This is a genomic window from Rathayibacter sp. Leaf299 (assembly GCF_001423055.1).
Classification (GTDB): domain Bacteria; phylum Actinomycetota; class Actinomycetes; order Actinomycetales; family Microbacteriaceae; genus Rathayibacter; species Rathayibacter caricis.
This window is the reverse complement of the sequence record NZ_LMNT01000001.1, coordinates 1-228,203: the sequence shown is the minus strand read 5'-3', so window position 1 is coordinate 228,203 and position 228,203 is coordinate 1. Positions and strand designations below refer to the sequence as shown.

Genomic DNA, 228,203 nt, shown 5'->3' with positions numbered 1-228,203 from the left:
GGGGTAGCCGTCGCCGTCCTCGAGGGTGTGCGCCCACGAGGTCTCGGCGACCATGACCTTCTTGCCGTAGGTGTCGGCGATCTGCGACAGCGAGGCCGTGAGGTTCTCGGGGCTGCCGTGCCAGAACGGGTAGTAGGAGCTCGCGAAGACGTCGTAGTCGACGTCGAAGCGGTCCAGGCCCGCGGCGATGGCGGAGTAGCGGCCCGGCGTCTCGGGATTGGTGAAGTGCACCGCGACCTGCGCGTCCGGCAGGACCTCGCGGACCGCGGAGCTGCCGGCCGAGAACAGCCCGGCGAGGGTCGCGTCCATGTCGGTCGCCGCGCGGCTGTAGCCGGCCATACCGTTGTTGGTCTCGTTGCCGATCTGGACCATGTCGACATCGACGCCGGCGTCCTCGAAGCGCTGCAGCGACTCCGCCGTGTAGTCGTGCAGGGCGGCGGTGAGCTCGGGAGCGGCGAGGCCGGCCCAGGCCTTCGGCGCCAGCTGGCGGGCGGGGTCGGCCCAGAAGTCGGAGTAGTGGAAGTCGACGAGCAGACCCAGTCCGGCGGCCGTGGCGCGCTCGCCGATCTCGATCGCGCGGTCGACGTCGACGTCGCCCGCCCCGTAGCCGTTGCCCTCGGCGTCGAACGGGTCGTTCCAGACCCGGACGCGGACCGAGGTGACGCCCTCGTCGGCGAGGACCTCGAAGACGTCGGCCTCCTGACCCGTCTCGTCGCGGAAGACGACTCCGCTCTCCTCGAGCGACAGGACGCTCGAGATGTCGGCGCCCTTGATGAAGTCGGCCGGGAGGCCGTCGACCTTCTCGACGAAGATCCCGGCGTCGACCGGTCCCTCGGCGGCGGAGGCGCTGGTCGCTCCGACGCCGGCGAAGGCGCCGAGGAGCGTGGAGACCGCGGCGACGGCAGCGGTGCCGGCGGTCCTCCTGGTGCGTGCAGACATGCGTGTCCTTTCGTGGTGCGTCCGCCGCCGGGCCCGCGTGCCCACCGCCGCGCACACGGAGGCGGAGGGGAGAGAGGGGCCCGGTCGGGCGGGGTGAGGTGGTGGCGCTCGGAGCGCTCACGGGGCCTTCGGAGCCCGCAGGAGCGGGCTCGAGGCGGATCGGTGCGGTGCGGTTCTCCTTTGAACTGTGTGCGCTCCCAGTCTGCGGAGGCACTCAGGAGCCGTCAAGACGGTTCGGCACAACCGACCTGCGTCAATTCGGCTGTGCGCGACTGGGAGCGAGCACAGGTCGGCGGTGAGCGACGGGAGGCGCGGCCCTCCCGGCTCATGGGATGATCACCCGGGGCGGCGAGAGGGATGACGATGGGCCAGCTGATCTACGGAGTCGCTCCGGCGGTCGAGATCGACGACCGCGCACTGCGGCACGTCGAAGCGGTCATCATCTCGAAGCTGCGCCGCAACGAGAGCTTCTCGTTCCACTGGGACGGCGAGCCGGACGTGGGCGAGGACGTCACGCGCTCCGACAGCGGCCGTCACGGCAGCGTCTGGGTCTCGAAGAGCTCGTCGCTCTACTTCAGCTACGACTCCCCCGGCGGCCAGCCGCTGAACCGCGCGTGGATCGACCTGCTGCTGCGCTCGGCGCTGTCGCCGGCCGGGCTGCGCGTGCTGCCCGAGCCGAAGGCCTGAGGCGGGGGTCTCGCCGCCGCTTCTCCAGAAGTTGCGGTAATGGCGCGCGCTCACCGCAACTCGTGCGGGAACGGAGGCGACCCTCGCCGCCGCTTCTCCAGAAGTTGCGGTAACGGCGCGCGCTCACCGCAACTTTTGGAGGAGCGCGAGCGGAGGCGGGAGCGAGGAGCGGGAGCGGGGCGAGGGAGGGCGGGGCCGGGCGTCAGCCCTGCTGGTCCGGCTCGGCGACGACCTGCAGGCCCGACTGCGAGCTCGCCGACACCATCAGCGCGTCGACCCACGCGCGGTTGATCGCAGGCTGGCGTCCGCCGAAGAACTTGTACGAGAGCGGCACCGACGGGTGCAGCCAGATCTTCATCCGTCCGCCGCCCGTGTCCTGCGTCTGCGTCCACGAGAAGGCGAAGGATTCGTCGCGGCGCAGCTTCGCCGTGATCACGATCTCGAGGTGCGCGAGCAGCCGGTCCTCGAAGTCGGCCTCGATGCCGCCGGGGTAGATCAGCAGTCCCATGGGGTGCTCCGCTCCGGCCGCGAGGCCGCCGTGCGCGCCGGAGGATCCGGAGCCGCATCCGATCATCCCAGCATCCCCCGCTCTCGCCCAGCGGCACCCGCCCCCGCGTCACCGCAGCGCCGGCTCCCTCCGCGTCGCCTCGGCGGCCGCGGCGAGCACCGCCCGGACATCCCCGGAGCGCTCCCAGACCGCCCGCTGGAACTGCGCTCCAGTGCCGCGGGCGAGCATGCGCCGGATCCCCTCCCTCGCGACCTCCTCCTCCCCCGACTCCTCCAGCGCGGCGCCCGCGTGCACGAGGAGCCGCGCGAGCATCTCGGCGGCCGGGACGGCGTGGCAGCTCACCGGATCGACCAGGTCGCCGCACACTCCCCACCGGCTCGCGAGCCACGCCGACACGCCGATCACCGGGGTCGGGACGGGCAACGGAGGGATCCCCTCCCGCCACTCGCCAGCGGCCGTCGCGACGAGAGCGCGGGCGAGCACCCCGATCAGCGCCGCGTCCTCGGGGTGCAGCGGCACGTCGGCGAGGCGGACCTCGACGGTCGGATGGCTCCGCGACAGCCGCGCGTCGAAGTACACCATCCCCTCGTCCAGCAGCACTCCGGAGGCGACGAGGCAGTCGGTCACGCGGCGGTACCGCTCCGGGTCGCCCCAGATCTCGGACGGACCCGAGGTGGGCCACCGGCCCCACGCCTGGTAGCGGTAGCTGGCGTAACCGGTGTCGACCCCCGAGGCGAGTGGCGAGTTCGCGCTGAGCGCCAGCAGCGCGGGCAGCCAGCCGCGGATCCGGTCGAGCACCGCGACGCCCTCCTCCGGCGAGTCGATCGCGAAGTGCACGTGCAGTCCGCAGGTGTACTGGTCGCGGGCGACCTGGCCGAAGCGGTCGAGGATCCGCCGGTAGCGCACGTCGTCGGTGAGGTGCGGCTCGAACGCGGCGGGGCTGGTCGCGGTGGCGACGGCCCTCGCTCCGACGAGGCGGGCGGCGGAGTCGGCGAGCCGGCGGCCGTCGAGAACGGCCTCGAGCAGCTCGTCGGCGGTGCGCTGCGGCGCCGCGTCCGCCTCGATCTGCTCGGCCTTGAGCTCGGCGGCGAGCGTGCTGCGTCCCCGCACCGCGCCCGTCGCGAGCAGCGCGGGAGCCGCGGGGACCGGAGTGAAGGTCTCGGCGTCCACGAGCAGGAACTCCTCCTCGACGCCGAAGGTCCTCATGCCGCACCGTCGGCGAACGAGCACCAGAAGCGGGCGAGGACGGCGGCGCCGCGCACGACCACGTCGAGGTCGACGCTCTCGTCGCTGTCGTGCCAGTGGTCCTCCGGCAGACCGGTGCCGAAGAAGACGACGGGCGCGTCGAAGTGCCGCGCGAGCAGCTCCGCGGGCCCACCGCCGGCGTTGCCCATCCGGCCCGCCTCGTCCACGCCGCGCACCGCGCGGACGGCCTCGTCCAGGGCGTCGAGAGCGGCCGAGGGCGGAGTCCGGTACCCCTCCTGCGCGCTGTCCTCGGACATCTCGACCACGTACTCCAGCTCGGGGTCGGCGTGCTGCTCGACGAACTCGCGCATCCGCCGCGCGACCGCGTGGATCGGCTGCCCGGGGACGGTGCGGATGCTGAGGTCGGCACTGGCGGAGGAGGGGATCACCGCGCGGGGCATGCCCGTGGGGTCGCCCGTGAGCAGACCGACGACCTCGAGCGCCGGGCGCTCCCAGAGGCGCTCGAGCACCAACCAGCCCTCCTCACCGCGGATGGCGCGGGTGCGGGTGCGCCGCAGCCAGTCCTCGTCGGTGTAGCCGAGCGCGGCGAGCTCGGCCCGGCGCTCGAGGGTCGGCTCGGGCACGTCGTCGTAGAAGCCGGGGAGGAGGATCCGGCCGTCCGCGTCCTGCAGGCGCGCGAGCAGCTCGGCGAGGACCAGGCCGGCGTTCGGAGCCGGACCCGAGACGGCTCCGCTGTGCACGTCCTTCTCGGTGCCGTGCACCTCGAGGTGGATCGGCAGCATGCCGCGGACGCTCATGCAGATCGCGGGCTCGCCGGCGCGCCACTGCAGGGTGTCCGAGAACACGACGGCGTCGGGACGGAGCCCGTCGAGGCGGTCGCGGATCAGGTCCTCGAGCCCCGGCGAGCCCAGCTCCTCCTGCCCCTCGATCAGCAGGACGAGCGAGACCGGAGGGGTGCCGCCGGTGACCTCGCGCAGCGCCGCGACGGAGAAGAGGTGCGCCAGGACCTGCGCCTTCGCATCCGAGGCGCCGCGGCCGTAGAGCCGGCCCTCCCGGTGGACGGGCTGGAACGGCGAGGTGACTGTCCACTCCTCCGCCTTCGCCGCGCGCACGTCGTGGTGGCTGTAGACGAGCACGACGGGGGCGCCCGGGTCCTCGGCGGGCCAGCGCGCGATCACGGCGGAGGACTCGCCGGTGGGGTGCACCGCGACCTCGGGGAAGCCGGTCTCGGCGCAGAGCCGGGCGAGCCACTCGGCCGAGCGTCGGACGTCGTCGACGTGCTCGGCCATGCCGGCGACCGACGGGATCGCGACCCACTCGGTCAGGCGGGAGCGCAGGAGCTCGCGGCGGGCGCGGAGGACGGCGAGCAGTCGGCCGGTGTCGACCCGCGTCGCGGCGCGGGGAGCAGTGCTGGTCATGCGCTCATCCCAGCCGCCGCGGCCCGGGACGCGGAGGAGGCTTGACAGCGGGACGGAGCGGGCCCGTCTGCTTGGATGAGGGGGTGAACGAGGATCTCGAGCCCGCCGCGGAGCTGTTCAAGGCGCTGTCGTCCTCGTCGCGCCTCACGCTGCTCCGACTGCTCGCCGGCGGAGAGGCGACCGTGGGCGATCTCGTCGTGCGCTCGGGGCTCTCGCAGCCGCTCGTCTCGCAGCACCTGCGGACGCTCCGCGCGGCGGGACTCGTCTCGGTCGAGCGGGTCGGCCGAGAGGCGCACTACGCGGTCTCGGACACGCACGTGACGCGCATCGTCGAGGACGCGATGAAGCACGCGCTGGAGACCGCCTGACGACGCCCGCCTCCTGAGGATGAGTGTCATCCTCGATTGGACGCACGTATTGCAATGCGTTTATGCGTGTGGTCGACTGGGTCAGCGGCGGACAGCCGCACCGACCCCGATCCTCCGAGAGGCACCGCCATGAGCACCACCGAGACCCACGCCGAGCACGCCGTCGCCGAGCACAGCCACGGCACCGACTGCGGTCACGAGAGCGTGCAGCACGGAGACCACGTCGACTACGTGCACGGCACCCACCGTCACGCGCTGCACGACGACCACTACGACGAGCACGAGGCCGAGGCCGAGCACTCGGCCGACGAGCACGCGCACGGCGCCGACTGCGGTCACGAGGCCGTCGCCCACGACGACCACACCGACTACGTCCACGACGGGCACAAGCACGCGGCGCACGAGGGCCACTACGACGAGCACTGAGCCGAGCGGGCGCCGAACAGGGCGATCGGGACCCGGTCGCCCTTCCGCCTGCCCGGGCTCCTAGGCTCGACGGATGCACCTCGAACGCCGCGCGCTCGTCACGCCGGACGGAACCCGGCTCTCGCTCCTGGACTCCGGAGGCACGGGCCGGCTCGTCGTTATCCTGCACGGCCTCGCCGGCAGCGCCGAGGAGTTCGCTCCGACCGCCCGCGCGCTGCCGGATCATCGCGTCGTGCTCCTCGATCAGCGCGGGCACGGACGCAGCGAGCAGCGTCCCTCCGACGTCTCGCGCGAGGCGTTCGTCGCCGACGTCGCCGCCCTGCTCGAGCGCGAGGGGCCCGCGATCCTCGTGGGCCAGTCGATGGGGGCGCACACCGCGGTGCTCGTCGCGGCCGCGCATCCGGAGCTCGTCGACCGGCTCGTGCTGCTCGAGACCGCAGAGGGCGGCGACGGGGGCGAGGGAGTCGCGGACTGGTTCCGCTCCTGGCCGCTGCCGTTCGCCGACCGGGACGCGGCGCGCGCGTTCCTGGGCGACGGGGCGCTCGCGGACGCCTGGATCGCCGACCTCGTCGAGGGTCCGGACGGACTCCGCCCGCGGTTCGATCCGGAGGTGATGGCGCGGGCGATCGAGCCGCTCGCCGCGCCGCGCTGGGCGGAGTGGGAGGCGGTCGCCGCTCCGACCCTGCTGGTCTACGGCGAGCACGGGATGTTCGCGGAGGACGTGCGCGACGCCTTCGCCGCGCGCGGGCGCGACGTGCGACGGGTGGACCTGCCGGGCGGATCGCACGACGCGCACCTCGACGCGGCCGAGGGCTGGATCGCGGCGCTGCGGGAGTTCGTGGGAGGTCCGGCGTGACCTGCGTCTTCTGCGATCTGATGGCCGGGCACGGCGAGGCGACGTGGGTCGAGCGGGAGGAGGAGGCGGTCGCGTTCCGCCCGCTGCCCTCCTCCGAGCTCGCCCCCGGGCACACGCTGGTCATGCCGCGCGAGCACAGCGCGGGGCTGCTCGACGCCTCCCCCGCGGCGCTCGCGGCGACGATGTCGCTCGCGCAGCGCGTCGGCCGGGCGATGCGGGCGGCTCTCGGAGCGACGGGAGTGGCCGTCCTGCAGGCGAGCGGCGCCTCCGCGGGGCAGAGCGTGCCGCACCTGCACCTTCACGTGGTGCCGTCGTGGGACGGCGACGAGGTGCAGTGGCCCGCGCACCGCTCGACGCACGTCGTCGACGGGGAGCCGTGGGCGCTGCTGGCCGAGATGTTCGAGTAGCGCGCCTCGGTCATACTGGCGGGCGTGCAGGACGAGGACGACGAGCGCAGGGATCTGGAGCGTGCGCTCTTCGCGCGGCCGAGCGGGGACGCCGAAGGCGAGAGCCGGCGGATCGACGCCGAGCGGCGGCTCCGGCTCGAGCAGGACGCCGTGCGGGCGGAGGCGGCCGTGGTCGCACCGGAGGCTCCGCGGCTCGCTCCCGTGGCCGCGTCCGAGGCACCCGCCGCTTCGGCGCCGCGACGCCGACGTCCCGCTCTGATCGTCGGCGGCGCGCTCGCGGCCGGACTCGTGCTGGGCGCCGTGGCGGCGAGCGTCGCTCCGCAGGTCGTCGGAGCATCCGCTCCCACGGCGAGCCCGACGGCGACCGTCCGCCCGGAGGACCGCTTCGCCGCCTACGTCGACGGCTGGACCCTCGTCACCGACCCGCCGGCCGGAATGGACCTCATCGCCGGCCCCGCCGAGGTCTTCACCCCCGGATTCGACACGGTGCAGGAGGACCGGATCCTGCTGACGGCTCCGAACGGGACGTCGCTCTGCCTCGGTCTGGAGCGCGTGGACGGATCCCTCTCGGCGGGCTGCACGGGGCTCGCCGAGTTCTTCGACTCCGGATCGCTCGACATCGTCGGCACCGACGTCGAGGACGGATCCGGCGTCTACTCGCGCGTGACGATGCGCCCGGACGGATCGATCGAGGGCGGATACCAGCTCCTCACGCGGGACCCGTCGGAGCCCTGAGCCCGCCGCCGCGTGTCAAGCCTGCGCGGTCCTTCAGAGAACCCCCGGCCGCACGCGTCAGGATGCGGGGACATCCACTCGACCGGGAGGCCGCCGTGCCCGACAGCATCCAGCACTACGACGTCGCCGTGATCGGCGCGGGGCCCGCGGGCACCGCCGCCGCACTGCGCGCCGCCGAACTCGGAGCGCGCGTGGTCGTGCTCGAGGCCGCCCGCGTGGGCGGGACCTGCGTCAACACGGGCTGCGTGCCCACCCGCGTGCTCGCGAAGACCGCGCGGATCATCCGCGAGGCGCGCACCGCCTCCGACTACGGGGTCGACGTCGGCACGCCGCGGATCGACTGGGACGCCACGGTGCGGCACGTGCACGAGCGCGTCGACAAGGTGCGCTCGATCAAGCGCGAGGCGGAGCGGTTCGCGGAGGCGGGCGTCGAGCTGATCCACGAGGGGCGCGCGCGGTTCGCCGACGAGAGCACCCTGGTGCTCGACAGCGGGCGCCGGCTGACGGCCTCCGCGATCCTGATCTGCGTCGGCGGGCACTCGCGCCGCCTCCCGATCCCGGGAGCCGAGCTCGCGACCGTTCCCGAGGACGTGCTCGGGCTGCCGTCGCTGCCGCGCCGGGTCGCGGTGATCGGCGGAGGGAACACCGGTGCGCAGCTCGTGACGGTCTTCAACGCGTTCGGGTCGGAGGTGACGCTGCTCGACGTGGCGCCCCGGATCCTGACGACCTCGGACGCGAGCATCTCGGCGTACGTCGCCGCCGCCTTCGAGCGCCAGGGCGTGCGCGTGAGCACGGGCATCGAGACGGTCGAGGGCATCGAGCGCGCCGACGACGCCCTGACGCTGCGCTGGAAGGACGCGGGCGACTCGCACGCCGAGCAGTTCGACGCGGTGATCATGGCCACGGGCTGGCCGGCCGACGTCGAGGACCTCGGTCTCGAGAACGCGGGCATCGAGGTCGTGCGCTCGGCGATCCCGGCGGATCAGTACTTCCGCACCGTGGTGCCGCACGTCTTCGCGGTCGGCGACGCGAACGGGCGCGACATGCTCGTGCAGGCGGCGCAGTTCGAGGCGGAGGCGGCGGCCGAGAACGCGGTGCTCGGCGCCAACCGGCGGACGCCCCAGCACTTGCTGCCGGCCGGTGGGTTCACCGACCCCGACTACGCGGGCGTGGGGTTCACCGAGGAGCAGGCCCGCGAGCGCGATCCGCAGTGCGTGGTGGCGTCGGTGCCCTTCTCGGGCGTGGACCGCGCGGTGATCGACGACCGCGAGAGCGGGTTCCTGACGCTGATCGCGGACCGGCGGCGCGAGCTGCTGCTGGGCGCGCACGCGGTGGGCGAGAACGCGATCGAGGTCGTGCAGTCGGTGACGACGGCGATGGCGGCGGGGGTCGACGTGGCGACGCTGGCGAACGTGCGGTTCGCGTATCCGACGTACAGCGCGGTGATCGGGATGGCGGCGCGGGCGCTGCTGAAGGAGCCGGCGCGGCCGACCGAGCTGGACTGACGGGCGGGCGGGGCTCACGGACGCTGCCGGGGCTGCGCTCACCGGCGATCGGGCTGCAGAAGTAAGGCTCAGGGCTCGGATCCGGCGGAATTCGCGCTCTTCCCGGCCCCTGGCCTTCGTTCTGCCGCTCGCGGGGTTCGCAACCGAGGGTGAGAGTGTCCCGCGGGCGCTTCCGGGCCGCTTCCGCCCTCTCCTCCTCGGTTACGAACGGCGCCAGCGGTAGGGCGTGGTGGTCGACACCTTCACCAGGCCCGCGCGCTCGAGGATCGGGCGCGAGTCCTCGGTCGAGTCGCTGTGCACCAGTCGCGTGCCCAGCGCGAGCGCGGACGCGGCGCGGGCCGCGGTGAGCGCACGGTAGATCCCGCGTCCTCGGAACTGCGGCAGCATCGCGCCGCCCCAGATGCCCGCGAACTCCGTGCCGGGCACGGGCTCGAGGCGGCCGCCGCCGACCATCCGGCCCTCGACCTCGGCGACCCACAGCTCCATGCCGTCGCCGCGCGCGAGCCGCGCGACGAGCGCGTCGGCGATCCCGACGTCGACGGGCTCGCCGAACGCCTCGTCGATCACGGCGCTCATCGCGCGCACGTCCGCCTCCTCCACGACCCGGCGGAGGGTCGTCCCGGCCGGGACGGGCACGTCGCCCGCGAGCGCCTCGAGCGGCCCGACCATGATCGACTCGAGCTCGTCGGGCGCGAAGCCGTGCGCGATCAGGGCGTCGTGCAGGCCCGGCGCGGAGTCGTGTCCGCGCGTCTTCCACTCGACGCTCCGGATCGCCGGATCGGCGGCGAAGTGCGCGAGAGCCGCCGGGACGAGTTCGCGGATCGCGGCCTCATCGGCGCCGCCGAGATCGCGGTAGGTGACGAAGCCGCGACCGCCGGCGAACGTGACGAGGCGGAGCGGACCCCGACGCGCCACCGAGACGGCGCTCGGCGTCTCGGCGTCGGAGCGGAGCTGCTCGTCGTAGGCCTGCAGGTACTCGGCGCTCGTCGTCATCCGCGCCACGGTACCGGACGCCGCGTGTCGGGGGCGGTCGGTACGGTGGCGGCATGAGCTTCGCGAACGTGGGGACGCTGGGCGTCCGGTCCGGGAGGCGCGACGAGCTCGTCGCGATCCTCGTCGAGTCGAACGAGGCGCTCGCGCGGGTCGGGTGCCTGGCGTACGAGGTGGGTGTCAGCGACGAGCAGCCCGACACGGTCTTCGTGGTCGAGCTGTGGACGAGCGCCGAGGCCCACCGGGCCTCGCTCGAGCTGCCGGAGGTGCGCGACGCGATCGCGCGGGCGCGCCCGCTGCTCTCGGGGGAGTTCGGCGGGTTCCGGTTCGACGTGGTCGGGTCGCCGCTGCGCTGAGGCGCCCGGGGCGGCTCGCGGCAGAGGGGCCGCGAGTGGACGCGGAACGGGCCTCGAAGGGCGATCGCGGCCCGATTCGGGTCGACTGGACGGAGCCGGGCGGCGCGGGTGGACGCGGAGCGGGCTCCAGCGGACGCGCGCAGCCCGATCCGCGCCCAGTCGGCGACGCTGCGGGTCCGATCCGACAGCGGCGCCGGGCGTCAGCCGCCGATCCGGCCGATCAGGTCCTGGATGAAGGGGACGACGTCCTGCGCCTGGTCGACGCTCGCGAAGGCGGTCGCGACGAGCGGCCAGACGGAGCCGATCAGGGTCGCGACGACGGCTGCCACCGCGGCGACCCAGGCGACCGCGGGCTTCCGCGCCACGAAGGCGAGGCCGAGGAAGGCCAGTCCGACCAGGAAGCTGATGACGATCGACGCGGTGATCGCGCCGACGGGGACGTCGAGCGCGCCGGCGATCGATCCGTCGGCGGCGGCGATCAACCCGAGGACGGGCAGCAGGACGCCGAGGACGACGAGACCCGAGACGACGACCCCGGTCGCGAAGGCGATCCAGGCGGCGCGGGGGCGGCGACGGCCGCCGTAGCTGCGCATGCGGGCCACCGGACTACTCCTCGGTCTTCGCAACGGCGGGGACGGAGTGGCTGCGCTCGACGCCGCTCTCCGACTCGGCGGGCTCAGCGGGCTCGGCGGGCTCGGCGGGTTCGGCGGGTTCGGCGGAGTCGACGGAGTCGACGCGCTCGTCGGCCTCGACCGACTCCTCCGACGGCTGCTCGACCACGACGACCACGACCGGCGCGGTCCCGTCGGTCGGCACCTCGATGATCTGCGCGGGGGCGGATCCGTCGTCGTCGGAACGGGGCGCCTCGGGCTCGGAGGCGGCGTCCCGCTCGGCCGTCGCGGCCCGCTCGCGCTCCTCGGCGCGGTCCGCCTGCTCGTCGACAGCGTCGGCGGCGGAGTCGAGGGCATCGGCGGCGGAGTCGGCGGCCGCGCCGGCGGCGTCCGAGATCCGGTCACCCGCGTCGGAGAGGCGCTCGCGCGCATCGTCGGCGAGGTCGCCGGCCTTCTCGACCAGCGAGTCTCCCTCCGCAACGGGCTCGGGCTCGATCGGATCGAACGGACCGTGCACGTCGGTGACCGTGATGTTCACGGCGATCGGCGACGCATGGACCTGCGACGCGGCCTTCAGGACTTGCGTGCGCGCCTCCTCCATCACCTCGGCGACCTTGTGCGGGTACTCGGCGACGAGGTCGAGGTCGATGATCGTGCGGCCCTCGTCCTCCGAGATCGTGACTCCGGGGATCGTGCTGGTGCCCAGCACGGCGCGCGAGGCGCGGTCGAGGCTGCGGGCGACCGGTCCACCCAGGTGGTGCACGCCGGTGACGCCGAGCGCGGTCTCGGCGACGGTCGTCGCGAGCAGGCTGTCGGGCGATCCGTCGTCGGCGCGCACGGCGCCGAGGTCGATCGGGCGCGCGTCGTCGAGCGACACGTCGGGGTCGAGACGCAGGTCCTCGAGGCGCGCGTCGTCGAGACGGGCGCCGTCTGAGCGGGCGTCGTCGATGCGGGGTTCGTCGGTCATGGGGTGCTCCTAGCGTTGCGTGCGGATGCCGGGGCGCGGGTCACGCGCTCGGGGCGAGGGGTCTGGCGCCGGTCCGGGTCTGCGCGAGGCGGTGCGCGCCTCCGGCGATCGCGGCGCCCAGCAGGGGTGCTGCGACGAACACCCACAGCTGCGCGAGTGCGTCGGGACCGCCGTAGACGGCGGCGGCGAGCGAGCGCGCGGGATTCACGGACGTGTTGCTGATCGGGATCGAGACCAGGTGGATCAGCGTGAGGGCGAGGCCGATCACGACGGGCGCGAGGGCCGCGGCCCGGGCGGTGACCGAGAGGATCACGGTCACGAAGACGGCGGTCAGCAGGGTCTCGGCCAGGAGGACGGCGCCGAGGCCGAAGCCGCCCGGGGAGTGCTCGCCGAATCCGTTGGAGGCGAATCCGCTCTGCTGCGCGGAGGCGAGGAAGCCCTCGGGACCGTCGGCCGCGATCGCGACGAGTGCCGTCGCTCCGAGCAGGCCGCCCACGAGCTGCGCGAGGACGTAGCCGGGCACGTCGCGCCACGGCGTGCGTCCGGCGACGGCGAGGCCCAGGGTGACGGCGGGGTTGAAGTGGCCGCCCGACAGGTGGCCCACCGCGGCGATGCCGACGAGGACGCTCAGCCCGAAGGCGAGCGCGACGCCGAGGAAGCCGATGCCGAGCGTGTTCTGCTCGGTCGGGAACGCGGAGGCGAAGAGGGCCGCGCCCACGCCGCCCCCCACGAGCAGGGCGGTGCCGAAGACCTCCGCGAGCAGGCGGACTGCGGCGGGGACGGGCGCGTCGTCGGTCCGCTCGGCGGCGGGGGCGGTGCTCGTGCGGCTCATGGGAGCGCCTTCCGGAGGGAGAAAGAGGGAGGGGGGGTCAGTGGCGGGGTCCGCCGACGCGCTCGCGCACCTCGGCGACGGTGTCGACGGGCAGCGGAGGCACGCCGCGGCCGATGCCGCGCAGACCCGTGGCCAGGAGGATCGCGGCGGCGACCGCGAACACGACGAGAGTGATCGCGACGGCCGACCAGAGCGGCAGAGCGAGCGCGAGCAGGGCGACGGCGAGCGCCGCCAGGAGCCCCGCGGTCACCAGCGCGAGGACCGCGCCGACCGCCGCGAGGACGACTCCGCTGCGGGCGCCCGAGACGCGATCGCCGATCTCGCGGCGAGCGGAGGCGAGCTCCTCGCGGACGGCGCGGACCACGGGGTCGATCGCCTTCTGGGCGAGGCCGGCGCGGAAGCCGGTGGAGTCGTCGGTCATGGTGGGTCCTTCGGGGTGGAGAGGGGTCCGGCCCTCCGCGGGGAGGCGGAGGGCCGGAGGGGTCAGCGGCGCGTCACTCCACGCGGGAGGCGGAGCTCATCCGGCTGCGGAGGCCGCTGACGATCTGGACGACGACGGGGGTCTCCTCGCCGAGGACCGCGTCCCAGCGGCGCACGGCGGTGTCGACCGTGCGACGCGTCTGCATGGGCGACACTCCGCGACGGGTGTGCGCGGTGATGCGCAGCACCCGGCGGTGCCGGATGTCGAACGCGGTGACGTCGACCGAGACGATGCCCGGATCGCGCGTCAGCGCCTCCTCGAGCACCTGCTCGGCGACCCTCGCGTCGAGCGTCAGCGTGCCGCCGGTCGGAGTGGATCCGCCGGAGCCCGCCGAGACGCGCAGGAGCGTCGACGTGCGTCCGCGTCCCTGCCGCACGATGAAGCGCAGCAGCAGGAGGATCAGCACGAGCGCCACGGCCGCGGTCACCCAGAGGATCCAGGGCTGCGATCCGGACAGCGCGTCGGACGCGGGTCCGCTCGCGTCGTCCGCCGCGGTCGACACGGTCTGCTGGACGTCGGGGAGCAGCGCGCCGACGGCGACCGCTCCTCCGACGGCGAGCAGCACGAGGCCGACCAGCAGCAGGAGCAGGCGGTTCAGGAAGCGGTTGGTGGTGGTCATCGGACCGATCCCTTCTCGGAGACGCGGACGCGGGCCTTCAGTGCGGGACTCACGTCGTAGCTCCCGAGCTCGGCGTCCACGGCCTCGCGGATGCTCGCCACGTCGGCCGAGACTCCGCTGGTGCGCTGGACGGTGACGCCGACTCCGCGGCGCCCGACCGAGACCTGGACCTGATCGGGATCGACACCGCCCGCGTAGGCGGCGGCGCGGGCGACGCTCTGCGCGATCACCCGGTCGTCGACCACGGCGGCCGTGCGGTCGATCCCGGCGCTGCGGCGACCGCGGCGACCCGGAGCGAACGACAGCACGACCAGCACGAAGCCGATCGCCGCGAGCACGGCACCGGCGGCGGCGGTCAGCGCGATGGGGGCGCCGGCCGCCTGGAGCAGCGAGGACGCGCCGTCCTGCGGAGCGACGAGCAGCGCGGGCTGTCCGAGGACCGCGAGCACCGCCTCCGTTCCGAGCCACGCGAACAGCAGGATCAGGAGGACCGCCAGGGCGATCGCCGACCCGGAGCGGGACGAGTGGGTCTCGCGCCGCACGAGACGCCGGTAGAGGGCGTCGGGCGACGGATGAGCGGGAGTCGTCACGACACCCTCCTTCGTTCTCGGAGGTCGACACCGGTGATCCGGAGGTCGACGCGGCCGATGCTCGAGCCGGTGAGCTCGAGGCAGCGGTCGCGGATGAGGGTCTGCGCCTCGGCGAGCCGGTCGAGCAGCGTCCCGGAGGAGCGCCGATCGGTCTCGCCGAGCGGGGACACGCGGATGGGGGCCTGGGCGACGACGTGCAGCGAGCCGCCGTCGTCGTCGAGGTCCACCGAGACGTCGGACGGGCCGACGTCCAGCGCGTCCGCGGTGACGGCCGACACGATCCGGCGCACAGCGCGCGAGGAGATCGTCGTACGGCCGTGGCGGGCCGGGTCGGCCATCACCGCCGCGGTCACGAGGACCGCCGCCCGCGGAGGGTGTCGCCGAGCGAGCGCAGATCGAGCTTGCCCTCGACGACGCGGCCGACTCCGTACCCGATGCCCATGCCCAGGGCCACGACGACGAACGCGCCGAAGCCGAGGACGACCGCCGTCAGCGCGAGGACCGCGCCGATGACCAGGCCTGTGGTGGACGGACTCACTGAACGCGGCTCTCGGTGTCGTCGTCCTTGTCGTCCGAGGGGATGTGCACGTCGGCGACGGTCACGTTGACCTCGGTGACCTCCATGCCGACGACCGAGGAGATGGCCTCGGAGACGGCGGAGCGGATGCTGTCGGCGAGCTTCTGCAGCGCGACGGGGTACTCGGCGACGACGGTGATGTCGGCGGCGACCTGCTTCTCGCCGACCTCGACCGAGATGCCCTGGCCGCGGTCCTGCGCGTTGATGGCGTTGCGGATGGCGCCGATGGCGCGGGCCGCTCCGCCGCCCAGGTCGTGCACGCCGGGGACCTCGCGGGCCGCGATGCCGGCGACCTTCTCGACGACGCCGTCGGCGATCGTGTTCTTGCCGGTCGAGGTGGTGGTGCCGTGCTTGGCCGAGCCGCTGGTGGCGAGGGTGCCGGGGGTGACGTTGCTCATGATCTTCTCCTGTGACGACGGGGGTCGCGGCCTGGAGACCGCGGTGCCGACGAGGTGTGGCACACGATGAAGACGTGCGCGCCGCGGCGGTCGTCCTGCTGCATCAGGTGGTGCGCAGGGTTCGGGGGTGCGGGGCGCGTTCCGCGGCCAGCGGCGTCCACAGCGGGGGCGGGGGCGCTCGCTGGGCGGCCAGGGCTGTCCACAGGCGGGGGTGCGGGCTGCCGTGGGTGTCGGTTCGATTCGCAGGGGATGTGGGCGGGTGCCGGTTCGATCTGCAGGGGATCCGGGGACCGGACGTCAGCGGCAAGCGGAGGAAGGGGCTTTCCCGGGCGGATCACCTGCAGATCGTGCATCCACCTGCAGATCGTGCATCCGCCTGCAGATCGTGCATCCACCTGCAGATCGCGCAGGAGGGCGGTGGAAGGGCAGCGGTCGCGGAGCCGGCGGCCCGCGCCCGCCGTCACCGGAGGGGAGGACACGGAGGGGTGGCCTCCCGGTCCGGCTCTAAGAGGGGGGTTCCCGAGAACCCGCCGAGAGATAGCGTCGGCCGCGACTCCGGTCCACGACACGCGGTTCAGCGTCGGGCTCCCGCTCGCGCCCGACGTCGCAGCGTCTCCCCTCCCCTCTCGCGCGCAGCGCGGCACATCCGGAAGCAGCCCAGTGACCCGCAGAAGAACAGTCCTGAGCTGGAGCGCGATCGTCACGGCGCTCGCGCTGATCGCCGGCGGCGCCCCGGCGGCGTCCGCGACGCAGTCCGCGACCGAGTCCGTCCCGCTGAGCCGCTACATCGTCCGCACGACGGGCGTCGCTGCCGCGGGGACCGCCGCCGCCGCCCTGCCGCTCGACCGGATCCTGCACCGCTACAGCCGGGCGCTGAACGGCTTCGCCGCCGAGCTCACAGGCACCGAGGTCGCGGCCCTCCGCCGACTCCCGTCGGTCGTCGACGTGACGGCCGACGGCGAGACCCGAGCGAGCGCGGAGCAGTCCGACCCGGCCTGGGGCCTCGACCGGCTCGACCAGCGCGCGACGACCGGCGACGGCGTGTACCGCTACTCGACGACGGGCGCCGGAGTGACCGCCTACGTCCTCGACACCGGCGTGCAGGCGAGCCACGACGAGTTCGGCGGGCGGGTGAGCGGCGGCTACGACGTCGTCGAGGACGACGCCGACGCGCTGTCCGACTGCAACGGTCACGGCACCCATGTCGCGGGCACCATCGGCGGAGCGACGTACGGCGTCGCCAAGGACGTCGCGATCGTGCCGGTGCGCGTCTGGAACTGCTCCGGGCAGGGGACGTGGAGTGACATGATCGCCGCGATCGACTTCGTCATCGGCACGCGGACCGGACCGTCGGTGATCAACATCAGCGGAGGCGGCGGCGCGTACGCCCCCGTGGACGAGGCCGTGGAACGGGCCGTCAGCAGCGGGATCCCGGTGATCGTCTCGGCGGGCAACAGCACCGCGGACGCCTGCGCCGCGAGCCCCGCACGCACTCCGAACGCCCTCACGGTCGGCGCGACGGAGCCGGACGACAGCCCCGCCTACTACTCGAACCACGGCCCGTGCCTCGACGTCTGGGCGCCCGGATCGTCCGTGCTCTCGGCGGCTCCCTGGTCCGACTCCGCCACCGCGGTCCTGAGCGGGACGTCCATGGCCGCGCCCCACGTCACGGGCGTCGTCGGCCGCCTCCTCCAGGCCGAGCCCGCCGCGACCCCGGCGCGACTGGCCGCGCTCGTGACCTCGAGCGCCACGTCGGCGGTCCAGGACACGAACGGATCCACGAGTCGCCTCCTCTACGCCGAAGGCGTCTCCACTCCCGCGACCCCGACCGCCGTCCGCGCGATGGCCGGGGCGGCCGACCGCACGGCGACGCTGACCTGGGCGCCCCCGGCATCCGACGGCGGCTCGGCGATCACCGGGTACCGCGTCTCGCGGACCGGGACGGATGCGGCGGGCAACGGCCCCTGGTCCACCGTCGTGCCCGCGACGGCGCGCTCCCAGCGCTTCACGGATCTGGTGGCCGGGTCGTCCTACGAGCTGAGCGTCCGGGCGATCAACGCCCTGGGAACCGGAGCGATCGGATCGGCGGCCGTCACCGTTCCGCGGGTCACCGTCCCGGGCGCGCCGACCGGCGTCTCCGCGAGCCCGAACGACACCGCGCGGTCCGCCGTGCTCAGCTGGTCACCGCCCCTCGCCGACGGCGGCTCGCCCGTCACCGGCTACCGGGTCGCGCGGGACGGCACCGACGCCTCGGGCGCCGGAGCGTGGTCCACCCTCCTGCCGGCCACGGCGCGCTCGCAGACGTTCACGAACCTCCGCGCGGAGACGGGCTACACCCTCACCGTGCAGGCCGTCACCGCGATCGGGACGGGGTCCGCCTCCAGCGCGACCGTCCGCCTCGCGCCGACCGCCCGCCTCACCTCCGTCACTCCCACGATCACGGGAACCGCGCGAGTGGGCTCCACCCTCACCGCGGCCCCGGGGGCCTGGGGACCGGCTCCGGTGACCTACGCCTACCAGTGGCGGGCCGACGGCTCCCCGCTGAGCGGAGCGACCGCCGCCACATACCGGCCCTCGAGCGCGACGCTCGGCACGGTGATCACCGTCACGGTCACCGGGACCAAGACCGGGTACGCGGCGGCGAGCCGCACCTCCGCGGCGACCGCGGCCGTCGCCTCCGGCACGCTCACCACGGCCACGCCGGCCGTCACCGGCACCGCGAGGGTCGGCTCCGTCCTCACCGCCGTCCCCGGCGCGTGGGGACCAGCTCCGGTCTCGTTCACCTACCAGTGGAAGGCCGGTGGAACGGTGCTGTCCGGCGCGACGGGCAGCACTTACACGCCGTCCAGCGCCACCGTCGGGAAGACGATCTCGGTCACCGTGACCGGAGCGAAGCCGGGCTTCACCACCGCCGTCCGCAGCTCGAACGCCACCGCGGCCGTGGTCTCCGGCACCCTCGTCGCGCCCACGCCGACCGTCAGCGGCACCGCGAAGGTGGGCTCGCTCCTCACCGCGAATCCCTTCGCCTGGGGCCCGGCGCCGGTGACCGTCTCGTACCAGTGGCGCACCAACGGGACCGCGATCAGCGGCGCCGTCTCGTCGACCTACCGCCCGACCACCGCCACCGCCGGCACGAGGATCACCGTCACGGTGACCGGGAGGAAGACCGGATACGCGACGGCGGCGCGCACGTCGGCGGCGACGACGGCCGTCGTCCGGTAGCTCGACCCGTCCACGTCTCAGCACGGCCGCGCCCTCGAGGCCCGCGACCTCGTCCTCGTCGGCGGGGTCGGCCGTGGTCGCCCGTCTCCGAGCGCCTCGTCCGCGCCGCGACGCGCACTCACGCCGGCATCGACTTCGGCGACGGGCTCCACGGCGGCGGACAGTTCGGGATAGTGGTCTCGGACGTCCCGGTGCACACGTGAGCGCACGCGACCCCTCCCTCCCCTCGAGACCGGATCTCCTCGATGCGGAGCGTCGAGGACGCGACGCTCCCGACGTGTCCGACTCCGACCACCCGAGTTCCGCCCCAGCACAGAATGTACGGATATGCCGAATCCCCTCGCACCCGACACCGACGTCGTCCCGAACCGTCCTGCACGACCCGATCCGAGTCGGAGGGACGCCTCGCTGAGGAAGCGGCTCCTCGCCGGCCTCGGCCTGGCGGTGGCCACCGGGGCGCTCCTCACGGGCTGCACCGGTACGGGCCAGGAGACGGCGGCCACCACGACGGGCGGCGGCGACCTCACCTACGCCGTCGTCACCCACTCCGGAGCCGGCGACGCCTTCTGGGACCGGGTGAAATCCGGAGCGGAAGCGGCCGGAGCCGACTACGCGGCCACCGTCACCTACACCTCCGACCCCGACCCGGCGAAGCAGTCGCAGCTCATCGACAACGCGGTCGCGCAGGACGTCGACGGGATCGTCGTCTCGATGGCCAACCCCGACGGCGTCCGCGACAGCGTCGAGAAGGCCGTCGCGGCGGGCATCCCCGTCGTCACGATCAACTCCGGCATCGAGCGCTCGGCCGAGTTCGGCGCCCTCACGCACATCGGCCAGAGCGAGACCGTGGCCGGCGAGGCCGTGGGCACCCGGCTCGCCGACGCCGGCCTCACCACCGCGCTGTGCGTGATCCACGAGGCGGGCAACGTCGGCCACGAGGAGCGCTGCAAGGCCGCCGCGAGCACCTTCGGCGGCACGATGACCAACCTGCAGGTCGACGGCACCAACGACGCCGAGGTCAAGGCGACGATCAAGTCCAAGCTGCAGGCCGACCCGTCCATCGACGCAGTGCTGACCCTCGGCGGCCAGTACGCCATCGACGCGGTCGGCGCTGTCGAGGAGTCGGGCAGCAGCGCGCAGATCGGCACCTTCGATCTCTCGGAGGACGTCGTCTCGGCGGTCGAGGCCGGCAGCGTCCTCTTCGCGGTCGACCAGCAGCCGTACGTCCAGGGCTTCCTCGGCGTGACCGCGCTCGAGCTCTACGCGACCACCGGCACCGTCATCGGCGGTGGACAGCCCGTCTACTCAGGACCGGCCTTCGTCACCGAGGACAACGCGGCCGAGGTCGCGGAGTTCGCCGCCGACGGCACCCGCTAGAGCCCGACCCCACGGGGGCCGGTGCATCCGGCCCCCGTCCCGTCCCCCGAATCAGGAGTCCCCGTTGACGACAGACCTCGTGACGATCACGACGAGGCCCCGCCTCGAGCGGCGTCCCCTCCGCACGATCCTCGCCAGGCCCGAGACCGGCGCCTTCGTCGCGGCCCTCGCCGTGCTGGTGTTCTTCTCCCTCTACACCCCGCAGTTCCTGAGCCTCGCCGGAGCCGGCGTCTGGCTCGAGTCGGCCTCCACCTTCGGCATCATGGCCGTCGCCGTCGCCGTGCTCATGATCGGCGGCGAGTTCGACCTCTCGGCCGGAGTCATGACCGGGTTCTCGGCGCTGATCGTCGGCATCCTGACCACCCACTACGGGCTGAGCATCTGGGTCGCCGTCCTCGTCTCGCTCGTCGTCTGCCTCGGCGTCGGCGCGCTCAACGGCGTCCTCGTGATGAAGACCCGGCTCCCCAGTTTCATCGTGACCCTCGGCACCTTCTTCGCCCTCGCCGGCATCGACCTCGCCGTCACCAAGCTCATCACCGGCCAGGTCGCGATCCAGGGCATGGCCCGGGTCCCCGCGTACGACTCGATCCAGCCGCTCTTCGGCGCCTCCCTCCGGATCGGCGACGGCACGTTCTACGTCTCGGTGCTCTGGTGGTTCGTCGTGACCGCGGTGGCCACCTGGCTCCTGCTGCGCACCCGCGCCGGCAACTGGATCTTCGCCGTCGGCGGCGCCCTCGACTCCGCGCGCCAGGTCGGCGTCCCGGTCTTCAGGACCAAGATCGGCCTGTTCATGGGGACGGCCGGAGCGGCGTGGCTGGTCGGCATGATCTCGCTCTTCCGCACCTCGACGGTGCAGGCGAACACCGGCGTCGGCCAGGAGTTCATCTACATCATCTGCGCGGTCGTCGGCGGCTGCCTGATGACCGGCGGCTACGGCTCCGCGATCGGCGCCGCCCTCGGCGCGCTGATCTACGGCATGGTCTTCCAGGGCATCACCTTCGCCCAGTGGGACACCGACTGGCTGAGGACGATCCTCGGCGGCATGCTGTTCGCCGCGGTCCTCCTGAACAGGTTCGTCCGCACACGAGCAGGAGGCGGGCGATGAGCACCGGCACCGCAGGACCCTCGACCGGGCGACCGGCCACCCCGGTCGGCACGCCCGTCGTCGAGGTCAGGGACATCGGCAAGAGCTACGGAGCCGTCACCGCGCTCGCGGGGGTCTCGACCACCGTGAACGCGGGGCAGGTCACCTGCGTGCTGGGCGACAACGGCGCGGGCAAGTCGACCTTCATCAAGATGCTGGCCGGCGTCCACGCGCCCAGCGAGGGCACGCTGCTGCTCGACGGCGAGCCGATCACGTTCGCCTCGCCGCGCGCGGCCCTCTCGGCCGGCATCGCCACGGTCTACCAGGACCTCGCGGTCGTGCCGCTCATGCCCGTCTGGCGGAACTTCTTCCTCGGCTCCGAGCTGACGACGGGCGCCGGTCCGTTCCGCCGCCTGGACGTCACGTCGATGAAGCAGATCACCGTCGACGAGCTCGCCCGCATGGGCATCGACCTCCGCGACGTCGACCAGCCCATCGGCACCCTCTCGGGCGGTGAGCGCCAGTGCGTCGCGATCGCCCGCGCCGTCCACTTCGGCGCCCGCGTGCTGATCCTCGACGAGCCGACCGCCGCGCTCGGCGTCAAGCAGTCCGGCGTGGTGCTGAAGTACATCGCCCGCTCGCGCGACGAGGGCCTCGGAGTGGTGTTCATCACCCACAACCCGCACCACGCGTACCCGGTCGGCGACCGCTTCCTCCTCCTGAACCGCGGCACGAGCCTCGGCACCTTCGAGAAGAGCGAGATCTCGCCGGCGGAGCTCACCGGCCTGATGGCCGGCGGCGCCGAGCTCGACTCGCTGGCGCACGAGCTGCAGCGCGAGATGCCCGATTCCCCGGTGGCCCGCGAGGTCGCCGCCGAGGCCGGGGTGGCCACGACGCCCGCGGGTCCGCCCCGGGCCTGACGAACCACCCCTCCGCGACGGATCCGTCCCGAAGGGCGGTCCGGCAGCCGTGCGCGTCGCTCATCCGGCGCGAACGGCCGCAGACCACGCGCACACGCGACCGTCGGTGCTGGATCGAGGCGCGCAGCAGAGCGGCCGCGACCGACCAATCCGCGCGGGGCCGATCCGGCGAGAACGGCCGCCCGATCGCGACGGAAGCAGCCATTCGCGACGGATCGGCGCCGCTCACCCGCTCCGCGACGACCTCCGGCGGACGCCGGAGCAGAGTGGTCAGAGCCGCCCGAGCACCGCGATGTCCTCGAGGAACTCGGCGTTCACCTCGGCCGACACGGTCGCGCGGGTCGCGGCGATCGCCGTGACGTAGTCCTCGAGCGACGGGCCGCGCGCCGCGTCCGCTCCCGCGTAGACCGCGTGCTCGAGCGCCGACTGCGAGGCCTTCCGCGCCGCGTACTCGATGTCGGCGGGCGAGAAGCCCTCGGTCGAGGCGACCAGCACCCCCACGTCGACGCCGTGCGACTCCGCCGGGATGTAGCGGCGCCAGATCGCGGCACGGGCCTGCGCGTCCGGCAGCCCGATCGGGATCACGTAGTCGAAGCGGCCGTGGCGGAGGAAGGCGGAGTCGAGGGAGCGGATGAAGTTGGTCGCGCAGATCAGCAGCCGATCGCTCTGCTCGCGGAACGCGGGGATGATCTTCAGCAGCTCGTTCGTCACCCCCTGCGTCGGCGAGGGCGGCTCGCCCTGGCGGTGCGACGCGATCTCCTCGACCTCGTCGATGAAGACGACGGCGCGCTCGAGCTCCGACACCGTGAGGAACGTCTCGCGCAGCGCTCCCGCGAGGCCCTTCGGGTCGGCGGCGAGGCGCGAGGGGAACACCTCGACGAACGACCACTCCAGCCGTGACGCGATCGCCTTGGCGAACGTCGTCTTGCCGGTGCCGGGCGGGCCGAACAGGACCACCGAGCGCGGCGGAGCCACTCCGAAGCGCTCGGCGAGCTCGGGCCGCGCGAGCGGCATGACCAGCCGGCGCTCGAGCAGGTCCTTCTCGGCGGTCATCCCGCCCACCTGGTCCCAGAGGCCCCGCGGCAGGACGCGCCCGCCGAGCTCGGCCAGCAGGGTCAGCTCCTCGCGCTGCACCGGGATCCGCCGCTCGAAGTAGTGCAGGTTCTGCTTCTGCTCGAAGCCCTGGCGGAGGAACGCGCCGGTGCGCGTCTCGGCCGCCGGCATCAGGGCCGACAGCTTCGACACCCCGGTCGGCGCCATCCGCGCCTCGAGGGCGGCGAGGAGCGACGACCCGATGCCGCGCCCGCGCGCCTCCGGGGCCGTCGCGAGGAACACGACCCAGCCCTGCGCGTGCGCGGCCCGGCCGACCGCGGCGCCGACCACGTGATCGCCCTCGACGGCGACGACCGCGTGGTCCTTCGCGCACGAGGCGAGCACCTCGGCCAGGTTGTAGACGGGCTCCGCGTCGGCGGCCGTGACGAGCTCCCACAGGCGCAGGATCCCGTCGACGTCCTCGGCGTGGTGGTCGCGGATGCGCCAGCCGGTCATGCCGCTCCCTCCGCGGCGTGCCGGGGCAGCCGATCGCGGTCGTAGGTGATGGTGCTGTAGCCGTGCGGCTGGGGCGCGCCGTTCTCGTCGAGGCTGACGAAGACGATCCGGTCGATCGCCAGGATGCTGCGGCGGGTGACCATGTTGCGCACCTCCGCGCGCATCGTGAGCGACGTGCGGCCGAAGCCGGTCGCGCGCAGGCCCATCTCGATCAGATCGCCCTGGACGGCGGAGGAGACGAAGTCGATCTCGGAGATGAACTTCGTCACGGCACGGGGATTGCCGAGCTGGAGGATCGCGTAGATCGCGGCCTCCTCGTCGATCCAGCGGAGCAGGCTGCCGCCGAAGAGGCTGCCGTTGGCGTTCAGGTCCTCCGGCCGCACCCAGCGGCGGGAGCGGAACGTGATGTCCTGCTCGTCGGTGTCGCGGGTCACGGCGCGGGCCGGATCAGATCGCGGGCAGGAGCACGTCGCGCACGAGCGCGTCGAGCTTCGCGTCGGCCTCGAGGAACTGGCGCAGCGTCCGGCGCACGGCGCCGAAGTCGTCGAAGTCCTCGATGGTCATGCCGTCCTCGAAGTAGGCGCGGTGGAACTCGGGCACGCGCTCGAGCAGCGTGTCGAGGATCTCGGGCGCGACCGGGACGTCGATGCGGTGCAGGTCGACGGGCAGCTCGTTCTCGTTGATGAGCACCTGCCACTCGAAGGGCGGGGAGACGACGAGGTCGCCGCCGACCAGCTCCGACCACTGCAGGTGGTTGCGGAACGCGGCCGAGAGCACGCGCGACCGGTAGCCGCGCTCCTGGAAGATGCGGTACGCCTCCTTGAGCGCGGCGACGCCGGCCCACTCGAGGACGCCCGGGTCGACGAGGATGCGGTTCGCGGCGACGCTCGCCTTGAGCCAGTCGTCGAGTCGGCCGCCCATGATCGTGACGACCGAGCCGAACTCGCGCTCGGGCTCGCCGTCGGCGGTGCGGCGGTCGAGGCCGCGCTCGATCGCCTCGGCGACGGCGACGGCTTGAGCCACCGTGAACGAGACGGTCGCGTTGATGCTGACGCCGCGGTAGGTCGCCTCCTCGATGGCGCGGATGCCGTTCGCGGTCGCGGGGATCTTCACGATGATGTTCTCGGCGAGGTTCGAGAACCGCACCGCCTGCTCCACGAGCGCATCGACGTCGCGGTGCAGCCGCGGATCCGTCTGCACCGAGAGACGGCCGTTGCGTCCGCCGCTCTCGCGGAACGCGGGCAGCAGGAGGGACGCGGCCTGCACCGAGAGCTCCTCGATCGCGAGCCAGCCCAGCTCGCTCTCGCCGGCGGTCGGGTGCTCGAGGGCGAGCTCGGCGAGGCGGGGGCCCCAGACGTCGAGGTTGCGCTGGATCGTGGTGAACGCGATCACCGGGTTGCAGGTCGCGCCGACGGCGCCGAAGCTCAGCGAGCGGGCGAGCTCGATCGGGTCGGCGGAGTCGTTCCAGAGGCTGGTGGGGCTGCCCTCGGCGGCGGTGCGCAGCGGGAGGGTGGTGGTCGCGGTCTCGCTCAATGTCTTCTCCGATGAAGGTGCGGCGCGGAGCGCCTGCGGGCGGAATAGCGCCAGCATAACTCCTGACGTCAGATTGTCCGAACAAACTGCGGAAAAAAAGCGAGCGAGGGTGACATGGCCACCCTCATGTAAGCCCTACTATTGACAGGACATCCCTACGTCCTCGAGGAGTTCACCATGGCCCAGGCCGAGCAGACCCTGCCCGTCGAGCTGTTCCTGGGGCTCGACCGGTCCAGCCCCGTGCCGCTGTACCACCAGATCGCGACCCTCCTCGAGAGCGCGATCCTCGACGAGACGCTGCCGGCCGGAGCCCGCCTCGAGAACGAGGTGGCGCTGGGAGCGCGCCTGGGCCTCTCGCGCCCGACGATCCGCCGCGCGATCCAGGACCTCGTGGACAAGGGCCTGCTGGTCCGGCGCCGCGGCATCGGCACGCAAGTCGTGCACGGCAAGGTCACGCGCAACGTCGAGCTGACCAGCCTGTACGAGGACCTCGAGCGCACGGGCCAGAAGCCCGCCACCGAGGTGCTGACATCCTCGATCGGAGTCGCCGACGAGACCGCCGCCGAGGCGCTCGGAGTCGCACCCGGCAGCCCCGTCGTGCACCTCAAGCGTCTGCGCACCGCCGACGGTGTGCCGATCGCGATCCTCGACAACGTGCTGCCCGCCGACTTCACCGACCTGGACCTCTCAGCGCTCGAGAACCACGGTCTGTACCAGCTGCTGCGCGCCCGCGGAGTGACGATGCGCGTCGCGAAGCAGCGGATCGGGGCGCGCGGGGCCACCTCCTCCGAGGCCCAGCTGCTCGATCTGCGCAAGGGCGCCGCGGTTCTGACCATGTCGCGCACTGCGTTCGACACCTCGGGCCGCGCCGTCGAGTTCGGTCAGCACTGCTACCGCCCCGACCTCTACTCGTTCGAGGTCACGCTCGTCGACCGGTAGCCGGCGCGAGCACGATGAAGGGGGCCCCACAGGAGGCCCCCTTCATCGTCTGCGGTGGAGGTCAGCGGCGCACGGGCTCCACCACCTGGATCGCCTGGGTGCGGAAGTCGGTCTCGATGTCCTCGAGCGAGCGCCCCTTGGTCTCGGGGACGGCCTTGAAGACGAAGAACAGCGACACGAGGTTGATCGCCACGAAGAGCGCGAAGGTGCCCGTGGATCCCAGCGCGGCGTTCACGATCGGGAACGCGAACGAGATGACGGCGTTGACGGTCCAGAGCACGAACACCGCGATGCCCATCGCGAAACCGCGGATCGCGAGCGGGAAGATCTCGGAGAGCAGCAGCCACACGCAGGTGCCGATAAAGCACTGCACGAAGGCCACGAAGAGCATCATCGCTGCGAGGATCAGGTAGCTGACCGCGTCGGACTGGGGCAGCGTGAAGACGATCGCCAGCAGCGCCTGCGCTCCGACCACGCCCGAGAACCCGATGATGAGCATCTTCCGGCGGCCGATGTAGCCCAGCAGCACGATGCCGAGGATCGTCGTGACCACCGACGTCACGCCCACTCCGATGGTCGCCACCAGCGCGGCGCTCACCCCCAGTCCGCTGCTCTCGAGGATCGTCGGCGCGTAGTAGTTGACCGTGTTGATGCCCGTGGCCTGCTGCACGGTCGCCAGCCCGCAGCCGACGTAGAGCAGTCGCCGCATCCAGCGGTTCTCGCGCAGGTCGCGCAGGGCGCGGCCCTTCTCCTTGCCGGCGAGGCGGGAGGACTCGGCGATCTCGTCGTACTCCCGGGCCGACTCCTCCGGCTCGCGGCTGAGGTCGAGGATCCGCTTGGAGTCGGCCAGGCGACCCTGGATCGCGAACCAGCGCGGCGACTCCGGCAGCACGAGCATGCCGATCAGCAGCGCGATCGCGGGGATCGACGCCACCGCGAGCATCACGCGCCACACGCCCGTGTCCTGGATGAGGGCGTCCAGCAGGGCGTTGATGGCGAACGCGGCCATCTGACCGGTCACGATCATCAGCTCGTTGATGGTGACCATGCGGCCGCGGCGGTTCGCCGGGGCCATCTCGGCCAGGTACAGAGGCACGGTGACCGCGGCGGCGCCGACTCCGAGGCCCAGGACGACGCGGGCGAGGATCATCAGCGGCACGTTCGGAGCCAGCGCGCAGCTGATCGCCCCGATCAGGAAGAGCACGCTGCAGACCAGGAGCGTTCCGCGGCGGCCGAGCTTGTCGGCGAGGCGGCCGCCGATCAGGGCGCCTCCCGCCGCACCGGGGAACAGGAGCGAGGAGACGACCAGCGCCTCCTCGACCGAGCTCATCTCGAGCGCGTCCTTCATGTAGAGCAGAGCGCCGGAGATGACGCCGGTGTCGTAGCCGAAGAGGAGACCGCCGAGGGTCGAGATGATGGTCAGCCGCGTGAGGTAGCCGCGGGACGCACCCTGGCGCCGAGCGGGAGGTGCTGATGACAACGACATTGTTCGTCCTTTGCTGAGAAGTCGGACCGCAGGCGGGGACGGCGGCGTCGGGGCCGGGGGTTGCACAGCCGATCGCGGGGAGTCGCCTCGGGCGAGTGCCGCCAGTGTAGGCATCGGCAGCACTTAATGTCCAGACATTATGCTTTGGCTTACATCGAGCGGCGACGACGCTGCCCCGGGGGAAGAGGGACCCATGCGCATCGGACTCGTCGGCTACGGCACGGGCGGCCGCTTCTTCCACGCTCCCTTCCTCCGCGTCGCCGAGGGGGTCGACCTGGCCGGCGTCGTCGCCCGGTCGCCCCTCCGGCGCGCCCAGGCCGAGCAGGAGCTCCCCGGGGTGCCCCTCTTCAGAAGCCAGGCCGAGCTGCTGGCGGCGGGCGTCGACGCCGTCACGATCACCACCCCGCCCGAGACCCGGCGCGAGCTCGTGCTCGAGACGATCGCCGCCGGTGTGCACGTGGTGGCCGACAAGCCGTTCGCACCGACCGCGGCCGACGGGCGCGCCCTCGCCCAGGCCGCCGCCCGCGCCGGAGTGGTGCTGAACGTGTTTAACAACCGGCGCTTCGACGCCGACGTCCGCACCCTCGAGGCGGTCCTCGCCTCCGGTCGCCTGGGCGAGGTGTGGCGCGTGAGCTCCCGCTTCGACCTCGACGACGCCGACGGGCTCGACCGCGGGCCGTTCGGCGGGATGCTCCGCGACGTCGGCAGCCACGTCGTCGACCAGATGCTCCACCTGCTCGGCCCGGCAGCGCGCGTGACCGCGCGGCTGGACCACGTGGGCGAGCCCGGCGCACGGACCGACGCCGGCTTCCTCGTGACGCTCGACCACGTCGGCGGCGCGACCTCGAGCATCTCCTCGAGCAAGCTGCACCACCTCAGCCAGCGCGAGCTCGTCGCCTACGGATCGCTCGGCGGCTACCGCTCCGACGGCACCGATGTGCAGGCGCAGGCGGTCTTCGCCGGACGCCGACCCTCCGACGATCCGGACGGCTGGGGGTACGAGAGCGAGGACCGCTGGGGTGTCCTCTCGACCGCCGCGGGGACCGAGCGCGTCCCCTCCGAGAAGGGCGACTACGCCGAGTTCTACCGGAGGTTCGCCGCGGCGATCGAGGATTGCGGGCCCGAGCCGGTGCCCGCACTCGAGGCCGTCGCGACGCTGGAGGTGCTCGACGCGGCCCGCGAGAGCGACCGCCTGGGCCGCACGGTGGCGCTCGCCGAGCAGGGTGCCGACTGCGCGTGACAGCGGAGGCGTTCTGCTGTAACGTCGTGCATATGTCAGCACAAAGCCTGACTGCTCCACCAGGATCGCGATCACCGCGACGACGACGAGACGCCCGGGACGACACCGGGCAGGAAGTTGTACAGCGAAGTATGACCGAGCACAGCGAGGCGAACGCGCCCTTCGACCTGATCACCATCGGGCGCTCCGGCGTCGACATCTACCCGCTCCAGGACGGCGTGGGCCTCGAGGACGTCGAGACCTTCGGCAAGTACCTCGGCGGCAGCGCGGCCAACGTCACGGTGGCGGCCGCGAAGCACGGCCTGAAGGCCGGCATCATCACCCGCACCGGTGACGACCCGTTCGGACGCTTCGTCTCGCGCGAGCTCGAGCGACTCGGCGCCTCCGCCCGCTTCGTCCGCACCGTGTCGGGACTGAACACTCCGGTCACGTTCTGCGAGATCTTCCCGCCGGACGACTTCCCGCTCTACTTCTACCGCGCGCCCAAGGCGCCGGACCTCGTGATCAACGTGAACGAGCTCGACCTCGACTCGATCGCCCGGGCCCGCATCTACTGGTCCACCGTCACCGGCCTCTCGGAGGATCCGAGCCGCACCGCGCACCACACGGCCTGGGAGGCGCGCGGCCGCCGCCCGCTCACGATCCTCGATCTCGACTACCGCCCCATGTTCTGGAAGTCGCCCGAGATCGCGCGCCGCGAGGTGTCCCGCGCGCTCGAGCGCGTGACCGTCGCCGTCGGCAACCGGGAGGAGTGCGAGATCGCCGTCGGCGAGACCGACCCGCACCGCGCCGCAGATGCGCTGCTCGACCGGGGCCTCGACCTCGCGATCGTCAAGCAGGGGCCGCGCGGCGTGCTCGCCAAGACCCGCGACGAGACCGTCGAGGTCGCCCCCTACCCCGTCGAGGTGGTGAACGGATTGGGTGCCGGCGACAGCTTCGGCGGCGCCCTCAGCTTCGGCCTCCTCCAGGACTGGTCGCTCGAGGAGGTGCTCCGCTTCGCGAACGTCGCCGGGGCGATCGTCGCCTCGCGCCGCGAGTGCTCCACCGCCATGCCCACCACCGACGAGGTCGCCGACATCGTGAGGAGCATCTCGAATGTCCCTGCCTGACACCCTCTCCGCGCTCGACTTCACGTCGCTGCGCGAGATCCGCACCACCGCTCCCGAGACCGTGCTGCCGCGGGTGCGCGACCGCGCCCGGCGGCCGCTGCTCGCCGAGGACGGCAAGCTCTTCATCGTCGCCGCCGACCACCCGGCGCGCGGCGCCCTCGGCGTCCGCGACGACCCGACCGCCATGGCCGACCGCTACGAGCTGCTCGCCCGCCTCGTCACCGCGCTCGAGCGGCCCGGTGTGGACGGGGTGCTCGGCACGCCCGACATCATCGAGGACCTCGCGCTGCTGGGCGCCCTCGAGGGCAAGGTCGTCGTCGGATCGATGAACCGCGGCGGCCTCAAGGGCGCCCGGTTCGAGATGGACGACCGCTTCACGGGGTACGACGTGCCGAGCATCGTGGCGTCGGGGATCGACTTCGCGAAGCTGCTCATCCGCATCAACCTCGCCGACTCCGCCACGGTCGCGACCATCGAGGCCACCGCCCGCGCGGTCGACGCCGCAGCAGCCGCGCAAGTGCCGATCATGCTCGAGCCGTTCCTCAGCCGCTGGGCGAGCGGCGCCGTGCAGAACGACCTCTCCCCCGAGGCCGTGATCACCTCGATCGCCATCGCCGCCGGCCTGGGGAACACCTCGGCGTACTCGTGGCTGAAGCTCCCGGTCGTCCCCGAGATGGAGCGGGTGATGGCGTCGACGACGCTGCCGACGCTCCTCCTGGGCGGCGACCCCACGGGCAGCCCCGACGAGACGTACGCGTCGTGGGACGCGGCGCTCGCGCTGCCCGGCGTCCGCGGCCTGGTCGTCGGCCGCACCCTCCTCTACCCGGCCGACGGCGACGTCGCGGCCGCTGTCGACACCGCCGCCGCCCTCGTGCACGGCTGACCCGCCCCCGATTTCGAGAAGAGAAGCAGGAACCATGTCCGAGACCACGGGGACCACTCCCCTCCACCAGCTCCCCGTCGTGCCGCACTGGATCGACGGCCGCGAGTCCCCCTCGACGTCGGGCCGCACCGCTCCCGTCTTCGACCCGGCGCTCGGAGTCGCGACCAAGGAGGTCGCGCTGGCCGACGACGCCGAGATCGAGGCCGCCATCGCCTCGGCGAAGGCCGCGTTCCCGGCCTGGCGCGACCTGTCGCTCGCCAAGCGCCAGCAGATCCTCTTCCGCTTCCGCGAGCTGCTCGAGGCCAAGAAGGGCGAGCTCGCCGACATCATCACGTCCGAGCACGGCAAGGTCGTCTCGGACGCGCTCGGCGAGATCACCCGCGGCCAGGAGGTCGTGGAGTTCGCGACCGGCCTCGCGCACCACCTCAAGGGCGAGTACTCCGAGCAGGTCTCCACCGGCGTCGACGTGTACTCGACCAAGCAGCCGCTCGGCGTCGTCGGCATCATCTCGCCGTTCAACTTCCCCGCCATGGTGCCCATGTGGTTCTTCCCCATCGCGATCGCCGCCGGCAACACGGTGATCCTCAAGCCGTCCGAGAAGGACCCGACCGCCGCGATCTGGATGGCGCAGCTGTGGAAGGAGGCCGGTCTCCCCGACGGCGTCTTCACGGTGCTCAACGGCGACAAGCAGGCCGTCGACGGACTGCTGACCCACCCCGACGTCCGCTCGATCTCGTTCGTCGGATCCACTCCGATCGCCCAGTACGTCTACGAGACCGGCACCAAGCACGGCAAGCGCGTGCAGGCCCTCGGCGGAGCGAAGAACCACATGCTGGTGCTGCCCGATGCGGATCTCGACCTCGTGGCCGACTCCGCCATCAACGCCGGCTTCGGCTCCGCGGGCGAGCGCTGCATGGCGATCTCGGTGGTCGTCGCGGTCGAGCCCGTTGCCGACGAGCTCATCACCAAGATCCAGGACCGCGCCGCGAAGCTGCGCATCGGCGACGGACGCCGCGGCTGCGACATGGGCCCGCTCGTCACCGAGGTGCACCGCGACAAGGTCGCCTCGTACATCGCGATCGCCGAGGAGGACGGGGCCGAGGTCGTCATCGACGGCCGCGGCATCGAGGTCGACGGCGACCCGAACGGGTTCTGGCTCGGCCCGACCCTGCTCGACAAGGTCCCGACCACGTCGCGCGCCTACACCGAGGAGATCTTCGGACCGGTGCTGTCGATCGTCCGCGTCGGCACGTACGAGGAGGGCGTCGAGCTGATCAACGGCGGTGCGTTCGGCAACGGCACGGCGATCTTCACGAACGACGGAGGAGCGGCCCGCCGCTTCCAGAACGAGGTCCAGGTGGGCATGATCGGCATCAACGTCCCGATCCCGGTCCCCGTCGCGACGTTCTCGTTCGGCGGCTGGAAGTCGTCGCTGTTCGGCGACACCAAGGCCCACGGCGCGGAGGGCGTGCGCTTCTTCACCCAGCAGAAGGCGATCACGTCGCGCTGGCTCGACCCGAGCCACGGCGGCATCAACCTGGGTTTCCCCCAGAACTGAGCCGCCCTGCTGGAGCACGGGGATCTCGATACGCCCGCTCCGCAGGCTACTCGATCAGCAAGCAGCAGCCGCTGGTCGAGTAGCCGCCGCAGGCGGCGTATCGAGACCCACCAGCTCCCGACTCCCACCCCACCCCCTCCACGGAAGGACCCGCACATGACCACGCAGAACGACTGGGTGTTCCCCCGCGGCGCCCTCGCGCGCGAAGGGTGGGAGTCCGTCGTCGACGACTCCCGCGCGGGCTGGCAGCACACCGGCCTGCGCGTCGCCGACCTCGCGGCGGGTGTCGAGCTCGAGCTCCCCGCCGACGGCGTGGAGCGCCTCGTCGTCCCCCTGTCCGGATCGTTCACGATCCGGCACCAGAGCTCGGGCCCGTCGGAGACCACCCTGCTGGAGGGTCGGGTCTCGGTCTTCGACGGTCCGAGCGACGTCCTCTACCTCTCGAGCCTCGCCTCCGCGACGCTCGAGGGGGAGGGGCGCGTCGCCGTGGCCGAGGCGCCCACCACCGAGGTGCACCCGAGCCGCCACATCACCCGCCCGGAGGTGCCCGTCGAGCTGCGCGGCGCCGGCCGCTCGAGCAGGCAGGTGCACAACTTCGGCACGCCGCAGTCCCTCGAGGCCGGGCGCTTCATCGTGTGCGAGGTGATCACCCCGGCCGAGAACTGGTCGAGCTACCCGCCGCACAAGCACGACGAGCTCGTCCCGGGCCGGGAGTCGCGCCTCGAGGAGATCTACTACTTCGAAACCGCCGTCTCGAAGGGCCTCGACGCCCCGGAGCAGGCCGACCCGTTCGGATTCCTCCGCACCTACTCCTCCCCCGCGGGCGAGATCGACGTGCTGGCCGAGGTGCGGACGGGCGACATCGCCCTTCTCCCGTACGGCTGGCACGGCCCCTGCGTCGCGGCCCCCGGCTACGACCTGTACTACCTGAACGTGATGGCGGGGCCCGACCCCGACCGCGTCTGGCACATCTCGGACGACCCGGCCCACGGCTGGATCCGCGCCACCTGGGAGGGCCAGGACGTCGATCCGCGCCTCCCCTACGAGCGCCGCTCCGACGACCGCTGACTCCCCCACCCTCGACGAAGAAGGACACCCTGCACATGAGCACCACGAGGCGGATGACGGTCAGCCAAGCGCTGATCGAGTTCCTCGCGAACCAGTGGACGGTCGACGGAGACCACCGCGAGCGCACCATCGCCGGCACGTTCGGCATCTTCGGGCACGGCAACGTCGCCGGCATCGGCCAGGCGCTGAAGCAGTTCGAGGCCGAGCAGCCCGGCGTCATGCCGTACCACCAGGCCCGCAACGAGCAGGCCATGGTGCACCAGTCGGTCGGCTGGGCGCGCATGCGCCGCCGCCGCTCCACCTTCGCCAGCGCCGCGTCCGTCGGCCCGGGCGCCGCGAACATGCTCACCGGAGCAGCCCTCGCCACCACGAACCGCCTGCCCGCTCTGCTGCTGCCCAGCGACACCTTCGCGACCCGCGTCGCGGATCCGGTGCTGCAGCAGATCGAGCTGCCGCACGACACGAGCGTGCAGGTCACCGACGCGTTCCGCCCGCTCTCGCGCTTCTTCGACCGCGTCGACCGCCCCGAGAAGCTGTTCTCGATCGCCCTCGCGGCGATGCGCGTGCTGACCGACCCGGCCGAGACCGGCGCCGTGACCATCGCGCTCCCCGAGGACGTCCAGGCCGAGACGATCGAGGTGCCGGAGGAGTTCCTCGCGCCCCGCGAGTGGCACGTGCGCCGTCCGCTGCCCGAGAAGGGACCGCTGGCGCGCGCCGTCGAGGCGATCCGCTCGGCGAGGAACCCGATCGTCGTGGCGGGCGGTGGAGTGATCTACTCCGGCGCCGAGGACGCCCTCCGCGCGCTGGTCGAGGCCACCGGCATCCCGGTCGGCACCTCGCAGGCCGGCGGCGGCTCCCTGAACTGGGACCACCCGCAGTACCTCGGCGGCATCGGGGCGACCGGCACCACCGCCGCGAACCGCCTCGCCGCGCAGGCCGACGTGGTCATCGGAGTCGGCACCCGCTACTCCGACTTCACCACCGCGAGCCGCACCGCCTTCCAGAACCCCGACGTCACGTTCGTCAACGTCAACGTCGCGTCGTTCGACGCCTACAAGCACGGCTCGCAGCTGCCCGTCATCGCCGACGCGCGCGAGGCGCTCGAGGCGCTGCAGGGCGCGCTCGAGGGCTGGCGCGTGAGCGAGGACTGGGCGCGCACCGCCGCCGAGGAGAAGGGCGCCTGGGACGCCGCGGTCGACCGCGCCTTCGCCCCCTCCGGCCTCGAGCTGCCCGGTCAGACCGAGATCATCCACGCCGTGCAGTCGGCCTCCGACCCGCGCGACGTCGTGATCCAAGCCGCCGGCTCGCTCCCCGGCGATCTGCACAAGCTGTGGCGGGTGCGCGACAGCCTCGGCTACCACGTCGAGTACGCCTTCTCGTGCATGGGCTACGAGATCGCGGGCGGGCTGGGCGTGCGCCGCGCGGCTCCCGACCGCGACGCCATCGTGATGGTCGGCGACGGCTCCTACCTGATGCTGCACACCGAGCTGGTGACCGCGGTGGCCGAGGGGCTCAAGATCATCGTGGTGCTCATCCAGAACCACGGCTACGCGTCGATCGGGCACCTCTCCGAGACCGTCGGCTCCGAGCGCTTCGGCACGTGGTACCGGTACCAGGACGAGCGCGGGCTGTTCCAGGGCAACGACGTGCTGCCCGTCGACCTCGCCGCGAACGCGCGCAGCTACGGAGTGGACACCATCGAGGTCCAGCCCGGTCCGGACGCGATCGCGGACCTCCGCGCGGCCGTCGCCGCCGCCAAGGCCTCCGAGACCACGACGCTCATCCACATCCACAGCGACCCGCTGCTCTACGCCCCCGACGGCGAGGGCTGGTGGGACGTCCCCGTCTCGGAGGTCGCCACGCTCGACTCGACGATCACGGCCCGCGAGGCCTACGTCGAGCAGCGCCGCCTCCAGCGCCCCCTGCTCGGCTGACTCTCATCCCCTTCGACGCCGCACCGACGCCGACAGCACCGACTCCGATCCGCACCGACCACGAAGGACACCGTCGTTCCATGAGCACCGACTCGACCACCCCCGGCTCCGCGCAGGGCCTGCGCATCGGCACCGCCCCCGACTCCTGGGGCGTGTGGTTCCCCGACGACCCGGGCCAGATCCCGTGGCGCCGCTTCCTCGACGAGGTCGTCGCGGCGGGCTACGAGTGGATCGAGCTCGGTCCGTTCGGCTACCTGCCGACCGATCCGCACGAGCTCGAGGACGAGCTGGGCTCGCGCGGCCTGAAGCTCTCGGCCGGCACCGTCTTCACCGGTTTCCACAAGGGCGAGGACCAGTGGAAGCGCGCCTGGGACCAGGCCCTCGACGTCGCCGGCCTCGCCTCGAAGCTGGGCGCCGAGCACCTCGTCGTGATCCCGGACCTCTGGCGCTCGGACGCGACGACCGAGCTGCTCGAGTCGCGCACCCTCGACGACGAGCAGTGGGCGAAGCTCGCGGCGGGCCACGACCAGCTCGGCAAGGCACTGCTCGAGGAGTTCGGCATGAAGCAGCAGTTCCACTCGCACGCCGACAGCCACGTGGGCACCTACCGCGAGGTCGAGCGCTTCCTCTCCGAGACCGACGCCGCGTACACGAACCTCTGCCTCGACACCGGCCACTTCGCCTACTACCTCGGCGACAACGTGAAGCTCATCGAGGCGCACCCCGAGCGGATCGGCTACCTCCACCTCAAGCAGGTCGAGCCCGACATCCTCGCCGCCGCGCTCAAGAACGACACCCCGTTCGCCACCGCCGTCGCCCAGGGCGTCATGACGGAGCCGCCGCACGGCGTCCCCGCGTTCGCCCCGATCATCGAGGCGGTCGCGAAGATCGACCCGCAGATCTTCGCGATCGTCGAGCAGGACATGTACGGCGTCGACATCGACGTGCCCGGCCCGATCGCCGAGCGCACGTTCCGCCACATCTTCGGCTGCACCGCGATGGCCCGCGTCCGCTGACCCCGGCACCCCCGTTTCGAAGGAGAACCAGACCCATGACGCACACCACCACCCCCTCCGGCGACCTCCGCGTCGCCGTCGTCGGCGCCGGCATGATGGGCTCGGACCACGTCCGCCGCATCACGCAGAAGATCTCGAACGCCGCCGTCACCGCGATCATCGAGCCGTTCGAGGAGCGGGCGCAGGCCGCGGCCGCCCTCGCTCCCGGCTCGGTCGCCGTCGCGACCATCGAGGAGGCGATCGACCGCGACCTCATCGACGCCGTCGTCATCGCCACGCCCGGCCCGTACCACGTGCCCGTGCTGCTGCCCGCGCTCGAGGCGAAGCTCGCGATCCTCTGCGAGAAGCCGCTCACCGAGGACTCCGAGGACGCCCTGCGGATCCTCGAGGCCGAGCAGAAGCTCGACCGCCCGTACATCCAGGTCGGCTTCATGCGCCGCTTCGACGACGAGTACATCCAGCTGCAGGAGCTGATCCGCGGCGGCGAGCTCGGCGCTCTGCTGGGCACCCACCACCGCCACCGCAACGGCGCCGTGCCCGACACGTACACGAACTCGATGCTCATCAGCGACTCCGTCGTGCACGAGATCGACATCGTCAACTTCCTCACCGGGGAGAAGATCGTCGGCATCGAGGTGAAGAACCTCAAGCGCAACTCGCTCAACGCGTCGGGCTTCAACGATCCGATCCTCGCGCTGCTCTACACGGAGTCGGGCGTCCTCGCCGACGTCGAGATGAACGTGAACGTGCGCTTCGGCTACCAGGTGAGCACCGAGGCCGTGTTCGAGCAGGGCATCGCGAGCATCGGAGCCACGCGCGGCCTCGTCCAGCGCTTCGACGGCCGCATCTCGCAGGCCGAGAACCCCTCGTTCAAGGAGCGCTTCAGCGCCGCCTACGACGCCGAGTTCCAGGCCTGGGTCGACGCCGCGCGCGCCGGTCGCATCGGCGGCCCCTCGGCATGGGAGGGCTACCTCGCCACCGTCGCCGCCGAGGCGGGAGTGCGCGCGATCACGAACGGCACCCTCGAGTCCGTCGAGTACGTCGCCCAGCCCGCGTTCTACGCGTGAGGATCGGACCATGGTGAAGATCGCCCTCGACCCCACGCCCTTCCACAGCACGCACGAGCTGCTGGAGTTCCCGCGGCTCGTCGCCGACCTCGGCTACGAGTGGATGCAGCTGACGCCTCACCCCGACTTCATCCCGTTCCACCGCCGCGCCCGCGCCGACGACGAGCTGGTGGGCGCCCTGAAGAAGGCGGTGTCGGACGCCGGCATCGGCATCTGCGCGCTGCAGCCGGTGCTGCGCTGGTCGTCCCCCGACGAGTCGCTTCGCCAGTACGCGGTCAGCCACGCGAAGCGCGTGATCGAGATCGCGGTCGAGCTGGGCGTGCCGGTGATCAACACCGAGTTCAGCGGTCGACCCGAGGCGCAGGAGGAGTCCGAGAACTCCTTCTACCGCTCGATGGAGGAGCTCGTGCCGATCCTCGAGCGCGAGGGCGTGCGGATGAACATCGATCCGCACCCCGACGACTTCGTCGAGGAGGGCCGCGAGGCCCTGCGCGTGCTCCGGGGCGTCAACTCCCCCGCCATCGGCTTCGTCTACGTCGGCGCGCACAGCTTCCACCTGGGCGGTCTCGGCGGCGACGCCGAGGGCATCGTCGCGGCGGCCGGAGACAGGCTGGGCGCGGTCTTCGCGGCCGACACCTTCGACCACCACCGCTCCCACGGCCTCCGCTACATCTCGAACCCGCCCGGCAACGCCGCCCGCGTGCACCAGCACCTGGCCATCGGCGACGGCGACGTCGACTGGGAGCAGCTCTTCGCCGCCCTCGCGACGAACGGCTTCCTCGACCGCGAGGAGTCGATCCTGGTCTCGAACGTGTTCGCCGAGGACGAGACGGCCGAGGCCACGTCGCGCGCGCAGCTCGCGCGGATCACGGAGCTCGTCGCGGGGGCGCGCGGCTGAGGCGACCTGCAGGAGCGGGCGCGGGGACTCCTCAGCGCCCGCTCTGTCGTTTCCGCCGGCCGCGGGATAGTATGTAAGGACATTCTTACCGCTACTGAAGGAGCTCTTCCGTGCCTCTCGTCCGCATCGACCTCACCCGTGGCCGCAGCCGCGAGGGCGTCCGCGCCGTCGCCGACGCGATCCACACCGCCATCGTCGAGACCTACGGCATCCCGCCGCGCGATCGGTTCCAGATCATCACGCAGCACGAGCCCGGCGAGATCATCGCCGAGGACGCCGGGCTCGGCTTCGAGCGCGAGGCCGACGACGTGGTCGTCGTGCACGTCTTCACGCAGCGCGGCCGCTCCGACGAGATCAAGCAGCGGCTCTACTCCCGCATCGCCGAGCGCCTCGCCGAGGTCGGCGTCGACGGCAGCAGCGTCTTCATCGGCTACGTCGAGAACGGCCCGCAGGACTGGTCCTTCGGCTTCGGCGCGGCGCAGTACCTGACCGGCGAGCTCGCGGTGCCGCGCCCGGTCCCCGCCTCCGCGTAGGCGCCGTGCCCGCGAACCCGGTCGAGCGCGGCTCCGCGCTGACCGCGTGGGGGCAGGTGCTGCGCGATCTGCGGCGACGCCTCGACTCCGGCGAGCTGCCTCCGGGGGCGAGACTGCCCGCGGAGTCGCTCCTCGCCGAGCAGTGCGGGGCGAGCCGCGTCACGGTGCGGCGGGCGATCGCCGAGCTCGCCGCACAGGGCCGGGTCGTCACGCGGCCCGGCTCCGGCACCTACGCCGGGGCACGGAGGGACGCACGCGTGCGGCTCGACCTCTCGCTCCCCTGGCGCGAGCAGGTGCTCGGCGCCGGCCGCGAGGCGCGCACCGAGGCGCTGCCCGCTCCGCCGCTCCTCCTCCCGCCGAGCCTCGCTGCGCTCCTCGGCGCCGCCCCGACCGTCGGGCTGCTCGACGCAGGGAGCGGCCTGCACCTCGTCGACGGCCTGCCGATCGGGCTCACGGAGGCGTGGACCCCGTTCCGGCCCGCGGCGAGCGCCGTCGGGAGCGACGCCCGGCTCGTCGAGCACGGGGTGCTCGATCTCGACACGGCCTCGCGGGGGCAGGCGGCGGTCCTGCAGGTGCCGTCGGCGACTCCGCTGATCGTCGTGGCCGCGCGGAGCAGTCTCGCGGCGACCGGGGAGGCCGTCGCGTTCTCTCGGACCTGGTGGGTCGCCTCCCGCGTGCGCCTCGTGCAGTCGCGCGCCCTCTCGGCGGCGTCGAGCGACCTGCCCCGCGGTTGACGTCCGGGGCGCTCGCCCCCGCGGCTAGGGCCGCTCGCTCCCGACAGCCGGAGCACCTTCTCCGAGGGACCGGCCGCCGCCGACCTGTCCTCTCGAGCGGACCAATCGAGCCGCTTCGCCCCTTCCGAAACAGAATGTCCGGACATTCTATTGACGCTAGACCACGCGAGAACTAGCTTGAGCCCCGGCGATGACGCCACCACCGAGCGGAGCGATCCGCGCGGCGAACCCGAAGGGACACGACGAAGTGAAGCTCTCGAACACGACGCGGATCACCGGCGCACTCTCGCTCACCGCCTCCGCCGCCCTCCTCCTCACCGCCTGCACCGGCGGCGGCGCGGCCACGACGGACACCGCGGGCGGTCTGGCCGACGGACTCGGCAGCCGCGCCGAGAACCGCAACGCCTACTTCTTCACCTACTACAACCCGGCCAGCGACGTCTTCTGGGCGCAGATCGAGAAGGGCGCGTCCGACGCCGCCGAGCTCGGCGGCCTCGACCTCACCTCGCAGACCGCCGACGGCGACCCCGACAAGATGGTCGACCTGGTCAACACCGCCATCGCGACCGACCCGTCGCTGATCCTCATGCCGTTCAACGAGGGCGAGAAGTGGGTGCAGGTCGCCTGCGACGCGCACGACGCGGGCATCACGGTCATCGCCTACAACGTGCCGGCGCCCGAGTCCGCGGGCGACTGCGTCACCGGATTCGTGGGCCAGGACTTCCGCGAGGTCGGCACCATCGTGGGCGAGGCCCTGATCGAGCAGGTCGGCCTCGAGGACGGCGACGAGGTGCTGTTCGCCGCCGAGGAGCCCGACCAGAACTACGCGATCCAGCGCGGCGGAGGCGTCCAGGACGCCATCGACGCCGCCGGCATCGATGTGCAGGGCGAGTACCTCCGCACCACCGGCACCGACGCCGACGCGCTCGACGCGATGACCTCCTGGCTCACCGCGCACCCCGACGCGAAGGCCGTCGTCCCGCTGGGCGGCACCCCGCACCGCAACGCCGTCGCGGCCGAGGACGCCGCCGGCGTCGAGATCCCGATCATCGGCTTCGACACGTCGACCCAGGTCGTCGACGGCATCAAGTCGGGCCGCATCCTCGCGACCGCCGACCAGCAGGGCTACGTGCAGGGCTACCAGTCGGCGATGCAGGGCGTGCTGAACCTCGACTTCGGCCTCTCCCCCGCCAACATCAACTCCGGCGGGCTCGGCCTGATCACCAAGGACAACGTCGACCTGCTCGAGGCGAAGGACCTCCAGGGCATCCGCTACTGATGCCCGTGCCGCCGCGGGGGCCCTCCCGCGGCGGCACCCACCCTCCCCGCACCGATCGCGCCCGAGAAAGCCGAGCACCCGTGTCCTCCTCCGTCAGACCTCCCACCTCCGAACCCGTCCTCGTCGCGCCGCTCGCGACCCAGGGCATCCACCAGCCGCAGCCCGGACGCCGCCTGTCCGACAACGTGGCCGTCACCCGCGGTGACCGCCTCCGCGAGAACCTCCGCTACACCCGCGGCCGCGGCGCCCTCGAGATCGGCATCATCACCGCCGTCGTCTTCGTCGCCTTCTCGATCACGAGCCTGATCGCCCCGACCGCATTCCCGTTCCTCTCCGAGAGCAACCTCTCGGGCGTGATCTCGCAGTCGATCCCCGTCTACGCGATCCTCTCGATCGGCGCCGGCATCCTGATGATCACCGACGAGTTCGACCTGTCGCTCGGCGCCAACATCGGATTCTCGGCCATCGTCTTCATCCGGGTCACGGAGTCGGCGGGCTGGCCCGTCGGCGCCCTCGTCGGCATCGGCGCGGCGGTCAGCATCGCGCTGATCAACGGCGCCGTCGTGATCGCGACGAAGATCCCCTCCTTCATCGCCACCCTGGGCCTGGGCTTCTTCTGGCTCGGCGCGAGCTACTTCGTCAACGGCACCGCCCCGGCCGTCCTCTCCTCGGACGAGGGCCTCAAGACGCTGTTCGCCGGCGACTTCGGCTTCTTCCGGTCGCAGCTGATCTGGATGACCGTCATCGGGGTCGTCGCCTGGGTGTTCCTGCACCGCCACAAGGTGGGCAACCACCTCTTCGCTGTCGGCGGCAACGCGGCCGCGGCGAAGGCCATCTCGATCAACCCGGTCAAGGTGAAGCTGCTGGCCTTCGCGCTGCTGGGCCTCATGGTCGGCATCGCCGCGATCCTCATCTCAGTCCGCACCAGCGCGATGCAGCCCGGAACCACCCAGGACTACACGCTGCTCGCCATCGCCGGCGCGGTCGTCGGCGGCTGCTCGCTGAACGGCGGACGCGGCTCCATCACCGGCATGATCGTGGGCGCCGCCCTCATCCAGCTCATCCAGAACGGCCTCATCCTCGCGAAGGCCCCCGGCTTCTACGTGCAGCTCTTCGTCGGGCTCCTCATCGTGGTCGCCGCCGTGTTCAACAAGCTCATGGAAGGGAAGGCGTCATGACCGACACCTCCACCGCCGGGATCCTCACCGAGGCCGCGCGAGCGGGCCACCTCGACGATCCGCTCCTCCGCGTCGAGGGCATCACCAAGAAGTACGGGCAGAACACCGTGCTGAACGACGTCTCGTTCGACATCGGCAAGAGCGAGGTCGTGGGCCTGCTCGGCGACAACGGCGCCGGCAAGTCCACTCTCGTGAAGATCCTGTCCGGGGTCGTCCCGATGACCTCGGGCGACTACTCCTGGGACGGCGTGCTGCAGCCCAAAGTCGATCGCTCGGTCACCGAGTCGCTCGGAGTCGAGACGATCTTCCAGGACTCGGCCCTCGTGCCGACCATGTCGATCAGCCGCAACATCTTCATGGGACGCGAGATCACCAACCGCTTCGGCTTCATGAAGATGAAGGAGATGGACGCGATCGCGACCGAGATCCTCGACACGGTCGTCACCATCGAGGGCATCAAGAGCTCGCGCCAGCTGGTCGCCTCGCTCTCGGGCGGTCAGGCGCAGGCCGTCGCGATCGCGCGGGCCGTGCACTTCAAGCGCAGCCTGCTCATCCTCGACGAGCCCACCTCCGCCCTCGCGGTGCGGGCGACGGAGGCGCTGCTGAACTACCTGCGCCAGCTCAAGACGGAGGGGGTCAGCTCGATCCTCGTGACCCACAACCTCCACCACGCCTACCAGGTCTGCGACCGGCACATCGTGATGAACCACGGCCGCAAGATCCTCGACGTGCGCCGCGAGGACACCTCGGTCGAGGAGCTCACCGCCGCGGTCGTCGAGGGCGCCGAGGGCGTGCGCCGCTTCCGCGAGGGCGCGCCGCTCACGCAGACGGCCTGATCGCCACCTCGCCGCTCCTGCCGCCCCCCGCCACTCAGGCGGACGGGCGGCAGCTGCATTCCCGGGGGGGAGTGCTCGTTCTGCCGGCCCCTCGCCGTCCACGGGTCGGCGCGCTGCTCGAGTGGACGCATCCACCGGCCCCGACCCGGCGCCCTGAGCGGCTCCGAGCGGTAGGCCCTCCGGAGCGGGCCCGGGAGGTGCTCGGAGCGTGACCCGACGCGGGTCGGGGCCTGGGGACGGCGGTCACCCCGTTTCGCGCCCACTCGCCGGTCCTGTTGGGGCGGCCTCAGCTCCGCAGCGTCTGACTCGGCTTCTCCCCGAAGCGCGCCTGGTAGGTGCTCGCGAAGCGCCCGAGGTTGCCGAAGCCCCATTCGCGCGCCACGGCGGCGACCGTCGTCGAGCACGGGTCGCCCGCGACGAGATCGGTGCGCGCGCGGTCGAGGCGCACGTCGCGCAGGTAGACCGACGGCGAGACCCCGAGGTGCCGCTGCGTCGCCTGCTGCAGGGTGCGCGTGTGCAGGCCGGCCGCACGGGCGGCGTCGGCCGGAGTGATCGGGTCGCGGGCGTGGTGCTGCAGGAAGTCGAGCGCCACGCGGGTCCGCGAGGCGGACGGGCGGCGGAGGATCTCGGGCACGTCCCATGCGCGCCACGGGAACAGCGCCAGCAGCGCCCGGGCGAGGTTCAGCTCGGCCGTGAAGCGCACGAGCGGAGCGGTCGCCGCGGCGGCCAGCGCCGACGACGCCTCCGACACCGCGGTGCGCCAGCGCGCGAGCACGCTCGGATCGGGGTCGGCCTCGTGATCGAACGAGACCGGCCGGCGCGGGCCGGCGTGCGACTCCGTGGCGACGTCCTCGAGGAACGCCGGGGCGAAGTGGATCAGGTTCTGCCGGTGCGGCAGGAAGTCGAGGCCGAAGTGGCGCTCGGCGGGGAAGAGGAACGGCGCCGACGCCGCTCCGGTGCGGGTGAAGGGGCGCAGGGTGAGCGCGCCGCCGCCCGCGCGGAACCAGCCGACGACGTACTCGCGCAGGTGCGGCACCTCGCCCGAGAGGGCACCGGCGCAGTCGGAGGTGCGCAGCGTCACGCGCTCGCTCCCGCGGAACGCGTAGCGGAACGAGAACGCGCCGGCTCCCGGAGCGACGCGGAAGCGCCCTCCGCCGTACGCGTCGGCGTAGACGGCCGACGCCGCCTCGGGATCGACGCCCGTCACCTCGAAGCGCCGCTCGGCGCCTCCCGTCGCATCGGAGGAGGAGCCGAAGGGGCTGCCCGTCGTGAACGTCGACCCGCTCATGACGGCCGCCCGGGCCGGCCGAAGGGGGTGTGTCGCATGGAGGGACCTCGCTGTGTCGTGAGCCCGACGGCCCGGCCCCGGTCGGGGTCCGCGTGCACGTCGACTGCTATTCAGACGCGTTCGGGGGGCGTTTCGTCACGATTCCGTCGCCTGAGAAGTCCCTCCACAGTGAGCGGGACGGCCAGTTCGTGCGCCGAGCGGCCATCCCACGGGCTCCCTGGCCTCGAGCCTGGTAGGCATTCCCTCTGGGCCGCGCACCGGCCCGATCCGCGGGCGCCGCCCGTGGGACGACGTCCCGGACCACGACGCCCGGACGCCGGCAGCGACCCGACGGCAGGAGGCGATCATCGACGACGACCCCCTCCTGCACGCCTCGGACGCCACCCTCGCCGCCCGCGCGGTCGACGGCGACATCGCCGCGTTCGAGCAGCTCGCCCGCCGCCACGGCGCCCTGATGCGGGTCTACGCCGCGAAGCTCCTCGGCTCCGACGTCGAATCCGACGACGTGGTGCAGGAGGCGTTCCTCACCGGCTGGCGCCGCCTGGCCGATCTCGACAGCCCGGCGAACATCCGCAACTGGCTGATGCGCATCGTGACGCACAAGGCGATCGACCGGATCCGCGTCCGCCGCCGCCATGACGACATCGACGACTGGGACCCGCCCGCTCCCGCCGAGCACTCCCCCGAGCGCATCGTCGAGGCCCGCCTCCAGCTGGACGCCGTCTGGGAGGCACTGGACCGATTGCCCGCCGATCAGCGACGCTGTTGGTTGCTCCGCGAGACCGCCGGCTACAGCTACCAGGAGATCGCCGACGCTCTCGACCTCCCCGTCTCGACGGTCCGCGGCCTCCTCTCCCGCGCTCGACGATTCCTGCTCCACGAACTGGAGGCATGGCGATGAACCCCGACGACGCCGTGCCCGACGACGACCTCGACGGCCACACGCTGGACGAGCTCGGCGAGTACCTCGACCGCGGACGCACCCCGCTCGACCCCTCGATCGAGAACTCCGCCGCCTGCCGCCTCGCGCTGGCGAACCTCACCCGCCTGACCGAGCTGTCGGCGAGCGCCCTGCGGAGCCGGGCCGACCGCGAGCCCGACCGCGACGACGTCTGGATCGCGGGGCTGCTCGACGCGATCCGCTCCGAGGTGCGCTCCGGACGCGACGTGCCGATCGGCCACCCGGATCCCACGCTGCGCCTGGCCCTCACCGAGGCCGCCGTCCGCGGCATGATCCGCCGCGCCGGCGACACGATGGGCGGCGTGATCATGGGCCGCTGCACGCTCGACGGCGACGTGGCGACGCCCGGCGCGCCCGTCCGGGTCGACGTGACCTGCGCCCTCGAGTTCGGCCTGTCGGTCGACGAGGCCGCCGATCGGCTCCGCGAGCGCATCCGCTACGCCCTCGAGCGCCACACCGACCTCGTCGTCACCGAGATCGACGTCACCGTCGACGACGTCTACGCCCGCCGGGAGGACCGACCGTGACCGACGACACCGCGCTCTCGCAGCGCCTCACCGCCGCTGTCCGCGACGCGGAGGGCGTGGTCGGCGTGTACCCCGCGCAGCCGCTGCTCGAGGCGGCCGCCGACGCGCTCGCCGTGACGCTCTCGCTCCGCCAGCCCGACGTGCTGGTCGACATCGACCGGTCGGAGGGGTTCACGACGGTCAGCGCGCACATCGCCACCTCCTCGGCGCTGCCCGCTCCGGAGATCCTGCGCGCGGTCGGCGAGCTGCTGCACGGGATGCTCCGGGAGGAGCCGAGCGTGACCGGTCCGCTCGCCGTCAACGTGAAGGTGCGCCTGATCGAGGACTCGGGACGCGCGGAGGAGTAGCGCCCGGCGCGGTCAGAGCGGGAACGCGACCCCGCTCATCCGCTCGGACGCGGCCCACAGGCGGGACGCGAGCGCTTCGTCGCGGGCCTGCCGCGACCGGCCGATGAGCTGAGCCCCTCCGCGCATGTGCAGGAACCGCTCCGGGCCGGTGAACGCGCCGGGCGGCACGTCCCCGGTGGCGGCGAGCAGCACGGGCAGAGCGCCGTCCTCCGGGCTCTGCGCGAGCAGGACGGTGAGGCGCGCCGCGATCCCCGTCGCGCGCCCGGTCATGCCCGTGGCGACGAAGCCCGGATGGGCGGCCACTGCGAGGACGGGCGATCCCACCCCGGTGAGCCTCCGCTGCAGCTCGGCCGTGAAGAGCAGCCCGGCGAGCTTCGACGTCGCGTAGACGCGCGACTCCCGGTACCGGGTCCGCTCGGTGCTCAGATCGTCGAGGTCGAGGCGCCCCATCCGCTCGGCCTGCGACGCGAGCGACACCACGCGCCCCGTGATCCGCGGCAGGAGCAGGTTGGTGAGCGCGAACGGGCCGAGGTGGTTGGTGCCGAACTGCAGCTCGACGCCGTCCACCGTGCTCTCGCGCTGGGCGGTCGAGACTCCGGCGTTGTTGATCAGCACGTCGATCGGTCCGCTCCACTCCTCGGCGAAGCGGTGGATCGACGCGAGGTCGGCGAGGTCGAGGCGGCGTACGAGGGTGTCACCGGCGATCGCGGCGGCGACGCCCTCGCCCTTCGCCGTGTCGCGGACCGCGAGCACGACTCGCGCACCGGCCGCCGCCAGGGCGCGGGCGGTGGCGAGGCCGATCCCGCTGGTGGCGCCGGTGACGACGACGGTGCGGCCGGACTGGTCGGGAGGAGTGGAGGTCATGGGGCGAGACTAGGCACTGCCTAGAATCTAGTCAATGCCTAGCAGTACGATCGACGGGTGACTCCGCCCTTCCACCACGGCAACCTCCGCGCGGAGCTGCTCGAGCAGGCCGAGACGCTGCTGCGCACCGACGGCGTCGACGCGCTGTCGCTCCGCGAGCTCGCCCGGCGGGCCGGCGTCAGCCACGGGGCCCCGCGGAGCCACTTCGTCGACCGGCAGGCGCTGCTCGACGCGCTCGCCGTGCGCGGGTTCGACCGGCTCACGGAGGCGGTGCACGCGGCCGTCGAGTCGCCCGGCGCGTTCCCGGAGCGGTTCCGCCGCGTCGGCCGCGCCCATGTCGCCTTCGCGGTCGAGCACGCCGCACTGATGGAGCTCATGTTCCGGCTCGCCGCCGACGAGGGGCCGGTGCGGGAGGCGTCCGCGCGGCTCTTCCAGGTGCTCGACGGCGCCCTCACCGTCGAGCCGTCGGGCGACGCCGGTGCTCGCGAGCGCTTCCAGCTCCTCTTCGCGGCGTCGGTGCAGGGCACGGCCGCACTCGTGATCGCGCAGCGCGTCACGCCGGAGCAGGGCCAGGTGCTGATCGACGACGCGACCGACGCCCTGCTCGGCTCGGAGCTGTGGGAGCGCGTGCAGCGCTGAACGCGGCCCGCGCCACCGGCGATCCGTCACGGACGGCCGCATGATCCGCCGATCGGCGGCCGTTCGCGACGTGTCGATCGACCCCCGCGGCACCCTGCCGGTCGAGTAGCCGCCGCAGGCGGCGCATCGAGACCGCCGGCGGGTCAGGACGACTGCCGGACGACCAGCCGGTGCGAGAGGGCCACGGTGCGCGTGACTCCCGCGGTGTCCCCGTCGAGCCGCTCGAGCAGGAGGCGGGCGCACGCGCGCCCGATCTCGCGAGCGGGGTTCTCGACCGTGGTGAGCGCCGGGTTCACCAGCGAGGCGGCGTCGATGTCGTCGTAGCCGGTCACGGCGAGGTCCTCGGGGACCCGCAGTCCCCTCTCCCGGGCGGCGTCGAGGACTCCGATGGCGATGAGGTCGTTGGCGGCGACGATCGCATCGGGGCGATCGGCTCCCTCCAGGAGCGCCGCGGCGCCCGCACGACCGCCTTCGCGCGTGAACGACTCGAAGCGGATGTCGCTCGCGACGATCGGGCGACCGGCGTCCCCGTGGGCCCGCTCGAAGCCCTGGAGCCGCTCGGTGGTGGTCGTCGCGTTCTCGTCGCCGCCGACGAAGGCGATCCTCCGGTAGCCGCGACCGAGCAGGTGCTCGGTGACGGCGCGCACGCCCTCGGCGTCGTCGGTGTGCACGACGTCCCCGCCGGAGGCGACGGTGCGACCGAGCGTGACGAACGGGATGCCGGCCGAGCTCAGCTCCTGCAGGATCGTCGCGGTGATGCCGTACGGCGCGGCGACCACCCCGTCGACCCGGCGCGAGATCAGCTGGCGGAGCGTCGCCTCCGATCGGCCGATCCCGCTCGAGTCGGTGATGCTGAGGAAGAGCCCCCGGGGCACGAGCACGTCCTGCATCCCGCCGGCGACCAGGGGGTAGAAGGGGTTCTCGAGGGTCGGCACGACCAGGGCGATCGTGTTCGTGCGTCCCGAGCGCAGCTGGGCGGCTCCGGGGTGGGCGCTGTAGCCGAGCTCCGCGATCGCCGCCTCGACACGGAGGCGGGTGGCCGGTGCGACCGGCCGGTTCCGCGAGAGGACGTGCGAGACCGTGGACACGCTGACGCCGGCCGCAGCGGCGACGTCCCTGATTCCCGCCATCGCGTGTCCCCCCGACGTCGAAAGCGTGTGCATCGGCGCGGGGTGGCGTGCACGCATCCGCACCGAAGTCTTCGCAGAGTAGCGCTTCGCAGTCCTCGCTCACGGGTACGCTCACTCAAAACGTTTTGCACAGGCGGAGGATCATGACGAAGGACCGCGCACGCGGCTCCCTGCTGGGGCTCGCCATCGGCGATGCCATGGGGGCCCCGACCGAGGGCATGACCCTCTTCGCCATCCGTGAGCGATGGGGGCGGGTGACGACCTTCCTCGAGGAGGACGCCGCCGGCACCGACGACACTGAGTACGCCGTGCTGACCGCGCAGAGCGTGCTGGCCGGCGGCGCCGGGATGACGTCCGACGACGTCGCCCGCGCTTGGCTCACCGCGCTGGAGGTGCAGAAGGCCGGCTTCCACGGGGCGGGCTTCAGCGAGATGATCGCGCTGGCGAACCTGCAGGCGGGGCTCCGTCCGCCGGTCAGCGGGCAGCGCAACTCCGAGATGTGGAGCGACGGAGCGGCGATGCGCGCGGCTCCGATCGGGATCTACGCCGCGGGGGATCCGGCGCTCGCCCGCCGCCTCGCCGTCGTCGACGCCCGGGTGAGCCACGACCGCGACGGCGTCTTCTGCGCCGAGTCGATCGCGGCGGGCGTCGCCGTCGCCATGGTCGCGGACTCGATCGATCCGGTCCTCGAGGCGATGCTGGACGCCCTCCCCGCCGACTCGTGGTCGCTGCGGCTGGTGCGGCGGGCGCTCGACGTCGCCGCCTCCGCCTCGTCGGTCGAGGCCGCGGAGGAGGAGCTGTTCGAGAGGATCCCGCTCCGGCAGTACATGTGGGCGGACGCCGCCCCCGAGGCCCTGGCGCTCACGATGGGGCTGCTGCAGGCCACCCGGGGGTCGCTCGCGGTCATCGAGTCGGGCGTCAACATCGGGCGCGACTCCGACACGATCGCCGCCATGGGCGGAGCGGTCGCCGGTGCCCTCCACGGAGCCGGCGCCCTCGACCCCGCACTGGTCGCCCAGGTGAGGTCGGTCGCCGGCCGTTGCATCGAGGCGACCGCAGGGACGGACCTCGTCGACCTCGCCGACGCCCTCGTCGACCGGTCGACCGCCGACAGGAGGATCGCCGCATGACCACCGATCGAGAGCGGCGCGCCGTCGCCGCCGTGCACGGCCTCGCCCTCGGCGACGCCCTCGGAGCCCCCGCCAGCGAGCACCGCACCCTCCACGACCCCTTCGTGCGCCAGACCCTGCGCCGCGGTCGCGCGGAGCTCGACGCGGAGCTGGTGCTCCGGCCCGTCGTCCCGTTCGTCCTCAGCGCCCTCGGCACGCAGTCGCTCGTCGGCACCGACGACACCGAGCTCTTCGCGGTCGCCGCGCTCGCGATCCTCGAGGCGGGGCCGTCGGACGCGAGCGCCCTCTTCGCGAGCTGGCGCCGCCTGATGTCCGTCGACGGCACCTGGACCGGCACCGCGCAGCGCTCGGCCCTGCTCAACGCCGACGAGGGCCTCCTGCCGCCGCTGACCGGGCGCGACAACCCCGCCTTCTACGACGACACGGCCCTCCCGGGCGCACTCGCCGCCGCCGTCGCGAGCGACGACCCGGCGGAGGCGTCCGCTCTCGCCCGCACGCTCGCCGAGATCACTCACGACGGCGTCGGAGTGGACGCGGCCGGGCTGTTCGCCGCGGTCGTCTCGCGCGCCCTGCGCGGGGAGTCCCTCGGCACAGCGCTGGACGCCGAGCTGGCGTCGTCCGACCTGGACGACTGGCTGCTCGACGGCATCGCCGACGCCCGCCGCATCCTGGACGAGCACGCGACGACGTTCGCGGCGGTCCCCGCGCTGGTCGCGCGCTTCGCCCCGCGCACCTACAGCCACCCGGGCACGGTGACGGAGACGCTCCCCCTCGCGCTCGCTCTGGCCGAGCGGGCGGACGGTGACCACGAGCGCGCGATACCTCTCGCCTTCTCGATCACGCGGCACCAGGACAGCCTGCCGGCGCTCGTGGGAGCCCTCTGCGGCGCGGTCGGCAGTGCGGTCGACGCGGGGCCGGTCGACGTCGTGAGCGGAGTGACCATCCCCTCGGTCGCCGGCCGCTCGCTCCGGGACCTCGCGGCCTCGCTCCTCGCCTCGAGTCCGGCGCACGGAGCCTGACCGAGTGAGGGGTCGGCGGACTCCCGCCGGCGGAGCGCTCTCGGGCAGGTCGATCCGTCGCGCAGGGCCGCGTGATCCCGCGATCGGCGGCCGGTGCGACCTCTCGGTCAGCCCTCTGCGACGGATCGCGCGCGGGAGGCGGCTCCGCCTCTGGCGCGGGTCAGAACAGGCGGACCGCGTCGGAAGGCTCGTCCAAGCCGCGCACCAGCACCGGGATCCGCTTCCGGAAGGCGAAGAACCCGCGCGACGCCGAGGGCCACGCGGTGCCGTCCCATCGGCGTCGCACGGTGACGAGCGCGACTCCCTCGCCCCCGAGGGCGGGGCGGAGTGCGTCCAGCCGCTCGCGGACGGGACCGACCGGTGCGTACGGGACCACCACGGAGTCGAGCCGCTCGGACGTCGCCCACTCGACGACCGTCGCGGGACGCGCATCGGCCAGCAGCCGGGCCGGCCGGCCATCTGCGTCCTGCGCACGGGACGCGGCGTCGGCGAGTGCCGCTCCGGTGAAGGCCTGCACCGCCTCCGACACCGCGAGCGGGGAGCGCTCCTCCGCCTCGGCGGCCGCAGCGCTCGCCACGATCCGGTCCGCCAGGCCGGGCTGCTCGGCGAGGAGGCTCTCGGCGTCGAGGTCCTCCTCGTGCAGCAGGAGGCCGGGGCGGGCGCCGACGGTCCCGACGACGTCGTCCGAGCCGATCGCCTCCCGGGGCGGGAAGTGCTCCTCGACCAGCGCGGGAGCGGTGGTGGCGAGGCCCTGCGGAGAGAAGCGCCCGTCGGTGTACCGCGCGATGTTGGAGGCGGACGCCAGGTAGGTCTTGCCCGGTGTCTGGAGGCCGGCGACCCACCTCCACGACAGCGTGTTCGACGCGGCGTCGCCGTCGAGCAGGTGCCGGTAGAAGAAGTCGGCGCCGAGCTGCCAGGGCAGCTCGAGGGTGAAGATCCAGATGCTCGCGAACCACATGCGTGTGTGATTGTGGAGGTAGCCGGTCTCGACGAGCTCGCGAACCCACGCGTCCATCGCGTCGATACCGCTCCGCCCGCCGATCGCGTCGCGGTACCCCGACGGGAGGCCGGCCGCGGCGAGCTCGTCCACCTCGCGGCGGTAGCGGCGCCACACCTCCGGGTTCTGCTCCAGCCAGCCCTTCCAGTAGGTGCGCCAGAACACCTCCTGCACGAACTTCTCGGCGGCGGTCAACCGGTGGCGCGCGAGGACTGCGGCGACGACCTCCCGCTCGGTCACGAGCCGGTGGCGGAGGTACGGGGAGAGCCCGGAAACGTTGTCGCGCGACGATCCGAGGTCGTGGTTGCGGTCGCGGGCGTAGGCGCCGCCGGCGCGGGGGACGAACTCGGCGAGCGCGTCGAGCCCGGCGGCTCGGGTCGGGAGGAACATCGCCCCATCATGGGGGGCGTCGCGGTGCGGAGACTGACAGCGGGCGACCGCGTGGCTCGTGTGCCCGCGGTCCTCCCGGTCCTCCCGGGCCTCCCGGTCCTCCAGAAGTTGCGGGAAGCGTGAGCAGTTACCGCAACTTCTGGAGAAGCGCGCAGGCCGCTTCTGAAGGAGGGTGCGCACCCGCGAGCGGAGGGACCACGAACCACTCCAGGAATCCCCGCCACCCACCCCCTAAGTTGGGGCGTGGGGCCGAGGGAAGGAACTGCCGATGAGCATGGAAGGCGCGGCCTGGAGCTCGCTCTACAAGATCTCGACCGTCAGGGACGGCAAGCACGGCATCTCCCGCGCGTCGGTCAGGCGGATCATGACGTTCGCCGTGCCGTACCGGTCGCAGCTGCTGATCTTCATCACCCTCTCGATCGTCGGAGCGTTCCTCGCGGTCGCGACGCCGGTGCTGGCCGGCCAGGTGGTCGACGTCATCGTCGCGCGGGGCGAGGTCGCCACGATCATCCGGATCGCCGTCGTCATCGCGCTCGTCGCCGTGGCCGACGCCGCCGTGTCCCTCGTGACGCGCTGGTACTCCGCGCGGATCGGCGAGGGCGTGATCCTGGACCTGCGCACCGCCGTCTTCGACCACGTGCAGAAGATGCCGATCGCGTTCTTCACCCGCACCCGCACCGGCGCCCTCGTGAGCCGCCTCAACAACGACGTGATCGGCGCGCAGCAGGCGTTCAGCGGCACCCTGTCGGGCGTCGTCACGAACCTCGTGGCGCTCATCCTGACCCTGATCGTGATGCTCAGCACGTCCTGGCTCGTCACGGTCCTCGCCGTCGTCATGCTCCCGATCTTCCTGGTGCCCGCGCGCCGGATGGGCGGCCGCCTCGCCGCACTCCGCCGCGAGGCCGCCGACCACAACTCCGCCATGAGCACGCAGATGACCGAGCGCTTCTCGGCCCCCGGCGCCACCCTCGTCAAGCTGTTCGGCCGGCCCGACGAGGAGGCCGAGGAGTTCCGCGTCCGCGCCGCACGCGTCCGCGACATCGGCGTCCGGACCGCGATGCTGCAGTTCGTCTTCTTCACGGCGCTGATGCTCGTCTCGGCCCTCGCCCTCGCGCTCGTCTACGGGCTCGGCGGCGTCCTCGCCCTCGGCGGCGCCCTGGACACAGGCGAGGTGGTCACCCTGGCGCTCCTCCTCACCCGCCTCTACGCGCCGCTGACCAGCCTCGCGAACGCCCGCGTCGAGATCATGAGCGCGGTCGTCAGCTTCGAGCGCGTCTTCGAGGTGCTGGACCTCGAGCCGCTCATCCAGGAGAAGCCCGACGCCGTCTCCGTCCCCGAGGGCCCCGTCGCCGTCGAGTTCGACGACGTCCGCTTCGCCTACCCGTCCGCGGACAAGGTGTCCCTCGCCTCCCTCGAGGAGGTCTCGACGCTCGACACCCGCGGCGGCGAGGAGGTGCTGCACGGCGTGTCCTTCCGCATCGAGCCCGGTCAGACGGTGGCGCTCGTCGGCACGTCCGGAGCCGGCAAGTCCACGATCGCGCAGCTGCTCTCGCGCCTGTACGACGTCGACAGCGGTGCCGTGCGGCTCGCCGGGACGGATGTCCGCGACGTCACGTTCGACTCGATGCGGCACAGCCTGGGCATGGTGACGCAGGACGGCCACCTGTTCCACGAGACGATCCTGTCGAACCTGCGCCTCGCCCGACCGGAGGCGTCCCTCGACGACGTGTGGGACGCGGTCCGCCGCGCGCGGCTCGAGCCGCTCCTCCGCTCGCTGCCCGACCAGCTCGACACCGTCGTCGGCGAGCGCGGCTACCGGCTCTCGGGCGGCGAGCGCCAGCGCCTGACCATCGCGCGGCTCCTGCTCGCCCAGCCTCGGGTCGTCATCCTCGACGAGGCGACCGCCGCGCTGGACTCGACCTCGGAGGCGGCCGTGCAGGCCGCGCTCAGCGAGGCGCTGGAGGGGCGGACGGCGATGGTCATCGCGCACCGCCTGTCCACCATCCGCAGCGCCGACCTGATCCTCGTGATCGAGGACGGCTCCATCGTCGAGCGCGGCACGCACGACGAGCTGCTGGCCGCCGGCGGCCGGTACGAGGAGCTGCACCGCACCCAGTTCGCGGTGCAGAAGAGCCTCGCGGCCGACGTGGAGGCGCTGACCGGGGCGTGATCGCGGGGCTCAGCCCCGCAGTGCGTACGTCAGCACCGCGTTGCCGGCGCTCGTGATCGAGGAGTCGCGAAGCTCCAGCCGCGTGAGCGGGTCGCTCGGCTCGAACAGGCGGCGGCCGGCTCCGGCGATCACCGGGTGGACCATCAGCGTGAGCTCGTCGAGGAGGCCGGCGAACAGCAGCTGCCGGGTGAGCGAGATGCTCGAGAACAGCGAGATGCGGCCGCCCTCGGTCTCCTTGAGATCGGCGAGGAAGCTCTCGACGTCGCCCTCGATGAGGGTGGCGTTCCAGCCGAGGTCGCCGGTGAGCGTCCTCGAGGCGACGAACTTCTCGATCGGGTTGATGAAGGCTCCGAAGGGATCGTCGGCGGGTGCCGACGGCCAGTACTGCGACCACTCCTCGTAGCCGGCCCGGCCCAGCACGGCGGTGTCGACCTCGTCGATCATCGCGCCCATCAGCGCTCCGAGCTCGGGGTCGAAGCTGTCGAACTGGAACAGGTTCGGCGACTCGACGACTCCGTCGATCGACGCGAACAGTCCGGCGGTGAGAGTGCGCATGGGGTGCCTTCCGAGCTCGGGGGCGGGGCCGCCCGCGCGGCCTCAGCGCCGAGCGTCGCGGGTGCGGGCACCGCCGTCAAGTGCTGCGGCAGTGTCCCTCCGCACTCGGTGAAGGGCAAGGGGGCGCGGTGCTCGAGGAGCACGACGGACTCTGAGGGGACACCACGATCCTCTCGGAGGCAATGATGTTCTTCCACGTGCAGCGACTCATCAACGACATCGAGCAGGACGAGCCGGATCCGGCCGCCGCGAACGCACTGCAGGAGGGGCTCGGCGGGCAGTTCGGCGAGATGCGCACCATGATGCAGTACCTCTTCCAGGCGATGAACTTCCGCGGCGCCGATGCGAAGCCGTACCGCGACCTGATCCAGGGCATCGGCACGGAGGAGATCAGCCACGTCGAGCTGATCGGCACCACCATCTCGCGCCTGCTCGACGGCTCCCCGCGCTACAACGGCAAGCCGACGGATCCGCTCGACACCCCGGGGGCCGGCGGAGCGACTCCGCTGAACATCGCCCTCGACACGGGCAACATCCACCACTACCTCGTCGGAGCGCAGGGCGCCCTGCCGGTCGACTCGGTCGGCAATCCGTGGAGCGGCAGCTACGTCTACAACTCGGGCAACCTCGTGCTCGATCTGCTCTACAACCTCATGCTCGAATCGACCGGGCGCCTGCAGAAGTGCCGCATCTACGAGATGACGGACAACAAGACGGCCCGCTCGACGATCGCCTACCTGATCGTCCGCGACCAGGCCCACGAGAACGGCTACGCCAAGGCGCTCGAGACGCTCGGCATCGACTGGAAGAAGACCCTGCCGATCCCGAAGACGAACGCCGAGAGGTTCCCCGAGGTCAAGAAGCTGGTCGATCTGGGGCTGCAGAGCAAGCAGTACACGTTCGACCTCGAGGGCGCGTCGGAGGCGGGGAAGATCTTCCGCGGCGCCTCGCCGTCGAACGACGGCACGACCCTCGAGTCGAAGGAGCAGGCTCCGGAGGGAGTGCCCTCGGTCATCGCGCCCGAGCGCTTCGAGGAGTTCTCGCCGGGCCTGGATCCCGAGCTGCTGAAGCTGATCCAGACGACCGCCGAGATGGAGCTGGACGAGATCAGCTCGTTCTACGGCCCGACCGGGAAGTAGCGCGATCGATCCGTCGCGAGTGGCCGTGCGGATCGCCGCGAATCCACGGCCGTTCGCGACGGATCGACGTCCTCCGGACGGGTCGGACCCACCCGTCACGGACGGTCGTCCCGACCGCGAACCGACCGCCGTTCCTGACGGATCGACGTCGTCCCTCGACGGAACGAGGAGCACGCTACGGAACGGCGGGCTCACGCGGCGGATCGGAGTGCCGCCCGGAGCGAACACGTGTTCCGCTCGCCGTCCGCATCGGCTCAGCTGGGGACGTGCAACGGATTCTGGTGCTGGGTGGGACGGGATGGCTGGGCCGCGAAACGGCGTCGGCCTGGGCGCGGCGTGGCGCGGAGGTGGTCTGCCTCGCTCGGGGAGTGACGGGACCCGTGCCCGACGGCGTGAGGCTCGTCGTCGCGGACCGCACGCAGCCCGGCGCCTACGACGGGCTCGACGGCGACTGGGACGCGGTCGTCGAGCTGGCCGCTCCGCCCGCGCTCGTCGAGGGGGCGCTCGGCGCCCTGGCGGACAGAGCGGCGCACTGGACCCTGGTCTCCTCCGTCTCGGTCTACGCGCGCACCGACGAGCGCGGTGCCGACGAGTCGGCGGAGCTCGTGACTCCGACCGACCCCTCCGACTACGCGCACGCGAAGGTGCTCGCCGAGCAGGCGTCGACCGCTCGGCTCGGCGACCGGCTCCTGATCGCACGGCCCGGCCTCATCGTGGGCCCCGGCGACCCGAGCGACCGCTTCGGGTACTGGCCCGCCCGCCTGATGCGGGGCGGCACCGTGCTGCTGCCGGAGCCGGCGGGCCGCTGGGTGCAGGCGATCGACGTGGCGGATCTCGCGGAGTGGATCGTGTCGGCGGGAGCAGGAGGCCTCACCGGGACCGTGGACGCGGTCGGACCGAGCACTCCGTTCGAGGAGTTCCTCGCCGCGGTCAGGTCGGCCACCGGATTCGACGGGGAGTTCGCTCCGCGCTCCGACGAGTGGCTCCGGGAGCACAGGATCGACCACTGGGCGGGGCCGCGGTCGCTGCCGCTGTCCCTCCCGCGGCCCGACACGGCGTTCGCGCGACGCAGCGGAGCCGCGTACCGGGCGTCCGGAGGCGTCTTCCGTCCGCTGAGCGACACGGTCGAACGGGTGCTCAGCGACGAGATCGCGCGCGGACTCGGCCGTGCGCGCCGGTCGGGGCTGGCGTGGGAGGTCGAGCGGGAGGCGCTCGGCGCGGTGCATCCCGACCGGGTGCGGCACCCCTCCTCGCTGAACGAGTAGCCGCGCAGCGGGCGTATCTGATCCTGATCGAAGGGCGACCCGCTGGAGGCGGCGGGTCTCGATGCATCCCTCCGGGGCTACTCGACCAGCGAAAGGAGGGAGCACCCTTTCCCCTCTGATCGAGTAGCCCGCACAGCGGGCGTATCGAGCGGAGGGGGCGCCTTCGGCGCCAACGCAGGGCGGGGAAGAGACGGATCTTCTGGGAGACGTGGGTCTCGATACGCCCCTTCGGGGCTACTCGACCAGCAAGGAAGCGGGGGTCTCTTCCAAGTAGATCCACCAGCACGAGAACATCCGGTCACAGGACTGCGCTCCTGGAGTCCGCGGGTCTCGATACGCCCCTCCGGGGCTACTCGACCAGCAGCGCGGGTCAGGCGGGCGGAGCCGAGCGGCGCGGGATCGACGCGAGGTCGATGCCGAGCTCGGTGCGCAGGCGGGAGGCGAAGACGCGCTCGAGGTCGGCGCAGGCGGGGTCGCCCTCCGCCCACAGGCGCGCGGCGACGCAGGCGTCGGCCAGGCGGGCGGCGGTCAGGTCCGACCACCACTCCCCCGACCCCGCCTCGGCGAGCAGCGTGCGGGCGGCGGCGACCTCCGCGCGGGCGCGCTCCAGAAGCAGCCGGGTCGCCTCCGGATCGGACTTCGCCGTCCAGAGGTCCGCGATGCGCGCGCTGAGGAGCGCGTCGGCGCGGCAGCAGGCGTCGTCGACGACCGATCGGGCGTCGGTCCGGGCGAGCGGGGCGCACACGGTCGTCACGACCGCTCCGGGGTACGGGAGCGGTCTGCGGTCGGGACGGGCGGGGAATCCGTCATGGGTGGCCTTTCACGGGGGACGGGCGATGCGGTGGCGGACGGAGTGACGTCGGATCGACGCGAGCGGGGGTCTCGCGCTCCGTCCCGAAGGGGTACATCCACGTTACTGAGGGGTTCCTCAGGCAGGGAGGGCTTGTCAGGGCCTTGCCGGGAGGAGCAGAGGTTCGGCAGAGGCGGTGACCGCCCGGAACGCGGGCCGTCCTCTTGCGGACGTGTCCGCTAGCGGACCTTGCGCGCGCGCGGACCGGTCCCGAGACTGAGGGGCCGCCCGCCCCGATCCTGGAGGATCCTCTGCCCGCCTCGACCGACTCCCCGCCCTCCCCCGCGCCGGTCGGTGACCGTCCCGTGCGCGCCTGGCTCCGCGGCGGATCCCTCGGACCGACCGCGCTGTCGCGCCGCGGCGGGATCCTGGTGCTGCTGTCGATCCTCCTGGTGCTGGCACCGATCGCCGTGCTGACCCTGCTGCACGTCGACGCCCACGTGTCGCTGAAGGTGACGGTGGTCACGATCACGGTCACCGCGCTCGTCGGGGCGGTGCTGCGGGTGATCGCCGACGCGCGGCCGACTCCGCGGGGCGACCTCGACCGAGCGGGCAAGGCGGTCGGAGCGGTCGCCGCGGTGTTCACGGTGCTGTCCGTGGTCGTCGATTGGAGCATCATCCGGCTCTGAGCGCGACCTCGACGGTGTCCGGAAGCGGACAAGTCCGCAAGCGGCGCTTGTCGGAGCGCTCTCACGGCTGGACACTGAGAGCTCGCGACCCTCTCGCGACGCGGCCCTCGACGGTCGCCACGATCCCCTGGAGGACGCCGTGCGGCATCACCTCGCACCTCGGCCGACCGCGTCGGCTCCCTCCGTCGCCCGGTCGAAGGTCGGGCGCTCCGCGTACGGGTCGGCCGAATGAGCACGATCGAGAGCGCGGCCGCGGTCTCCACGCCGTCCGCCGAGCCCGACGCGGGTGCGGGACCGTCCGCCTCCGATCCGCGTCGCTCCGCGTCCGATCCGCATCGGCCCGTCGTCGCGGAGGCACCCGGCACGCCGGCGACCCGCCGGTCCCGCCTGCGCGCGTGGCTCCGCGAGGGCTCGCTCGGCCCCACCGAGCTGACCCGTCGCGGCGTGCTGCTGGTGCTGCTCTCGATCGTGCTCGTGCTCGCACCGGTCCTGACGCTCACGCTGATGGACGTCGACTCGCACGTCGCCCTCAAGGTGTGGCTGCTGGCGATCACCGTCATCGCGATGCTCGGCGCGCTGCTGCGCGTGGTCGCCGACATCCGCCCCACTCCGCGGAGCGACCTGGACCGCGCGGGCAAGGCCGTGGGAGCGGTCGCCGCGATCTACACGGCCGCGGCCGTGATCATCGACTGGAGCATCCTGCACCTGTGACGGGATCCGGAGCAGCCCGACCGCTCCGATCCCGCGACGACCCCCATCCGAGGCACGCCTCGCTCCGAAGACCCTGCGACAGAGAAGGAGATCGAATGGCTTCCAGCAGCAGACGGTGGCACGTCGGAGCGATCGTCGCGCGTGTGCGCGCGTCGTCCGCGATCAGCGCCTCCGGACTCGACACCGCGGCCCGCGCCGCCCGCAAACTCGACGTCCTCCGGATCGCCGACCTCGTCGACGCCGGCCGTCTCACCTCCGAGCAGGCGGTCGAGCAGTTCCTGCGCATCGTCGACGAGGTCTCAGCGGGTCCCTCCACCTCGCCGAACCCGATCCTGAACGGCTGACGCCTCAGGACGAGACGCCCGCCCGCGCACGGATCGCGCCCACCGCCGCACCGACCAGCGCGGCCAGGCCCGCCGCCGCGGTGCTGACGGCGGTCACCGCCTCGCTCCACGGCGTCGTGTCGTGCGACTGGAAGCCCATGACCGCCGGAGCGATCACGAACGTCGCGAGCAGCACGCCCGGCATCGTGCTGCCGAGCAGGCAGGCGAACGCGACGCCCAGCGCCACCGAGCGCCCGAGGGCTCGCACCGCGAGTGCCCCCAAGCCGAGCACCGGGATCAGGCTGAGCGCCATCTGCAGCAGCGGGGCTCCGATCGGAGTCGGGGCGCCGAGGAGCCCCGAGACCAGCGCGTGCGCTCCGTTCAGCGCGAACACCGCGGCGACGGCGACCGCGCTCGCCCGGAACACGGCGCTCACCGGCGCGAGAGCGCGCATCAGCGCCAGAATCCCCGCGGCGAGCAGCAGCGTCGCGACACCGAAGACCTGCGCAGCCGCCCCCACGTTCACCCACGGGTCCGCGGGCATGGAGTAGTCGTAGAGGTGGTCCTGGATCGTCCGGTCGGCCGGCGTCCCCGCCTCCCCCACGATCAGCCAGCGCTGCACCGCGGCCTGCAGCTGCAGCGCCGCGGAGGCGAGGAACGCGGCGGCCGCGAGCAGCGCCCACGCCGGGGACGTGCGGGCACGGCGGGTGGGAGTCGCGACGGCCGTCATAGCGGCACGCTAGCGCCGCCCCGGGTACGGCGGAGGAACAGCGGGCGTCGAGGCGGCGACGGGCACGACCCGCGCCTCCCGAACGGTAGGGGATCTCGATACGGCCGCTGCGCGACCTACTCGATCAAGGACGACCCTGCTGGTCGAGTAGCCCCGCAGGGGCGTATCGAGATTCGCGCCTCCCGAGCAGTGGGCCGTCTCGATCGTCGCGTCGGCGCGCCTCCGGAAACGGCGGAAGCCCGCCGCACCGGAGTGCGACGGGCTCCCGTCAGCAGCGCTGATCCCGACCGATCAGCCGCAGCTGCGGGCCGTGTACGGCGCCGCGGTCGTCGCGGTGACGGGCGAGCCGCCGACCGTCGCCGTCGCCGTGACCGTCGCCTCGCCCGCGGCGAGCTGCGTCGAGCGCACCGTGTAGGCGGCCGAGGCGTTCGCGCCCGGCTTCACTCCGGCGAACGTCTTCACGCCCTCCGAGGTGCGGATGGACACGTCCATCGGCACGGTGTCGCCGTTGCGGGCGACGACCGTCAGCACGACCTTGCCGGCGAGGCAGCGGCTCGAGGCCGTCGCCGAGACCTTCAGCGACGCCGTCACCGTGACGACGGCCTGCACCGGCATCCGCGACGCGTCCTGCGCGACTCCCGAGACCGTGAAGGTCCCGGCCGTGGCGTAGGCGGAGGGGGCGACCGCGTCCCACGCGACGTCGACGGCGCTCGTGGCACCGGCCGCCGTGGTGATCGTGGCGCGCGGCAGCACGGGCGCGGTGCCCGGGGCGGTCGTCGCCGTCAGCGGAGCGACCGAGGCGACCGCGAGGGTCGGGGCGAAGCCCTCGAGCACCTTCTGGTACTCGGCGCGGGTGACCGGGATCACCGTGCCGTGGCGGGGCTTCCCTCCGTCGGCGTTCTGCGGCAGGTTCGCGGCGAGCTTGGAGCCCAGCGGCTGCCAGGAGTTCCCGTCCGCGATCTCGTCGGTGCCGAACGGCACGTAGTGGTTCGGTCCCTGGTGGTAGTCGGGCTGGTCGATGAAGAGGAACCAGTCGAGTCCGTTCACGTCGCCCTCGTTGGCGGGGAAGACGTTCGGGCCCTCACCGCTGGTGAAGGTGCCGCCGGAGCCGTTGGGCAGGCCCGACGCGACGCGCTCCTTGATCAGGGTCCACTCGTCGGCGGGGCCGGCCGTGCCGGGCAGCGCGCCCGAGACGGTGGCCAGCAGGTCGGTGCTCTTCTCCTCGCGCAGCGTCATCGACGCCTCGTCCTTGGTGAAGCGGTAGTAGACGCCGTCCTCCTCCGCGATCGTCGAGTCGATCGTGCCGCGGCCGGTGCCGCGCTGGACGTCGATCCACGGCTTCGCCTCCGAGAAGGTGACGAAGTCGTCGGTCGTCGCGTACATCATCCGGTTGTAGGTGACGGACGTGCGATCGGCGACGTTCGTGGTCGGGTAGATGTTCGAGGCCCAGAACACCACGTAGGTGTCGAGTGCGTCGTCCCAGTACGCCTCGGGCGCCCAGGTGTTGCCGACGAAGTCGGAGGACACCTTGACGTGCCGCTGCGCGGACCAGTTCACGAGGTCGGTCGACTCCCACACCTCGATGTGCTTCGAGCCCGACTTCTGCGACGTGTCGAAGCCGCCCGCGAGGCCGGCGATCTTGAGGTCGGTGGCGAGCATGAAGAACTTGTCGCCCTCCTTCGATCGGATGATGAACGGGTCGCGCAGTCCCTGGGTGCCCAGGGTCGAGGAGAAGACGGGCTTGCCGCCGTTCAGGGTGTTCCACGAGAGCGCGTCGTTGCCCTTCGAGGCGGCGAGGCTGACCTGCTCGGCGCCGTCGCCCTCTCCGGTGAAGAACGCCCAGACGTAGGCCTCGGTGTCGTCGGTGCCCGTGGGCAGCGGCTGGACGCGGAGGGTGATGTCGCGGGTGCGGCTCACCGTTCCGCTGGTCGCCGTGGCGCGGACGACGACGTCGATCGCGGTGCCGCCGGCGGCGGGGCGCTCGACGTCGATGGTGCGGGTGCCGGCGGCGCTGCCGTCGCGGAGGGTCGCGCCGGTGGGGCTGACGACGCTCCAGACGAAGCCGGAGCCGAGCGCGCCCGTCGAGGGCACGGTGACGTTGGTGCGGATGTCGCCGACGTTCGGGATGGTGATCGAGGCGAGGTCGCGGTCCACCTTCTCGGTGTCGGAGAGCTGCGCCGCCACGGACACCGGGTAGGCGACGGAGCGGGTGGCGCCGCCGACCGCGTAGGTCGCGGTGAGGACCACGGAGGCGGCGGGCGAGCCGGCGGCGGGGCGCGTGACGGTGGCGGTGCCTCCGCTGACCGCGATCGCGGAGCTGCTCGAGGTCCAGGTGATCGCGACGCCGCTGGCGGTGGCGGGCAGCGGGAAGCTCGCGGTGGCCTCGGTCGGGATCGTCACCGAGGCGACGGCGCGATCGAGAGCCTGCGAGGAGTACAGGGCGCTCACGGCGTCACCGGTGAGGGCGCTGCCGTAGACGGCGAAGTCGTCGATGTCGCCGTTCCAGCCCGCGTCGGGGTAGGTCGAGCGCGCGAGGTAGGCGACGAGGGAGGAGCCGAAGGACGAGACGTCGCGCGCGATCGTCGTCGTGGTGCCGATCTGAGTGCCGTTGACATAGACCTTCAGTGTGCCGTTCGTGCCGTCGATGACGGTCGTGTAGAGCGACAGGCCCGCGGGCGTGCGCGCTCCGAGCGTCTGCGTGTTCGTCGCTCCGGGGCCGACCTCGGTGCCCCAGGGGGCGCCCGCGTTGACGGAGTTGGTGACGACGGACTTGACGTAGCCGGCGGTGTTCGTGGGGTTCAGCAGCCAGTACCCGGAGGAGTGCTGGGCGCCGCTCGCGATCGGCGCGCCGACGAACGCCGCGGCGGTGTTGGCCGCGCCGGAGCGGGGCGAGAGCCACGTCGAGAAGGTGAGGTCCTTCTTGCCGGCGAGCGGCGCGGTGGGGATCTCGAGGTAGGGAGCGGCGGTCGCGGAGCCGCCGGGGAAGCTGATCGCGCCGTTGCGGACCTCCGCACCGGTGCGACGCAGCGTCGCGTCGTGGTCGTTGCCGCTCACGTCGTCGATCGTCGTGCCGGTGGGCGCGGTGTCGAACGTGTAGTGCAGGAGCGGAGTCTCCGTGGCTCCGAAAGCGGAGCTCGGTACCGTGGCGCCGAGCAGCGCCGTGGCGGCGACGGTGCCGATCGCCAGTGCGATCCTCACCGCCGAACGTGATCGAGTCATGCAGAAGGCCCTCTGTGGTCGGTGCGGCGTCGACGACCGACCCGCAGGGCTCCGCGGATTCGCGCGTCTTCGCACGGAATGTGAACGTGAACACTCTAAGTGAGACGGTTCACGGAAGGCCACCCCGGATGAGGGACGTGTTCGAGGCGCGGCCGACGCGGTCGAGTGGACCCGGATCGGGCTCTGCAGCACTTGTGGACCCCGTCCCGCGCCCACTCGGGCCACCCCGCCTCCGCGACCGGACTCGGAGCGGGGCGCCGAGCGCCCTCAGGACCCGGTTCGCGTCCGGTCGGCTCGGACGTCGGCCTGCGCGGGACGTCCGTGTCGCGGTCGTTCCGGATCGCGTCCGGATCCACGGCCTCGCACCTCAGCCGTGCGCCCCCGAGCCGACGTCGGGTGCGGTCAGCGGACGCTCGGCCAGCGCGATCGCCTGCTCCCGGCTGAGGCTGCCGGGGAAGTTCAGCTCGGTGAAGCGCCCCGTCGGATCGTCCCTCGACGTGGGCAGCACGACTCCGCTCCCGTGGAGGAACTCGAGGATCGCCTCCTGCGTCCGCCCGGTCGTCACGCGACCGAGGGAATCGCGGAGCTCGAGCAGCACGGTGCGGCCGGGCGCGTGCAGCTCGATCACCACCCGCTTCGACCGACTGCCGAGGAAGAGCCGCTTCGCCGAGGTGAAGTCGGCGAACGGAGTGACCCGCGATCGGACGCGGACGGTGCGCGCGGCGAGGTCGGCGTGGGGGGTGGGGTGCCTGACGGCCATGAGCACCGCCATCACGCCGAACAGGATCACGGAGAGGGCCACGAGGACGCCGAGCCTCAGGCCGAACGAGATGCCGTCGATGAGCAACCCGGAGAAGTTCCACGCGGGGATCGCGAGCAGGAGCATCCCGATGAGGATGCTCTCGCTCGGGGTCTTCGCCCGCGTGAACCAGTTCCACTGCACGAGTGGGACCTCCCGTGACGACCGCGTGCCGCGCATCCGCCCGCCTCTCCCCCGCTCCGACCCACCCTACGGACCCGGATCCCGCCGGACACGTCGGTCTCGAGACGCCGCTGCGCGGCTACTCGACCAGCGAAGGGGCAGGCGTCGCGCGGTAGCGCCGGTTCCGCGCCGCGAGGATCGCGCCTCCGATGACCGCCGCGAGGAGCGAGCCCGCGAGCACGCCGACCTTCACGTGGTCGTCGGACTCGCTGCCGGCGCCGAACGAGAGCTCGCCCACGAGCAGCGACACCGTGAATCCGATGCCCGCGACGAACGCCATGCCGAGCATGTCGATCCAGCGGAGTGACGGATCGAGCGAGATCCCGCGGAAGCGGGTCAGCAGGAACGTGCTGCCGACGATGCCGATCGGCTTGCCCAGCACGAGGCCGGCGATGATGCCGAGCGCGATGGTGTCCTGGAACGACTCCGCCAGCCCCGCGAGACCGCCGACCGTCACTCCGGCCGAGAAGAACGCGAACACGGGCACCGCGAACGAGGTCGACAGCACGCTCCAGCGGTCGGCGAAGTGCGCGGCGAGGCCGTCGTAGATCGGCTTCCCCGCCGCGTCGGTCCCGACCTGCACGCGGGCCCGCTTCGTCGCGACGACCGGCACCATGAAGCCCAGCAGCACGCCGGCGACCGTCGCGTGCACTCCCGACGCGTGCACGAGCGCCCACGTCGCGACTCCCAGCGGGATCAGCACCCACCACGCGCGCACGCCGCGCTGCACGCAGACGGCGAAGACGGCGAGCGGGATCAGCGCGAGGCCGAGCATCAGCGCGTCGATCCCCGCCGTGTAGAACACGGCGATGATCGTGATCGCGATGAGGTCGTCGACCACCGCGAGGGTCAGGAGGAACGTCCGCAGCGCCGGCGGGAGGAACCTGCCGACGACCGCGATCACCGCGACCGCGAACGCGATGTCGGTGGCGGCCGGGATCGCCCAGCCGTCGAGTGCCGCTCCTCCGCGCTGCAGGTTCACGGCGACGAAGATCAGGGCCGGAGTGACGACTCCGCCGACCGCCGCGACGATCGGCACGAGCGCGGTGCGGGGGTTCCGCAGCGAGCCGGCGACGAACTCCTCCTTGAGCTCCAGACCGACGACGAAGAAGAAGATCGCGAGCAGGCCGTCGGCCGCCCACGAGCCGACGCTGAGGTTCAGGTGCAGCGCCTCGGGTCCGAACCGGAAGTCGCGCACCGCCTCGTAGAGCGAGGACGCGGGGCTGTTCGCGATGATCAGCGCGAGCAGCGTGGCGGTGAGGAGGAAGGCACCGCCGACGGTGTCCTTCTGCAGGGTCTGGCGGAGCCCCCGCCAGAGGGAGTGCGGTGCCTGGTCAGCGGGCAGGTCGTGGTGAGCCATGGGTCGTCCGTTCGGAGTGGTGGCGAGCGCGGGAGCGCGGCCGCTGTCTCCGGAGGAGGGGCGGTCGCGGTCTAGGCGCGCGGCGGCGGGCAGCCGGCGATCTCGCCGTGCGCGTTCGTGCCCCACGAGCTCAGCCATCCGTTGGTCCCCGAGGCGCGCTTGGTCAGCAGCAGCCGGTTCGGGAACGCGGCCGCCGCACGGGCGCGGGCGCGGGACGGGGAGGACATCGGATCGACTCTACCGAGCACGACTGAGCGCCCGCCCCCTTCTGCAGGGGACGGGCGCTCGGACGCGCGGGGGCTACTCCTCGACGACGATCGTGGTGATGACCGGGTTCCGGCGGTGACGGCGGGTCAGCCAGCGGCCGAGCGTGCGGGTGATCAGCTTCTCGAGCGCCTCGCGGTCGGTCGGCGATCCGGCGGCCTGCAGCACGGCGTCGTCGATCGCCTTGCTCGCGTTGGCCTGCCAGCCCGGCTCCTCCACGAAGCCGCGGGTGAAGAACTCGACGGGCTCGCCGAGCGTGCCGCGGTCGAGGTCGGCGATGGCGAGCACGGTGATCGCGCCCTCCTCGGCGAGCACACGGCGGTCGATCATGGCGTCCTCGGTGGCGACGCCCATCGTGGTGCCGTCGACCAGGATGTGGTCGGCGTCGATGCGTCCGCTCATGCGGGCGCGGCCCTTGACGAGGTCGATCGAGACGCCGTCCTCGATGACGAAGACGTTCTTCTCGTCGATCCCGGTGCGCGTCGCGATCGCGGCGTTCGCGGTGAGGTGGCGCCACTCGCCGTGCACGGGCAGCACGTGCGTCGGGCGGAGGATGTTGTAGCAGTAGGCGAGCTCGCCGGCGCTCGCGTGGCCCGAGACGTGCACCTTGGCGTTGCCCTTGTGCACGACGGTCGCGCCCCAGCGCGTGAACGCGTTGATGATGCGGTAGATCGCGTTCTCGTTGCCGGGGATCAGCGAGCTGGCCAGCAGCACGGTGTCGCCGGGTCCGATGTCGATGATGTGGTCCTTATTGGCCATGCGCGAGAGTGCGGCCATGGGCTCGCCCTGCGACCCGGTGCAGATCATCACGATTTCGGTCGCGGGCAGCTTCTCGAGCACCTTCATGTCGACGACGAGGCCGGCCGGGATCTTGAGGTAGCCGAGCTCGGCGGCGATGCCCATGTTGCGGACCATCGAGCGGCCGACGAACGCGACCTTGCGGCCGTGGCGGTGCGCGGCGTCGAGGACCTGCTGGATGCGGTGCACGTGGCTCGCGAAGCTCGACACGACGATGCGTCGCGGGGCGGTGCGGAACACCTGGTCGATCGCGGGGGCGAGGTCGCCCTCCGAGATCGCGAAGCCGGGGACGTCGGCGTTGGTGGAGTCGACGAGGAAGAGGTCGACGCCCTCGTCGCCCAGGCGCGCGAAGCCGGGGAGGTCGGTGGTGCGGCCGTCGAGCGGGAACTGGTCCATCTTGAAGTCGCCCGTGTGCAGCACGAGGCCGGCCTCGGTGCGGATCGCGACGGCGAGGCCGTCCGGGATCGAGTGGTTCACGGCGAGGAACTCGAGGTCGAACACGCCGGCGTCGACGCGGTCGCCCTCCTTCACCGGGCGGGTGCGCGGGGTGATGCGGTGCTCCTGCAGCTTCGCCGAGATGAGCGCGAGCGTGAAGGTCGACGCGATGATCGGGATGTCGGCCCGCTCCTTGAGCAGGTACGGCACACCGCCGATGTGGTCCTCGTGGCCGTGGGTGAGCACGATCGCCTCGATGTCCTTCAGGCGCGAGCGGATCGCGGCGAAGTCGGGGAGGATCACGTCGATGCCGGGCTGGTTCTCCTCGGGGAAGAGGACACCGCAGTCGACGATGAGCAGCTTGCCCTTGTGCTCGAAGACGGTCATGTTGCGGCCGATCTCGCCGAGACCACCCAGAGGGGTGATGCGCAGACCGCCCTTCTCGAGCGGCTTCGGAGCCGCCAGTTCGAGGTGGTGGCGGGCGGGCTTGGCTGTGCGGGCGTTTCGCATGGGTGCTTTCCGGTAGGAGGGGCCGGCGTCGTGCCGGGATGTGCGTGGCATGGGGGCGCACCGGGCCGGCCGGTGCTGCTGCGACCAGCGCTCCGGCTCTGCGGAACGGTGTCGCCTCGGCCGCGTGGGCAGCCGAGGACCTCCGCGACGGCGGAGGAGGAGACGGCGGCGCGGGCGTGGCGCGCGCCGGGGTCCGGATCAGACTACCGCTGCCCTCCGCCGGTCCGCTCGGCGCGTGCCGGGCGGGGTGCGCGGCCGATCGCCCGCAGAAGTAAGGCTGGGCGCGCCGAACGAGCCTCTTCTCTCGGAATCGGGGCGCTCAGCCTCAGTTCTGAGGGTCTCTCCGTTCGCAACCGAGGAGCGGAGGGGCGCCAGGCCCCCGGACGAGGCCAGCAGCCGCTCCCGACCTCGGTTCCGTACGCCTCAGCCGAGCCGCTTCGCGAAGCAGAGGCTCTCGGGCTCGTCGCCCCAGTAGCCGAAGCCCGGGATCGGCTCGTAGCCCGAGCTCTCGTAGAGGGCCACGGCCTCGGGCTGCTGCGTGCCCGTGACCAGGCGCAGCAGCTCGACGCCGTGACGCGCCGCGAGCTCCTCGACCCCCGCGAGCAGGAGCCGGCTGAAGCCGCGCCCCCGCGCCTGCTCGATCACGTACATCCGCTTGATCTCGCCGACCTCGCCCTCCGCGGCGAGCGCCACGCAGCCCACGACCTCGCCCTCGACGCGGAGGAGGAGCGTCGGGGTCTCGGGTACCGGCCGCGGCCCGGGGTCGTCGCCGCCGTAGCGCCGCATGATCTCGGCCTCCTGCAGGACGAACAGCGTCAGCGCCACGGCGTCGGCGGCCGTGGTCTCGGTCAGGCGGGGCTCCTCGGGCACCCTCCGATGGTACGGGCGGGGCACTCCGTCGAGGCGTCGCGTTCCCGTCGAGACGTCCAGGAGCGACGGGACGCCTCGACGGCAGCAGGACGCCTCGCCCGCACCGCCCGGTGGCACACTTCGGAGGGTGACCGACGAGGACGAGCTCCGCGAGCTGCAGCGCCGCGCCTACGGGCGCCGGCCCGACCTCGAGCCGCGGGAGCTCGCCCGGCTGCGGACCCTCGAGTCGGGCGGCCCGCTCCTCGCCGAGGAGCCGGACTCCGCACCGCGCCCTCGGATCAGCCGCGCGCTCGCCCTGCTCTGGGCGGCGTCGCTGGTCGTCGCCGTGGCGGCCGGCGTCGGCGCGACCCTCTGGGCGACGACCGCCCCCGACCACGAGGTCGCGTCCCTGCCGCTGACCCCCGCCGAGGACCTGCCGCGCTTCGGCGGCGCCGAGAGCACCCTCGCGTCCGCGCCGTTCCACGGCCTCCGCCTGGTGAAGCGGCCCAGCGGCGACGACGGCGGCGCGTGCCTCTCAGTGGTGCTCGCCGCGTCCGGCGAGAGCGTGATCGTGTCGAGCGGATGCAGCGCCCGCTCGTTCCCCGCGACCGCGCAGCTCACCGTCTCGTCGTCGCTGCCCGCCGAGCTGAGGGAGCAGTTCGGCGAGGGGAGCGGCCTCCGGTTCGTCCTCGAGGGCGAGACGGTGCACGTGCGCTCCGACCGGTGAGGTCAACCCGGGGCGTCGTCCAGGTCGTCTCTGATCGGATGGACGGGACCGCCACCTGGAAAGGACACCTGATCCATGACCGACGTCTCCTCCCAGCCGCCCGCCGAGGGCGATGACCGGAAGATCCTGACCAACCGTCAGGGACACCCCGTCTACGACAACCAGAACCAGCGCACGGTCGGGGCCCGCGGCCCGGCCACGCTCGAGAACTACCAGTTCCTCGAGAAGATCAGCCACTTCGATCGCGAGCGGATCCCCGAGCGGGTGGTACACGCCCGTGGCGCCGTCGCCTTCGGCTACTTCGAGGCGACCGGCACCTGGGGCGACGAGCCGATCTCGCGGTACACCCGCGCGAAGCTGTTCCAGGAGGCGGGGAAGCGCACCGATGTCGCGATCCGCTTCTCGACCGTGATCGGCGGCCGCGACTCGTCCGAGGCCGCGCGCGACCCCCGCGGCTTCGCGGTGAAGTTCTACACCGAGGACGGCAACTGGGACCTCGTGGGCAACAACCTCGGCGTCTTCTTCATCCGCGACGCCATCAAGTTCCCCGACGTGATCCACTCGCTCAAGCCCGACCCGGTCACGTTCCGGCAGGAGCCCGGCCGCATCTTCGACTTCATGTCGCAGACGCCGGAGTCGATGCACATGCTGGTCAACCTGTTCAGCCCCCGCGGCATCCCGGCCGACTACCGCCACCAGCAGGGCTTCGGAGTGAACACCTACAAGTGGGTGAACGCCGCCGGCGACACGAAGCTGGTCAAGTACCACTGGATCCCCTCCGTGGGCGTCAGCAGCATGACCGAGGCCGACGCGGCCGTCGTGCAGGGCGGCGACCTCGGCCACGCGTCGAAGGACCTCTACGAGGCCATCGAGCGCGGCGAGTACCCGGAGTGGGAGCTGCGCGTGCAGCTGATGGACGACCACGACCACCCCGAGCTCGACTTCGATCCGCTCGACGACACGAAGGTCTGGCCCGAGAACGAGTTCCCGCCGAAGACGGTCGGGCGCATGGTCCTGAACCGCAACGTCACGAACCACTTCGCCGAGAACGAGCAGCTCTCGTTCGGCACCGGCGTGCTGGTCGACGGCCTCGACTTCTCGGACGACAAGATGCTGGTCGGCCGCACCTTCTCCTACTCCGACACCCAGCGGTACCGCGTCGGCCCGAACTACCTGCAGCTGCCGGTGAACGCGCCGAAGAACGTGCACGTCGCGACCAACCAGCGCGACGGGCAGATGGCGTTCCACCAGGATCACGGCGGCGAGAACCCGCACGTGAACTACGAACCCTCCATCACCGGCGGGCTGCGCGAGGCGCAGTACCCGACCCACGACGACCAGGGCCCCGAGATCACCGGTCGCCTCACGCGCAAGCGGATCCCGCGCACGAACGACTACACCCAGGCCGGCCAGCGCTACCTGCTGATGGAGGAGTGGGAGCGCGACGATCTGGTCGCGAACTTCGTCGACCTGATCTCGCAGGCCGCGCGCCCCGTGCAGGAGCGGATGCTGTGGCACTTCTACCTCTTGGAGGACGACCTCGGCCGCCGGGTCGGCGAGGGCCTCGGCATCACGCTGGACGAGGTGAAGGACCTGCCTCCGCTGCAGTCGCAGACCCTGTCCGACGACGAGCTCGCCCGGCTCGCGAACCTCGGCCGCAACGGGTCGCGGGACGTCGAGGGCCTCGTCATGACGCACACCGTCCCGAACGCGCGGGCGAACATGGTCGAGAAGCACGTGCAGGAGGAGCAGGCGTAGCTCCTGCGGGCCGGGGGGAGCGATCCCTCCGGCCTTTCTCTTTGCGAGGATGGGCGGATGTCCTCCCGCCGCCCCGATGCCACCGCCGTCGAGCTGATCGGCGGCGTCGAGCCGCTCGAGGTCGCGCTGCACGAGTACGACGAGAGCTGGCCCGCGCACTTCGAGGAGCACCGGCGCCGGATCCTCGGCGCGCTGCCGGGGGTCGGCGTCGAGCACATCGGATCGACGTCGGTGCCCGGACTCGCGGCCAAGCCGATCATCGACATCGTCGTGATCGTCGACGACATCACGGCCGAGGAGGACTACCTGGACGCGCTCCTGGCCGCCGGCTACCTGCTGCGCGTGCGGGAGCCGGGCCACCGCCTCGTACGGACCCCCGCGCGGGACGTGCACGTGCACGTCTACGAGCGGGGCGCCGCCGCGATCGACGCGTACCTGCTGCTGCGGGACCGCCTCCGCTCGGACCCCGCCGACCGGGCGCTCTACGAGAGCGTCAAGCGCGACCTGCTGCGCCGCCGCTGGGACGACATGAACGCGTACTCGGACGCGAAGACCGACGTGATCCTGGCGATCCGGGAGCGGGCGGCCCGCTGAGCCGTCGTCCTCGGTGGCGCTGGACCGCAGCCACTCCTCGAGGACGTCCGACGGAACGCGGTCGCGGCGCGGATGACGAGGACGAGGCCCACGATCGACAGCACCCAGGTGATGCCGGCCGCCGCCTCCATACCGGTCAGCTCGTGCGCTTCACCGCGTTGTCGGCGGGGGTCGGGTCGGATGCGGCGGTCGAGACCTTCGCGTCGAACGTGGTCGACTTCGGCCGGCTCGAGAAGGTCACCGGGTACGCGATGCTCGCGCCGGTGCCGACGCTCTTGGCGGTCCAGGTGAGCACCGTGGTACCCGCCACGGTTCCCCGGGTCTGCACCGCACCCGGGGCGCTGGCCACCTGACCCGAGACGACCACTCGGGTGGTGGTGGTCGCCGCGTCGCGGGTGCCGACGTTCTTCACCGTGACGATCGCCGACAGCGGGGCGCTCGCGGCGAGGCCGGGAGCGGGCGCGACGGCGATCCTCAGGTCGGCGCGGGTGAAGAGCTTCATCCGCAGCGACTGCTTCGCCGACGGTGCAGCCAGCCACTGCGAGTTCCCGGTCTGCGTCGCCGTGACGACGCAGTTCGAGAGCCCGGTGAGCCTGACGGTCGCGGTGCCCGGGCCCGTGGCGCTCAGCACGCAGCCGCCCTTCGCGGACAGGGCGACCGGCAGACCGGAGGTGGCGGTCGCAGCGACCGGGTACGCGACACCGCGCTCGGGCGAGGTCGGCATCTTCGTCGTGAACGCGATCTTCTGGGCCTTCCTCACGATCGGGGCCGGCGCGGTGACCGTGATCGACTGGGTCACGCGAGGGGCCGCCTCGTGGGTCGCGTCCCCGGCCTGGTCGGCGGTGAGCTCGCAGGTGCCGGCCTTCGCGAAGCTCACGGCGCCGGCCGTGATCGAGCACACCTCGGGCGTCGTCGTGCCCAGGACCACCGGGGCGCTGGACCCGCCCGCGCTGATCGTCGGCGTGTAGCCGGCGCCGCCCGCGACCGCGGCGGGAGCGATCGACGTGAACGCGAGGGACTGCGCGACCCGTCCGATCTCGAACGTCCGCACCGCCTGCGGAGCCCCGCCGTGGCGAGCATCCCCCGCCTGATCCAGCGTCAGCGTGCAGGTCCCCGCAGAGTCGTAGGACACGACTCCCGCGGCCACCGAGCAGGCGCCCGAAGCCGCCAGCACGGGATCCGCGCTCGACGGGCCGCGGACGACCACGGGAGTCGATGAGCCGCCGATGCGTGCACCGACCGGAGCGTCACCGCCGAACGCGACCGTTCCGGCGGCGAGGTCGACCGCGATCGACTGCGACACCTGGGCCGCTGCCTCGTGCCGGTCGTCGCCCGCCTGGTCGGCGGTGATCGTGCAGGTGCCGCTCCCGACGAAGGTCACGACTCCGTCCTCGATCGAGCAGGACCCGGTCGCCGCGACGATGACCGGGCGACCCGACGGTCCGCCCGTCGCGGTCGGCGTGTAGGTGCCTCCGGGGACCCCCGCGGCCGGAGCCGTGGAGGTGAACACCGCCGTCTGCGCGATCTTCGCGATCGCGAAGGTGCGCACGACCTGGGGAGCCGCACCGTGGCGCGCATCCTCCGCCTGGTCGAGCGTCAGCGTGCACGTTCCGGCGGAGTCGTACGAGACGACGCCCGACGCGACGGAGCAGGCCCCCGACGCCGTCAGCACCGGATCGGCGCTCGACGGGCCGCGGATGATCGCCGGAGTCGAGGATCCGCCGACCCGTGCGCCCATCGGAGCATCGACGTCGAACGCGACGGTGCCTGGGAGGAGCGCGACCGCGACGGTCTGCGACATCTGCGGCGCCGACTGGAAGCGGTCGTCGCCCGCCTGGTCGGCGGTGATCGTGCAGGTGCCGCTGCCGCTGAAGGTCACGACCCCGTCCTCGATCGCGCACGCGCCGGCGGCGCCGATCACGACGGGCTGCTCGGAGGCCCCGCCCGTCGCGCTCGGAGTGTGGTCGTCTCCCGGGATCGCCGTGGCCGGGGCGCGCGTCGTGAACGCCACCGTCTGCGCGGTCTTCGTGATCTCGAACGTCTGATCGGCGCGCGCGGACCCGTAGGTGTCGTCACGGCTCTGGCGCGCGGTCAGCGTGCAGGTGCCGGCGGAGTCGTACGAGACCACGCCGCCCTCGCCCAGCGAGCAGGCGCCCGAGGCGAACAGCACCGCACGGCCCGCAGCCGGACCGGCGACGATCACCGGAGTGGAGGAACCGCCCACCTTCGCGTCGGTCGGAGCCGCACTGCCGAACGACACGGAGCCGGGCGCGTAGCCCACCTCGATCTCCTGGTTGTCCGGGCGGGAGCTCTCGTACTGCGCGTCGCCGTTCTGGTACGCCGAGACGAGGCAGACGCCCTTCGTCGTGAACGTGACGACCCCGTCCTTCACCGAGCACAGCACGCCGGTGAGGATCCGCGGCGCCTCACTGGATCCGCCTCCGGCGACCGTCGGCGTGTAGGTCCCGCCCACCACCGGCGAGGCCGGGGGCGTGCTGGTGATGCGGACGGTCTGCTCGGCCTTGAGGACCCAGTAGCTCCTCTCCGCCCGGCGCGCCGGCCAGTCGCCGTCGCCCGGCTGGTCGAGCGACATCCGGCAGGTCCCGGTGCTGTCGTTCTGCACGGTCCTCCCGTCGGCCCGGACGGAGCACGCACCGCTCGCCGACAGCACAGGCTCGCCCGTCGACGGGCCCGCGACGATCACGGGCGTGTAGGTCCCGAACACGCGACCGGTCACCGGGGCCTCGCCGCCGAAGGCGAGGTCGCCCTCCGGAATGCCCACCGTGATGGTCTGCCTGATCTGCGGAGCATCGGCGTACCGGGCGTCTCCGCTCTGATCGATCGTGACCGTGCAGGACCCCTCTCCGGAGAAGGACACGACCGAGCCCTCGATGGTGCAGTCGCCGCCCCGGACGATCGAGACGACCACCGGAGCGGTGGATCCGCCTCCGGTCGCCTCGACCCTGTACGTGTCGCCGTCGAAAGCACGGGCAGGAGGCGTCGAGCCGACCGTGATCGCCTGGGGCAGGCGCGTCGCGGTGATCGTCCGCTGCTCCTCGGGAGCGGCCTCGTGGTCGGCGTCGCCCGCCTGGTTGAAGGCGAGACCGCACCGACCCGCGTCCGTCAGCACCACGATCCGCCGACCCTGCTCGTCGGTCGAGAGGGTGCAGCCGCTGGCCGAGACGCTGACAGGCAGGCCCGAGTCGGCGGTGGCGGAGACGACGTGGCGCGTGTCGAGCGCCGCGGTCGCCGGCAGCGTCGAGGTGACCGTGATCGACTGCAGGCCCTTGGTCACCGTGAGGTCGTACGACTTCTGAGCGGCCGGGAGCGTGTTTGCGTCGCCTGGCTGGTCGGCCGTGATCGTGCACACGCCGCGGACGACCGTGAAGGTCACGATCCCCTCGGAGATCGTGCACGCGCCGGACGCGCCGTAGATCGCGGACAGCCCCGAACTGGTGATGGAGCGCGGAGAGTACGTGCTGCCGGCCCGCGGATCGACGTCCGCCGGGGCGAAGTAGTCGATGGTCTGGGCCCGCTTGCTCACCTCGAACGATCCGGAAGCGGTGGGCGCAGGCAGGTACCGCTCGTCGCCGGGCTGCTGGAACTGCAACTCGCAGGTTCCGGCGCCCACTGTGCGCACGAAGGCCTCGTCTCTGACGGCGCACACCAGCGGAGTCGTCGTGGTCACCGCGACGGGGAGCCCGCTGGTCGAGCTCGGGTAGGTCAGGACGTCCTCGTAGTACCCGACGGGTACCGCGACCTGCGGCAGCCGGAACGAGATGCTCTGCCTGATGGGGAGGACCTCGAACTCCTGCACGTTGCTCCAGGTGAAGTCGTACCTCTCGTCGCCGTAGATGGCGGCGACCCTGCAGAGCCCCGGGCCGACGAGGCGGATGTCCCGCGTCACGGAACCGGTCGCGTCCCTCTGCGCTGTGCCCACGGGTTCGCAGATGTCGTAGTCGAAGGTGTCGATGTCGACCAGCACGCCGGCCGAGGATCGCGCACGGGCCGTCACGGTCTCCTCACCCAGGGTGTTGCTCGCGAGGGCGTCGAGCTCGATCGACAGCGGAAGGAAGGCGATCTCGAAGGAGCGCTCGACGGGCGTCGCGGGGAGGAACCGCTCATTGCCGGGCTGCAGCGCCACGATCACGCACGCGCCGCCCCCGACCGGAGTGATCCTGTTCTCGGGCGTCACCGTGCAGGACTCGGGCGTGTTGCTGAGATAGCTGACGGGCAGACCGGACGACGAGGTCGCGGTGGCATCGACGGCGGGGCCGTCGATGCGCAGCTCCGGCAGCTCCGAGAACGTGATGGTCTGCTCCACCGGGATGATCGGCACGGGCGGGCGCACGATGGTCTGCGTCTGCTTGGCCGAGGCGTTCGACCGGGTGCGGAAAGTGCCGGTGGCCGTGTCGGTCTCGCGGCCCGAGAACGTGCCGTAGAAGATCGCGTCGCCCGCCCGGGAGGTGAGGGCCCCATCCGCCCCGGTGATCTGGATCTCGGCCGTGCCCCTGCCCGGCAGGGCGGGGTCGATCGTGACGAGCTTGTTCGGAACGATCATGGTCGGGACGCCGTTGTCCACGACCTGGTACGCGACGCCGGCGCGTCCGGACCCGAGAGGGATCCTCGCCGGGTCGGCGGTCTCGACGGTCACGGTGAACCGGAGGTCGTCCCCGACGGCGCTGGGGTTGGTGGCCGAGACCACCGAGACCGTCGTGGAGTACTCGTCGGGGATGGAGCGGATGACCACGTTCGCGCGATCCCTGCCTCCGCCCTGGGTGAGGACGGCCTCCGTCGTGCCGGCTCCCGCGTGCCCGCTGCCGCCGCCACCCGAGCCCTGGTAGTAGATGAGCCACGGCGCGTAGTACCGCCCGCTTCCGCCGCCACCGCCGTACCAGCCGCCGCCGCCGCCGGTTCCGCCGTTCGCCGAGGCGCCGGGGAACGGCTTCGCGTCGCCGCCGCCGCCACCGCCGCCGAAGGTGCCGCCGCTCGCGTTCCCGCCGCCGTAGCCTCCCGCCTTCTGGCTGCCGCCGCCGCCCTTGCCGCCGTAGACGGTGGAATCGACCTCCTGACCGCCGTCCTGGCCGTTCTCGCCTCCGCCGACTCCCATGAAGTAGGCGTCGCCACCCGCGCCGCCGGCGACGAGGACGCGATCGCTCAGCCCGAAGTCCCCGGTCCTGACGTCGGTCGCACCGTTGCCGCCGTCACCGCAGGGATTCAGGGTGCAGCCGAACCCGTCGGTTCCTCCCGTGCCGCCTCCGTTCCAGCCACCGAGGGCCCGCTTGCCGATCGACACTCCGTTGGGACGGGCGTCCTCGCCCACCCCGCCGACGTTGACCTGAAGCACCTGCCCGGGGGTGACCCAGAGCTTCGCGGTCGTCAGTCCGCCGTTGCGCCCGCCGTCGACGCGCACCTTCAGGGAGTGCGTGTTCGGCGGCACCGTGAAGGTGTCGGGGGCCCCTCCGATGCCGTCGGCGCTGCGGTTCACGTACCGGCACTCCACGGCGTCGGGGCCGGCCGCGATGGCCGTATTGACGACTCCCGCCTCACCGCATGCCGAGGAGGCCGCAGCCGAGGCCGCGGGCGCCGCCGTCGGCATCGCGACGAGGCCGGCGGCGACCACGACGGCCGCCAGGGCGGTGGCGAGTCGGGAGCGGAGGGAGGAGCGGACGGGGGGCGCGGATCCGGGCACGACGATCTCTCTGAGGAGGCGCGTGAGCGCCCGGGGGCGGCGCTCGGACGCGAGGGGACGAGTGGCTCCCCACTATCCCTGTGTTCGGGGCGGATTCTCAGGCTCCGGTACCCCCCGAGGAGGGCGACAGATTCGACGCGCGCATCCCGACCTCGCCGGACGGGTCGACCCGGCGCGGGCTGCCGGGGGACGCCTCGTCGAGGACGCCTGCGAGCCGGCCCGTCAGTGCGGCGACCCGAGGGACTCGGCCGGGAGCAGGGCCGTCTCTGCGGTGCAGCCGAGCTCGCCCGGCTGCAGCCGGACCGGCGCGACGACGACACGGGTGACCACTCCGTCCTCGCGCTTGACGAGCACGCAGTCCCCGGCGCGGCCCATCGCCACTCCGACATCGCTCCCCCGCACCGCCGCCGTCGGCGGCGCCGCGACCTCCCGCACCCCCGTCGGGGCGGCCAGTCGCTCGGTGATCGCGGCGACGACCGCGTCCGCCGGTCCCGGATCCTCGGGGAGCCCGGCGAGCACCTCCGTCGCCGCCGCCTCGGCGTTCGGAGCGGGCACGACGATCTCGCGGGTGTCCGGCGACGGAGCGACGCCCGGCGTCGACGCGTCGCACTCGACGTCCTCCACCCCGGTCGTCGTGCCGAGGACGGTCTCGCCGTCGTCGCTGTGGCGGCCGTAGAAGCCGTACTCGATGCGGAAGCAGTAGGCCTCTCCGTCAGCGCCGGTGACGCGCGTCGTGAGCGCGCCGAAGGGGTCGATCAGCTCGGGGGCCTCGAGGGACTCGATCGCGATCAGGTCGGCGCCCGCCACGACGGCCTCGCGCGCGACCTCGTCGATGCCGTCGGGCCGGTCGGTGCCGATGCCGTCGGCGAGCGCGGCCGCCGATTCGCGCGCGGCCGTCTCGGAGGAGGCCTCCGGCGAGCCGTCGAGGTTCACAGCGCAGCCGGCGAGCAGGGCGACGGCAGGGAGGAGCGGGAGGGTGCGGAACCCGCGCGTCACGATCGTCCTCCCCTGGAGGGACTGCCCCGGCAAGCCCGGTCGCGGGCTGCCCCGGACGCCGAGGCGATCGACGGCGTCACCGGAGGAGCCGACCGACGACACGCGTGTCGGGTCGGGCGGGCCCGTGCCGGGGCATCTCGTTGAGTATGTCCCCTCCCCCGATGCGGTTGCTGCGCTCCGTCAGCGCGACGTGAGCGAGGTGCTCGTCCGCCGTCCAGCAGAACAGCCGTCCTTTGTGGTCCTTGTTCCGAGAGAGGATCCCGGCGGCGGACAGCTGGGCCAGGGCTCCGTGCGCGGCGACGGTCGAGACGCCGTGATTCCGGGCGGCGGTCTCCGCCGTCAGAACCGGATCGATCGCGAGTCGGTCCAGTATCCGGAGCACGACAGCGTCCTTCCGCGGGCGGGCGGGCGAAAGACCGGCCTCAGCTCGATAGGCGACCAGGCGCTCGAGGACGGCGGAGTCCAGTCTCTCGACGGCCTCGGAGAGGGCGACCGCGTTCGAGGCGGCCACCTCCGTCGCCCGCGCGAATCCGATCACCCAGTCGTCCACCTCGCCGGCTCGGAACGCGGTCAGGCCGGCGATGTACTCGTCCTTGTCGCCGGCGAACACCGTCGAGATGGGCACGAGGACGTTGCGCAGGGCGTCGCTGCGTTTCAGCACCGTGTGGATGAGCGCACGACCGGTGCGTCCGTTGCCGTCGATGAACGGATGGATGGTCTCGAACTGGGCGTGGGCGAGCGCGGCTCGGACGACGGGGTTGCCCTCGGTCGCCGTCACGAAGGCGGCCAGGTCCTCGACGAGCCGTCGCACCTCGGACTCCGGCGGCGGCACGAAATCAGCTCGCAGGGGGGACCACCCGGTGCCGCCCACCCAGTTCTGCTCCTCACGGACGCCGTACGGGAGCGACGGTTCGATGGTGTGCTGCAGCGCCTCGATGTCCGCGAGCGTGATGCGGCGTTCACGATCGGCCAGTCCGGCGATGGCGGTCTCCGTCGCCCGGACGTTCGCGATCACATCGAGTGCGACTTTCTTCCCCTGCTGGAGCACCTCGGCGATCGCGAGCTTCTTCGGAGTGACGCGATTCCCCTCGATCCACGAGGACGAGATGCTCTCGGAGCGGATCAGGAGATGGTTGAGAGAGCCGCCTCTGGCGCCGATGCGCTCGTCGGCCCGAGCCAGCACCGTCAGAGCGTCCTCCGCCGCACCGGCTGCCTCTCGGCCCAGCGGAGGCAGCGCGAGTCCGAGCTCGTCGGGCACGAGAGCGCGGTAGACGCCGGGGCTGCGGTCTCGACGAGTGAGCCCCGCGGTCTCGCGCGGGTTCCACTCACGGTCGACGTGGTGCACGGGGACCTCCCAAGTGCGGGGCTGATGTGTAGCCAAGGTTAGCGCCTCTAACCTTTACGCTCAGCGCCTGCGCTCAACGTTGTCGCGCCTCACCGGACGGGTCAGCAGAGCCTCGAGCGGACCCTTCGCCACGTCATCGGTCCCGCATCGGAGGCTCATAGACCCGATCGTCAGAGTCGGACGCGCAGCCGACGTCCGAGGAGGACACCATGACCCGCATCCCCGAGCCCGACCTCACCCCGCAGGGGCCCGCCTACCAGGGGCGGCGTCTCGACCGGCCGCACGAGGAGGTCGTCGACCAAGGGCTGCTCTTCGACGTCGGCACGCTGTTCAGCCGCCGGCGGGTGCTGTCGCTGATCGGAGTCGGAGCGGCGACGGTGGGGCTCGCGGCGTGCACGACCGATGCGGGCGGCAGCACGGGCACGTCGTCCGCGAGCGGATCCTCCGGCACCGCCTCCTCCGGAACCGCCTCGACGGCGACCGGCGAGATCCCCGACGAGACCGCCGGCCCCTACCCCGGCGACGGATCCAACGGCGTCGACGTGCTCGAGAACGCCGGAGTCGTCCGCAGCGACATCCGCTCGAGCATCGACGGCGGAGCGACCGCCGCGGGCGTGCCGATGGCGCTGACCCTCACGATCCTCGACACCGCGAACGGCGACGTGCCGTTCGCCGGCGCGGCCGTCTACGTCTGGCACTGCGACGCGGGCGGGAACTACTCGATGTACTCCTCCGGGGTCGAGGACGAGACCTACCTGCGCGGGGTCCAGGTCGCCGACGCGAACGGAGCGGTGACGTTCACCTCGGTGTTCCCCGCCTGCTACTCCGGCCGCTGGCCGCACATCCACTTCGAGGTCTACCCCGACGCCGCCTCGATCACCGACGCGGCGAACGCGATCGCGACCTCGCAGGTCGCCCTCCCCGAGGACGCCTGCGCCGCCGTCTACGCGCTCGACGAGTACAGCGGATCGACGCAGAACCTCGCGCAGGTCTCGCTCGCCGACGACAACGTCTTCGGCGACGACGGAGGCGTGCTGCAGCTCGGCACGACGTCCGGCGACGTCGCGACGGGCTACTCCGTGGCGCTCACCGCCCGCGTCGACACGACGACCACGCCGACCGCGGGAGCGGCTCCCGGCGGCGGTGCGGGCGCCCCGCCCAGCCGCTGAGGGCGGGAGTTCTTACCTGAGGCGTACGGAACCGAGGGTGAGGAGCCCCATCGGGCCGCATCGCGCTGCCGATCGGTGTTCGGTCCTCGGTTGCGGACACGGACCGGTCGCCGACCGGCCGCGGGAGCGGAATTCCGGCCCCTGTCGGCCCGACCCACGCCGGCTTACCCTGCCGCCATGGCACTGCGACTGCGACAGATCGTGCTCGATACGGAGGACGCGCGAGGTCTCGCCTCCTTCTACGCCGCCCTCCTCGGCGGCCGCTACCGGCCCGGCGACGAACCGCCGGCCGACGGCTCCGACGACCGCGCGGAGTGGGTCGCGCTGCGCACGCCCGAGGGGGTGCGGCTCGCGTTCCAGCGCGTCGACCGGCTGCAGCGCGCGACGTGGCCCGAGGGCGAGCACCCGCAGCAGCTGCACCTCGACCTGATGGTGGCGGACGCCGCCGAGCTGGAGGAGCAGCGCGAGCGCGCCGTGGCGCTGGGCGCCGAGGTGATCGACGACCAGAGCGACGACGCGGAGGGACCGCTGTACGTCTTCGCGGATCCGTCCGGTCATCCGTTCTGCATCTTCGTCGCGGAGGACCTCGACGCGCTCGTCGACTGGTGACCGCGTGGAAGAGGCGCGCAGGCGCGTTCTGTAAAAGTTATCGTCGCTCTTCGGTGGGCGTGATAAATTTATCGCGTGCGATCCGCTCTCAGTAATCCCTTCCAACCCGGCTCGGACGTCGTGCCCGACGTCTGGGCGGGGCGGGTCGAGCAGTTGAGCGACTGGCGGGACGTCGTCCGCCCGCGCCGCGCCGCCGGTCTGTACGAGACCGGCCGCACCATCCTCGGCGAGCCCGGAACGGGCAAGTCCAGTCTGGTCCGCCGCATCGCCCGGAGCGCGGCGGACGCCGGCGACTGGGTCACGCCGCAACTGCGGATGCCGTCGGGCGCCGACCCGCTGCGGCTCGTGGCCTCCGCGGTGCTCCGACTGGCCGAGCGGGCGGGGCTGGGCACCTCCCCACGGCAGCGGGTCGTCGAGCTCCTGGCGCGCGTGGAGCAGGTCGCCGTCGCCGGGCTCTCCCTCACCGTGCGCGGCGGGACGGGCCAGGAACCCTTCACCGCCCTGTTCGAACTGCTGGTCGAGCTCGGCGAGGCGGCGATCGAGCAGGGCGCCGTCGTGATGATCCACATCGACGAGGTGCAGAACATCACCGACGAGGCCGCGCTGTCGCAGCTGCTCATCGCACTGGGCGACGTTCTGGCGCACGAGGTGGAGGCGATCGCTCCCGGTGGGGCGCGGATACCGCGGTTCCTCCCCGTCACCGTCTACCTGACCGGGCTGCCGGACTTCGAGGACATGGCCGGCGCGAGGAAGGGCGCCACCTTCGCCCGGCGATTCCGCACCACGACGCTCACCGCCCTCGACGAGCGGGATCTGCTCGAAGCGCTCCAGCCGTTCGTCCTCGAGGGGTGGCGGACCACGACCGCCGAGGGCCGCGCCGAGACCGTCACCATGAGCGCCGACGCGGCGACGGCGATCACCGCGCTCTGCTGCGGCGAGCCGTTCCTCTTCCAGCTCGCCGGGCAGCGCGCCTGGAACGCGGCGACGACGGCGGTGATCTCCCAGGACGACGTCGTGTCCGGCTGGCGCGGCGCCGAGCGCGAGGCCTCGGCCCACGTCGAACGCATCCTGAACCGCCTCCCGACGCGAGAGCGCGAGTTCGTCGAGGCGATGGCAGCACTGCCGCCCGCCGAGCGGACACTGACGAGCATCGCCGAGCGGATGGGTCTGACGTCGGCGACGCAGGTCGGACCGTTCTCGCAACGACTCGACACCGTGCGGGGCATCATCGACCGCGGGAAGCCGTACTCGTTCCGCAACCGCGCCGTGGAGGCCTCTCTTACGAGCGACTGGCCCCGCGTGTAGCGGACGTCGGGGGTCGCAGCCGGGCCCGGGCTGAACGATCCCGATGACCGGCTACTGCTCGAGAGAGCATCCTCGGCCTCTCCGCAGGGGCGCGCGAGGCCCCGAGCGCCCCTGCGCCCGAAATCCCTACGGAATCCTCACGGGTGATTTCCCGGATCGGTCCTGGCCGATCACCCGCGGGGCGTAGAAACGGGAGGTGACCTCCTCTCCGGCGCGCGCCGCCGCCACTCCTCCCCCGCCCGTGAAGCGCCGCGCACTCCGCGCCTGGATGCTCACCGGCCTGTCCGAGGAGTCCGGCGCGCACCAGGGTCCGCACGCGACCACGGTCGAGAAGACGCACTCGTGGTGGCGGGTGATGTGCCTCACGGGCGTCGACTACTTCTCGACGCTCGGCTACCAGCCCGCGATCGCCGCGGTCGCCGCGGGGCTCCTCTCTCCGCTCGCCACGATCGTGCTCGTGCTGCTCACGCTGTTCGGCGCGCTGCCCGTCTACCGCCGCGTCGCGCGCGAGAGCTTCCGCGGCGAAGGCTCGATCGCGATGCTCGAGCGGCTGCTGCCCTGGTGGGGCGGCAAGCTCTTCGTGCTGGTGCTGCTCGGATTCGCGGCCACCGACTTCATGATCACGATCACCCTCTCGGCGGCCGACGCCACGGCGCACGCCGTCGAGAACCCGTTCGCACCCGCCTGGTTCGAGGGGGCGGAGGTGCCGCTGACCCTCGGACTCGTGGCGCTGCTCGGACTCGTGTTCCTCAAGGGGTTCAAGGAGGCGATCGGCATTGCGGTCGTCCTCGTGGCCGTGTTCCTCCTCCTGAACCTGGTCGTGATCGCGGTGTCGTTCGGGCACGTGGCCGAGAACCCGGTCGTGATCACCGACTGGTGGAGCGCGCTGACGACGCAGCACGGGAATCCGCTGGTCATGGTCGGGATCGCGCTGATCGTGTTCCCGAAGCTCGCCCTGGGGCTCTCGGGGTTCGAGACCGGAGTCGCGGTGATGCCGCAGATCACCGGCGCGCCCGGCGACACCCCCGCGGACCCGGCGGGGCGGATCCGCGGGGCGAAGCGCCTGCTGCTGACCGCGGCGATCATCATGTCGAGCTTCCTGATCACGTCGAGCATCGTGACGACGCTGCTGATCCCGCAGGCGCAGTTCCAGCCCGGAGGCGAGGCGAGCGGGCGCGCGCTCGCCTACCTCGCGCACGAGTACCTGGGCGACGGCTTCGGCACCGTCTACGACATCAGCACCATCTGCATCCTCTGGTTCGCGGGCGCGTCGGCCATGGCGGGGCTGCTGAACATCGTGCCGCGGTACCTGCCGCGCTACGGCATGGCTCCGCAGTGGGCCGCCGCCGTGCGGCCGCTGGTGCTCGTGTTCACCGCGATCGCGTTCCTCATCACGATCCTCTTCGAGGCCGACGTCAACGCGCAGGGCGGGGCCTACGCGACGGGCGTGCTCGTGCTGATCACCTCGGCGTCCGTCGCCGTGTTCCTCTCGGCCCGGCGCCAGCGGCAGCGCAAGCGCACCGTCGGCTTCGCGCTGATCGCGCTCGTCTTCGTCTACACGACGGTCGTCAACGTGATCGAGCGGCCCGACGGAGTGAGGATCGCGGCGGTCTTCATCGTCGGCATCGTCGTCGTCTCGCTGATCTCGCGGGTGCAGCGGTCGTTCCAGCTGCGCGCGACCTCCGTCGTGCTCGACGACCAGGCGCTGGCCTTCGTCCGCTCCGACGCCGACGACTACGGAGTGATCCGCATCGTCTCGCACGAGCCCGACGAGGACTCGGAGCAGGAGTACCGCACGAAGCTCAGCGAGGAGCGGCGCGACAGCAACATCCCGGCCCGCTCGCCCGTGCTGTTCCTCGAGGTGCACCGCGCCGACTCGTCCAACTTCGAGGAGGACCTGGAGGTGCGCGGAGTCGTGCGGCACGGCTTCCGCGTGCTGCAGGTGAGCAGCGGCAACGTGCCGAACACGCTGGCCGCGGTGCTGCTCGAGATCCGCTCCGAGACGGGCGTGATCCCCGAGATCTACTTCGAGTGGACGGAGGGCAGCCCGCTGTCGAACATGTTCCGCTTCCTGATCACGGGGGCGGGCGAGGTGGCGCCGGTGACGCGCGAGGTGCTGCGTCGCGCGGAGCCGGATCCGGGGCGCCGGCCCGCGGTGCACGTGGGGTGACGCGGGGTGGGCGGCTCCGGGTGTGGCGCCTCCTCGCTTCTCCAGAAGTTGCGGGAAGCGCGAGCGCTTACCGCGACTAGTGAGGAACCGCGACGGCGTGCTCGGCTCGCTCCTCCGATAGTTGCGGGAAGCGCGAGCGGTTACCGCAACTTCTGAGGAACCGCGACGGGGCGGCGGCGGCTCAGAGCGCGGCGGCGGCTCAGCGGCGCGGTGGGACCGCCGTCACCAGCAGCAGCACGCCCGCCACCGCCTGGCAGACCGCGCCGATCAGCCCGAAGCCCGGAGGGTTGTCGGCCGAGAGGTAGCCGCCGTTGACCGCCGGGGTGAAGACGTAGTCGACGAGGATGCTCGACCCCAGCACCGCCAGCAGCGCGAAGGCCGCCGGCACGATGCGCCCCTGCGCGCGCATCGACAGCGCGAGCACGGCGATCGAGAGCAGCAGCTCGGCGAACCAGACCCAGAGCGGAGCGAGCCACTCCGGCGTCGGCGCCTCGTACTGCAGGTAAGCGCAGGCGCCGCTGTCGTAGCCCTGCATCCAGCACGGCTGCCAGAACGAGAGCGCGCCGACTCCCTGCACGGCGGCGTGGCTCAGCAGCAGGACGCCGCTCGCGAAGGCGACGAGCGCGAGGACGAGGCGCGCCGTGCCGCGGGGTGCCGTCTCGGTGATCGCCATGCGGCGACGCTACGCGGGCGCGGTGAACGGCGGGGCGCGGGCGCGGGAACAGCGGAGGATCCGCGACCCGGCCGTGAGCGATCAGCCGCGCTCGTCCGATCGCAGAGCGGCGGCGCCGAGGGCGATCAGCGCCTGATCGGTGACGACCGCGACGACGCCGAAGCCGAGCGCCCGGAGTCGCGCCGCCCGCTCCGGATCGCCGGCGAACGCGCCGGCGCGCACGCCGGAGCGACGGGCCGCCGCCACGATCGCGGGCAGCGGGTCGCCGGGTCCGTCGGCGGCGATCAGGTCGGGCAGCGCGACGCCGAGTGCGATCGCGAGATCGAACGGACCCACGAAGACGCCCGCGACTCCCGGCACCGCGAGGATCCCCTCGACCGCGTCGAGACCGGCGCGGGTCTCGATCATCACCCACAGCTCGCAGCGCGCCTCGGCGGGCATCGGAGCGACGGCTCCCCACAGCCCCGCCATCGGACCCCAGCTGCGACGGCCGACCGGCGGGTAGTGCGCGGCCCGGACGGCCGCCTCCGCCTGCGCGACCGTCTCGACCATCGGCACGATCACCACGTCGGCACCGGCGTCGAGCGCCCGGCCGATCAGGGCGTCCGAGAGCTCGGCGACTCGCACGGCGACGGGCGGTCGCTCCTCGAGCACCGCCGCGGCCCGCAGCGTCGCGACGACGGCGGAGTCGTCGAACGCCCCGTGCTGCGCGTCGAGGCAGAGCCAGTCGACTCCGCTGCGCGCGATCTGCACCGCGGTCAGGGGCTCGCCGAGCTGGCACCACACGCCGTCGGCACGTCCGGCGGGGAGACCTCGCTGCGCACTCATGCCTCCGATCCTCGCGCACGGGCGCCGCCCCGACGGCGCAGGCCGCTCTCGAGTCGGTGCGCACGATCCAGGTCCCGCTCGATCCGGCGCGCGCACGATTCGCAGGGGATCCGAGGGGGAACGCGCTTCCCACCGCATCGCAGCGTCCCGAGCGGCGCACATCCCCTGCACATCGCACAGGTCACTGCGGAGAGACGCTCTCGCGAGGGGGCGGTGCCATTCGCAGGGGCTTCGAGCGGGAACGCGCTTCCCGCCGCAGTGCAACGTCCGGGAGGACGCACATCCCCTGCAAGCCGGACAGACCCCCACCGGAGAAGCGCGTCCGACGCGCTCAGAGCGGCCGCGGTCGGTACGCCTCGATCAGGGAGTCGAACAGCGCGTTCATCCGCTCGTCGACGACCCGGCGCGACGGGTCGGCGTCGTACCACTCGACGATCTCGCGCGCGCCGTCGCTGAACCGCACGGCCGGCGAGAACGCGGGCACCAGGCTCCGCACCTTCGCGTTGTCGAAGACCATCGAGTGCGCCTTGTCGCCCAGGATCCCGGCGCCGAGCTCCGGATCGGCGGCGGCGATCGCGTCGGACGCGACGTGCACGATCCGCGCCTCCACTCCCGCCGCCGCGGCCAGGTCCTGGTGGATGCGGTCCCAGGTGGGCGTCTCGTCGCCGGTGATGTGGAACGCCTCGCCGATCGCGGCCGTGGCGCCGAACAGGCCGACGAGCCCGACGGCCACGTCGCTGCTGTGAGTCAGGGTCCAGAGCGAGGTGCCGTCGCCCGGGACGACCACCTCGAGGCCGCGCCGCATCCGGTCGATCACGGTCCAGCCTCCGTCGACCGGCAGCGCGGTGCGGTCGTAGGTGTGCGAGGGCCGCACGATCGTCACGGGGAAGCCGCTGCGGCGGTACTCGGCGACGAGGAGGTCCTCGCAGGCGATCTTGTCCTGCGAGTACGTCCAGAACGGGTTCCGCAGCGGAGTCGACTCGGTCACCGGCACGCGCGCCGGCGGCTTCTGGTAGGCGGAGGCCGAGCTGATGAAGACGTACTGGCCGGTGCGCCCGGCGAACAGGTCGATGTCCTGCTGCACGTGCTCGGGGGTGAACGCGGCGAACTCGACGACGACGTCGAAGCGCTCCTCGCCCAGGGCGTCGCGCATCGAGGCGGAGTCGCGGACATCGGCGGTCAGGGTCCGCACACCCTCGGGGAGCGGCCGGATCGACGTCCGCCCCCGGTTGAGCACGGTCACGTCGTGCCCGACGGCGAGGGAGCGGCGGACGGCCTCCGCGCTGATGATGCCGGTTCCACCGATGAACAGCACGCTGAGCGACATGCTCGACCTTTCCGAGAGGGGAGGTGCGAGGTGCACCGGGCTCCATCCCCTCACATCCCAGGGCGGAGGCGCCAGGGGGTGTCGGAGAGCGCGGTCACGGACACCCCGCGGTCTGCCTAGGCTCGACGGATGCGCCCTCCACGTCTCCTCCAGCAGGTCGTCGGCACACTCAGCGGGCAGAAGCCGGCCGCACCCGTCAGCCGCCGCGCCCGCCGCGCCTCCCTCGCCGAGCAGACCGTGCGCAGCGTGCTCGAGCTGGCGGTGCGGCTCGGCGAGACGCTGCTCTCGCTCGGAGCGGCGGCGGCCGAGGTGACCGAGACGATCCAGCGCGTCTGCCGGGCGTACGGCATCGAGGTGCAGGTCGACCTCACGTTCACGTCGATCCTCGTGGTGCACGACGGAGGCGACGACTCCGCCGGCGTGAGCGTGCTGCGGGTCGTGCAGACGCGCAGCGCCGACTACGAGCGGCTCGCCCGCGTGACGGCGCTGGTCACGGCGATCACCGACGGCTCCCCCGAGGTGCGGGTCGCCGACACCGTCGACTCGACCGAGGCGCGCGACGAGGCCCGGCACCAGTTCGAGGCGGCCCACGAACGGCTCGACGCGATCCTCGTGCAGCCGCACCGCTACCGCCGCGCCGTCGTCACCCTCACCCTCGCGGTCATGGCCGCCGGAGTCGCGGTGCTGCTGGGCGGCGGACCACTCGTGGTCCTCGTCGCGGCCGCCACCGCCGCCCTGATCGACACCGTCACCCGCCTGCTGGGCGGGTGGGGCCTGCCCGCGTTCTTCCAGCAGATCGCGGGCGCGGCGGTCGCGACCGGAGTGGCGGTGCTGCTGCTCGCTGTCGTGCCGCAGCTGCCGGTCGAGCTCGCCGCGCTGCCGCCGGCGCTGGTGGTCGCCTCCGGGGTCGTCGTGCTGCTCGCCGGCCTCTCGTTCGTCGGCGCCGCGGACGACGCGATCAACGGCTTCCCGATCACCGCCGGCGGGCGCCTGCTCGAGGTCGGACTGCTCACCCTGGGTATCGTCGTCGGCATCGCCGCGGTGCTGGACGCGGCCCGGTCCCTCGGCGTCGAGCTCGTGCTCGTCGACTCCTACGCCCGCCCCTGGCCGGCCGGCGTGCAGATCCTCGGCGCGGGGATCGCGGCCGGCGCGTGGGCGCTCTCGTCGCACACCCCGCCGCGGGCTGCTCTGATCGCCGCGCTCACGGGTGCCGGCGCGTGGCTCGCCTCCGACTCGCTCCTCGCGCTCGGCGCCGCTCCGCTGATGGCCAGCGCCGCTCCCGCGCTCGTCATCGGCCTGCTCGGCGAGGCCCTGTCCGACCGGATGCGGATCCCCGCCGTCGTGACGACCGCCTGCGGGATCGTGCCGCTGCTGCCCGGGCTGACGCTCTACCGCGGCGTGCTGGACCTGACGTCCGGCGGCGACCCGGCGAGCGGCATCGAGCTGCTGCTGCAGGCCGGGATGATCGCCGTCGGGCTCGCGGGAGGCGTCACGCTCGGGCGCATCGCGTATCGCCGACTGCGGACTCCGGTGGTGCGCGCCGTGGCGCCGGTGCGTGCGCGGGCGCGGCGGGACCGCGGGATGGACGCGGCGCTGGCCGCCGACGTGCTGTACCGGGAGGGCGAGCCGTCCCCGACCACGGCGCCGCTGCCCGACGCGGATGCGGCGCCCTCCCCCTCGGATCCGCACGAGCCGCTCGTGCGGACGGGGACCCTCCCGATCATCAGCACGATCGGGGCACCGGAGGCGAACGGCGTCTCCGACTCCGCGGACCCGGACCGCGACTGACCCGCGAGTGGGCGCGGAACGGGCCCCCACGGGCCCGCCGAGCCCGGATCGCGTCCACTCGTGCAGTAGCGGCCCCGCGAGTGGACCCGGAACGGGCCCCATCCGCCCTGCAGAGCCCGGATCGCGCCCACTCGTGCAGCGACGCAACCGCGAGTGGACTCGGATCGGGCCTGATACGACCCGCAGAGACCGACGAGCGACCAGTCGCCGCCCGCTCGAGCATCGCCGTCACCACTCCCCCTTTCCTCACCCCGGGAATGGTCCTACAGTCGGTCGTGACAAATCGTTTTGTCGCCACAGCACTGCGGAGCGAGCACCACCCGCGGGCTCCTCGATCCGGAGCACCGCGTTCCCTCCTCCGCACGCCGCACCCCCAGCACACGAGAGCGAGCACCGATGCCCGGCCCCTTCCAGTACGACGTCACGACCTGGCCCGTCGGCGATCCGACCCGCGACGTCGGCGAGGTGCTGAACAGCATCCTCGACGACGTCCGGAGCCGTCAGGCCGCCACCGACGAGCAGCAGGGCGGCAGGCCCGGCGCCGTCATCCACCTCCCGCCGGGCGACTACCCGCTGCGCACGCAGGTCGTCATCGACATCAGCTACCTGCGCATCCAGGGCTCCGGCCACGGCTTCACGTCCTCCAGCATCCGCTTCAACGTGCCCGAGGCGGAGTGGCCCGACCTGCACGAGCTGTGGCCCGGCGGCAGCCGCATCCAGGTGCTGCTGGAGGGAGGCGCCACGCAGGAGGAGGGCGCCGCGTTCCTCGTCCGCCGCGAGGGCAGCCCGCGGATCAGCTCGGTCGAGTTCGTCGACTTCTGCCTCGACGGGATGCACTTCGAGGCCGACGGCACGGACGTCCACCCCGAGAACACCTACGTCAACGGCCGCACCGGCATCCTCGTCACGAGCGCCAACGACTCCTTCCGGGTCACCGGCATGGGCTTCGTCTACCTCGAGCACGCGCTGACGATCCACCACGCCGACGCGCTCTCGATCCACGACAACTTCCTCGCCGAGAGCGGCAGCTGCATCGAGCTGCTCGGCTGGGGCCAGGCGTCGAAGATCACCGACAACCTGCTCGGCGGCGGCCCGCACGGGCACTCCATCCGAGCCGAGAACCACGGCGGGCTGCTGATCACCGCGAACAACGTGTTCCCCCGGGGCGCGAGCAGCGTGCACCTGAGCGGAGTCACGCGCTCGAGCGTCGTCGCCAACCGCCTGCACTCCTTCTACCCCGGCATGGTGCTGCTCGACGAGGGCAGCTCCGAGAACCTCGTCGCCTCGAACCACCTGCTGCGCGACCACGAGCCGTGGACGCCGTTCCTCGGCATCGACAACGGCCGCGACGACGACTTCGGCCTCGTCCGGATCGACGGCAGCGACAACTCCGTGCTCGCGAACCACGTCTCGGAGGTGGTGGACGCCCGGAAGGTGCGCCCCGAGGGATCCGCGCCGGTGATCGTCCGCCTGGTCGGCGGCACCGGCAACCAGGTCTCGGGCAACCACATCGTCGGCAAGGACGTCCGCGCCGCCTCGGGCGGATCCGCGTTCGAGGCACAGGTCGACGCGCTGCTCTCGACCGCGACCTCGGACCGGCTCCCGCTCACGACGGTCCTCGTGGACGCGGCGTCGACGCGCAACACGATCCTCGACTCCGGCACCGAGGACGAGGTCGTCGCCGACCGCGCGGTGAACGCGGTGCGGGCGACCCCGTCGATCCCGGGCTGACCCGGCGGGACGACTCGGCGGTTCCGGCCGCACGCGCAGGCGGTCGGCGCCGTGCCGCTCACCCGAGCAGGGTGATGCCGCCCTCGGTCACCACGGCCCGCAGCTCGGTCAGGTAGCGCCGCGCCTGCTCGGTGAGAGGGATGGCGGAGTGACCGATCCAGCCGATCTCGATCCGCTCGTCGACGTCGAGCGGGACGGCGACGATGGCCGGGTCGAGGTCGTCGCTGATGATGCCGGTCGAGATGGTGTACCCGTCGAGGCCGATCATCAGATTGAAGATCGTCGCCCGGTCGGACACGCGGATCTCCCGGTCGCTCGACAGCGTGGAGAGGATCTCCTCCGCGAAGTAGAAGGAGTTGTCCGCCCCCTGGTCGAAGGTGAGCCGCGGCAGGTCGGCGAGATCCGCGAGGGTCACCCGCTCGCGCGAGGCCAGCGGGTTCCTCCGCGAGACGAAGATGTGCGGCAGGGCGAGGAAGAGGGGATGGAAGGCGAGCCCCGCGTCGCGGAGGATCTTGTCGATGACGTCCCGGTTGAAGTCGTTGCGGTACAGGATCCCCAGCTCGCTGCGCAGAGTGCGGACGTCCTCGATGATGTCCCGGGTGCGGGTCTCGCGCAGGGAGAACTCGTACTTCTCCCCCTCCGTGCTCCTGACCATCCGCACGAAGGCGTCGACGGCGAACGAGTAGTGCTGCGTGGACACCCCGAGCAGGCGACGCGACGGCGGCCGCCCCAGGTAGCGCTGCTCGAGGAGCGCCACCTGCTCGATGACCTGCCTGGCGTAGCCGAGGAACTCGGCACCGTCCGTGGTGAGGGCGACCCCGCGGGCGGAGCGGACGAGGAGGGCGCGTCCCACCCGCGTCTCGAGATCCTTCATCGCCGCGGACATGGTCGGCTGAGCGACGTAGAGCAGGTCGGCCGCAGCGGAGATCGACCCCTCGGAGGCGACCTCGACGAAGTAGTGGAGCTGCTGGAGCGAGATCCCGCCCGTCCGTCGTGCCATAGGGCGGGACTATACCCCGGCATAGTCGCGCCGGATTCTTCGATGCCTCCGTGTGACGGGCACTCTGGGTCCGCACGCTTCCCTCAGGGCCGGTGCGGCCTGCTGATCATCGGATTGGGCGCTCATGGCGAACGACGTCACCTTCAGGATCACCACGACCTGCTTCGACGAGGACTACACCCCGTCGACCAGCTCTCGGAGCACCACGAACTTCGCCAACCTCGCCCGGGGCGAGCACCGCAGGCAGAACCTCCGCAACGCCCTGACGATGATCGACCGCCGGTTCAACGACCTCGCGCACTGGGACAACCCGGGTCGGGACCGCTACACCGTCCAGCTCGAGATCGTCTCGGTCGAGGTGGGGTTCCCCGCCGAGGAGGCGGTCCGCGACTTCCCTCTCCTCGAGGTCCTCGACGTGCGGATCGTCGACAGGGTGACCGGTGTGCGCCACCGCGGGATCGTCGGGAACAACTTCTCGTCCTACGTCCGCGACTTCGACTTCAGCGTGCGACTGCCGGCCGCGAACACGGGTGCGGAGGAGTTCACCGTCCCCGAGGACTTCGGCGATCTGCACGGCGCCCTGTTCCAGAGCTTCCTCGAGTCCGACGCGTACCGGGAGCGCTTCTCGGCGCCGCCCGTCATCTGCATCAGCGTGTCGACGAGCAGGACCTACCACCGGACCCCGAACCACCACCCGATCCTCGGCGTGGAGTACCGGCAGGACGAGCGGTCCCTGACCGACGAGTACTTCGGCCGGATGGGGCTGCAGGTCCGGTACTTCCTGGCACCCGGCTCCGTCGCGCCGCTCGCGTACTACTTCCGCGGCGACCTGCTCAACGACCACTCGAACCTCCAGCTGATCGGCACGATCAGCACGATGGAGACGTTCCAGAAGATCTACCGCCCGGAGATCTACAACACGAACTCCGCGGCGGCGGACCTGTTCCGGCCGAGCCTCCAGCAGCAGGACTACTCGCGGACGGGGATCGACTACGACCGCGCCGAACGCGATCGACTCGCCGTCGAGCAGGGCGCCTACACGGCGGAGCACTTCATCGAACCGCACCGGGACCTGCTGGACGCCTGGGCGGCGGAGCACCGGATCCCCGCCCGCTGATCAGAGAAGGATCGCCACCCGTGAACACTCTCCTGCCCACCTCCATCGCCGGCAGCCTGCCCAAGCCCTCCTGGCTCGCCGAGCCGGAGACGCTGTGGTCCCCCTGGAAGCTCGAGGGCGACGAGCTGGTCGAGGGCAAGCAGGACGCCCTGCGCATCGCCGCCCACGAGCAGCACCGACGCGGCATCGACATCATCAGCGACGGAGAGCAGACCCGGCAGCACTTCGTCACGACCTTCATCGAGCACCTCACCGGAGTGGACCACGTGAACCGCGAGACGGTGCGGATCCGGGACCGGTACGACGCGAGCGTGCCGACCGTCGTCGGCGCCGTGAGCCGTGAGCGGCCCGTGTTCGTCGACGACGCGGCGTTCCTCCGCCGGCACACGTCCCGGCCGATCAAGTGGGCCCTCCCCGGACCGATGACCATGATCGACACCCTCGCCGACCGCTACTACGGGAGCCGGGAGAAGCTGGCCTGGGAGTTCGCGGCGATCCTCAACGAGGAGGCGAGGGAGCTCGAGGCCGCCGGGGTCGACATCATCCAGTTCGACGAGCCGGCGTTCACCGTCTTCCACGACGACGTGCGGGACTGGGGGGTCGCCGTCCTGGAGAGAGCGGCGGAGGGGCTGCGCGCCCAGACGGCCGTGCACATCTGCTACGGCTACGGGATCCAGGCGAACACCGACTGGAAGCGGACCCTCGGGCCGGAGTGGCGCCAGTACGAGACGTCGTTCCCGCTCCTGCAGCGCTCCACCCTCGACATCGTGTCCCTCGAATGCCACCACTCCCACGTCCCGATGGAGCTCCTCGAACTCCTCCGCGGCAAGAAGGTCATGCTCGGCGCGATCGACGTGGCGAGCGAGACCGTCGAGACCGCGGAGGAGGTCGCCGGCACCCTCCGCGACGCACTGCGGTTCGTCGACGCGGCGGACCTCCTGCCGAGCTCGAACTGCGGCATGGCTCCCCTGCCTCGCGCGGTCGCCCACGGGAAGCTGAGCGCGCTGACCGCCGGCGCTGAGATCCTCCGCGCGGAACTCACCGCCTCGGCGTCCTGACCCGCACGAGGCCGGCGGATCAGTCGATCGCGCGCGCCTCGACCCGGCCGCCGAGCACGCGCACGCCGGTGGCCGGCTCGATCGGCCCGCCCAGCACTCCGGCGGTCGTCACGGCCTCCAGCACCGGTCCGTCCACGGCCACCGCGACAGGCCCGCCCGCGTGCGGTGCCGTCCACGGCTCCGAGCCGGCCCGCTCGAGCACGAGCTCGGAGCCGCTCCACACGAGCGCGGACGACGGGGCGATCTCGAGGCGGTCGCCCGGGGCCTCCGGCGTCCAGTCCAGGCGCACGGGGCCGTCGAGCGGCCCCTCCGCCTCGACGGACCGACCTCCCGCCCACGCCGGGTGCGACAGCAGCACGAGGCGCTCGTCGCGGATCGCGAGCAGGTGCGGCAGGCTCAGCGCGCTGCTCCAGCCGGCCTCGGCGTCGGCGACACCGCGCATCCAGAACATCAGGCACGGCCGCCCGTCCTCGTCGCGGAAGAACGAGGGGGCGTAGTAGGAGTCGCCGAAGCTGAGCCGCCCCCAGTCGCGCGCCTCGAAGCGCCCGTCGGCGTAGTCGCCGATGCCGTAGGCCGCGTAGTGGAGGACGTCGTCGTCCCAGACGGAGCTGATCAGCACGTGCAGGCCGTCGACCTCGACCACCTGCGGGCACTCCCAGAGCGCGCCCGTCCACACGGGCTCGCGCTCGGCGGAGGAGCGGCGCGCGGCGACTCCGTCGTGCTGCCAGGAGTCGAGGTCGCTCGACGTGTAGGTGATCGCCAGCGCCTCGCCCGCCGCGGTGCCCGCGCCGACGAACATGCGCCAGCCGTCGCCCTCGCGGAGCACGAAGGGGTCGCGGAACACGACCACGTCCGAGTCGGCGGGCGGCTCGATGAGCACGTCGCCCTTCACCCACTCGTCCCAGCTCTCGTCGACCGGCCGGGCGACGCGGACCCGGCCGAGCGCGTAGTCCGCCTCGACGGTCGAGGTGTAGAGGATCCGCGCTCCGTCCTCGGCCACGACGAGGCTGCCCGTCCAGATGCCGCCGTCTCCGTCGCCGGGGGCGAGGGCGACGGGGCGGTGCTCCCAGTGCAGGAGGTCGGTCGCGACCGCGTGGCCCCAGTGGCAGTTCGGAGCCCAGACCGTGCTGCGCGGGACGTACTGGTGGAAGAGGTGGTAGCGGCCGTCGTGGAAGGTCAGGCCGTGCGGATCGTTGATCCAGCCGGACTCGGCGGTGAAGTGGATCCGCGGGCGGAGGGCGTCGGCGCGCTCGAGGCCGAGGGGGGAGGTGCTGGTCATATCGTGACAATACGTTTTGGCAAAACGTATTGTCAATCGTGCGCATCCGATGCATGCTGTCGTCGTGCAGTCGCCTCGACAGCGGCCGCTCCCCCTCCCGCAGTGCTTTCGATTGGAGCCGAAGTGATGTCGCTTCGCAGACCTTCCCCCCGACCCGCCCGCCGCCTCCTCGTGATCGGCGCCGCCGCCCTCACCGCCACCGCCGTCCTCGCCGGCTGCGGCGCCGGCGGCGGCACCGGCGCGTCCGGCGACGCCGACACCGTGACCGTCCTCGTCGAGGCCGGCGGCCACGGCGAGCTGCAGCCCATCGCCGACCAGTACACCGAGGAGACCGGCACCTCGATCGAGTTCGTCGAGCTCCCCTACGACGGCCTCTACAACCGCCTCAACAGCGAGTTCTCCTCGGGCAGCGTCTCGTTCGACGTCGCCGCGCTCGACGCGATCTGGCTGCCCGCGTTCGCCGGCGCCGTCACTCCGCTCGACGACCTCTACACCGACGAGGTCACGTCCGACCTGTTCCCCTCGCTCGTCTCCGAGGCGACCGTCGACGGCAGCAAGGTCGGCATGCCGGCCTGGACCAACTCCGAGATCCTCTACTACCGCAAGGACCTCTTCGAGGACGAGGCGCAGAAGACGGCCTTCAAGGCCGAGTACGGCTACGACCTCGTGCCGCCCACCACCTGGGAGCAGTACACCGACGCCGCCGAGTTCTTCACGCAGGACACCGACGGCGACGGCACGCCCGACCTCTACGGCACCGACGTCAAGGGCGCGGTCGAGACGGAGTGGCTCGCCACCCTGTCGCAGACCGGCGAGACCACCATGGTCACCGACACCGACGGCGCCGTCTCGCTCGGCGACGAGAACAGCAAGGAGGCGCTCGACTTCTACACGAGCCTCCTCCCCTACGCCCCGCCCGGAGCCGCTCAGCTCGACTGGGCCGGCGCGCAGAATCTGTTCAACCAGGGCAAGACCGCGATGATGCGCTTCTGGGCGCACGCCTACCGCCAGATCCCGGCCGACGCGGCCGTCGCCGGCAACGTGGGCGTCGCTCCGATGATCGGCGGCGAGGCCGGCCCCGCGGGCGTCCCCGGCGCCTGGTACCTCTCGGTCGCGAAGGCGAGCGAGAAGCAGGAGAAGGCGCTCGAGTTCGTGCAGTACGCCTTCGACAACAACGAGCTCAGCGCCGACACGAGCCTGGGCCTCGCCTCGCGCATCTCGGTGCTCGAGAAGTACTCCACCGTCGAGGGCTACGAGAACTACGGCCCCCTGCTCGAGACGCTCCAGGCGCCCGCCACGCTCCCCCGCCCCGCGGTCGCCGAGTGGCAGCAGATCGTCGACACCGTGCTCGTGCCGATGCTGCAGAAGGCCGTCGAGCCCGGAGCCGACAACCAGGCCCTGCTCGACGACGCGAAGCAGCAGGTCGAGTCGCTGGTGGCCGAGTGACCTCCGCCACCGAGGTGAGCACCGCGCGCGGCGCCCGGTCGGGGACCTCCCCGGCCGGGCGCCGGCCCCCGCGCCGCGCCCTCACCGACCGCCGCTTCGCCGCCCTGCTGATGGTGCCGGCGGCCCTGTTCCTCGCCGCCTTCGTCGGCTGGCCGCTGCTGCAGTTCGTCGGCGACTCCTTCTTCGAGATCGACCCGATCGCCGGCAGCCGCGAGTTCGTCGGACTCGGCAACTACCTCACCGCCTTCGGCTCGCCCGACTTCCTGAACGCCTCGTGGCGCACCCTCGTCTACACGATCGTGGTCGTGACACTCGAGTTCGTGCTGGGCCTCGGAGTCGCGCTGCTGTTCACCGCGCTGGGCGACGCCTCGCGGGTCTTCCGCACGATCTTCCTGTACCCGCTGATGATCGCTCCGATCGTCGCCGGACTGCTCTGGCGCTTCCTCCTGATCGACAACTTCGGCATCGTCAACGAGGTCCTGAGCCGCGTCGGCATCCTGTCCTCGCCCGGTCAGATCGCCTGGCTGAGCGACCCGTCGATCGCCCTGTTCTCGGTCGCGATCCCCGACATCTGGCTGACCACCTCGTTCGTCACGCTGGTGCTGTTCGCGGGCCTCCAGAACATCCCCGGCGACGTGATCGAGGCCGCGCGCCTGGACGGCGCCCGCTACCCGGCGATCCTCTTCCGCATCGTCATCCCGCTGCTGCGGCCGGTGATCGCGGTCGCGCTGATCCTGCGCGGGATCGACGCCGCCCGGGCGTTCGACGTCATCCTCATCCAGACCAACGGCGGACCGCAGCAGAGCACCGAGACGATGTCGCTGCTGATCTACCGCACCATGATCCGGTTCGGCGATCCGGGGCTCGCGAGCGCGATGGGCACGGTGTACCTCGTCGTCATGCTGACCGTCGCCCTCGTCGCGATCCTCACGATCTGGCGACCCGGAGGAGAGAGCACCTCGTGAACGGACTCGAAGCCACCCGCGTCGGCCCCAGCGCGATCATCTGGATCGCGCTCGCCCTCGCCGTCGTCCTCTACGGATTCCCGTTCGTCTACATGCTGCTGACGTCGCTCAAGACGCCGCTCGAGACGATCGCGGTCCCCCCGCGGATCCTGCCCACGCAGTGGACGCTCGATAACTACGTGGCGGCGCTCAGCCGCGACGGAGTCGTCGCCTCCTTCATCAACAGCATCGTGACCGCGGTCCTCAGCACCGCCGTCTCGCTCGTGCTGGCGATCCCCGCGGCCTACGCGGTGACCCGCTTCCGCACGCGGCTCGGACGCATCTTCATCGTCGGCGCGCTCGTGATGCGGATGGTGCCGCCGATCGTCGTCGGCGCCCCGATGATCTCGATCTTCCGCACTCTCGGCATCGCCGACACCTCGCTCGCCCTGGCGATCGCGCACACCACGATCTCGCTCCCCCTCTCGATCTGGCTCATGTCGAGCTTCTTCGAGGCGGTCCCCGGCGAGCTCGAGGAGGCGGCGAAGATCGACGGGGCGTCGCGGCTCGGCGCGCTGTGGCGCGTCGTGATCCCCGTGACGGCGGGCGGAGTCGCGGTCACCGCGATCTTCGCGTTCCTCGCCTCGTGGAACGAGTTCCTCTTCGCGCTGCTGCTCACCGCGGTGCGCGCGCAGACGACTCCGATCGTCATCGCGAACTTCCAGACGCAGTTCGGGCTCGACTGGGGCGCGATGACGGCGCTGGCCGTCCTCTACTCCCTCCCCGTGATCCTGCTCACGCTCGTGCTGCAGCGGCACATCGTCGCCGGGCTCACGCTGGGCGCGGTCAAGGGATGAGCGGGCCCGCGGCGATAGTCTCGACGTTCGAGCGATGAGGGATGTGGGAGACGTGACCCCTAAGGCAGTCGGCATCCGCGACGTCGCTCGCGAGGCGGGCGTCTCCGTGACGACCGTCTCCCACATCCTCAACGACGTGGAGTCGGCCCGCGCGAGCGACGAGACGCGCGAGCGGGTCCGGGCCACCGCGGCCCGGCTCGGCTACGGCGCCAACCGCATCGCGCGCAGCCTCCGCCGGCAGCGGACCGAGATGATCGGCCTGATCAGCGAGGAGATCGCGACCACTCCGCACGCCGGTCGCATCATCCTCGGCGCCCAGGAGGCCGCTCAGGCGCACGGGCTCACGCTCGTCGTGATCAACACGATGCGCGACTCCGGCGATCTCGGCGCCCCCATCCGGACCCTGATGGACAACCAGGTCGACGGCATCCTCTTCGCCACGATGTTCCACCGCGAGGTCTCGCTGCCGGAGTCGCTGCACGCGGTCCCGTCGGTGCTGATCGATGCGCGCGACACCGAGGGCCGGATCCCGTCGGCCGTGCCCGACGAGCTCGGCGGGGCGCGCGCGGCGGTCAGCGAGCTCGTGCGCGCCGGGCACCGCCGGATCGGGTTCCTCACGAACCGCGACGACGTGCCCGCGACCCGGCTCCGCCTCCAGGCGTACCGCGAGGTGCTCGCCGAGGCGGGCATCGAGGTCGACGAGTCGCTGATCGTCGAGGAGGTCTCGGAGAGCCCCGGCGGCTACCGCGCCGGCACCCGGCTCCTCTCCCGGCCCGACCGGCCCACCGCCCTCTTCTGCTACAACGACCGCATGGCGATGGGCGCGTACCGCGCGGCCGCCGAGCTCCACCTCGAGATCCCGCGCGATCTCTCCGTCGTCGGGTTCGACAACCAGGAGATCATCGCCGAGGGCCTCCACCCGCCGCTCACCACCGTCGCCCTGCCGCACTACGAGATGGGCGCCTGGGCGGTCGACACGCTCGTCCGGCTCATCGGCGGATCGGGCCAGGAGCTCCTCCTCGCCTCCCACCCGGTGCTGCTGCCCTGCCCGCTGGTGCCTCGCGACTCCGTGCAGGCACCCGCTCTCTGATCCCCTCGCTCCTCCGCCCCGTCCGGGGCGTCCTCCGGCGCGCCCTCACTCCCCCTCGAAAGGCGTCATGTCCTCCTCCCTCTCCGCGCCCGTCCTCGTCCTGGGGGACGTCCTGATCGACGAGATGCGGGATCCCGCCGGCTCGACCGACGTCCCGGGCGGCTCCGCCCTCAACGTCGCGGTCGGCCTCGCCGTCCTCGGCACGCCGTCCCTGCTCGCGGGGATGGTCGGCGACGACACCGCCGGGCTGCTCCTCCGCGAGCACCTGCGCGCGCACGGCGTCCCCTTCCTCGCCACGCCGGCGCCGCGGGGCACGGGCCGGGCGGTGTCGGACCGGACCGACGGCGAGCCCCGCTACTCCTTCTCGGAGGCGTCGCGCTCGCGCACCCTCCTGCCGACCGGCGAGCTGCGCGCGGCCGCCGCCCGCGCCGAGCGGATCGTCGTCAGCGGCTTCCCGTTCGACGACGCGGCCGAGGTGGCGACCCTCGAGGCCCTGGTGCCCGCGGGCGCCCGGCTCGCGATCGACGCGAACCCGCGGCCCGGCCTGCTGCGCGACCGCGGCGCCTTCGCCGCGGGGCTCCTCGCGCTCTCGGCCCGCGCCGACCTGGTGAAGGTGGGAGCGGAGGACGCCGAGCTGGTCTTCGGCACCGGCCTGGCCGAGGCGACCGAGCGGATCCTCGCGGCGGGCGCCTCCGCAGTGCTCGAGACCGCAGGCCCGCACGGTGCCGCGCTCGTGCGGCTGGCGGGGCGCGTCTCGGTGCCGATCGCCGGCGCCCCGGGATCGGTCGTGGACACGATGGGAGCGGGCGACGCGACGTTCTCGGCGGTCGTCGCCGGGCTCGACGCGCCGGACGCGGACCCGACCGCGGTGCTCACGCGGGCGATGGCGGTCGCCGCGGCGACCATCCGATCGGCCGGCGGGCTGCTGCGGCTGCCGGGCTGACCGGCGCCCGGACGCGCCGACGTCCGGGTCGTCCCACGCAGAGGGACACGAGCGGGCTCCCTCACAGGAGCGAGTGCTGAACGGGGGGCGGGCAGTTCCACTCCCGCCCTGGAACGCGCTGAGACCCGCGGGTACGCTGGAACGGCGAGGCGTGGACCCGGCGCTCTCCGCACCCCTCCCACTTCCCGATCCGCTCGCGGTCGGCAAGGCGACTCTCCCGAAGGGACCTCACCATGTCCGATCCTGACCGGATCCCCTCTGCGCTCTCGCGGCGCTCGCTCGTCAGCGGCACCGTCCTGGGCCTCGGCGCGGCGCTGACTTTCGCCACGCCCGCCTCCGCGGCACCGAACTACAGCAAGGTGCCCAAGCTCCCGGGAGAGATCGGGCGGAGCGACACCGTCACGTCCCGCTTCGGCAAGAAGAAGTACGAGGTCATCGACGTCGTGATCTCGGGCGACCGCACGCGCCTCTTCGTCCCGCACGCGACACCGCCCAGCCTGACCCGCGGCGCCGGCTTCCTCTGGTACTACCACGCGAACGGGAGCAGCTACGCTGCCCTGTCCGGCGCGTTCCAGTACACCGCCGACCAGGTCGTGGACCAGGGCATGGTCTGCATCTGCCCGAACTACGGCGGCAGCGTCTGGACCAGCGAGACGGCCCTGCAGGCGCAGCGGAACGCGACCGCCTACGTCCAGAAGCTCTGGAAGGTGTCCGTCTCGTTCCTCCGCTCGAACTCCGGAGGCGGCGCGCTGCTCTGCTACGCGTACGGCAAGCGGATGGTCCCCAACATCCGCGGGGCGTACCACGCCAGCGGCGTGTACGACATGGAGGACGTCCTCCTCCGCCGGCCCGAGAGCGTGCTGCCGGCCTACGGCAACGACCCGGCCGCGGTGAAGGCGACCAACCCGATCTACCTGCCGCAGTCGGTCTGGGCGAAGACGCGCCTGCGCATCAGCGGCTCGCCCGAGGACCAGGTCGTCCCCTACGAGAAGCACTCGGCCCGCCTCTACCGCCGCGCGCTGCCGGTCGCCAAGGAGGTGTCGCTCCTGTCGCACTCGGGCGCGGGCGGCCAGTACGGCCACGTGGTGCCGTCGCAGACCAACAAGGACATGCTCGTGACGTTCCAGCGCTGGATGACCGAGGGCCCGGCTTGACGCTGAGCGGAGTCCGGGCGCCGGACTCCGCGTTCACAACGAAGGAAGGATGCGCTCGGGCGAGCGGCGGGGACGCGTGTCCACGCTTCCGCCCGAGCATCCTTCCTTCGCTGTGAACGCGACTCGGATGTCGACCCTGCGGACGAGGCTGCGGCTCGCCCTCGGCTGAGATCCCTCCGCGGCGGCAGGGCGGCCGTCTTGCTCCTCTCGTAGCGTCATGTGGTGCGCTGGACCCACGTCCACTCGAGGAAGGCTCCCGCCATGCACCCGTCCCTCATCCCGCCCCGCCAGGTCATGATCGGCGACGCGGCTGCGTTCGTCGGCACCACTCCGCGAGCGATCCGGCACTACCACGGGATCGGTCTGCTCCCGGAGCCCGAGCGGGGAGCCGACGGCCGCCGCCGGTACGGCTACGAGCAGATGATCCGGCTGCTGTGGATCCGGCGGATGGCCGAGGCCGGGATCGCGCTCGACGACATCCGCGACGCCTTCGCCGACGCGGCGCCCGCCGACGGGGCTCGAGCCGTGCTGGAACGGCTCGAGCGGAGCCTCGCCGCGCAGGAGGAGGAGCTGCGACGGCAGCGCGCCGCTGTGCGGAGCATGCGCGGCAGCGGCAGCCGGGCGGGACTGCTCTCGGACCTCGTGATCCGCCGTCTCGAGAGCGTGCCCGAGGGCTCGCTGCGGCAGGCGGACCTCGACACCCTGCTGGTCACCGAGCGGATCCTCGGCCCGCTCGGCGCCGCCGTCCAGGCCGGCCGGTTCCTCGCTCTGGCCACCCATCCGGGCCTGCGGGAGGAGTCGGACCGCGTGGAGGCCGCGGAGGAGGCGCTCGACGACGCGGTCGCCGTCGACGATCCCCGCGTGGCGCAGGTCGCCGCCGAGCGGCACGCCTTCGAGCAGGTGCTGCAGGCCGTGATCGCGGCCTCCGGCCAGGATCAGGACGACGAGGCGCTCTTCGACGAGTGGGACGCCGCGCATCCCGACGGCGTCGAGGGCGGAAGAGAGATGAGCGCGGTCGAGGCCGTCGGGAGGATGCCGTACGACTTCTCCCCCGCCCGCCTCCGCTGCATGGAGCTCGTCGCAGAGCTGGAAAGCCAGCTCCACGAGAGCACGCCGCCCGCATGACCCCGCCCCGGAGGAGTATGGGTCCATGAGGTTGAGCACGGACACGTACGGCTCAGGCCCGGTCACGGTGGGGCTCGTGCACGGGCTCGGCGCGAGCGGAGCGACGTGGCGGCCGCTGATCGACCGGATGCTCGCGGACGGGCGGTGCACGGTGACCACCGTCGATCTGCGCGGGCACGGGAGCAGCGACCGCGCCGCGTCGTACGGGCTCGAGGCGCTGGCCGACGATCTGGTGGAGACCCTCCCCGCCGGCCTCCACAGCATCGTCGGGCACTCCCTCGGCGGACCGGTCCTCGTCCGCGACGTCGAGCGCCTCGCGCCGTCCCGCGCGATCTACCTCGACCCCGGCTTCCAGCTCGCCCTGCCGACCACGGGGATCGCCGGGCGCCTGTTCTGGCTCGTGCCGCTGCTGAGCCTCGGCGTCGCCCAGGCGCTCCGCGCGCGCCGCAGCGGAGCGGCGACTCCACTCGACCCGGACGCCCGGGCGCTCGTCGCGCACGCCCAGGGGCAGTTCGACCGGAGGATGGCGATCGGGGTGTTCCGCGACGTCGCCTTCCATCCGCTCGCCGCCGCGCCGCCGGCCGTGCCCTCCACCCTCGTCCTGTCGGACGAGTCCCCCTCCGTGATCCCCGACGCACTCGTCGGATCGCTGGAGCACCTCGGCTGGGGCGTCCGCCGGCTCGCCGGCCTGCACCACGACCTGCACCTCGAGGATCCCGACCGCACGTTCGAAGCGCTCCGCGACCTGTTCTGACTCCACGCTCCACTCAGGGCGCACTCGCTACTCTCGTGATCCGACGACGAGGAGAGGCATCGGATGCTGGAGACGATCCTCGAGGCGGTGTCGCTGACCGCGGCTCCGCTCGGCCTCCTGTTCCTCCTCGCGGCGTTCGTCGCGGCGCTGATCGACGGGCGCTGGCTGCCGACGACCGCGTACCTCGAGGACGGGCCCCCGCGCTCTCTGCACTGGGTGACGCGCGCCGGCGAGGTGCGCTCGCATCCGCTGACCTCGGGCGACCCCCTCGCGCCCGTCGGATCCGATCAGCGGGAGGTGCACTACCGCGAGGAGGACCCCGAGCGGATCCGGCTGCACCGCTGGAGCGACGCCGTGCGGGCGCTGCGGTTGACGGGCCTGATCCTCTTCGGGGCCGGAGTCGTGCTCGGGATCCTCTCGACGCTCCTGTCCCTCGTCGCCTCGTGACCTCTCGACGCTCACTCGCCCGGGCGGCCGGCGTTCTGTGGCTGCTCGGCGCCGTCGTCTACGTCGGCGGCGAGGCGATCGCGGCGGCCGCGTTCCCCGGCTACAGCTACGCGGCGAACTACATCAGCGACCTCGGAGTCCCCGACGTCGAGCTCTACCAGGGACGCGCGATCGACTCGCCGCTGAGCGCCGTGATGAACACGGCCTTCGTGCTGCAGGGCCTGCTCTACCTCGCCGCCGCGATCGTCTCGGCGCGCGCCGTGCCCGGCGGGCGGTGGCGGGCGCTCCTCGCTCCCGCGGCCGCCTTCGCCGTCGGCAGCGCGCTGATCGGAGTCGTGCACGGGAGCCGGGCGAGCGCCGAGAGCGGGATCGGCTGGCTGCACGTCCTCGGGGCGGCCCTCGCGATCATCGGAGGGAACGCCGCCTCGATCGCCGCCGGCGCGACCGCCCGCCGCCACCAGCTGCCCCGGGGCTATTCGATCGCGAGCATCGCGCTCGGCGCCGTCGGACTCGCGGCGCTGATCCTGCTCCGGATCGACTCGGGGACGACCGGCTTCGACCTGCTGCCGGACGGGGTCTGGGAGCGCCTGGCCGTGTACTCGATCACGGCGTGGCAGGTGCTGACGGGGGTCGTGCTGCTGCGACGGCGTCCGCCGGGCAGGGACGACGACGGACGGCGCGCGCGCACAGGATGAGGCCCCGCCGCTCGCCCGGACGCGGGTCGGGCGACCGCACGGACCTCCTGCCGATTCGTTCTTGACGGCGGGGGGACGCGTGTGTACCGTCCAGTTATACGAATAACGAGGACCACGAGGAGGTGGACATGGCTCGACGCACCGCGACGATGCGGCAGGTGGCGGAACGCGCCGGCGTCTCGCAGGCGACCGTGTCCCTCGTGCTGAACAACGCTCCGAGCAACCGCGTGACCGAGGCCACCCGCACCCGCGTCATGGAGGCGGTCGCCGCTCTCGACTACCGCACGAACGCGTTCGCGAAGTCCCTCCGCAGCGGGCAGTCCGGCATCGTCGGCTTCGTCTCGGACGAGGTCGCCAGCTCGCCGTTCGCCGGGCGCCTGCTCAAGGGCGCGCAGATGCAGGCCTGGGAGAGCGGGCACATCATCCTCAGCGTCGACACCTTCGGCGAGCAGGCCCTCGAGGCGTCGGCGATCGACATGATGCTGTCGTACCGGGTGCTCGGCGTCATCTACGCCTCGATGTACCACCAGGTCCTCGAGGTCCCGGAGGCGCTCGCCGGCGTCCCCACGGTCGTCGCCAACGCCCAGTCGCTGGGCGGCCGCTTCTCGAGCGTCTTCCCGGACGAGGTGGACGGCGGCTACGTCGCCACCCGCCAGCTGATCGAGGCGGGCCACGAGCGGATCGGCTACATCGACATCCAACCGCCCCAGAGCACGCTCCCCGCCGGCATCGGCCGACGCGAGGGCTACCGCCGCGCGCTCGAGGACGCCGGACTCGCCGCAGACCCCCGGCTCGTCCGCTACGGGACGGGCGTCGTCGAGGACGGGCTCGAGCTCACCGCCGAGCTGCTCGACGAGCACGACGCCCCCACCGCGATCTTCTGCGGCAACGACCGGACCGCGTGGGGCGCCTACCGCGCCCTCGAGGCCCGCGGACTGCGGGTCCCCCACGACGTCTCGATCGTCGGCTTCGACGACCAGGACACGGTCGCCCCCTACCTCGACCCCGGCCTGACGACCATGGCGCTGCCCTACGAGCGCATGGCCCGAGAGGCCGTCTCCCTCCTCCTCGCCGAGAACCGCGAGGAGCCCCGACTCCATCCCCTCGAATGCTCACCGGTCCTCCGCGGATCGGTGGCGAGTGCAAAGGTGCGCGCATGACGGCAACGCAGTTCCCCGCCCGGGTCGCCCGACCCCGGCGCCTCCTGAGTCCGAGGCAGCGCCTCGGCTCGCATCTCCGACGAGCCCTGCGGTCCTGGCAGTTATACGTACTACTGACTCCCGCGGTCGTCTTCGTCCTGCTCTTCAAGTACTGGCCGATGTACGGCGCGCAGATCGCCTTCCGCGACTACAACCCATCGCTGGGCTTCTCGGGCAGTCCGTGGGTGGGCCTGGACAACTTCACGCGCTTCGTGACGTCGTTCCAGTTCGGGCGGCTCATCGAGAACACGCTCACGGTGAACGCGCTCGGCCTGCTGATCGCGTTCCCGGTGCCGATCGTGCTGGCGCTGATCGTGAACCAGCTGCAGAGCGAGCGGTTCAAGAAGTTCACCCAGACCGTGCTCTACTCGCCGTCGTTCATCTCGGTCGTGGTCGTGGTCGGGATGATCCACCTGCTGTTCTCGCCGCGCTCCGGCATCGTGAACAGCGCGATCGTGGCGCTCGGCGGCGAACCGGTGTTCTTCATGGGGTCGCCGGAGTGGTTCCGGCCCCTCTACATCGGCTCCGACATCTGGCAGAACGCCGGCTTCTCGATGATCGTCTACCTCGCGGCACTGACGGCGATCGACCCGGCACTCCACGAGGCCGCCCGCGTCGACGGAGCGAGCAAGTGGCAGCGGATCCGGCACATCGACATCCCCGGGATCATGCCGGTGATCACGATCCTGTTCATCCTCGCCATCGGCAACCTCTTCAACCTCGGCTTCGAGAAGGTGCTGCTCATGCAGACCGACCTCAACCTGCCGACCTCCGAGGTCATCCAGACCTACGTCTACAAGGCGGGCCTGCAGCAAGCGCAGTTCAGCTACTCGGCCGCGATCGGCCTGTTCAACTCCCTGATCAACCTCGTCCTCCTGGCGACCTTCAACCAGGTCGCCCGCCGGGCGGGCCAATCGAGCCTGTGGTGACGACGACATGACCCAGACCCTCCGCCCCGAGCCCGCCGTCCGCCCCCGGACCGCACCGTCCTCGCGCAGGCAGCCCGCCCCTCCGGCCCGCGGACGCATCGCGGACCCCGTCTTCAACACGGTGGCCATCACCGTGCTGCTGCTGGCGATCGTCGCGATCGTCTACCCGATGTACTTCATCGTCATCGCCTCGTTCAGCGAGCCGTCCCAGATCCTGAACGGCAACGTCTGGCTCTGGCCCGAGGGCTTCACGCTCGAGGGCTACGCCCGGATCTTCTCGGACGGGGCGATCTGGCAGGGCTTCGGCAACTCGGTCCTCTACACGGTCGTCGGCACCGCGATCAGCGTCGCGACGATCCTCTGCGCCGCGTACGCGCTGTCGCGGAAGGACCTCTACGGGAGGACCTTCTTCCTCCTGCTGTTCATCGTCACGATGTTCATCGACGGAGGCCTCATCGCCCGCTACCTCGTGGTGCGCGATCTCGGGCTGCTCGACAGCATCTGGGCCGTCGTCCTCCCGGGAGCGGTCGGCGTCTGGAACCTGATCATCGCCCGCTCCTTCTTCGAGAACAACGTGCCCGGGGAGCTGCGGGACGCGGCGCAGATGGACGGCGCGAGCGACTTCCGCTTCTTCTTCAGCATCGTCCTGCCGCTGTCGAAGCCGCTGATCTTCCTGATGATCATGATCCACCTCGTGGCCAACTGGAACGCCTTCTTCGACGCCCTCATCTACCTCGACGACGAGAGCAAGTACCCGCTCCAGCTGGTGCTGCGCAACGTGCTCATCCAGTCCGAGGTCACGTCCGCCGGCGGCTCGGGAGCCATGGACTCCTACGCCGCGGCGCAGCGCCTGGGCGAGCTGATCAAGTACGGAATGATCGTCGTCTCGACGATCCCCCTCCTGATCGTGCTGCCGTTCATGCAGAAGCACTTCACCAAGGGCGCCCTCCTCGGCGCCGTGAAGAGCTGACCCCTCCCTCCTCACCACGAGCGGCTCCGCCGTTCCCTCCTGCTGCCTCGCAGCACCCTCCCGCGACCCCGTCGCACCCTCACACGAGAGAGATCACACCGATGAGACACCGCAGTTTCCTCACCCTCACCGCCCTCGGCCTGTCCGGGAGCCTCCTGCTCGCCGGCTGCACGGGCGGCGGCGCCTCCGACCCGGTCGAGGACCGCTCCGCCGAGGTCGGCTTCCGCGAGACCGGCCTGCCGATCGTCGACGAGAAGCTCTCGCTGACCTTCGGCGGCACGAAGTCGGCGCTCGCCCCCGAGTACTCGACGATGCAGCTCGTGCAGCAGTGGGAGGCGGACACGAACATCGCCATCGAGTGGAAGAACCTGCCCGAGCAGGTCTACTCCGAGAAGAAGAACCTCCTCCTCGCCAGCGACGACGTGCCCAACGTGCTCTTCAACTCCGGGCTCACCGACGCCGAGATCGTGCAGTACGGCGAGAACGGCACCCTCCTGCCGCTCGAGGACCTGATCGAGGAGCACGCGCCGACCCTCTCGGGGATCCTCGACGAGCGGCCGGACATCCGCGCCGCCCTGACCGCCTCGGACGGGCACATCTACACGCTGCCCTCGGTCGAGGAGCTCGGGATCCTGCAGTACCCGAACTTCCTCTTCATCAACACGGCCTGGCTCCAGAAGCTCGGCATCCCGATGCCGACCACCATCGAGGAGTACCGCGCCGCCCTCGAGGCGTTCGCGACCCAGGACCCGAACGGGAACGGCGAGGCCGACGAGCTGCCGCTGTCGTTCCGCACCGACTCCTTCTGCGCGAACCCGCACGACCTGATCGCGGCGCTCGGCGGCCAGCCCGAGAACAACGACCACCGCATCGTCGTCGACGGCGAGGTGCAGTTCACCGCCGACACCGACGGCTACAAGCAGGGCGTCGAGGCCCTGGCCGACTGGTACGCCGACGGCCTGATCGACCCGGAGTCGTTCTCGCAGGACGACGTCGCGTACCTCTCGAAGGGCAAGGCCGACACCGAGATCCTCGGCTCGTTCTTCTGGTGGGAGGCGAAGGAGATGATCGGCGAGGACCGCCTCGGCGACTACGCCGTGCTCGGCGTGCTCGAAGGCGTCGACGGGGTCAAGCGCGCCAGCGTCACCAGCAACCAGGAGATCAACCGCGGAGCGATGGCGATCACGCGCTCCAACGAGTACCCCGCCGCCACCATGCGCTGGGCCGACCGCCTCTTCGACCCCGAGATGAGCGCCCAGACCAGCTGGGGCCCGATCGGAACGACGCTCGAGAAGGACGCCTCCGGGATGCTCGTGCAGATCCCCGCCGCGGCGGGCGAGTCCGAGGGCGAGCGCCGCCAGAAGGTCGCCCCCGGCGGCCCGAAGATCACCACGGAGGAGGACTTCGCGACCGTCGTGGCTCCCGAGCCGCGCGCGAAGGAGCGCCAGGACCTCGTGAACGAGTACTACCTCCCGTACAAGGCGAACGACGCCTACCCGCCGGTGCTGCTCTCGAACGACGAGCTCGACCGCGTCTCGTTCGCGCTCACCGACATCAACACGCTGGTGAAGGAGAAGTTCGCGGCCTGGATCGTCAACGGCACCGTCGAGGACGAGTGGGACTCGTACGTCTCGCAGCTCGAGTCGATGGGCGTCGAGGACGTCACCGCCACCTACCAGCAGGCGTACGACCGCTTCCAGAGCGGCGGCGAGTAGTCCCGGAGGCGCGGGCGGACGTCCGTCCGCGCCTCCCCTCTCCCGTTCCCCCGACCGGCCGCACCGACCCCCTCGCATTCAGGAGCCCCTGTGACCCTCACCTCCACGACCGACGCCTGGCGTCCGTCCGCGCACTTCACCGCCCGTGACACCTGGCTGAACGACCCCAACGGGCTGCTCTTCCACAACGGCGTCTACCACCTGTTCTTCCAGAACAACCCGACCGGCAGCACCTGGGGCAACATCTCGTGGGGGCACGCGACATCGACCGACCTCGTGTCGTGGGAGGAGCAGCCGGTCGCGATCCCCGTCCTCGACGGCGAGATGGCCTTCTCGGGCAGCGCGGTCGCCGACGTCCGCAACACCGCGGGCTTCGCGGAACCGGGCGAGACCGCCCTCGTCGCGGTGTACACCGCCGCCCGCGCGCCGGGTGCCGACGGCACGGGAGCCTCGCAGGCGCAGGCGCTCGCCTTCAGCGTCGACGACGGGCGCACGTGGACGCGGTACGCCGGCAACCCGGTGCTCGACATCGGCTCGGCCGAGTTCCGCGACCCGAAGGTGTTCCGGTTCGGCGGCGACGACGGCCACTGGGTGATGGTGGCCGTCGAGGCGGTCGAGCGCCGCGTCGTCGTCTACACCTCGGACGACCTGAAGGAGTGGACCCGGCGCTCGCACTTCGGCCCCGCGCACGCCACGGGCGGCGTGTGGGAGTGCCCCGACCTGTTCCCCCTGCGCGTGCGCGGCACCGACGAGGTCCGCTGGCTGATGATCGTCAGCCTCAACCCGGGCGGGATCGCCGGCGGATCCGGCAGCCAGTACTTCGTCGGCGATTTCGACGGCGCGAAGTTCACGGCCGACCGGATCAGCGACTCCGCCGATCCCGCCGACTACGACTGGCTCGACTACGGCCGCGACTACTACGCCGCCGTCTCGTTCAACGACGCCCCCGATGACCGCCGCCTCACGATCGCGTGGGCCAGCAACTGGGACTACGCCGGCGACACTCCGACCACGCCCTGGCGCTCGTCCATGTCGCTCGTGCGCGAGCTCGACCTCGTCGAGGGGGCCGACGGCCGCCTCGCCCTGGCGCAGCGCCCGATCCTGCCCGCCTCCTCCGAGCTGCGCGTCTTCGACGTCGACGTCTCGTGCCGGCCCGGGGACCGCACGGAGCTCCGCCTCCTCACCGACACCACGGACGAGGCGGTGATCCTCACGGTCGACGCCGACGAGGGCGTGCTCACCTGCGACCGCACCCGGAGCGGAGCGGTGGACTTCGCGCCGTCGTTCCCCTCGGTCGACTGGGCCCCGTTGCCTCCTCGCGGCGGCGCGGACCGCGTGTCGATCCGGATCGTCGTCGATGCGACGGTGCTCGAGGTGTTCGTCGGCGGCGGGCTGAGCACGCTGACCCAACTGGTGTTCCCGTCGGCGCCGTTCACGACGCTGCAGGTGCGCGCGGCGGAGTGATCCGCGGGGCGGTCCGTGTCGTCCGTCGGGGCGACGCGGCACGCCGGAGCGAGCGGGCGCGGAACGGGCGCTGGTTTCTCCCCAGTCCCCGGTTCGCGCCCGGTCGCGGCGGCTACGCCTCACGAGTGGGCGCGGAACGGGGGGGGTCGGTGCGACTCGGGGACCGCTCCGCGTCCACTCGCGCCGCGTCAGGCGTCCGAGTTGCCCGCCCAGCGGACGGTGCCCTCCGCCTCCTGCTTCGTGATGCGCGACACCGTCCCGCAGTTGTTGCACTCGAGGAGGTACCGCGACGACACCGTGAACAGCGGCACGAAGAAGAGCGACAGCCGCGTCCGGCTCCGGATCACGCGCTGCTCGTCGCGCACGCCGCAGACGCGGCAGACGAAGACGAGCACGCGCAGGACGTCCTCGATCGAGCGGGTTCCGAAGATCAGCAGCATCCGGCGACTCTACGGATGCACGGGCCGGCCGCCGAGGGGCTTGCGCGCCCTCCCGGGGGCGGTCGCCGCGTAGTGCTGCGCGAAGAGGACCGTGACGAGCGCGAGCTCGAGCAGGTCGCCTCCGTAGTACAGGATCTGCGCCGCCTGCCGCTCGACGCCGCTGGCCGCCTCGGCGTAGAGGGTCGTGCCGAGCAGAGCGTGCGCGGCGATGCTGCCGAGGACGACGCCCACACGCAGGCCGAACGGCGCGCGGTGCGGCGCGGGGTCGACTCCGATCAGGGCGCCGGTCAGCAGGCAGCCGGAAGCGAGGAAGTGCACGCCGAGCAGAGCGTGGAGCAGCGGATCCGCGTGCGCGGCCTCGAGCAGGCCCGTCGCGTGCACGAGCCAGAGCGAGCCGGTCGAGAGCAGGACGGCGGGGATCGGGTGCGCGAGCACGCGGGCCGGGCGGCTCCGCAGCACGCGGGAGAGACGGCGGGCGGCGGTCACGTCGAGGGCGCGCAGGGCGAGCGTGACGGGCGCCGAGGTCGTGATCAGGAGGGGCGCGAGCAGGCCCAGCGCGAGGTGCGCGAGCATCGCGCCGCGCGGATCCGCGTGGGCCCACTGCGCGAACGGGCCGGTCAGCGAGGCGATCGCGACTCCGAGGCCGGCGAGCAGCAGGAGGAGCCGGCGCAGCGGCCAGGGGCGGCCGCGGCGGGACTCCGCGTGGCTCGCCCCGACGGCGAGCGCCGCCGCGACGACGAGCGGGAGGCTCAGCACGAGGCCGGGATCGAGCAGGGGGTGGACGTGCGGAGTCACGCGCCCCGCCGCACGCGCATCGACAGCACCCCCCCTGCGACGAGCAGGAGTGCGCCCGAGGCGACCCACGCGATGTCGTAGGGCAGCAGGTCGACCTCGTAGCGCACCTGGTGCACGCGAAGGAGCTTGTGGTCGACGACGCCGTCCCACAGCTGGAAGAGTCCCGCGCCGGTCAGTCCGCCCGCCACCGCGACGGGCACGCGGAGCGCCGAGCGGCGGCGCGCGTCGAGCAGCAGGAAGAACCCCGCGACCAGCGCGACGACCTCGACCGCGTGCAGCAGCCCGTCCGACAGCAGTCCGATCGCGGGGGTCGAGCGGTCGTAGAAGTGGTGCCAGCCGAGGATCTGGTGGAAGACGATCTCGTCGACGGCGGCCATCAGCGCGACGCCGATCAGGAACCCGCCCTGGTAGGCGCGCTCGCGCACGAGCCGTTTCCGCGTCGTCGTCCCCACCCTCAGGAGCCAACGGGATGCGCCGCACCCGCGGGAGGGGCTTGACCGGATCCGCACAACGATCCGTCGCGAACGGCGGGTCGGACCGCCGCCGGGGCGGCCGCTCGCGACGGATCGGGATGTGCGGGTGGATCGGGCCGGGTCAGACGCCCGCGGGCTCGAGGACGCCCGCCTGCTCCTCGTCGAGCTCGCGGCGCACCGTGCGCTCGCCGTCGAGCTCGCGCGAGGAGCGCGGAGCGAGCAGACCGACGACGACGAAGGTCCCGAAGCCGATGGCTCCGGCGACGAGCGTGGCGTAGCCGTCGAAACCGGCTCCGATCAGGTCGTTCGGCACATAGAGGATGTCGTTCGGCACTCCGTAGAGCGTCGGGGTGAGCGCCAGGAACACGATCCGCACGGTGAAGCCGACTCCCGCCGCGACGAGCGCGGCCGTCACTCCCGGGCGCTTCCAGAAGAGCCCGATCAGGAACGGCGCCGCGAGGCACGCGAGCATGAGGTCGAACGCCAGCGTGAGCAGGATGCCCGTCTGACTCACCCGGATCGCGAGGAACGAGCCGAGGATCACGATCGGGACCATCGCGACACGGGTCCACTTCAGCAGCGGGTCGACCCCGGAGCCGGTGTGGCGTCGGACCGAGAGGACGTTGCGCACGACGATCGCGGACGTGGCCAGGATCGCTCCGGACGCGGTCGAGAACGACGCCGCCACGACGCCCGAGAGCACCAGGATCGCGATCAGCGGCGGCGCGTAGTCGTCGAGGAGCGTGAACAGGATCGGTCCGTCGGCCGCCGAGATGCCGAGGACCGCGCTCGCGGTGAGCGCCACGATCGCGAAGATCGTGCCGATCGCGGCGGTCCCGGCCGCGGCGGCGTAGCACGCGCGGCGGGCGACCTCGGGCGACTTGGCGCCGAAGATGCGCTGCATGAAGTCGATGGCGACGAGGTCGCCGATGCCCAGAGCGACGAGGGTCGCCCAGTTCACCGGCGCCCCCATGGCCGGGTCGGTCAGCTGCTCGAAGTCGAACGGGCCCATCCCCTCGGGGATCACGATGCCGTAGGCGAGTGCGACCCAGACGAGCAGCGAGATCGCGGCGACGACCGTGATGACGGTCTGGATGGCGGCCGTGTAGGCGTCCGAGAAGAGTCCGCCGGCGATCGTGTAGGTCAGCACCAGGGCGACCGACAGGATCACTCCCCACGCGTAGGGGATGGCGGCGAAGCGCTCGAGGAGGAAACCGCAGGCGACCAGGTTGCCCGCGAGCAGGATCGTGAACGAGAGCACCATGATCACCGACGCGACGATCTCGGTGGTGCGGTCGTAGCGCATCCGGAAGAAGTCGGCGAGCGTGAAGAGCTTCATCGCGTTCATGGGCTTGGCGAGGAAGAGCCCCGTGATCAGGAGGCAGATCGCGAGTCCGATGGCGAGCGAGGCGCCGGCCCAGAAGCCGAACTGCGAGGTGAGGTCGGTGTTGCCGACGGTCGCGTTCGAGTCGACCGCAGCGGCGGTGAGGGAGACCGCGACGAGCGGGATGCCCAGACGGCGGCCGGCGACGAGGTAGTTGGCGCTGTCGCCGTCGATCTTGCGGGCGACCGCGATGCCGACGGCGAGGATCACCAGGACGGTGATCCCCACTCCGAGGATGATCATGCGTGCTCCAGGCTGCTCGTGGTGCGGCGGGTGTTTCTATCGGTTGATAGACACGGATCCTGCCGCGCCCGGAGGCGCCGATTTTTTCGGGCGTGCAACGATCGCGTTAACTCCGCCGCGCGGGGCGTCGCTCGACTGCTCAGGAATCGTCGTACTCGGCGCTCGACGACGACGACTCGTGAGGACTCGGCGGGCCGGTGACTCAGGTCAGGTGCGCGAGCACGGCGGGGCCGGTGGCGAGTGCCTCCGCGACGGCCGCGCGGTCGAGGTCGAGCACGCGCAGCGCGGCGAGCGCCACCGCCTCGCCGTGGCGCTCGAGGTCGATCTCGGGGCGGCGGCGCTGCAGGATCACGTTCTCGACGAGGGCGAGCACGAGAGCGGCTCCGACCTCGACGTCCTCGGCTCCGCACGCCGCCACGAGGGTGCGGTAGGCGGTCTCGAGCTCGGAGCGCCGCTCGCGGAAGGCCGCGAACCGCTCGTCGCCCAGCTCGGGCAGCAGGTAGAGCGCGCCGACGTTGTGCTCGCCAGCCGAGAGCAGCCGCACGTCCGACACGCACAGCGCCCAGAGGCGCGCAGCAGGTGACTCGTCGCGCGCCAGCAGGTGGGCGGCGGCGTCGAGTGAGGGCTGGACGGTGCCGAGCAGCAGCTCGAGCAGCACCGCGTGCTTGCCGGCGAAGTGGTGGTACAGCGAGGCCTGCCGGATCCCGGCGGCGCCCGCGATGGCGTGCGTGCTCGTGCTGCCGAAGCCCTCGGTGCAGAAGAGCGCGGCACCGGCGGCGAGGATGTCGGCCCGGGTGCCGAGGCCGGTGAGCGACGATCCGGAGGCGCGCGGCCGTCCGGTGGGTGCGCTGGCCATGCGCTCGACGGTAGCAGCGGGGCGGCGCCGGCCCCGCCGGTGCCGCGTCCGCGCTCCTCCAGAAATCGCGGTGACCGCTCGCACTTCCCGCAACTTGTTGAGAAACGGCGTGGCGGCCCTTCGGTGCCTCTCCAGAAGTTGCGGTAATCGCTCACACTTCCCGCAACTTCTGGAGAAGCGGCTCTCGGAGAAGCGGCGCCGGCGCCGCACGCGAAACACGATCGCAACACCGGGGTCACGCCCGCGACACCGGCGCGTGATCGACTTCCTGTCGAACGATAGAAAGCTCGGGACCGCCGGGCCGCGCGGAGCACGATCGAGAAAGGGCGCAGACCGATGAGCGCATCGACCACCTCCACCACGGCGGGCGCCCGCGCGCACGCCCGGGCCCAGGAGGGCACGCCCGCCGAGACCGGCCCGCTGCTGCCCGCGGGGCTGCACCCCGATCCGCCCGCGGGCACGACGCCCGAGGACCTGCGCTGGTCCGAGCGGATCGCCGGCGGCGGGTACGGACACCGCGCCCTCGCCCGCGGCACCCACCTCCGCCTGACCGACGTCACCGGAGACGCCTGCGTCTCGCTCCTGCTCTCCAGCGCGGTCGGCACGCACGAGCGCCTCAACGTCGCCGACACCGTGAAGGTGCAGTGGCAGGTCTACGCCGGAGCCGGTCAGCTGCTGCTGAGCGACCAGGGCCGCGTGCTCGCGAGCACGGTCTCGGACGACTCCGGGCACCACGACACGATCTACGGCACGAGCGCCCTCGCCCGCAACGTCGAGCGCTACGGCGACGGCTCCCCGCAGGGGCCCTCGCCCTCCGGTCGCGAGCTGCTGCTGCTCGGCGCCGCGAAGCAGGGGCTCGGCCGCGGCGATCTCGCGCCCAGCGTCTCCTACTTCCAGGGCGTGCGGATCCGCGCGGACGGCTCCCCCGAGTACCTCGGCAGCGCCGGACCGGGCCGTTCGGTCGTCCTCCGCCTCGAGATGCCGGCGATCGTCCTGCTGGCGAACACCGCGCATCCGCTCGACCCCCGGCCGGCCTACTCGTGCGGCCCGGTCGACGTGCTCGCCTGGCGCGGCGAGCCGGCCGGGCCCGACGATCCACTGCGCTCCGCGAGTCCGGAGGGGCGCCGCGCGTTCCTGAACACCGACGACTTCCTGCAGGCGAGGGGCATCGCATGAGCACCGACCACGGCACCGAGATCCACCGCGAGACCGTCGCCGCCCGTGCGCCCTGGTCGCGTCTGCTGCGGGCGGGCGAGGTCCTCGTGATCGTCGACGTCGACGGCAACCAGGCCGTCGACTTCCTCGCCTACGACGCCGTCGACCACACGGCCTACTCCGCCCCGGCCACGCTGCAGGCCCAGTCGAGCGTCTACCTGACGGCCGGCTCGGTGCTGCGCGACGCCGAGCACCGCCCGCTGCTCAGCGTGATCGCGACCGATGTCGAGCGCCACGACACCCTCGGCGGCGCCTGCTCGAAGGAGAGCAACACGCTCCGCTACGGCTTCCACACCTACTCGCAGCACGCGTGCGCCGAGAACTTCGTCGCGGAGCTCTCGCGCTACGGGATGGGCAAGCGCGACCAGGTGTCGAACGTCAACTGGTTCATGAACGTGCCCGTCGACCCCGACGGCGCTCTCGGCATCGTCGACGGCATCTCCTCCCCCGGTCTCAGCGTGACGCTGCGCGCCGAGCGCGACACCCTCGTGGTCGTCTCGAACTGCCCGCAGATCAACAACCCCTGCAACGGCTTCGACCCTTCGCGCGCCGAGATGATCGTCTTCGACGGAGTGGCCGCGCGATGACCTTCGACACGCTCCTCGTCGCCAACCGCGGCGAGATCGCGGTCCGGATCCTGCGGACGGCGAAGCGGATGGGCCTGCGCACCGTCGCGGTCCACTCCGACGCCGACCTCGGCGCCGCGCACGTCGCGCTCGCCGACGAGGCCGTGCGGATCGGTCCGGCCGCCGCGGGCGAGAGCTACCTGAGGATCGACCGGATCCTCGAGGCCGCGCGGGCGACCGGCGCCGGTGCGATCCATCCCGGCTATGGGTTCCTGAGCGAGAACGCCGAGTTCGCGCGCGCCTGCGAGGCCGCCGGGATCGTGTTCGTCGGTCCGACCCCCGAGCAGCTCGAGATCTTCGGCGCGAAGCACACCGCCCGCGGCGCGGCCGAGCGCGCCGGGGTGCCGATGCTCGCCGGCACCGGGCTGCTCGACGACGCCGACCACGCCGCCGCCGAGGCCGAGCGGATCGGCTACCCCGTGATGCTCAAGGCGACGGCGGGAGGCGGCGGCATCGGCATGCGAGCCTGCCGCGACGAGTCCGAGTTGCGCACCGCGTGGCGCGAGGTGCGGCGTCTCGCCGAGGCCGGCTTCTCCTCGGCCGGTGTGTTCCTCGAGCGGCTCGTCGAGCGGGCCCGCCACGTCGAGGTGCAGGTGTTCGGAGACGGCGACGGACGCGTGCTCACCCTCGGCGACCGCGACTGCTCGCTCCAGCGCCGCAACCAGAAGGTGATCGAGGAGAGTCCCGCCCCCGACCTGCCCGACTCCGTGCGCACGGGCATCGCGGAGGCGTCGGCGCGGCTCTGCGCCGACGCGGGCTACCGCAGCGCCGGCACCGTCGAGTACATCTACGACCCGGTGCGGCAGGAGGCGGCGTTCCTCGAGGTCAACACGCGCCTGCAGGTCGAGCACCCCGTCACCGAGGCGCGCTACGGGATCGACCTCGTCGAGTGGATGCTGCGACTCGCGCAGGGCGAGACGGCGTTCCTCGACGCGCTTCCCGAACCCTCCGGAGCGGCGGTCGAGGCGCGCGTCTACGCTGAGAACCCCGACCTGGGCAACGCGCCGAGCTCGGGCACGGTCACGGCCCTCGAGTACCCGGCGGGCGCGCGGATCGACGGCTGGATCCGCCCCGGCAGCGAGGTCTCGACGGCGTACGACCCGCTCCTGGCGAAGGTGATCGTGCACGCCGAGGACCGCGCTGCGGCCTGGGCGGCGCTCGGCGAGGCGCTCGAGGGCACCCGGGTCGACGGGATCGCGACGAACACCGGCCTCCTGCGCGCGATCGCCGTCGAGCCCGCCGTCCTCGCGGCGGAGCACTCGACCGCGACGCTCGACGGGATCCGCGACGCGACTCCGCGGCTCGAAGTGCTCAAGGGCGGCATGCTCACCACGGTGCAGGACCTGCCCGGGCGCCTCGGCTACTGGCCGGTCGGCATCCCGCCGTCGGGGCCGATGGACCCGCTGTCGTTCCGGCTCGGCAACGAGGCTCTCGGCAACCCCGCCGCGGCGCCCGGACTCGAGATGACGATGAGCGGGCCGACGCTCCGCTTCCACAGCGCCACGCGGATCGTGCTGACCGGCGCCCCCGCGCCCGCGACGCTCGACGGAGCACCGGTCGCGGCCTGGGAGCCGGTCGAAGTGCCCGCCGGCGGCGTGCTCGCCGTCGGCACGGCCGAGCGCGGCATGCGGATGTACCTCCTGGTCGAGGGCGGCCTCGACGTGCCGCTGATCCTCGGATCGGCGAGCACCTTCGACCTCGGCGCGATCGGCGGACACGCCGGACGCGCCCTCGCGCCGGGCGACGTCCTCGGGATCCGGACTCCGGCGGCACCGCAGCCCGCCGCTCCGGTGCCGTCTGCCGAACGCCCCGAGTTCCCGAAGGCGTGGACGATCGCGGCGCTCGAGGGCCCGCACGCCGCTCCGGAGTTCTTCACCGAGGACGACATGGCCGTCTTCTACGCCACCGACTGGGATGTGCACTTCAACTCCGCGCGCACCGGCGTCCGCCTCGTCGGGCCGAAGCCGCGCTGGGCCCGCTCGGACGGCGGCGAGGCGGGACTGCACCCCTCCAACATCCACGACACCCCGTACGCGGTCGGCGCGGTCGACTACACCGGCGACCTGCCGATCCTGCTGGGCCCCGACGGTCCGAGCCTGGGCGGCTTCACCTGCCCCGCGACGGTCGCGACCGGGCACCTCTGGCGGCTCGGTCAGCTCCGTCCGGGCGACACCGTGCGGTTCGTGCCGGTCACTTCCGCGCAGGCGACGGGACTCCTGGACGCGCCGCTGGACGTGCCGAGCGCGGGACGGGCACCGGTCGAGGACCAGGGCGTCCTGCACCGGCTGCCGGCCCGCGACGGCGCACCCTCGGTCGTGCTGCGGCGCAGCGGAGACGCCAACCTGCTCGTCGAGGTCGGCGAGATGAGCCTCGAGATCGCCTCCCGCATGCGGGTGCACGCGATCGCCGAGACGCTCGAGGCCGCCGGCCTGCCGGGCGTGATCGAGCTGACCCCGGGCATCCGCTCGCTGCAGGTCCACTTCGATCCGCGCACCACGAGCACCGAGGCCGTCGCGCAGGCGGTCCTCGCGGCTGAGGCGGTGCTGCCGGCGACCGCGGACCTGCGGGTCGCGAGCCGCACCGTGCACCTGCCGCTGGCGTGGGACGACCCGTCGACGCGCGAGGCGATCCGCCGCTACATGGCCGGAGTCCGGGACGACGCTCCGTGGTGCCCGTGGAACATCGAGTTCATCCGCCGCATCAACGGCCTCGACAGCGTCGACGACGTGTACCGGACGGTGTTCGAGGCCGAGTACCTGGTGCTGGGGCTCGGCGACGTCTACCTCGGCGCGCCGGTCGCGACTCCGCTCGACCCCCGGCACCGCCTGGTGACCACGAAGTACAACCCGGCGCGCACCTGGACCCCGCAGAACGCGGTCGGCATCGGCGGCGCCTACCTCTGCATCTACGGGATGGAGGGCCCCGGCGGGTACCAGTTCGTCGGCCGCACGGTGCCGATCTGGTCCACGCACCACCAGGCCGGGGCCTTCGAGGACGGAGTGCCGTGGCTGCTGCGCTTCTTCGACCGCATCCGCTGGTATCCGGTGGAGCCGGAGGAGCTGCTCGAGCTGCGCGCCGAGATGGCCGCGGGACGCCTGCCGCTGCGGATCGAGGACGGCGAGTTCTCGCTCGCCGAGTACGAGGAGTTCCTCGCGGAGAACGCCTCCGGCATCGCCGAGTTCCGCGAAGGGCAGGCCGCCGCGTTCGGCGCCGAGCGCGACGCGTGGCGCGCCTCGGGCGAGTTCGACCGCGAGGACGCGGTGCCGGCTCCGGCCGACGGCCCCGCGGTCGTCGTGCCCGAGGGCTGCGAGGCCGTGGAGGCGCCGTTCGTCGCGACGGTGTTCCGGCTCGACGTGGCGGTCGGCGATCTCGTCGAGGCCGGTCAGACGCTCGTCGCCCTCGAGGCGATGAAGATGGAGGCGCCCGTCACCGCGCCGACGGCCGGCCGCGTGGTCGAGGTCGTCGCCGAGGTGGGCGTCCAGGTGACGGCGGGGACGGTGCTCGTCGTGCTCGAACCGCTGATCGAGGAGGAGGCGGCATGATCCGGGACACGGCGGCGCACGTCGCCGAGCGCTACGAGCGGCTGCGGTCGCGACCCGAGGCGTTCATCGCGCTGCGGCCCGAGGCCGACGTGGTGGCCGAGCTGGCAGCGGTCGATCCGGCGCTGCCGCTCGCCGGGCTGCTCTTCGCGGTGAAGGGCAACATCGACGTGGCGGGACTGCCGACGACCGCGGCGTGCCCGGCCTTCGCCTTCGAGCCCGTCGAGGACGCGACGACGGTGGCGCGGCTGCGCGCGGCCGGAGCGGTCGTCCTCGGCTCCACCAATCTCGACCAGTTCGCGACCGGGCTCGTCGGCAGCCGCTCCCCCTACGGGGCGGTGCGGCATGCGGTCGACGAGACGCGCATCTCCGGAGGCTCGTCCTCGGGCTCCTCCGTCGCGGTCGCGCTGGGTGCGGCCGACTTCGCGCTCGGAACCGACACCGCGGGCTCCGGACGCGTTCCCGCTGCGTTCCACGGACTCGTGGGGCTGAAGCCGACGAAGGGCTGGGTGAGCGCGGCGGGTGTCGTGCCGGCCTGCCGGAGCCTGGACGTCGTGACGGTGATGGCGGCCGACCCCGCCGTCGCACGGCGGGCACTCGACGTGATGGCGGGGCCGGACGCACGCGACCCGCTCAGCCGCTCCGGATCCACGGCTCCGGTCGCCGGGACCCCGCGGATCGGCGTGCCGCTGCCGGGGCAGGTCGGCGAACTGGCCCCCGGCTGGGCCGAGGCCTTCGACGCGGAAGCCGCGCGCTGGGTCGCGACGGGGGCCGAGGTGGTCCCCCTGGACATCGAGGTGTTCCTCGAGACCGCTCGGATGCTCTACGACGGCGCGTTCGTCGCCGAGCGCTACGCCGCCGTCGGCGCCTTCGTCGACGCGCACGCCGACGAGGTCGACCCGACCGTGGGCCGCATCATCGGCGCGGCGCGGGAGCTGCCGGCGTGGAAGCTCTTCCAGGACCAGGAGCGCCTGGACCGGGCCCGCGTCGTCTCGGACGAGGTCTTCGAGCGGATCGACGCCCTGCTGCTGCCGACGACGGTCGAGCATCCGACGCTCGCAGCCGTGGCCGCGGATCCGATCGGCGTCAACTCGCGCCTCGGCCGCTTCACGAACTTCGCCAACCTGCTCGATCTGGCGGCCGTGGCCTACCCCGCCGGCGTCGTCGACGGGCTCCCGTTCGGCGTCCAGCTCATCGGCCCCGCCTTCTCCGACCACCGACTCGCCGACCTCGTCTGGAACCGCTCATGACCGTCCTCCTCGCCGTCGCCGGCGCCCACCTGACCGGCCAGCCGCTGAACGGGCAGCTCACCGATCGGGGCGCCGAGCTCGTCTCGACGACCACGACGAGCACCGACTACCGGCTGGTCGCCCTGGCCACGACGCCGCCGAAGCCCGGAGTGGTGCGCGTCGCCGACGGCTCGGCCCTCGAGGTGGAGGTGTGGCGGCTGGACGACGCAGCGTTCGGCTCGTTCGTCGCCGCGCTGCCGCAGCCGATGGCGATCGGGAAGGTGACGCTGGCCGACGGGACACTCGTGAGCGGGTTCCTGGTCGAGCCGATCGCGGTCGAGGGCGCCGAGGACATCACCCGCTTCGGCGGGTGGCGCTCGTACCTCGCGTCGCTCTGAGCGCCGTCCGGTCGGCGCGGCTTCGGCGGTCGGTGGCGTCCTGCGGCCGCTGACCCGTCACGAACGGCCGGCGGAGAGCGCGCGGGCCGGCCGTTCTCGACGGATCGGCGCCCGGGGAGGGCCGCGCACCCCGCATCGGCCCTACCGCACCCCGCCCGGGTCGGGCACGGTGGACCGCGTGACCGAGATCCTCCGCCTCGCCGCCTTCCCCGCGACCCCCGACGGCGGCAACCCCGCCGGGGTCGTGCTCGACGCGACCGCCCTCGACGACGCCGCGATGAAGGGCATCGCCGCCGACGTCGGCTACGCCGAGACCGCTTTCGCGATCGAGCGCATCGGGCCGCGGCGGTTCCGGATGCGCTACTTCTCGCCGGTCGCCGAGGTGCCGTTCTGCGGCCACGCGACCATCGCCACGGCGGTCGCCCTGGCCGAGCGCGACGGAGCCGGAGCGTTCGTCTTCGACACCCCCGTCGGCGAGGTCGCGATCGGGACGCGCGTCGAGGACGGCGCCGTGCTCGCCTCGTTCACGAGCGTCGAGCCGCGGGTCGTCCCGCTGCCGGACGCCGACATCGACGCGATCCTGAGGCTCCTGGGCCTGGATCGGGCGGCGCTGGATGCGCGGTTCGCGCCGGCCGAGTCGTACGCCGGCAACCGGCATCCGATCCTGGTGCTCGAGGACGCCGCGGTCTTCGACGGGTTCTCGTTCGAGCCGGCGGCGATGCGCTTGCTGATGGACGCGCGCGGCTGGAGCGGCACGGTGACGATCGCGCGGGCCCTGCCCGACGGCGCGTTCGAAACGCGCAACCTGTTCCCCGTCGGCACCCTCTCGGAGGACCCCGCCACCGGCTCCGCGGCCGCCGCGCTCGGCGGCTGGCTGCGCGCGATCGGCGCGGCCGCGCCTCCCACCCGCGTCGTCGTGCGCCAGGGTCGCCACGTCGGCCGGCCGAGCGTGCTGCTCGTCGATGTCCCCGCCTCCGGAGGGATCACGGTGAGCGGGAGCGCGCACGCGATCGAGGTGCCGCCCGCGCGCTGAGGGGCCGCCCGGAGCGGGCGCCGCGGCCCTAGGGTGAGCGGCACGCCGAACCCGCGGCGCCCCTCGAGGAAGGCCCCGCCGTGGTCCCCGACATCAATCCCTGGGCCGTCGCCCTCGCCACCCTCTCGACGATGATCGTCGGCTCGGTCTGGTACACCCCGAAGGTCTTCGGCACGCTCTGGATGCGCCTCACCGGCATCACCGACGAGAGCATGCGCACCCGCAGCGCGGTGGTGCCGATCCTGGTGACCCTGGTCGTCAGCCTCGTCACCGCGCTGGTCCTGGCCGGCTGCGTCGACATCGCGCACGCCTTCTACGGCGGAAGCTGGTTCGCGAACTCCCTGATCACCGGCCTGTTCCTCTTCGTCGGCTTCACCGCAGCCCGGATGATCACCCACGACGCCTTCGAGGGCCGCCCCGCGAAGCTCACGATCCTCAACGTCACGCACGAGCTCGTGACGATCCTGGTGATGTCGGTGATCATCGGCCTGCTGCCGGCATGACCGGCCCGCGCTCAGCTGCCCGGAACGGCTGCCGACACGCCGGGAGAACGCGCCTTCCCGGGCGACTCGGCGCGCAGGTCGGAGTGGCGACCGCGCTGGTGCTCGCGCTGGCGGGCTGCGCGCCCGGCCTCTCGACCCCGGCGACCGAGGCGTGCAACGCTCACGCGGGCTGGGTGAGCGGAGGACGGCTGGAGGAACGGCGCGAGCGCATCGTCGAGACCGTCGCCGAGCTGCTGACGGGCGAGGATCCGGCGGAGCTCCGGAGCGCGTCGGCCGCGATGACGGCAGCGCTCGGATCCGGCGACGAGGCCGCTTTCACCACGGCGTCGGCCGCCTTCGCGGACGCCTGCCGGGAGAACGGGTGGGAGCCCGTCGAGGGCTGACGCCGGCCGTCGGCGGACGCGGGTCTCGATACGCCGCTGCGCGGCTACTCGACCGGCAGAGGGGGTGCCGCGGCGCGGCTACTCGAGCGGCGGCGTTCCTGCTGATCGAGTAGGCCTCGCAGCGGCCGTATCGAGATCCGCCCCTCCAGCCACCCCGCGCCGCGGACGACGAGACGTCCCCGTGCCGTCGACACGTCCCGCCGCTGCGGGGTGTCTCGACGGTCCGAGGACGTCTCGTGGAGGGGCGGGTCTCGATACGCCGCTGCGCGGCTACTCGACCAGCGGGGGGCTACTTCTTGCGGCGAGGGCCCTTCTCGACGGTGCGGATGCCGGTCGTGCCCGTCACCTGGTTCACGCCGGTGGTGTCGATGTCGGTCGGGCGCTCGCCCGGGCGGTAGGCGGTGTCGACCGCCGACTGCACCGACTCGTCGACGACCGTCGCCGCGGCGATCGCCCGCTCCATCCGGCTTTGGCGCGAGCGGAGGTAGAGGCCGAGCGCGATGATGACGATCAGCGCGAGGTACGCGAAGGCCGCGAACGGACGGGTGACCAGCGCGGTCAGGTCGCCCTGCGAGAGCTGCAGCGCCCGGCGCAGCTGCGCCTCCGCCATCGGGCCGAGGATCAGCCCGATCACCAGCGGCGCCACCGGGTAGCCGAAGCGGCGGAGGAAGTAGCCCACCACTCCGACGACCAGCAGGATCACGATGTCGACCGTCGAGAAGTTGACGGCGTACGCGCCCAGCACCGCGAAGGTCAGGATGCCCGCGTAGAGGTACGGGCGCGGGATCTGCAGCAGCTTCACCCACATGCCCACCAGCGGCAGGTTCAGCACCAGCAGCATCACGTTGCCGATGTAGAGGCTCGCGATCAGCGCCCAGACGAGTCCCGGCTGGTTGGTGAACAGCTGCGGTCCGGGCTGGATGCCGTAGCTCTGGAACGCCGAGAGGATGATCGCGGCGGTCGCGGTCGTCGGCAGTCCCAGCGTCAGCAGCGGCACGAGCACGCCCGCCGCCGCCGCGTTGTTCGCCGACTCCGGACCGGCCACGCCCTCGATCGCCCCGCGGCCGAACTCGTGCTTGTGCTTCGAGAGCTTGCGCTCGGTCGCGTACGACAGGAACGTCGCCACATCCGCGCCGCCGGCCGGGATCGTGCCGATCGGGAAGCCGATCGCGGTGCCGCGCAGCCACGGCTTCCACGAGCGCTTGAAGTCGTCGCGAGTCATCCAGCTGCGCCATCCGCGGGTCACGGGGATCACCTGGATGCCGCCGTGCCGCATCCGGGACGCCACGTAGAGCGTCTCGCCGACCGCGAAGAGGCCGACCGCCACGAGCACCACGTCGATGCCGTCGGCGAGCGGCAGCAGTCCGAAGGTGTAGCGCTGCTGGCCCGAGAGGATCTCGGTGCCCACCAGGCCCACGAAGAGGCCCAGCCCCAGCGAGCTGAGTCCGCGCCAGACGGAGGAGCCGAGCAGGGCGCCCACGGTGATGAACGCGATGACCATCAGGGCCACGTAGTCGGCGGGAGCGAGGTTCACGGCCCAGGCCGCGATGGTCGGGGCGAGGAGGGTCAGCAGCACGGTGGCGACGGTGCCGGCGACGAACGAGCCGAGGGCCGCGGTGGCGAGGGCCGCGGCTCCGCGCCCCATCTTCGCCATCTTGTTGCCCTCGAGCGCGGTGACGATCGAGGCCGACTCCCCCGGCGTGTTCAGCAGGATGCTCGTGGTCGAGCCGCCGTACATGCCGCCGTAGTAGATGCCGGCGAAGGTGATCAGCGCCGCGGTGGGGTCGAGCGTGTAGGTCAGCGGCAGCAGCAGCGCCACCGTCATGGCCGGGCCGATGCCGGGCAGCACGCCGACGGCGGTGCCGACCAGCACGCCCAGGAACGCGAAGACCAGGTACTCGGGCTGCGCGGCGATCGCGAAGCCCTCGAGCAGTGCCGAGATGTTGTCCACGTCAGCCTCCGATCGCGTCGAGGAGGGGCTGCAGCCAGCCCAGGAGCGGACCCAGCGGCAGTGAGAGCCCGAGCAGGCCGCCGAAGACGATCTGCACGACCAGGCCCAGCGCCAGGCCGACGAGGATCGCGACCCACCACTTCTTCGCGCCCAGCGACCAGGCGACTCCGCCGAAGAGCACGGCCGCGGCGAGCGCCCAGCCGATCAGGTCGACGAGGACGATGTGCGCGATGACGAAGGCGACGAGCTTGCCCAGGGTGACCCAGTCGGTCTTCGCCGAGGAGTCGATGTCCTCGCCCTCCTCCTGCGGGCCGAGGCGGCCGCGGAGGACGTCGATCAGCACCATGACCGCCGAGAAGGTGAGGATGCCGCTGACCAGGAACGGGAAGACCCGCGGGCCGACCTGCGAGCCGGCGCCGGGAGCGCGGATCGAGAACGCGCCGACGAAGACGAAGATCCCGAGGGCGACGGCGAGCACCGCGAAGATCAGCTCGCCGATCAGGCGGCCCCGGTCGGCGCGGGCCGCATCCGTCCCCGGGGCCACCGGAGGAGCGGAGGTCGACATCAGTCGACCAGCCCGATGTTCTTCAGCGTGGCGCCGACCTCGGTGATGTCGGACTCGAGGAAGTCGCCGAACTCGTCGCCGGTGAGGAACGCGTCGGTCCAGCCGCGGGTCGCGAGCTCCTCGGTCCACGCCTCGGTGCCGTGCAGCTCGGTGACGAGGTCCGTGAGGGCCGCGGTCTCCTCCTCCGTGATGTCGGAGGGGGCGAGCACGCCGCGCCAGTTGGTGAGGGTCACGTCGTAGCCGGCCTCGGTCATGGTCTCGATGTCCGGGAGCGACTCGACGGGCTCGGCCGACGAGACGGCGAGGGCGCGCATGGTGCCGGCCTCGATGTGCTCGAGGAACTCGCCCACGCCCGAGATGCCGGCGCCGACGTTGTTGCCGAGGATCAGCGAGACGGCCTCGCCGCCGCCCGAGTTGGGGATGTAGTTGAGCTTCTCGGCGATCTCGTCGCCCGAGAGGCCGGCCGACTCGAGCAGCAGGCCCGCGAGGATGTGGTCGGCGCCGCCCGCGGAGCCGCCGGTGACGGTGACCTCCTGGCCCTTGTCGACGATGTCGTCGGCGAGGTCCTCGAGGGTCTCGTACTCGGAGTCGGCCGGCACGACGATGACGAGCGACTCCTCGGTGAGGCGGGCGATCGGAGTCGTGTCCTCCATCCGCACGTCGGCGGCGTTGGTCTCGACCGCGCCGACCATGACGAGGCCGGTGACCATCAGGGTGTTCGGGTCCTTCTCGTTGGCGAGGGAGGCGAGGCCGACGGTGCCGCCCGCGCCGCCGACGTTGGTGACGGGGGCCGAGCCGACGAGCTCCTCGGCGGTCAGCAGCTGCGACATCGCGCGGCCGGTCTGGTCCCAGCCGCCGCCCGGGTCGGCGGGGACGATGATCTGGAGCGACTCGACGGCGCCGCCGGCGGCGGGCTCCTCGGAGGCGGTCCCTCCGGACGAGCAGGCGGTGAGGGCGAGGGTCGAGGCGGCGAGCACGACGAGGAAGGGCTTGGATCGCATGGTTCTTTCTCTCCTTTGAGAACTCCCGAGTGCGAGATCGGGGTGATGCGCCGCTGCGGCGCGCGAGTCAGAACCTAATGAGAGCGACGCGGCGGCCGCGGCTTCGGAAACTAAGTGCGGGCTTTCGTAACTATTGGTCGGCGACCGGTCGGTCTCGATCCGGTCCCGGAGCGACGCAGCGGCACCCGTGGCGCGACATGATGGGCGGGTGGTTCGGGCAATGTCGCTTCGAGTACAGCTCCTGCTGCTGCAGGCGCTGATCGTCGCTGTCGCCGTCGTCGCGACCGGCCTCGTCGCCGGATCGCTGCAGGAGCGCTCGCTGCGCTCCTCCTACCTCGACCGCATGACCGGAGTCGCGCGCTCGGTCGCGAACCTGCCCGCGATCACCGAGGCCTTCGACGACGAGGACCCCTCGATCGTGATCCAGCCGATCGCCGAGGTGATCCGGGAGGCGTCCGACGTCACCTACGTGGTCGTCACCGACCGCGCGGGCGTGCGGTTCTCGCACCCCGACACCGAGCGGATCGGCGAGCGCGTCTCGACCGATCCCTCCGTGCCGCTGGCCGGGCAGACCTTCGTCGGCACGCAGACCGGCACGCTCGGCGAGTCGTGGCGGGTGAAGGTGCCGGTGTTCGGCTCCGACGGGGAGGTGATCGGCACGGCCTCGGTCGGGATCCTCGAGTCGGCGCTGCGGAAGGACTTCCTCGGCCACCTCAGCTGGCTGCTCTGGGCGATGGCGGGCGCGGCCGTGCTCGGGATCTTCGGCGCCGCCTGGGTCACCGCGATCATCCGCCGCCGCATCTTCCGCCTCGAGCCGGAGGAGATCGCGTCGCTCGTGACGCAGCAGGAGACGATGCTGCACCGGCTCTCGGAGGGCGTGGTGACGGTCGACGCGGCAGGGCGGATCGTGCTGGTCAACGACGCGGCGACGGCGCTGCTGGGCTGGTCGCCGGATCCGGCCCAGCCTCCTCCGCTGGCCCGCGACGTGCTCGAGCCGTCGCTGCTCGAGGTGCTCGAGGCGGGCGAGCGCGAAGGACGGCTGGTCCTCGCGGGCGAGCGGATCCTGATCGCGCGCGGCACCGGCACGCGCCGCGGCGAGCGCACGGTCGGCGCGACCCTCCTGCTCCGCGACCACACCGAGCTGCACCAGCTGATGCAGGACACCGACGGCGCGCAGTCGCTCGCCGCCGGCCTGCGCGCTCAGGCGCACGAGTTCGCGAACACCATGCACGTCGTCTCGGGGCTGCTCGAGCTCGACTGCGTCGACGAGGCGCGCGCGTTCATCGCGCGGCTCGGCAGCGGAGGCCCGCTCGGAGTCGGCGGAGCGATCGCACCCGAGATGCTGATGGAGGATCCGGAGCTCACGGCGCTGCTCATGGTCAAGAGCGCCCACGCACGCGAGCTGCGGATCGACCTCGCCGTCTCCGCGACTCCCGACGCCGAGGCCCTCGCAGGCCGCCTGCCCTCGACCCTGCGCGACGACGTCGTCACCGTGGTCGGCAACCTCGTCGACAACGCGCTCGAGGCCTGCTCGGCCGGGCACCGCGTGCGCGTGCAGTTCTCGATCGACCGCGAGGACCTCGTGATCGAGGTCGACGACGACGGAGCGGGGATCCCGCCGGAGCACCGCGAGCAGGTGTTCGAGGAGGGCGTGTCGTCCAAGGGCGGCCCCGACTCCGGGCAGCGGGTGCACGGGCGCGGCATCGGGCTGGCTCTCGTGCGCCGCGTGGCGCAGCGCAACCGCGGCACCGTCACGGCGGGGGCGTCGGAGTGGGGAGGGGCGCGTCTCACCGCGCGCCTGCACCTGCCGCCGGTCGCGGCCGTCCAGGTGGTGCGGTGACCGGCCCGCTGTCGGTCGTCATCGTCGACGACGACTCCGCCATCGCCGCCCTGCACGAGCGGTTCGTCGCCGCGCACCCCGGGTTCGAGGTGCGGGAGGTGGCGGGCGACGGACCGTCCGCGGTCGCCGCGATCCAGGCGCATCAGCCCGACGTGGTGCTGCTCGACTTCCACCTGCCCGGGTTCTCGGGGCTCGACGTGCTGCGGGCGGTGCGGGCGACCGCCGGGCCGCAGCCGGACTTCATCGCGGTGACGGCGGTGCGCGACGTGGAGAGCGTGCGCGCGGCGCGGGCGGCGGGGGTGCACCACTACCTGGTGAAGCCGTTCAGCGCGACGGCGCTGCGGAACCGGCTGGACGAGGTGGCGCACGACCGCCGGCTGTTCGAGGGGGCGGCGGGGCTGCACCAGGACGAGATCGACGTGCTCTTCACCTCGGGCGCGCGGGCGCAGGCGCTGCCGAAGGGGCTGAGCACCGAGACGCTCGCGTCGGTGCTGGGCGCGCTGCGACCGGATGCGGACGCGTCGGCGACCGAGGTCAGCGTCGCCGTCGGCATCTCGCGGGTGAGCGCGCGGCGGTACCTCGAGCACCTGGTGGCGTCGGGCCGCGCGGCCCGGACTCTGCGCTACTCGACGGGGCGGCCCTCGAGCGTGTACACGCTGGTGGAGTGACGCCCCCCCGCTGGTCGAGTAGCCCCGAAGGGGCGTATCGAGACCCACGACTCCCGGACACGCGGATCTCGATACGCCGCTGCGCGGCTACTCGATCAGCAAGGCCCCCCACCTCTGCTGGTCGAGTAGCGCCGCAGGCGCGTATCGAGACCCGCCGACTCCCGCAGACGTGGATCTCGATACTCCCGCTCCGCGGCTACTCGATCGGCGAGGAGGCCCCGGGCACCGTCGAGCCGCGGACCAGCAGCTCCGTCGGCATGATCGTCACGCGCTCGACCGTCTCGCCGGCGAGCAGGCGCACCAGCACCTCCGCCATCGCCGAGCCGAGCTCGGTCGACGGCTGGCGCATCGTCGTGATGGGCGGATCCGCGGCCTGAGCGAAGTAGTCGCCGTCGAAGCCCGCGAGGGCGACGTCGCCGGGAACCGACAGTCCGCGCTCGCGCAATGCGGCGAGTGCGCCCGCCGCCATCTGGTCGTTGGAGGCGAACACCGCGTCGATCGGGCGGCCCGAGTCGAGCAGGCGGTGCATCGCCGCGGCTCCGTCGGCCGGCGAGTAGTCGCCGATCTCGACGCGGGAGTCGTCGAGCCCGGCCTCGCGGACCGCGTCGCGCCAGCCGAGCAGCCGGTCGACGGCGGCGGGCATGTCCTGGCGGCTCGCGATCATGGCCGGCTCGCGGCGGCCGAGGCCGAGGAGGTGCTCGGTGATCTCGCGGGCCGACGCGATGTTGTCGACGTCGACGAAGTAGCTGCCCTGCTCCTCGGCGCTGAGCGGCCGACCGCCGAACACCACCGGGAGGCTCGTGCCGAGCCGGGCGTAGGAGTGGTCGCCGCTGTGGTGCGAGACGACGAGCGCCCCGTCGACGTTGCCGCCGAGGAGGTAGCGGCGGGTCTTCTCGGGCGCCGCCTCTGACGCGATGACGATGTTGAGCGTGTACTCGGTGTCGGCGAGGCGGAGCGCCGCCCCCTGCACCACCGACGCGAAGAACGGATCCGAGAACACCTTCGCGGTCGACTCCGGCACCACGAGCGCGATGACCTCGGTCTTGCGGCTCGCGAGCGACCGGGCCGCGCGGTTCGGCACGTAGCCGAGCTCCTCGATCGCCTTGCGCACGGCCTGGGCCGCGTCGTCCTTCACCCGGGGCGAGTTGTTGACGACGCGGCTGACCGTGGAGCGCGAGACTCCTGCGAGGGCGGCGACCTCTTCGAGCGTCGGCGCGGCCGAGGCGGTGTCGTGACTCATAACGGGCCTCTCGGATCAGTGATCCGAGGGTAGTGGAGCCGCGACACCGCTCGGCGCCCCTCTATCCCTTGACCGCGCCGCTCATGATGCCCGCGATCAGCTGGCGTCCGGCGAGCACGAAGAGCACGAGCAGCGGCACGATCGACATGACCGCTCCGGTGAGCACGATCGAGTAGTCGATGTAGTAGCCCGACTGCAGCTGCGCGAGCGCCGTCTGCAGCGTGGGGTTCGTGGGGCTGAGCACGATCAGCGGCCAGAGGAAGTCGGTCCACGCCATCATGAAGGTGAAGAGCCCGAGGATCGCCATGGCCGGTCGGGCGGCGGGAACCGCGACCGTGAGGAACGTGCGGAACTGGTTCGCCCCGTCCATCCGGGCCGCCTCGATCAGCTCGTCCGGGATCACGTCGATCAGGTACTGGCGCATGAAGAACACGCCGAACGCGGTGACGAGGGTCGGCACGATGACCGCGCCGAGCTCGCCGGTCCAGCCCAGCTGCCGCATCAGGATGAACAGCGGGATGATGCCCAGCTGCGTCGGGATCGCCATGGTCGCCACGACCGTGATCATCAGCCCGTCGCGGCCGCGGAACTTCAGCTTCGCGAAGGCGTAGCCGGCCAGGGTCGAGAAGGTCACGACCGAGACGGTGATGACTCCCGAGACGATGATGCTGTTCAGCAGCGCCGTCCAGAACGGCAGGGCGTCGAAGACCTTCGCCGCGTTGGCGAGGAAGTTGCCGCCCGGCACGAGCGGCAGCGTCTCGCTGCGCGTGGCGTTGGTGCCGCTCGCGACCACGAACGACCACCACAGCGGGTAGGTCGAGCCGAGGATGAACGCGCTGAGCAGTCCGTAGACGAGGAAGCCGGGGCGGTCGACGCGCCCGGCGCCTCCGCGGCGGCGGCGCGGCTCCTTCGCGGCGGCCTCCCCCTCGACGGGGCGGCGGACCGGGAACGCGGCCGTGGGTGCGGGGGCGGTCATCGCTCGCTCGCTTTCTGGCCGAGGCCGGTGGAGGACAGGAGGGGGTCGGTCGCGGCGATCTCGTCGGCGCGGTCGGCCGAGGAGGCGAGCACGGCCGCGGCCTTCTTCTGCGCGCGCTTGCCGAGCACCTGGTTCTCGACCGAGGCGATCCTCCGCGAGACCGCGAAGTTCACCAGCCCGATCAGCACGATCAGGAGGAACAGCAGCCACGCGATCGCGGCCGCCTCGCCGAAGTTCCCGCGGAAGAACGCCATCTCCCACAGGTAGAGCACGGTGGTCTGGAACTGACGGTCGGAGCCGCCGATGCCGCCGGCGTTCGAGACGTCGAACAGGCGCGGCTCGGCGAAGATCTGCAGGCCGCCGATGGTCGCCGTGATGATCACGAAGATCAGGGTCGGGCGGATGTTCGGGATCGTGATCGAGACGAAGCGGCGGAAGGCGCCGGCGCCGTCGATCGCGGCCGACTCGTGCAGATCGCGCGGCACGGCCTGCATGGCGGCCAGGAGGATCAGAGCGTTGTAGCCGGTCCAGCGCCAGTTCACCATCGAGGCGATGGCGACGTGGCTGGCGAGGCGGTCGTTCGTCCAGTCGATCTGCGGGACGCCGATCAGGCCGAGCAGGTTGTTGGCGAGACCCTCCTGCTCGCTGAAGACGCTCGAGAAGATGAGCGCCACCGCGACCGGGGACACGATGTAGGGCAGCAGCACGCTCATCCGCCAGAAGGTGCTGGCGCGCAGCGACTGGTCGAGGGCCGCCGCCAGGAGGAGCGCGACGAGCAGCTGGGGGATCGTGGACAGCAGGAAGATGCTGATGGTGTTGACGATCGAGTTCCAGAAGAACCGGTCGCCGAGCACCGCCGCGAAGTTGCCGAGGCCGACGAAGTCGCCCTGGCCCTGCAGCAGCTCCCAGTCGAAGAGCGACACGACGAGCGTGTAGACGAGGGGGAACGCGCCGGTGATCGCGAAGAGCAGGAAGAACGGCGAGATGTAGAGGTACGGGGAGGCCTTCACGTCGAAGCGGCCGAGCCGCTGGCGGAAGGTCAGGGGGACGCGGGCGGTGGGCCGCTCGCCCCTCGGCGGGGTCGCCGTCGCCGGCGGGGTCAGTGTGCTCGTCATGGCGCGATCGCTTTCCTCGATGGGAGGGCTCGGAGGGAGGGGCTCCCACCCGGCGGAACGGTGCCGCCGGATGGGAGCCCGAGGTGGGAGAGGCGCGTCAGTCGACGAGCTCGCCGAGGAGCTTCAGCGCCTCGGCCCAGGCGGCGTCGCCGTCGAGCTCGCCGCGGTCGACCTTCTGCAGCACGGGGCCGAAGACGTTCTCCTGGATGAGCGAGTCGTCCGGTCCCTTGTACTGGGCGACGACCCCCTCGGCGCGCTTCGCGAGGATCGCACCGGTGGGCGAGCCGTTCAGCGCCGGGTCCGGCTCGGCGGCGGAGGCGAGCTCCTCCTGAGCGGCGAGGGTGCTCGGGAACGGACCGGCCGCCTCGAACGCCTTGATCTGCTGCTCGGGCTCGCTCAGCCACGAGGCGAGAGCGGCGGCCTCGGCGGGGTGCTCCGACTGGGTCGGGACCGAGAGGAACGAGCCGCCCCAGTTGGCCGCACCGCCGGGGAACACGTCGGCGAAGTCCCAGCCGGTGCTGGCGGGGTCGCCGCCTCCGGCCTCCACGCCGCCCTTGAGGGTGCCGAACATCCACGCCGGGCAGACGAAGGTGGCGAAGGTCTCGTCGGTGAACGACTTGCCCTTGTTCCAGTCCCAGGCCTTCTGGCCGGCCGAGAGGCCTGCGGCCGCGGCATCGGTCAGCTGGCCCCAGCGCTCCTCGAGCTCGGGGTTGCCCTCGATGTTGAGCTCGCCGTCGGCGGTGTAGTAGCCCTCGGGCAGCTGGTTGACCATGGCGTTCCAGACGAATCCGGAGTGGTCGAACCAGGCCTTGCCGGTCGCGTCGTTGTACTGCTTGCCGGCGGCGAAGTAGTCGTCCCAGGTCGCGTCCGCGCCGCCGAGCAGCTCGGCCACGGCCTCGCGGTCGGTCGGCAGACCGGCGGCCTCGAAGGCGGCGGTGCTGTAGCAGAGGCCCTCGGGGCCGATGTCGGTGCCGTAGCCGATGACGCGGCCGTCGGGGTCGGTCGCCTGCTCGTACTTCCAGTCGACCCAGTCGGCCTTGCGGTCCTCGATGCCGTGGTCGCGGAGGTCCACGAACTGGTCCGAGACCTCCATGATCTGGCCGAGCCAGCCCTCCTCGATCGCGAGGACGTCGGCGAGGCCGGAGCCCGCCGCGAGCTTGGTGAAGGCGTCGGTGCGGGCGTTGCCGCCGGTGTCGATGTTGTTCGGGACGATGGTGATCCCGGGGTTCGCCTCCTCGTACTCGGCGTAGAGGTCCTCGAACCCCATCGCGTTGAACGTGGTGACGGTCAGTTCGATGTTCCCGCCCTCGGCGGCGTCGGAACCGGACGACGAGCATCCGGTGACGACGAGGGCGAGGGTTGCGGCGCCGGAGATCGCTGCGGCGATCCTGGCGCGTCGTGATGCGAGCACGGTCACTCCTTCGTGAGTTGGTGAGGGCATCCCGTAGAGCGCTCTCACGCGGCTGTGCTGCGTCCGTGAGAGCGCTCTCACGAGGTGTAGGGCGAGTGTACGAACTCTTCTGCGGAGAGGTCAAGAGTTTTGAGAGAGCGCTCTCAAAATGAACGGAGACGACGTCGCGACCGGGTACCGGCGCAGGCGCGCGGTCCTGCTCCGACCCCCTCGGTGGACTTAACACGCACCGCATCGGCCCGACACACGGGCGAAACAGAGCCTTCGTAGGGTTTGTACTGATCAGTTCACTCGTCCCTCCCGAACCGGGAGCGACCCCCCGGAGCGGAGTCCCCCATGCGCGAGACCAGCCCGATCGCGGCGCCGCCCCGCGGTGCCGAGAGCACGTCCGCGGTGTCGATCCGCGGCGTCGAGAAGGTGTTCCCGCTCGGTCGGGGACGCAGCGTGCAGGCCCTGACCGGCATCGACATCGAGGTCGCTCACGGCGAGTTCGTCGCGATCATCGGCCCGTCCGGCTGCGGGAAATCGACGATCCTGCGCCTCGCAGCGGGCCTCGACGTCGCGACCTCCGGCACGGTCGAGGTCTTCGGCGACGACCCGCACCGACTCGCGCGCCAGCACCGCCTCGGAGTCGCGTTCCAGGAGCACGCGCTGCTGCCGTGGGCCAGCGTCCGCGCCAACATCGCGCTCCCGTTCCAGGTCGCCGGGCGCCGGATCGACGACGCTCGCGTCGACGAGCTGATCCGGCTCGTGGGCCTGACCGGCTTCGAGGACGCCCGACCCAAGCAGCTCTCGGGCGGCATGCGTCAGCGCGCCTCCATCGCCAGGGCGCTCGCGCTCGGCCCCGACCTCCTCCTCCTCGACGAGCCCTTCGGCGCTCTCGACGCGGTCACGCGCCGCCGCATGAACGCCGAGCTCGCCCGTATCTGGAGCGAGGAGCGGATCACCACCGTCCTCATCACCCACGACGTGGACGAGGCGCTCATCCTGGCCGACCGCGTGATCGTGATGAGCGGCCGACCGGGGCAGGTGCGCACCGTGCGCGACGTCTCGTTCGCCCGGCCCCGCGACGCGGTGACGACGCGCACTCCCGAGTTCCACGAGCTGGTCGACGAGCTCACGGCTCTGCTCGACGGCGCCGAGACGGTGCCGAGATGACGCGCGCACGCTCGGCGGCTCTCTCCGCCGTGGCGGGCGCCGTCCTCCTGCTCGTCGTCGCCGAGCTCGTCGGCCGCTCGGGTCTCGCCGGGCGGGCGTGGCCCCCGCTGACCGAGGTGCTGGCGTACGCCGCCACCTCCGCCGGATCGAGCCTGCTCTGGCGCAACGGAGTCGTGACGATCACGGCCGCGGGGCAGGGGCTCGTCCTCGGAGCGGTCGTCGCGGTCCTCGGCGCCGGTCTCGCGCTGATCGTCCCGGCGCTGCGCCCCGGCTTCGACCGCTTCGCGGCGATCCTGAACGCGTTCCCCACGATCGCCCTCGCGCCCCTGCTGATCACCACCGTCGGCCGCGAGGACACCCCGCTCGTCATCGCCGCGCTGAGCGTCGGCTTCGTGATGTTCGTGACGATGACCTCCGCCTTCTCGACCGGCTCGTCGGCGCACGCCGACGTGCTGACCGTGCTCGGAGCGAGCCGGGCCCAGCGCCTGCGCCGCCTCGAGCTCCCCCGCGCGGTGCCCGCGTTCTTCGACGGGCTCACCATGAGCGCACCCGCCGCCGTGCTCGGAGCGACGATCGGCGAGTGGTTCGGCGCCCCGCGCGGCCTCGGGCTCCTCCTTGTGAGCGCGATGCAGAACTACCAGATGACCCTGCTGTGGTCGGCGGCGCTGGTCGCGACCGTGGTCTCGCTCGCGGCCTACCTCGTCTTCGTGCAGCTGCAGCGCCTGGCCGTCGGGAGGTTCTCGTGATCCGCCCCGCCCTCCGCGGCCTGGTGCACCTCTGGCCGGTCCTGCTCGTCCTCGTCGCCTGGGACCTCTGGGTCGTGCTCAACGGCTACACCGCCACCGTCGCGCCCCGACCGTGGCCTGTGGTGGGCGACGTCGTGCTGGGCGTCGTCGACTACCTCCCGTCGGTCGGCTACACGCTCGGCGTGGCACTGGTCGGCCTCGTCGGAGGAACGTCCATCGGCTTCGCCGCGGCGGTGCTGGTCTGGTCCTCGACCGCGGTGGCGGGCGTCGTCACTCCGGCCGCGCTCATCATCCGCTCGGTGCCGATCACCGCGATGATCCCGATCATCGCCCGGATCGTCGGCTACGGCGACCCGGCGGTGATCACCTCGACGGTGCTGATCTGCTTCTTCCCCGCGTTCGTCTTCACCCTCTCGGGGCTCACCTCGATCCCCTCCGCCGGTCGCGACCTGTTCGCGGTGCTCGGCGCAGGCAAGGTGCAGGTGCTGAGGCGGCTCGGCGTCCTGCACGCTCTGCCCCAGCTCATGGTGTCGGTCCGCATCACCGCACCCACCGCGGTGCTCGGAGCGATGCTCGCCGAGTTCCTGATGGGCGCGCACGGACTGGGCGCGCTCTTCTCGGAGTCGCGCAGCTACATGGACATGGAGCGCTCGTGGGGTGTCGCGCTGGTCGCGACCGTCCTCTCGGTGCTCGTGTTCCTGGCCGCCCGCGGACTCGAGCACCGCGTCGTCGCCCGCGTGGGCTGACGTCCTCTGCACCTCTGTCCTCTTCCTCCCCTCCCGCAGTGTTCCGAAGGAGTCCCATGTCCCGATCCCTCCCGCCCCGCCTGCTCCGAACCGCCGGCATCGGCCTCGTCGCCGCCACCGCGGCCGCCCTCGCGGGCTGCTCGTCGTCCGACGGCTCCGCGGCCGCGGCCGACGACCTCACCACCGTCCGCGTCTCACTCGGCTGGATCACCAATGTCGAGTGGGCGGGCTTCTGGCTCGCCGACGCCAACGGCTACTACGAGGACGAGGGCCTGGACATCGAGTGGATCGGCGGCGGACCCAACGCGCCGACCACCATGGCCACCGTCGCCGCAGGAGACGCCGACCTCGGCATCCAGCCCGGAGCGCAGGCGTGGCTCGCGAGCTTCGCCGACGGCAACGACTGGACCGCGGTGGGAACCGTCTACCAGGACAGCCCCTCCTCGATCGTCTCGCTGGCCGACGACCCGGTCACCTCGGCCGAGGACCTCGTGGGCAAGACGGTGCTGGGCCAGGAGGGCACGCAGATCGACTACGACGCCGTCTTCCGCGTCGCCGGCCTCGAGCCCGACTACGAGTTCCTCCCGGCGGGCTTCGACATCGCCCCGCTGGTCGAGGGACAGGGCGTCGCCTACACGGCCTACGCCACGAACCAGCCGATCATGCTCGAGGAGCAGTACGACCTCGCTCCCGACGACTACGTCGTGACCCTCTACTCGGACCTCGGTCTGCCCACTTACGGCAACATCATCTACGGCGACTCGGCCTACGTCGAGGACAACGCCGACGTGATGGAGGGCTTCCTCGCGGCGTCGCTCCGAGGCTGGGAGGAGAACGGCGAGGACCCGGCCGTCGGCGCGCAGCTCTCGGTCGACGAGTACGGCGCCGACCTCGGACTCGACCTCGTGCAGCAGACGCGCGAGAACGAGCTGCAGCAGCCGCTGGTGGTCGGCACGACGGGCGACCCGCTGCTCTGGATGAGCGAGGCGCGCCTGCGCGACGAGATGTACCCGGGGCTCGAGGCCGCCGGCTACGAGGACCTCCCCGACCCCGCCGAGTACGTCGACATGTCCTACCTCGAGGCCGCCGCGGCGCGGGTCGAGTGACCGCCGTGACCGACACGATGAGCACCCTCGCGACCGGCTCCGCCCCCCTCCGCGACCTCCGCGACCTGCCCAAGGGGCACCTCCACCTGCACATGGAGGCGTCCGTCCGACCCGCCACCCTGGCGTCGATGGCCGCGGCCATCGGCATCGCGGCACCCGAGACCACGGTCTTCAGCGGATTCACGCAGTTCGACGTCGTCTACCGCACCCTCCTCGCGGTCCTGCAGGAGCCGGAGCACCTGGCGCGGCTGATCGACGAGATCTTCGAGGACCAGGCGGCCGACGGCGTCGTCTACCTCGAGCTCGGCGTCGATCCGTCCTTCTACGTCGAGCGCTACGGCTCGCACGCGGCGGCGCTGGAGGTCATGCTCGAGCACGCGCACCGCTCCTCCGAACGCCACGGAGTCGCCTTCGGCTTCATGGTGACGATCGATCGCACGGGGAGTGTCGAGGACTCCCTGCTGGTCGCGCGCGCGGCGGTCGGCGCAGCCGGTCGCGGAGTGGTCTCGCTGGGACTGGCGAGCGACGAGCGCGGACATCCCGGAGCGGCCTTCGCCGACGCCTTCGCGCTGGCGCGGGCGGCAGGGCTGCAGTCGACTCCCCACGCCGGCGAGCTGGTGGGACCGGAGTCGATCCGAGAGGCGCTCGACGTGCTCCACGCCGACCGCATCCTGCACGGCGTCCGCGCCGTCGAGGACCCGGCGCTCGTCGCCGAGCTGGCCGAGCGCGGGATCCCGCTCGACGTCTGCCCGACCTCGAACCTGCTGCTCGACGTGGTCGAGTCGCTCGACGCCCATCCGCTGCCCGCTCTGCTCGCGGCGGGAGTGCGCTGCTCGATCAACGCCGACGATCCGATCATCTTCGGACCGCAGATCCTGTCGGAGTACGAGCTGTGCCGCACGACGCTCGGGCTGAGCGACGAGCAGCTCGCGGCGTGCGCGTGGACGTCGATCGAGACGACCGCGGCCCCGGACGCGCTCAAGCAGGAGGCCCGGCGCCGCATCGACGCCTGGCTGGCCTGACCTCGAGGGCCGGCCGCGGTGCAGTCGCCTCGGGCGCGGAGGCCGTCCGCGCGCCCAGTAGGGTCGGACGGGTGGCGGGGCGATCGGAGCGGGACAGACTCCTCGAACTGGTCGTGGACAGGATCCTCGACGAGAGCATGATCCAGATGAGCCTCAGCGGGATCGCCCGCAGCATCGGCTCGAACAACCGCATGCTGCTGTACTACTTCGCCTCCCGCGAGGACCTGCTCGACGAGGCCGCCGTGCGCGCCTTCGACCGGTTCCCCCTGCTGCGCGACCTGTTCGTGCACCTCGCCGGCCCCGGCGGCCTCGAGACCCGGCTGCTGCGCGCGTGGCACGACCTCTCGCTCCCGGAGCACCTGCCCTATCTGCGGCTCTACTTCCAGCAGCTGGGCACGGCCGTGCACGAGGGGCACGCCTGGGCGCCGTTCCTGGCCCGTTCGGCGACGCAGTGGCTCGAGTCGCTCGGCGCGCAGCTGCTGGCCGACGGCTTCGGGCCCGAGCGGAGCCGCACCGCGGCGATCGAGATCCTGTCGCTCTGGCGGGGCCTGCAGATCCTGCTCCTGACGGGTGCTCCCGCGGCCGAGCTCGATGCGAGCTACGCGCTGCGGGTGCGCTCGCTCGTCGCCGAGCTCGACGCGAGCGACTGATCCGCCGGCGTCCCGCGCCTGGACGCAGACCGTTCCCCGACTGTGACGTGCCGGAAACATCGCTCGCCTACCGTTGAACTGATCGGTTCACTCGAACCGGCGACGACGACGCGAGGAGACGCGATGACAGAGCGCTGGAAGATCGGGATGTTCCAGTCCGCGATGCTGATGGGCTCGTGGCGCCTGCCCGAGAACACGTCCACCCGGTTCCTCGAGCTCGACCACTGGATCCGGATGGCGAAGCGCTGCGAGGAGGCGGGGGTCGACTTCCTGTTCATGGCCGACGACTACGGCTACCCGGTCGTGAACGACTCGGTCCCGGACGCCGCGATCCGCAACGGCATCCAGGTGCCCAAGGCCGATCCGTCGATGATCCTGCCCGCCCTCGCCGCGGTCACCGAACGGCTCGGCCTGGTGACCACGCAGTCGACCTCGGTCGAGAAGCCCCCCATGGTGGCGCGCAAGCTCGCGACCCTCGACCACATGACCCAGGGGCGCATCGGCTGGAACATCGTCACCGGCGCCGGCCAGAACGCCTCGGCCCGGCTCTTCGGCGCTCCGATGATCGAGCACGACCTGCGCTACGAGATCGCGGCCGATCACGTCGAGCTCACCCTCAAGCTCTGGGAGTGCTGCTGGGACGACGACGCGATCGTCGTCGACCGCGAGGGCGGCGTCTACGCCGACCCGTCGAAGGTGCGCGAGATCGAGCACGACGGGCCCCACTTCCGCAGCAAGGGCCTGCTGAACGTGCCGCCGGGGCCGCAGCGGACCCCGATGCTCTTCCAGGCCGGGGCCTCCGGGCCGGGGCGCGATCTCGCGGCGAAGTACGCCGAGGGCGTGTTCCTGGCGGCCGAGATCGCCAAGATGGCCGAGCAGATCACCGACATCCGCCGCCGAGCGGAGTCGTTCGACCGGGACCCGGCGAGCATCGCGTGCCTGCAGGCCGGCACCTTCATCGTCGCCCCGACCAGCGCGCAGGCGCAGGAGCTGCGCGAGCGGCAAGTCGCGAGCCGGACGCTCGACGAGGCCGCGGCCTCCTACGCCTTCTACACCGGCGTCGACCTCTCGGTGATGGACCCCGACAAGCCGATCGACCCGTCGACGGTGTCGCAGACCGGCCGCACCAACCTCGAGCGCTTCCTGGGCCCCGGTGCGCCCACGGTCCGCGAGGTGCTCGAGGAGTTCCAGGCCAACTCCGTGATGGGCGCCCCCTTCATCGGCGACCCCGCCGAGGTGGTCGACCAGGCCGAGGCGGCGCTGGCGGCGACCGGAGGCGACGGCTTCCTCGTCCAGCCCGGTCCCTTCGGGGACTTCGACAGCTTCCTCGACCTCGTCATGCCCGAGCTGCGCGCCCGCGGCCACGTCGTCGACGTCCCGGACGGGCTGACCCTGCGCGGACGCCTCCGCGCGGACGGCCGGGCCCGACTCGCGCCGGACCACCCCGGGGCCCGCCTCAGGGCCGCCGCGGCCGTCTGACCGCCCGCCGTCGCCTCCGCCCCTGCTCCCGTGCCCCGTTCCCCCGGAAGGACCCTCCCGTGCCGCTCACGACCTACTCGCCCGATCCGGCGCTGCTCCGACAGGCCTTCTCGCACTTCCCGTCGGGAGTGGCGGCGTTCGCCGCGCAGGTCGACGGGCGGCTGGAGGGGATGGTCGCCTCGTCCTTCAGCGTCGGAGTCTCGATGGATCCGCCGCTGGTGATGTTCGCCATCCAGAATTCGTCGACCACCTGGCCCGTGCTGCGGGCGGCCGATCGCCTCGGCGTCTCGGTGATGGGCGCGGGGCACGACGCCGCGGTGCGGCAGCTCGCCTCGCGCGACAAGGCCGGGCGCTTCGCGGGCCTCGCGATCGAGAGGAGCGAGTCGGGCGCCGTGTTCGTGCACGACTCTCCGCTCTGGCTGGAGTGCTCGATCTTCGGCGAGATCCCGGCCGGCGACCACCACGTCGTGCTGCTCGAGGTCACCGCGCTGCACAATGACGAGACGATCGAGCCCCTGGTGTTCCACGCGTCGGCCTTCCGGCACCTGCGCTCCGTCGCCTGACGCGCGATCCGTCACGGACGGCCGCCGCTCGTCGATCCGAGCGGCCGTTCGTGACGGATCGACGGGGCCGCCCGGCCGTTCGTGACGGATCGACGCACGCGCGCTCGCCGATCCGTCGCGAACGGTGCGGCGTCAGCCGATCAGCACCGCGAAGCCCTCGGCGGGAACCGGCACCGTGACCGCGCCGGCCGCGGTCTGCGCGCTCACGAGCACGCCGTCGGCCGAGTACACGCTCAGCGTGCCCGAGCCCTCGAGCGTCGCCGAGCGGGTCGTCGTGGTCGAGTTGCGCACCAGCTCGGTGCGCCCGCCGTCGCCCTCGAGCACGAGGCGCGAGACGACCGGGCGCACCAGCAGCGCGTCGAGCTTCGTCTCACCGGTCACTCCGCGCACCTCGACGGTCGTAGCGTCCGCCGGCACCGTGCGCCGCAGCTTCTGCGGCAGCAGCGCGCCCGACGCCTCGGTGATCCCGCGTGCGCCGACCGTGCTCTTCAGCAGGTCCAGCGGGCGCTTCCCGGTGGTCCACACGCTGAGCGGAGTCGCCGCCGTCCCCTTCTCGACGCGCTGGATCACCGGCTCGATCACGCGCTCCTGCGTCGAGGAGCCGATGCCGATCGTCGCCGAGCGGCGCCAGTTCGTCAGCGAGAGGTACGAGCCGCTCCACGAGGACTCGCCGGTCCAGCTCGACTCCGGAGTGACGACCGTGCCGCCCTGCGCCGTCTCGGCCTCGACGACCTCGAGGCCCTCGCGGCTCACCTGGGTCGCAACGGAACGAGCGCGGTCGGCCAGCTCGGGCCGGTCGTCGAGCGCGATCATCGCGAGCAGCCCGTGGATCGTGCTCTCGGCCCCGCTGTTGCGGTTGACGCTGCCGTCGGCCTGCACGCCGTCGAACGTGATTCCCGTCGCCGGGTCGTAGACGGCCGCACCACTGCGGTTGAGGCCGAAGAACCACGCGCCCTGCACACCGGCGAGGTCCGTGAAGGCGCTCGACCCGGTCGCGTCGGCGAGGGCGAGCGAGTTCTGCAGCCGCGAATCCGCTCCGTAGGCGATCTGCACCGTCTCGGTCGGGCTCGGGTAGCGGCCGTTGTCGGGGCCGCCCGAGGTCAGCAGCTCGGGCGCGAAGCGGGAACCGTCGACGACGGCCGGCTCGAGGAGCGAGGCGTCACCGAGCGCGACGGAGGACTCGGCGAGCGCCGCGGGCATCTGCGACGCCCAGGAGTGCCAGAGCGAGCGCGACTTCGCCCACGGCAGGATCGCGCCGTACGGCCACGACGTGGTGTCCCCCTCCGTCGTCGTGCGCGCGAGCGCCGCCACGCCCTCGGCGAGCTTCGCGGTGCTGGCGCGCACGGCGGAGTCGTCGGGTACGGCCTCGACGTACGCCGAGAGGCCCAGCAGCGCCTCTGCGGTCGCGTCGGCCCCGTCGACGATCAGCCAGGCGGGCACCCGGACGCCGTCCGCCGTCTCGTACTGGCCGTAGCGCGTCAGCACCTCGCGGTCGACCGCGGAGACACCGAGGCGGAGGCGCTCCTGCAGGAACGCGGCGAAGTCGGGGTCGTCGTCCTCGAACGCCGCATACCCCTCGCCGAGGGCCCAGAGCGTGCGGGCGAGCCAGTAGCTGTCCTCGGAGTCGCTCGGGTCCGGCAGCTCGATCGGCTCGGCGCTGGGGTTCAGCTCGCCGTCGGGCTGCATCCAGAGCACCACGTTGCCGGCGTCGTCGCCGTCGGTGGTCTGGAAGTAGGCGAGGGCGCGCAGGGTCTCGTAGGCGTTCTCGCGGCTGGCCGTCGATCCGGTCTGCTGCCAGTGGCGGAGGTAGGCGACCGCGGCACGCGAGATGTCGTCGGTGTTGTAGGCGCCCTGCCCCCAGTCGCCGGTCGCGGCATCGAGGGGGCCGCCGCCGACGCGCTCGAACGTGCCACCGTCGCGGGCGTCCGCGTAGGTCCACGGCATCACCAGCTCGGGCTCCTCGGCAAGGCGGTAGGTGGTGTGGCCGGGCTCCGGAGTCGGAGTGGCGGTGTCGAGGAGGAAGTCGAGGTGCGCGGTGTTCGCGAGGGGGGCCGCCGCGTGCGCGGGGGCCGCGCCGAGGGTGAGACCCCCGGCGACGAGGGCGGTGGCGGCCAGGGCGGCCGCCGTGCGTGTTCTGGCGTTCGTCATTGAACTCTCCGATGGGTGGGGGTGGTGGGTGGTGCTTCTGGTCGTGGGGGATCTCGATACGCCCGCTCCGCGGGCTACTCGATCAGCAAGGGACGAGGAGGGACGGCTGCCGCCGACGAAGCCGCGGTGGTCGCGATTGCTTGCTGGTCGAGTAGCCCCGCAGGGGCGTATCGAGACCCACCACCGCCCGGAGACGGGGATCTCGATACGCCCGCTCCGCGGGCTACTCGATCAGCAAGAGGGGCGCAGCGGGCTCACCCGTCCGTCCGCACGAGCCGGGCCGCGCCGATCTTCGAGTCGGCCATGCCGTAGAAGACGAAGTGCTGCCCGTCGATCTCCTCGATCGCCGTCGGGAAGACGACGTTCGGCACGATGCCCGAGCGCTCCTCCTCCGTCTCGGGGGCCAGCAGCGGCTCGGCGGTGCGCGCGATCACGCGCGACGGGTCGTCGCCGTCGAGGAGGATCGCTCCGGCCGCGTAGTTGACCTTCTGCTGCTGCGCGAACGCGTTGTCGATCACTCCGGTGACCCCGTGGTGGATCAGGAGCCAGCCCTCGGGCACCCGGAGCGGCGCCGGGCCGCCTCCGATCTTGAGCTCCTCGAAGGGGAACTCTGGCCCCGCGAGGAACCGGTGCCGCGTCCACCGCGTGAGGTTCGCCAGGTCGCGGTCCACGTCGGCGACCGGCACGTAGCTGATCCAGATGCTCTGCCGCGGATCCTCGATGCCGGCGGGCAGGCGCACGCCCTCCCCCGGCTTCGTCTCGCCGAGGTCCCACATCGGCCGGTGCAGCACCGCGAACGCGCGCGTGCCGTCGGGCGCCGTCACGATCTCGGGGAAGAACACGGTGTCCTTGTTGTGGAACAGCCCCAGGTCGATGTCGAGCGCGTCGTCGTAGGCGAAGGTCACCGGGCCGAGCCGGCGCCACTCGCGCAGGTCCTCCGACACGGCGAGCGCCGTCCGCGGGCCGAGCGGCCCGTACGCCACGTACGTCATCACGTGGAGCCCGAGCGCCTCGACGAACGTGACGCGCGGATCCTCCACTCCGGAGTTCGCCGCGCCCCGCTCGAACCCGCGGTCGGGTGCCAGCACGACGCCCTCGCGCTCGACGCCGACGGGCACGCCGTCCTCGACGAGCACCCGGGCGAGGCCCACGCGCGAGACGTTGCCGGTCGCGACCATCCGCGGCAGCAGGTACAGCTCGCCGTCCGGGCCGCGTCCGCTGCCCGGGTTCAGCACGCCCTCGGCTTCGAGGTCGTCGCCCGGCAGGGGCTCCATCACGATGCCGACGCGCTCGAGTCGGTAGGGGACGGTGGTGAGGGTGGGAGTCATGGTCATCCTTTCACTCCGGATCCGAGATCGGTCGAGACGAAGTAGCGCTGGAACACGATGAACAGCACGACGACAGGGGCGGCGAGCACGACGGCGCCCGCCAGGATCGCCCCGAACGGGTTGTCGGTCGACGACGCGACGTTCGAGATGTAGTTGGCCAGGGACACGGCGAGCGGCTGCAGCGACGCGTCCTTGGTGATGAGGAAGGGCCAGAGGAACTCGTTCCAGGGGCCGATGAAGGTGAGGAGCACCGCCGTGACGAGCGCGGGCCGCACCAGCGGGAGGGCGACGTTCCAGAGCAGCTTCAGCTCGCCGGCGCCGTCGATCCGGGCCGCCTCGAACAGCTCCTTGGGGAGCTGCAGGAAGTACTGCCGGAAGATGATCACCGCCGTGGAGTTGATCGCGAACGGCAGGATCATGCCCACGTGGCTGTCGGCGAGTCCGTAGTCGCGGGCGATCAGCACGTAGAGCGGGATCTGCAGCAGCTGGAACGGGATGACCTGCACGAGCAGCGCGAGCGCGAAGACGGCGTTGCGGCCGCGCCACTGCAGCATCGCGAGCGCGTAGCCGGCCAGCACCCCGAGCACCACGGTGCACAGCAGCACGCCGCCCGTGAAGATCCCGGAGTTGACCAGGCCGGTGAGCAGGCTGATCCGCTCGTTCACGTTGACGTAGTTGTCGAGCGTGAGGTTCGCCGGATCGGGGACCGCCCCGGCGAGGGTCGGGTCGGGGTCGGTCTGCAGCGAGCCGACGACCATGTAGTAGAAGGGGAACAGGAAGACGATCGCGCCGAGCCCCAGGACCACGCCGCGCAGGACGACCGCCGAGCGGCTCATCCCCACGGGGCGTCGGCGCGTTCTGATCGGAGTGACGGCGGGCACGGCCGGGGCCGCTCCTCCCGCGCTGACCTGCGCGCTCATGAGTTCCTCTCCCCGGCGAACCGGTTCTGCAGGTAGGCGATGATCAGGACGCCGATGACGAGGACGACTCCGATGGCCGACGCCACATCGGGCTGCCCCTGCTGGAGGCCCAGCTGGTACATCAGCAGCACGGGCGAGGCGGAGGCGCCGTTGGGCCCGCCGCCGCCGGTCAGGAGGTACGGCTCGGTGAAGAGGTTCGCTCCGGTGACCGTCGAGACGAGCAGCACGAGCAGGGTCGCGGGCCGCACGCTCGGCACGGTGACCGAGAAGAACTGGCGGATGCGCCCGGCTCCGTCGGTCGACGCCGACTCGTAGAGCTCCTTCGGCACGTTCTGCAGCGCCGCCAGGTACAGCAGGATGTAGAACCCGAGCTGCTTCCACGTGACGAAGATCGCGATGACCGGCATGGCGAGGTTCTCGTTGATCAGCCACGACGGATCCGGCGCCAGCGGGCCGAGCAGGCTGTTGACCAGCCCGTTCCCGTTGAACAGGAACAGCCACACCGCGACGATCGCGACGCTCGCCGTCACGTAGGGCACGTAGAACGACACCCGGAGGAACGTGCGCAGGTGCACGACCTTGTCCAGCGCCGAGGCGAGCAGCAGCGCCAGGATCACCGTGAGCGGCACGTTGATGATCAGGAAGATCCCGATGTTGCCGAACGAGCGGATGACCTGCGGATTGGAGAACGCGGTGACGAAGTTCTCGAGCCCCACGAACGGCCGGTCGACCTGCACACCGGGAGCGGCGAAGAAGAAGTCGTGGAACGCGATGTACACCGAGTACCCGACCGGGAACGCGAACACCGCCAGCACGAAGACCAGGTACGGGCCGCCGAACAGCAGCCCGAGCGGCTGGGGTCCGAGCACGCGGCGGAGCAGGCTCCGCTTCGCGGCCGGACCCGGGGCTCCGGCGCCCGTGGACGCCGGAGCCTTCGGGGTGAGCGTGGTCACGGCCGGCTCACTGCTGGCCGGCGAGCCCGGTGACGGTCTCGGCCGCTCCGTCGAGCGCCGACTCCACGTCGCCCTCCCCGAAGATCACGGTCTTGCCCCACGCGTCGCGGATCGCCTGCAGCATCTGCACGGTGTTCGGTCCCGACGGCACCTCGATGGTGCGGCTCGCCTGATCGCCGAAGCGCTGGTAGGCGGGGTTCGCCTCGAAGTAGTCGGCGTAGGTGGTCTGCAGGTCGGTGCGCAGCGGCATCTGGCCGGTGGTCTCGAGCAGCGAGCGGTCCTGCTCCTCGCTGGTCGCGAACTTCAGCACCTCCCACGCGGTGCCCTTGTTCTCGCAGGCGGAGTAGAGGCCGACGTTCTTCGCGTCGCTGAACGTCCACGTGTCCTCGGCCGCGGTGCCGTCGGGGGTGGGCACCGAGACGGAGCCCCAGTTCAGGTCCTCGTAGACCGAGACGGCCCACGGGCCCACGATCGACATGGCGGCCTGACCGTCGGCGAACGCGTCGCCCTGGTACTGCTCGCGGCCGGCGAGGCCCTGGTCGTAGAGGCTCTTCCAGAACTCGGCGACCGCGTAGCCGTCCTCGCTCGCGAAGGTGGCCTCGCCGTCCTCGACCAGGCCCGTCCCTCCGGTGGCCGCGGCGTACAGCGGCATGAAGTCGAACTGGGTCTGGAAGAACTCGCTGGTGGGCGCGGGCTGGATCGCGGCGGGCGCGGCTCCGGACTCGACGAGCGTCTTCGACGTCGCGACGAACTCGTCGTAGGTCGCCAACGACGGGTTCTCGGGGTCGAGTCCGGCCTGCGCGAAGAGGTCCTTGTTGTAGAAGATGACGACCGGGTTGCTCTTCCACGGCATCTGGAAGTAGTCGCCGTCGGCGTTCTGGTACTGCTCGGCGAGGTCGCCGCTGCGGGTCTCGATGTAGTCGTCGCCGTCCTCGAACTCCGACAGGTCGACGAGGCCGCCCTGCCGCTCGAACTGGCCGACCGCGCTGGGGGCCGTGTTGAAGACGAGGCACGGCGCGTTGCCGGCGGTGATCGCGGCTCCGATGACCTCCTCGCTGCTCTTGCCGGCGGGGATCTCCTGGCCGGTGATCTCCTGGTCCGGGTTGTCCGCGTTCCAGGCCTCGACCATCGCCTCGCCCCAGGCGACCTCCTGCTCGTTGTTCGAGTACCAGATCGTGATCGGGCCGGTCGCGGTGAGGTCGGTGGACGCTCCTCCACCTCCTCCACTGCAGGCGGTGAGGCCGATCGTCGCCAGTGAGGCGATGCCGATCCCGGTGAGCCATCGTCTCGTCGTCGAGCTGCTCATGGTGTTCTCCTTGTCCTGTGCTCGGCGCGCGCGGCGGTGCGCGCGCCTCTCAGTGGGTCGGCCGCGGCGGAGCGGTCGAGTGGCGCACGACGAGCCCGGCGGGCTCGAGGTCGACGTCGGGGGCGCTCCCGGTCTCGATGAGATCCAGGAGCGTGCGGGCCGCCGCCTCTCCCCAGCGCGCGGGGCGCGTGCGGGCGGAGGTCAGCGACGGGTAGACGTGGGCGGCGATCTCGGAGTCGTCGAACCCGGTGATCGAGAGGTCGTCGGGCAGCCGGAGCCCGCGGGTGTGCGCGACGCCGAGGCCGGCGATGGCCATCGGGTCGTTCGCGCAGACGACCGCGGTGGGCGGTTCGGCGAGGTCGAGCAGCTGCTCCATCGCCCGGGCGCCCTGGCCCGCGCTGAAGTCGGTGGCGATGACGGGGCCAGGCTCGAGGCCGGCGGCGGCGCAGGAGCGGAGGAACGCGGTGCGGCGCCGCTGCGAGTGCAGCAGGTGGTCGGGCCCGGCGACGTGGGCGATGCGCTCGTGGCCGAGGGCGGCGAGGTGGGCGACCGCGTCGGCGATGCCGGCCGCATCGTCCATCACGACGGCCGGGGACGCCGACCCGTCGTAGCGGCCGAGGGTGACGGCGGGCAGGCCGAGCTCGGCGAGCAGCGCGGACCGGGAGTCGCCCTCGCGCAGGTCGGTGAGGAAGACGCCGTCGACGCGGCGGTCTGCCGCGAGGGTCCGGTAAACGGCCTCCTCCGCGGGGCCCGGCTCGACGACGCTCAGCACGAGCACCCGGCCGTTCTCGGCGAGCACGCGTTCGACGCCCGAGATGAAGGAGGGGAAGAACGGATCCGCGGCGATCACCTCGGGGTCGCGCGCGACGACGAGGCCGACGGCGAACGAGACGCTGGTCGAGAGGGAGCGGGCGGTGACGCTGGGCCGGTAGCCCAGATCGGAGGCGACCTGCAGGATCCGCTCGCGCGTCCCGACGGAGACGCCGGGCCGATCGTTCAGGGCGAACGAGACGAGCGCCTTGCTGACCCCGGCCTCGCGGGCGACGTCGAGGATCGTGGGCCTGCTCGCCATCGTGCGCCTCCTCGTCGAGTCTGAACCGGTTTACTGAACCGGTTCAGAGCACCGTAGCAGGAGCGCGGGGCGGGCGGAAGGCCCCGGCGAGCGGCGGTGCGCTGCGGAACATCAGCTGAGCAGGGGGTCTGGCGCCTGTCAGCGGTCAAGGGTGCCTCACGGCTGACGTTGCGCAGAGAACTCACCGCTGTCGACGGGAACACCGACCGGCTCCCCCGCGTTGCCCTCTGACATGACCGTTCCCCTCTCGATCCTCGACCTCGCCCCCATCGCCCCCGGAGAGACCGCGCGCGACAGCTTCGCCGCCTCGGTGGCGCTGGCGCAGCAGGCCGAGCGCAGCGGGTACCGCCGGGTCTGGTACGCCGAGCACCACAACATGGCCTCGATCGCGTCGAGCGCCACCTCGGTGCTCATCGCGCACGTCGCGTCGCAGACCTCGACGATCCGCCTCGGCTCCGGCGGCGTCATGCTGCCCAACCACTCCCCGCTGACCATCGCCGAGCAGTTCGGCACCCTCGCGACCCTGCACCCCGACCGCATCGATCTGGGGCTCGGCCGCGCGCCGGGCAGCGACCAGGCGACGTTCCGGGCGCTGCGCCGCGATCCGGAGTCGTCGGAGCGCTTCCCGCAGGACGTCCTCGAGCTGCAGGCCTTCCTGGCGGGCGAGTCCCGGATCCCCGGCGTCAGCGCGACGCCCGGAGCCGGCACCCGCGTGCCCCTCTACATCCTCGGCTCCTCGCTCTTCGGCGCCCAGCTCGCCGCGGCCCTCGGCCTGCCGTACGCCTTCGCCTCGCACTTCGCGCCCGACGCGCTCCACCAGGCCGTCGCCGAGTACCGCCGCGGCTTCCGCCCGTCGGAGCAGCTCGACGCGCCCTACGTGATCGCCGGAGTGAACGCCATCGCCGCCGACACGACCGCCGACGCCGAGCGCCAGTTCGCCGAGATGAAGCGGGCGCGCCTGCTGATGCTGCTGCGCCAGAGCGGCCAGATCCCGCTCGATCAGCAGTTCTCGGACGACGAGCTCGACAGCCTCCTGAGCGCCCCGGTCGGCGCGCACGTGGCGAGCATGACCCACTACACCGGAGTCGGCACCGGCGAGGAGGTCGCGGACTACGTGGCCGGATTCGCCCGCTCGGCCGACGCCGACGAGGTCATCGTCGCCCACGCGTCGCTCGCGACGCCGGCGCGCCTGCGCTCGGTGGAGCTGCTCGCCGACGCGCACGCCCGCGTCGCCGCGTGAGCGCCTGAGGGCCGGATCCCGGCCCCGGCGCCTGCAGAAGTAAGGCTGAGAGGCCGGATATCGCGCACTCCACGCGATTCCGGCCTCTCCGCCTTACTTCCGACGGTCCGGCGCGCGGATCTCGTCCGCAACCGAGGGCCAGAGCCGGCGAACGGCCCAGAACGGCCTCGCCACACCCTCCCGACCTCGGTTCCGAACGCGTCCTCAGGCCAGCCCCGCCCCGCCCACCGCGAGGCTCACCACCACCGTCAGCGCCGTCGTCCACAGCACGATCGCGACGCCCTGCCACAGCAGCACGCGCCCCTTCGCCACTCCGGCCCCCGCGAGCATCACCGCCGTGAAGTGCGTCGGCAGCAGCAGCGGCCCCAGCAGGCTCACTCCGGGCACCCCGTAGCGGGTGAACGCGCGCTGGAACTTCTCGCGCCGCGCGGAGGACTTCCGCGTCCGCCCCTTCGTGACGGCCGAGCGCACCCCCGCGCCCAGCAGCACCAGCAGCGCCACGCACACGAAGTTGCCCACCGCGCCCGAGACCGCGGCGACCACCGGATTGATGCCGCCGATGATCCCGATGGTCGCCGCACCTTCGCCCTCGATGAACGGCACGGCCCCGGCGGCCGCCACCACGAGGGGCTGCACGAGGTCGGGGACCCGGGCGAGGAGGTCCTGGAATCCGAGGATGGCGTCGGCTGCGATGTTCGACATGTCGTCTCTCCGCTCTGCTGACCGCGTCGGCGGCCCTCCCGTCTCTCGGGATGACTCCATCCGACCGGAGTCGCGAGCGCCCGGGCAGTGCCGCCGAGTCACCTCCGCAGGGGAGGAACGCACCCCCGAGGGGTGACATCCGTCATGGTCGTACTGTGGGCGGCATGAGCACTGCGCCCGAGACGATCGACGCCCCGCCGTCCGGCCGCGGCGTGTCGGCCACCTGGTGGTACACCCTCGTGTCGGCGGGCTCCTTCGTGCTCGCCGTGCTGTTCGTCTGGTCCGTGCCGATCCTCGTCGGCGATCCGCAGCCGTGGCGCGTCGCCGCGTACTTCGGGAGCGCCGTGGTCTGGTGCGCCGCCTTCGCAATGCTCTTCCTGCGCTACCGCCGGGCACGGGAGGACTCGCCCGTCGGCCCGTCGGCGGTCCTCGTCGTCGGAGTCGCAGCGGCGGCCGGCGTCGGGGTCGCCACCGGCAGCGTGACCTCCGCACTCTCCCTCGCCTTCGCCCTGGTCGGCGTCCTGCCGTGGCCGCAGGGCGTCCGCGGTCGCCTCACCGGGCTCCTCACCGTCGTCCTCGTGGTGTCCGCCGCGCTCGAGCACGAGCGGCTGAGCGCCGGGCCGCTGTCCGCGGCCGATCTCTGGCCGATGATGCTGATCTTCGCCGCCGCCCTGCCGTTCTCGATCGTCAGCATGCTCTGGTGGTGGGACATCGTGCGCGAGCTCGACCGCGCGCGGGCGGCGGAGGGTCGCCTCGCGGCCGCGCAGGAGCGGCTGATCCTCGCGGGCGACGTCCACGACCTGCAGGGGCACCACCTGCAGGTGATCGCCCTGCAGCTCGAGCTCGCCGAGCGCCTCCTCCGCGACGACCCCGACGGAGCCCTCGATCAGCTCCGCGCCGCCCAGCGCAGCGTCGACGGCGCCCGCACCGGCACCCGCGAGCTCGCCACCCGCTTCCGCAGCGTCTCGCTCTCGGACGAGCTCGAGAACGCCGCCGACCTCCTCCGCTCGGCCGGGCTGCGCGTGCAGCTCGACATCGGCCCGGACGCCGACCTCGCGCCCGCCGACGCGCTCGGCCCCGTGGTCCGCGAGAGCACGACCAACATCCTCAAGCACGGCGGAGGCGAGTCCGCCCGCCTGCGGCTCGCCCGCGACGAGGGCGAGTGGCGGTTCCACGCCGAGAACGACCTCCCCGCCGAGCCGGAGGCGCCCGACGAGCAGGGCGCCGGCATCGCCGGCATGACCGAGCGGATCGAGCGCGCCGGCGGCACCCTGCGCACCCGTCCGACGCGGCGCACCTTCGAGCTCGAGGCGCGCCTGCCCGTCGGAGGTGCGCGGTGATCCGCGTGCTCCTCGCCGACGACGAGGACATGATCCGCACCGCCCTCGCCGCGCTGCTCCGCCTCGAGGACGACCTCGAGATCGTCGGCGAGTGCCGCGACGGCGAGGAGGCGGTGGCCGAGGCGCTGCGCCTCGAGCCCGACGTCTGCCTCTTCGACGTCGAGATGCCGGGCATGGACGGCATCGAGGCCGCGGAGCGACTGCGCCGCTCCTCCTCGACCCGCGTCGTCGTCGTGACCCGCCACGCGCGCCCCGGGGTGCTGCGCCGCGCCCTCGCCGTCGGAGTCGCGGGCTTCCTCCCCAAGTCGCGCCGCGCCGAGGACGTCGCGCAGGTCATCCGCCTCGTCGCGAGCGGACGCCGCTACGTCGATCCCGAGATCGCCGCCGACGCCCTCGCCACGACGCGCAGCCCCCTCACCGACCGCGAGCTCGACGTGCTCAGCGCCGGCTCCCGCGGCGAGACGATCGGACAGATCGGAGCCGCGCTGCACCTCTCGAACGGCACCGTGCGCAACCACGTGTCGTCGATCCTCCGCAAGCTGCAGGTCGACACCCGCCAGCGCGCGGTGATCGAGGCTCGCGAGCACGGCTGGATCTGACCGCGGCGCCCGCGGCTCACCACCCTCTCCGGATGTGGGTTTGGGGAAGTTAGAGCGTTTTAGGAGATCTGGATAAAACGCTCTAACACTCCTAAAGTCGTCGTCATGGACGCCGTCGACAACCCGTACACCCCTAACGCCGGAGCGAGACCCGAGATCCTCATCGGTCGCGACGAGCAGACCGAGGCGTTCCGCACCCTCCTCAGGCGGCTGCGACGCGGCCGGACCGACCAGTCGATGATCATCACGGGTCTGCGAGGGGTCGGCAAGACGGTCCTCCTGAACAGCTTCCGCTCGATCGCCCAGGAGGAGAACTGGGAGGTCATCGAGTTCGAGGCCGTGAAGCACGGCGAAGGCCGTTTCCGCCAGGTCATCGCCTCCCAGCTGAAGGCCGCACTGCTGCGGCTCTCCCCGCGTGCTCGCTGGACGGACCGGAGCCGACACGCTGCAGCGGTCCTCAGCGCGTTCGCGGTGTCGGTCGGTGCTGACGGTGTCTGGTCCATCGGATGGGACGTCCCGCCGGCGGAAGGGCTCGCCGATCACCGGGATCTCGGCCTCGATCTGACCGACGTCCTCGTCGCCGTCGGGGAAGCGGCGGCCGAGCAGGGCGAGGGCATCGTCCTCCTCATCGATGAGGTCCAGTTCCTCGACTCGCCTCAGCTCGAAGCGCTGATCCAGGCCATCCACAAGACGGTTCAGCGGAACCTGCCCGTCACCTTCGTCGGTGCCGGACTGCCGCAGATCGCCGAGCTCGTCGGAGACGCGAAGTCGTATGCGGAGCGGCTCTTCAAGTTCCCCCTCATCGATTCCCTCGATCACGACGACGCTGCAGCAGCGCTCCGGGAGCCGGCTGCGGCGGAAGGAGCGGTGTACGAGGACGAGGCCGTCGAACTCGCCGTCGAGATCACGAGCGGATACCCCTACTTCATTCAGGAGTTGGGCTATCAGGTCTGGACCGTGGCGAGGAACAACCGGATCGTCAAGGAGGACGTCGAACTCGCCAGGGACGCTTACGAAGCGAAGCTCGACAGCTCCTTCTTCCGCGTCCGACTCGATCGGGCGACGCCGCTTCAGACCGCGTACATGCGTGCGATGGCCGAACTCGGCCCCGAACCTCAGAAGGCGGGGGACGTCGCCGTCCTCCTCGAGCGGTCGTCCCAACAACTCGGCCCGACTCGAGCCGAACTGATCGAGATGGGGCTCCTCTTCACCCCTCAGCATGGTTACGCCGCATTCACGGTCCCGGATTTCGACCGCTTCATGAAGCGAGCCGTTCCGATCCTCGAGGTGCCGCCGATCGTGAGCCGAGGCTCCCGCCGGGCGCAGCCCAGCGGCGAGTGACAGTACGACTGGAGGAGCATCGACCACCGCTGCCGGTGACCATCCGCTGGTAGTCGATCGCTTCACGCGGTCGTGGGCATTCGTGCGGTGAGGAGCGCCGTTGACGGAGCCGATCGCGGCCGGCCCGCCCTCAGTGCCCGCGCGCGATCCACTCCTCGCGGTGCGGCGCCTCCGCCCCGATCGTCGTCGAGTCGCCGTGCCCGGTGCGCACGACCGTCTCCGCCGGCAGCGTCAGCAGCCGGTCGGTGATCGACTCGATGATCGTCGGGAAGTCGCTGTAGGAGCGGCCGGTCGCGCCCGGCCCGCCCTGGAAGAGCGTGTCGCCCGTGAAGACCGTGCCGAGCTCCTCGGCGACGAAGCAGACCGCTCCGGGCGAGTGGCCGGGCGTGTGCCGCACCTCGAGCTCGAGGCCGGCCACGGCGATCCGCTGGCCGTCGACGAGCGCCGCGCTCGGCGCACTGTCGGGGTGCACCACGTCCCAGAGCATGCGGTCGGAGTCGTGCAGCAGCACGGGCGCGCCCGTCGCCTCGCGCACGCCCGCCACCGCGTCGATGTGGTCGTCGTGGGCATGGGTCAGCAGCACGGCCACGAGGGTCCGGTCACCGACCGCCGCCAGGATCGCGTCGGCGTCGTGCGCGGCGTCGATGACGACGCACTCGGAGTCGTCGCCGACGATCCACACGTTGTTGTCGACGTCCCAGGTCCCGCCGTCGAGGCTGAACGTGCCGCTCGTGACGAGGTGGTCGATCCGCGCGCCCATCAGAGCACCACCACCGAGCGCAGCACGTCGCCGCCGGCCATCGTCGCGAAGGCCTGCTCGATGTCGCGGATGCCGATCCGCTCGCTCACGAACTCGTTCAGCGGCAGTCGGCCCTGCAGGTAGAGGTCGGTCAGCATCGGGAAGTCGCGCTCGGGCAGGCAGTCGCCGTACCAGCTCGACTTCAGCGATCCGCCGCGGCCGAAGACGTCGAGGAGGGGGATCTCGAGGGTCATCTCGGGCGTCGGCACCCCGACCAGCACGACGGTGCCGGCGAGGTCGCGGGCGTAGAACGCCTGGCGCCAGGTCTCGGGACGGCCGACCGCGTCGATCACGACGTCGGCGCCGAACGTGTCCGTCAACTCCTGCACGGCCGCGACGACTCCCGCCTCGTCGAGTCCACTCGAATCGATGACGTGGGTCGCGCCGAGCTTCTGCGCGGCCACCAGCTTCTTCGGGTCGCGGTCGATCGCGATGATCGTGCTCGCTCCGGCCAGCTTCGCGCCGACGACCGCGGCGGTGCCGACTCCTCCGCAGCCGATGACCGCGACGGAGTCGCCGCGCGTCACGTTCCCGGTGTTCATCGCGGCGCCCAGGCCCGCCATGATGCCGCAGCCCAGCAGCCCGACCGCCGCCGGATCGGCCGAGGGGTCGACCTTCGTGCACTGCTTGGCGTGCACGAGCGTCTTCTCGGCGAAGGCGCCGATGCCCAGCGCCGGGCTGAGCTCCGTGCCGTCCTCGAGGGTCATCTTCTGGGTGGCGTTGAAGGTGTTGAAGCAGTACCAGGGCTCCGCGCGCACGCACGCCCGGCACTCGCCGCAGACGGCGCGCCAGTTGAGCACGACGAAGTCGCCGACGGCGACGTGCGTCACTCCCTCGCCGATCGCGCTGACCCGGCCCGCGGCCTCGTGGCCGAGCAGGAACGGGAAGTCGTCGCTGATCCCGCCTTCGCGGTAGTGGTAGTCGGTGTGGCAGACGCCGCAGGTCTCGATGTCGACGACGGCCTCGCCGGGGCCGGGGTCGGGGATCACGATGTCGACGAGCTCCACGGGAGCGCCCTTCGATCGGGCGATGACGCCGCTCACAGTGGTGGGCATGGGGGCTCCTTCGTCGGTGCGGGGTGGTGCTCGGAACCGTTCCACCGTACCGGCCGACGGGTCGCCGGCTCCCGGCCGCTGGTCGGCCCGGCCTCGGACGGCGGCCGACGCCCGTCGCCGCGCTCGCACCGCCCACTAGGGTCGGGGGCAGCGCCGCTACCGCCGTGCTCGGAGCGGAGGAGGACGGCGTGGAGCGCAGGCAGGCCGAGGATCACGTCCGCGCGGCGCAGAGCCGGTCCGAGTCGTTCGGGCGCGGTCGCCTGGTCTCGACGTACTCGGTGCGGCACCGTCCCGGGCTCGATGTCGCGTTCGTGCTCGACGGCGCCGCGGGCGACTTCCAGATCGGCATGGGCGCCGCCTCCGACGACTACAGCTCGGTGATGTCCCTCGGAGTCGACAGCCGCGAGGGCCGCCTGCGCGCGGTGGGCCTGTGGACGGTCGACGGCCGAGCCGAGAAGCTCACCGCCCGCATCCTCCTCCAGGACCGCGGACTGATCGTCGTCGAGGCGACGCCGCTGCCCCTGGCGAAGCGCCCTCGATCCCTCAAATGCTGGTCGTTCCTCCGCCAGGACGGAGTCGACCACTACTCCGACGTCGTCGGCTTCGTCTCCCCCGAGCTGGCCGCCCTGCCGCCGGTGCCCCTGAGGACCTACCCGCGCTGACGGGCCGGCACGCGTACCGTGGGCGCATGCGCCCCACGATGACCCCGACGGCCGCCTTCGTCATCGCCGCACTCTGGGCGGGCATCAGCATCTGGGGATTCGCGATCCCGAACACCGGATTCGCGGTCGGCGGCCTGGTGGTCGCCCTCGCGTTCGCAGGTCTCGGCGTCTACCGGCTGCGGCGACGGCCCCGTCGTCACGACTGAGCGTCCGAGCGGACCCGCGTCCGCGCGCGGGCCGTCCAATGGTGCGGCAGCTCCTCGACCGGCGGTTCCCCCGCGACGAGAGCCAGACCCCTGAGGTAGTGGTCGTCGACGGTCACGACCGTGATCGTCCGGAACCGGTAGCCGAATGGTCGCTCGTGCCAGGTCCCGTCCGGCCGGACCTCCGAGAGGTAGAGCCAGCGGCCGACGAGCTCGTTCGGCACCCCGACCCAGAGGGAGTCGTGCCTCCGGTCGCGTTCGATGCTCGCGAGCACTCCCGGTCGCAGGAGCGCCGCGAGCATGCCGGCGGTCGTGTCCAGATCCGAGGGCTCCACTCCACTCGGCGCCTGCGGCGGCCACTCCGGCTGGACGGAGGCGGAGCGGCTCTCGAACGACCGGTCATGCCGTACCCGCGAGATCTCGCGCGACCGGACAGCAGTGACTCCGTCGAAGTAGCCGCCCGCCATGATCCGCGCGAGCAGCACCCACTTCGCGCCCACGCCGATGACGAAGCCGTCGATCGACTGCCCGGGCCGTGAGACGCGCTCGAGCCGTACGAGCCGCTGCGACGCCGCAGCCGCCTCGAGTCTGCTGCGGATCTCCGCTGGGGAGGACATCATGCTCGATCCTCGCGTTCTCCCACGGTACGGCCATCGACGTAGCTCCGCAGGAACGAGCGCACCGCGACCCTCCGGGCCCCCTCGAGCCGCTGATCCGCTATCGCCTCGAAGCGCGTGCCCAGCAGGGTGGGATCGATCAGTCCGGCGGTGATCAGCGCGTGGACGAACTCCTTGTCCTTGATGTCGTTGCGTCCGAGCTTGGCCGCGCACAGGTCGTGCGGTTCGAGGCAGAGTCCGGTCGAGCCGCCCTCGACCTCGACCCGGACGACGCGTTCCGCCCATCCTTCAGGCAGATACGCGGTGCGCACGCTAACGCCCTGGACGTAGAAGCCGTGCTCGTCGTCGAAAGGGGACCATTCGCCCACGAGGACATCGATCCGCGTCGCCAGCGACTCCTGCGCATCGTCCTCGAGCGGAGCGATGTCGGCCTCGCGGGACATCGTCGCGCGCTCCGGAAGGACGTCCTCGGAGTAGCTGCCGAGGATCGCCTGCGATCCGATCACGAGGACCCGATCCTGCTGAACGATGCGAGCCGCCGTCGCGATCGCGAGTTCCAGCTCTTCTCTTCTCATCGCGCGGCCCGCGCGATCGCCCGTGCGCGTTCCTCCTCGTTGAGCACCCCGGCGAACGGCGAGATCTGGCGCATCTCGATCGCGCGGAGGGAGGGGGAGAGCATCACGTCGACCAGGCGGCCGATCTCCCGCTGCGCGGCCAGGTCGCTCCAGAGCTCGAGGAGCGCGACGGCGCCGCCGCGAACGCGCGACCGCATCCGCCGGACGTTCTCCGGGACGCGATCGAGGACGTCGTCCGGACGGTCGACCAGCTGACGGGCCACCGCCCGATGGAGTTCGAGCGCGACACGATCCTCGCGACGTTCCAGCGGGGTCGACGAGTGGAGCGCGATGTCCTCGGCCTCGATCGACGTCCCCATGGCCCCGAGCGCACGCTCCAGAGTGGATCGTCGGAGAACTCCTCGCGCCTCCGACTGCTCCCACTGCGTGACCGCGCTCGGCGCGACTCCGGCTCTGCGTGCGAGATCGCGGACGCCCAGGCCCAAGCGCAAACGGGTTCTTCGCAGCATCGGACACCTCCCTGTTCAGTTTAGAACTGAACAGTCGATCTGCAGAGGCTGACGCGGAACACGACGTGGGCTCGGACGCCGACGGTCGAGGCATCGCTGCCTCCCGCCGCGCACCCCCGCCCAGCTTCTCGGCGGCTCCACCGCAGTCCCTTCCCAGGTTGGCGAGTCGGACCCTTCGCTACAGTTGTCCCCAGCAAGGGGAGTACTCCCGTCTGCGGTGAGCCCGTCATTACGGATGCGACAGAGCATCCCGGGCCATCGGCTCCGCCCGCGAAGACCTCAGGTCCGCGGCGGAGTGGAGGAGACCTTGGTGTCATCCCGACCACCCACCCCTTGGAGTACGCCGTGCAGGTCACCCCCGCCGTCTGGCTGATCACGATCGCCGTGACGATCGCCTTCTTCGTCTACGAGTTCTTCGTCCACGTGAGGAAGCCCCACGAACCGACCATCGGCGAATCCGCCCGCTGGTCTGCGTTCTACATCGGCCTCGCGCTGCTGTTCGGCGTCGGCATCGGCGTCGTCGCCGACTGGCGCTACGGCGGCGAGTACTTCGCCGGCTACCTGACCGAGAAGGCGCTGTCGCTCGACAACCTCTTCATCTTCCTCATCATCATGAGCGGCTTCGCGGTGCCGAAGAAGTACCAGCAGAAGGTGCTGATGATCGGCATCGTCATCGCGCTGATCATGCGCGGAGCCTTCATCGCCGTCGGTGCGGCGCTGATCGAGAACTTCTCGTGGGTCTTCTACCTGTTCGGCGCCCTGCTCTTCGTCCTCGCCTACCAGCAGATCAAGGGCGACCACGGCGACCCGTCAAACAACGCCTTCATGCGCCTGGTGCGCCGCATCCTCCCCGTCACGGACGAGTACCACGGCGACAAGCTGACCGTGAAGAAGGACGGCAAGCGCTTCGTCACTCCGATGCTGCTGACGATCGTCGCGATCGGCTTCATCGACCTCGTCTTCGCGCTCGACTCGATCCCCGCGATCTACGGCCTGACCAGCGAGGCCTACATCGTGTTCACCGCGAACGCCTTCGCGCTGATGGGTCTGCGCCAGCTGTTCTTCCTCATCGGCGGACTGCTCGAGCGCCTCGTCTACCTCAGCCAGGGCCTCGCCGTGATCCTCGCGTTCATCGCCGTGAAGCTCGTGTTCCACGCCCTGCACGTCAACGAGGTGCCCTTCATCAACGGCGGCGAGCCGCTGCTGTGGGTGCCCGAGATCCCGATCTGGTTCTCGCTCACCTTCATCGGAGCGACGATCGCCGTCGCCACGATCGCGAGCCTGCTCAAGACCCGCGGCGACCGGGGCAAGTCCGACCGCGCGAGCGTCGAGGGCGAGCCGATCGAGACCGCGAAGGACGTCGACTCGCGCACCGACGCGTAGCACTCCGCACCGCACGCCGCGCCGCCCGGGAGGCCGTTCCTCCCGGGCGGCGCTGCGTTGTGAGGGGCGCTGTGCCGTAGGGCGGCGCCGAGCCGTCAGCTCTCGAGCACGAAGTCGACCGGCGTCGACACCACCCCGTTCGCCTGCACGGTGACGGAGTGGGCACCCGGGTAGTGCCGCCGGGTCGTGATCTCGCGGAACGAGTGCGTCCGGGTCACGGTCGTCCTCTCGCCCGCGGCGAGGCGCCGGGTCGCGAGCCGGAAGGTCTTGGGTCGGACGGAGCCGTCGGCCCGTTGGAAGCCGATCGAGTAGTCGATGACGACCGTCGCCTCCGTCCCGCCCTCGTTGACGATCTCGGCGGAGATCTGGACGGAGCCGCCCCAGGGCACCGCGTCGACGGAGAGACTCGGGCGGCCGACCCGCAGCAGTCCGCCGTCGAAGCCGGCGAGGACGAGCGCTTCCGGATGGCTCTTCTTCAGCAGGGTCCTGAGTGCGTGGCGCACCACCCGCGGCGTGTTCGCGTCCGGGTCCGCCGACCAGCCCGCAGCCGTCTCGATCACGATCTCCGGATCGACGCGACTGAGGTCGTTGAGGTGGTTGGCCGTCGAGCGGCGCACGTACTCGGACTCGTCCCGATAGGAGGCGTCGAGGACCCCCCGCGTCGCGCGCGGGTTCGCGAGCAGCCACGGCACGCGCTTCGCCCAGGGCAGGAAGGCGCGCGAGCCCTCGGTGGCGAGCCGCCGCACGTGCTCGTTCTCGTGATCCGTCCAGGTCAGCATCACGGCGAGCGCCCGCTCCGGACGCGCGATCAGCAGGTCGCGGATCGCGAACTCGCCGGTCAGGCCGACGGTGAGCCGGGCGAGCAGTGCGAGCGCCGCGTCGAAGTGCTTGGCGGATCCGCTCTCGAGAGCGCGGACGGTGACGAGCTCGGTGACCGGCCAGATCATCCAGCCCTCGAGGAGCGGCTGCTCGACGAGGTCGAGGACGAGGCTCTCGACGGCCGGGAACCCTGCGGGCAGGTCGCTCAGCAGCGCGTCGCGCACGAGGTCCACGCGCTGCCGGAGCCGGAGGCCGTCCAGCGAGTCGCTCACCGCGGCGAGCGCCGGCAGCTCCTCCGGACCCACCGCCCGGATCGACGCGGCCAGCCGCTCGACGATCTCCGGGCCGATCAGGTCGTCCATCGCGCCCACGGTGCGCCCCCTCCGTCGTGTCGGATCAGGGTCCCATGCGCGCCGCGCTCGGCGTCGGCGGATCCCGATACGCCCGCTCCGCGGGCTACTCGATCAGCAGAGCGCGCCGCCCCACCCCGCAGCACCTCCCGAACCCCTTGCTGGTCGAGCAGCCCCGCAGGGGCGTATCGAGACCCGCGTCCGCCGAGGACCGACCCCTCAGATGTCCGTCCGGTCCACGTCCACCACCTCGCGCCGCAGCTCCGCGGTCACGTCCCGCTCGCCCGCGACCGAGGCCACCCGGAGCGTCACCCGCTCGACCGGCACGACGGTCCTGGTGATCCCGATCCGCTCCTCGTGCAGGATCACGACGACCGGCTCGACAGACGCGGCGGCTCCGTCACCCGGCAGCGGATCGTCGCCGGGCAGCGGCTCCCGCACGAGCCGGATCTCCTCGCGGCGGACGTCGACGGTGATCGTCCGCTGCTCGGTGACGACGACGCGCTCGAGCCGGACGCGCTCGGTGGCGAACCGCCCCGTCGAGACGACGAGTCGCTCCTCGTGCAGAACGACGGACGGAGGGGTCTCGGGCGACGCGCTCATGCGAGGAGCCGGAAACAGGGATGCATGGTCTCTCCGATGCGATGCGAGGAGCGGGCCGGCGACGGGAGCGCCGGGGAAGAAGGGAACGGCCGGCCCCACTCCGAGGAGCGGGACCGGCCGGAGGAGTGCTGCTCGGGTCAGACCGCGCGGCGCGCGCTGGTCTTCTGACCGGTCTGCTGCTTCGCGGCCTCGGCCGCGCGCGAGGCCTGCTCCGTCACGGACGGGGCGTTCTTCGCCTCCTGCTGGATCTTCGGCGCCTCGGCCTCAACCTTGGTGAGGATCGCCTCCCAGCGCTGCTGCATCGGCTTGATGAGGCCGCCGCCGGCACCGACGATGATGACGCCGGCGATGATCGCGAGCACGGCGATGAGGATCGGCGTGGTGACGGTCGTGGCGACCTCGATCTGGTTCAGGGCCGCGGTGGCTCCGAGGAACAGGATGAAGATCGCGACGATGTTGCCGAGGAGCTTGCCGTAGGACAGTCCGCCCAGGGTGTTCTGGATGAGCCCCTTGGCGCCCGCGGCGATCGCGGCGGCGATCACGATGATGATGATCGCGACGATGATCTTGGGCAGGAAGCCGATGATGCCCTGGAGCAGATCGCTGACCGGGTTCGGGCCGAAGACACCGAACGCGAACTGGAGCACGAACAGCACGAGCGTGTAGTAGATGATCTTCGACACGATGTCGGAGGCGTCGAGCTTCGAGTTCGCGAGCGCCTTCTTGATGCCGCCGCGCTCGACGGCGCGGTCGAAGCCGACCTTGGTCAGCAGGCGCGAGAGGCCCTTCTCGATGAGCTTGGCGACGATGAGGCCGACGATGAGGATGAGCAGGAAGAGCAGCGCGAGCGGGACGAACGCGATGACCGCGGCCAGGCCGTTCTGCAGTGCGGCGGGGAAGTCCATGGGGAGCCTTTCGGGCGGGGAGGGGGCGGGGAAGGGACGGTGCGGCCGATCGGGTCGGCCGCACCGGTGCGCGACTAGCGGGTGCCGGTCTCGTCGGTGGTCGTGGTGCGCGTCGTGGTCGGGTCGACGAGCTCGATCTCCTCGTGGGAGACCTCCTCGTCCACGCGCTGCTGCTCGGTGACGGTCTCGGTGCCGAGGCTGACGCGCTCGACGGGGACGGTCTCCTTGGCGGTGACGACGCGCTCCTCGGTGAGGATCACCTCGTGCTCCTCCTCGCTGAGGTCGGGGCCCGCGAGGGCGTCGCCGGCGTTGGCCTCGGTGATCGGCTCGCGCGTGAGGGTGACCTCGTCGTGGCTGACCGGGACGGTGCGGGTGACCTGCTCGGTGACGATGTGCTTGCGCAGGCGGGCGCGGCCGGCCTCGACCGTCTCGGTGCCCACGTGCAGGCGCTCCTCGGAGCGCGTCATGGCGTCGTCGGTCGTGGGGCCGGAGGTGTCGTGGCCCTCGGTGCCGCGGCCGGTCGTGCCGCGGTCCGTCGCGTCGTGACCGTCGGTCACGAAGTCGGTGGTCGAACCGTTGTCGGCGTCCTGGTCGTAGAGGGGGCTCTCGGTGCGGGTGCCGCCGACTCCGTAGTAGGAGTAGAGGGCCTGCTCGTCGTCGGCGGTCAGGGCGCCGTCGTCCTCGATGCGCGGGGCGTCCTTCACGAACGACTTCTCGTAGGCGACGCGGACCACTCCGCCGTCGAACGACGCGTCGCTCAGCGGCGCGAACGACTCCGAGGAGCCGAAGAGGCCGGTGCGGATGGTGACCCAGGTGGGCTGCTGGCTGTCGTTGTCGACGTAGACCTGGCCGACGGTGCCGATCTTCGCGTCGTCGGTGCCGTGGACATCGGCGCCGATCAGGTCGGTGACGGTGCTGCTGTCGATCATGATGCACTCTCTTTCGCCGGGCACTGGCCCGGATAGCGGTGACGGATGGACGAGCGGACCGGAGGCGCGTCCGTGCCGGAGCGCTCTCCGATTCCTCCGGAGAGACAGGACCGGCCGCAGAGCGAGCCCCTGCAGTCACTCCGCTGGGAACGGACTTACGGTGTAAGCCACTGGTGAACCTTACGGTGTAAGCATCAGTAGGGTGGAGGAGCTTGCGTGTTCACCCCGCACCTGGTAGCCGGGCCGGGACGAGCGCCGCAGAGAGGTGTCTTCCGTGACCGACCGCGAACGAACAGGCAAGTCCGGCTCCTCCGCGCCGCGGCTCAGCCGCGACCTGATCATCGACACGGCCCTCTCCCACATCGACCGGTCGGGAGCCGAGGCCCTCTCGATGCGGTCGCTGGCGCAGGAGCTCGGCGTCGAGGCCATGTCGCTCTACCGCTACGTGCACGGCAAGGAGGACCTCCTCGAGGGCGTCATCGCCGTCCTGATGAAGGACCTCACCGCGACTCTCGCCGACGCGGACGCCCAGCACTGGCAGGAGTTCCTGCAGACCGCCGCCCACGCGGTGCGGCGCATCGCGATCGACCACCCGAAGGCGTTCCCCCTGGTCGCGACCCGGCACCCGGCCGCTCCGTGGCTGCGCCCGCCGCTGCGGAGCATCGAGGTCGTCAACACGTTCCTCACGACCCTGACGGCCAACGGCTTCACCGACGAGCAGGCCGTCGGCGCCTACCGGTCCTTCAGCAGCTTCCTGCTCGGCCAGTTGCTCCTGCAGTCCGCCGTCCTGGGCGCCGAGACGTCCCCGACGGACCTCCCGCTCGACGAGGGGGACGCCGACATCCCGCAGCGCGACGGCAACGTGTCCCTCGACTCCGCGCCCGAGGTCCGGCGCCTGCGCACCCTGCTCAGCGAGGACCGCAGCACGGAGGAGTTCGAGATCTCCCTCGAGACCCTCCTCGACCGCCTCGACCTGCAGCTCTCGCAGTAGGCGGGCGCCGCCCGCTCAGCGCTCGGCGGGACGGCCCAGCCCTTCCCTGAACAGGGCGACGGCCGACGAGGCATCGAGGGCCAGCGCCTCCGGCTCGTCCTTCACGCCGGCGGCTGAAGCGAGCTGTGCGTAGGCCGCCGACCCGTCCGCGTCACGCGAGGAGAACGAGGCGCATGCCGTGAGGACGAGCAGCAGTCGGTCATGCTCGACCACCTCCCGGACAGCCTGGGCGGCGCGTCCGGGCTCGGCACGCTCGGACTGGATGAGAACGAAGGCGAAGTCGTACAGATCCTTGGGCTCGTCCCGTCCGACGATCGCCGCGGCCTTGGCTGCCAAGTAGGAGCCGAGAGTGGCGACCCGCGCCGCTCGACCCGCGATCGTCACGATCTGCGCCGAAGCCAGTGCAGGGCGGGGGCCTTGGATGTTCATCGCGTTGACCCGGGGTGCCCCCGGAAGCACGATCGGCAGCTGCAGGGAGTCGTCGACGTCGACGAGGAGCTGGAGGACGACCGCTTCGCCTTCGACGTCGGTGACCCAGTTCCAGTCACCACGCGGATCGCGCGGAACGAACCCGCCCTCGGTGAGCGCCGCCTCGAGCCAACCGAAGTCGAGCTCGTCCCTGTCGTAGACGACGCCGAGGTCGAGCACCAGATCGACGTCGTTCGTCCCCTGATGCACCTCGTCGGTGTCGACGATCAGATCGGGAACCAATCCGCCGACGACGACGAGGTCCTTCCAGTGCTCTCCTGCCGCGTCGAGGAGGCGCATCAGCGCTTCCTCGGCGAGGTCGCGAGCCCGTCGGCTCCTCCTGCTCGACGACATCGGCTCAGAAGCCGATCGCGACGCGTCGGAGGTGCTCGGCGGGCTCCTCACCGCGGACGCTGTCCATGAGGAGGTCGACGTAGGCGCGGATCGGACCGGTGATCCGGAGGCCGTCGCTCTCGGTCGCTGCGTCGAAGACCGGCCGTCGCGATGTCGACACCACGACCCGTGCCCCTGCGGTCGTCGGCGTCAGGCCCGCCTCCGACACGAGCCGGTCGAAGACCCTCGCATCCTCGTCTCCCTCGATGTGGCACCGCGCGACCGAGATCCCGGTCGAGTACGGCGCGATGCGGTCCGCCGCGATCAGGCCTCCGAAGACCATGTCGCGTCCGAAGAGTCCGGCGAGACGGGATGCGATCCTCTCGGGGTCGCGGTCGAGCACGTGGAAGCGCCGATCCTCCGAGGACGACCGCGCGAAACCTGCCCACCCGTCGAGCAGCGCTCCCGGATCCTCGACCGTGCGCGCGGGGCGGCGTCCCCGCGAGCGCGCCGCGTCCTCACCGCTCTCCACGATCCAGCCCTCGGCCTCGAAGTCACGGAGCGCCCTGGAGACGGCGCCGAGAGAACGCCCCGATCGGGCGGCGAGTTCGTGCACGAGCGGAACCGGACGGAGCGATCCTTCCGGGCCCGCGGGAACGAGGCTCGAGAGGAGGGTCTCGGCGACGTCGGCGGCGGAGGCCGTCCAGCGGATCCCTCCGGATCCGCTCGCTCGGTGCTCGACGGGATCCGGACGCCGCTCGATGTAGACGGCCCCGCCCAGCTCGATCAGCATGGAGCCGTCGAGCCCGACCCATCCCACCCGCTGCTCGGCGAGCATCTCGATCGCACCGGGAGAGAAGGACTCGGCGACGAGCACGAGTTCGCGATCGGTCGGCCGATCCCGGAGCGCCCGCTCGACGTCACGCGGGTAGCCCGCGCCCGCCCAGCGCGGAATGACGGGGATCGACCGTCCCGTCCGGAGCGTCACGACCGAGTCCTCGTCCCGCGTCTCCACTGCCGCGACCGAGGCGGGCAACGCCCGAGCCAACGCCTCGCGGGCTCTTTCTTCGTGGATTTGCATTTCTTCACTGTACAGAGAACAAAAGCCAATGACTGAAATAAACCAGACCACCCGAAGGAGAACCCGCCGGGGCGCGGATCACCCGAAGATCCGCGCCCCGACGGGCACGACAGTCCTACGCCCTCAGAGCGCGGGAGTCCAGATGCGCATCGTCGACGGCCCGCGGTTCGCCCACGTGTAGTACGGCCGGAACTCGACGCCGACGCGCCGCTCGACGGAGGCGGCCGCAGCCCCGTACGCCCACTCCTCCTCTTGCGTGCTGACCGCCGCGATCGCCGCGCGCGCGCCACCTCCGGGCGTCGGCACCGGCTCCACCGAGCGGTCGATCGCGATGTGCTCCGTGTCGAGCCCGTCGGGCAGGTCGATCGACTCGACCGCCAGCACGAAGGGTCCGCGCTCGAGCGCGACCTGCCCGCGAACGGCGTCGATGCGCGGGTGGGGCGTCACGAATCGCGCGGTCATCGGGAGCGACAGCCGCACGACCTCGCCGGCGCGGAAGGCGCGCCGCACGGTCACGGTGTCGCGCGACTCCTCGACCGGAGAACCGTCGAGCAGCGCCGAGCCGCGCGCCCACGGGGGGATGCGCAGGGTGAGCGAGAACTCCGCGTCCTGCTCGATGCGCACCGCGATCTCTCCCTCGGCGGGGTACTCGGTCTCGACCTGCAGGGCGATGCCGTCGGTCTCGATCCGGTACGCGCCGTACTGGTGCAGCTGCACGCCGTCGTCGTCGGCGGTCGCGAAGCCCAGCTCGACGCTCGCGAGCGTCCGCGCCGTGTTCGTCGGGCAGCAGGACACCCAGAACCAGGGCGCCCGCAGGCTCGACTGCGCCCGGTCGGTCTCGACGGACTCGTCGGGCTCCACTCCGTCGACCCGCTGCTGCAGGGTGTTCGTGTAGAAGAAGGCGCGGCCGTCGGCACGCGTCGCCGGCAGCACCGCGTTCAGCAGGGTCCGCTCGATCAGGTCCGCGTAGGCGGTGTCGCCCGAGCGCAGCAGCAGCCGCCAGCTGAGCATGTCGGAGGCGATGGCCGCGCAGGTCTCGGCGTAGGCGCGGTCCGAGGGCAGCTCGTAGTCGGCTCCGAACGCCTCGTCCTGATGGTGCGAGCCCATGCCGCCGGTGATGTACGTGCGCCGCGCGACGGTGCTCGACCACTGGCGCCGCACGGCGTCCTCGAGCTCGGCGTCGCCGGTCTCGACCGCCACGTCGAGGGCTCCGGAGGCGAGGTACAGCGCGCGGACCGCGTGGCCGCGCAGCACGTCCGCCTCGCGGACGGGGACGTCGTCCTGGAAGTACTCCGGCCCGAACTGCACGGCGCCGAGGGTGCCCGTGCCGCGGCGCTCCACGAAGAGGCGGGCGAGCTCGAGCCAGCGTCCGTCGCCCGTGGCGCGGGCGAACTCGGCGAGCGCCGGCTCGATCTCGGGGTGCCCGCAGACCGCGACGCGCCCGCCGGTTCCGAACTCCCGCCAGACGTGCTCGGCCAGCCGCCGCGCCACCGCGGGCAGCAGGTCGTCGTGCCCCGTTCGCAGCCGCGCGACGGCCGCCTGGATCAGGTGCCCGAACGAGTACAGCTCGTGCCCCCACTCCAGGTTCGAGTACCGGGCGGGCTGGCCCTCGCGGCCGAAGCTCGTGTGCAGGTAGCCGTCCTCCTCCTGCGCCGCGGCGACCCGGGCGACGAGGGCGACGTAGGAGGAGGCGAGCGCCGCGTCGTCCGAGCGGCCCAGCTCCCAGGCCATCGCCTCGAGCAGCTTGTAGACCTCCGAGTCGACGAACTCGATGCCCGCGTGGCGGTTCCCGGAGGCGTCCGAGATCGTGCCGTCGGCCGCGCGGTCGAAGTTGCCGGCCCAGCCCACGCGCTCGATCCACGAGAGGCAGTGGCCGATCACGGCCTGCGCGCCGAGGTCCTGGTACTGCTTCCAGAAACCGCCGGTCAGGCGGATCTCGTGCTGCCCGAGCGGGCGCAGCCGACCGGAGCCGGGTGCGACCGGTCCGCCGAGGGCGGTGGTGGTCGCGGGGGACGTCGTGGTCACGGAGTTCTCCTAGGTGGAACGGTCAGTCCTTGACGGCGCCGGCGGTGACTCCTGCGGAGACGTAGCGCTGGGCGACGACGAGGAGCACGGCGGCCGGGAGGGAGGCGACGACGGCGGTCGCCATGATCGAGTTCCACTCCTGGTTGTTGTTGCCGATGTAGCGGTAGATGCCGAGCGTGATCGGCTGCAGGTCGCCTCCGCTGTCGAGCGTCGACGCGAAGACGAAGTCGGACCACGCCCAGAGGAACGCGAAGAGCGAGACCGTGACGACGGAGTTGCGGCTGATCGGCATGATCACGGACGTGAAGGTGCGCCAGGCGCTCGCGCCGTCCATCCGCGCCGCCTGCGTCAGCTCGTCGGGGATCCCGGACATGAACGCGGTGAAGATCAGCACGCCGAACGGCACCGCGATGGTGGAGTCGGCGACGATCAGCCCGGCTACCGAGTTGAGGAGCCCGAGGTTGAGGTAGATGGCGTAGAAGCCCATCGCCATGATGATCGCCGGGATCATCTGCGCGATCAGCAGCACGAACGAGACCCCGTTGCCTCCGCGCGGCCGCAGCTTCGCCAGCGAGTACGCGGCCGGAGCGGCGATGACGACGGTGAGCAGGACCGTCCCGATCCCCACGATCAGGCTGGTGCCCAGGAACGGCAGCTGCTCGCGCAGCACCGCGTCGTAGCCGGTGAAGGTGGGCGAGAGCGGGAACCAGTCCGGCGGATCCTTGCGCATCGAACCGGTCGGAGTGAGCGAGACGTTCACCATCCAGTAGACGGGGAACAGCATGATCGCGGTGAGCGCGATGCCGATCGCGGTCAGCCACCAGGGCCTGCGCGCGGTCACGACTGCGCCTGCTTCCGCTGCGCCCGGATGTAGACGACGCCGAACGCGAGGGCCAGGAGGATCAGCAGGTTGCCGACCGCCGCCGCGGGTCCGAAGTCGGGCAGCATCGAGCCGAAGCCGAGCTGGTAGGTCCAGGTCGCGAGCGTGGTCGACGAGTCGGCCGGGCCGCCCTTCGTCATGATCCAGATGATGTCGAACACCTTCAGCGTGTAGACGAGGCCGAGCAGGATCGTGATCGCCGAGACCGGTCGCAGCAGCGGCAGCGTGATGCGCCAGAACTGCTGGGCGCCGGTCGCGCCGTCGAGCGAGGCCGCCTCGTAGAGGTCCTGCGAGATGTTCTGCAGACCGGAGTAGAGGATCACGAGGTTGAACGGGATGCCGATCCAGATGTTGGCGATCAGCACCGCGATCAGCGAGGTCGACGGCGACGTGAGCCAGTTGATCTGCCCGATGCCGAACGTCTGCAGGAACGCGTTGACGATCCCGGATTCGCTGTTCAGCATCCACGACCAGGTCGACGCCGACACGATCAGCGGCAGGAGCCACGGCACCAGGAACAGCGCCCGCAGCGTCGAGGAGAGCGGGAAGGTCCGGTAGAAGAAGACCGCCAGCGCGAGCCCGATCGAGAACTGGAACGCGATCGACACGACCGTGAAGACGGCCGTGTGCAGGAGCGCCGGCCCGAAGGTCGCGTCCTGGAACACCTGGATGTAGTTGTCGAACCAGATGAACGCCGCATCCCCCTGCACGAACGAGCGGACCGTGTAGTCCTTCAGGCTCAGCTCGAGATTGCGGTAGAGCGGGAACGCGTAGAAGACGAGCAGGTAGACGACCAGCGGAGCGAGGAACGCCCAGGCGATCAGCTGGCTGCCCTCGAGGCGCGTGCGGCGCCGGGGCGGAGCGACGACCGCCGGGGCGGCGTCCCTCCGCTCGCCTGCGCGCTGCAGCAGCCGGGCGGTCTCGGTGGTGGTGGTCATGGTCTCTTCCCTCTGACGGCCGGGTCGGTGCGCGCGGCACCGACCCGGCTCATCCGGCTACTTCGTGGCGGACTCGGCCGCGGCCTGCGCGGCCTTCAGTGCGTCCTCGGGCGACTGCGAGCCGCTCAGCGCGTTCTGCACGGCCGTCCAGAGCTGCTCCGAGATCTGCGGGTACTTCGTGCCGAGATCGTCCGAGGTGCGGCCCTTGGCGGACTGCACCGCCTCGACCCACGGCTCGAGGTCGGCGTTCCCAGCGACCTGCGCCTCCTGGGCGGCAGCGGTCGGCGCGATGTACGAGAGCGTGTCGTCGGTCGTGACGAGGTTGTCGGTCGACGTCAGGCACTCGGCGATCGCCGCGGTGGTCTCGTAGCGCGACTCGTCGCTCTGCACCGGGAGGGTGAGGAACTCGCCGCCGGTCGGCGCCGGAGCGGATCCGCCGTCGATCGCGGGGATCGTGAGGATCCCGTAGTCGATGCCGGAGGCCTTCGCGTTGGCCAGCTGCCAGGTGCCGTTCTCGCCGAACGCGTACTCGCCGGTCTCGAACTCCTGCCAGCTGGTGGTCTGCGTGTTGCCGATGACGGAGTTGGGCGCGTAGCCCTTCTCGACCCAGTCGGTCCAGAGCGAGACGGCCTGGACGGCCTCGGGCGAGTCGAGCTCGGTGAGCTCGGCGCCCGATCCCCAGAACCACGGGAGGAACTGGAAGCTCCCCTCCTCCGTGCCGATGCCCGAGAACGTGATGCCCTTGCCGCCCGAGGCGGTGACCTTCGCGAGCGCGTCGGTCAGGCTCGCCCAGTCGGTGACGGAGGCGATGTCGACGCCCGCCGTCGCCAGGACGGTCTTGTTGTAGTAGAGCGCGAGGGTGTTGGCCCCGATCGGCACACCGAACGTGTCGCCGCCGGTCTGCCCCGCCGCGAGGATGTTCGCGTCGATGTCGCCGGTCTCGAGCCCGTTCTCGGCGGTGGTGGTCAGGATCCCCGACTCGGCCAGCGTCGAGACGACGGGGTTGTCGACGAGCAGGATGTCGGGCGAGTTGCCCTGCTGCCCTGCGAGCAGCGCCTTGTTGGTCAGGTCGGTGGTGTCGTAGCCGGTGCGCTCGACGGTCACCCCCGCCTCCGTACCGCAGGCGTCGATGAGCTTCGCCCAGTCGCTGCTCTCGTCGAACTGGGGGTACGGGTCCCAGAACGTGTAGGTTCCTCCCGCGGCCGAGCTGGAGCCGTCTCCGGATCCTCCTGCGCAGCCGGTCAGTGCGGCCGCCGCCGCTCCCAGCGCGACGGCGGCGCTGAGGCCCCGTGCGTACTTCCTCGTCCTCACGGATGTTCCCTTCGTCGTTGACGGGTCGGTTCCGGTCCGCCTTCGCGGCGTTACCGAAACTACTTTCTGCGGGATGAACCTACGCACGCCGTTGGCGGGCGTCAAGAGCGCGTTACGTTTCGGCCTTTTCGGTTTTTCGCGCACTCGTGCGAGGATCGGGCGGAGCGCTCATCCGCGCCGCCGATCGGAGGACGCCGTGACCCCGCGCAAGCCCACAGGCTCGATCACCCTGACCGACGTCGCCCGCGTCGCCGGCGTCTCGGTCGCCACGGCGTCGAAGGCCCTGAACAACCGCGACCAGGTGCGCGCCGAGACCCGCCAGCGCGTCCTCGACGCCGCCGCCTCGCTGTCGTTCACGCCGAACCCGTTCGCGAAGGCCCTGAACTCGTCGCGCACCGGCACCATCGGCATGCTCACCAGCGACCTCGACAACCGCTTCGTGCTGCCGGTCCTCCTCGGCGCCGAGGACGCCTTCGGCGCCGGCTCCACCTCGGTCCTGCTCTGCGACGCCCGTGGCGACTCCATCCGCGAGCAGCACCACATCAAGAACCTGCTCGCCAAGCGCGTCGACGGCATCGTGATCCTGGGTCGCACCACGAACTCGCGCCCGTCGATCACGAGCACGATCCCCGTGCCGGTGGTCTACGCCTACGCCCCCTCGGAGGATCCCGCCGACTCGTCCTTCACGCCCGACAACGCGCAGGCCGGCGTCCTCGCCGCGGGACACCTGCTCGACCGCGGCCGTCGCCGCATCGCCCTCATCAACGGCGAACCCAGCTACGCGGCCGCCCGCGACCGCGCGGCCGGCGTGCAGCAGGCGCTGACGGAGGCGGGTCTGACGCTCGTCGGCGGCGACGTGCTCTACGGCCAGTGGTCCGAGAGCTGGGGACGGCAGTGCGCGGAGGAGCTCGTGAACGCGCACCCGGACCTCGACGCGATCATCTGCGCAAGCGACCAGATCGCGCGCGGGGCGCTGGACCACCTGCGCGAGAGCGGGCGACGGGTGCCGCGGGACGTCGCGGTCGTGGGATTCGACAACTGGGACCTGCTCGTCGAGGCGGCACGGCCGCCGCTGTCGAGCATCGACATGCAGCTCGAGACGCTGGGGCGCGCCGCAGCGGAGGAGCTGTCGCATGCGATCCGCGGCGGAGCGACGCCGGGCGTCCGTCGGATGCCGGTGCGGCTGGTGCCGCGCGAATCATCGGCGTGAGGCGGCGCTCGGGTGCAGACGAGGCTCGCCTGGACGATCGCCTCCGAAGACACCGCTCGCACTCACCTCACCCAGGGTGTGCAGCCGAGAGTGATCAGCTCCCGAGAAGAGTCCCGAACCCCGTCGGACTCGGTATCTCCCTCCGAGCATCCTGCTGAGACGACATGAACTCGCGTCCGACGAGGTTCGCGGACGCGGCCCCGAGACGGACGATGTGCCGCGCTCCTCACCCTCCCTGGGTGAGGCCGGTGATCAGGTTGATGGCGACGGCCACCACGAAGGTGCCGAAGAAGTAGGACAGCAGAGCGTGGGCCAGGGCGATGCGGCGTGAGGGGGTGGAGGAGCGGGTGATGCTGTCGGCGCTGTACGCCATGCCGATGGAGAAGGCCGTGTAGGCGAAGTCGCTGTAGGACGGGTCCTCGTCCTGGTCGAAGTCGAAGCGGTGGCGGTCGTCGAGGTAGTACATGCGCGCGTACTTGAAGGCGTAGACGGTGTTGATGAGCGCCCAGGCCGCGACGACCCCGACGACCGCCAGGATCGCGGCCGCGGATCCGACGGGGTCCTTCTGCTGGCTGCGGAGGAGCGCGATGACCACGAGGACGAGGCTGAGGAAGGTGGCGGCGATGATGAGCGAGTCGACCAGCTTCCGGGACCGGTCCTCGTGGCGGGCGAGGTCGCGGGTGCGTTCGGGGCCGGCCGGCCACGCCGTCGACCAGGCCCAGACGAGGAACACCGCCGCGGCGATCGCCCAGCCGAGCAGAGGCGACAGATCGGGGACACCGAGGAGCGCGGTGACCGCCGCGACGGCTGCGCCGACGAGTGCGGCCACACCGGCCTTGACTGACAGGTGGGACATGACGGTTCCTTTCCGATCGGTGGTTCGTCGTCCGGTCGCGCAGTGCGGTGATGCTCCGCGCGGAGCTCATGCGGACCGGGCTCGCGAGAGGGGGACGTAGAGGCCGGCGCGCGCGGCGCGGACGGCCGCGAGCGTGCGCGACGTGGCGTCCAGCTTGACCAGGATGTGCTCGAGGTGAGTGGCGACCGTGCGGGGAGCGACTCTCAGCGCCCGGGCGATCTCGAGATTGGAGCACCCCTCGATCACGTGGCCCAGCACCTCGAGCTCCCGCGGTGTCAGGCCCCGCAGGCGCGTCGCGGGGGAGAGCACGACGACTCCGCGGGACACTGCGGCGAGCTCTCTCTCGCAGGCCAGCACCGTCACCCGCACGTAGCCGTCCGGCGATTGCCGGCGACCGCGGGGCCACAGGAACGAGGCGTAGTTCTGCCCTTCGGCGAGGGCGTCCCTCGCGGCGTCGATCAGAGCCGAATCTGCGGTGAGCAGCTCGTCCGCGGAGAGACCCGGAAGGGAGGTGACGCCGTGGTCGGGGAGGAGGACCACGCCTGCTCCGGCTCCGCCGACGACCGAGGCCGACGCGGCGAGGGAGCGGACAGGGTCGATGCCCGAGGTGAGCGTCGGCACGAGTCGAGCGAGGCGTCGGCGGACCGCCGGCGACGGCGGTTCCGCGCTCCGGAACAGCACCGTCATGAAGCCCACGTGCCGGCCCCCGTCCTCGAAGAGAGCGACGGAGAGGGTCTCGTGGAATCCCGCGGGGAGCAGGCACTCCGCCCAGGTCTGCAGGTCCCTCGGCGAGAAGGGGACGTCCGACAGGCTGATGGGGGGCCGGTCGTGATCCGCACCGGTCCTCTCGATGTCGAGCGCCATCTGCGGACCGCTGAGGTAGCGGACGCACGACTCGTCGAGGTCGGTGCTCGCGACCGAGCGGTATCCCGTGCCGTTCGGCTCAGCCAGCGCCATCCACGCGCCGTCGAAGGGGATGTGGTGGTGCAGCTCGTCCAGCATCGCCTGCGCCCGCTCGCGGACCGGGCCCGGGCGCGCGGCCGTCTCGGCGAGGTGGAGCGCAGCAGTGCGTGACACGGGACTCGACCACCTCAGGACCGGGGGCAGGGGATGCGAAGGGATTGTCCGAAGACCGGTGCTTACCGGGATACCACTGCGAGCCCCGTCGGAGGGACCCCCTCGACGGCAGACCGGATCGGCAGTTCTGCCGATGGTGCCTCCCGTTCGGCGGGCGTGAGATCGAGGTGTCGCCCGGTCGACCGACCCGAGGCGGCTTCGACCGAACGTCGCGCACGGAGGGGAACGAGCATGAGAGCAGTGGTGTACGAGGGGCCGCGCACAGTCGCGGTGAGAGACGTCCCGGATGCGCGGATCGAGCGCTCCACCGACGTGCTGGTGCGCATCACGACCACGAACATCTGCGGGTCCGACCTGCACATGTACGAGGGGCGCACCAGCTTCGAGACCGGGCGGTGGTTCGGTCACGAGAACATGGGCGAGGTGATCGAGGTCGGCGACGGCGTCGACAAGGTCAAGGTCGGGGATCACGTCGTCCTGCCGTTCAACGTGGCGTGCGGGCACTGCAAGAACTGCGAGCGCGGGCTGACCAACTACTGCCTCACCGCTCAGCCCGTCCCGGAATGGGCCGGTGCGGCCTACGGATTCGCCGACATGGGACCGTGGGCCGGCGGCCAGGCCGAGCTGCTGCGGGTGCCCTGGGGCGACTTCAACTGCCTCCGGCTGGGAGAGGACGCGGAGGAGAAGTCCGCCGACTACGTGATGCTCGCCGACATCTTCCCGACCGGCTACCACGCGACCGAGATGGCGGGGGTGAAGCCCGGTGACCAGACCGTCATCTACGGTGCCGGCCCCGTCGGCCTGATGGCCGCGCTGTCCGCCACCATCAAGGGTGCGAGCCGAGTCATGGTCGTGGATCGGCATCCGGATCGTCTGCGACTGGCGGAATCCCTCGGCGCGATCGCCATCGACGACTCGAAGGTCGATCCTGTGGAGGCCGTGCTGGAGTACACGATGGGGCTCGGCGCCGACAACGGCTGCGAGTGCGTCGGCTATCAGGCGCACGACCCCGGCGGCGAGGAGCAGCCGAACCTCACGCTGAACCGCCTGGTCCAGTCGGTGCGCTTCACCGGGCGGATCGGCACCGTCGGCGTCTTCGTGCCGCAGGACCTCGGCGGCCCCGACGAGCTCGCGAAGGAGGGGCGGATCGCCTTCGACATCGGCTTGCACTGGTTCAAGGGCCAGACCCTGGGAACCGGACAGGCGCCCGTCAAGAAGTACAACCGCCGGCTCCGCGACCTGATCGCCGCGGGGAAGGCGACGCCGTCGTTCCTCGTCAGTCACGAGCTGCCGCTCGAGCAGGCACCGGACGCCTACGAGCACTTCGACAATCGGGACGACGGGTGGACCAAGGTCGTCCTCAAGCCCGGGAAGGCGGCGTGATCATGGCCGGAAGAGCGACTGCCGCAGTCGGAGTCGGCATCGCAGGGGTCGCGGTGGGCCTCGTCGCCCGTTCCCTCGTGAAGAAGGAACGGGAGTCCGACGGGGACGGGCCGCACCCGGAAGGGTGGAAGGCGGTCACCGTCCTGGGCGAGGCCCGGGACTTCGAGAGCGGCGGGTATCCCGAGCCGCTGGCGCGTCTGGCGGAGTCGCTCGAGATCCGGATCGATCCGGCGCCCGGGGACAAGGGCTTCGAGGTGCACGCCCGGTTCCGCGAGGGTGTCGATCCCGGGGTGGACGACGATCCGGGCAAGGCGCTGCGCGAGGCTCTGCGCGACGCCAAGCAGATCTTCGAGACGGGCGAGGTCCTGCGAGCGACCCCGAGACCGCACGGAGAACGACCGCGCACCCTGCTCGGTGGCGCGGTCGACGAAGCAGAGGACGAGGCGAAAGGCGGAGGTGTGCTGTGAAGGCTCTGTGCTGGACCGGAGTGAACGAGCTCTCGGTCGAGACCGTCGAGGATCCCGGGATCCTCAATGCTCAGGACGCGATCGTCAAGGTGACCCTGAGCACGAGCTGCGGGTCCGATCTCCACCTCCTCGGCGGGTACGTCCCGACGATGCGAGCGGGCGATGTGCTCGGGCACGAGTTCATCGGCGAGATCGTCGAGGTCGGATCGGCCGTCACGAAGCACCGGGTCGGCGACCGTGTGGTGGTCTGCTCGTTCATCAGCTGCGGGAAGTGCTGGTACTGCCGCAACGAGCTCTACTCCCTGTGCGACAACGGCAACCCGAACGCGGGGATCCCCGAGATGCTCTGGGGCCAGGCGCCCGGCGGCTGCTACGGCTACTCCCACGCGCTGGGCGGGTGGGCCGGCAGCCACGCCGAGTACATCCGCGTGCCGTACGCCGACCAGGGCGCCTTCGCCGTTCCCGAGGGGATCAGCGACGAGCGGGCGCTCTTCGCCTCCGATGCCGCTCCGACAGGATGGATGGGAGCGGACCTCGGCGGAGTCCGGCCCGGAGACACCGTCGCGGTCTGGGGCGCCGGCGGTGTCGGGCAGATGGCGGCACGCGCGTCGCTGCTGCTCGGCGCCGAGCACGTCATCGTGATCGACCGCTTCCAGGAGAGGCTGACCCAGGTCGAGCAGGTCATCGGCGCGGAGACCATGAACCACGAGACCAGCGAGGTGACGGCCGAGCTCCGCGAGCTGACCGGCGGACGCGGCCCCGACGTGTGCATCGAGGCGGTCGGGATGGAGGCGCACCGCGACGGACCCGACTTCGCCTACGACCAGCTGAAGCAGCAGCTGCGGCTGCAGACGGACAGACCCACCGCCGTCCGTGAGGCGGTCTTCGCCGCGCGCAAGGGCGGCAGCCTCTTCGTGCTGGGCGTCTTCGGCGGCTTCGTCGACAAGTTCCCCCTGGGGGCGGTGATGAACAAGGGCCTCACGCTCCGGTCCGCTCAGCAGCACGGGCACCGGTACATCCCGATGCTCCTCGAGAGGATGGCGCGAGACGAGATCGTCACCGAGCACCTCGCCACGCACGTCATGCCGCTCGAGGACGGCCCCGCCGGCTACGCCATGTTCAAGGAGAAGACCGACGGGTGCGTGCGGGCGGTCCTCCGACCCTGAGCGTCGAGGAACCGCCCCGGCTCCACCCTGAGGAGCAGGGGCGGTTCCGATGGCGACGCCGCCGGAGGCCGCGGTCGAGCGGCCGGCGAAGTCGTCGAGGTCGTAGGTGCGGAGCGGTCGCAGTGGGCATCATGGGACCGTCACCGGGCGGATGTGATCCGGGGCCGGCTACGCCGATCGAGCAAGGGAGACCGATGATGGCAACCCAGGTGAGCAAGGCACTTCTCGTCCGTCTGGAGGCGCTGCCCGGCAAGGCGGACGACCTGCGGGCGTTCCTGAACCAGGGGCTGACGATCGTGGAAGGGGAGCCGAAGACGGTCCGGTGGTTCGCGCTGCAGTTCGGACCCACGTCGTTCGGCATCTTCGACGCGTTCCCCGACGAGTCCGGGCGCCAGGCGCACCTGTCGGGCGAGGTCGGCCGAGCGCTCGGCGAGAACACCGGGGTCCTGTTCGGGGAGCCCACCGTCGAAGAGATCGATGTCGTCGCCGAGAAGCAGCCCGCGTAGGCGCGGCAGGACGACGCTCATGGAGCACCGCCTGTTCGGCCGCCCTCCGTCGGAGGTCTCCGTGATCGGGCAGGGCACCTGGTACATCGACGATGCCCACCGCCCGACCGCCGTGGCCGCGCTGCGTCACGGGATCGACAGCGGCATGACGCACATCGACACCGCCGAGATGTACGGCGACGCCGAGCCGGTGGTTGGTGCGGCGATCGCCGGACGGCGGGACGAGGTCTTCCTCGTCTCGAAGGTGCTCCCGAGCAACGCCTCGCGTGCCGGAGTGGTGGCGGCGTGCGAGCGCACGCTGACGCGGTTGGGCACCGACAGGCTGGACTGCTACCTCCTGCACTGGCGCGGCTCGCACCCTTTGGAGGAGACGTTCGCCGGGTTCGAGCAGCTGCGCGAGCAGGGCAAGATCCGGTCGTGGGGCGTGAGCAACTTCGATGTCGACGATCTGGAGGAGGCCTGGCGGTCGGGCGGGGAAGGGCACCTCGCCTGCAATCAGGTGCTGTACCACCTCGAGGAGCGCGCGATCGAGCACGCCGTGCTCCCGTGGTGCGAGCGGCAGGGGGTCGCCGTCGTCGCGTACAGTCCCTTCGGTCACGACCGCTTCCCCGATCCGCGGACGCCGGGGGGCCGCGTGCTCGAGCAGATCGCGGCGGTGCACGGTGCGAGCGCCCGGCAGGTCGCCCTGCGCTTCCTCGTGCGCCGGCCGGCCGTCTTCGCCATCCCCAAAGCCTCCACCGTCGCGCACGCCGACGACAACGCAGGAGCGGGCGCGCTGGAGCTCAGCACCGCCGAACTCGACCGGATCGACGCCGCGTTCCCCCGCGGACCGCGACCGCGCCGGCTGCCCATGCTGTGACGTCGACCTCTGCTCGACGCGCGCTACGAGCGGAGGGTGTCGGAGGGGTTCTCGGAGAACGCTGCGCGATAGCTGGCGGCGAATCGGCTGAGGTGGATGAACCCCCATCGAGTGGCCACCTCGGTCACGCTGACAGCTTCCGGCGCGGCGACGAGCAGTTCCTCGCGGACCCGCTCGAGCCGCTGCCGCCGTAGGTAGGCCATCGGTGTCGTGTCGAGAGTGCGGCGGAACGCCTCCTGAAGGCTGCGAGCACTCGTCGATACGGCCGCCGCCAGTTCGGTCACGGTCCACGGATGCTCAGGCCGGCGCCGCAGGAGCTCCACCGCCTGCGAGAGAGGGCGTGGGCCGCCCTTCGGTGCTGGTCCGGTCAGCTCCGACGAGTAGTTGTGCGGCTGCCCGAAGAGCAGGCTGTGCAGCAGGACCTGCTCCAGCCGTTGCAGTGCCAGCGGGTGCGCCAGGGGCCCGGACGCCTGGTCGGACGCGCCGTCGATCAACTGCAGCGCCTGGAGGACGAGCCGACTCGCGGGTGTGCTCAGGTCGATCTCGGAGGCGAAGTGGACAGGCGCGAGATCATCTCGCCCGAGCAGAGCCTCCACTTCGAGCTGCATCAGGTCGCGGGGGATCATCACGGAGAGTTGCGCGAAGTCGTCGCTGCAGTCGAGCTCGACCGGTTCGCCGGGCACGAAGGCGCCCGCCGTCGTCGAGGAGGCGTGAACGGGCGCACCCGCACCTGCGCGCATGACCGAACGCCCGTCCATGGGGATGTCGACGTGATAGTCCTGCGCTTCGACCGTCTCGATCCGCACCGCCCCCCGGAACCTCATGAAGCCGCAGGTGATCCGCCCCACGAGCAGAGCGTTCAGGTGCATCCTGACGTCGTCGTCCGACCGCGCCGCGGGAAAGGCGACCGGGAGGAAGGCCTCGGACAGCGCCTGCCGCGTCTCGTCGAGACCGCGCGTCGACGCCATGCGTCGACTCGCGAACATCTCCGCCGAGCCGGTTCTCATCCCGTGATCCTCAGCCGCGCCCGCTTCCTGCTGCAGTCGGCCGCTCGCGCGGAACGGACACTCCTCCGCGTGCAACGGATAGAGGCGGGCACACACCTCTGCCTACCCTGGAATGCCGCTGAGATTCCCCCGCTCAGCGCTCCGCGGTGGCCGAACTCTTCGGGTGAGGGCGGCCACCGCCCCATCACCCGGTGAACTGCTGACACGGACACGGATCCTCCCGTCACGTCGCCGCTCCCACCGTCCTGTTCGTCTGCGGTCTAGGGCGGCGCGCGCGTCGATGCTGCCGGCGAGCGATAAGTGGTCGCTCACCGATCCTCGAGGCGCGGAGAACGCGCGCCTCGAGGTTCTGTTCCGGCGCTCTGACGCGATCGTCGCCTCCGGCGAATGGTGCTCGTGCTCAGGAGGAGGAAGCCGGCACCCGTGGCGGCGAGGGATGCCGGCGCCGGGAGCGCACTCGTGACGACGAGAACGACTCGAGCCTCCGTCTTGCTCGGACCGGTTGACGCTGAGGGGCTGCGTCGCGAGCGCGATCGGACCCTACGTCGCCGGCGCCGCAGTCGTGTCGACGACGACGAACGCGTCGAGGATCACGTTCGACCCCGTGGACGCAGGATTGCGCCCCGTCCCGCGAGACACCGTGACCTCGTGCGGCCCCGCGGCCAAGGGCCCGCTGCTCCACACCGTCTGCTTCGCCCGCGACGTCGCGCTGTACCGGTCGACGCTCGCCACCTTCACCCCGTCCAGCTCGACCTCGTTGATCCCCGACGAACTCGTGAGGCGACTCACCCAACTCACCCCCGTCCCCGTGAACCGCAGCGTCGCCGACGCGCCCGCCGTGCTCGAGTGGGCGATGCTCCCGCCGCTGTCCGACGCCGACGTCAGCGTCGTCCACGTCCCGGTCGTCACGATCCGATCCGACCCGTTCTCGAACGTCCCCGCGCCCGGAAGCGCTGACGGAGGCGGCGGTGCGGCGGTGACGACGAACGCGTCGAGGATGAGGTTCGAGCCCGTGGCCGCAGGGTTGCGCGTGGTTCCACGGGAGACGGTCAGCGTGTGCTTGCCCGCGGGAAGAGGACCGCTGCTCCACACCGTCTGCTTCGCGCGAGTCGTCGCGCTGTACCGGTCGACCGTCGCGACCTTCACTCCGTCGAGCCGCACCTCGTTGATGCCCGAGGACGAGGTGAGGCGGCTCACCCAGCTGATCCCCGTGCCCGTGAACGCGAGCGTCGCCGAAGCCCCCGCCGTGCTCGAGTACGCGATGCTCCCTCCGCTGTCCGACGCCGACGTCAGCGTCGACCACGTCCCGGTCGTCGCGATCTTGTCGGAGCCGTTCTCGTACGTCCCCGCGCCCGGGAGAACCGCCGACGGCTCGCTCACCGGTCCCTCGGCGAGCCACCGGGTGAAGTACTCCAGCATCTCCTTGTTCGTGAAGCTCGGAGCGGCGTGCCCGTTGGTGCCCTCGCCCGGATGGGAGCGGAGGGTCGCCTCCTTCGCGACCGGGAGCGCCTTCGCATGCAGCGCCATGCCGTGCTTCGCGAAGGGCACGACGAGGTCGTCCGGAGAGCCCGTGATCCGGAACCGCGTCCCACGCCAGACCTCCTGCGGAAGCCGTGCAGGATTCGCGGCGGCGATGGCCGCGGCGTCGGGGAAGTAGGGCAGCACCTTCTGCGGCTCACTGGCCGCGCGCTCCTCCAGGTCGTAGGAGCTGCTGGTGAAGTACGCACCGAGGATCCGCGGGAGCATCCGGTTGCCGTAGGCCCAGGCGAGCAGCGGGCCGCCACCGGAGTCGGAGCGCAGCAGGCTCGCGTCGATGCGCCAGACCGACGACGCCCACGCGGCCACGGCGACCTGGATCTCGATCGCCCGGGCGCTGGTGTAGGTGCCGCCGCCGTAGGTCGGGCAGATGCTGACGATCCCGCGGTCCACCGCCAGGTCCGCCGAGTAGGCGAAGGCGCTCGAGAGCGCGGTGTGGTTGGCGTTGAGGGAGTGGTAGTACCAGAGCATCGTCGCTCCGACGCTCTGCGAAGGCGGGGCGGCGTGCGGGACGAACAGTCGGGATCGGTCTCCCGCGACGACGACGTCGATGATCTCGTAGCGCTTCCTCCCCGTGCGCGACGTCGCGGTCGCCATCCGGGACACCTCGCCGGGGAGCTTCGGGACCGCACCGAGGTCGCCCGCGGCGACGGCCGGGGTGGCGAAGGCGACGGCTCCCGCGCCGGCCACGGAGGCGGCGAGGATCGTCCGCCTGGACGGAGTCCTTCTCTCAGACATGGTCATCGAGCCTCTTCGCTCGTCTCTCTGCGAAGACGAACGACCGAGCGGAGGGAAGAGATGCAGACGCCGAGCGGCTGCTCGGATCCCTTGTGCGGCCTGTGCTCCGAGGAGTGTAGGCAGAGGGACGAACGGATGTCACGGGCATTGTGCGAAGTCGTCCGGCCCGGATCGAGGACGGCTCCGCCCGCTGATCACGCCGGTGTCCGCGTGATGGTGACACCGTGTCGGAGCCCTCCCAGACAGGAGCCGCTCCGCCGCCCTGCACGGAGCGGCCTCCTCCACGATCGCCTGCCCCTACCCGCGCCCCTCCGCCGACTCCCGAGCCTCCGCCACCCGCATCGTCCCGCCCGCCTGCGCCGCGAACGCCCGCGCCGTCGCCGCGATCGTCCGCTGCATCACCCGCACCGCCGCCGTCGGCGCCAGATCCGCCGGCCGTGCGAGGCTGATGGTCCGGGTCAGCCGCGTCGGCTCCTCGATCCGCACGGACCGCAGCCCCGGCCGCCCCTGCAGCACCATCGCCGGCACGATCGCGACGCCCAGGCCCCGCTCGGCGAAGCGCAGCACCGCGTCCATCTCCGCCCCCTCCAGCACGACGTCGGGCTTCAGGCCGGCAGCCGAGAACGCCGCGTCCGTCGTGCGGCGCAGGTCGTAGCTCGAGTTGAAGACGATCTGCGGCAGGCGGGCCACGGCCGCCAGATCGAGCGCGCCCGACTCCGCCAACGCGGGCTCCGCGGCCGACGAGACCACGACGAGCTCCTCGACGAGCAGCGGAGTCACGGTGAACGCGCCGAGGGCCGCCGCGGTCGACGTCGTCACGAGCGCGAGATCGAGCTCACCCCGGGCGAGGCGGTCGAAGAGGCTGCGCGAGCCGTCCTCGGCGAGGTGCAGCTCGATGGCGGGGTGCGCCGCGTGGAACGCGTGCAGCACCTCGGCGACGAGGCTGATGCAGAGCGTCGGAGTCGCGCCGAAGCGCACCCGGCCGCGCTCGAGCCCGGCGAGTTCCGCCAGCTCGCGGCGCACCGACTCCGCGTCGGCGAGCATGCGCCGTGCGAGCGGCAGGAGGAGCTCGCCGGCCGAGGTGAGCGTGTTGCCGGCGCGGGACCGGTGGAACAGCTCCGACCCCAGATCCTGCTCCAGCGCGGCGATCTGGCGGCTCAACGAGGGCTGCGCGAGATGCAGCGACTCGGCTGCGCGGGTGAAGCTGCCCGACCGCGCGATCTCGACGAATCCGGTCAGCTGCTCCAAGTTCACGAACATAGCCTAAGCGCATCGCCAGCAGGCGGAAGATGCATTGGAGTAATCGAACGCTGAAACCTAGCGTGGAGGCATGACCACTTCAGCGACCACCACCCCGGAGCGCCGTATCTCCACCTCCGTCCTCGTCATCGGCACCGGCGGCTCGGGCCTGCGCGCCGCGATCGAGCTGGCCGAGGCCGGCGTCGACGTCCTCGCGCTGGGCAAGCGCTCGAAGTCCGACGCCCACACCTCGCTCGCGGCCGGCGGCATCAACGCGGCCCTCGCCACGATGGACCCCGACGACAGCTGGCAGCAGCACGCGGCCGACACCATCACCGAGTCGTACCTGCTCGCGAACCCGCACACCGTCGAGATCGTCACGAAGAACGCCGCCCGCGGCATCCAGGACCTCGAGCGCTACGGCATGCCCTTCGCCCGCGAGGACGACGGCCGCATCTCGCAGCGCTTCTTCGGCGCCCACACCTACCGCCGCACCGCCTTCGCGGGCGACTACACCGGCCTCGAGATCCAGCGCACGCTCGTCAACCGCGCCGCTCAACTCGAGATCCCGATCCTCGACACCGTCTACGTCACTCGCATCCTCACCAACGACGACGGCGCCGTCTTCGGCGCCTACGGCTTCGACCTCGTCGACGGCACCCGCTACCTCATCCACGCCGACGCCGTCATCCTCGCCGCGGGCGGCCACAACCGCATCTGGCGCCGCACCTCCTCGCGCCGCGACGAGAACACGGGCGACTCGTTCCGCCTGGCCGTCGAGGCCGGCGGACGCCTGCGCGACCCCGAGCTGGTGCAGTTCCACCCGTCGGGCATCATCGAGCCCGAGAACGCGGCCGGCACGCTCATCTCGGAGGCGGCGCGCGGCGAGGGCGGCATCCTCCGCAACGGACTCGGCGAGCGCTTCATGCACAAGTACGACCCCGAGCGGCTCGAGCTCTCGACCCGCGACCGCGTCGCGCTGGCCTGCTACACCGAGATCAAGGAGGGTCGCGGCACGCCGAACGGCGGAGTCTGGCTCGACGTCTCGCACCTGCCGCGCGAGACGATCATGACCCGGCTCCCCCGCGTCTACCAGACGATGCTCGAGCTGCAGATGCTCGATATCACGACGGACCCGATCGAGATCGCGCCGACCGCGCACTACTCGATGGGCGGCGTCTGGGTCCGCTCGGACGACCACAGCACCGACGTCCCCGGCCTCTACGCCATCGGCGAGGCCTCCAGCGGTCTGCACGGGGCGAACCGGCTCGGCGGCAACTCGCTGATCGAGCTGCTCGTCTTCGGCCGCATCGTCGGACAGGCCGCCGCCGAGTACTCCGCGTCGCTGACCGCGCAGACCCGCTCGGCGACGTCGCTGCAGGTCGCCCGCGACGAGATCGCCGACCTGCTGGCCGCCGACGGAACCGAGAACGTCCGCGCCCTGCAGCGCGCCATCCGCAACACGATGACCGAGCACGCCGGAGTCGTCCGCGACGAGGCGGGCCTGCTCGCCGGTCTCGCCGAGCTCGACGCGATCGAGGCGCGCATCGCCGACATCGGCGTGCACCCCGACATCGCCGGCTTCCAGGACCTCGCGCACGCCTTCGACCTCAAGTCCGCCGCCATGGCCGCCCGCGCCACCCTCGAGGCCGCCCTCGAGCGCCGCGAGAGCCGCGGCTGCCACAACCGCAGCGACTACCCGGACCTCGACCCGGCCCTCCAGGTGAACCTGGTCTGGTCCCCCACCACCGGGATCACCCGCGAACAGATCCCCGCGGTCCCGGAGGAGATCCAGTCCCTCATCCGCGAGGTCGCCACCGCAGGCAAGCTGCTCGAGTAGTCGGGCACCCCCGCACGACGCCGACCCTGCTCAGATCGGGCCGGCGTCGTGCCGTCTCAGCGCGGCAGCACGCCGTCCGGACTCCGCCACTCCGGATGCCGGCCCTCGACCCGGTGCCGGTACCCGCTGTCACCCCTCCGGCATCCAGAAATCCGCGAAGTCGAACCCCGGCGACACCAGGCAGCTCACCACCGCGTCCTCGGTCGACGGCAGCGTCCGCTGCCACACGTCCGCCGGCACGAGCGCCTGCACCACGAGCACGTCGACCGCCGACCCGAGCAGCACGGTCTCACCGTCCACCGGCTCCTCGCCGCTCCCGCCGAACTGCAGCGCCACCCGCCCCGGTCCGTTCCAGATCCACGTCTCGGCCGACGACACCCGGTGCCACGCCGAGCTCTCGCTGGAGGGCAGCAGGAACACGATCAGCGTCGCCGCCGGCCGCTCGCGCGTCGAGCCGTCGGGCGCCGTGAGCGTCAGCCGTTCCGGAGACGTCCAGGTGCGCCGGTACCAGCCGCCCTCCGGATGCGGTTCCAGCCCCATCGTCCCGGCGAGCGCCGGCCGCCGCACCCTCTCGAGCACTCCTCCGTCCACGCTCAGCCGATCCACCAGCTCGCCCGTCGACTCCGCGTCCATCGGACCTCCTCCATCCGGGCGACACTCGTGCCCCCACCCGATTCCACTCTCGCAGCGACCACGTCGTCCGCAGCTCCGGCTCGCAGAAACGCCTTCGGCTCGCGAGGACACTCTGTTCCTGCGAGCCGAACGCGTTCCCACGAGCCGGGCGAACCGCCTCTCAGCCCAGCTCCCCCAGCCGCCCGATCACGCCCTCGCTGAGCCGTGCCACGTACCCCTCCGGATCCGGCCCCTGCGGCGACAGCTCCACGAGCGTGATCCCGATCGCCGCGTACTCCTCCATCGCCCGCACGAAGCCGTCGGGGTCGCCGATCGGGTCCCCGCCGCCGATGATCGTCTTCGTGATCGCGTCGTAGTCGCGTCCGAGCTCGTCGCAGTGCCGCCGCAGCACGTCCAGCTTGTGCGCGACCGCCTCCGCTCCCGTCGCGAACAGGTTGCACGCGTCGCCGTACTGCGCGACGAGCCGCAGCGTCTTCTTCTCGCCGCCGCCCCCGATCAGGATCGGCGGTCCCGGCTTCTGGATCGGCTCCGGGTGGTTCAGCGTCTCGGCCAGCCGGTAGTGCTCGCCCTCGAACGGCCCGTCGTCGTCGCTCCACATCTGCCGGCAGATCCGCAGCGTCTCCTCGAGCCGCTCGAACCGCTCCTTCAGCGGCGGGTACGGCACGCCGAGTCCGAGGTGCTCGCGCTCGTACCAGGCCGCGCCGATGCCGAGCATCGCGCGCCCGCCCGAGAGCACGTCGAGCGTCGTGACGATCTTCGCGAGCAGCCCCGGGTGCCGGTACGTCACTCCGGTCACGAGCAGCCCCAGCCGGAGCCGCTCCGTCCGTCCCGCGAGGAACCCGAGCGAGGTGTACCCCTCGAGCATCGGATCCTCGCTCGTCGCGAACTGCTCCATCTGGAAGTAGTGGTCCATCAGCGTGAACCACTCGCAGCCCACGTCCTCGGCCGTCCTCGCCGTGGCCCCGAGGATCGGAGCGATCCCCGCGCTGCCACCCGGCAGCGTGAAGTTCATGAAATGGATGCCTACCTGCATGGGACGCTCTCCTGTCGTTCGCGGGGCGACGTCCGGATCCGCGCGCACCACGCAGAGCACCCGGAGGTCGGTGTCCTCCGAGCCTGTCACCCCTCCCCTCGCGGAGGTCATCGTCCTGACAGCATTCACGGGTGCACCCCGCACGGCCCTCAGGAAGAGCCGGTCACCGCATCGGCGCCGCTCGACCGGCGCTCAGTTCTGGACGGACGGAGTCACGCCGTGACGCGGAACCGCCGCCCGCCGATCTCGACGACGTCGCCGACCGCCAGCTGGCGCCCGCGTCGGCGGTCGACCTCCCCGTTCACCCGCACGAGACCGTCGGCGACCGCCTCCTTCACCTCGCCCCCGGTGTCGAGGATCCCCGCGAACTTCAGGAACTGCCCGAGGCGGATGGACCCGCCCTCCAGCGGCACGTCCTCGACCTGCTGACGGCCCTTCACGAGCGTCCACCCACGGGAGCATCGGCGGTCTCGTCGTACTCCATCGGCAACTCCATCACCTCGAAGATGTCGGGCGAATACCAATGCTCCTTTCCTCCACGACCATGAGTGCCCAATGACCTGAGCCATCCCCGGGCCTCGGCATTGCGGATGAGATTCCTCGCTCCCTGGTTCGTGATGTCGAGTCGCGTCTGGACATGTCGGACAGTGACGAACGGATTCCGAACGATGATCTCGACCAGTCGCGGCAGGCTCGACCTCTCCTTGATGGCCTCCTCGTAGTAACGCTCACGGATTCGAATGAGCTTCCGAGAGCGCGCCACCGCATCGTCCGATTGCGCGCGAACGGCCCTGAGGAAGAACATCAGCCATCCGTCCACGTCGCTGGTCTCCCGAACGGCCTGCAAGCGCTCGTAGTACTCCTCGCGATGCGTCTCGAAGAAATGGGAGAGGTACAGGAGGGGCAGAGGAAGTCGCCTCCGTTCCATGAGGAGCAGGTTGATCAGCAGACGCCCGATCCGCCCGTTCCCGTCGAGGAAGGGGTGGATCGTCTCGAACTGGTAGTGCATGAGACCCGCTTGGATCAACGCGGGGAGGTGGCGGCCGTCGTCGTTCACGAATCGCTCCCAGTCGGCGAGCAGATCACCCAGATGGACAGGTAGCGGAGGCACGAAGGTGGCGGTCTCCGGAGTCGCGCCGGCATGTCCGACCCAGACCGGCGACGTCCTGAACTCACCAGGGCTCTTCTCCTCGCCTCGCACCCCCGTGAGAAGCGTCGCGTGCACCGCGAGGATCAGCCGCTGGGTGATGGGAAGGGTCTTCGCCAGCTCGTAGGCCTGGCTCGTCGCTTCGAGGTAGCGGTGGACCTCGGCCGTGTCGTCGTTCCGTGAATCCTCATCGATCTCCGACTGGAAGACGTCGGAGAGGGACGCCTGGGTTCCCTCGATGCGGGAACTCGCCAAAGCCTCCCTCCGCAGATACGGCCCGATGAGCTGCCCGGGATCGGTGATGAGCATTCCCAGACCCTGAAGATGGCCCAGCGCCGCGTCAGCCTCGGAGAGAGCCGATACGACGTCCGCAGAGAGGTCGAGGGTGCGAGGTATCGGCTTCGGCAGGTAGTAAGTGAAGGCCCACTTGTTCCCCGGTTCCCGAGTCGGACATCCGAACGGCGAGTCGGCGAAGCGGCGCTGATCCATGCACCGACGCTACAACGAAAATGCGGTTCGAGTTGGAACTGGCGGATTTCAACCTAGTGCAGTTGGAGCGTCAACGGCACTCTCCAACTCGGCCTCCTGATTGTGGGAGCGTCAGACCGCCGGGATGTCGGCGAAGCGCGAGAAGTGGCCGTGGAAGCCCACGGTCACCGTGCGGGTCGGGCCGTTGCGGTGCTTGGCGACGATGAGGTCGGCCTCGCCCGCGCGCGGGTTGTCCTTCTCGTAGGCGCTCTCGCGGTGCAGGAGGATCACCATGTCGGCGTCCTGCTCGATCGAGCCGGACTCGCGGAGGTCGGAGATCGCGGGGAGCTTGTCCGCGCGCTGCTCCGGTCCACGGTTCAGCTGCGACAGAGCGATGACCGGCACCTGCAGCTCCTTCGCGAGGAGCTTGAGCGCACGGGAGAACTCCGAGACCTCCTGCTGGCGGCTCTCGACCTTCTTGCCGGAGGTCATCAGCTGGAGGTAGTCGATGACGACCATCTTGAGGCCGATGCGCTGCTTGAGCCGGCGGCACTTCGCGCGGATCTCGACGAGCGTGAGGTTCGGCGAGTCGTCGATGTAGAGCGGAGCGTCGTTGATGCGACCGCGGGTCGACGCGATGGTCGTCCAGTCGCGCTGGTCGACGGTGCCCTTGCGCATGTGCTGCAGGGGCACGGAGGCCTCGGCCGAGAGCAGGCGCATCGCGATCTCGCTGCGCCCCATCTCGAGCGAGAAGAAGATCGTCGGCATCTGGTGCTTGATCGCGGCGGCCCGCGCGAAGTCGAGCGCGAGGGTCGACTTCCCGAGCGCCGGTCGCGCGGCGACGATGATCATCTGACCGGGGTGGAAGCCGTTGGTGAGGTCGTCGAGGTCGGCGAATCCGGTCGGCACTCCGGTGAAGGCGCCGTCCTTGTGCGCGGCGGCCTCGATCTCGTCGATCGCGACGGTCACCGCATCGGTCAGCGGGACGTAGTCCTCCGCCGCCTCGGATCCCGTGACGTTGTAGATCTCGGCCTGGGCGGTGTTGACCAGGTCGAGGACCTCGCCCTCGCCCTGGTAGCCCATCTGCGCGATGCGGGTGCCGGCCTCGACCAGGCGGCGCAGCAGCGCCCGCTCGGCGACGATCGACGCGTAGTAGCCGGCGTTCGCCGCCGTGGGGACCATCGCGGTCAGCGAGTGCAGGTAGTCGGCGCCGCCGGCGCGCTGCAGCTCGCCCTGCTTGGTGAGCTCGTCGGTCACCGCGATGACGTCGGTGGGCTCGCCGTGCGAGTAGAGCTGCAGGATCGCGTCGAACACGATCTCGTGCTTGGGGATGTAGAAATCGGTGGCCTTGACGCTCTCGACGACGTCGGCGACCGCGTCCTTCGAGAGCAGCATGCCTCCGAGTGCCGACTGCTCGGCGAGCAGGTCGTGCGGAGGGGTGCGCTCGTGGCGCGGGGAGTCGCCCCGGCCCTCGCCTCGGCCCTCGCTCCGTCCGTCCGAGCCGGGAACCGCCAGGTGCGCGATCGTCATGCCTTCGCCTCCTCCTGTCGGGTGCCTCGCGGGAACGCGCGGATCGTTGCCGAGCCGCGATCGCGAGCGTCGGATCCGGTCTACCAGCGACCTCCGACAGGGTCGGCGCCGGTGCTCCGGACGCGTCGTCCCGCTCCCCTCGCGGGGCGCTGCGCCACACTACGTACCGCTCGACACCGGGGTCAAACCGCCCTGTGGAGGAGAGTGTGGACAACTTCGGGGAAACGCCGCACTCCGTGTGAGCAACGTGTGGAGAACCCTGTGGAAACAGAAGCGGAACGGATCTTTTTTCAAGCCGCCGACCAGGGAAAACCTCTATTCCACAGGCCTGTGGGGAAAAGAGTCTCCAGACCACATTGAAGGTTGCCCGCGCGTTTGGGTGTATGTGGATGGAGCTGTGGAGAACGGGACGACGAAGGGCGGTGCAGCAGGACCCGGGGATCCCGCCGCACCGCCCTTCGAGGCGTGTCTCGCGGCCTTACTTGGCCGCGACCACCTGGAGCTTCACGGTGGCCTGGATGTCGTCGCGCAGACGCACCACGGCCTCGTGCTCGCCGACCGTCTTGATCGCGTTCACGATCACGATCTTGCGCTTGTCGAGCTCGCCGAAGCCGGCCGACGCCACCGCGTTCGCGATGTCGCTCGTCTTCACCGAGCCGAACAGGCGGCCGTCGCGGCCCGCCTTGACGGTGAGCTTCACCCGGTTGGCCTCGAGGACCTGCTTGGTGTGCTGCGCCTCTTCGATCGTCTTGTGCTCGCGCGCGGCGCGGGCCGACTTGATCTGCTCGACCTGCTTCTCGCCGCCTCGGGTCCACGCGACGCCGAAGCCCTGCGGGATGAGGTAGTTGCGGGCGTAGCCGTTCTTGACGTCGACGACGTCACCGGCGGAGCCGAGACCGTCGACCTCGTGGGTCAGGATGACCTTGGACATACCGTTACCTACCTTCCGCTGCCGGCGTAGGGCAGGAGCGCCATCTCGCGGGCGTTCTTGACGGCACGGGCGATGAGGCGCTGCTCCTGGACGGAGACGCCGGTGATACGACGGGCGCGGATCTTCCCGCGCTCCGAGATGAACTTGCGGAGGGTCGCGACGTCCTTGTAGTCGATGACACCCACGCGGACCGACTTCGCGGGGGCCGCGTTCTTCGCGCCCTTGCCGCGGATCGGCTTGCGGCGGTCGCCGCTGCTCTTTCCAGCCATAGTGGTTTCCTTAGATTCTGGTTCGCCCCCGCCCGCGGCCGCTCGTGCAGTCTGCGGGAAAGGCGTGATTCAGGTGAGGTCGCGTCCGAGCCCGAGGCTCAGAACGGCGTCTCGTCGTTGTAGCTGCCCGGCGTGCTCCAGACGTCGCCACCGGCGGGCGCGCTCGGCGCCCACGGCTCCTCGGCCTGGCCACCGCGGTTGCCTCCCGCGTTGCCGCCGGAGCCCCCCTGGTTGCCGCCGAAGCCGCCCTGACCGCCCTGGCTCCCGCCCTGACCGCCGCCGACCTGGCCGCGTCCGCCGCCCGCGCCTCCACCGGAGGCACGCGTGACCTGAGCGGTCGCGTAGCGGAGCGAGGGACCGATCTCGTCGATCTCCAGCTCGATGCTGGTGCGCTTCTCGCCTTCCTTCGTCTCGTACGAGCGCTGCTTCAGGCGGCCGGTCGCGATGACGCGGCTCCCCTTCGTCAGCGATCCCGCGACGTTCGTTCGCCTGACGGTCGAAGGTGCGCGGAGTGGAGGCGATGGTGAAGTTCGCGACCGCGAGCCCGTTCTGCGTGTAGCGCAGCTCGGGGTCGGAGGTGAGGTTCCCCACCACGGTGATGATCGTCTCGCCGGCCATGAGCGCTACGCCTTGGGAGCGGCCGAGGCCTTGGCAGCCTTGCGGGCGGCCTTCTCGTCGGCGAGCTTCGCGGCGGCCGCGACCTGGGCGATGCCCTCTTCGGCCCGCAGCACCTTGGTGCGCATGACGGCCTCGGACAGCTTCAGCTGACGGTCGAGCTCGTTCGCAGCGGCGGAGGTCGACGTGAAGTCCACGACGGCGTAGATGCCCTCGGTCTTCTTGTTGATCTCGTACGCCAGACGACGGCGACCCCAGACGTCCACCTTGTCGATGGATCCACCATCGGTGCGGATGACGTTGAGGAACTTGTCGAGACTCGGAGCGACGGTGCGCTCATCGATCTCGGGGTCCAGGATGACCATGATTTCGTACTGATGCGTCACTAACCCACCTCCTTCGGACTGAACGGCCACGGTATTTCCGTGACAGGAGGGTATGTAGCATCTGCCCACTCCCGCGGACGCGAGTGCGTCTGGTCGTGGACAACCTGGACACCCTACCATCGCGGCCGTTCCCGCGGTCAGGAGATCTGCGCCTGTGCGCGCGCCGACTCAGCGCGCCGCCCACCACTCCTTCAGCCGCTGCGTCGCGACCTCCTCGCCGAGCGGACCCTCCTCAAGCCTCAGCTCGAGCAGGAAGCGGTACGCCGCTCCGACCTCGGGCCCCGGCGGCAGGTCGAGGATCCGCATGATCGCCGTGCCGTCGAGGTCGGGCCGCTTGGACGCGAGCTCCTCCCTCTCGGCGAGCTCCGCGATCCTGTGCTCGAGGTCGTCGTAGGCGTGCGCCAGCCGGTCGGCCTTCCGCTTGTTGCGCGTGGTCACGTCGGCCCGCGTGAGGATGTGCAGCCGCTCGAGCAGGGGCCCGGCGTCCGTCACGTAGCGGCGCACGGCGGAGTCGGTCCACGCTCCGTCGGTGTAGCCGAAGAACCGCAGGTGCAGCTCGATCAGCCGGGCCACCTCGGTGGTCGTCTGCTTGTCGAACTTGAGCGAGCGCATCCGCTTGGTCGCGAGCTTGGACCCGACGAGGTCGTGGTGGTGGAAGCTGACCGCTCCTCCGGGCTCGAGGCGGCGCGTCGCGGGCTTGCCGATGTCGTGCAGCAGGGCGGCGAGTCGCAGCACGACGTCGGGTGCCGCTCCGGGGTTCCGCGACTGCTCGAGCGAGATCGCCTGCTCCAGCACCGTGAGGCTGTGCACGTAGACGTCCTTGTGGTGGTGGTGCTCGTCCTGCTCCAGGCGCAGGGCGGGCAGCTCGGGGAGGAAGTAACCGGCCAGACCGGTGTCGACGAGGAGCTCGAGGCCTGCACGCGGAGACGCTGTCGAGAGCAGCTTCCGCAGCTCCTCCTGCACCCGCTCGGCCGAGACGTCGCGGATGCGCGGCGCGAGCTCGGCCATCGCCCACTCGACCTCCTCCGTGGTGCGGAACCCGAGCTGGGAGGTGAAGCGCGCACCCCGCAGCATGCGGAGCGGATCGTCGCCGAAGGACACCTCGGCGTCGGCGGGCGTCCGCAGGCGCCCGGCCAGCAGGTCCTCCACACCTCCGGACGGATCCACGAGGACGACCTCCGGGATCCGCAGCGCCATCGCGTTGACGGTGAAGTCCCGCCGCACGAGGTCGCCCTCGAGAGTGTCGCCGAACTCGACCTCGGGCTTCCTGCTCACCCCGTCGTAGCTGTCGCTGCGGTAGGTCGTGATCTCGACGGTCTCGCCGGCGAGACGCGCGCCGATGGTGCCGAAGGCGCGCCCGATGTCCCAGTGCGCCTCGGCGATCGGAGCGACGATGCGCACGATGTCGTCGGGGCGGGCGGACGTGGTGAAGTCGAGGTCGTGCACCCCGTGACCCAGGAACGCGTCGCGGACCGGACCGCCGACCAGCGCGAGCTCGTGGCCCTCGGCGGCGAACGCCTCCGCCAGCCGCGCCACCGTGGGAGTGGCCGCCAGTGCGCGGAGGGTCTCGAGTGCCGCCTGGACGCTGTGCATTCGCACGAGTGTAGTCGCGGCGGGCGACGCGCCCAGGGGCGCTGGTAGTGCTAACCGCTCAGACCGGTTACAGCACTCCCCGTGACCCGCCCGCCGCCCCCGGCGGGCCTGCACGTAGAATCACCCGCATGGAGGCCGAGTGAGTTCGATGCATCGGCGCGGCCCCACCCCCTCGGATCGGTTCCCGGTCCCGCAGCTGCTCCGCGCCGTCGGTGCGGCGGCCCTCGCGGTCGCGCTCGTCGGCGTCGCCCCGTCTGCCTTCGCCACCACTCCGACTCCGGCGCCGAGCACGCTGAGCTCGCCGTCGCCCGACGACCCGGCCGACGGCACCGTCACCGCGACGGTCGGCGCAGCGAACGACGGCGTCCTGCTCGCGGGTCAGGACCTGCAGCTGTCGGTCTCGGTGCGCAACGGCACCACGGAGTCGATCGACGGCGCCCGCGTCGAGGTGACCATCGACTCCGACACGCTCGATTCGCGCGACGAGCTCGCCGAGTGGCTCGGGGGAGAGGACGACGACGCCGGCCTCCCGATCGGCGACGGAGCGGATGTCCGCCTGCTCCCCTCGAGCTCCGCCCAGGTCTCGCTCACGATCCCCGCGGCCGCCGTTCCGTTCTCCTCCGACCCCGCCGCTCGCGGATCGCACGCCGTCGCCGTCACCGTCACCGGTCCGGGAGGCCCCGTCGCCACGGCGCGCACGGCGGTGGAGCTGACCGACGGCGTCCCGTCGACGCAGGAGACGGGCGTCGCCGTCCTCGTCCCGCTCACGATCCCGGGCAGCGGCGAGGGCCTGATCCCGGCCGAGACCCTCGCCGACTACACGGAGTCGACCGGCACGCTCTCGCGGCAGCTCGACTCCGTGCTCGGCCGCGCCGTCGCGATCGGGGTCGACCCGCGGATCCTCGCGTCGATCCGGATCCTCGGCGCTGCCGCTCCGGAGTCGGCGACGGCCTGGCTCGAGCGCCTCGAGTCGGCGCCGAACGAGGTCTTCCCCCTTCCCTACGCGGATGCGGACGTCTCGGCGCAGGCGCAGTCGGGCCTCGCGACGCTGCTGGGGCCGACGTCGTTCGAGTACGGCGTCGATCCGACCCTGTTCGCCGAGCCGGCCACCACGGCCACTCCCTCCGCGACGCCGGAGCCCGTCCCGACCGAGCAGGCCGACGAGGTCCTGCCCGCCCGACCGACGGCGGAGTCGCTGCTCGCGTTCGACTGGTCTCCGACCGTGGGGTCGATCGCCTGGCCCGACGATCTGACCGTGCGGGCCGCGGACCTCGACGTCTATGCCGCGAGCGGCATGAGCCGCACGATCGTCGCCTCCGCCAACCTCACGCTTCCGGACGACACGGCGACCCGGACCGTCGTCGACGGCCACGACCTGGTGGTCAGCGACAGCGTCCTCTCCACCGCGCTCGACGACGCCGTCACGGCCGGCACCGATTCGGAGTGGCGCGCGCGCATGACCGCGCTGACCGCGGACCTCGCGCAGGTGCAGCGCGAGGGCGAGGTGCCCGACGTCGTCCTCGCCCTCGAGCGCGGCGCAGCTCTCGACGGGGTCCGCCTCGCGCAGACGCTCGACGCGCTCGACGCGCTCCCGTACGCGGAGGGGACCTCGCTCGCCGCCGCTCTGACGGCCCCCGAGACGGCGGACGCCGCCGTGGTCGACGCACCGGAGTCGGAGGAGCGCCTCGAGACCGTCTCGACCCTCCTGGACGCCGCCTCCCGCGTAGAGGAGTTCTCGGCCGTCCTCACCGACCCGCAGCTGCTGAGCGGAAAGCGGCGCAACGACATGCTCGCGGTCCTGGCCGTCTCGTGGCGCGACGACGACGCCGGCTGGGCGGAGGCGGTCACGACGAGCCTCGACAACGCCGACACCACTCTGAGTGGTGTCTCGATCGAGGCCACGAGCACGCTCAACCAGCTGTCCCGCGACTCCAGCATCCCCGTCTACGTGCGCAACGACCTTCCGTGGCCCGTCACTGTCGAGATCAACGCGTCCACCTCCAACGCCGTACTCGACATCGACGAGAGCTCGATCGAGCCGACCGCCATCGATGCGCGGTCGCAGGGCCGCGTCCTCATCCCGGTCAAGGCGCGGGTCGGCAGCGGCGAGACGACGCTCCGGATGCAGCTCACCGCACTCGACGGCACGGTCATCGGCCTCCCGGCGCGCGTGAGCACCAACGTGCGCGCCGACTGGGAGACCGTCGGCACTCTCTCGTTCGGCCTCCTGCTCGTCGTCGTCTTCGGCGTCGGGATCCTCCGCAACATCCGCCGCCGTCGCCGCGGCGGAGCGGCGGTGGAGCCGGAGGAGGACCCCAACGCCCCCCTGGCGGTCCAGCCCGGACCGGACGACCGACGAACGGACCCGCGTGGCTAGCTTCTCCCTCGGACGCGCGAGCGCCGTCCTCGCCTCCGGCACGATGGTCTCGCGCATCCTCGGCTTCGTCATGTCGCTGGTCTTCACGCAGACAATCGGACTCACCGGTCAGGGAGCGGATGCGTTCACTGTCGCCAACGGCCTCCCGAACACGATCTACGCGATCCTCGCCGGTGGCGCGCTCAACGCCGTCCTCGTGCCGCAGATCGTCCGCGCGGGGCTGCAGGCCGACGGCGGACGGAAGTACATCGACAAGCTGCTGACCCTCGCGCTGCTCGTCCTCGTCGGCGCCGCGGTCGTGGCGACGCTGGCCGCTCCGCTGCTCATCCAGCTCTCTGCGGGACGGTACGGCCCCGAGCAGACGCGCCTCGCGGTCACGTTCGCCTACTGGTGCCTGCCGCAGGTGTTCTTCTACGGGCTGTACACGGTCCTCGGCGAGGTGCTGAACGCCCGCGGCTCCTTCGGCCCCTTCACCTGGACGCCCGTGGTCAACAACGTCGTGACGATCGGCGGGCTGATCGCGTTCCAGCAGCTGTTCGGCGCCGACGGCAAGGGACTCCGGGACGCGACCGACTGGACGCCCGAGATGATCGTCGTGCTCGCGGGCTCGGCGACCCTCGGAGTCGCCCTCCAGGCGATCCTCCTCGTCTTCTTCTGGAAGCGGGTGGGCCTGCGCTACCGGCCCAGCTTCGGCTTCCGCGGGGTGGGGCTCAGCCGCGCCGGCAGGATCGCGGGCTGGACCTTCGCCACGCTGCTGCTGACGGTCGCGGTCGGCTTCCTCGAGAACACCGTCGTGAGCGGGGCGTCGGGTGAGGACGCGTCGGCCACCGCCCTGCAGAAGGCGTGGCTCGTCTTCATGCTGCCGCACTCGATCGTCGCGGTCTCGATCGCGACCGCCTACTTCACCAAGATGAGCGGACACGCGTCCCGCGGGGAGATGACGGACTTCCGGGCCGACATCTCCACCTCCATCCGCGTGGTCGGTCTGTTCCTCTTCTTCTCGGCGGCAGCGCTCGTGGTCTGCGCGACCTCCTTCGCCACGATCTTCTCGCCCGGCAATCCCGACGCCGCTCTCCAGATGGCGCAGATCATCACGGCGCACGTCATCGTCCTCCCGCTCTTCTCGACGCTCGCGATCGTCCAGCGCGGCTTCTACGCCCTCAACGACGGCCGCACACCGTTCTTCTACACGCTCGTGCAGACCGTCGTCATCGCCGTCGGCTGCCTGGTCGCCCTCGGGCTCCCGTCCGAGTTCACGACGATCTTCGTCGCCTCCTCGATCTCGGTCGGAGTCGCCGTGCAGGCGTTCCTCGCCTGTTTCCTGCTGCGCCGCAAGCTCGGCGGCTGGGGCGGCACCCGCATTGCGTTCCGCTTCGCGCAGTTCGCGCTCGCGACGATCCCCGCCATCGGTGCGGGCGTGCTGGTCATGTTCCTCCTCGCGCAGAACGACGGGTTCCCCACCGCGGGCTGGCCGCAGGCGCTCGTCTCGATGGTGCTGACCGGAGTCGCGATGGCTCTGGTCTACTTCGGTGTCCTCTGGATCGCCCGGAACCCCGAGCTTCGGGCGATGGCTGCTCCGATCCTGCGTCGCCTCGGCCGCTGACCGGCTTCAGACAGCGAGCAGGAATAACCTGATCAGCGCTGGTATCCAGCGTTCGGGGCGGATTCGCCCGACGTGACCCTGACCGCGGGCCGAGCGCCCGGGTCGGCGCGGAATAGCGCCCGCCTAGGATGTGTTGTAGCCCGTGGAGCCGGGGAACGACCGAGCGACCGGATCCGGGCTCCGCACGACCGTTCAGCACCACGACAGCGCCCCTGGGGCGCCGTCTCCCACCAGCACCCGCTCAGCACAGACCTCGAGGAGTTGCCGTGCGCGACATCGTCATCATCGGATCCGGCCCCGCCGGCTGGACTGCCGCCATCTACGCGGCCCGCGCCGACCTGAAGCCGATCGTGGTCGCCTCCTCGGTCGAGATCGGCGGCGACCTGATGAACACCACCGAGGTCGAGAACTTCCCGGGCTTCCCGAACGGCGTCCTCGGGCCCGAGCTCATGGCCTCCATGCAGGCCCAGGCCGAGCGCTTCGGAGCGACGACCTACTACGACGACGTCACCTCCCTCGACCTCGAGGGCGAGACCAAGACCGTCCACCTCGGATCGGGCGAGAGCATCGAGGCGAAGACCGTCGTCGTGGCGACGGGCTCGGCCTACCGCAAGCTCGGCCTGCACGACGAGGAGCGCCTGTCGGGACACGGTGTCTCATGGTGCGCGACCTGCGACGGCTTCTTCTTCAAGGGCAAGACGATCGCCGTCGTGGGCGGCGGGGACTCCGCGATGGAGGAGGCCACCTTCCTCACCAAGTTCGCCGAGAAGGTCTACGTCATCCACCGCAAGGACACGCTCCGCGCCTCGAAGGTCATGCAGAAGCGTGCCCACGACAACGAGAAGATCGAGTTCGTGTGGAACTCCGAGGTCGTCGGCATCCGCGGTGAGAACCACGTCACCGGAGTGAAGCTGCGCGACACGGTCGACGGGACCGAGAGCGCCCTCGACATCGACGGTCTCTTCATCGCGATCGGCAACGACCCGCGGACGCACGTCGTCCACGGCAAGCTCGACCTGACGACCGACGGCACCATCTCGGTGGTCGGCCGCTCCTCCCAGACCTCCGTTCCCGGCGTCTTCGCCGCGGGCGACGTGATCGACCCGACCTACCGTCAGGCCGTCACCGCCGCCGCATCCGGAACGGTCGCAGCCCTCGACGCGGAGCACTACCTCGCTGCGCTCGCCGATGGCACCGCCCACACCGAGGGGGCACCCCAGGTGGCCGCCTCGGTCGAGGCTGAACTCATCACCCGCTGACCCCCCGGTCAACACCAGTGGAACCGGCTCGACCGGTTCGCGAAGGAGAAACCATGTCCACCGCGAAGAGCGTCACCGACGCCTCGTTCCAGTCCGACGTCCTCGACTCCGAGAAGACCGTCCTCGTCGACTTCTGGGCCGAGTGGTGCGGCCCGTGCCGCATGGTCTCGCCGATCCTCGACCAGATCTCGGCCGAGCACGGCGACAAGATCGAGATCGTCAAGCTGAACGTCGACGAGAACCCGCAGACCGCCGCGAAGTACCAGATCACCTCGATCCCCGCGATGAAGGTCTACCAGAAGGGCGAGGTCGTCAAGACCGTCATCGGCGCCAAGCCGAAGCCGGCCCTGGAGGCCGACCTGGCCGCATTCCTCTGATCCACGCGATCCTCTGATCCGGCCGAGTCGGATCCACGGAGCCCTCGCCCCTTCGGGCGGGGGCTTCGTGCTGTTTCACGTGAAACAGCTCGGGCCACCGACAGCGGAGTGGAGTCGAACGGCCCCGCTTCGGCGGAACAGTCGCCGGATAGTGTGGACGGACCCGGTCGAACGGCCGGGCCTCCATTCGACGACCGGAACGACGACATCGTGATCAACCGCGGCACCAACCTCGACCCCTGGTACGACTCCTATGCGGAGCGGACGGCCGGTCTGGCCGCCAGCGAGGTCCGAGCCCTGTTCGCGGTCGCCTCGCGCCCCGAAGTCGTCTCGCTCGCGGGAGGCATGCCGTTCGTGTCCGCCCTGCCGCAGGATCTCGTCACGGGAGCGATCGACTCGGTGATGCGCGAGCAGGGTCCGGTCGCGCTGCAATACGGCTCGGGACAGGGTGTTCCCGTCCTGCGCGAGCAGATCCTCGAGGTGATGGCTCTCGAAGGCATCTCGGCCAGCGCTGACGACGTGGTCGTCACCACGGGCTCTCAGCACGCCCTGGAGCTCGTCTCGAAGATCTTCCTCGACCCGGGGGACGTGGTCCTCTCCGAGGGGCCCAGCTACGTCACCGCGATGGTCATCTTCCGCTCGTACCAGGCCGACATCGAGCACGTCGCCATGGACGAGCATGGCCTGATCCCGGAGTCCCTCCGCGAGCACATCGCTCGGGTCCGCGGGCAGGGGAGGACCATCAAGTTCCTCTACACCATCCCGACCTTCCACAACCCCGCCGGCGTCACGCTGAGCTGGGAGCGACGAGTCGAGATCCTCGAGATCTGCAAGAGCGAGGGGATCCTCGTGCTCGAGGACAACCCGTACGGACTCCTCTACTTCGAGGACGTCCCGCCGAAGGCGATGCGGTCGCTCGAAGGGGACGGTGTCATCTATCTCGGGACCTTCTCGAAGACCCTCGCTCCCGGCTTCCGTGTCGGCTGGGCGCTGGCGCCGCACGCCATCCGCGAGAAGCTCATCCTCGCCAACGAGGCCGCGGTGCTCAGCCCGTCCTCCTTCAGTCAGCTGGTCATCTCGAAGTACCTCGCCACCGCGGACTGGAAGGCGCAGATCGACACGTTCCGCGGTGTCTACCGCGAGCGCAAGGAGGCGATGCTGCGCGGGCTCGAGACTCATCTGCCCTCGCTCACCTGGACGAACCCCAACGGAGGCTTCTATGTCTGGCTCACGCTGCCGGACGAGCTCGACTCCAAGGCGATGCTCCCCCGGGCCGTGAAGGAACTGGTGGCCTACACCCCCGGGACCGCCTTCTTCGGAAACGGCGACGGCCGACAGAACATCCGTCTCTCCTTCTGCTATCCGACTCCCGAGCGGATCGGTGACGGGATCCGGCGGCTCGCCACGGTCATCGACGGCGAGCTCGATCTCCTGTCGACTTTCGCCGACACGAAGCCGATCCGCACTTCCCCGGACGAGCAGACGGTCGTCAGCCTGCCCCCGACGGTCTCCTGACCGCCCAATCTTCAACAAAAGGCCTGATCATGACCAGTTTCCGCACGTCCGGCGACTCCCTCGACATCGTCGTCGTGAGCGGCGGTATCAGCCATGAGCGGGACGTATCCCTCCGGTCGGGGCGTCGTGTCGCCGACCGACTCGCCGCGCTCGGGCACCGCGTGACCACTCGCGAACCGGATGCGGATCTGCTCCCGTTCCTGGCCGATGCTCGCCCGGACCTCGTCTGGCCTGCGGTCCACGGAGCCAGCGGAGAAGACGGAGCGCTGCTGGGGTTGCTCGAGGCCGCCGGTCTGCCCTACGTGGGATCCGACGCCGACGCCGCGCGGCTCGCCTGGTTCAAGCCGACCGCGAAGACCCTGGTCGCGCGCGCGGGGGTCCTCACACCGCGCTCCCTCACCCTCCCCCGCGACACTTTCCGCGAGCTCGGCGCCGCAGCCATCCTCGCGCAGGTGCGATCTCATCTGACCGGCGATCTGGTGGTCAAGCCGGCTCAAGGCGGTTCCGCTCAGGGGGTCAGCATCGTCGTTGCCGACGGCGACCTCTCACGAGCCATGGTCAGCGCCTACACCTACGGTGACGTCGTCCTGATCGAGGAGCGCGTCCATGGGACGGAAGTGGCGGTCGGTGTCCTCGACCTCGGAAACGGCCCGGTCGCTCTTCCCGTGATCGAGATCGAGCCGATCGGAGGCGTGTACACGTTCGACGCGCGCTACACGGCTGGGGAGACCCGCTTCTACGTTCCTGCGCGCGTCGCTCCGGAGGCACTCACCGAAGTCTCCGCCGCGGCCGTCGCTGTTAACCGGCTCCTCGGACTCCGGGATCTCTCCCGGATCGACTTCGTCATCGACGCCGACGGTCGTCCCTGGTTCTTCGATGCGAACGTCATCCCCGGGCTGACCGAGACGTCCCTGGTCCCCCAGGCCATCGAGGCCTCCGGCCGCTATCTCGGCGACGTCTATTCCACTCTGGCGCACTGCGCGGTACTCGGACATACCGCGCGCATCTGATTCGCGCTTGTTGAGCGTTTCACGTGAAACGCTTGCCGTGCCAGCCCTCTTCGATCTCGCCTCTGCACTGACCGCTGCACTCGGCCTGGAACTCCTTGAGAGAAGATCGAAAGTGTCCTGCAGCCACTGTCCGACTAGACACGCAGCAGGCCGATCGAGATCGGCGCACGAGAAACGATCCACGCCGCAGCAGTCGAATGGCACAGCGGCAGCACCTCGCGGAGATGATCCCGTGCCAAGGGTTTCACGTGAAACGTGATCGCGTCGCGCTCCACCGAAGACGGGAGTGAACGGCTCCATTTTTAGCCGAGGCCACGAGCCGTGCGCCGTGCATACCGCCGGGCCGCAAGACTTCAGTACTTGCTGGTCGAAGAGTTCGCGCACCGGGCGCAGGGGCGCCTTCGGCGCCGACGCAGGGCAGGGACGAGACGGATCTTCTGGAAGAGATGAGTCTCGATTGGCCCTTCGGGGCTACTCGACCAGCAAGCAGGCGGAAGCCTCTTCCCAGTACATCCGCGCGCGGACAAGGCTCAGTCAGGCAACCCGACACCATCGTGATGGAGCGAACTCCGCCGTTTCACGTGAAACACGCGAAGAACCACGAAGTCTCTACTTGAATAGCCCGCGCAGCGGTTCTGTCGCGGTCAAACCTCGCGATGCGGCCAATCAGGATTGCGTGACAACGTGACGGAGTTTTCTCCACCGTTTCACGTGAAACCGCGGAAGTGACGAGTAGTGGCTGATCAAGTAGCCCGCGCAGCGCGGCGTATGGATATCAGCAGCACAAACCTGTCCTCGGCGAAAAGACGGCTCAGATCGCTCTTCTCTCAACGCGAGAACGCCCCGGAGTAGATCACTCCGGGGCGTTCCACGTGAAACATCACAGCGACCTACGGCGCGAGCGACACTTCAGACGGCTCGCCGATCTCGGCAAGAATGCGGTTCAGATCCTGGATGGTCGCGAAGTCGATCACCATCTGGCCCTTGCGAGCACCCAAGGTGACCTTCACGCGAGTGTTCAGTCGGTCTCCGAGGTGATCCGCGATCGAGCTCAGGTGCCCCACATGGCCGCCACGCTCCTCCGGCGCCGGGCGAACCGCACTACGCGGAGCCTTCATCTGTGCGGCGGCGGCCTCTGCCGCGCGCACAGAGAGGTCCTCGTTCACGATCTTGTCCGCGAGACGCCGCATCAGCTCGACGTCATCGAGCGAGAGTACCGCTCGAGCATGGCCGGCAGTGAGGACTCCGGCGGCGACACGAGCCTGCACGTCGGACGGAAGGCGCAGGAGGCGCAGCGTGTTCGAGATCTGCGGGCGGGATCGGCCCAGTCGAGTGGCGAGAGCCTCCTGCGTGATCCCGAAGTCGCTGAGCAGCTGCTGGTACGCCGACGCCTCTTCGAGCGGGTTCAGTTCCGCCCGGTGCAGGTTCTCGAGCAGCGCATCGCGCAGCATGTTCTCGTCCGCGGTGTCCTTGATGACCGCAGGGATCGTCGTCAGCCCGGCCGCCTGGGAGGCCCGGAATCGGCGCTCCCCCATCACCAGCTCGAATTTCGCCCCGCCCCGGCCGGAGACCGGCCGCACCACGATGGGCTGCAGAACCCCGTACTCCCGCACGCTGTGGATCAGTTCGGCGAGGTCGTCCTGATCGAAGACCGTCCGAGGCTGAGCCGCGTTCGGCACGATGTCCTCGAGGGGGAGTCGTGCGAGCCGCGCGCCCGGCACGTCGAGCAGATCGTCCGCCGACTCGACGTCGACTTTCTGGTCGGGGAAGAACACATCGACCGGACGCGCGCGCGTCTCATCGCTGGTCGGGATGAGCGAGCCGATGCCCCGGCCCAGTCCAGTCCGCTTCGTCGCCATCAGCGTGCCTGCCCTTCGTTCTCGGTGTTCTCGACCTTCCGTGCGCCCCGCCGCGCGAGTTCCGCCGCGGCTTCGAGGTACGCCAGCGATCCTGACGACTGCGGGTCGTAGCTGATCACGCTCTGCCCGTAGCTCGGCGCCTCGGAGATGCGGACGTTCCGGGGGATGACCGCCCTCAGGACCTCCTTGGGGAAGTGCTCACGCACGTCGGCCGCGACTTGGTGGGAGAGGTTCGTGCGGCCGTCGAACATGGTGAGCAGGATCGTCGACACCCCGAGGTTCGGGTTCAGGTGCCGCTCGATCAGGTCGATGTTCTTCAGCAGCTGGCTGAGTCCTTCGAGCGCGTAGTACTCGCACTGGATGGGGATCAGCACTTCCCGCGCCGCAACGAAGGCGTTGATCGTCAGCAACCCGAGTGACGGCGGGCAGTCGATGAACACGTAGTCGAAGGGCTCCTCCATCTTCTCGAGCATCGTGTCGAGCGCTCGGCGAAGACGCTGCTCGCGGGCGACGAGAGAGACGAGCTCGATCTCGGCGCCGGCGAGGTGGATCGTCGCCGGCACCCCGTAGAGCGAGTCGAACTCGGGGCTCTTCTGAACGACCTCCGCGAGGGGAGTGTCGTTGACGATGACGTCGTACACGCTGCGGGTGTCCGCCCGGTGCTCGATCCCGAGTGCGGTCGAGGCGTTGCCCTGAGGATCGAGGTCGATGACCAGGACCTTCGCGTCGCCCCGCGCCAACCCGGCCGCCAGGTTCACGGTCGTGGTCGTCTTGCCGACCCCGCCCTTCTGGTTCGAGATGGTGATGACACGCGTCGACTCCGGCTTCGGCAGCGGTTGAGCATTCAGCAACGCGCGCCGGCGGGTCATGTCGGCGATCTCGCGGGCCAGGGGAGTGGAGGCGTCGAATCCCCCGGACTGTCCGGCCACATCGGAATCGGGTCGTTTCACGTGAAACCTTCGCTCGGCAATCGGATCAGGGCGGGTGCCACCGGGGCCGACGATCGAGGATCCGGAACGGATCATCTGCGAGGTCGGCGGATCAACCCACTGTAGCCCGGACCACGCGTGTGACCTCGGAGAGCACGCCGTCGCCCAGCACCACGACCTCGGGAGGAGACACCCGGAATCGACGGAGAACCTTCTCGGCGGCCGCGATCTCCTTCTCGGCGTTGATGCCCTTCAGCAGGACGAGCTCGCCGCCGGGGCGGAGCAGCGGTGCGGTGAGAGGGATCAGCTTCGACAGCGCACTGACGGCCCTTGCCGTGACCTGATCCAGCGGTTCCTCGAGTCGTACCTCCTCAGCGCGGGCCCGAACAACTGAGACATTCTCGAGTCCGAGCTCCGCGACCTGCTCGCGGAGCCATACGATGCGCCGCTCCATGGGCTCGATCAGCACGAACCGCACGTCCGGCCGCACGATCCCCAGCACGAGCCCGGGAAGGCCGGCCCCACTGCCGACATCACCCACCAGCCCCGGACGCAGCAGAGGGGCCACCAGCGCGCTGTTGAGCACGTGTCTGGTCCACAGGCGGGGGAGCTCGAGTGGGCCGATCAGACCGCGCTCCTCACCCTGCGCAGCCAGCGACTCCGTGAACGCACGGAGGACCGGCAGCCGATCGCCCGCGATCGCCGCAGCGGCCTCAGGCTCGGCCTCGAGGGTCGGCTCCACGGCGATCAGCCGCGGGTGATGACGGTGTGGCGCTCGCGCGCCTCGCCACGCGACTCCGACACGAAACCGCGCTCGCCCACCATGTCGTGCACCAGCTTGCGCTCGTAGGACGACATCGGGGGGAGCGACGCCGACGTCGCGCCCTCCTCGATGCGCTCGATGGCGCGGTCGACGAGCTGGGCGAGCTCGTTCTCGCGGGCGTCCCGCGAGCCGCCGATGTCGAGGATGAGGCGCGAGAAGGCACCCGTCTTCGTCTGCACCGCGAGGCGCGTCAGCTCCTGCAGGGCCTGGACCGCGTCCGGGCGCGACAGGACCCGGAGGTTGGTGTCGCCGGTCGCCGTGACCGACAGGTAGGCGCGGCCGTTGCGCACCTCGATGTCGATGTCGCCGTCGAGATCGCAGATGTCGAGGAACTCCTCGATGTAGTCCGCGGCGACGTCTCCCTCGTCCTCGAGCTGGGCCAGAGTCGATGCGGGAGCGTCGCCCTCCACCGTCGGAACGGCGGCAGCGGCCGGCGCCTCGGCGGGCAGGGGGGCCTCGTCGAACGACGGCGCGAGGGCCGGAGTGGTCTGCGTCTGGTCGGTCATGGCGGTCCTACTTCTTTCCGGCTTGCTTCTTGGCGCGGTTCTTGCCGACGGGCTGCTGACGCTGCACGACCTTCTTCTCCACCAGGGTGGTCTCGCCCGCGACGTTGGTCTCCTCGACGAGCTTGCCCTTGCGGCGCAGTCGCTCCTCACGGGCCTTGGCGGCCTCGCTGCCGGGGGTGGGCATGTTCCGGATGACGATGAACTGCTGGATCATCGTCCAGATGTTCGAGGTCAGCCAGTAGAACATGACGCCGAGGGGGAACGCGAAGCCCGAGAAGGCGAACACGAGGGGGAGGATGTAGAGCAGGATCCGCTGCTGCTTGAAGGTCGGCGAGGCCTTGGCCTCGGGCGACATGTTCTTCGAGACGATCTGCAGCTGGGTGATGAACTGCGACGCCGTCATCAGGACGACCATCACGACGGCGATGATGACGACGAGCTCCTGGCCACCCTCCTGCAGGGCGCCCTGGATGGACTGGTGCAGCGGGGCGATGCCGAAGAGGTTCGCCTCGCCGAACTGACGAGCGAGGGCCGCGTCGAGGGGTCCGACGCCCCGCTCGCTTCGCTGGGCGTCGTTCAGCACCGAGAACAGGCTGAAGAAGATCGGCATCTGGATCAGCAGGGGCAGGCACGAGGCGAGCGGGTTGGTGCCCGTCTTCTTGTAGAGCTCCATGGTCTCGCGGGACATCGCCTCGCGGGAGAGCTGGTCGCGCTTGCCCTTGTACTTGTCCTGGATCTTCTTCAGTTGCGGCGCCACCTCCATCATGCGGCGCTGGCTCTTGATCTGCTTCACGAAGATCGGGATCAGAGCGGCGCGGATGACGAGGACGAGGCCCACGATCGACAGCACCCAGGTGATGCCGGCCGCCGCCTCCATACCGGTCAGCGTCAGCAGCTGATGGAAGGCGACGAGGATCAGCTCGACAGCCCATTTGAGGGGCCAGAGGATCGTGCCGAGGAGGTCCATGGGAGGGGTCAGTCCTTTCGAGGGCCCGCGACGAATCCGAATCGCGTCACAGCGAAGCGGATGCGGCCCGGAGCCGGCCGGTGCAGAGGGATCGAGGTCGGTACGTCGTCGACCCCGCCGGCCGCCCACGGGTGGCAGCGGAGAAGACGACGAGCAGCGAGGACGGAGCCGAGGACGAGTCCGTGGAGCTGGACCGCCTGCAGCGCGTACGCGGAGCACGAGGGGTAGTAGCGGCAGACGTCCCCGTACAGAGGGGAGACGACCGCTCGGTAGACGAGCAGCAGCAGGATCCCGATGTTCCGGGGGAGCAGGAGCACGCCCCACGCCACCCGGACCGGCCACGAGAGCGGACGGTCGAGGACGGAGGTGGTCACGAGCGGACCTCGGCGACCCGGGCGGAGCGCGGGTTCCGCGTCATCGCGCCCACGACCTCGCGGCGCAGCTCCGACCAGGGAGCGGTCGCGCTGCTGGGCAGCGCGCGGATCACGACGTCGGTGCCGTGGTCGGTCTGCCCGACCAGTTCGAACGCGATCGCCTTGAGGCGGCGGCGAACGGTGTTGCGCGTCACGGCCGACCCGACGGACTTGGCCACGATGAAGCCGAACCGCGGGGGAGTCGCCGAAGAGGACCTCCGGACATACGTGACGGTGTGCGGTCCTGTGGACCGCACACCGCGACGGACGACTGTCCGGTACTCGTCACCTCGGACGATGCGATTGGCTCTGGCCAGCACCGCTGGTCGGTACCGCTGGGCTCTACGCCGAGAGCTCGGTGCGGCCCTTGGCGCGACGCGCGCTCAGGATGCCGCGGCCGGCGCGGGTGCGCATGCGCAGACGGAAGCCGTGCACCTTGGCGCGACGACGGTTGTTCGGCTGGAAGGTTCGCTTGCTCATAGTTCAATCTCCACGTACGTGTTCCTCGGTACCAGCGGGGCGTCCGCCGGAGCGGTGCCCCGGTTCCCCGGGAAGAAAGGGTGCCCGGCTCCGATCCGGCGCCGTCCGTGAGGACCGACCGTGCGACCCCGGGCAGGCGTCAACTGATTAAAACTACGGCCTCTCCCGTCACCGGTCAAATACGGTGCGGCCGAAACCTCGATTCTGCCCGTGCACGAGGCGCGTTCCGCGCATTGACACGCGGAGGCCCCTGTGGTGGATTTGTCTCCCGTCGGCTCCTTCGTTACCGTGTTGAGCCGCAGTTATCCACAGGCCGAGACGGCTCGTGCCCGCGTCCGCGCTGGCATCGGCTCCCCCCTGTGGAAGACCCTGTGGAAGACGTCCGTCCCCCGAAGGGTCCGGACGGCCGACGGAACCGCGGGTTCGCCGTCGTGAACGACGCCGCAGGGCGCACAGGATGTCGACAGCGACCGAGGACCGGAGACAGATGCCAGAGGACACGTCGATCGTCGACGCGTGGAAGGTGATCCTCGGGGCCCTCTCGCAGGACGAGCGCATCACCGCTCCGCTGTACGGATTCGTCTCACTGGTGGAGCCCAAGGGCATCATGGCGGGCACCTTCTACCTCGAGGTCCCGAACGAGTTCACCCGCGGCATGCTCGAGCAGCGCGTGCGGGTGCCGCTGCTCAGCGCGATCGGCACGCTCGACGACTCCTTCGGGGTCTCGACCTTCGCCTTCGTGGTGAACCCCGACATCGAGCACGAGCCACTGAGTTCGCCGACCTCGTCCGAGTCGATGAACCCGTTCGAGCCGATCACCGCCTCCTCCCCCTCCCTCGCCCCCGTGCGCTCGGTCGACGAGATGCGGACCGTGCCGGCCACCGACACGAGGCTCAACCCGAAGTACAGCTTCGACAACTTCGTCATCGGAGGCTCCAACCGCTTCGCCCACGCCGCAGCGGTCGCGGTCGCCGAAGCTCCCGCGAAGGCGTACAACCCGCTCTTCGTCTACGGCGACTCCGGCCTCGGCAAGACCCACCTCCTCCACGCCATCGGCCACTACGCGATGAGCCTCTACCCCGGCATCCGGGTGCGGTACGTCTCCTCCGAGGAGTTCACGAACGACTTCATCAACTCGATCGCGAACAACCGGGGCAACGCGTTCCACGGCCGGTACCGCAACGTCGACATCCTCCTGATCGACGACATCCAGTTCCTGCAGGGGAAGGCCGAGACGCAGGAGGCCTTCTTCCACACGTTCAACCAGCTGCACGATCACAACAAGCAGGTCGTGATCACGTCGGATCTGCCGCCCAAGGCGCTCACCGGCTTCGAGGACCGCATGCGCTCTCGCTTCGAGTGGGGCCTCATCACCGACGTGCAGGCGCCCGACCTCGAGACGCGCATCGCGATCCTCCGCAAGAAGGCGGTCAGCGAGAAGCTGCTCGTGCCGGACGACATCCTCGAGTTCATGGCGTCGAAGGTGTCGAGCAACATCCGCGAGCTCGAGGGGACGCTGATCCGCGTCACCGCGTTCGCCAGCCTGAACCGCACACCCGTCGACATGTCGCTCGTGCAGACGGTGCTCAAGGATCTGATCACGCTCGACGAGGACAACGTCATCTCGCCGGTCGACATCATCAATCACACCGCCGACTACTTCAAGCTGACGGTCGACGACCTCTACGGCTCGTCCCGCTCGCAGGCGGTGGCCACCGCGCGTCAGATCGCGATGTACCTGTGCCGGGAGCTGACGAACCTGTCGCTGCCCAAGATCGGCCAGCTGTTCGGCAATCGCGACCACACGACGGTCATGTACGCGAACAAGAAGATCTCGGAGCTCATGAAGGAGCGCCGCAGCATCTACAACCAGGTCACCGAGCTGACCACCCGCATCAAGACGAACCGCTAGCCGGCGCAGCCCTCTCTCCGCTGACCCAGCAGTCGCACGGCCCTTCCTGTTGGTCGAGTAGCCGCGCAGCGGCGTATCGAGACCCGCCCTCCTGATGACGGGGATCTCGATACGCGCCCTCCGGGCGCTACTCGATAAGCAGGAATCCTTTCGCTGGTCGAACGATCGCGACCGCTCCCTTGCTGGTCGAGTAGCCGCGCAGCGGCGTATCGAGACCGCCGTCCGCCGAGTGTCACCGCCTCCGACACGCCGCCGCGCCCACCCGCGTTCGACGGATCGAACGGATTCCGTCGATTTCCACACGTGTGCAGAACCTGTGGATAACTGTGGACAACCGGCCTCGAACTGTGCGGCCGATCGAGCCGCCTGTGGAATCGGGTCGGGGCGTCCGGATCTGTCAACAGGGCGTCCACCGACGCGCTCACACCTCCTCCACAGGGGCACAGGGCGCGCATGCCAGCAACGAGTAGGCGTCCGGAGCGTTTTCCACAGTTTCCACACGTGTTAACACTGTTAACGCAGTTCTCTCTTTAATCAGGGCGCGAACGACAACCTTGTGGAGGAGCGGACGAGCGGGCAGCGGGTCCACCCCCTTCTGAGCACGTCGAGAGTCACGAGTACGATGGGCGTCGGTCTTCTTCAGCGACTCGTCAGGGGTGTTTTCGTGAGGTTCCAAGCCAACCGCGATGTCTTCAGCGAGGCCGTGTCGTTCGCGGTCAAGCTGCTGCCGCAGCGCACGACCCTGCCGATCCTCTCCGGCGTCCTCATCGAAGCGACGAGCGAGGGCCTCACGCTCTCCTCCTTCGACTACGAGGTCTCGGCGCAGACGCAGATCGCCGCCGACGTCGAGGAGACCGGCACCGTCCTCGTCTCGGGCCGCCTTCTCGCCGACATCGCCAACCGTCTGCCGAACGCCCCCGTGCGCATCGCCACGCAGGAGTCGCGCGTCTCGGTCTCGGCCGGGTCCGCCCACTTCACGCTGCTGCAGATGCCGGTCGAGGAGTACCCGTCGATCCCCGAGATCGACGCATCGACCGGGCTCGTCCCCGCCGACGCCTTCTCGGCCGCGATCTCGCAGGTCGCCGTAGCCGCGTCGCGCGACGACGTCACCCCGGTCATCACGGGCGTGCAACTCGAGATCACCGAGAACACCATCGGACTCGTCGCGACGGACCGCTACCGCGTCGCCGTCCGCGAGATCGACTGGGACAACGGCGACAACCCCGCTCCGACCCAGCCCCTCACCGCACTCGTCCCGGCACGCACCCTGCAGGAGGTCGGCAAGACCTTCGGCCACTCCGGCACCGTCTCGGTCGCGATCACGCAGCGCGACGAGCGCGAGCTCATCGCCTTCACCGCCGACCGCAAGACCGTCACGTCGCTCCTGATCAAGGGGAACTTCCCCCCGGTCAAGCGCCTCTTCCCCGCCTCGGTCGAGAACTACGCGGTCATGGCGACGAGCGACCTCATCGAGGCCACCCGCCGCGTCTCCCTCGTCCTCGAGCGCGAGGCCGCCCTCCGCTTCAGCTTCAGCAGCGACGGCCTCACCCTCGAGGCCATCGGATCGGAGCAGGCGCAGGCGTCCGAGAGCATCGACGCGATCCTGACCGGAGGAGACGTCGTCGTCTCGCTGAAGCCGCAGTTCCTGCTCGACGGGCTCGCCGCGGTGCACTCGGAGTTCGTGCGCATCGCGTTCACGAAGACCGAGAACCCCAACAAGCCCGGTCCGGTGCTCCTCACGGCCCAGACCTCGCGCGACCAGCCCGGCAACGACAGCTACCGCTACCTGCTGCAGCCCAACCTGCTCCTGCGCTGACCCCCGTTCCTCGATCGCACCGTCGCGACCCTCCCCGCTCCCGACGAGCGCCCGCCCGCCGGCTCATGAATCCAGGAAGGTTCACCATGCACATCGGACTCGTCGGACTCGGCAAGATGGGCGACAACATGCGCTCCCGCCTCCGTGAGAAGGGAGTGGAGGTGACCGGATACGACCGCAACCCGGACGTGTCCGACTCCGCCTCCCTCGACGAGATGATCGCCGCGCTCCCCACGCCCCGCGTCGTGTGGGTCATGGTCCCCGCCGGCGCCATCACGGACAGCGTCATCACCGACCTGTCCGAGAAGCTCGACGAGGGCGACCTCGTCATCGACGGCGGCAACTCGCGCTTCACCGAGGACTTCAAGCACGACGCGCTCCTCAAGCCCAAGGGCATCCACTACATCGACGCCGGCGTCTCCGGCGGCGTGTGGGGCCTCGAGAACGGCTACGGCCTGATGGTCGGCGGCCCGAGCGAGCTCGTCGAGTACGCCATGCCCGTCTTCGACGCGCTGCGCCCCGAAGGCCCCCGCGAGGAGGGCTTCGTCCACGTGGGCGAGGTCGGCGCCGGCCACTACGCGAAGATGGTCCACAACGGCATCGAGTACGCGCTCATGCAGGCGTTCGCCGAGGGCTACGAGCTCCTCGACACACGCAAGGACATCATCAAGGACGTCACGGGCACCTTCAAGGCGTGGCAGCGCGGCACGGTCGTCCGCTCCTGGCTCCTCGAGCTCCTCGTCCGCGCCCTCGAGCAGGACCCGGAGTTCGAGCACATCGAGGGCTACGTCCAGGACTCGGGCGAAGGCCGCTGGACCATCGAGGAGGCCATCAACAACGCCGTCCCGGTGCCCACGATCAGCGCCTCGATCTTCGCCCGCTTCGTCTCCCGCCAGGAGGACTCGCCCGCGATGAAGGCCGTGGCGGCGCTCCGCAACCAGTTCGGCGGGCATAGCGTCAAAGCCGTCGACTGAGTCCACGGGCTCGGACCGCCTTCGGCAGTCCTCGGGCGGTCGGCTCTCGAGGTGGTCGCGTTCCGCAGAGCCGGTCGCGTCCGGCGACCTGCGGCCCGCCGCCACCGTGAGGCAGGAGATGCTCTCACGGCGTCGGCGGGCCTCCGGCCGCCTCCGTCCCTGCTTCCGCAAGGGCTGCGTCCTTCGGACGGCGGTCTTGGGGGTCGATCGCTTGGAGGCATGCGGGAAGGCCGTGTCCTTCGGACGGCGAGGGAGCATCCGCTCCTGTCCGGCCTGCACATCCCCGTCTCTGCTGGTCGAGTAGCCCCGCAGGGGCGTATCGAGACCCACCTGATCCAGGAGTCGGGCGAGTCCGGAGGCGGGGGTCGCGGAGACGTCGCCCCCCGACCTGCTGGTCGAGTAGCCCCGCAGGGGCGTATCGAGACCCGCATGCGCCGGAGGTCGGGCCGATCGGAGGCGTGAGGCGGGTTCCGCGGGGAACCGGAGCAGGGGCGGCCCGCAGCGGCGTCGGGCAGAGTGGAGGAGGAGGTGGTGGCGTGCATGTGACGCAGCTCGCGTTGAGCGACTTCCGGAACTACGCCTCCGTCGACGTCGCGCTCGTGCCGGGGCCGAACCTCTTCGTGGGGCGGAACGGGCAGGGCAAGACGAACCTCGTCGAATCGCTCGGGTACCTCTCCACCCTGGGGTCGCACCGCGTCTCGAGCGATCAGGCGCTCATCCGGGCCGGCCGCGACAGCGCTGTGGTGCGCGCGCGCCTGCGCAACGGCGACCGCGAGCTGCTGGCCGAGGTGCAGATCAACCGCTCCTCCCCCAACCGCGCGCAGATCAACCGCGGCGGCATCAAGCCGCGCGAGCTGCCGCGGTTCTTCTCGAGCGTCCTCTTCGCGCCGGAGGATCTCCTCCTCATCCGGGGCGACCCGTCGGCCCGCCGCCGCTTCCTCGACCAGCTCGTGGTGCTCCTCTCCCCCCGCATGAGCGCGGTGCAGTCCGACTACGAGCGCGTGCTGCGCCAGCGCAACTCGCTGCTGAAGTCGGCGAGGGCGAGCGGCATCCGCGACGTCTCGAAGCTCGGCACCCTCGACATCTGGGACGAGCGGCTGATCGCGCTCGGCTCCGAGATCATGCAGTCTCGCCTCGCGCTGGTCGACGAGCTCAGCGGTCCTGTCCGCGGTGCTTACGAGGCGGTCGCCGGCGCGGACCAGCGCCCGGTCCTGCGCTCGCGCCTGAGCATCGAGGGTGCCGTCGACGACGACGGGGAGCCGCTCGAGACGTCCGAGCCGGGCTCCCCCGTCGAGCGGGCCGGCCTGAGCGAGGCCTTCGCCTCCGCTCTCGTATCGGTCCGCCGCAAGGAGCTCGACCGCGGGATCTCGCTCGTCGGCCCGCACCGGGACGACGTGCAGTTCGAGCTCAACGACCTCCCCGCCAAGGGCTACGCCAGCCACGGGGAGAGCTGGTCGTTCGCCCTGGCGCTCAAGCTCGGCGCGGCGGAGCTGCTGCGCCGCGACTCCCCCATGGGCGATCCCGTGCTGATGCTCGACGACGTCTTCGCCGAACTGGACTCGCGACGGCGCGAGCGCCTCGCCTCCGTCGTGGCCGACTACGAGCAGGTGCTGATCACCGCCGCGGTCTTCGACGACGTCCCGGAGGCGCTGGCCGCGCACACGGTGCGGATCGAGGCGGGCAGCATCGTCGATCCGGTCGAGACTGCCGTTCCGCCGACCGCCGTTCAGGACGACGTCGCAGAGGACCGGACCGATGGCTGACGCCCCCCAACGGCCCGCCCCCGCCCCGGACTCCGAGGCGGCCCGCGTCTACAAGCACCTCAAGGAGGTGTTCGGCGGCGACGGACCGCGCCGCATCCGCAAGACGGTCGAGCGCGCGGAGCCCAAGGGCGACGCGATCCCGTTCGGCAAGGGGCGCGACCCGCACGACCTCGGCGACGTGCTCGACGCGCTCACCCGCAAGCTCGACTGGACCGCTCCGCTGGCGCAGGGCGACCTCATCTCCTCCTGGACCGCGATCGCGGGCGAGGAGACCTCGAAGCACTCCACTCCGCTCGGCGTCGTCGACGGGGTGCTGACCGTCGCGTGCGAGTCGACGGCCTGGGCGACGCAGCTGCGCCTCATGCGGATCGAGATCATGAACCACATCGCCGTGAACCACCCCGACGCGGGCATCGTCTCGATCCGTTTCCAGGGCCCCGACGTACCGAACTGGAAAAGGGGCCCCAGGTCGATTCCAGGGCGTGGTCCGCGCGACACCTACGGCTGAGGACGCATTTTCGGTCGACCCCGTCGATCCAGGCCCTCAGATCGCCGCAGAGAGCCGCGGATCGTCCTCCCGCGCGATAGAATGGAGGGCCGCCGAACCGCAGCGACGCCGCCCCCGAGTCCGTTCGGGAGCAGCGCGATCCACCTCTCGTGGCATCGCGAGCGGAGTGATCTCCAGATCCTCCCCCGCGTCGCGTCGGACCGTCAGAGGAGAACTCCACAGCTATGACACCCGAGCCGAACGACTCCACGTCACCCGCAGCGAACGACCTGGACGCGAACGGCTCCACCGACGCCCCGTCCTCGGGGATGTCCACCAAGTCCTCCGGCGACTACGGCGCCAGTCAGATCCAGGTCCTCGAGGGCCTCGAGGCCGTGCGCAAGCGCCCCGGCATGTACATCGGATCCACGGGGCCGCGCGGTCTGCACCACCTGGTCTACGAGATCGTCGACAACGCCGTCGACGAGGCGCTGGCCGGCTACTGCGACAACATCGAGGTCGTCATGCGCGCCGACGGAGGCGTGACCGTCGCCGACAACGGCCGCGGCATCCCCGTCGACATGCACCCGACCGAGGGCATCTCGACCGTCGAGCTCGTGCTGACCGTGCTGCACGCGGGCGGCAAGTTCGGCGGCGGCGGCTACGCGGTCTCCGGCGGACTCCACGGCGTCGGCTCCTCCGTCGTCAACGCCCTCTCGACGAAGCTCGAGGTCGAGGTGAAGCGCCAGGGCTCGGTCTACCGGATGTCGTTCGCCGACGGCGTGCCCGTGGCCCCGCTCGAGAAGGGCGAGGCGAGCGACGAGACCGGCACCACGATCACCTTCTGGCCCAACGGCGAGATCTTCGAGACGACCGAGTTCGACTACGAGACCCTCCGCGCGCGCTTCCAGCAGATGGCCTTCCTCAACAAGGGCCTCCGGATCGCGCTGACCGACCAGAACGAGGTCGAGTTCGACGGAGAGGGCGAGGACGAGACCGTCGGCGTCCGCGGCGACGTCTTCCACTACGAGAAGGGCCTCGTCGACTACGTCGAGTACATCAACTCGCTCAAGAAGTCCGATCTCGTGCACTCCGAGATCATCGATTTCGAGAGCGAGGACAAGGAGCGCCGCATCTCGCTCGAGGTCGCGATGCAGTGGACGACGGCCTACACCGAGAGCGTCCACACCTACGCGAACACCATCAACACCCACGAGGGCGGCACCCACGAGGAGGGATTCCGCGCGGCGCTCACCACCCTCGTGAACAAGTACGCCCGAGCCAAGAACCTCCTGAAGGACAAGGACGACAACCTCTCCGGCGAGGACATCCGCGAGGGCCTCACCGCGGTCGTCTCGATCAAGCTCGGCGAGCCGCAGTTCGAGGGCCAGACCAAGACCAAGCTCGGCAACACCGAGGCCAAGGCGTTCGTGCAGCGCGTGACGGGCGAGCAGCTCGCCGACTGGTTCGACCGCAATCCCACCCAGGCCAGGGACATCATCAGCAAGTCGATCCAGGCCGCGTCGGCACGGATGGCGGCCCGCAAGGCGCGCGAGACCGCCCGCCGCAAGGGCCTGCTCGAGGGCGGCGGCATGCCCGGCAAGCTCAAGGACTGCCAGTCGAAGGACCCGTCGCTCTCCGAGATCTTCATCGTCGAGGGCGACTCGGCCGGCGGATCCGCGGTGCAGGGACGCAATCCCGAGACGCAGGCGATCCTCCCCCTCCGCGGCAAGATCCTCAACGTCGAGAAGGCGCGCCTCGATCGGGCACTCGGCAACAACGAGGTCCAGGCCATGATCACGGCGTTCGGCGCCGGCATCGGGGAGGACTTCAACCCCGACAAGGCGCGGTACCACAAGATCATCCTGATGGCCGACGCCGACGTCGACGGCCAGCACATCACGACGCTGCTGCTGACGCTCCTGTTCCGCTACATGCGACCGCTGATCGATCTGGGCTACGTCTACCTCGCGCAGCCGCCGCTGTACCGGCTGAAGTGGTCGAACTCGCCCCACGAGTACGTCTACAGCGACCGCGAGCGCGACGCGCTGATCGCGCACGGCGCCGCGTCGAACAAGCGCATGCCGAAGGAGAACGGGATCCAGCGCTACAAGGGTCTCGGCGAGATGGACTACAAGGAGCTGTGGGAGACCACGATGGATCCGGCCACCCGGACCCTCCTCCAGGTCACGCTCGACGACGCGGCCGCCGCCGACGAGATCTTCTCGACCCTGATGGGCGAGGACGTGGAGTCGCGTCGCTCGTTCATCCAGAAGAATGCGAAGGACGTGCGCTTCCTCGACATCTAGATCGCATCGCGATCTACAAGGCGGCAGCCCCGCGGCACACGGCCGCGGCGAGCGACCATCTCGACAACGTGACGGCGGCCCTCAATGGGCCGCATCAGCCCTACAACGACTGACACCCAGCGCGACCGCCCTCGAGCAGCACTCGAGACCCGGACCCACCTGAGAGACCAGAGATCATGGCAGACGAACCCACCACCCCCACCGGTCCGGACGACAGCGAGGACATCGTCACCGAGACCGGTGTGGTGATCCACGGGCACGACAAGATCGAGCCCGTCGACCTGCAGCTCGAGATGCAGCGCTCGTACCTCGACTACGCGATGAGCGTCATCGTGGGCCGTGCGCTCCCCGAGGTCCGTGACGGCCTGAAGCCCGTGCACCGCCGCGTCATCTACGCCATGTACGACGGCGGCTACCGACCCGACAAGGCGTTCTCGAAGTGCTCGCGCGTCGTCGGCGACGTCATGGGCCAGTTCCACCCGCACGGCGACTCCGCCATCTACGACGCCCTCGTGCGCCTCGTGCAGCCGTGGAGCCTCCGCTATCCGCTCGCCCTCGGCCAGGGCAACTTCGGCTCCCCCGGCAACGACGGCGCGGCGGCGCCGCGGTACACCGAGACCAAGATGGCCCCGCTGGCCCTCGAGATGGTCCGCGACATCGACAAGAACACCGTCGACTTCCAGGACAACTACGACGGCCGCACGCGCGAGCCCGCGATCCTCCCCGCGCGCTTCCCGAACCTGCTCGTCAACGGCTCCGTCGGCATCGCGGTCGGCATGGCCACGAACATCCCGCCGCACAACCTCCGCGAGGTCGCGGCCGGCGCCAAGTGGGCGCTCGAGCACCCGGAGGCGTCGCGCGAGGAGCTGCTCGAGGCGCTCCTGCAGCGCATCAAGGGCCCCGACTTCCCCACCGGCGCGCAGATCCTCGGTGTCCGCGGCATCCAGGACGCGTACCGCACCGGTCGCGGCTCCATCACGATGCGCGCGGTCGTCTCCATCGAGGAGATCCAGGGCCGCACCTGCCTCGTCGTCACCGAGCTGCCGTACCAGGTGAACCCCGACAACCTCGCGATCAAGATCGCCGAGCTCGTCAAGGACGGCCGCGTCTCGGGCATCGCCGACATCCGCGACGAGACCTCGGGCCGCACCGGTCAGCGCCTCGTCGTCGTGCTCAAGCGCGACGCCGTGGCCAAGGTCGTGCTGAACAACCTCTACAAGCACACCCCGCTGCAGGAGAACTTCGGCGCGAACATGCTCGCGATCGTCGACGGCATCCCGCGCACGCTCTCGCTCGACGGCTTCATCCGCGCCTGGGTCGACCACCAGGTCGAGGTCATCGTCCGCCGCACCCAGTACCTCCTCGACGAGGCAGAGGCGCGCATCCACATCCTGCGCGGCTACCTCAAGGCGCTCGACGCGCTCGACGAGGTCATCGCCCTCATCCGCCGCTCCCCCACCGTCGAGGAGGCGCGCGACGGCCTGATGGAGCTGCTCGACATCGACGAGGTGCAGTCGCGGGCGATCCTCGACATGCAGCTGCGCCGGCTCGCCGCGCTCGAGCGCCAGAAGATCATCGACGAGCACGACCGCATCCAGGCCGAGATCGAGGACTACAAGTCGATCCTCACGAGCCCGGAGCGCCAGCGCAGCATCATCTCGGACGAGCTCGACGAGATCGTCGACCGCTTCGGCGACGACCGCCGCACCGAGATCCTCTTCGGCTTCGACGGCGACATGAGCGTCGAGGACCTGATCCCCGAGGAGGAGATGGTCGTCACCGTCACCCGCGGCGGCTATCTCAAGCGCACCCGCAGTGACTCCTATCGTGCGCAGCACCGCGGCGGACGCGGAGTGCGCGGCGCTCAGCTGAAGGCCGACGACATCGTCGAGCACTTCTTCGTGACCACCACGCACCACTGGCTCCTCTTCTTCACGAACACCGGACGCGTGTACCGCGCCAAGACGTACGAGCTGCAGGAGGCGAGCCGCGACGCGAAGGGCCAGCACATCGCGAACCTCCTCGCGCTGGAGCCGGGCGAGCAGATCGCGCAGATCCTCGACATCCGCGACTACGAGGCGGCCCGCTACCTCGTGCTCGCGACGCGCGACGGACTGGTCAAGAAGACGGCGCTGTCCGAGTACGACACCAACCGCTCCGGCGGCATCATCGCGATCAAGCTGCGCGAGGGCGACGAGCTCGTCTCGGCGCTGCTGGTCGACGAGGACAGCGACGTGCTGCTGGTCTCCCGCAAGGGCATGTCGATCCGCTTCACCGCGTCCGACGAGGCGCTGCGCCCGATGGGCCGATCGACCTCCGGCGTGCGGGGCATGTCGTTCCGCGGCGAGGACCGCCTGCTCGACGCCAATGTCGTCAGCGACGAGGGCTTCGTGTTCATCGTCACCGAGGGCGGCTACGCGAAGCGCACCGCGGTGGACCAGTACCGCCTGCAGAACCGCGGCGGACTGGGCATCAAGGTGGCCAAGCTCGAGGAGAAGCGCGGCGATCTCGTCGGCGCGATCATCACGGGCGAGGACGACGAGGTGCTCGTCGTGCTCGCCGGAGGCAAGGTGGTACGCTCTGCCGTGGCCGAGGTACCGGCCAAGGGTCGCGACACCATGGGAGTCGTCTTCGCACGATTCGCAGAGGACGACCGCATCATCGCACTCGCCAAGAACACCGAACGCAATCTCGACGCCCCGGACGAGGATCCCGACGCCGCAGCGGCGTCCTCCGACTCCGAACCGGTGTCGGAGGAGGATGGGTCCGTAGATGAGTAGCACCGTCGCCGAGAAGCTCGCCAAGAAGTCAGCGAAGAGCCCGGCGGCGAAGCAGGTCCGCCTGAAGCTCGTCTACGTCGACTTCTGGTCGGCCGTGAAGCTCTCGTTCCTGCTCGGGCTCACGCTCGCGATCATCACGATCGTCGTCGTCTACCTCGTCTACACCGTGCTTGCGCAGACCGGTGTGTTCGACCAGATCAACGGCCTCGTGCAGGAGATCGCCGGCGCCGACGCGTTCGACCTCAACGCCATCATCTCGCTGCCGCAGATCATGGGCTTCGCGGTCGTCGTCGCCGTGCTGAACACCATAGTCACCACCGCGCTCGGCGCGATCGTGGCGCTGCTGTACAACCTCAGCGTCAAGATCACGGGCGGCCTGCTCGTCGGCTTCACCAACCAGTGAGCCGCTCGGGTCCCGCCGCGCGCGGGGCCCGCGGCCCGATTGGGATTCTGACGCCGCGTCGGGTAGAGTCTCATCTGGCCATTTCGGGGGTATAGCTCAGGCGGTTAGAGCGCTTCACTGATAATGAAGAGGTCCCAGGTTCAAGTCCTGGTACCCCCACCCGTGCCGCTCGGCCCGTCACCTCACGGTGGCGGGCCGTTCGGCTCTCGGAGACGGATCGCCCCGTCTCCGGCCCGGGGCCTTAGCTCAGTTGGTAGAGCGCCTGCTTTGCAAGCAGGATGTCAGGAGTTCGAATCTCCTAGGCTCCACACGTCCCCGCCGTCCTTCTCCGCCCGCCGCGTCGAGCAGGATGTCACGGGCTCTCGCAGGCCAGGCCGAGGAAGTTCTCGACCGAGAGGACCTCGCCCGTCTCGTCGCGCACATCGCCGACGATGACCTCGCCGACCGACAGGGTGTCGAACTGCTCGGCGTGGAACACGACCGGGCGAGCCGACATCGACCTGCCCTCGGCGTACGCGCCCAGCGTGTAGTCGATACCGGGGGCGAAGCGCTCGATCACCGTGTCCGCCGGCCAGACCGTACGCCCGACGAGGTCCGTCGCGCCGAGGTCGACCACCGTGTCCGGGGAGGCCCAGCGGGTGAGGCGACGCAGACCGTCGCCGACCAGCAGTGGCGCGGAGTCGTCGACCGCGAGATCCAGGCCGTCCACGACTCCGGAGCAGACGACGACGATCCCGATCACCTCGCCGCGCTGCCCGCCGCGGCCCAGACCCACGGTGGCGCTCGACTCCTGAGCACTCGAGCAGCCCGCCAGGGCCAGCACGGCAGCAGCGCCGAGCACGACGGAGGAGCTCACGAACACGGGACGACGACGCACAGGACCTCCTGCCGCCACCCTACGATGCGGCGGAGGGCTCCGGGACGGCGCGGGCGAGGGCGGACAGTGCCTGGGGGAGCGACGGGGCTCCCTCCGCGCGGAACACCGCTCGCCCGTCGGCGGCGCGCACGACGACGGTCGGGGTCGAGCGGATGTGCTCCGCCTCCGCCTCGTCGGGCCGGAACGCGACGTCGTACTCCCGCAGCTCGGCGGCGGGCACCAGCTCGACAGCCCGCTCCAGTACGGCGCGCGCCGCGTGGCAGGCGCCGCAGAAGGCGGAGGTGTACAGCTCGACGATCACACTCGGGACAACGCGTCGCGGGACCCGCGGATTCCCCGACCGCTCAGCGGACGAGCCAGGCCTCGTTCATGCCGAGCGCGACGTCGACGAGCTCGACCCGCTCGAGCGACTCGACGTCGCCGAGGGGGAACCAAGACGCGGCGTCCGTCGATCCGTCGACCTCGTGCGTCAGCTCGCCGCCCGTGATGCGCGCGCGGTAGACGACGCGGATCGCGTGCAGCGGGCCGGCGGCGGGGTCGCTCCGCCGGTGGGCCGGGATCACGTGCGAGTCGACGCCGATCAGGGCCTCGAGCTCGGCGTGGTAGCCGGTCTCCTCGAAGATCTCGCGGACCGCGGCGTCGGCCGGGGACTCGCCCTCGTCGATGCCGCCGCCCGGCAGGGTCCACGCCTGCCACGGGCCCTGACTCCAGTGCGCGAGGAGCATGCGGTCGCCGTCGATGATCACGCCGTACGCGGCGACCCGGATGTCCACTGCAGCAGCCAATCTCCGGACTATTCCGGACATGCGACAGGCCCGGATCCCGCGAGGCGGGATCCGGGCCGGACGGTGAGGATCAGGACGCGGTCGAGGCCGCGGACTGAGCGGCGCTGGCCGGCTCGTCCTCGGCGACCCACAGCTCGTCGTCGGCGCGGAACGTCTGCCAGACGGCGTAGCCGATCCCGCCGACCGCGACGAGTGCGGCACCGATGGCGAAGACCGTGCCGATGTTCGACTTCTTCTTGGGCGGAGTGGTGAGCTCCTCCCAGCGCGCCTTCGAGACCTCGGCGAGCTTCGCGCGGTTCTTCGAGTCCTTCGCGGCCTCGAACGCGGCGGCGGCAGTGCCTCCGACCGCGGCGAAGGTCGGGACGACCTTGTGCAGAACGGTGTCGCGCGCGGAGGAGTACGTGCCCTCGACGGCGTGGACGCCGTTGTCGTAGACGGGCTTCACCCGCGACTGGTACGTGTCCTTCGCGAAGGGGACGAGCTCCTTCTTCGCGTACTTGGCGGCGTGAGCGCGGCTCTTCTCGAGAACGGAGGCGGCGTGCGCCAGCACCTCCTGCTGCTCACTCCAGACCGCCTCGGCGTTCTTGCGGAGGCGCTTGAGATCCTTCTTGTGCTTACGTGACAGACCCATGTGGTCCTCCATCGGCTACGAGCAGCGAACTCCTCAATACTGCCACTCATCGATCGGGCTCCGCATCGCGCACCCAGCGCATTGACACCGGGCGCAGGGGACCCCTACATACGCGCTGTGCGAGAATCCACGCATGCCTTTGCACACCGCAGTCGCGACGTTCCACACCAACAAGGGCGACATCGTCGTCAACCTCTACGGGAATCACGCTCCCAAGACGGTCCGCAACTTCGTCGGTCTCGCGACCGGCGACATCGAGTGGACCCACCCGGCCACCGGTGCGAAGACGAAGGAGCCGCTCTACAACGGCACCGTCTTCCACCGCGTCATCCCGGACTTCATGCTCCAGGGCGGCGACCCGCTCGGCCAGGGCATCGGCGGCCCCGGTTTCCAGTTCGACGACGAGATCAACCCCGAGCTCGACTTCACGCAGCCCTACATCCTCGCGATGGCGAACGCCGGCAAGCAGGCGGGCCGCGGCACCAACGGCTCGCAGTTCTTCATCACCGTGGCGCCGACCACCTGGCTCCAGGGCAAGCACACGATCTTCGGTGCCGTCGCCGACGAGGCCTCGAAGCAGCTGGTGCAGTCGCTCTCCACCGTCGCCACCGACGGCCGCGACAAGCCCCTCGAGGACGTCGTCATCGAGAGCGTCGAGATCACCGAGGTCTGATCCCCTCTTCCCCCTTCTCCCCGAGGGCCGGATCCGTCTGGATCCGGCCCTCGTTCTCCCCGGAGGCGAATCCGTGACCCAGGTCCCGCCGACCAGCGCGTACGCGTGCTACCGCCACCCCGACCGGCAGAGCTTCGTGCGCTGCCAGCGGTGCGGTCGCACGATCTGCGGCGAGTGCCAGACGCCCGCCCCGGTCGGAGTGATCTGCCCGGACGACATGGCGCAGCAGCGCGCGGAGGCCCCGCGCACGCGCAGCCCTCTGGTCTCGAGGGTCCGCGCCATGACCCGCGCCGATCAGCCGACCGTCACGTACGCGATCATCGCCCTCTGCGTGTTCCTCTGGATCCTCGAGGTCCTCCCCGTCGTGGGCAATCTCGTCATCGGCGGGCTCGCCTACGTCCCCGCCTACACGCTCCCCGGCTTCGGCGCCGGGTTCGAGCCGTGGCGGATGCTCACCTCGGTCTTCCTGCACAGCACGTCGGTCTTCTTCGTCATCCCCTTCCACCTCGCGTTGAACATGTACACGCTGTGGATCTTCGGTATGGCGCTCGAGCGGATGCTCGGGCGCGGGCGGTACCTCGCGCTCTTCCTGCTGAGCGGCTTCGCCGGCTCGGTCGGAGTCCTGCTGCTGGCGGGTCCGCTGACGACGGTGATCGGCGCCTCCGGAGCGATCTTCGGACTGATGGGCGCCTACCTGGTGATCCTGCGGCACCTGGGCGGCCAGGCGTCGCAGCTGCTGGTGCTCGTGGGCCTCAACCTCGTCATCGGCTTCCTCCCCGGGATGAACGTGGCCTGGCAGGCGCACGTCGGCGGCCTCGTGGCGGGTGCGCTGATCGGGCTCGTCTTCACCCGGACGCGGCAGCGGTCGCAGCGGCGGACGCAGAACCTGCTCGTCGGCCTGATCGGCGTGGGCCTGGTCGCGGTCACGGCGGGGGCGTACATCCTGGCGTGAGTCGAGGGTGACCGGCTGAGGGGGTTACCGGAGGGCGCGTCCTCATGCTGGGGGTGTGGGAGGACGTGGGTCTCGATACGCCGCTTCGCGGCTACTCGACCAGCAAGCGGGGCAGAGGCGATGATCCGCGCTCGAGTCTCGAAGCTTCTATTTGTCAAGGTCGGCAGAGGTGGGGGAAGAGTTCGCGGCAGAGGGCTCGTTTGAGGAGGCGGAGGGTGTCTTTGGTGGTTTTGCCTGCGGCGAGGTGGGCGTCGCGGTAGTCGCGGGTTCGTTGTTCGTGGGANTGCAAGGGTCTCGAAGCTTCTATTTGTCAAGGTCGGCAGAGGTGGGGGAAGAGTTAGCGGCAGAGGGCTCGTTTGAGGAGGCGGAGGGTGTCTTTGGTGGTTTTGCCTGCGGCGAGGTGGGCGTCGCGGTAGTCGCGGGTTCGTTGTTCGTGGGAGAGGCGGACGACCGCGATTTGATAGAGCGCGGAGTTCGCTTGCCGGTTGCCGCCTCGGGAGAGGCGGTGCCGGTGGGTCTTCCCGGAGGACACGGGTTGCGGGGCGGCGCCGAAGAGTTTCGCGAGGGCTGCTTCGTTGCGGATGCGGTGGCCGTTCTCGCCGACCGCGACGAGGAGTTCCGCGGCGGTGATCGCGGCGACGCAGTAGACCTCGAGCAGGCGCGGAGCGCGGAGTTCGACGAGGACGCGGAGTTGCTTCTCGAGTGCTGCGGCGTCGGTGTCCAGAGCGATCCAGCGGATGGCGTGTTGACGCAGCAGCCGGGTGAGGGTGTCGGTGACGACGTCGCCGGTCGTGGCGTCGGGAAGGGCGGCGAGACGGCGCATCCGGGTCTTCCGAGTTCCTTCGCGGGGTAGGTCGCGGAGGGCGTCGGGGGCGGTGATCAGGAACTGGTCGACTTGACCGGTGATCTCCTTCTGCTGTTTGACCAGCAGATTCCGGGTCGCGCTGAGCAGTCGCAAGGCTTCGACGGTGGAGGTCGTGTCCTTCGGGATCCGCGGGGATCGTTCCTCGAGCGCGCGTCGGGCGGCAGCTTCCGCGTCGAACGCGTCGGTCTTCCCTCGTCGGCGGCGCGCGGCCGCGTCACCGGGTGGGACCTCGATCACGGACACGTTCTGCGCGAGCAGGAACCGGGTCAGCGCAGCGCCATAGGAGCTGGTTCCCTCGACGCCGATGCGCAGCAGCGTCCCGAACACGGCGATCCAGGACAGCAACGCCACGAATCCGGCGGTGGTCGCGGGGAACGCCTGATCGGCTACCAGGCGGCCGGCCGTGTCGAGGACCGCGACGTGGTGGCTGTCCTGATGAGTGTCGATGCCCGCGACGATCTCGCGGCCGGGCTGGGCTTGAACAGTGTTTGTTGTCATGCTGGACACGTCCCTTCCAAGGGTCACGCGTCCGATCAGTGGACAGACAAATCGGTGATGAGACCACAGGTCGGTCAGGCTTCTATCAAGTCATGACCGCCGACCGGACGCTTCAAACGGTGTCGCGGGGTTCGACAGTTCGAGACCAAGACAGCCCGGCTAGGCGTCAGATACGCGATCGAGTCAGAACCCCGCGACACCACCAAGGCAATCACCGATACGCCGCTGCGCGGCT

General features: G+C 71.3%; 214 protein-coding genes, 2 tRNA genes and 1 pseudogene (1 of these 217 running past the window's edge). 116 read left to right on the top strand and 101 right to left on the bottom strand.

Features of this window, described 5'->3' with window-relative positions:
• Positions 1-939, bottom strand: the start of a protein-coding gene (locus ASF48_RS01070) for a glycosyl hydrolase 53 family protein (RefSeq protein WP_082480896.1). Its footprint begins 1,512 nt before the window's first position; the window shows 939 of its 2,451 coding nt (coding positions 1-939); it begins with the start codon at positions 937-939; its stop codon lies beyond the left edge, outside the window.
• A 363-nt stretch (positions 940-1,302) separates the two neighbouring features.
• Here ASF48_RS01070 and ASF48_RS01065 point away from each other — a divergent pair, with 363 nt between their 5' ends.
• On the top strand, positions 1,303-1,626 hold the full coding sequence (locus ASF48_RS01065; protein WP_055788707.1) for a DUF7882 family protein: 324 nt from the start codon (positions 1,303-1,305) through the stop codon (positions 1,624-1,626).
• 202 nt (positions 1,627-1,828) lie between these two features.
• Here the strand turns inward: ASF48_RS01065 and ASF48_RS01060 are convergent, their stop codons facing one another.
• Genes ASF48_RS01060 through ASF48_RS01050 form a run of 3 tightly spaced genes read right to left on the bottom strand, consistent with a single transcriptional unit; the run spans position 1,829 to position 4,758 of the window.
• Positions 1,829-2,200: a DUF7882 family protein gene (locus ASF48_RS01060; RefSeq protein WP_327205432.1), complete on the bottom strand. Its 372-nt coding sequence runs from the start codon at positions 2,198-2,200 to the stop codon at positions 1,829-1,831.
• Between the two features lie 42 nt (positions 2,201-2,242).
• Entirely contained in the window at positions 2,243-3,340 is a 1,098-nt protein-coding gene (locus ASF48_RS01055; protein ID WP_055785075.1) for a carboxylate-amine ligase, read from the bottom strand.
• Entirely contained in the window at positions 3,337-4,758 is a 1,422-nt protein-coding gene (locus tag ASF48_RS01050) for a M20/M25/M40 family metallo-hydrolase (protein ID WP_082480895.1), read from the bottom strand. The genes ASF48_RS01055 and ASF48_RS01050 overlap by 4 nt, the downstream gene beginning before the upstream one ends.
• 83 nt (positions 4,759-4,841) lie before the next feature.
• On the opposite strand from ASF48_RS01050, the gene ASF48_RS01045 reads away from it, so the two are divergent.
• The 6 genes from ASF48_RS01045 to ASF48_RS01020 all read left to right on the top strand — a co-directional run bounded on the left by ASF48_RS01045 (position 4,842) and on the right by ASF48_RS01020 (position 9,055).
• Positions 4,842-5,126, top strand: a complete 285-nt coding sequence (locus tag ASF48_RS01045; protein ID WP_055785071.1) for an ArsR/SmtB family transcription factor — start codon at positions 4,842-4,844, stop codon at positions 5,124-5,126.
• Positions 5,127-5,255: 129 nt separating this feature from the next.
• Positions 5,256-5,552, top strand: coding sequence for a hypothetical protein (locus ASF48_RS01040; RefSeq protein ID WP_055785068.1), 297 nt, complete (start codon positions 5,256-5,258; stop codon positions 5,550-5,552).
• A gap of 73 nt (positions 5,553-5,625) precedes the next feature.
• Positions 5,626-6,408: an alpha/beta fold hydrolase gene (locus ASF48_RS01035; RefSeq protein ID WP_055785065.1), complete on the top strand. Its 783-nt coding sequence runs from the start codon at positions 5,626-5,628 to the stop codon at positions 6,406-6,408.
• Positions 6,405-6,815 (top strand): HIT family protein, encoded by a 411-nt coding sequence (locus ASF48_RS01030; RefSeq protein ID WP_200930947.1) that lies wholly within the window; start codon positions 6,405-6,407, stop codon positions 6,813-6,815. Before ASF48_RS01035 ends, ASF48_RS01030 begins: the two co-directional genes overlap by 4 nt.
• A gap of 24 nt (positions 6,816-6,839) precedes the next feature.
• Complete coding sequence (locus tag ASF48_RS01025) at positions 6,840-7,550, top strand: hypothetical protein (protein ID WP_055785062.1); 711 nt, start codon at positions 6,840-6,842, stop codon at positions 7,548-7,550.
• A gap of 95 nt (positions 7,551-7,645) precedes the next feature.
• Positions 7,646-9,055: a dihydrolipoyl dehydrogenase family protein gene (locus tag ASF48_RS01020; RefSeq protein WP_327205431.1), complete on the top strand. Its 1,410-nt coding sequence runs from the start codon at positions 7,646-7,648 to the stop codon at positions 9,053-9,055.
• A 201-nt stretch (positions 9,056-9,256) separates the two neighbouring features.
• Here ASF48_RS01020 and ASF48_RS01015 read toward each other — a convergent pair whose 3' ends face one another.
• Positions 9,257-10,048, bottom strand: a complete 792-nt coding sequence (locus ASF48_RS01015) for a GNAT family N-acetyltransferase (RefSeq protein WP_055785055.1) — start codon at positions 10,046-10,048, stop codon at positions 9,257-9,259.
• Positions 10,049-10,101: 53 nt separating this feature from the next.
• On the opposite strand from ASF48_RS01015, the gene ASF48_RS01010 reads away from it, so the two are divergent.
• On the top strand, positions 10,102-10,401 hold the full coding sequence (locus tag ASF48_RS01010; RefSeq protein ID WP_055785052.1) for a putative quinol monooxygenase: 300 nt from the start codon (positions 10,102-10,104) through the stop codon (positions 10,399-10,401).
• Positions 10,402-10,601: 200 nt separating this feature from the next.
• On the opposite strand, the gene ASF48_RS01005 is transcribed toward ASF48_RS01010, so the two are convergent.
• The 9 genes from ASF48_RS01005 to ASF48_RS00965 all read right to left on the bottom strand — a co-directional run bounded on the left by ASF48_RS01005 (position 10,602) and on the right by ASF48_RS00965 (position 15,476).
• Entirely contained in the window at positions 10,602-10,994 is a 393-nt protein-coding gene (locus tag ASF48_RS01005) for a hypothetical protein (protein WP_055788696.1), read from the bottom strand.
• Between the two features lie 13 nt (positions 10,995-11,007).
• A complete protein-coding gene (locus tag ASF48_RS01000; RefSeq protein WP_055785049.1) occupies positions 11,008-11,979 on the bottom strand; it encodes an Asp23/Gls24 family envelope stress response protein in 972 nt (323 codons plus the stop codon).
• 40 nt (positions 11,980-12,019) lie between these two features.
• Positions 12,020-12,811, bottom strand: a complete 792-nt coding sequence (gene aqpZ, locus ASF48_RS00995; RefSeq protein ID WP_082480894.1) for an aquaporin Z — start codon at positions 12,809-12,811, stop codon at positions 12,020-12,022.
• A 37-nt stretch (positions 12,812-12,848) separates the two neighbouring features.
• On the bottom strand, positions 12,849-13,232 hold the full coding sequence (locus ASF48_RS00990) for a phage holin family protein (protein WP_055785047.1): 384 nt from the start codon (positions 13,230-13,232) through the stop codon (positions 12,849-12,851).
• A gap of 73 nt (positions 13,233-13,305) precedes the next feature.
• Positions 13,306-13,911: a hypothetical protein gene (locus ASF48_RS00985; RefSeq protein ID WP_055785043.1), complete on the bottom strand. Its 606-nt coding sequence runs from the start codon at positions 13,909-13,911 to the stop codon at positions 13,306-13,308.
• Positions 13,908-14,501: a DUF6286 domain-containing protein gene (locus ASF48_RS00980; protein WP_055785040.1), complete on the bottom strand. Its 594-nt coding sequence runs from the start codon at positions 14,499-14,501 to the stop codon at positions 13,908-13,910. The genes ASF48_RS00985 and ASF48_RS00980 overlap by 4 nt, the downstream gene beginning before the upstream one ends.
• Positions 14,498-14,854: a hypothetical protein gene (locus ASF48_RS00975; RefSeq protein ID WP_230672742.1), complete on the bottom strand. Its 357-nt coding sequence runs from the start codon at positions 14,852-14,854 to the stop codon at positions 14,498-14,500. The genes ASF48_RS00980 and ASF48_RS00975 overlap by 4 nt, the downstream gene beginning before the upstream one ends.
• Positions 14,851-15,039: a DUF2273 domain-containing protein gene (locus ASF48_RS00970; RefSeq protein ID WP_055785037.1), complete on the bottom strand. Its 189-nt coding sequence runs from the start codon at positions 15,037-15,039 to the stop codon at positions 14,851-14,853. The genes ASF48_RS00975 and ASF48_RS00970 overlap by 4 nt, the downstream gene beginning before the upstream one ends.
• Positions 15,036-15,476, bottom strand: coding sequence for an Asp23/Gls24 family envelope stress response protein (locus ASF48_RS00965; RefSeq protein WP_055785034.1), 441 nt, complete (start codon positions 15,474-15,476; stop codon positions 15,036-15,038). The genes ASF48_RS00970 and ASF48_RS00965 overlap by 4 nt, the downstream gene beginning before the upstream one ends.
• Before the next feature lie 660 nt (positions 15,477-16,136).
• On the opposite strand from ASF48_RS00965, the gene ASF48_RS00960 reads away from it, so the two are divergent.
• The 4 genes from ASF48_RS00960 to ASF48_RS00945 all read left to right on the top strand — a co-directional run bounded on the left by ASF48_RS00960 (position 16,137) and on the right by ASF48_RS00945 (position 22,079).
• Entirely contained in the window at positions 16,137-18,698 is a 2,562-nt protein-coding gene (locus ASF48_RS00960) for a S8 family serine peptidase (protein WP_055785029.1), read from the top strand.
• A 327-nt stretch (positions 18,699-19,025) separates the two neighbouring features.
• Positions 19,026-20,075 carry a substrate-binding domain-containing protein gene (locus tag ASF48_RS00955; protein WP_235577164.1) on the top strand — a complete coding sequence of 350 codons (1,050 nt, stop codon included), beginning with the start codon at positions 19,026-19,028 and terminating at the stop codon, positions 20,073-20,075.
• A 64-nt stretch (positions 20,076-20,139) separates the two neighbouring features.
• Complete coding sequence (locus ASF48_RS00950) at positions 20,140-21,180, top strand: ABC transporter permease (RefSeq protein ID WP_055785026.1); 1,041 nt, start codon at positions 20,140-20,142, stop codon at positions 21,178-21,180.
• Complete coding sequence (locus ASF48_RS00945) at positions 21,177-22,079, top strand: ATP-binding cassette domain-containing protein (RefSeq protein WP_055785024.1); 903 nt, start codon at positions 21,177-21,179, stop codon at positions 22,077-22,079. Before ASF48_RS00950 ends, ASF48_RS00945 begins: the two co-directional genes overlap by 4 nt.
• Before the next feature lie 270 nt (positions 22,080-22,349).
• Here ASF48_RS00945 and ASF48_RS00940 read toward each other — a convergent pair whose 3' ends face one another.
• The 3 genes from ASF48_RS00940 to ASF48_RS00930 are packed head-to-tail and all read right to left on the bottom strand — an operon-like array spanning position 22,350 to position 25,160.
• On the bottom strand, positions 22,350-23,627 hold the full coding sequence (locus tag ASF48_RS00940) for an ATP-binding protein (protein WP_055785022.1): 1,278 nt from the start codon (positions 23,625-23,627) through the stop codon (positions 22,350-22,352).
• Positions 23,624-24,061 (bottom strand): acyl-CoA thioesterase, encoded by a 438-nt coding sequence (locus tag ASF48_RS00935; protein ID WP_082480892.1) that lies wholly within the window; start codon positions 24,059-24,061, stop codon positions 23,624-23,626. Before ASF48_RS00935 ends, ASF48_RS00940 begins: the two co-directional genes overlap by 4 nt.
• 13 nt (positions 24,062-24,074) lie before the next feature.
• On the bottom strand, positions 24,075-25,160 hold the full coding sequence (locus tag ASF48_RS00930; RefSeq protein WP_055785018.1) for a transaldolase family protein: 1,086 nt from the start codon (positions 25,158-25,160) through the stop codon (positions 24,075-24,077).
• A 177-nt stretch (positions 25,161-25,337) separates the two neighbouring features.
• Between ASF48_RS00930 and ASF48_RS00925 the strand changes: the two genes are divergently transcribed.
• Entirely contained in the window at positions 25,338-26,099 is a 762-nt protein-coding gene (locus tag ASF48_RS00925) for a GntR family transcriptional regulator (RefSeq protein ID WP_055785014.1), read from the top strand.
• A 61-nt stretch (positions 26,100-26,160) separates the two neighbouring features.
• On the opposite strand, the gene ASF48_RS00920 is transcribed toward ASF48_RS00925, so the two are convergent.
• Positions 26,161-27,585 (bottom strand): sugar porter family MFS transporter, encoded by a 1,425-nt coding sequence (locus tag ASF48_RS00920; protein WP_055785011.1) that lies wholly within the window; start codon positions 27,583-27,585, stop codon positions 26,161-26,163.
• Positions 27,586-27,778: 193 nt separating this feature from the next.
• Between ASF48_RS00920 and ASF48_RS00915 the strand changes: the two genes are divergently transcribed.
• From ASF48_RS00915 to ASF48_RS00850, 14 genes are all read left to right on the top strand, one after another.
• Positions 27,779-28,825: a Gfo/Idh/MocA family protein gene (locus tag ASF48_RS00915; RefSeq protein WP_055785008.1), complete on the top strand. Its 1,047-nt coding sequence runs from the start codon at positions 27,779-27,781 to the stop codon at positions 28,823-28,825.
• 131 nt (positions 28,826-28,956) lie between these two features.
• Positions 28,957-29,934 carry a 5-dehydro-2-deoxygluconokinase gene (gene iolC, locus ASF48_RS00910; RefSeq protein WP_055785005.1) on the top strand — a complete coding sequence of 326 codons (978 nt, stop codon included), beginning with the start codon at positions 28,957-28,959 and terminating at the stop codon, positions 29,932-29,934.
• Complete coding sequence (locus tag ASF48_RS00905; RefSeq protein ID WP_055785002.1) at positions 29,921-30,817, top strand: class I fructose-bisphosphate aldolase; 897 nt, start codon at positions 29,921-29,923, stop codon at positions 30,815-30,817. The genes iolC and ASF48_RS00905 overlap by 14 nt, the downstream gene beginning before the upstream one ends.
• A gap of 34 nt (positions 30,818-30,851) precedes the next feature.
• Positions 30,852-32,375, top strand: coding sequence for a CoA-acylating methylmalonate-semialdehyde dehydrogenase (locus ASF48_RS00900; protein ID WP_055784999.1), 1,524 nt, complete (start codon positions 30,852-30,854; stop codon positions 32,373-32,375).
• Positions 32,376-32,531: 156 nt separating this feature from the next.
• Complete coding sequence (gene iolB / locus ASF48_RS00895; RefSeq protein WP_055784996.1) at positions 32,532-33,443, top strand: 5-deoxy-glucuronate isomerase; 912 nt, start codon at positions 32,532-32,534, stop codon at positions 33,441-33,443.
• Between the two features lie 35 nt (positions 33,444-33,478).
• Positions 33,479-35,377 carry a 3D-(3,5/4)-trihydroxycyclohexane-1,2-dione acylhydrolase (decyclizing) gene (gene iolD, locus ASF48_RS00890; protein WP_055784985.1) on the top strand — a complete coding sequence of 633 codons (1,899 nt, stop codon included), beginning with the start codon at positions 33,479-33,481 and terminating at the stop codon, positions 35,375-35,377.
• 80 nt (positions 35,378-35,457) lie between these two features.
• Entirely contained in the window at positions 35,458-36,393 is a 936-nt protein-coding gene (locus tag ASF48_RS00885) for a sugar phosphate isomerase/epimerase family protein (protein ID WP_055784982.1), read from the top strand.
• 35 nt (positions 36,394-36,428) lie between these two features.
• Entirely contained in the window at positions 36,429-37,460 is a 1,032-nt protein-coding gene (locus tag ASF48_RS00880) for a Gfo/Idh/MocA family protein (RefSeq protein WP_055784978.1), read from the top strand.
• Between the two features lie 13 nt (positions 37,461-37,473).
• Entirely contained in the window at positions 37,474-38,358 is an 885-nt protein-coding gene (locus tag ASF48_RS00875; RefSeq protein WP_055788679.1) for a sugar phosphate isomerase/epimerase family protein, read from the top strand.
• A gap of 110 nt (positions 38,359-38,468) precedes the next feature.
• On the top strand, positions 38,469-38,891 hold the full coding sequence (locus tag ASF48_RS00870; RefSeq protein ID WP_055784974.1) for a tautomerase family protein: 423 nt from the start codon (positions 38,469-38,471) through the stop codon (positions 38,889-38,891).
• Between the two features lie 5 nt (positions 38,892-38,896).
• Positions 38,897-39,625, top strand: a complete 729-nt coding sequence (locus tag ASF48_RS00865; RefSeq protein WP_055784971.1) for a GntR family transcriptional regulator — start codon at positions 38,897-38,899, stop codon at positions 39,623-39,625.
• A 190-nt stretch (positions 39,626-39,815) separates the two neighbouring features.
• Positions 39,816-40,904, top strand: a complete 1,089-nt coding sequence (locus tag ASF48_RS00860; protein WP_082480890.1) for a substrate-binding domain-containing protein — start codon at positions 39,816-39,818, stop codon at positions 40,902-40,904.
• 80 nt (positions 40,905-40,984) lie between these two features.
• A complete protein-coding gene (locus ASF48_RS00855) occupies positions 40,985-42,082 on the top strand; it encodes an ABC transporter permease (RefSeq protein ID WP_055784966.1) in 1,098 nt (365 codons plus the stop codon).
• Positions 42,079-42,918 (top strand): ATP-binding cassette domain-containing protein, encoded by an 840-nt coding sequence (locus ASF48_RS00850; protein WP_082480888.1) that lies wholly within the window; start codon positions 42,079-42,081, stop codon positions 42,916-42,918. Before ASF48_RS00855 ends, ASF48_RS00850 begins: the two co-directional genes overlap by 4 nt.
• A gap of 286 nt (positions 42,919-43,204) precedes the next feature.
• Here the strand turns inward: ASF48_RS00850 and ASF48_RS00845 are convergent, their stop codons facing one another.
• A complete protein-coding gene (locus ASF48_RS00845) occupies positions 43,205-44,206 on the bottom strand; it encodes a helix-turn-helix transcriptional regulator (RefSeq protein WP_055784963.1) in 1,002 nt (333 codons plus the stop codon).
• Positions 44,207-44,549: 343 nt separating this feature from the next.
• On the opposite strand from ASF48_RS00845, the gene ASF48_RS00840 reads away from it, so the two are divergent.
• From ASF48_RS00840 to ASF48_RS00830, 3 genes are read left to right on the top strand one after another with little or no spacing between them, the layout of a single operon-like run.
• Positions 44,550-45,107 (top strand): RNA polymerase sigma factor, encoded by a 558-nt coding sequence (locus ASF48_RS00840; RefSeq protein ID WP_055784961.1) that lies wholly within the window; start codon positions 44,550-44,552, stop codon positions 45,105-45,107.
• Entirely contained in the window at positions 45,104-45,694 is a 591-nt protein-coding gene (locus ASF48_RS00835) for an Asp23/Gls24 family envelope stress response protein (protein WP_162238011.1), read from the top strand. Before ASF48_RS00840 ends, ASF48_RS00835 begins: the two co-directional genes overlap by 4 nt.
• Positions 45,691-46,041, top strand: a complete 351-nt coding sequence (locus tag ASF48_RS00830; protein ID WP_055784955.1) for a hypothetical protein — start codon at positions 45,691-45,693, stop codon at positions 46,039-46,041. The genes ASF48_RS00835 and ASF48_RS00830 overlap by 4 nt, the downstream gene beginning before the upstream one ends.
• Positions 46,042-46,053: 12 nt before the next feature.
• On the opposite strand, the gene ASF48_RS00825 is transcribed toward ASF48_RS00830, so the two are convergent.
• Positions 46,054-46,905 (bottom strand): oxidoreductase, encoded by an 852-nt coding sequence (locus ASF48_RS00825; RefSeq protein WP_055784951.1) that lies wholly within the window; start codon positions 46,903-46,905, stop codon positions 46,054-46,056.
• 57 nt (positions 46,906-46,962) lie between these two features.
• Here ASF48_RS00825 and ASF48_RS00820 point away from each other — a divergent pair, with 57 nt between their 5' ends.
• A complete protein-coding gene (locus ASF48_RS00820; protein WP_055784948.1) occupies positions 46,963-47,544 on the top strand; it encodes a TetR/AcrR family transcriptional regulator in 582 nt (193 codons plus the stop codon).
• 143 nt (positions 47,545-47,687) lie between these two features.
• Here the strand turns inward: ASF48_RS00820 and ASF48_RS00815 are convergent, their stop codons facing one another.
• On the bottom strand, positions 47,688-48,674 hold the full coding sequence (locus tag ASF48_RS00815; protein WP_055784945.1) for a LacI family DNA-binding transcriptional regulator: 987 nt from the start codon (positions 48,672-48,674) through the stop codon (positions 47,688-47,690).
• Positions 48,675-48,817: 143 nt separating this feature from the next.
• On the opposite strand from ASF48_RS00815, the gene ASF48_RS00810 reads away from it, so the two are divergent.
• Both ASF48_RS00810 and ASF48_RS00805 read left to right on the top strand, forming a co-directional pair.
• Entirely contained in the window at positions 48,818-49,804 is a 987-nt protein-coding gene (locus tag ASF48_RS00810) for an ADP-ribosylglycohydrolase family protein (protein ID WP_055784942.1), read from the top strand.
• Positions 49,801-50,823 (top strand): ADP-ribosylglycohydrolase family protein, encoded by a 1,023-nt coding sequence (locus ASF48_RS00805; RefSeq protein ID WP_055784939.1) that lies wholly within the window; start codon positions 49,801-49,803, stop codon positions 50,821-50,823. Before ASF48_RS00810 ends, ASF48_RS00805 begins: the two co-directional genes overlap by 4 nt.
• Positions 50,824-50,983: 160 nt before the next feature.
• Here ASF48_RS00805 and ASF48_RS00800 read toward each other — a convergent pair whose 3' ends face one another.
• On the bottom strand, positions 50,984-52,210 hold the full coding sequence (locus ASF48_RS00800; protein WP_055784936.1) for an FAD-binding domain-containing protein: 1,227 nt from the start codon (positions 52,208-52,210) through the stop codon (positions 50,984-50,986).
• 268 nt (positions 52,211-52,478) lie between these two features.
• Between ASF48_RS00800 and ASF48_RS00795 the strand changes: the two genes are divergently transcribed.
• Entirely contained in the window at positions 52,479-54,380 is a 1,902-nt protein-coding gene (locus tag ASF48_RS00795) for an ABC transporter ATP-binding protein (RefSeq protein ID WP_055784932.1), read from the top strand.
• Between the two features lie 9 nt (positions 54,381-54,389).
• On the opposite strand, the gene ASF48_RS00790 is transcribed toward ASF48_RS00795, so the two are convergent.
• The gene (locus tag ASF48_RS00790; RefSeq protein ID WP_055784929.1) at positions 54,390-54,935 is read right to left on the bottom strand and encodes a dihydrofolate reductase family protein; all 546 of its coding nucleotides are present in this window, start codon (positions 54,933-54,935) and stop codon (positions 54,390-54,392) included.
• A 185-nt stretch (positions 54,936-55,120) separates the two neighbouring features.
• Here ASF48_RS00790 and ASF48_RS00785 point away from each other — a divergent pair, with 185 nt between their 5' ends.
• Positions 55,121-56,074, top strand: coding sequence for a manganese catalase family protein (locus tag ASF48_RS00785; protein WP_055784925.1), 954 nt, complete (start codon positions 55,121-55,123; stop codon positions 56,072-56,074).
• 266 nt (positions 56,075-56,340) lie between these two features.
• Entirely contained in the window at positions 56,341-57,339 is a 999-nt protein-coding gene (locus ASF48_RS00780) for an NAD-dependent epimerase/dehydratase family protein (protein ID WP_055784919.1), read from the top strand.
• Positions 57,340-57,709: 370 nt separating this feature from the next.
• Here ASF48_RS00780 and ASF48_RS00775 read toward each other — a convergent pair whose 3' ends face one another.
• Entirely contained in the window at positions 57,710-58,093 is a 384-nt protein-coding gene (locus ASF48_RS00775) for a hypothetical protein (RefSeq protein ID WP_055784915.1), read from the bottom strand.
• A 401-nt stretch (positions 58,094-58,494) separates the two neighbouring features.
• Here ASF48_RS00775 and ASF48_RS00770 point away from each other — a divergent pair, with 401 nt between their 5' ends.
• The 3 genes from ASF48_RS00770 (at position 58,495) to ASF48_RS19180 (ending at position 59,873) form a co-directional block, all read left to right on the top strand.
• Positions 58,495-58,818: a hypothetical protein gene (locus tag ASF48_RS00770; RefSeq protein WP_055784910.1), complete on the top strand. Its 324-nt coding sequence runs from the start codon at positions 58,495-58,497 to the stop codon at positions 58,816-58,818.
• A gap of 228 nt (positions 58,819-59,046) precedes the next feature.
• Positions 59,047-59,529, top strand: a complete 483-nt coding sequence (locus tag ASF48_RS00765) for a hypothetical protein (RefSeq protein ID WP_055784907.1) — start codon at positions 59,047-59,049, stop codon at positions 59,527-59,529.
• Positions 59,530-59,624: 95 nt separating this feature from the next.
• The gene (locus ASF48_RS19180; RefSeq protein ID WP_055784904.1) at positions 59,625-59,873 is read left to right on the top strand and encodes a hypothetical protein; all 249 of its coding nucleotides are present in this window, start codon (positions 59,625-59,627) and stop codon (positions 59,871-59,873) included.
• Between the two features lie 4 nt (positions 59,874-59,877).
• Here ASF48_RS19180 and ASF48_RS00755 read toward each other — a convergent pair whose 3' ends face one another.
• The 7 genes from ASF48_RS00755 to ASF48_RS00730 all read right to left on the bottom strand — a co-directional run bounded on the left by ASF48_RS00755 (position 59,878) and on the right by ASF48_RS00730 (position 69,020).
• Positions 59,878-60,582, bottom strand: coding sequence for a hypothetical protein (locus ASF48_RS00755; protein WP_055784901.1), 705 nt, complete (start codon positions 60,580-60,582; stop codon positions 59,878-59,880).
• A 291-nt stretch (positions 60,583-60,873) separates the two neighbouring features.
• A complete protein-coding gene (locus tag ASF48_RS00750; RefSeq protein ID WP_055784898.1) occupies positions 60,874-63,780 on the bottom strand; it encodes a LamG-like jellyroll fold domain-containing protein in 2,907 nt (968 codons plus the stop codon).
• Between the two features lie 388 nt (positions 63,781-64,168).
• Positions 64,169-64,744 carry a hypothetical protein gene (locus ASF48_RS00745; RefSeq protein ID WP_055784894.1) on the bottom strand — a complete coding sequence of 192 codons (576 nt, stop codon included), beginning with the start codon at positions 64,742-64,744 and terminating at the stop codon, positions 64,169-64,171.
• Positions 64,745-64,862: 118 nt separating this feature from the next.
• Positions 64,863-66,143 (bottom strand): Na+/H+ antiporter NhaA, encoded by a 1,281-nt coding sequence (nhaA, locus tag ASF48_RS00740; protein WP_055784891.1) that lies wholly within the window; start codon positions 66,141-66,143, stop codon positions 64,863-64,865.
• 71 nt (positions 66,144-66,214) lie between these two features.
• Positions 66,215-66,370 (bottom strand): hypothetical protein, encoded by a 156-nt coding sequence (locus ASF48_RS19720; protein WP_170116319.1) that lies wholly within the window; start codon positions 66,368-66,370, stop codon positions 66,215-66,217.
• Between the two features lie 73 nt (positions 66,371-66,443).
• Positions 66,444-68,150 carry a ribonuclease J gene (locus ASF48_RS00735; RefSeq protein WP_082480882.1) on the bottom strand — a complete coding sequence of 569 codons (1,707 nt, stop codon included), beginning with the start codon at positions 68,148-68,150 and terminating at the stop codon, positions 66,444-66,446.
• Positions 68,151-68,573: 423 nt separating this feature from the next.
• Positions 68,574-69,020, bottom strand: coding sequence for a GNAT family N-acetyltransferase (locus tag ASF48_RS00730; RefSeq protein ID WP_055784888.1), 447 nt, complete (start codon positions 69,018-69,020; stop codon positions 68,574-68,576).
• Positions 69,021-69,147: 127 nt separating this feature from the next.
• Between ASF48_RS00730 and ASF48_RS00725 the strand changes: the two genes are divergently transcribed.
• The 3 genes from ASF48_RS00725 (at position 69,148) to ASF48_RS00715 (ending at position 72,078) form a co-directional block, all read left to right on the top strand.
• Positions 69,148-69,726 carry a hypothetical protein gene (locus tag ASF48_RS00725; RefSeq protein WP_055784885.1) on the top strand — a complete coding sequence of 193 codons (579 nt, stop codon included), beginning with the start codon at positions 69,148-69,150 and terminating at the stop codon, positions 69,724-69,726.
• Positions 69,727-69,801: 75 nt separating this feature from the next.
• Positions 69,802-71,484, top strand: coding sequence for a catalase (locus ASF48_RS00720; protein WP_055784882.1), 1,683 nt, complete (start codon positions 69,802-69,804; stop codon positions 71,482-71,484).
• Positions 71,485-71,541: 57 nt separating this feature from the next.
• The gene (locus tag ASF48_RS00715; protein ID WP_055784879.1) at positions 71,542-72,078 is read left to right on the top strand and encodes a GrpB family protein; all 537 of its coding nucleotides are present in this window, start codon (positions 71,542-71,544) and stop codon (positions 72,076-72,078) included.
• 136 nt (positions 72,079-72,214) lie between these two features.
• On the opposite strand, the gene ASF48_RS00710 is transcribed toward ASF48_RS00715, so the two are convergent.
• The 3 genes from ASF48_RS00710 to ASF48_RS00700 all read right to left on the bottom strand — a co-directional run bounded on the left by ASF48_RS00710 (position 72,215) and on the right by ASF48_RS00700 (position 80,111).
• The gene (locus ASF48_RS00710) at positions 72,215-77,770 is read right to left on the bottom strand and encodes a glycine-rich protein (RefSeq protein WP_055784877.1); all 5,556 of its coding nucleotides are present in this window, start codon (positions 77,768-77,770) and stop codon (positions 72,215-72,217) included.
• Positions 77,771-77,992: 222 nt separating this feature from the next.
• Complete coding sequence (locus tag ASF48_RS00705; RefSeq protein ID WP_157603002.1) at positions 77,993-78,766, bottom strand: hypothetical protein; 774 nt, start codon at positions 78,764-78,766, stop codon at positions 77,993-77,995.
• A 76-nt stretch (positions 78,767-78,842) separates the two neighbouring features.
• Positions 78,843-80,111, bottom strand: coding sequence for a Fic family protein (locus tag ASF48_RS00700; RefSeq protein ID WP_055784871.1), 1,269 nt, complete (start codon positions 80,109-80,111; stop codon positions 78,843-78,845).
• A gap of 209 nt (positions 80,112-80,320) precedes the next feature.
• Here ASF48_RS00700 and ASF48_RS00695 point away from each other — a divergent pair, with 209 nt between their 5' ends.
• From ASF48_RS00695 to ASF48_RS00680, 4 genes are all read left to right on the top strand, one after another.
• Entirely contained in the window at positions 80,321-81,280 is a 960-nt protein-coding gene (locus ASF48_RS00695; protein WP_055784869.1) for an intradiol ring-cleavage dioxygenase, read from the top strand.
• A 177-nt stretch (positions 81,281-81,457) separates the two neighbouring features.
• Complete coding sequence (locus ASF48_RS00690) at positions 81,458-81,889, top strand: VOC family protein (RefSeq protein ID WP_055784866.1); 432 nt, start codon at positions 81,458-81,460, stop codon at positions 81,887-81,889.
• 75 nt (positions 81,890-81,964) lie between these two features.
• A complete protein-coding gene (locus ASF48_RS00685) occupies positions 81,965-83,194 on the top strand; it encodes an ATP-binding protein (protein ID WP_055784863.1) in 1,230 nt (409 codons plus the stop codon).
• A gap of 268 nt (positions 83,195-83,462) precedes the next feature.
• Positions 83,463-85,364 carry an amino acid transporter gene (locus ASF48_RS00680; RefSeq protein WP_157603082.1) on the top strand — a complete coding sequence of 634 codons (1,902 nt, stop codon included), beginning with the start codon at positions 83,463-83,465 and terminating at the stop codon, positions 85,362-85,364.
• Positions 85,365-85,563: 199 nt separating this feature from the next.
• Here the strand turns inward: ASF48_RS00680 and ASF48_RS00675 are convergent, their stop codons facing one another.
• The 3 genes from ASF48_RS00675 to ASF48_RS00665 form a co-directional block, all read right to left on the bottom strand.
• Complete coding sequence (locus tag ASF48_RS00675; RefSeq protein WP_055784854.1) at positions 85,564-86,037, bottom strand: hypothetical protein; 474 nt, start codon at positions 86,035-86,037, stop codon at positions 85,564-85,566.
• Positions 86,038-86,118: 81 nt separating this feature from the next.
• A complete protein-coding gene (locus ASF48_RS00670) occupies positions 86,119-86,865 on the bottom strand; it encodes an HpcH/HpaI aldolase family protein (RefSeq protein ID WP_055784851.1) in 747 nt (248 codons plus the stop codon).
• Between the two features lie 331 nt (positions 86,866-87,196).
• The gene (locus tag ASF48_RS00665; RefSeq protein ID WP_055784849.1) at positions 87,197-88,192 is read right to left on the bottom strand and encodes an SDR family oxidoreductase; all 996 of its coding nucleotides are present in this window, start codon (positions 88,190-88,192) and stop codon (positions 87,197-87,199) included.
• A gap of 129 nt (positions 88,193-88,321) precedes the next feature.
• Here ASF48_RS00665 and ASF48_RS00660 point away from each other — a divergent pair, with 129 nt between their 5' ends.
• Complete coding sequence (locus ASF48_RS00660; RefSeq protein ID WP_055784846.1) at positions 88,322-89,980, top strand: threonine/serine ThrE exporter family protein; 1,659 nt, start codon at positions 88,322-88,324, stop codon at positions 89,978-89,980.
• 396 nt (positions 89,981-90,376) lie between these two features.
• The gene (locus tag ASF48_RS00655; RefSeq protein WP_055784843.1) at positions 90,377-91,711 is read left to right on the top strand and encodes a NosD domain-containing protein; all 1,335 of its coding nucleotides are present in this window, start codon (positions 90,377-90,379) and stop codon (positions 91,709-91,711) included.
• A 58-nt stretch (positions 91,712-91,769) separates the two neighbouring features.
• Here the strand turns inward: ASF48_RS00655 and ASF48_RS00650 are convergent, their stop codons facing one another.
• A complete protein-coding gene (locus ASF48_RS00650; RefSeq protein ID WP_055784840.1) occupies positions 91,770-92,711 on the bottom strand; it encodes a LysR family transcriptional regulator in 942 nt (313 codons plus the stop codon).
• A gap of 124 nt (positions 92,712-92,835) precedes the next feature.
• Here ASF48_RS00650 and ASF48_RS00645 point away from each other — a divergent pair, with 124 nt between their 5' ends.
• Positions 92,836-93,828 (top strand): putative oxygenase MesX, encoded by a 993-nt coding sequence (locus tag ASF48_RS00645; RefSeq protein ID WP_055784836.1) that lies wholly within the window; start codon positions 92,836-92,838, stop codon positions 93,826-93,828.
• Between the two features lie 20 nt (positions 93,829-93,848).
• Entirely contained in the window at positions 93,849-94,886 is a 1,038-nt protein-coding gene (locus ASF48_RS00640; RefSeq protein ID WP_055784826.1) for a methionine synthase, read from the top strand.
• 19 nt (positions 94,887-94,905) lie between these two features.
• Here the strand turns inward: ASF48_RS00640 and ASF48_RS00635 are convergent, their stop codons facing one another.
• On the bottom strand, positions 94,906-96,165 hold the full coding sequence (locus ASF48_RS00635) for a glycoside hydrolase family 32 protein (protein ID WP_055784822.1): 1,260 nt from the start codon (positions 96,163-96,165) through the stop codon (positions 94,906-94,908).
• Between the two features lie 126 nt (positions 96,166-96,291).
• Here ASF48_RS00635 and ASF48_RS00630 point away from each other — a divergent pair, with 126 nt between their 5' ends.
• From ASF48_RS00630 to ASF48_RS00560, 15 genes are all read left to right on the top strand, one after another.
• The gene (locus ASF48_RS00630; protein WP_082480880.1) at positions 96,292-97,611 is read left to right on the top strand and encodes an ABC transporter substrate-binding protein; all 1,320 of its coding nucleotides are present in this window, start codon (positions 96,292-96,294) and stop codon (positions 97,609-97,611) included.
• Positions 97,612-97,721: 110 nt separating this feature from the next.
• A complete protein-coding gene (locus ASF48_RS00625; protein WP_055788668.1) occupies positions 97,722-98,576 on the top strand; it encodes a carbohydrate ABC transporter permease in 855 nt (284 codons plus the stop codon).
• Positions 98,573-99,412, top strand: a complete 840-nt coding sequence (locus ASF48_RS00620; protein ID WP_055784814.1) for a carbohydrate ABC transporter permease — start codon at positions 98,573-98,575, stop codon at positions 99,410-99,412. The genes ASF48_RS00625 and ASF48_RS00620 overlap by 4 nt, the downstream gene beginning before the upstream one ends.
• 52 nt (positions 99,413-99,464) lie before the next feature.
• Positions 99,465-100,502 carry a LacI family DNA-binding transcriptional regulator gene (locus ASF48_RS00615; RefSeq protein ID WP_200930946.1) on the top strand — a complete coding sequence of 346 codons (1,038 nt, stop codon included), beginning with the start codon at positions 99,465-99,467 and terminating at the stop codon, positions 100,500-100,502.
• 67 nt (positions 100,503-100,569) lie between these two features.
• Positions 100,570-101,445 (top strand): PfkB family carbohydrate kinase, encoded by an 876-nt coding sequence (locus ASF48_RS00610; protein ID WP_055784808.1) that lies wholly within the window; start codon positions 100,570-100,572, stop codon positions 101,443-101,445.
• A gap of 233 nt (positions 101,446-101,678) precedes the next feature.
• A complete protein-coding gene (locus ASF48_RS00605; RefSeq protein ID WP_055784804.1) occupies positions 101,679-102,599 on the top strand; it encodes an alpha/beta hydrolase family protein in 921 nt (306 codons plus the stop codon).
• Positions 102,600-102,860: 261 nt separating this feature from the next.
• Positions 102,861-103,724 carry a MerR family transcriptional regulator gene (locus ASF48_RS00600; RefSeq protein ID WP_055784800.1) on the top strand — a complete coding sequence of 288 codons (864 nt, stop codon included), beginning with the start codon at positions 102,861-102,863 and terminating at the stop codon, positions 103,722-103,724.
• Positions 103,725-103,749: 25 nt separating this feature from the next.
• Positions 103,750-104,478, top strand: a complete 729-nt coding sequence (locus ASF48_RS00595) for an alpha/beta fold hydrolase (protein WP_055784795.1) — start codon at positions 103,750-103,752, stop codon at positions 104,476-104,478.
• 63 nt (positions 104,479-104,541) lie between these two features.
• Positions 104,542-104,925, top strand: a complete 384-nt coding sequence (locus tag ASF48_RS00590; RefSeq protein ID WP_055784793.1) for a hypothetical protein — start codon at positions 104,542-104,544, stop codon at positions 104,923-104,925.
• Positions 104,922-105,620, top strand: coding sequence for a DUF998 domain-containing protein (locus tag ASF48_RS00585; protein ID WP_055784790.1), 699 nt, complete (start codon positions 104,922-104,924; stop codon positions 105,618-105,620). Before ASF48_RS00590 ends, ASF48_RS00585 begins: the two co-directional genes overlap by 4 nt.
• Before the next feature lie 128 nt (positions 105,621-105,748).
• On the top strand, positions 105,749-106,780 hold the full coding sequence (locus tag ASF48_RS00580; RefSeq protein ID WP_107574040.1) for a LacI family DNA-binding transcriptional regulator: 1,032 nt from the start codon (positions 105,749-105,751) through the stop codon (positions 106,778-106,780).
• A complete protein-coding gene (locus ASF48_RS00575; RefSeq protein WP_055784787.1) occupies positions 106,777-107,748 on the top strand; it encodes an ABC transporter permease in 972 nt (323 codons plus the stop codon). Before ASF48_RS00580 ends, ASF48_RS00575 begins: the two co-directional genes overlap by 4 nt.
• Positions 107,749-107,755: 7 nt before the next feature.
• On the top strand, positions 107,756-108,718 hold the full coding sequence (locus ASF48_RS00570) for a carbohydrate ABC transporter permease (RefSeq protein WP_082480879.1): 963 nt from the start codon (positions 107,756-107,758) through the stop codon (positions 108,716-108,718).
• Positions 108,719-108,819: 101 nt separating this feature from the next.
• Positions 108,820-110,433, top strand: coding sequence for an ABC transporter substrate-binding protein (locus ASF48_RS00565; RefSeq protein WP_055784784.1), 1,614 nt, complete (start codon positions 108,820-108,822; stop codon positions 110,431-110,433).
• Between the two features lie 90 nt (positions 110,434-110,523).
• A complete protein-coding gene (locus ASF48_RS00560) occupies positions 110,524-111,897 on the top strand; it encodes a glycoside hydrolase family 32 protein (RefSeq protein WP_055784779.1) in 1,374 nt (457 codons plus the stop codon).
• Positions 111,898-112,085: 188 nt separating this feature from the next.
• Here ASF48_RS00560 and ASF48_RS00555 read toward each other — a convergent pair whose 3' ends face one another.
• From ASF48_RS00555 to ASF48_RS00535, 5 genes are all read right to left on the bottom strand, one after another.
• On the bottom strand, positions 112,086-112,337 hold the full coding sequence (locus ASF48_RS00555; RefSeq protein ID WP_055784776.1) for a zinc-ribbon domain-containing protein: 252 nt from the start codon (positions 112,335-112,337) through the stop codon (positions 112,086-112,088).
• 9 nt (positions 112,338-112,346) lie between these two features.
• Positions 112,347-113,132, bottom strand: a complete 786-nt coding sequence (locus tag ASF48_RS00550; RefSeq protein WP_055784773.1) for a cytochrome c oxidase assembly protein — start codon at positions 113,130-113,132, stop codon at positions 112,347-112,349.
• On the bottom strand, positions 113,129-113,584 hold the full coding sequence (locus tag ASF48_RS00545; protein WP_055784770.1) for a DUF2243 domain-containing protein: 456 nt from the start codon (positions 113,582-113,584) through the stop codon (positions 113,129-113,131). The genes ASF48_RS00550 and ASF48_RS00545 overlap by 4 nt, the downstream gene beginning before the upstream one ends.
• A 142-nt stretch (positions 113,585-113,726) precedes the next feature.
• Positions 113,727-115,232: a sodium:solute symporter family protein gene (locus ASF48_RS00540; protein WP_055784766.1), complete on the bottom strand. Its 1,506-nt coding sequence runs from the start codon at positions 115,230-115,232 to the stop codon at positions 113,727-113,729.
• Between the two features lie 202 nt (positions 115,233-115,434).
• Positions 115,435-116,088 carry a TetR/AcrR family transcriptional regulator gene (locus tag ASF48_RS00535; protein ID WP_055784763.1) on the bottom strand — a complete coding sequence of 218 codons (654 nt, stop codon included), beginning with the start codon at positions 116,086-116,088 and terminating at the stop codon, positions 115,435-115,437.
• Between the two features lie 336 nt (positions 116,089-116,424).
• Between ASF48_RS00535 and ASF48_RS00530 the strand changes: the two genes are divergently transcribed.
• The 8 genes from ASF48_RS00530 to ASF48_RS00500 all read left to right on the top strand — a co-directional run bounded on the left by ASF48_RS00530 (position 116,425) and on the right by ASF48_RS00500 (position 125,014).
• On the top strand, positions 116,425-117,264 hold the full coding sequence (locus ASF48_RS00530) for an urea amidolyase associated protein UAAP1 (protein WP_055784760.1): 840 nt from the start codon (positions 116,425-116,427) through the stop codon (positions 117,262-117,264).
• Complete coding sequence (locus tag ASF48_RS00525; RefSeq protein ID WP_055784756.1) at positions 117,261-117,890, top strand: urea amidolyase associated protein UAAP2; 630 nt, start codon at positions 117,261-117,263, stop codon at positions 117,888-117,890. Before ASF48_RS00530 ends, ASF48_RS00525 begins: the two co-directional genes overlap by 4 nt.
• Positions 117,887-121,471, top strand: a complete 3,585-nt coding sequence (gene uca / locus ASF48_RS00520) for an urea carboxylase (RefSeq protein WP_055784752.1) — start codon at positions 117,887-117,889, stop codon at positions 121,469-121,471. Before ASF48_RS00525 ends, uca begins: the two co-directional genes overlap by 4 nt.
• Complete coding sequence (locus ASF48_RS00515) at positions 121,468-122,718, top strand: allophanate hydrolase (RefSeq protein WP_200930945.1); 1,251 nt, start codon at positions 121,468-121,470, stop codon at positions 122,716-122,718. The genes uca and ASF48_RS00515 overlap by 4 nt, the downstream gene beginning before the upstream one ends.
• Positions 122,715-123,095 carry an allophanate hydrolase-related protein gene (locus tag ASF48_RS19715; protein ID WP_200930944.1) on the top strand — a complete coding sequence of 127 codons (381 nt, stop codon included), beginning with the start codon at positions 122,715-122,717 and terminating at the stop codon, positions 123,093-123,095. The genes ASF48_RS00515 and ASF48_RS19715 overlap by 4 nt, the downstream gene beginning before the upstream one ends.
• A gap of 178 nt (positions 123,096-123,273) precedes the next feature.
• Entirely contained in the window at positions 123,274-124,128 is an 855-nt protein-coding gene (locus ASF48_RS00510; RefSeq protein ID WP_055784749.1) for a PhzF family phenazine biosynthesis protein, read from the top strand.
• An 80-nt stretch (positions 124,129-124,208) separates the two neighbouring features.
• Complete coding sequence (locus ASF48_RS00505) at positions 124,209-124,631, top strand: DUF1761 domain-containing protein (protein WP_055784746.1); 423 nt, start codon at positions 124,209-124,211, stop codon at positions 124,629-124,631.
• A gap of 83 nt (positions 124,632-124,714) precedes the next feature.
• On the top strand, positions 124,715-125,014 hold the full coding sequence (locus tag ASF48_RS00500) for a hypothetical protein (RefSeq protein ID WP_055784743.1): 300 nt from the start codon (positions 124,715-124,717) through the stop codon (positions 125,012-125,014).
• Between the two features lie 289 nt (positions 125,015-125,303).
• Here the strand turns inward: ASF48_RS00500 and ASF48_RS00495 are convergent, their stop codons facing one another.
• Genes ASF48_RS00495 through ASF48_RS00485 form a run of 3 tightly spaced genes read right to left on the bottom strand, consistent with a single transcriptional unit; the run spans position 125,304 to position 128,531 of the window.
• A complete protein-coding gene (locus ASF48_RS00495) occupies positions 125,304-126,965 on the bottom strand; it encodes a tripartite tricarboxylate transporter permease (protein WP_082480877.1) in 1,662 nt (553 codons plus the stop codon).
• A 1-nt stretch (position 126,966) separates the two neighbouring features.
• Complete coding sequence (locus ASF48_RS00490; RefSeq protein WP_082480876.1) at positions 126,967-127,530, bottom strand: tripartite tricarboxylate transporter TctB family protein; 564 nt, start codon at positions 127,528-127,530, stop codon at positions 126,967-126,969.
• The gene (locus ASF48_RS00485; RefSeq protein ID WP_055784738.1) at positions 127,530-128,531 is read right to left on the bottom strand and encodes a Bug family tripartite tricarboxylate transporter substrate binding protein; all 1,002 of its coding nucleotides are present in this window, start codon (positions 128,529-128,531) and stop codon (positions 127,530-127,532) included. The genes ASF48_RS00490 and ASF48_RS00485 overlap by 1 nt, the downstream gene beginning before the upstream one ends.
• 220 nt (positions 128,532-128,751) lie before the next feature.
• Here ASF48_RS00485 and ASF48_RS00480 point away from each other — a divergent pair, with 220 nt between their 5' ends.
• Both ASF48_RS00480 and ASF48_RS00475 read left to right on the top strand, forming a co-directional pair.
• Positions 128,752-130,371, top strand: a complete 1,620-nt coding sequence (locus ASF48_RS00480) for an ATP-binding protein (protein ID WP_055784733.1) — start codon at positions 128,752-128,754, stop codon at positions 130,369-130,371.
• Positions 130,368-131,039, top strand: coding sequence for a response regulator (locus ASF48_RS00475; RefSeq protein WP_200919763.1), 672 nt, complete (start codon positions 130,368-130,370; stop codon positions 131,037-131,039). The genes ASF48_RS00480 and ASF48_RS00475 overlap by 4 nt, the downstream gene beginning before the upstream one ends.
• Positions 131,040-131,235: 196 nt before the next feature.
• On the opposite strand, the gene ASF48_RS00470 is transcribed toward ASF48_RS00475, so the two are convergent.
• The 4 genes from ASF48_RS00470 to ASF48_RS00455 all read right to left on the bottom strand — a co-directional run bounded on the left by ASF48_RS00470 (position 131,236) and on the right by ASF48_RS00455 (position 135,781).
• Positions 131,236-132,279 (bottom strand): LacI family DNA-binding transcriptional regulator, encoded by a 1,044-nt coding sequence (locus ASF48_RS00470; protein WP_055784729.1) that lies wholly within the window; start codon positions 132,277-132,279, stop codon positions 131,236-131,238.
• Between the two features lie 61 nt (positions 132,280-132,340).
• Positions 132,341-133,255 carry a carbohydrate ABC transporter permease gene (locus tag ASF48_RS00465; protein WP_055784726.1) on the bottom strand — a complete coding sequence of 305 codons (915 nt, stop codon included), beginning with the start codon at positions 133,253-133,255 and terminating at the stop codon, positions 132,341-132,343.
• Positions 133,252-134,370 carry a carbohydrate ABC transporter permease gene (locus ASF48_RS00460; protein WP_055784723.1) on the bottom strand — a complete coding sequence of 373 codons (1,119 nt, stop codon included), beginning with the start codon at positions 134,368-134,370 and terminating at the stop codon, positions 133,252-133,254. Before ASF48_RS00460 ends, ASF48_RS00465 begins: the two co-directional genes overlap by 4 nt.
• Before the next feature lie 97 nt (positions 134,371-134,467).
• The gene (locus ASF48_RS00455; protein ID WP_235577162.1) at positions 134,468-135,781 is read right to left on the bottom strand and encodes an ABC transporter substrate-binding protein; all 1,314 of its coding nucleotides are present in this window, start codon (positions 135,779-135,781) and stop codon (positions 134,468-134,470) included.
• 336 nt (positions 135,782-136,117) lie between these two features.
• Between ASF48_RS00455 and ASF48_RS00450 the strand changes: the two genes are divergently transcribed.
• The 8 genes from ASF48_RS00450 (at position 136,118) to ASF48_RS00415 (ending at position 143,251) form a co-directional block, all read left to right on the top strand.
• A complete protein-coding gene (locus tag ASF48_RS00450; protein ID WP_055784715.1) occupies positions 136,118-136,939 on the top strand; it encodes an ABC transporter ATP-binding protein in 822 nt (273 codons plus the stop codon).
• Positions 136,936-137,685: an ABC transporter permease gene (locus ASF48_RS00445; protein ID WP_055784712.1), complete on the top strand. Its 750-nt coding sequence runs from the start codon at positions 136,936-136,938 to the stop codon at positions 137,683-137,685. Before ASF48_RS00450 ends, ASF48_RS00445 begins: the two co-directional genes overlap by 4 nt.
• Entirely contained in the window at positions 137,682-138,431 is a 750-nt protein-coding gene (locus ASF48_RS00440) for an ABC transporter permease (RefSeq protein ID WP_055784709.1), read from the top strand. The genes ASF48_RS00445 and ASF48_RS00440 overlap by 4 nt, the downstream gene beginning before the upstream one ends.
• Before the next feature lie 56 nt (positions 138,432-138,487).
• The gene (locus tag ASF48_RS00435; RefSeq protein WP_055784704.1) at positions 138,488-139,537 is read left to right on the top strand and encodes an ABC transporter substrate-binding protein; all 1,050 of its coding nucleotides are present in this window, start codon (positions 138,488-138,490) and stop codon (positions 139,535-139,537) included.
• A 5-nt stretch (positions 139,538-139,542) separates the two neighbouring features.
• The gene (add, locus tag ASF48_RS00430; RefSeq protein WP_200930942.1) at positions 139,543-140,559 is read left to right on the top strand and encodes an adenosine deaminase; all 1,017 of its coding nucleotides are present in this window, start codon (positions 139,543-139,545) and stop codon (positions 140,557-140,559) included.
• 113 nt (positions 140,560-140,672) lie between these two features.
• Positions 140,673-141,209 (top strand): hypothetical protein, encoded by a 537-nt coding sequence (locus tag ASF48_RS00425; RefSeq protein ID WP_055784701.1) that lies wholly within the window; start codon positions 140,673-140,675, stop codon positions 141,207-141,209.
• A gap of 123 nt (positions 141,210-141,332) precedes the next feature.
• Positions 141,333-142,688 (top strand): NtaA/DmoA family FMN-dependent monooxygenase, encoded by a 1,356-nt coding sequence (locus ASF48_RS00420; RefSeq protein WP_055784698.1) that lies wholly within the window; start codon positions 141,333-141,335, stop codon positions 142,686-142,688.
• 59 nt (positions 142,689-142,747) lie between these two features.
• Entirely contained in the window at positions 142,748-143,251 is a 504-nt protein-coding gene (locus tag ASF48_RS00415; RefSeq protein ID WP_055784695.1) for a flavin reductase family protein, read from the top strand.
• A 132-nt stretch (positions 143,252-143,383) separates the two neighbouring features.
• On the opposite strand, the gene ASF48_RS00410 is transcribed toward ASF48_RS00415, so the two are convergent.
• The 6 genes from ASF48_RS00410 to ASF48_RS00385 all read right to left on the bottom strand — a co-directional run bounded on the left by ASF48_RS00410 (position 143,384) and on the right by ASF48_RS00385 (position 150,978).
• A complete protein-coding gene (locus ASF48_RS00410) occupies positions 143,384-145,399 on the bottom strand; it encodes a hypothetical protein (protein WP_055784692.1) in 2,016 nt (671 codons plus the stop codon).
• Between the two features lie 254 nt (positions 145,400-145,653).
• Positions 145,654-146,727, bottom strand: a complete 1,074-nt coding sequence (locus ASF48_RS00405; protein ID WP_055784688.1) for a glycoside hydrolase family 130 protein — start codon at positions 146,725-146,727, stop codon at positions 145,654-145,656.
• 2 nt (positions 146,728-146,729) lie between these two features.
• Positions 146,730-147,563 carry a carbohydrate ABC transporter permease gene (locus tag ASF48_RS00400; RefSeq protein WP_055788634.1) on the bottom strand — a complete coding sequence of 278 codons (834 nt, stop codon included), beginning with the start codon at positions 147,561-147,563 and terminating at the stop codon, positions 146,730-146,732.
• 80 nt (positions 147,564-147,643) lie between these two features.
• Positions 147,644-148,600 carry a carbohydrate ABC transporter permease gene (locus ASF48_RS00395; RefSeq protein WP_055784684.1) on the bottom strand — a complete coding sequence of 319 codons (957 nt, stop codon included), beginning with the start codon at positions 148,598-148,600 and terminating at the stop codon, positions 147,644-147,646.
• A gap of 7 nt (positions 148,601-148,607) precedes the next feature.
• Complete coding sequence (locus tag ASF48_RS00390) at positions 148,608-149,906, bottom strand: extracellular solute-binding protein (RefSeq protein ID WP_055784680.1); 1,299 nt, start codon at positions 149,904-149,906, stop codon at positions 148,608-148,610.
• Positions 149,907-149,955: 49 nt separating this feature from the next.
• A complete protein-coding gene (locus ASF48_RS00385; protein WP_055784677.1) occupies positions 149,956-150,978 on the bottom strand; it encodes a LacI family DNA-binding transcriptional regulator in 1,023 nt (340 codons plus the stop codon).
• Positions 150,979-151,210: 232 nt separating this feature from the next.
• Here ASF48_RS00385 and ASF48_RS00380 point away from each other — a divergent pair, with 232 nt between their 5' ends.
• The gene (locus tag ASF48_RS00380; protein ID WP_055784674.1) at positions 151,211-152,218 is read left to right on the top strand and encodes an LLM class flavin-dependent oxidoreductase; all 1,008 of its coding nucleotides are present in this window, start codon (positions 151,211-151,213) and stop codon (positions 152,216-152,218) included.
• Between the two features lie 204 nt (positions 152,219-152,422).
• Here the strand turns inward: ASF48_RS00380 and ASF48_RS00375 are convergent, their stop codons facing one another.
• Positions 152,423-152,920 (bottom strand): hypothetical protein, encoded by a 498-nt coding sequence (locus ASF48_RS00375; RefSeq protein WP_055784671.1) that lies wholly within the window; start codon positions 152,918-152,920, stop codon positions 152,423-152,425.
• A gap of 164 nt (positions 152,921-153,084) precedes the next feature.
• On the opposite strand from ASF48_RS00375, the gene ASF48_RS00370 reads away from it, so the two are divergent.
• The 3 genes from ASF48_RS00370 (at position 153,085) to ASF48_RS00360 (ending at position 156,200) form a co-directional block, all read left to right on the top strand.
• Positions 153,085-154,260 carry a sensor histidine kinase gene (locus ASF48_RS00370; protein ID WP_157603001.1) on the top strand — a complete coding sequence of 392 codons (1,176 nt, stop codon included), beginning with the start codon at positions 153,085-153,087 and terminating at the stop codon, positions 154,258-154,260.
• Complete coding sequence (locus ASF48_RS00365; protein ID WP_055784664.1) at positions 154,257-154,859, top strand: response regulator transcription factor; 603 nt, start codon at positions 154,257-154,259, stop codon at positions 154,857-154,859. Before ASF48_RS00370 ends, ASF48_RS00365 begins: the two co-directional genes overlap by 4 nt.
• A 105-nt stretch (positions 154,860-154,964) precedes the next feature.
• Entirely contained in the window at positions 154,965-156,200 is a 1,236-nt protein-coding gene (locus tag ASF48_RS00360; RefSeq protein ID WP_055784661.1) for an AAA family ATPase, read from the top strand.
• Between the two features lie 130 nt (positions 156,201-156,330).
• Here the strand turns inward: ASF48_RS00360 and ASF48_RS00355 are convergent, their stop codons facing one another.
• Together ASF48_RS00355 and ASF48_RS00350 are read right to left on the bottom strand one after the other, a co-directional pair.
• On the bottom strand, positions 156,331-156,960 hold the full coding sequence (locus ASF48_RS00355) for an MBL fold metallo-hydrolase (RefSeq protein WP_055784658.1): 630 nt from the start codon (positions 156,958-156,960) through the stop codon (positions 156,331-156,333).
• The gene (locus ASF48_RS00350) at positions 156,960-158,054 is read right to left on the bottom strand and encodes an S-(hydroxymethyl)mycothiol dehydrogenase (RefSeq protein ID WP_055784655.1); all 1,095 of its coding nucleotides are present in this window, start codon (positions 158,052-158,054) and stop codon (positions 156,960-156,962) included. Before ASF48_RS00350 ends, ASF48_RS00355 begins: the two co-directional genes overlap by 1 nt.
• A gap of 188 nt (positions 158,055-158,242) precedes the next feature.
• Here ASF48_RS00350 and ASF48_RS00345 point away from each other — a divergent pair, with 188 nt between their 5' ends.
• Together ASF48_RS00345 and ASF48_RS00340 are read left to right on the top strand one after the other, a co-directional pair.
• Entirely contained in the window at positions 158,243-158,716 is a 474-nt protein-coding gene (locus ASF48_RS00345; RefSeq protein ID WP_055784652.1) for a hypothetical protein, read from the top strand.
• A 26-nt stretch (positions 158,717-158,742) separates the two neighbouring features.
• Positions 158,743-158,922: a hypothetical protein gene (locus ASF48_RS00340; protein ID WP_055784648.1), complete on the top strand. Its 180-nt coding sequence runs from the start codon at positions 158,743-158,745 to the stop codon at positions 158,920-158,922.
• On the opposite strand, the gene ASF48_RS00335 is transcribed toward ASF48_RS00340, so the two are convergent.
• The 3 genes from ASF48_RS00335 to ASF48_RS00325 are packed head-to-tail and all read right to left on the bottom strand — an operon-like array spanning position 158,913 to position 160,620.
• Entirely contained in the window at positions 158,913-159,539 is a 627-nt protein-coding gene (locus ASF48_RS00335; RefSeq protein WP_157603000.1) for a hypothetical protein, read from the bottom strand. The genes ASF48_RS00340 and ASF48_RS00335 overlap by 10 nt on opposite strands.
• Positions 159,536-160,111, bottom strand: a complete 576-nt coding sequence (locus ASF48_RS00330; protein WP_327205430.1) for a DUF6036 family nucleotidyltransferase — start codon at positions 160,109-160,111, stop codon at positions 159,536-159,538. Before ASF48_RS00330 ends, ASF48_RS00335 begins: the two co-directional genes overlap by 4 nt.
• A complete protein-coding gene (locus tag ASF48_RS00325) occupies positions 160,108-160,620 on the bottom strand; it encodes a helix-turn-helix domain-containing protein (protein ID WP_157602998.1) in 513 nt (170 codons plus the stop codon). The genes ASF48_RS00330 and ASF48_RS00325 overlap by 4 nt, the downstream gene beginning before the upstream one ends.
• Positions 160,621-160,965: 345 nt before the next feature.
• Between ASF48_RS00325 and ASF48_RS00320 the strand changes: the two genes are divergently transcribed.
• Positions 160,966-162,003, top strand: coding sequence for a TerC family protein (locus ASF48_RS00320; RefSeq protein WP_055788630.1), 1,038 nt, complete (start codon positions 160,966-160,968; stop codon positions 162,001-162,003).
• A 95-nt stretch (positions 162,004-162,098) separates the two neighbouring features.
• On the opposite strand, the gene ASF48_RS00315 is transcribed toward ASF48_RS00320, so the two are convergent.
• From ASF48_RS00315 to ASF48_RS00300, 4 genes are all read right to left on the bottom strand, one after another.
• Positions 162,099-163,184: a DNA alkylation repair protein gene (locus tag ASF48_RS00315; RefSeq protein ID WP_157602997.1), complete on the bottom strand. Its 1,086-nt coding sequence runs from the start codon at positions 163,182-163,184 to the stop codon at positions 162,099-162,101.
• Between the two features lie 207 nt (positions 163,185-163,391).
• Complete coding sequence (locus ASF48_RS00310) at positions 163,392-163,775, bottom strand: YsnF/AvaK domain-containing protein (protein ID WP_055784633.1); 384 nt, start codon at positions 163,773-163,775, stop codon at positions 163,392-163,394.
• Between the two features lie 137 nt (positions 163,776-163,912).
• Positions 163,913-164,680, bottom strand: a complete 768-nt coding sequence (locus ASF48_RS00305; protein WP_055784630.1) for a mechanosensitive ion channel family protein — start codon at positions 164,678-164,680, stop codon at positions 163,913-163,915.
• Between the two features lie 74 nt (positions 164,681-164,754).
• Entirely contained in the window at positions 164,755-165,609 is an 855-nt protein-coding gene (locus ASF48_RS00300) for a PRC and DUF2382 domain-containing protein (protein ID WP_055784627.1), read from the bottom strand.
• A 274-nt stretch (positions 165,610-165,883) separates the two neighbouring features.
• Between ASF48_RS00300 and ASF48_RS00295 the strand changes: the two genes are divergently transcribed.
• Complete coding sequence (locus tag ASF48_RS00295; RefSeq protein ID WP_157602996.1) at positions 165,884-166,600, top strand: TetR/AcrR family transcriptional regulator C-terminal domain-containing protein; 717 nt, start codon at positions 165,884-165,886, stop codon at positions 166,598-166,600.
• A 15-nt stretch (positions 166,601-166,615) separates the two neighbouring features.
• Here ASF48_RS00295 and ASF48_RS00290 read toward each other — a convergent pair whose 3' ends face one another.
• The 6 genes from ASF48_RS00290 to ASF48_RS00265 all read right to left on the bottom strand — a co-directional run bounded on the left by ASF48_RS00290 (position 166,616) and on the right by ASF48_RS00265 (position 173,636).
• Positions 166,616-167,368: a hypothetical protein gene (locus ASF48_RS00290; protein ID WP_055784621.1), complete on the bottom strand. Its 753-nt coding sequence runs from the start codon at positions 167,366-167,368 to the stop codon at positions 166,616-166,618.
• Positions 167,369-167,426: 58 nt separating this feature from the next.
• On the bottom strand, positions 167,427-168,389 hold the full coding sequence (locus ASF48_RS00285) for a hypothetical protein (protein ID WP_157602995.1): 963 nt from the start codon (positions 168,387-168,389) through the stop codon (positions 167,427-167,429).
• Positions 168,390-168,605: 216 nt separating this feature from the next.
• Positions 168,606-170,507: a glycoside hydrolase family 127 protein gene (locus ASF48_RS00280; RefSeq protein ID WP_055784615.1), complete on the bottom strand. Its 1,902-nt coding sequence runs from the start codon at positions 170,505-170,507 to the stop codon at positions 168,606-168,608.
• A 22-nt stretch (positions 170,508-170,529) separates the two neighbouring features.
• Positions 170,530-171,348 (bottom strand): carbohydrate ABC transporter permease, encoded by an 819-nt coding sequence (locus ASF48_RS00275; protein WP_157602994.1) that lies wholly within the window; start codon positions 171,346-171,348, stop codon positions 170,530-170,532.
• Positions 171,345-172,325: a carbohydrate ABC transporter permease gene (locus tag ASF48_RS00270; protein ID WP_055784612.1), complete on the bottom strand. Its 981-nt coding sequence runs from the start codon at positions 172,323-172,325 to the stop codon at positions 171,345-171,347. The genes ASF48_RS00275 and ASF48_RS00270 overlap by 4 nt, the downstream gene beginning before the upstream one ends.
• Positions 172,326-172,382: 57 nt before the next feature.
• The gene (locus tag ASF48_RS00265; protein WP_055784609.1) at positions 172,383-173,636 is read right to left on the bottom strand and encodes a sugar ABC transporter substrate-binding protein; all 1,254 of its coding nucleotides are present in this window, start codon (positions 173,634-173,636) and stop codon (positions 172,383-172,385) included.
• A 196-nt stretch (positions 173,637-173,832) separates the two neighbouring features.
• On the opposite strand from ASF48_RS00265, the gene ASF48_RS00260 reads away from it, so the two are divergent.
• On the top strand, positions 173,833-174,846 hold the full coding sequence (locus ASF48_RS00260; RefSeq protein WP_055784606.1) for a LacI family DNA-binding transcriptional regulator: 1,014 nt from the start codon (positions 173,833-173,835) through the stop codon (positions 174,844-174,846).
• Between the two features lie 226 nt (positions 174,847-175,072).
• Here the strand turns inward: ASF48_RS00260 and ASF48_RS00255 are convergent, their stop codons facing one another.
• Both ASF48_RS00255 and ASF48_RS00250 read right to left on the bottom strand, forming a co-directional pair.
• Positions 175,073-175,702 carry a DUF1345 domain-containing protein gene (locus tag ASF48_RS00255; protein ID WP_055784603.1) on the bottom strand — a complete coding sequence of 210 codons (630 nt, stop codon included), beginning with the start codon at positions 175,700-175,702 and terminating at the stop codon, positions 175,073-175,075.
• Positions 175,703-175,768: 66 nt separating this feature from the next.
• On the bottom strand, positions 175,769-176,779 hold the full coding sequence (locus ASF48_RS00250) for a response regulator transcription factor (RefSeq protein WP_055784600.1): 1,011 nt from the start codon (positions 176,777-176,779) through the stop codon (positions 175,769-175,771).
• Between the two features lie 231 nt (positions 176,780-177,010).
• Between ASF48_RS00250 and ASF48_RS00245 the strand changes: the two genes are divergently transcribed.
• The 5 genes from ASF48_RS00245 (at position 177,011) to ASF48_RS00225 (ending at position 181,160) form a co-directional block, all read left to right on the top strand.
• Positions 177,011-178,162, top strand: a complete 1,152-nt coding sequence (locus tag ASF48_RS00245) for a glutathione-independent formaldehyde dehydrogenase (protein WP_055784597.1) — start codon at positions 177,011-177,013, stop codon at positions 178,160-178,162.
• Between the two features lie 2 nt (positions 178,163-178,164).
• On the top strand, positions 178,165-178,629 hold the full coding sequence (locus ASF48_RS00240) for a hypothetical protein (protein ID WP_157602993.1): 465 nt from the start codon (positions 178,165-178,167) through the stop codon (positions 178,627-178,629).
• Positions 178,626-179,795, top strand: coding sequence for a zinc-dependent alcohol dehydrogenase (locus ASF48_RS00235; RefSeq protein ID WP_055784592.1), 1,170 nt, complete (start codon positions 178,626-178,628; stop codon positions 179,793-179,795). The genes ASF48_RS00240 and ASF48_RS00235 overlap by 4 nt, the downstream gene beginning before the upstream one ends.
• A 194-nt stretch (positions 179,796-179,989) precedes the next feature.
• Positions 179,990-180,301, top strand: a complete 312-nt coding sequence (locus tag ASF48_RS00230; RefSeq protein WP_235577161.1) for a putative quinol monooxygenase — start codon at positions 179,990-179,992, stop codon at positions 180,299-180,301.
• A gap of 19 nt (positions 180,302-180,320) precedes the next feature.
• Entirely contained in the window at positions 180,321-181,160 is an 840-nt protein-coding gene (locus tag ASF48_RS00225) for an aldo/keto reductase (RefSeq protein ID WP_055784589.1), read from the top strand.
• A gap of 23 nt (positions 181,161-181,183) precedes the next feature.
• Here the strand turns inward: ASF48_RS00225 and ASF48_RS00220 are convergent, their stop codons facing one another.
• From ASF48_RS00220 to ASF48_RS00210, 3 genes are all read right to left on the bottom strand, one after another.
• Positions 181,184-182,167 (bottom strand): helix-turn-helix domain-containing protein, encoded by a 984-nt coding sequence (locus ASF48_RS00220; RefSeq protein WP_055784585.1) that lies wholly within the window; start codon positions 182,165-182,167, stop codon positions 181,184-181,186.
• Positions 182,168-182,707: 540 nt separating this feature from the next.
• Positions 182,708-184,441 carry a hypothetical protein gene (locus ASF48_RS00215; RefSeq protein WP_157602992.1) on the bottom strand — a complete coding sequence of 578 codons (1,734 nt, stop codon included), beginning with the start codon at positions 184,439-184,441 and terminating at the stop codon, positions 182,708-182,710.
• 297 nt (positions 184,442-184,738) lie between these two features.
• Positions 184,739-185,701, bottom strand: coding sequence for a LysR family transcriptional regulator (locus ASF48_RS00210; protein ID WP_055784580.1), 963 nt, complete (start codon positions 185,699-185,701; stop codon positions 184,739-184,741).
• A gap of 70 nt (positions 185,702-185,771) precedes the next feature.
• Between ASF48_RS00210 and ASF48_RS00205 the strand changes: the two genes are divergently transcribed.
• Positions 185,772-187,520, top strand: coding sequence for an L-aspartate oxidase (locus ASF48_RS00205; protein WP_055784570.1), 1,749 nt, complete (start codon positions 185,772-185,774; stop codon positions 187,518-187,520).
• 129 nt (positions 187,521-187,649) lie between these two features.
• Here the strand turns inward: ASF48_RS00205 and ASF48_RS00200 are convergent, their stop codons facing one another.
• From ASF48_RS00200 to ASF48_RS00160, 10 genes and pseudogenes are all read right to left on the bottom strand, one after another.
• On the bottom strand, positions 187,650-188,153 hold the full coding sequence (locus ASF48_RS00200; protein WP_082480872.1) for a cupin domain-containing protein: 504 nt from the start codon (positions 188,151-188,153) through the stop codon (positions 187,650-187,652).
• A 160-nt stretch (positions 188,154-188,313) separates the two neighbouring features.
• Positions 188,314-189,186, bottom strand: coding sequence for an LLM class F420-dependent oxidoreductase (locus tag ASF48_RS00195; protein ID WP_055784567.1), 873 nt, complete (start codon positions 189,184-189,186; stop codon positions 188,314-188,316).
• 212 nt (positions 189,187-189,398) lie between these two features.
• Entirely contained in the window at positions 189,399-189,626 is a 228-nt protein-coding gene (locus ASF48_RS19710) for an RNA-binding S4 domain-containing protein (RefSeq protein WP_055784564.1), read from the bottom strand.
• Positions 189,623-190,822 (bottom strand): Fic family protein, encoded by a 1,200-nt coding sequence (locus ASF48_RS00185; RefSeq protein WP_055784562.1) that lies wholly within the window; start codon positions 190,820-190,822, stop codon positions 189,623-189,625. The genes ASF48_RS19710 and ASF48_RS00185 overlap by 4 nt, the downstream gene beginning before the upstream one ends.
• 111 nt (positions 190,823-190,933) lie before the next feature.
• Positions 190,934-192,331: a replicative DNA helicase gene (gene dnaB, locus ASF48_RS00180; RefSeq protein WP_055784557.1), complete on the bottom strand. Its 1,398-nt coding sequence runs from the start codon at positions 192,329-192,331 to the stop codon at positions 190,934-190,936.
• A gap of 478 nt (positions 192,332-192,809) precedes the next feature.
• Complete coding sequence (gene rplI, locus ASF48_RS00175) at positions 192,810-193,262, bottom strand: 50S ribosomal protein L9 (RefSeq protein WP_055784554.1); 453 nt, start codon at positions 193,260-193,262, stop codon at positions 192,810-192,812.
• A gap of 8 nt (positions 193,263-193,270) precedes the next feature.
• Entirely contained in the window at positions 193,271-193,531 is a 261-nt protein-coding gene (rpsR, locus tag ASF48_RS00170; RefSeq protein WP_055784551.1) for a 30S ribosomal protein S18, read from the bottom strand.
• 98 nt (positions 193,532-193,629) lie between these two features.
• A pseudogene (locus tag ASF48_RS18805) lies at positions 193,630-194,149 on the bottom strand (single-stranded DNA-binding protein).
• Between the two features lie 5 nt (positions 194,150-194,154).
• On the bottom strand, positions 194,155-194,532 hold the full coding sequence (gene rpsF, locus ASF48_RS00165) for a 30S ribosomal protein S6 (RefSeq protein ID WP_055784548.1): 378 nt from the start codon (positions 194,530-194,532) through the stop codon (positions 194,155-194,157).
• Positions 194,533-194,700: 168 nt separating this feature from the next.
• Complete coding sequence (locus ASF48_RS00160; protein WP_055784545.1) at positions 194,701-196,125, bottom strand: CCA tRNA nucleotidyltransferase; 1,425 nt, start codon at positions 196,123-196,125, stop codon at positions 194,701-194,703.
• Between the two features lie 148 nt (positions 196,126-196,273).
• Here ASF48_RS00160 and ASF48_RS00155 point away from each other — a divergent pair, with 148 nt between their 5' ends.
• The 6 genes from ASF48_RS00155 (at position 196,274) to ASF48_RS00130 (ending at position 204,266) form a co-directional block, all read left to right on the top strand.
• Positions 196,274-198,502: a DUF6049 family protein gene (locus tag ASF48_RS00155; RefSeq protein ID WP_055784540.1), complete on the top strand. Its 2,229-nt coding sequence runs from the start codon at positions 196,274-196,276 to the stop codon at positions 198,500-198,502.
• On the top strand, positions 198,495-200,105 hold the full coding sequence (gene murJ / locus ASF48_RS00150) for a murein biosynthesis integral membrane protein MurJ (RefSeq protein ID WP_235577160.1): 1,611 nt from the start codon (positions 198,495-198,497) through the stop codon (positions 200,103-200,105). The genes ASF48_RS00155 and murJ overlap by 8 nt, the downstream gene beginning before the upstream one ends.
• A gap of 266 nt (positions 200,106-200,371) precedes the next feature.
• Complete coding sequence (gene trxB / locus ASF48_RS00145) at positions 200,372-201,364, top strand: thioredoxin-disulfide reductase (protein WP_055784537.1); 993 nt, start codon at positions 200,372-200,374, stop codon at positions 201,362-201,364.
• 53 nt (positions 201,365-201,417) lie between these two features.
• The gene (trxA, locus tag ASF48_RS00140) at positions 201,418-201,741 is read left to right on the top strand and encodes a thioredoxin (protein ID WP_055784535.1); all 324 of its coding nucleotides are present in this window, start codon (positions 201,418-201,420) and stop codon (positions 201,739-201,741) included.
• Positions 201,742-201,954: 213 nt separating this feature from the next.
• On the top strand, positions 201,955-203,256 hold the full coding sequence (locus ASF48_RS00135; protein ID WP_200930975.1) for an aminotransferase-like domain-containing protein: 1,302 nt from the start codon (positions 201,955-201,957) through the stop codon (positions 203,254-203,256).
• A 29-nt stretch (positions 203,257-203,285) separates the two neighbouring features.
• Positions 203,286-204,266 (top strand): D-alanine--D-alanine ligase family protein, encoded by a 981-nt coding sequence (locus ASF48_RS00130; protein WP_055784531.1) that lies wholly within the window; start codon positions 203,286-203,288, stop codon positions 204,264-204,266.
• A gap of 890 nt (positions 204,267-205,156) precedes the next feature.
• On the opposite strand, the gene ASF48_RS00125 is transcribed toward ASF48_RS00130, so the two are convergent.
• The 8 genes from ASF48_RS00125 to rpmH all read right to left on the bottom strand — a co-directional run bounded on the left by ASF48_RS00125 (position 205,157) and on the right by rpmH (position 210,243).
• Positions 205,157-206,125 carry a ParB/RepB/Spo0J family partition protein gene (locus ASF48_RS00125; protein WP_055784528.1) on the bottom strand — a complete coding sequence of 323 codons (969 nt, stop codon included), beginning with the start codon at positions 206,123-206,125 and terminating at the stop codon, positions 205,157-205,159.
• Positions 206,125-207,075 carry a ParA family protein gene (locus ASF48_RS00120; protein WP_055784525.1) on the bottom strand — a complete coding sequence of 317 codons (951 nt, stop codon included), beginning with the start codon at positions 207,073-207,075 and terminating at the stop codon, positions 206,125-206,127. Before ASF48_RS00120 ends, ASF48_RS00125 begins: the two co-directional genes overlap by 1 nt.
• A 91-nt stretch (positions 207,076-207,166) precedes the next feature.
• Positions 207,167-207,802, bottom strand: coding sequence for a 16S rRNA (guanine(527)-N(7))-methyltransferase RsmG (gene rsmG, locus ASF48_RS00115; protein WP_055784522.1), 636 nt, complete (start codon positions 207,800-207,802; stop codon positions 207,167-207,169).
• The gene (locus tag ASF48_RS00110) at positions 207,802-208,383 is read right to left on the bottom strand and encodes a Jag family protein (RefSeq protein ID WP_082480871.1); all 582 of its coding nucleotides are present in this window, start codon (positions 208,381-208,383) and stop codon (positions 207,802-207,804) included. The genes rsmG and ASF48_RS00110 overlap by 1 nt, the downstream gene beginning before the upstream one ends.
• 7 nt (positions 208,384-208,390) lie before the next feature.
• Entirely contained in the window at positions 208,391-209,350 is a 960-nt protein-coding gene (yidC, locus tag ASF48_RS00105; protein ID WP_055784520.1) for a membrane protein insertase YidC, read from the bottom strand.
• Positions 209,351-209,358: 8 nt separating this feature from the next.
• Positions 209,359-209,724, bottom strand: coding sequence for a membrane protein insertion efficiency factor YidD (gene yidD / locus ASF48_RS00100; RefSeq protein ID WP_055784517.1), 366 nt, complete (start codon positions 209,722-209,724; stop codon positions 209,359-209,361).
• Positions 209,721-210,083 carry a ribonuclease P protein component gene (rnpA, locus tag ASF48_RS00095; RefSeq protein ID WP_055784515.1) on the bottom strand — a complete coding sequence of 121 codons (363 nt, stop codon included), beginning with the start codon at positions 210,081-210,083 and terminating at the stop codon, positions 209,721-209,723. The genes yidD and rnpA overlap by 4 nt, the downstream gene beginning before the upstream one ends.
• A 22-nt stretch (positions 210,084-210,105) precedes the next feature.
• Complete coding sequence (rpmH, locus tag ASF48_RS00090; RefSeq protein WP_055784512.1) at positions 210,106-210,243, bottom strand: 50S ribosomal protein L34; 138 nt, start codon at positions 210,241-210,243, stop codon at positions 210,106-210,108.
• Between the two features lie 457 nt (positions 210,244-210,700).
• On the opposite strand from rpmH, the gene dnaA reads away from it, so the two are divergent.
• From dnaA to ASF48_RS00040, 10 genes are all read left to right on the top strand, one after another.
• Positions 210,701-212,155: a chromosomal replication initiator protein DnaA gene (dnaA, locus tag ASF48_RS00085; RefSeq protein WP_372488182.1), complete on the top strand. Its 1,455-nt coding sequence runs from the start codon at positions 210,701-210,703 to the stop codon at positions 212,153-212,155.
• A 664-nt stretch (positions 212,156-212,819) separates the two neighbouring features.
• Positions 212,820-213,971 (top strand): DNA polymerase III subunit beta, encoded by a 1,152-nt coding sequence (dnaN, locus tag ASF48_RS00080; protein ID WP_055784504.1) that lies wholly within the window; start codon positions 212,820-212,822, stop codon positions 213,969-213,971.
• A gap of 86 nt (positions 213,972-214,057) precedes the next feature.
• On the top strand, positions 214,058-214,945 hold the full coding sequence (gnd, locus tag ASF48_RS00075; RefSeq protein WP_055784501.1) for a phosphogluconate dehydrogenase (NAD(+)-dependent, decarboxylating): 888 nt from the start codon (positions 214,058-214,060) through the stop codon (positions 214,943-214,945).
• A gap of 536 nt (positions 214,946-215,481) precedes the next feature.
• Positions 215,482-216,708: a DNA replication/repair protein RecF gene (gene recF / locus ASF48_RS00070; protein WP_055784498.1), complete on the top strand. Its 1,227-nt coding sequence runs from the start codon at positions 215,482-215,484 to the stop codon at positions 216,706-216,708.
• Positions 216,701-217,216 carry a DUF721 domain-containing protein gene (locus ASF48_RS00065; protein ID WP_055784495.1) on the top strand — a complete coding sequence of 172 codons (516 nt, stop codon included), beginning with the start codon at positions 216,701-216,703 and terminating at the stop codon, positions 217,214-217,216. Before recF ends, ASF48_RS00065 begins: the two co-directional genes overlap by 8 nt.
• A gap of 308 nt (positions 217,217-217,524) precedes the next feature.
• Entirely contained in the window at positions 217,525-219,504 is a 1,980-nt protein-coding gene (gene gyrB / locus ASF48_RS00060) for a DNA topoisomerase (ATP-hydrolyzing) subunit B (RefSeq protein ID WP_055788603.1), read from the top strand.
• 176 nt (positions 219,505-219,680) lie between these two features.
• On the top strand, positions 219,681-222,284 hold the full coding sequence (gene gyrA, locus ASF48_RS00055) for a DNA gyrase subunit A (RefSeq protein ID WP_082480869.1): 2,604 nt from the start codon (positions 219,681-219,683) through the stop codon (positions 222,282-222,284).
• Positions 222,277-222,687 (top strand): DUF3566 domain-containing protein, encoded by a 411-nt coding sequence (locus tag ASF48_RS00050; RefSeq protein ID WP_055784492.1) that lies wholly within the window; start codon positions 222,277-222,279, stop codon positions 222,685-222,687. Before gyrA ends, ASF48_RS00050 begins: the two co-directional genes overlap by 8 nt.
• An 85-nt stretch (positions 222,688-222,772) precedes the next feature.
• A tRNA-Ile gene (locus ASF48_RS00045) sits at positions 222,773-222,846 on the top strand.
• A 76-nt stretch (positions 222,847-222,922) separates the two neighbouring features.
• Positions 222,923-222,995 (top strand) — tRNA-Ala (locus ASF48_RS00040).
• A 44-nt stretch (positions 222,996-223,039) separates the two neighbouring features.
• Here ASF48_RS00040 and ASF48_RS00035 read toward each other — a convergent pair.
• The 4 genes from ASF48_RS00035 to ASF48_RS00020 form a co-directional block, all read right to left on the bottom strand.
• The gene (locus ASF48_RS00035; RefSeq protein ID WP_162238010.1) at positions 223,040-223,564 is read right to left on the bottom strand and encodes a hypothetical protein; all 525 of its coding nucleotides are present in this window, start codon (positions 223,562-223,564) and stop codon (positions 223,040-223,042) included.
• A gap of 19 nt (positions 223,565-223,583) precedes the next feature.
• Entirely contained in the window at positions 223,584-223,865 is a 282-nt protein-coding gene (locus ASF48_RS00030; RefSeq protein WP_055784485.1) for a glutaredoxin family protein, read from the bottom strand.
• 43 nt (positions 223,866-223,908) lie between these two features.
• Positions 223,909-224,337, bottom strand: coding sequence for an NUDIX hydrolase (locus ASF48_RS00025; protein WP_055784482.1), 429 nt, complete (start codon positions 224,335-224,337; stop codon positions 223,909-223,911).
• A gap of 82 nt (positions 224,338-224,419) precedes the next feature.
• Positions 224,420-224,980, bottom strand: coding sequence for a hypothetical protein (locus ASF48_RS00020; protein WP_055784476.1), 561 nt, complete (start codon positions 224,978-224,980; stop codon positions 224,420-224,422).
• A gap of 133 nt (positions 224,981-225,113) precedes the next feature.
• Between ASF48_RS00020 and ASF48_RS00015 the strand changes: the two genes are divergently transcribed.
• Together ASF48_RS00015 and ASF48_RS00010 are read left to right on the top strand one after the other, a co-directional pair.
• Positions 225,114-225,653: a peptidylprolyl isomerase gene (locus ASF48_RS00015; protein WP_055784473.1), complete on the top strand. Its 540-nt coding sequence runs from the start codon at positions 225,114-225,116 to the stop codon at positions 225,651-225,653.
• A gap of 73 nt (positions 225,654-225,726) precedes the next feature.
• A complete protein-coding gene (locus tag ASF48_RS00010) occupies positions 225,727-226,605 on the top strand; it encodes a rhomboid family intramembrane serine protease (RefSeq protein ID WP_055784470.1) in 879 nt (292 codons plus the stop codon).
• A gap of 337 nt (positions 226,606-226,942) precedes the next feature.
• Here ASF48_RS00010 and ASF48_RS00005 read toward each other — a convergent pair whose 3' ends face one another.
• Positions 226,943-227,968: an IS110 family transposase gene (locus ASF48_RS00005; RefSeq protein WP_055788595.1), complete on the bottom strand. Its 1,026-nt coding sequence runs from the start codon at positions 227,966-227,968 to the stop codon at positions 226,943-226,945.
• Positions 227,969-228,203 lie beyond the last annotated feature (235 nt).

Bases quoted from the DNA above. Each gene is read 5' to 3' on its own strand.
- gnd (WP_055784501.1), top strand. From the start codon at position 214,058: ATGCACATCGGACTCGTCGGACTCGGCAAGATGGGCGACAACATGCGC.
- ASF48_RS00470 (WP_055784729.1), bottom strand. From the start codon at position 132,279: ATGAGTCACGACACCGCCTCGGCCGCGCCGACGCTCGAAGAGGTCGCC.
- ASF48_RS01010 (WP_055785052.1), top strand. From the start codon at position 10,102: ATGAGCTTCGCGAACGTGGGGACGCTGGGCGTCCGGTCCGGGAGGCGC.
- ASF48_RS01055 (WP_055785075.1), bottom strand. From the start codon at position 3,340: ATGAGGACCTTCGGCGTCGAGGAGGAGTTCCTGCTCGTGGACGCCGAG.
- ASF48_RS00540 (WP_055784766.1), bottom strand. From the start codon at position 115,232: ATGATCATCCTCGGAGTGGGGATCACCGTCCTGGTGATCCTCGCCGTC.
- ASF48_RS00390 (WP_055784680.1), bottom strand. From the start codon at position 149,906: ATGAGCAGCTCGACGACGAGACGATGGCTCACCGGGATCGGCATCGCC.
- ASF48_RS00635 (WP_055784822.1), bottom strand. From the start codon at position 96,165: ATGACCAGCACCTCCCCCCTCGGCCTCGAGCGCGCCGACGCCCTCCGC.
- ASF48_RS00420 (WP_055784698.1), top strand. From the start codon at position 141,333: ATGACAGAGCGCTGGAAGATCGGGATGTTCCAGTCCGCGATGCTGATG.
- ASF48_RS00690 (WP_055784866.1), top strand. From the start codon at position 81,458: ATGGCACTGCGACTGCGACAGATCGTGCTCGATACGGAGGACGCGCGA.
- ASF48_RS00670 (WP_055784851.1), bottom strand. From the start codon at position 86,865: ATGAGTGCGCAGCGAGGTCTCCCCGCCGGACGTGCCGACGGCGTGTGG.
- gyrA (WP_082480869.1), top strand. From the start codon at position 219,681: ATGGCAGACGAACCCACCACCCCCACCGGTCCGGACGACAGCGAGGAC.
- ASF48_RS00575 (WP_055784787.1), top strand. From the start codon at position 106,777: ATGACGGCAACGCAGTTCCCCGCCCGGGTCGCCCGACCCCGGCGCCTC.
- ASF48_RS00900 (WP_055784999.1), top strand. From the start codon at position 30,852: ATGTCCGAGACCACGGGGACCACTCCCCTCCACCAGCTCCCCGTCGTG.
- ASF48_RS00955 (WP_235577164.1), top strand. From the start codon at position 19,026: ATGCCGAATCCCCTCGCACCCGACACCGACGTCGTCCCGAACCGTCCT.
- ASF48_RS00785 (WP_055784925.1), top strand. From the start codon at position 55,121: ATGTTCTTCCACGTGCAGCGACTCATCAACGACATCGAGCAGGACGAG.
- ASF48_RS00490 (WP_082480876.1), bottom strand. From the start codon at position 127,530: ATGTCGACCTCCGCTCCTCCGGTGGCCCCGGGGACGGATGCGGCCCGC.
- ASF48_RS00570 (WP_082480879.1), top strand. From the start codon at position 107,756: ATGACCCAGACCCTCCGCCCCGAGCCCGCCGTCCGCCCCCGGACCGCA.
- ASF48_RS00435 (WP_055784704.1), top strand. From the start codon at position 138,488: ATGTCCCGATCCCTCCCGCCCCGCCTGCTCCGAACCGCCGGCATCGGC.
- ASF48_RS00915 (WP_055785008.1), top strand. From the start codon at position 27,779: ATGCGCATCGGACTCGTCGGCTACGGCACGGGCGGCCGCTTCTTCCAC.
- ASF48_RS00050 (WP_055784492.1), top strand. From the start codon at position 222,277: ATGAGTAGCACCGTCGCCGAGAAGCTCGCCAAGAAGTCAGCGAAGAGC.
- ASF48_RS00660 (WP_055784846.1), top strand. From the start codon at position 88,322: ATGCGCCCTCCACGTCTCCTCCAGCAGGTCGTCGGCACACTCAGCGGG.
- ASF48_RS00325 (WP_157602998.1), bottom strand. From the start codon at position 160,620: ATGCTGCGAAGAACCCGTTTGCGCTTGGGCCTGGGCGTCCGCGATCTC.
- ASF48_RS00485 (WP_055784738.1), bottom strand. From the start codon at position 128,531: ATGCGATCCAAGCCCTTCCTCGTCGTGCTCGCCGCCTCGACCCTCGCC.
- ASF48_RS00795 (WP_055784932.1), top strand. From the start codon at position 52,479: ATGAGCATGGAAGGCGCGGCCTGGAGCTCGCTCTACAAGATCTCGACC.
- ASF48_RS00645 (WP_055784836.1), top strand. From the start codon at position 92,836: ATGGCGAACGACGTCACCTTCAGGATCACCACGACCTGCTTCGACGAG.
- ASF48_RS00715 (WP_055784879.1), top strand. From the start codon at position 71,542: ATGTCCTCCCGCCGCCCCGATGCCACCGCCGTCGAGCTGATCGGCGGC.
- ASF48_RS00155 (WP_055784540.1), top strand. From the start codon at position 196,274: ATGCATCGGCGCGGCCCCACCCCCTCGGATCGGTTCCCGGTCCCGCAG.
- ASF48_RS00800 (WP_055784936.1), bottom strand. From the start codon at position 52,210: ATGTTCCTCCCGACCCGAGCCGCCGGGCTCGACGCGCTCGCCGAGTTC.
- ASF48_RS00905 (WP_055785002.1), top strand. From the start codon at position 29,921: ATGTCCCTGCCTGACACCCTCTCCGCGCTCGACTTCACGTCGCTGCGC.
- ASF48_RS00925 (WP_055785014.1), top strand. From the start codon at position 25,338: ATGGCCCAGGCCGAGCAGACCCTGCCCGTCGAGCTGTTCCTGGGGCTC.
- ASF48_RS00465 (WP_055784726.1), bottom strand. From the start codon at position 133,255: ATGACCGCCCCCGCACCCACGGCCGCGTTCCCGGTCCGCCGCCCCGTC.
- ASF48_RS00290 (WP_055784621.1), bottom strand. From the start codon at position 167,368: ATGCGCCTCCTCGACGCGGCAGGAGAGCACTGGAAGGACCTCGTCGTC.
- ASF48_RS00815 (WP_055784945.1), bottom strand. From the start codon at position 48,674: ATGGCGGGAATCAGGGACGTCGCCGCTGCGGCCGGCGTCAGCGTGTCC.
- ASF48_RS00160 (WP_055784545.1), bottom strand. From the start codon at position 196,125: ATGCACAGCGTCCAGGCGGCACTCGAGACCCTCCGCGCACTGGCGGCC.
- ASF48_RS00600 (WP_055784800.1), top strand. From the start codon at position 102,861: ATGCACCCGTCCCTCATCCCGCCCCGCCAGGTCATGATCGGCGACGCG.
- ASF48_RS00225 (WP_055784589.1), top strand. From the start codon at position 180,321: ATGGAGCACCGCCTGTTCGGCCGCCCTCCGTCGGAGGTCTCCGTGATC.
- ASF48_RS00255 (WP_055784603.1), bottom strand. From the start codon at position 175,702: ATGTCCCACCTGTCAGTCAAGGCCGGTGTGGCCGCACTCGTCGGCGCA.
- ASF48_RS00650 (WP_055784840.1), bottom strand. From the start codon at position 92,711: ATGGCACGACGGACGGGCGGGATCTCGCTCCAGCAGCTCCACTACTTC.
- ASF48_RS00360 (WP_055784661.1), top strand. From the start codon at position 154,965: ATGGACGCCGTCGACAACCCGTACACCCCTAACGCCGGAGCGAGACCC.
- ASF48_RS01040 (WP_055785068.1), top strand. From the start codon at position 5,256: ATGAGCACCACCGAGACCCACGCCGAGCACGCCGTCGCCGAGCACAGC.
- ASF48_RS00185 (WP_055784562.1), bottom strand. From the start codon at position 190,822: ATGGATCAGCGCCGCTTCGCCGACTCGCCGTTCGGATGTCCGACTCGG.
- ASF48_RS00015 (WP_055784473.1), top strand. From the start codon at position 225,114: ATGCCTTTGCACACCGCAGTCGCGACGTTCCACACCAACAAGGGCGAC.
- ASF48_RS19720 (WP_170116319.1), bottom strand. From the start codon at position 66,370: ATGTCCTCCCCGTCCCGCGCCCGCGCCCGTGCGGCGGCCGCGTTCCCG.
- ASF48_RS00965 (WP_055785034.1), bottom strand. From the start codon at position 15,476: ATGAGCAACGTCACCCCCGGCACCCTCGCCACCAGCGGCTCGGCCAAG.
- ASF48_RS00610 (WP_055784808.1), top strand. From the start codon at position 100,570: ATGTCCTCCTCCCTCTCCGCGCCCGTCCTCGTCCTGGGGGACGTCCTG.
- ASF48_RS00580 (WP_107574040.1), top strand. From the start codon at position 105,749: ATGGCTCGACGCACCGCGACGATGCGGCAGGTGGCGGAACGCGCCGGC.
- ASF48_RS00515 (WP_200930945.1), top strand. From the start codon at position 121,468: ATGATCCGGGACACGGCGGCGCACGTCGCCGAGCGCTACGAGCGGCTG.
- ASF48_RS00765 (WP_055784907.1), top strand. From the start codon at position 59,047: ATGAGCACGATCGAGAGCGCGGCCGCGGTCTCCACGCCGTCCGCCGAG.
- ASF48_RS00880 (WP_055784978.1), top strand. From the start codon at position 36,429: ATGACGCACACCACCACCCCCTCCGGCGACCTCCGCGTCGCCGTCGTC.
- ASF48_RS00480 (WP_055784733.1), top strand. From the start codon at position 128,752: ATGTCGCTTCGAGTACAGCTCCTGCTGCTGCAGGCGCTGATCGTCGCT.
- ASF48_RS00655 (WP_055784843.1), top strand. From the start codon at position 90,377: ATGCCCGGCCCCTTCCAGTACGACGTCACGACCTGGCCCGTCGGCGAT.
- ASF48_RS00315 (WP_157602997.1), bottom strand. From the start codon at position 163,184: ATGGACGACCTGATCGGCCCGGAGATCGTCGAGCGGCTGGCCGCGTCG.
- ASF48_RS00790 (WP_055784929.1), bottom strand. From the start codon at position 54,935: ATGCGCACTCTCACCGCCGGACTGTTCGCGTCGATCGACGGAGTCGTC.
- ASF48_RS00240 (WP_157602993.1), top strand. From the start codon at position 178,165: ATGGCCGGAAGAGCGACTGCCGCAGTCGGAGTCGGCATCGCAGGGGTC.
- ASF48_RS00230 (WP_235577161.1), top strand. From the start codon at position 179,990: ATGATGGCAACCCAGGTGAGCAAGGCACTTCTCGTCCGTCTGGAGGCG.
- ASF48_RS00380 (WP_055784674.1), top strand. From the start codon at position 151,211: ATGACCGTTCCCCTCTCGATCCTCGACCTCGCCCCCATCGCCCCCGGA.
- ASF48_RS00450 (WP_055784715.1), top strand. From the start codon at position 136,118: ATGCGCGAGACCAGCCCGATCGCGGCGCCGCCCCGCGGTGCCGAGAGC.
- ASF48_RS00555 (WP_055784776.1), bottom strand. From the start codon at position 112,337: ATGCTGCTGATCTTCGGAACCCGCTCGATCGAGGACGTCCTGCGCGTG.
- ASF48_RS00810 (WP_055784942.1), top strand. From the start codon at position 48,818: ATGACGAAGGACCGCGCACGCGGCTCCCTGCTGGGGCTCGCCATCGGC.
- ASF48_RS19180 (WP_055784904.1), top strand. From the start codon at position 59,625: ATGGCTTCCAGCAGCAGACGGTGGCACGTCGGAGCGATCGTCGCGCGT.
- ASF48_RS00195 (WP_055784567.1), bottom strand. From the start codon at position 189,186: ATGCAGGTAGGCATCCATTTCATGAACTTCACGCTGCCGGGTGGCAGC.
- ASF48_RS00805 (WP_055784939.1), top strand. From the start codon at position 49,801: ATGACCACCGATCGAGAGCGGCGCGCCGTCGCCGCCGTGCACGGCCTC.
- ASF48_RS00205 (WP_055784570.1), top strand. From the start codon at position 185,772: ATGACCACTTCAGCGACCACCACCCCGGAGCGCCGTATCTCCACCTCC.
- iolD (WP_055784985.1), top strand. From the start codon at position 33,479: ATGAGCACCACGAGGCGGATGACGGTCAGCCAAGCGCTGATCGAGTTC.
- yidC (WP_055784520.1), bottom strand. From the start codon at position 209,350: ATGGACCTCCTCGGCACGATCCTCTGGCCCCTCAAATGGGCTGTCGAG.
- ASF48_RS00990 (WP_055785047.1), bottom strand. From the start codon at position 13,232: ATGACCGACGACTCCACCGGCTTCCGCGCCGGCCTCGCCCAGAAGGCG.
- ASF48_RS00340 (WP_055784648.1), top strand. From the start codon at position 158,743: ATGCGCCCCACGATGACCCCGACGGCCGCCTTCGTCATCGCCGCACTC.
- ASF48_RS01000 (WP_055785049.1), bottom strand. From the start codon at position 11,979: ATGACCGACGAACCCCGCATCGACGACGCCCGCTCAGACGGCGCCCGT.
- ASF48_RS00400 (WP_055788634.1), bottom strand. From the start codon at position 147,563: ATGAGCCGCTCGGCGGTCGTCCTGCGCGGCGTGGTCCTGGGGCTCGGC.
- ASF48_RS19715 (WP_200930944.1), top strand. From the start codon at position 122,715: ATGACCGTCCTCCTCGCCGTCGCCGGCGCCCACCTGACCGGCCAGCCG.
- iolC (WP_055785005.1), top strand. From the start codon at position 28,957: ATGACCGAGCACAGCGAGGCGAACGCGCCCTTCGACCTGATCACCATC.
- uca (WP_055784752.1), top strand. From the start codon at position 117,887: ATGACCTTCGACACGCTCCTCGTCGCCAACCGCGGCGAGATCGCGGTC.
- ASF48_RS00695 (WP_055784869.1), top strand. From the start codon at position 80,321: ATGACCCGCATCCCCGAGCCCGACCTCACCCCGCAGGGGCCCGCCTAC.
- ASF48_RS01065 (WP_055788707.1), top strand. From the start codon at position 1,303: ATGGGCCAGCTGATCTACGGAGTCGCTCCGGCGGTCGAGATCGACGAC.
- ASF48_RS01050 (WP_082480895.1), bottom strand. From the start codon at position 4,758: ATGACCAGCACTGCTCCCCGCGCCGCGACGCGGGTCGACACCGGCCGA.
- ASF48_RS00110 (WP_082480871.1), bottom strand. From the start codon at position 208,383: ATGACCGACCAGACGCAGACCACTCCGGCCCTCGCGCCGTCGTTCGAC.
- ASF48_RS00005 (WP_055788595.1), bottom strand. From the start codon at position 227,968: ATGACAACAAACACTGTTCAAGCCCAGCCCGGCCGCGAGATCGTCGCG.
- ASF48_RS00065 (WP_055784495.1), top strand. From the start codon at position 216,701: ATGGCTGACGCCCCCCAACGGCCCGCCCCCGCCCCGGACTCCGAGGCG.
- ASF48_RS00590 (WP_055784793.1), top strand. From the start codon at position 104,542: ATGCTGGAGACGATCCTCGAGGCGGTGTCGCTGACCGCGGCTCCGCTC.
- ASF48_RS00665 (WP_055784849.1), bottom strand. From the start codon at position 88,192: ATGTCGCTCAGCGTGCTGTTCATCGGTGGAACCGGCATCATCAGCGCG.
- ASF48_RS00755 (WP_055784901.1), bottom strand. From the start codon at position 60,582: ATGACGGCCGTCGCGACTCCCACCCGCCGTGCCCGCACGTCCCCGGCG.
- trxA (WP_055784535.1), top strand. From the start codon at position 201,418: ATGTCCACCGCGAAGAGCGTCACCGACGCCTCGTTCCAGTCCGACGTC.
- ASF48_RS00885 (WP_055784982.1), top strand. From the start codon at position 35,458: ATGAGCACCGACTCGACCACCCCCGGCTCCGCGCAGGGCCTGCGCATC.
- ASF48_RS00335 (WP_157603000.1), bottom strand. From the start codon at position 159,539: ATGATGTCCTCCCCAGCGGAGATCCGCAGCAGACTCGAGGCGGCTGCG.
- ASF48_RS00530 (WP_055784760.1), top strand. From the start codon at position 116,425: ATGAGCGCATCGACCACCTCCACCACGGCGGGCGCCCGCGCGCACGCC.
- ASF48_RS00385 (WP_055784677.1), bottom strand. From the start codon at position 150,978: ATGGCGAGCAGGCCCACGATCCTCGACGTCGCCCGCGAGGCCGGGGTC.
- ASF48_RS00525 (WP_055784756.1), top strand. From the start codon at position 117,261: ATGAGCACCGACCACGGCACCGAGATCCACCGCGAGACCGTCGCCGCC.
- ASF48_RS00825 (WP_055784951.1), bottom strand. From the start codon at position 46,905: ATGACCTCCACTCCTCCCGACCAGTCCGGCCGCACCGTCGTCGTCACC.
- ASF48_RS00410 (WP_055784692.1), bottom strand. From the start codon at position 145,399: ATGACGAACGCCAGAACACGCACGGCGGCCGCCCTGGCCGCCACCGCC.
- ASF48_RS00215 (WP_157602992.1), bottom strand. From the start codon at position 184,441: ATGTCTGAGAGAAGGACTCCGTCCAGGCGGACGATCCTCGCCGCCTCC.
- ASF48_RS00270 (WP_055784612.1), bottom strand. From the start codon at position 172,325: ATGACCACCACCACCGAGACCGCCCGGCTGCTGCAGCGCGCAGGCGAG.
- ASF48_RS00940 (WP_055785022.1), bottom strand. From the start codon at position 23,627: ATGACCGGCTGGCGCATCCGCGACCACCACGCCGAGGACGTCGACGGG.
- gyrB (WP_055788603.1), top strand. From the start codon at position 217,525: ATGTCCACCAAGTCCTCCGGCGACTACGGCGCCAGTCAGATCCAGGTC.
- ASF48_RS00020 (WP_055784476.1), bottom strand. From the start codon at position 224,980: ATGGGTCTGTCACGTAAGCACAAGAAGGATCTCAAGCGCCTCCGCAAG.
- ASF48_RS00300 (WP_055784627.1), bottom strand. From the start codon at position 165,609: ATGATCGACAGCAGCACCGTCACCGACCTGATCGGCGCCGATGTCCAC.
- ASF48_RS00375 (WP_055784671.1), bottom strand. From the start codon at position 152,920: ATGTCGAACATCGCAGCCGACGCCATCCTCGGATTCCAGGACCTCCTC.
- ASF48_RS00210 (WP_055784580.1), bottom strand. From the start codon at position 185,701: ATGTTCGTGAACTTGGAGCAGCTGACCGGATTCGTCGAGATCGCGCGG.
- aqpZ (WP_082480894.1), bottom strand. From the start codon at position 12,811: ATGAGCCGCACGAGCACCGCCCCCGCCGCCGAGCGGACCGACGACGCG.
- ASF48_RS00845 (WP_055784963.1), bottom strand. From the start codon at position 44,206: ATGAGCGGGTCGACGTTCACGACGGGCAGCCCCTTCGGCTCCTCCTCC.
- ASF48_RS00860 (WP_082480890.1), top strand. From the start codon at position 39,816: ATGACGCCACCACCGAGCGGAGCGATCCGCGCGGCGAACCCGAAGGGA.
- ASF48_RS01015 (WP_055785055.1), bottom strand. From the start codon at position 10,048: ATGACGACGAGCGCCGAGTACCTGCAGGCCTACGACGAGCAGCTCCGC.
- iolB (WP_055784996.1), top strand. From the start codon at position 32,532: ATGACCACGCAGAACGACTGGGTGTTCCCCCGCGGCGCCCTCGCGCGC.
- ASF48_RS00125 (WP_055784528.1), bottom strand. From the start codon at position 206,125: ATGGCGACGAAGCGGACTGGACTGGGCCGGGGCATCGGCTCGCTCATC.
- ASF48_RS00370 (WP_157603001.1), top strand. From the start codon at position 153,085: ATGAGCACTGCGCCCGAGACGATCGACGCCCCGCCGTCCGGCCGCGGC.
- ASF48_RS00625 (WP_055788668.1), top strand. From the start codon at position 97,722: ATGGTGCCGGCGGCCCTGTTCCTCGCCGCCTTCGTCGGCTGGCCGCTG.
- rpmH (WP_055784512.1), bottom strand. From the start codon at position 210,243: ATGAGCAAGCGAACCTTCCAGCCGAACAACCGTCGTCGCGCCAAGGTG.
- ASF48_RS00720 (WP_055784882.1), top strand. From the start codon at position 69,802: ATGACCGACGTCTCCTCCCAGCCGCCCGCCGAGGGCGATGACCGGAAG.
- ASF48_RS00850 (WP_082480888.1), top strand. From the start codon at position 42,079: ATGACCGACACCTCCACCGCCGGGATCCTCACCGAGGCCGCGCGAGCG.
- ASF48_RS00445 (WP_055784712.1), top strand. From the start codon at position 136,936: ATGACGCGCGCACGCTCGGCGGCTCTCTCCGCCGTGGCGGGCGCCGTC.
- ASF48_RS00330 (WP_327205430.1), bottom strand. From the start codon at position 160,111: ATGAGAAGAGAAGAGCTGGAACTCGCGATCGCGACGGCGGCTCGCATC.
- dnaB (WP_055784557.1), bottom strand. From the start codon at position 192,331: ATGACGATCGCGCACCTGGCGGTTCCCGGCTCGGACGGACGGAGCGAG.
- ASF48_RS00985 (WP_055785043.1), bottom strand. From the start codon at position 13,911: ATGACCACCACCAACCGCTTCCTGAACCGCCTGCTCCTGCTGCTGGTC.
- ASF48_RS00535 (WP_055784763.1), bottom strand. From the start codon at position 116,088: ATGGCCAGCGCACCCACCGGACGGCCGCGCGCCTCCGGATCGTCGCTC.
- rplI (WP_055784554.1), bottom strand. From the start codon at position 193,262: ATGTCCAAGGTCATCCTGACCCACGAGGTCGACGGTCTCGGCTCCGCC.
- ASF48_RS00835 (WP_162238011.1), top strand. From the start codon at position 45,104: ATGAACCCCGACGACGCCGTGCCCGACGACGACCTCGACGGCCACACG.
- dnaA (WP_372488182.1), top strand. From the start codon at position 210,701: ATGTCGACAGCGACCGAGGACCGGAGACAGATGCCAGAGGACACGTCG.
- ASF48_RS01060 (WP_327205432.1), bottom strand. From the start codon at position 2,200: ATGATCGGATGCGGCTCCGGATCCTCCGGCGCGCACGGCGGCCTCGCG.
- ASF48_RS00735 (WP_082480882.1), bottom strand. From the start codon at position 68,150: ATGCGAAACGCCCGCACAGCCAAGCCCGCCCGCCACCACCTCGAACTG.
- rpsR (WP_055784551.1), bottom strand. From the start codon at position 193,531: ATGGCTGGAAAGAGCAGCGGCGACCGCCGCAAGCCGATCCGCGGCAAG.
- ASF48_RS00350 (WP_055784655.1), bottom strand. From the start codon at position 158,054: ATGCCCACCACTGTGAGCGGCGTCATCGCCCGATCGAAGGGCGCTCCC.
- ASF48_RS00945 (WP_055785024.1), top strand. From the start codon at position 21,177: ATGAGCACCGGCACCGCAGGACCCTCGACCGGGCGACCGGCCACCCCG.
- ASF48_RS00220 (WP_055784585.1), bottom strand. From the start codon at position 182,167: ATGAGAACCGGCTCGGCGGAGATGTTCGCGAGTCGACGCATGGCGTCG.
- ASF48_RS00605 (WP_055784804.1), top strand. From the start codon at position 101,679: ATGTCCGATCCTGACCGGATCCCCTCTGCGCTCTCGCGGCGCTCGCTC.
- ASF48_RS01005 (WP_055788696.1), bottom strand. From the start codon at position 10,994: ATGCGCAGCTACGGCGGCCGTCGCCGCCCCCGCGCCGCCTGGATCGCC.
- ASF48_RS00305 (WP_055784630.1), bottom strand. From the start codon at position 164,680: ATGGACTTCCCCGCCGCACTGCAGAACGGCCTGGCCGCGGTCATCGCG.
- ASF48_RS00130 (WP_055784531.1), top strand. From the start codon at position 203,286: ATGACCAGTTTCCGCACGTCCGGCGACTCCCTCGACATCGTCGTCGTG.
- ASF48_RS00920 (WP_055785011.1), bottom strand. From the start codon at position 27,585: ATGTCGTTGTCATCAGCACCTCCCGCTCGGCGCCAGGGTGCGTCCCGC.
- ASF48_RS00355 (WP_055784658.1), bottom strand. From the start codon at position 156,960: ATGGGCGCGCGGATCGACCACCTCGTCACGAGCGGCACGTTCAGCCTC.
- ASF48_RS00200 (WP_082480872.1), bottom strand. From the start codon at position 188,153: ATGGACGCGGAGTCGACGGGCGAGCTGGTGGATCGGCTGAGCGTGGAC.
- ASF48_RS00405 (WP_055784688.1), bottom strand. From the start codon at position 146,727: ATGACTCCCACCCTCACCACCGTCCCCTACCGACTCGAGCGCGTCGGC.
- ASF48_RS00460 (WP_055784723.1), bottom strand. From the start codon at position 134,370: ATGACGAGCACACTGACCCCGCCGGCGACGGCGACCCCGCCGAGGGGC.
- ASF48_RS00630 (WP_082480880.1), top strand. From the start codon at position 96,292: ATGTCGCTTCGCAGACCTTCCCCCCGACCCGCCCGCCGCCTCCTCGTG.
- ASF48_RS00595 (WP_055784795.1), top strand. From the start codon at position 103,750: ATGAGGTTGAGCACGGACACGTACGGCTCAGGCCCGGTCACGGTGGGG.
- ASF48_RS00675 (WP_055784854.1), bottom strand. From the start codon at position 86,037: ATGGCGATCACCGAGACGGCACCCCGCGGCACGGCGCGCCTCGTCCTC.
- ASF48_RS00245 (WP_055784597.1), top strand. From the start codon at position 177,011: ATGAGAGCAGTGGTGTACGAGGGGCCGCGCACAGTCGCGGTGAGAGAC.
- ASF48_RS00310 (WP_055784633.1), bottom strand. From the start codon at position 163,775: ATGAGCGCGTCGCCCGAGACCCCTCCGTCCGTCGTTCTGCACGAGGAG.
- ASF48_RS01035 (WP_055785065.1), top strand. From the start codon at position 5,626: ATGCACCTCGAACGCCGCGCGCTCGTCACGCCGGACGGAACCCGGCTC.
- ASF48_RS00565 (WP_055784784.1), top strand. From the start codon at position 108,820: ATGAGACACCGCAGTTTCCTCACCCTCACCGCCCTCGGCCTGTCCGGG.
- nhaA (WP_055784891.1), bottom strand. From the start codon at position 66,143: ATGGCTCACCACGACCTGCCCGCTGACCAGGCACCGCACTCCCTCTGG.
- ASF48_RS00680 (WP_157603082.1), top strand. From the start codon at position 83,463: ATGCTCACCGGCCTGTCCGAGGAGTCCGGCGCGCACCAGGGTCCGCAC.